The organism is Pseudomonas sp. SK2, assembly GCF_016772395.1.
Lineage (GTDB): Bacteria > Pseudomonadota > Gammaproteobacteria > Pseudomonadales > Pseudomonadaceae > Aquipseudomonas > Aquipseudomonas taiwanensis.
In genome coordinates this window covers 1,263,429-1,494,114 of sequence record NZ_CP061944.1, presented here as the reverse complement: position 1 = coordinate 1,494,114, position 230,686 = coordinate 1,263,429, and the positions used below count along the sequence as shown (strand labels likewise).

Annotated in this window: 201 protein-coding genes, 4 tRNA genes, 3 rRNA genes, 2 pseudogenes and 1 riboswitch (2 of these 211 only partly in view); of the genes and pseudogenes, 80 read left to right on the top strand and 130 right to left on the bottom strand. The window is 60.9% G+C overall.

The annotated features are described in order from the left end of the window. Window positions 1–175, bottom strand: the 5' end (the start) of a protein-coding gene (gene pyrF, locus IF103_RS06635; RefSeq protein WP_023379299.1) for an orotidine-5'-phosphate decarboxylase. 527 nt of this gene lie to the left of the window's left edge; only the first 175 of its 702 coding nucleotides appear in the window; the start codon lies at window positions 173–175; its stop codon lies off the left edge, out of view. A gap of 183 nt (window positions 176–358) precedes the next feature. Between pyrF and IF103_RS06630 the strand changes: the two genes are divergently transcribed. Next, window positions 359–526: a DUF2897 family protein gene (locus IF103_RS06630; protein ID WP_182942558.1), complete on the top strand. Its 168-nt coding sequence runs from the start codon at window positions 359–361 to the stop codon at window positions 524–526. Between the two features lie 255 nt (window positions 527–781). Here the strand turns inward: IF103_RS06630 and IF103_RS06625 are convergent, their stop codons facing one another. The 26 genes from IF103_RS06625 to ihfB all read right to left on the bottom strand — a co-directional run bounded on the left by IF103_RS06625 (window position 782) and on the right by ihfB (window position 30,069). Continuing rightward, a complete protein-coding gene (locus IF103_RS06625) occupies window positions 782–2,824 on the bottom strand; it encodes an acyltransferase family protein (RefSeq protein ID WP_202675964.1) in 2,043 nt (680 codons plus the stop codon). Between the two features lie 572 nt (window positions 2,825–3,396). Then, window positions 3,397–3,729 carry a ComEA family DNA-binding protein gene (locus IF103_RS06620; RefSeq protein ID WP_104882043.1) on the bottom strand — a complete coding sequence of 111 codons (333 nt, stop codon included), beginning with the start codon at window positions 3,727–3,729 and terminating at the stop codon, window positions 3,397–3,399. A gap of 366 nt (window positions 3,730–4,095) precedes the next feature. Next, on the bottom strand, window positions 4,096–4,644 hold the full coding sequence (gene rfbC, locus IF103_RS06615; protein WP_202675963.1) for a dTDP-4-dehydrorhamnose 3,5-epimerase: 549 nt from the start codon (window positions 4,642–4,644) through the stop codon (window positions 4,096–4,098). 10 nt (window positions 4,645–4,654) lie between these two features. Continuing rightward, a complete protein-coding gene (gene rfbA, locus IF103_RS06610; protein WP_104882045.1) occupies window positions 4,655–5,524 on the bottom strand; it encodes a glucose-1-phosphate thymidylyltransferase RfbA in 870 nt (289 codons plus the stop codon). Window positions 5,525–5,532: 8 nt separating this feature from the next. Next, window positions 5,533–6,438 carry a dTDP-4-dehydrorhamnose reductase gene (rfbD, locus tag IF103_RS06605; protein WP_202675962.1) on the bottom strand — a complete coding sequence of 302 codons (906 nt, stop codon included), beginning with the start codon at window positions 6,436–6,438 and terminating at the stop codon, window positions 5,533–5,535. Continuing rightward, a complete protein-coding gene (rfbB, locus tag IF103_RS06600) occupies window positions 6,435–7,535 on the bottom strand; it encodes a dTDP-glucose 4,6-dehydratase (protein WP_202675961.1) in 1,101 nt (366 codons plus the stop codon). The genes rfbD and rfbB overlap by 4 nt, the downstream gene beginning before the upstream one ends. A gap of 95 nt (window positions 7,536–7,630) precedes the next feature. Then, complete coding sequence (locus IF103_RS06595) at window positions 7,631–9,625, bottom strand: polysaccharide biosynthesis protein (protein WP_202675960.1); 1,995 nt, start codon at window positions 9,623–9,625, stop codon at window positions 7,631–7,633. Window positions 9,626–9,699: 74 nt separating this feature from the next. After that, entirely contained in the window at window positions 9,700–10,716 is a 1,017-nt protein-coding gene (locus tag IF103_RS06590) for an MraY family glycosyltransferase (RefSeq protein WP_202675959.1), read from the bottom strand. Next, window positions 10,713–11,678, bottom strand: coding sequence for a UDP-glucose 4-epimerase family protein (locus IF103_RS06585; RefSeq protein WP_202675958.1), 966 nt, complete (start codon window positions 11,676–11,678; stop codon window positions 10,713–10,715). The genes IF103_RS06590 and IF103_RS06585 overlap by 4 nt, the downstream gene beginning before the upstream one ends. Further along, window positions 11,678–12,880: a glycosyltransferase family 4 protein gene (locus tag IF103_RS06580; RefSeq protein ID WP_202675957.1), complete on the bottom strand. Its 1,203-nt coding sequence runs from the start codon at window positions 12,878–12,880 to the stop codon at window positions 11,678–11,680. The genes IF103_RS06585 and IF103_RS06580 overlap by 1 nt, the downstream gene beginning before the upstream one ends. Beyond that, window positions 12,855–13,988: a glycosyltransferase family 4 protein gene (locus IF103_RS06575; protein ID WP_202675956.1), complete on the bottom strand. Its 1,134-nt coding sequence runs from the start codon at window positions 13,986–13,988 to the stop codon at window positions 12,855–12,857. The genes IF103_RS06580 and IF103_RS06575 overlap by 26 nt, the downstream gene beginning before the upstream one ends. Further along, window positions 13,985–15,868, bottom strand: a complete 1,884-nt coding sequence (gene asnB, locus IF103_RS06570; RefSeq protein WP_202675955.1) for an asparagine synthase (glutamine-hydrolyzing) — start codon at window positions 15,866–15,868, stop codon at window positions 13,985–13,987. The genes IF103_RS06575 and asnB overlap by 4 nt, the downstream gene beginning before the upstream one ends. Beyond that, window positions 15,868–17,058, bottom strand: coding sequence for an oligosaccharide repeat unit polymerase (gene wzy / locus IF103_RS06565; protein ID WP_202675954.1), 1,191 nt, complete (start codon window positions 17,056–17,058; stop codon window positions 15,868–15,870). The genes asnB and wzy overlap by 1 nt, the downstream gene beginning before the upstream one ends. A 20-nt stretch (window positions 17,059–17,078) precedes the next feature. Beyond that, entirely contained in the window at window positions 17,079–17,618 is a 540-nt protein-coding gene (locus IF103_RS06560) for a serine O-acetyltransferase (RefSeq protein ID WP_202675953.1), read from the bottom strand. Further along, window positions 17,615–18,520 (bottom strand): glycosyltransferase family 2 protein, encoded by a 906-nt coding sequence (locus tag IF103_RS06555; RefSeq protein ID WP_202675952.1) that lies wholly within the window; start codon window positions 18,518–18,520, stop codon window positions 17,615–17,617. The genes IF103_RS06560 and IF103_RS06555 overlap by 4 nt, the downstream gene beginning before the upstream one ends. Continuing rightward, the gene (locus tag IF103_RS06550; RefSeq protein WP_202675951.1) at window positions 18,513–20,027 is read right to left on the bottom strand and encodes an oligosaccharide flippase family protein; all 1,515 of its coding nucleotides are present in this window, start codon (window positions 20,025–20,027) and stop codon (window positions 18,513–18,515) included. Before IF103_RS06550 ends, IF103_RS06555 begins: the two co-directional genes overlap by 8 nt. Before the next feature lie 38 nt (window positions 20,028–20,065). Beyond that, entirely contained in the window at window positions 20,066–20,473 is a 408-nt protein-coding gene (locus tag IF103_RS06545) for a GNAT family N-acetyltransferase (protein WP_202675950.1), read from the bottom strand. Window positions 20,474–20,492: 19 nt separating this feature from the next. Then, on the bottom strand, window positions 20,493–21,167 hold the full coding sequence (locus IF103_RS06540; protein WP_252189430.1) for a WbqC family protein: 675 nt from the start codon (window positions 21,165–21,167) through the stop codon (window positions 20,493–20,495). Between the two features lie 14 nt (window positions 21,168–21,181). Next, complete coding sequence (locus tag IF103_RS06535) at window positions 21,182–22,294, bottom strand: DegT/DnrJ/EryC1/StrS family aminotransferase (protein ID WP_202675948.1); 1,113 nt, start codon at window positions 22,292–22,294, stop codon at window positions 21,182–21,184. 210 nt (window positions 22,295–22,504) lie between these two features. Next, window positions 22,505–23,530 carry an NAD-dependent epimerase/dehydratase family protein gene (locus tag IF103_RS06530; protein WP_023379280.1) on the bottom strand — a complete coding sequence of 342 codons (1,026 nt, stop codon included), beginning with the start codon at window positions 23,528–23,530 and terminating at the stop codon, window positions 22,505–22,507. Window positions 23,531–23,592: 62 nt separating this feature from the next. Further along, complete coding sequence (gene tviB, locus IF103_RS06525; RefSeq protein ID WP_202675947.1) at window positions 23,593–24,870, bottom strand: Vi polysaccharide biosynthesis UDP-N-acetylglucosamine C-6 dehydrogenase TviB; 1,278 nt, start codon at window positions 24,868–24,870, stop codon at window positions 23,593–23,595. 300 nt (window positions 24,871–25,170) lie between these two features. Next, the gene (locus IF103_RS06520) at window positions 25,171–26,520 is read right to left on the bottom strand and encodes an LPS O-antigen chain length determinant protein WzzB (RefSeq protein ID WP_202675946.1); all 1,350 of its coding nucleotides are present in this window, start codon (window positions 26,518–26,520) and stop codon (window positions 25,171–25,173) included. A gap of 173 nt (window positions 26,521–26,693) precedes the next feature. After that, complete coding sequence (locus IF103_RS06515; RefSeq protein WP_023379276.1) at window positions 26,694–27,743, bottom strand: LPS O-antigen chain length determinant protein WzzB; 1,050 nt, start codon at window positions 27,741–27,743, stop codon at window positions 26,694–26,696. Window positions 27,744–27,959: 216 nt separating this feature from the next. Further along, the gene (locus IF103_RS06510) at window positions 27,960–29,387 is read right to left on the bottom strand and encodes an MBL fold metallo-hydrolase RNA specificity domain-containing protein (protein ID WP_202675945.1); all 1,428 of its coding nucleotides are present in this window, start codon (window positions 29,385–29,387) and stop codon (window positions 27,960–27,962) included. Window positions 29,388–29,489: 102 nt separating this feature from the next. Then, window positions 29,490–29,753 carry a lipopolysaccharide assembly protein LapA domain-containing protein gene (locus IF103_RS06505; protein ID WP_023379274.1) on the bottom strand — a complete coding sequence of 88 codons (264 nt, stop codon included), beginning with the start codon at window positions 29,751–29,753 and terminating at the stop codon, window positions 29,490–29,492. A 19-nt stretch (window positions 29,754–29,772) separates the two neighbouring features. After that, on the bottom strand, window positions 29,773–30,069 hold the full coding sequence (gene ihfB / locus IF103_RS06500; RefSeq protein ID WP_023379273.1) for an integration host factor subunit beta: 297 nt from the start codon (window positions 30,067–30,069) through the stop codon (window positions 29,773–29,775). 910 nt (window positions 30,070–30,979) lie between these two features. On the opposite strand from ihfB, the gene IF103_RS06495 reads away from it, so the two are divergent. Beyond that, complete coding sequence (locus IF103_RS06495) at window positions 30,980–31,435, top strand: REP-associated tyrosine transposase (protein WP_023379272.1); 456 nt, start codon at window positions 30,980–30,982, stop codon at window positions 31,433–31,435. Between the two features lie 330 nt (window positions 31,436–31,765). Here the strand turns inward: IF103_RS06495 and rpsA are convergent, their stop codons facing one another. From rpsA to mtnA, 7 genes are all read right to left on the bottom strand, one after another. Further along, window positions 31,766–33,445: a 30S ribosomal protein S1 gene (rpsA, locus tag IF103_RS06490; RefSeq protein WP_023379271.1), complete on the bottom strand. Its 1,680-nt coding sequence runs from the start codon at window positions 33,443–33,445 to the stop codon at window positions 31,766–31,768. Between the two features lie 124 nt (window positions 33,446–33,569). Next, entirely contained in the window at window positions 33,570–34,256 is a 687-nt protein-coding gene (gene cmk / locus IF103_RS06485; protein WP_023379270.1) for a (d)CMP kinase, read from the bottom strand. Further along, window positions 34,253–36,493, bottom strand: coding sequence for a bifunctional prephenate dehydrogenase/3-phosphoshikimate 1-carboxyvinyltransferase (locus IF103_RS06480; RefSeq protein ID WP_027906874.1), 2,241 nt, complete (start codon window positions 36,491–36,493; stop codon window positions 34,253–34,255). Before IF103_RS06480 ends, cmk begins: the two co-directional genes overlap by 4 nt. Before the next feature lie 76 nt (window positions 36,494–36,569). Beyond that, window positions 36,570–37,664 (bottom strand): prephenate dehydratase, encoded by a 1,095-nt coding sequence (gene pheA / locus IF103_RS06475; protein ID WP_023379266.1) that lies wholly within the window; start codon window positions 37,662–37,664, stop codon window positions 36,570–36,572. Beyond that, window positions 37,664–38,749, bottom strand: a complete 1,086-nt coding sequence (serC, locus tag IF103_RS06470; protein WP_023379264.1) for a 3-phosphoserine/phosphohydroxythreonine transaminase — start codon at window positions 38,747–38,749, stop codon at window positions 37,664–37,666. The genes pheA and serC overlap by 1 nt, the downstream gene beginning before the upstream one ends. Window positions 38,750–38,905: 156 nt before the next feature. Then, window positions 38,906–41,677: a DNA gyrase subunit A gene (gene gyrA / locus IF103_RS06465; protein ID WP_023379263.1), complete on the bottom strand. Its 2,772-nt coding sequence runs from the start codon at window positions 41,675–41,677 to the stop codon at window positions 38,906–38,908. Between the two features lie 404 nt (window positions 41,678–42,081). Further along, window positions 42,082–43,158 carry an S-methyl-5-thioribose-1-phosphate isomerase gene (mtnA, locus tag IF103_RS06460; RefSeq protein ID WP_027906875.1) on the bottom strand — a complete coding sequence of 359 codons (1,077 nt, stop codon included), beginning with the start codon at window positions 43,156–43,158 and terminating at the stop codon, window positions 42,082–42,084. Between the two features lie 111 nt (window positions 43,159–43,269). Here mtnA and ubiG point away from each other — a divergent pair, with 111 nt between their 5' ends. The 3 genes from ubiG to IF103_RS06445 all read left to right on the top strand — a co-directional run bounded on the left by ubiG (window position 43,270) and on the right by IF103_RS06445 (window position 45,539). Next, window positions 43,270–43,968, top strand: a complete 699-nt coding sequence (ubiG, locus tag IF103_RS06455) for a bifunctional 2-polyprenyl-6-hydroxyphenol methylase/3-demethylubiquinol 3-O-methyltransferase UbiG (protein ID WP_023379261.1) — start codon at window positions 43,270–43,272, stop codon at window positions 43,966–43,968. A 2-nt stretch (window positions 43,969–43,970) separates the two neighbouring features. Continuing rightward, window positions 43,971–44,642, top strand: a complete 672-nt coding sequence (gene mupP / locus IF103_RS06450; RefSeq protein ID WP_023379260.1) for an N-acetylmuramic acid 6-phosphate phosphatase MupP — start codon at window positions 43,971–43,973, stop codon at window positions 44,640–44,642. Between the two features lie 156 nt (window positions 44,643–44,798). Then, window positions 44,799–45,539 carry a YciK family oxidoreductase gene (locus IF103_RS06445; protein ID WP_023379259.1) on the top strand — a complete coding sequence of 247 codons (741 nt, stop codon included), beginning with the start codon at window positions 44,799–44,801 and terminating at the stop codon, window positions 45,537–45,539. 47 nt (window positions 45,540–45,586) lie between these two features. Here IF103_RS06445 and IF103_RS06440 read toward each other — a convergent pair whose 3' ends face one another. The 7 genes from IF103_RS06440 to IF103_RS06410 all read right to left on the bottom strand — a co-directional run bounded on the left by IF103_RS06440 (window position 45,587) and on the right by IF103_RS06410 (window position 53,430). Further along, window positions 45,587–46,372, bottom strand: a complete 786-nt coding sequence (locus tag IF103_RS06440) for an iron-containing redox enzyme family protein (protein WP_023379258.1) — start codon at window positions 46,370–46,372, stop codon at window positions 45,587–45,589. Window positions 46,373–46,408: 36 nt separating this feature from the next. Next, a complete protein-coding gene (locus tag IF103_RS06435) occupies window positions 46,409–48,865 on the bottom strand; it encodes an EAL domain-containing protein (RefSeq protein ID WP_027906877.1) in 2,457 nt (818 codons plus the stop codon). Window positions 48,866–49,014: 149 nt separating this feature from the next. Further along, complete coding sequence (locus IF103_RS06430) at window positions 49,015–50,847, bottom strand: ABC transporter ATP-binding protein (RefSeq protein WP_027906878.1); 1,833 nt, start codon at window positions 50,845–50,847, stop codon at window positions 49,015–49,017. After that, window positions 50,840–51,472 carry a DsbA family protein gene (locus IF103_RS06425; RefSeq protein WP_023379255.1) on the bottom strand — a complete coding sequence of 211 codons (633 nt, stop codon included), beginning with the start codon at window positions 51,470–51,472 and terminating at the stop codon, window positions 50,840–50,842. The genes IF103_RS06430 and IF103_RS06425 overlap by 8 nt, the downstream gene beginning before the upstream one ends. Window positions 51,473–51,475: 3 nt before the next feature. Next, window positions 51,476–52,408 (bottom strand): oxygen-dependent tRNA uridine(34) hydroxylase TrhO, encoded by a 933-nt coding sequence (gene trhO / locus IF103_RS06420; RefSeq protein WP_023379254.1) that lies wholly within the window; start codon window positions 52,406–52,408, stop codon window positions 51,476–51,478. 187 nt (window positions 52,409–52,595) lie between these two features. Further along, entirely contained in the window at window positions 52,596–52,895 is a 300-nt protein-coding gene (locus IF103_RS06415; protein WP_023379253.1) for a BolA family protein, read from the bottom strand. 10 nt (window positions 52,896–52,905) lie between these two features. After that, entirely contained in the window at window positions 52,906–53,430 is a 525-nt protein-coding gene (locus tag IF103_RS06410) for a DUF2059 domain-containing protein (RefSeq protein WP_023379252.1), read from the bottom strand. 153 nt (window positions 53,431–53,583) lie between these two features. On the opposite strand from IF103_RS06410, the gene IF103_RS06405 reads away from it, so the two are divergent. Further along, window positions 53,584–54,978, top strand: coding sequence for a class II fumarate hydratase (locus tag IF103_RS06405; protein WP_023379251.1), 1,395 nt, complete (start codon window positions 53,584–53,586; stop codon window positions 54,976–54,978). Between the two features lie 123 nt (window positions 54,979–55,101). Here IF103_RS06405 and IF103_RS06400 read toward each other — a convergent pair whose 3' ends face one another. Both IF103_RS06400 and pap read right to left on the bottom strand, forming a co-directional pair. Next, entirely contained in the window at window positions 55,102–56,064 is a 963-nt protein-coding gene (locus IF103_RS06400; RefSeq protein ID WP_023379250.1) for a DMT family transporter, read from the bottom strand. A gap of 199 nt (window positions 56,065–56,263) precedes the next feature. Beyond that, a complete protein-coding gene (gene pap, locus IF103_RS06395; RefSeq protein ID WP_023379249.1) occupies window positions 56,264–57,757 on the bottom strand; it encodes a polyphosphate:AMP phosphotransferase in 1,494 nt (497 codons plus the stop codon). Between the two features lie 145 nt (window positions 57,758–57,902). Between pap and mnmC the strand changes: the two genes are divergently transcribed. The 5 genes from mnmC (at window position 57,903) to IF103_RS06370 (ending at window position 65,378) form a co-directional block, all read left to right on the top strand. Next, window positions 57,903–59,870: a bifunctional tRNA (5-methylaminomethyl-2-thiouridine)(34)-methyltransferase MnmC2/FAD-dependent 5-carboxymethylaminomethyl-2-thiouridine(34) oxidoreductase MnmC1 gene (gene mnmC / locus IF103_RS06390; protein ID WP_023379247.1), complete on the top strand. Its 1,968-nt coding sequence runs from the start codon at window positions 57,903–57,905 to the stop codon at window positions 59,868–59,870. Window positions 59,871–60,083: 213 nt separating this feature from the next. Further along, window positions 60,084–61,871 carry an N-acetylglutaminylglutamine amidotransferase gene (locus IF103_RS06385; RefSeq protein ID WP_023379246.1) on the top strand — a complete coding sequence of 596 codons (1,788 nt, stop codon included), beginning with the start codon at window positions 60,084–60,086 and terminating at the stop codon, window positions 61,869–61,871. A 3-nt stretch (window positions 61,872–61,874) separates the two neighbouring features. After that, the gene (gene ngg, locus IF103_RS06380) at window positions 61,875–63,626 is read left to right on the top strand and encodes an N-acetylglutaminylglutamine synthetase (RefSeq protein ID WP_202675944.1); all 1,752 of its coding nucleotides are present in this window, start codon (window positions 61,875–61,877) and stop codon (window positions 63,624–63,626) included. 250 nt (window positions 63,627–63,876) lie between these two features. After that, window positions 63,877–65,049 (top strand): osmoprotectant NAGGN system M42 family peptidase, encoded by a 1,173-nt coding sequence (locus IF103_RS06375; protein ID WP_023379244.1) that lies wholly within the window; start codon window positions 63,877–63,879, stop codon window positions 65,047–65,049. Between the two features lie 101 nt (window positions 65,050–65,150). Beyond that, the gene (locus IF103_RS06370) at window positions 65,151–65,378 is read left to right on the top strand and encodes a YheU family protein (RefSeq protein WP_202675943.1); all 228 of its coding nucleotides are present in this window, start codon (window positions 65,151–65,153) and stop codon (window positions 65,376–65,378) included. A 3-nt stretch (window positions 65,379–65,381) separates the two neighbouring features. Here the strand turns inward: IF103_RS06370 and csrA are convergent, their stop codons facing one another. Continuing rightward, window positions 65,382–65,570 carry a carbon storage regulator CsrA gene (gene csrA, locus IF103_RS06365; protein WP_023379242.1) on the bottom strand — a complete coding sequence of 63 codons (189 nt, stop codon included), beginning with the start codon at window positions 65,568–65,570 and terminating at the stop codon, window positions 65,382–65,384. 128 nt (window positions 65,571–65,698) lie between these two features. Further along, window positions 65,699–66,508 carry an SDR family oxidoreductase gene (locus IF103_RS06360; protein ID WP_023379241.1) on the bottom strand — a complete coding sequence of 270 codons (810 nt, stop codon included), beginning with the start codon at window positions 66,506–66,508 and terminating at the stop codon, window positions 65,699–65,701. Between the two features lie 236 nt (window positions 66,509–66,744). On the opposite strand from IF103_RS06360, the gene IF103_RS06355 reads away from it, so the two are divergent. Beyond that, window positions 66,745–66,897, top strand: coding sequence for a DUF3309 family protein (locus tag IF103_RS06355; protein WP_003252624.1), 153 nt, complete (start codon window positions 66,745–66,747; stop codon window positions 66,895–66,897). A gap of 67 nt (window positions 66,898–66,964) precedes the next feature. Here IF103_RS06355 and IF103_RS06350 read toward each other — a convergent pair whose 3' ends face one another. The 3 genes from IF103_RS06350 to IF103_RS06340 form a co-directional block, all read right to left on the bottom strand. Then, window positions 66,965–68,629 carry a cation acetate symporter gene (locus tag IF103_RS06350; protein WP_023379240.1) on the bottom strand — a complete coding sequence of 555 codons (1,665 nt, stop codon included), beginning with the start codon at window positions 68,627–68,629 and terminating at the stop codon, window positions 66,965–66,967. Then, window positions 68,626–68,937 carry a DUF485 domain-containing protein gene (locus IF103_RS06345; protein WP_023379239.1) on the bottom strand — a complete coding sequence of 104 codons (312 nt, stop codon included), beginning with the start codon at window positions 68,935–68,937 and terminating at the stop codon, window positions 68,626–68,628. The genes IF103_RS06350 and IF103_RS06345 overlap by 4 nt, the downstream gene beginning before the upstream one ends. Before the next feature lie 368 nt (window positions 68,938–69,305). Then, complete coding sequence (locus IF103_RS06340) at window positions 69,306–70,166, bottom strand: glycine betaine ABC transporter substrate-binding protein (RefSeq protein ID WP_027906882.1); 861 nt, start codon at window positions 70,164–70,166, stop codon at window positions 69,306–69,308. A gap of 197 nt (window positions 70,167–70,363) precedes the next feature. On the opposite strand from IF103_RS06340, the gene IF103_RS06335 reads away from it, so the two are divergent. After that, the gene (locus IF103_RS06335) at window positions 70,364–71,929 is read left to right on the top strand and encodes a glycoside hydrolase family 17 protein (protein ID WP_023379237.1); all 1,566 of its coding nucleotides are present in this window, start codon (window positions 70,364–70,366) and stop codon (window positions 71,927–71,929) included. A 37-nt stretch (window positions 71,930–71,966) separates the two neighbouring features. On the opposite strand, the gene IF103_RS06330 is transcribed toward IF103_RS06335, so the two are convergent. After that, a complete protein-coding gene (locus tag IF103_RS06330; protein WP_202675942.1) occupies window positions 71,967–72,332 on the bottom strand; it encodes a hypothetical protein in 366 nt (121 codons plus the stop codon). A gap of 208 nt (window positions 72,333–72,540) precedes the next feature. Here IF103_RS06330 and mlaY point away from each other — a divergent pair, with 208 nt between their 5' ends. After that, window positions 72,541–73,839, top strand: a complete 1,299-nt coding sequence (mlaY, locus tag IF103_RS06325) for a lipid asymmetry maintenance lipase MlaY (protein WP_023379235.1) — start codon at window positions 72,541–72,543, stop codon at window positions 73,837–73,839. After that, complete coding sequence (locus tag IF103_RS06320; protein ID WP_023379234.1) at window positions 73,832–74,641, top strand: MlaA family lipoprotein; 810 nt, start codon at window positions 73,832–73,834, stop codon at window positions 74,639–74,641. Before mlaY ends, IF103_RS06320 begins: the two co-directional genes overlap by 8 nt. A gap of 51 nt (window positions 74,642–74,692) precedes the next feature. Here IF103_RS06320 and IF103_RS06315 read toward each other — a convergent pair whose 3' ends face one another. Further along, window positions 74,693–75,835: a patatin-like phospholipase family protein gene (locus IF103_RS06315; RefSeq protein WP_023379233.1), complete on the bottom strand. Its 1,143-nt coding sequence runs from the start codon at window positions 75,833–75,835 to the stop codon at window positions 74,693–74,695. 53 nt (window positions 75,836–75,888) lie between these two features. Continuing rightward, the gene (locus IF103_RS06310) at window positions 75,889–76,824 is read right to left on the bottom strand and encodes a lipid A biosynthesis lauroyl acyltransferase (protein ID WP_023379232.1); all 936 of its coding nucleotides are present in this window, start codon (window positions 76,822–76,824) and stop codon (window positions 75,889–75,891) included. Between the two features lie 111 nt (window positions 76,825–76,935). On the opposite strand from IF103_RS06310, the gene minC reads away from it, so the two are divergent. The 7 genes from minC (at window position 76,936) to IF103_RS06275 (ending at window position 83,598) form a co-directional block, all read left to right on the top strand. Beyond that, window positions 76,936–77,694, top strand: a complete 759-nt coding sequence (minC, locus tag IF103_RS06305; RefSeq protein WP_027906883.1) for a septum site-determining protein MinC — start codon at window positions 76,936–76,938, stop codon at window positions 77,692–77,694. A 97-nt stretch (window positions 77,695–77,791) separates the two neighbouring features. Beyond that, the gene (minD, locus tag IF103_RS06300) at window positions 77,792–78,604 is read left to right on the top strand and encodes a septum site-determining protein MinD (protein WP_023379230.1); all 813 of its coding nucleotides are present in this window, start codon (window positions 77,792–77,794) and stop codon (window positions 78,602–78,604) included. A gap of 3 nt (window positions 78,605–78,607) precedes the next feature. Then, a complete protein-coding gene (gene minE / locus IF103_RS06295) occupies window positions 78,608–78,862 on the top strand; it encodes a cell division topological specificity factor MinE (RefSeq protein WP_003252572.1) in 255 nt (84 codons plus the stop codon). A gap of 147 nt (window positions 78,863–79,009) precedes the next feature. After that, a complete protein-coding gene (locus IF103_RS06290) occupies window positions 79,010–79,645 on the top strand; it encodes an RluA family pseudouridine synthase (protein ID WP_019472567.1) in 636 nt (211 codons plus the stop codon). Window positions 79,646–79,804: 159 nt separating this feature from the next. Further along, window positions 79,805–81,094: a M18 family aminopeptidase gene (locus IF103_RS06285; protein WP_202675941.1), complete on the top strand. Its 1,290-nt coding sequence runs from the start codon at window positions 79,805–79,807 to the stop codon at window positions 81,092–81,094. 138 nt (window positions 81,095–81,232) lie between these two features. Next, window positions 81,233–81,400 (top strand): hypothetical protein, encoded by a 168-nt coding sequence (locus IF103_RS06280; RefSeq protein ID WP_023379228.1) that lies wholly within the window; start codon window positions 81,233–81,235, stop codon window positions 81,398–81,400. A gap of 44 nt (window positions 81,401–81,444) precedes the next feature. Further along, window positions 81,445–83,598: a mechanosensitive ion channel family protein gene (locus IF103_RS06275; protein WP_023379227.1), complete on the top strand. Its 2,154-nt coding sequence runs from the start codon at window positions 81,445–81,447 to the stop codon at window positions 83,596–83,598. Window positions 83,599–83,635: 37 nt separating this feature from the next. On the opposite strand, the gene IF103_RS06270 is transcribed toward IF103_RS06275, so the two are convergent. Beyond that, entirely contained in the window at window positions 83,636–84,349 is a 714-nt protein-coding gene (locus IF103_RS06270) for a UTRA domain-containing protein (RefSeq protein WP_202675940.1), read from the bottom strand. Between the two features lie 328 nt (window positions 84,350–84,677). Between IF103_RS06270 and IF103_RS06265 the strand changes: the two genes are divergently transcribed. From IF103_RS06265 to IF103_RS06240, 6 genes are all read left to right on the top strand, one after another. Continuing rightward, window positions 84,678–85,736, top strand: coding sequence for an ABC transporter substrate-binding protein (locus IF103_RS06265; RefSeq protein ID WP_023379225.1), 1,059 nt, complete (start codon window positions 84,678–84,680; stop codon window positions 85,734–85,736). Between the two features lie 149 nt (window positions 85,737–85,885). Beyond that, window positions 85,886–86,692, top strand: coding sequence for an alkaline phosphatase family protein (locus IF103_RS06260; protein WP_023379224.1), 807 nt, complete (start codon window positions 85,886–85,888; stop codon window positions 86,690–86,692). Next, the gene (locus IF103_RS06255) at window positions 86,689–87,528 is read left to right on the top strand and encodes an ABC transporter permease (protein ID WP_023379223.1); all 840 of its coding nucleotides are present in this window, start codon (window positions 86,689–86,691) and stop codon (window positions 87,526–87,528) included. Before IF103_RS06260 ends, IF103_RS06255 begins: the two co-directional genes overlap by 4 nt. Continuing rightward, window positions 87,518–88,312 carry an ABC transporter permease gene (locus IF103_RS06250; protein ID WP_023379222.1) on the top strand — a complete coding sequence of 265 codons (795 nt, stop codon included), beginning with the start codon at window positions 87,518–87,520 and terminating at the stop codon, window positions 88,310–88,312. The genes IF103_RS06255 and IF103_RS06250 overlap by 11 nt, the downstream gene beginning before the upstream one ends. 1 nt (window position 88,313) lies before the next feature. After that, a complete protein-coding gene (locus IF103_RS06245) occupies window positions 88,314–89,303 on the top strand; it encodes an ABC transporter ATP-binding protein (protein ID WP_023379220.1) in 990 nt (329 codons plus the stop codon). A gap of 12 nt (window positions 89,304–89,315) precedes the next feature. Further along, window positions 89,316–89,969 (top strand): HAD family hydrolase, encoded by a 654-nt coding sequence (locus IF103_RS06240; RefSeq protein ID WP_023379219.1) that lies wholly within the window; start codon window positions 89,316–89,318, stop codon window positions 89,967–89,969. 105 nt (window positions 89,970–90,074) lie between these two features. Here the strand turns inward: IF103_RS06240 and IF103_RS06235 are convergent, their stop codons facing one another. After that, on the bottom strand, window positions 90,075–91,037 hold the full coding sequence (locus IF103_RS06235; protein ID WP_023379218.1) for an NAD(P)H-quinone oxidoreductase: 963 nt from the start codon (window positions 91,035–91,037) through the stop codon (window positions 90,075–90,077). 143 nt (window positions 91,038–91,180) lie between these two features. Here IF103_RS06235 and IF103_RS06230 point away from each other — a divergent pair, with 143 nt between their 5' ends. Next, window positions 91,181–93,262, top strand: a complete 2,082-nt coding sequence (locus IF103_RS06230; RefSeq protein ID WP_023379217.1) for a carboxy terminal-processing peptidase — start codon at window positions 91,181–91,183, stop codon at window positions 93,260–93,262. A gap of 118 nt (window positions 93,263–93,380) precedes the next feature. Continuing rightward, on the top strand, window positions 93,381–94,337 hold the full coding sequence (locus IF103_RS06225; protein WP_027906888.1) for an EAL domain-containing protein: 957 nt from the start codon (window positions 93,381–93,383) through the stop codon (window positions 94,335–94,337). Here the strand turns inward: IF103_RS06225 and IF103_RS06220 are convergent. The 8 genes from IF103_RS06220 to IF103_RS06185 form a co-directional block, all read right to left on the bottom strand. Beyond that, window positions 94,319–94,687 (bottom strand): hypothetical protein, encoded by a 369-nt coding sequence (locus IF103_RS06220; RefSeq protein ID WP_023379212.1) that lies wholly within the window; start codon window positions 94,685–94,687, stop codon window positions 94,319–94,321. The genes IF103_RS06225 and IF103_RS06220 overlap by 19 nt on opposite strands. Beyond that, the gene (locus tag IF103_RS06215; RefSeq protein ID WP_023379211.1) at window positions 94,684–95,022 is read right to left on the bottom strand and encodes a helix-turn-helix domain-containing protein; all 339 of its coding nucleotides are present in this window, start codon (window positions 95,020–95,022) and stop codon (window positions 94,684–94,686) included. Before IF103_RS06215 ends, IF103_RS06220 begins: the two co-directional genes overlap by 4 nt. 100 nt (window positions 95,023–95,122) lie before the next feature. Next, the gene (locus tag IF103_RS06210; protein ID WP_202675939.1) at window positions 95,123–95,563 is read right to left on the bottom strand and encodes a YkvA family protein; all 441 of its coding nucleotides are present in this window, start codon (window positions 95,561–95,563) and stop codon (window positions 95,123–95,125) included. Window positions 95,564–95,836: 273 nt separating this feature from the next. Next, the gene (gene bamJ, locus IF103_RS06205) at window positions 95,837–96,583 is read right to left on the bottom strand and encodes a BamJ family beta-barrel-assembly machinery protein (RefSeq protein ID WP_023379209.1); all 747 of its coding nucleotides are present in this window, start codon (window positions 96,581–96,583) and stop codon (window positions 95,837–95,839) included. Between the two features lie 344 nt (window positions 96,584–96,927). Beyond that, on the bottom strand, window positions 96,928–97,860 hold the full coding sequence (pcaQ, locus tag IF103_RS06200) for a pca operon transcription factor PcaQ (protein WP_104882075.1): 933 nt from the start codon (window positions 97,858–97,860) through the stop codon (window positions 96,928–96,930). 69 nt (window positions 97,861–97,929) lie between these two features. Next, window positions 97,930–98,292 (bottom strand): nitrite reductase small subunit NirD, encoded by a 363-nt coding sequence (gene nirD, locus IF103_RS06195; RefSeq protein ID WP_023379206.1) that lies wholly within the window; start codon window positions 98,290–98,292, stop codon window positions 97,930–97,932. After that, complete coding sequence (gene nirB / locus IF103_RS06190) at window positions 98,292–100,844, bottom strand: nitrite reductase large subunit NirB (protein WP_202675938.1); 2,553 nt, start codon at window positions 100,842–100,844, stop codon at window positions 98,292–98,294. The genes nirD and nirB overlap by 1 nt, the downstream gene beginning before the upstream one ends. 299 nt (window positions 100,845–101,143) lie before the next feature. Then, window positions 101,144–105,166, bottom strand: a complete 4,023-nt coding sequence (locus IF103_RS06185; RefSeq protein WP_202675937.1) for a bifunctional nitrate reductase/sulfite reductase flavoprotein subunit alpha — start codon at window positions 105,164–105,166, stop codon at window positions 101,144–101,146. Between the two features lie 280 nt (window positions 105,167–105,446). Between IF103_RS06185 and map the strand changes: the two genes are divergently transcribed. Continuing rightward, entirely contained in the window at window positions 105,447–106,223 is a 777-nt protein-coding gene (map, locus tag IF103_RS06180) for a type I methionyl aminopeptidase (protein ID WP_104882077.1), read from the top strand. 153 nt (window positions 106,224–106,376) lie between these two features. On the opposite strand, the gene IF103_RS06175 is transcribed toward map, so the two are convergent. Next, window positions 106,377–106,453: transfer RNA gene (locus IF103_RS06175), tRNA-Asp, on the bottom strand. 13 nt (window positions 106,454–106,466) lie between these two features. After that, window positions 106,467–106,542 (bottom strand) — tRNA-Val (locus IF103_RS06170). 217 nt (window positions 106,543–106,759) lie between these two features. On the opposite strand from IF103_RS06170, the gene rdgC reads away from it, so the two are divergent. From rdgC to sugE, 3 genes are all read left to right on the top strand, one after another. Further along, on the top strand, window positions 106,760–107,680 hold the full coding sequence (gene rdgC / locus IF103_RS06165; RefSeq protein ID WP_027906891.1) for a recombination-associated protein RdgC: 921 nt from the start codon (window positions 106,760–106,762) through the stop codon (window positions 107,678–107,680). Between the two features lie 161 nt (window positions 107,681–107,841). After that, a complete protein-coding gene (locus tag IF103_RS06160) occupies window positions 107,842–108,807 on the top strand; it encodes a bile acid:sodium symporter family protein (RefSeq protein ID WP_023379201.1) in 966 nt (321 codons plus the stop codon). Between the two features lie 205 nt (window positions 108,808–109,012). After that, on the top strand, window positions 109,013–109,330 hold the full coding sequence (gene sugE, locus IF103_RS06155; RefSeq protein ID WP_023379200.1) for a quaternary ammonium compound efflux SMR transporter SugE: 318 nt from the start codon (window positions 109,013–109,015) through the stop codon (window positions 109,328–109,330). A 15-nt stretch (window positions 109,331–109,345) separates the two neighbouring features. Here sugE and IF103_RS06150 read toward each other — a convergent pair whose 3' ends face one another. Beyond that, on the bottom strand, window positions 109,346–111,223 hold the full coding sequence (locus tag IF103_RS06150; RefSeq protein WP_202675936.1) for a 1-acyl-sn-glycerol-3-phosphate acyltransferase: 1,878 nt from the start codon (window positions 111,221–111,223) through the stop codon (window positions 109,346–109,348). Window positions 111,224–111,489: 266 nt separating this feature from the next. On the opposite strand from IF103_RS06150, the pseudogene IF103_RS25320 reads away from it, so the two are divergent. Together IF103_RS25320 and IF103_RS25315 are read left to right on the top strand one after the other, a co-directional pair. Then, window positions 111,490–112,506, top strand: a pseudogene (locus IF103_RS25320) (methyl-accepting chemotaxis protein); the annotation flags it as partial. Between the two features lie 39 nt (window positions 112,507–112,545). Further along, window positions 112,546–113,409 (top strand): methyl-accepting chemotaxis protein, encoded by an 864-nt coding sequence (locus IF103_RS25315; RefSeq protein ID WP_502709917.1) that lies wholly within the window; start codon window positions 112,546–112,548, stop codon window positions 113,407–113,409. Window positions 113,410–113,472: 63 nt separating this feature from the next. Here the strand turns inward: IF103_RS25315 and IF103_RS06140 are convergent, their stop codons facing one another. From IF103_RS06140 to IF103_RS06130, 3 genes are all read right to left on the bottom strand, one after another. Continuing rightward, entirely contained in the window at window positions 113,473–114,306 is an 834-nt protein-coding gene (locus tag IF103_RS06140) for an amidohydrolase family protein (protein ID WP_023379197.1), read from the bottom strand. Between the two features lie 28 nt (window positions 114,307–114,334). After that, window positions 114,335–115,609, bottom strand: coding sequence for an MFS transporter (locus IF103_RS06135; RefSeq protein ID WP_023379196.1), 1,275 nt, complete (start codon window positions 115,607–115,609; stop codon window positions 114,335–114,337). A gap of 128 nt (window positions 115,610–115,737) precedes the next feature. Further along, window positions 115,738–116,469 (bottom strand): GntR family transcriptional regulator, encoded by a 732-nt coding sequence (locus IF103_RS06130; RefSeq protein ID WP_023379195.1) that lies wholly within the window; start codon window positions 116,467–116,469, stop codon window positions 115,738–115,740. 222 nt (window positions 116,470–116,691) lie between these two features. On the opposite strand from IF103_RS06130, the gene IF103_RS06125 reads away from it, so the two are divergent. Continuing rightward, on the top strand, window positions 116,692–117,870 hold the full coding sequence (locus IF103_RS06125) for an MFS transporter (protein ID WP_202675934.1): 1,179 nt from the start codon (window positions 116,692–116,694) through the stop codon (window positions 117,868–117,870). A 148-nt stretch (window positions 117,871–118,018) separates the two neighbouring features. Continuing rightward, window positions 118,019–121,495 (top strand): hybrid sensor histidine kinase/response regulator, encoded by a 3,477-nt coding sequence (locus tag IF103_RS06120; protein ID WP_023379193.1) that lies wholly within the window; start codon window positions 118,019–118,021, stop codon window positions 121,493–121,495. Here the strand turns inward: IF103_RS06120 and IF103_RS06115 are convergent. Both IF103_RS06115 and IF103_RS06110 read right to left on the bottom strand, forming a co-directional pair. After that, complete coding sequence (locus IF103_RS06115) at window positions 121,467–122,852, bottom strand: DNA recombination protein RmuC (RefSeq protein ID WP_162144437.1); 1,386 nt, start codon at window positions 122,850–122,852, stop codon at window positions 121,467–121,469. The genes IF103_RS06120 and IF103_RS06115 overlap by 29 nt on opposite strands. A 184-nt stretch (window positions 122,853–123,036) precedes the next feature. Further along, window positions 123,037–123,456 (bottom strand): tetratricopeptide repeat protein, encoded by a 420-nt coding sequence (locus IF103_RS06110; RefSeq protein WP_023379191.1) that lies wholly within the window; start codon window positions 123,454–123,456, stop codon window positions 123,037–123,039. A 950-nt stretch (window positions 123,457–124,406) separates the two neighbouring features. Between IF103_RS06110 and IF103_RS06105 the strand changes: the two genes are divergently transcribed. From IF103_RS06105 to IF103_RS06095, 3 genes are all read left to right on the top strand, one after another. Continuing rightward, window positions 124,407–124,631: a hypothetical protein gene (locus tag IF103_RS06105; RefSeq protein ID WP_023379190.1), complete on the top strand. Its 225-nt coding sequence runs from the start codon at window positions 124,407–124,409 to the stop codon at window positions 124,629–124,631. Between the two features lie 248 nt (window positions 124,632–124,879). Continuing rightward, entirely contained in the window at window positions 124,880–125,362 is a 483-nt protein-coding gene (locus IF103_RS06100) for a hypothetical protein (protein WP_023379189.1), read from the top strand. Window positions 125,363–125,508: 146 nt separating this feature from the next. Continuing rightward, window positions 125,509–126,789, top strand: coding sequence for an OmpP1/FadL family transporter (locus tag IF103_RS06095; RefSeq protein ID WP_023379188.1), 1,281 nt, complete (start codon window positions 125,509–125,511; stop codon window positions 126,787–126,789). A 45-nt stretch (window positions 126,790–126,834) separates the two neighbouring features. Here the strand turns inward: IF103_RS06095 and IF103_RS06090 are convergent, their stop codons facing one another. Continuing rightward, a complete protein-coding gene (locus tag IF103_RS06090) occupies window positions 126,835–127,764 on the bottom strand; it encodes a LysR family transcriptional regulator (RefSeq protein WP_023379187.1) in 930 nt (309 codons plus the stop codon). A gap of 117 nt (window positions 127,765–127,881) precedes the next feature. Here IF103_RS06090 and IF103_RS06085 point away from each other — a divergent pair, with 117 nt between their 5' ends. Continuing rightward, window positions 127,882–128,142, top strand: coding sequence for a DUF2798 domain-containing protein (locus IF103_RS06085; protein WP_027906895.1), 261 nt, complete (start codon window positions 127,882–127,884; stop codon window positions 128,140–128,142). 152 nt (window positions 128,143–128,294) lie between these two features. Here IF103_RS06085 and IF103_RS06080 read toward each other — a convergent pair whose 3' ends face one another. The 19 genes from IF103_RS06080 to IF103_RS05995 form a co-directional block, all read right to left on the bottom strand. Beyond that, complete coding sequence (locus tag IF103_RS06080) at window positions 128,295–128,846, bottom strand: glutathione peroxidase (RefSeq protein ID WP_027906896.1); 552 nt, start codon at window positions 128,844–128,846, stop codon at window positions 128,295–128,297. A 46-nt stretch (window positions 128,847–128,892) separates the two neighbouring features. Beyond that, the gene (locus tag IF103_RS25115) at window positions 128,893–129,015 is read right to left on the bottom strand and encodes a hypothetical protein (RefSeq protein ID WP_023379182.1); all 123 of its coding nucleotides are present in this window, start codon (window positions 129,013–129,015) and stop codon (window positions 128,893–128,895) included. After that, window positions 129,012–130,214 (bottom strand): MFS transporter, encoded by a 1,203-nt coding sequence (locus tag IF103_RS06075; protein ID WP_023379180.1) that lies wholly within the window; start codon window positions 130,212–130,214, stop codon window positions 129,012–129,014. The genes IF103_RS25115 and IF103_RS06075 overlap by 4 nt, the downstream gene beginning before the upstream one ends. A gap of 63 nt (window positions 130,215–130,277) precedes the next feature. After that, on the bottom strand, window positions 130,278–130,682 hold the full coding sequence (locus IF103_RS06070; RefSeq protein WP_023379178.1) for a MarR family winged helix-turn-helix transcriptional regulator: 405 nt from the start codon (window positions 130,680–130,682) through the stop codon (window positions 130,278–130,280). Window positions 130,683–130,770: 88 nt separating this feature from the next. Next, entirely contained in the window at window positions 130,771–131,505 is a 735-nt protein-coding gene (locus IF103_RS06065) for an adenosylcobinamide-GDP ribazoletransferase (protein ID WP_202675933.1), read from the bottom strand. 1 nt (window position 131,506) lies between these two features. Then, window positions 131,507–132,073 (bottom strand): histidine phosphatase family protein, encoded by a 567-nt coding sequence (locus IF103_RS06060; RefSeq protein ID WP_023379176.1) that lies wholly within the window; start codon window positions 132,071–132,073, stop codon window positions 131,507–131,509. Further along, on the bottom strand, window positions 132,070–133,125 hold the full coding sequence (gene cobT / locus IF103_RS06055) for a nicotinate-nucleotide--dimethylbenzimidazole phosphoribosyltransferase (RefSeq protein WP_023379175.1): 1,056 nt from the start codon (window positions 133,123–133,125) through the stop codon (window positions 132,070–132,072). The genes IF103_RS06060 and cobT overlap by 4 nt, the downstream gene beginning before the upstream one ends. Then, on the bottom strand, window positions 133,122–133,643 hold the full coding sequence (gene cobU, locus IF103_RS06050; protein ID WP_104882868.1) for a bifunctional adenosylcobinamide kinase/adenosylcobinamide-phosphate guanylyltransferase: 522 nt from the start codon (window positions 133,641–133,643) through the stop codon (window positions 133,122–133,124). Before cobU ends, cobT begins: the two co-directional genes overlap by 4 nt. A gap of 1 nt (window position 133,644) precedes the next feature. Beyond that, complete coding sequence (locus tag IF103_RS06045; protein WP_023379173.1) at window positions 133,645–135,099, bottom strand: cobyric acid synthase; 1,455 nt, start codon at window positions 135,097–135,099, stop codon at window positions 133,645–133,647. After that, window positions 135,096–136,088 carry a threonine-phosphate decarboxylase CobD gene (gene cobD / locus IF103_RS06040; RefSeq protein WP_023379172.1) on the bottom strand — a complete coding sequence of 331 codons (993 nt, stop codon included), beginning with the start codon at window positions 136,086–136,088 and terminating at the stop codon, window positions 135,096–135,098. The genes IF103_RS06045 and cobD overlap by 4 nt, the downstream gene beginning before the upstream one ends. Then, complete coding sequence (gene cbiB / locus IF103_RS06035; protein WP_023379171.1) at window positions 136,081–136,989, bottom strand: adenosylcobinamide-phosphate synthase CbiB; 909 nt, start codon at window positions 136,987–136,989, stop codon at window positions 136,081–136,083. The genes cobD and cbiB overlap by 8 nt, the downstream gene beginning before the upstream one ends. Continuing rightward, window positions 136,989–137,636 (bottom strand): 5,6-dimethylbenzimidazole synthase, encoded by a 648-nt coding sequence (gene bluB, locus IF103_RS06030; protein ID WP_023379170.1) that lies wholly within the window; start codon window positions 137,634–137,636, stop codon window positions 136,989–136,991. The genes cbiB and bluB overlap by 1 nt, the downstream gene beginning before the upstream one ends. Further along, entirely contained in the window at window positions 137,633–138,928 is a 1,296-nt protein-coding gene (locus IF103_RS06025) for a cobyrinic acid a,c-diamide synthase CobB (protein ID WP_202675932.1), read from the bottom strand. Before IF103_RS06025 ends, bluB begins: the two co-directional genes overlap by 4 nt. Continuing rightward, the gene (cobO, locus tag IF103_RS06020) at window positions 138,925–139,536 is read right to left on the bottom strand and encodes a cob(I)yrinic acid a,c-diamide adenosyltransferase (protein ID WP_023379168.1); all 612 of its coding nucleotides are present in this window, start codon (window positions 139,534–139,536) and stop codon (window positions 138,925–138,927) included. Before cobO ends, IF103_RS06025 begins: the two co-directional genes overlap by 4 nt. A gap of 123 nt (window positions 139,537–139,659) precedes the next feature. Further along, window positions 139,660–139,877: riboswitch (cobalamin riboswitch) on the bottom strand. A 143-nt stretch (window positions 139,878–140,020) separates the two neighbouring features. Next, window positions 140,021–140,554, bottom strand: a complete 534-nt coding sequence (locus tag IF103_RS06015; protein WP_023379167.1) for a C40 family peptidase — start codon at window positions 140,552–140,554, stop codon at window positions 140,021–140,023. Window positions 140,555–140,689: 135 nt separating this feature from the next. Then, on the bottom strand, window positions 140,690–141,325 hold the full coding sequence (locus tag IF103_RS06010; RefSeq protein ID WP_023379166.1) for a C40 family peptidase: 636 nt from the start codon (window positions 141,323–141,325) through the stop codon (window positions 140,690–140,692). 126 nt (window positions 141,326–141,451) lie between these two features. Continuing rightward, the gene (gene hda, locus IF103_RS06005) at window positions 141,452–142,156 is read right to left on the bottom strand and encodes a DnaA regulatory inactivator Hda (RefSeq protein WP_023379165.1); all 705 of its coding nucleotides are present in this window, start codon (window positions 142,154–142,156) and stop codon (window positions 141,452–141,454) included. A 196-nt stretch (window positions 142,157–142,352) separates the two neighbouring features. Next, window positions 142,353–143,426 (bottom strand): AI-2E family transporter, encoded by a 1,074-nt coding sequence (locus tag IF103_RS06000; RefSeq protein ID WP_023379164.1) that lies wholly within the window; start codon window positions 143,424–143,426, stop codon window positions 142,353–142,355. A gap of 12 nt (window positions 143,427–143,438) precedes the next feature. Further along, complete coding sequence (locus tag IF103_RS05995) at window positions 143,439–144,494, bottom strand: DUF2066 domain-containing protein (RefSeq protein WP_023379163.1); 1,056 nt, start codon at window positions 144,492–144,494, stop codon at window positions 143,439–143,441. Window positions 144,495–144,843: 349 nt separating this feature from the next. On the opposite strand from IF103_RS05995, the gene purM reads away from it, so the two are divergent. The 4 genes from purM to IF103_RS05975 all read left to right on the top strand — a co-directional run bounded on the left by purM (window position 144,844) and on the right by IF103_RS05975 (window position 147,639). After that, on the top strand, window positions 144,844–145,902 hold the full coding sequence (gene purM / locus IF103_RS05990) for a phosphoribosylformylglycinamidine cyclo-ligase (RefSeq protein WP_023379162.1): 1,059 nt from the start codon (window positions 144,844–144,846) through the stop codon (window positions 145,900–145,902). Next, window positions 145,902–146,555 (top strand): phosphoribosylglycinamide formyltransferase, encoded by a 654-nt coding sequence (purN, locus tag IF103_RS05985; protein ID WP_202675931.1) that lies wholly within the window; start codon window positions 145,902–145,904, stop codon window positions 146,553–146,555. Before purM ends, purN begins: the two co-directional genes overlap by 1 nt. A gap of 8 nt (window positions 146,556–146,563) precedes the next feature. Continuing rightward, the gene (locus IF103_RS05980) at window positions 146,564–147,274 is read left to right on the top strand and encodes a DUF3108 domain-containing protein (RefSeq protein WP_023379160.1); all 711 of its coding nucleotides are present in this window, start codon (window positions 146,564–146,566) and stop codon (window positions 147,272–147,274) included. Window positions 147,275–147,456: 182 nt separating this feature from the next. Next, window positions 147,457–147,639, top strand: coding sequence for a hypothetical protein (locus IF103_RS05975; protein WP_023379159.1), 183 nt, complete (start codon window positions 147,457–147,459; stop codon window positions 147,637–147,639). A 43-nt stretch (window positions 147,640–147,682) separates the two neighbouring features. Here the strand turns inward: IF103_RS05975 and IF103_RS05970 are convergent, their stop codons facing one another. The 7 genes from IF103_RS05970 to IF103_RS05940 all read right to left on the bottom strand — a co-directional run bounded on the left by IF103_RS05970 (window position 147,683) and on the right by IF103_RS05940 (window position 156,135). Next, entirely contained in the window at window positions 147,683–148,222 is a 540-nt protein-coding gene (locus IF103_RS05970; RefSeq protein WP_023379158.1) for a DUF2058 domain-containing protein, read from the bottom strand. A 26-nt stretch (window positions 148,223–148,248) separates the two neighbouring features. Next, window positions 148,249–149,082: a nucleoside triphosphate pyrophosphohydrolase gene (mazG, locus tag IF103_RS05965; RefSeq protein ID WP_023379157.1), complete on the bottom strand. Its 834-nt coding sequence runs from the start codon at window positions 149,080–149,082 to the stop codon at window positions 148,249–148,251. A 124-nt stretch (window positions 149,083–149,206) separates the two neighbouring features. Then, window positions 149,207–151,444 carry a GTP diphosphokinase gene (gene relA / locus IF103_RS05960; RefSeq protein ID WP_023379156.1) on the bottom strand — a complete coding sequence of 746 codons (2,238 nt, stop codon included), beginning with the start codon at window positions 151,442–151,444 and terminating at the stop codon, window positions 149,207–149,209. A 97-nt stretch (window positions 151,445–151,541) separates the two neighbouring features. Further along, on the bottom strand, window positions 151,542–152,900 hold the full coding sequence (rlmD, locus tag IF103_RS05955) for a 23S rRNA (uracil(1939)-C(5))-methyltransferase RlmD (RefSeq protein ID WP_104882871.1): 1,359 nt from the start codon (window positions 152,898–152,900) through the stop codon (window positions 151,542–151,544). Further along, window positions 152,900–153,799: a cysteine synthase CysM gene (cysM, locus tag IF103_RS05950; RefSeq protein WP_202675930.1), complete on the bottom strand. Its 900-nt coding sequence runs from the start codon at window positions 153,797–153,799 to the stop codon at window positions 152,900–152,902. Before cysM ends, rlmD begins: the two co-directional genes overlap by 1 nt. 239 nt (window positions 153,800–154,038) lie before the next feature. Next, a complete protein-coding gene (locus tag IF103_RS05945; RefSeq protein ID WP_023379153.1) occupies window positions 154,039–155,415 on the bottom strand; it encodes a HAMP domain-containing sensor histidine kinase in 1,377 nt (458 codons plus the stop codon). Between the two features lie 3 nt (window positions 155,416–155,418). After that, a complete protein-coding gene (locus IF103_RS05940; RefSeq protein WP_023379152.1) occupies window positions 155,419–156,135 on the bottom strand; it encodes a response regulator transcription factor in 717 nt (238 codons plus the stop codon). 196 nt (window positions 156,136–156,331) lie between these two features. Here IF103_RS05940 and IF103_RS05935 point away from each other — a divergent pair, with 196 nt between their 5' ends. From IF103_RS05935 to IF103_RS05920, 4 genes are all read left to right on the top strand, one after another. After that, the gene (locus IF103_RS05935) at window positions 156,332–159,088 is read left to right on the top strand and encodes a response regulator (RefSeq protein ID WP_041925442.1); all 2,757 of its coding nucleotides are present in this window, start codon (window positions 156,332–156,334) and stop codon (window positions 159,086–159,088) included. A 299-nt stretch (window positions 159,089–159,387) separates the two neighbouring features. Then, the gene (locus IF103_RS05930; RefSeq protein WP_027906905.1) at window positions 159,388–160,377 is read left to right on the top strand and encodes a 2-hydroxyacid dehydrogenase; all 990 of its coding nucleotides are present in this window, start codon (window positions 159,388–159,390) and stop codon (window positions 160,375–160,377) included. Between the two features lie 31 nt (window positions 160,378–160,408). Further along, window positions 160,409–160,846, top strand: coding sequence for a hypothetical protein (locus IF103_RS05925; RefSeq protein WP_023379147.1), 438 nt, complete (start codon window positions 160,409–160,411; stop codon window positions 160,844–160,846). Beyond that, window positions 160,843–161,247 (top strand): META domain-containing protein, encoded by a 405-nt coding sequence (locus IF103_RS05920; protein WP_023379145.1) that lies wholly within the window; start codon window positions 160,843–160,845, stop codon window positions 161,245–161,247. Before IF103_RS05925 ends, IF103_RS05920 begins: the two co-directional genes overlap by 4 nt. 56 nt (window positions 161,248–161,303) lie before the next feature. On the opposite strand, the gene IF103_RS05915 is transcribed toward IF103_RS05920, so the two are convergent. Next, window positions 161,304–161,768 carry a TlpA disulfide reductase family protein gene (locus tag IF103_RS05915; RefSeq protein WP_023379143.1) on the bottom strand — a complete coding sequence of 155 codons (465 nt, stop codon included), beginning with the start codon at window positions 161,766–161,768 and terminating at the stop codon, window positions 161,304–161,306. Between the two features lie 85 nt (window positions 161,769–161,853). Here IF103_RS05915 and arsC point away from each other — a divergent pair, with 85 nt between their 5' ends. From arsC to IF103_RS05900, 3 genes are read left to right on the top strand one after another with little or no spacing between them, the layout of a single operon-like run. Further along, on the top strand, window positions 161,854–162,207 hold the full coding sequence (gene arsC / locus IF103_RS05910) for an arsenate reductase (glutaredoxin) (protein WP_023379141.1): 354 nt from the start codon (window positions 161,854–161,856) through the stop codon (window positions 162,205–162,207). Continuing rightward, a complete protein-coding gene (wrbA, locus tag IF103_RS05905) occupies window positions 162,204–162,809 on the top strand; it encodes an NAD(P)H:quinone oxidoreductase (RefSeq protein WP_023379139.1) in 606 nt (201 codons plus the stop codon). The genes arsC and wrbA overlap by 4 nt, the downstream gene beginning before the upstream one ends. Beyond that, window positions 162,802–163,215, top strand: coding sequence for a DUF2069 domain-containing protein (locus IF103_RS05900; RefSeq protein WP_023379138.1), 414 nt, complete (start codon window positions 162,802–162,804; stop codon window positions 163,213–163,215). The genes wrbA and IF103_RS05900 overlap by 8 nt, the downstream gene beginning before the upstream one ends. A 32-nt stretch (window positions 163,216–163,247) precedes the next feature. Here the strand turns inward: IF103_RS05900 and IF103_RS05895 are convergent, their stop codons facing one another. Both IF103_RS05895 and ttcA read right to left on the bottom strand, forming a co-directional pair. Next, complete coding sequence (locus tag IF103_RS05895) at window positions 163,248–163,919, bottom strand: DNA-3-methyladenine glycosylase I (RefSeq protein WP_023379136.1); 672 nt, start codon at window positions 163,917–163,919, stop codon at window positions 163,248–163,250. Window positions 163,920–163,923: 4 nt separating this feature from the next. After that, window positions 163,924–164,748: a tRNA 2-thiocytidine(32) synthetase TtcA gene (gene ttcA, locus IF103_RS05890; RefSeq protein WP_023379134.1), complete on the bottom strand. Its 825-nt coding sequence runs from the start codon at window positions 164,746–164,748 to the stop codon at window positions 163,924–163,926. Between the two features lie 284 nt (window positions 164,749–165,032). On the opposite strand from ttcA, the gene IF103_RS05885 reads away from it, so the two are divergent. Both IF103_RS05885 and IF103_RS05880 read left to right on the top strand, forming a co-directional pair. Then, complete coding sequence (locus tag IF103_RS05885) at window positions 165,033–165,632, top strand: Yip1 family protein (protein WP_104882089.1); 600 nt, start codon at window positions 165,033–165,035, stop codon at window positions 165,630–165,632. A 127-nt stretch (window positions 165,633–165,759) separates the two neighbouring features. Then, window positions 165,760–166,254, top strand: coding sequence for a SprT family zinc-dependent metalloprotease (locus IF103_RS05880; protein WP_023379132.1), 495 nt, complete (start codon window positions 165,760–165,762; stop codon window positions 166,252–166,254). A 47-nt stretch (window positions 166,255–166,301) separates the two neighbouring features. Here the strand turns inward: IF103_RS05880 and IF103_RS05875 are convergent, their stop codons facing one another. The 5 genes from IF103_RS05875 to IF103_RS05855 all read right to left on the bottom strand — a co-directional run bounded on the left by IF103_RS05875 (window position 166,302) and on the right by IF103_RS05855 (window position 171,558). Further along, entirely contained in the window at window positions 166,302–166,919 is a 618-nt protein-coding gene (locus IF103_RS05875; protein WP_023379131.1) for a calcium-binding protein, read from the bottom strand. A gap of 229 nt (window positions 166,920–167,148) precedes the next feature. After that, on the bottom strand, window positions 167,149–168,471 hold the full coding sequence (locus IF103_RS05870; RefSeq protein WP_023379130.1) for a dicarboxylate/amino acid:cation symporter: 1,323 nt from the start codon (window positions 168,469–168,471) through the stop codon (window positions 167,149–167,151). A gap of 316 nt (window positions 168,472–168,787) precedes the next feature. Beyond that, window positions 168,788–170,134, bottom strand: a complete 1,347-nt coding sequence (locus IF103_RS05865; protein ID WP_202675929.1) for an ATP-binding protein — start codon at window positions 170,132–170,134, stop codon at window positions 168,788–168,790. Continuing rightward, window positions 170,131–170,808, bottom strand: a complete 678-nt coding sequence (locus tag IF103_RS05860; protein WP_023379127.1) for a response regulator — start codon at window positions 170,806–170,808, stop codon at window positions 170,131–170,133. The genes IF103_RS05865 and IF103_RS05860 overlap by 4 nt, the downstream gene beginning before the upstream one ends. 144 nt (window positions 170,809–170,952) lie before the next feature. Further along, window positions 170,953–171,558: an outer membrane protein gene (locus tag IF103_RS05855; protein WP_023379125.1), complete on the bottom strand. Its 606-nt coding sequence runs from the start codon at window positions 171,556–171,558 to the stop codon at window positions 170,953–170,955. A 129-nt stretch (window positions 171,559–171,687) separates the two neighbouring features. Between IF103_RS05855 and IF103_RS05850 the strand changes: the two genes are divergently transcribed. Continuing rightward, window positions 171,688–172,479: a dienelactone hydrolase family protein gene (locus tag IF103_RS05850; protein WP_023379123.1), complete on the top strand. Its 792-nt coding sequence runs from the start codon at window positions 171,688–171,690 to the stop codon at window positions 172,477–172,479. A 320-nt stretch (window positions 172,480–172,799) separates the two neighbouring features. On the opposite strand, the gene IF103_RS05845 is transcribed toward IF103_RS05850, so the two are convergent. Together IF103_RS05845 and IF103_RS05840 are read right to left on the bottom strand one after the other, a co-directional pair. Next, on the bottom strand, window positions 172,800–173,384 hold the full coding sequence (locus tag IF103_RS05845) for a DUF4225 domain-containing protein (protein WP_202675928.1): 585 nt from the start codon (window positions 173,382–173,384) through the stop codon (window positions 172,800–172,802). A gap of 125 nt (window positions 173,385–173,509) precedes the next feature. After that, window positions 173,510–173,995, bottom strand: a complete 486-nt coding sequence (locus tag IF103_RS05840) for an Hcp family type VI secretion system effector (protein WP_186598651.1) — start codon at window positions 173,993–173,995, stop codon at window positions 173,510–173,512. 232 nt (window positions 173,996–174,227) lie between these two features. On the opposite strand from IF103_RS05840, the gene IF103_RS05835 reads away from it, so the two are divergent. Further along, the gene (locus IF103_RS05835) at window positions 174,228–174,929 is read left to right on the top strand and encodes a 4'-phosphopantetheinyl transferase family protein (RefSeq protein WP_023379119.1); all 702 of its coding nucleotides are present in this window, start codon (window positions 174,228–174,230) and stop codon (window positions 174,927–174,929) included. 3 nt (window positions 174,930–174,932) lie between these two features. On the opposite strand, the gene IF103_RS05830 is transcribed toward IF103_RS05835, so the two are convergent. Both IF103_RS05830 and IF103_RS05825 read right to left on the bottom strand, forming a co-directional pair. Continuing rightward, window positions 174,933–176,540: an ATP-binding protein gene (locus IF103_RS05830; protein WP_023379118.1), complete on the bottom strand. Its 1,608-nt coding sequence runs from the start codon at window positions 176,538–176,540 to the stop codon at window positions 174,933–174,935. Further along, window positions 176,537–177,235 carry a response regulator gene (locus IF103_RS05825; RefSeq protein ID WP_023379117.1) on the bottom strand — a complete coding sequence of 233 codons (699 nt, stop codon included), beginning with the start codon at window positions 177,233–177,235 and terminating at the stop codon, window positions 176,537–176,539. The genes IF103_RS05830 and IF103_RS05825 overlap by 4 nt, the downstream gene beginning before the upstream one ends. A 754-nt stretch (window positions 177,236–177,989) precedes the next feature. On the opposite strand from IF103_RS05825, the gene IF103_RS05820 reads away from it, so the two are divergent. The 11 genes from IF103_RS05820 (at window position 177,990) to IF103_RS05775 (ending at window position 191,576) form a co-directional block, all read left to right on the top strand. After that, complete coding sequence (locus IF103_RS05820) at window positions 177,990–180,869, top strand: ribonucleoside-diphosphate reductase subunit alpha (protein WP_023379116.1); 2,880 nt, start codon at window positions 177,990–177,992, stop codon at window positions 180,867–180,869. A gap of 137 nt (window positions 180,870–181,006) precedes the next feature. After that, the gene (locus tag IF103_RS25110; protein ID WP_256583383.1) at window positions 181,007–181,138 is read left to right on the top strand and encodes a hypothetical protein; all 132 of its coding nucleotides are present in this window, start codon (window positions 181,007–181,009) and stop codon (window positions 181,136–181,138) included. Between the two features lie 522 nt (window positions 181,139–181,660). Next, window positions 181,661–182,908, top strand: coding sequence for a ribonucleotide-diphosphate reductase subunit beta (locus IF103_RS05815; RefSeq protein WP_023379115.1), 1,248 nt, complete (start codon window positions 181,661–181,663; stop codon window positions 182,906–182,908). Window positions 182,909–183,648: 740 nt separating this feature from the next. Then, entirely contained in the window at window positions 183,649–184,890 is a 1,242-nt protein-coding gene (locus tag IF103_RS05810) for an OprD family porin (protein WP_023379114.1), read from the top strand. A 108-nt stretch (window positions 184,891–184,998) separates the two neighbouring features. Then, window positions 184,999–185,805, top strand: coding sequence for an NAD-dependent epimerase/dehydratase family protein (locus IF103_RS05805; RefSeq protein WP_023379113.1), 807 nt, complete (start codon window positions 184,999–185,001; stop codon window positions 185,803–185,805). A 26-nt stretch (window positions 185,806–185,831) separates the two neighbouring features. Then, window positions 185,832–186,710 (top strand): glucurono-1,5-lactonase, encoded by an 879-nt coding sequence (locus IF103_RS05800; protein WP_023379112.1) that lies wholly within the window; start codon window positions 185,832–185,834, stop codon window positions 186,708–186,710. Window positions 186,711–186,776: 66 nt separating this feature from the next. Further along, a complete protein-coding gene (locus IF103_RS05795) occupies window positions 186,777–187,748 on the top strand; it encodes a TRAP transporter substrate-binding protein (protein WP_023379111.1) in 972 nt (323 codons plus the stop codon). 67 nt (window positions 187,749–187,815) lie between these two features. Next, complete coding sequence (locus tag IF103_RS05790; RefSeq protein WP_023379110.1) at window positions 187,816–188,343, top strand: TRAP transporter small permease; 528 nt, start codon at window positions 187,816–187,818, stop codon at window positions 188,341–188,343. Continuing rightward, on the top strand, window positions 188,344–189,624 hold the full coding sequence (locus tag IF103_RS05785) for a TRAP transporter large permease (protein ID WP_023379109.1): 1,281 nt from the start codon (window positions 188,344–188,346) through the stop codon (window positions 189,622–189,624). 134 nt (window positions 189,625–189,758) lie between these two features. Beyond that, window positions 189,759–190,682, top strand: a complete 924-nt coding sequence (locus IF103_RS05780) for an EamA family transporter (RefSeq protein ID WP_027906911.1) — start codon at window positions 189,759–189,761, stop codon at window positions 190,680–190,682. Between the two features lie 24 nt (window positions 190,683–190,706). Further along, on the top strand, window positions 190,707–191,576 hold the full coding sequence (locus tag IF103_RS05775) for an aldose 1-epimerase (RefSeq protein ID WP_027906912.1): 870 nt from the start codon (window positions 190,707–190,709) through the stop codon (window positions 191,574–191,576). Between the two features lie 25 nt (window positions 191,577–191,601). Here the strand turns inward: IF103_RS05775 and IF103_RS05770 are convergent, their stop codons facing one another. The 10 genes from IF103_RS05770 to IF103_RS05725 all read right to left on the bottom strand — a co-directional run bounded on the left by IF103_RS05770 (window position 191,602) and on the right by IF103_RS05725 (window position 203,206). Further along, complete coding sequence (locus IF103_RS05770; RefSeq protein WP_023379106.1) at window positions 191,602–192,498, bottom strand: LysR family transcriptional regulator; 897 nt, start codon at window positions 192,496–192,498, stop codon at window positions 191,602–191,604. 89 nt (window positions 192,499–192,587) lie between these two features. Then, on the bottom strand, window positions 192,588–194,603 hold the full coding sequence (locus tag IF103_RS05765; protein WP_023379105.1) for a pyridoxamine 5'-phosphate oxidase family protein: 2,016 nt from the start codon (window positions 194,601–194,603) through the stop codon (window positions 192,588–192,590). A gap of 19 nt (window positions 194,604–194,622) precedes the next feature. Further along, window positions 194,623–195,252 carry a glutathione S-transferase family protein gene (locus IF103_RS05760; protein ID WP_202675927.1) on the bottom strand — a complete coding sequence of 210 codons (630 nt, stop codon included), beginning with the start codon at window positions 195,250–195,252 and terminating at the stop codon, window positions 194,623–194,625. Between the two features lie 167 nt (window positions 195,253–195,419). After that, window positions 195,420–195,974 (bottom strand): UPF0149 family protein, encoded by a 555-nt coding sequence (locus IF103_RS05755; RefSeq protein WP_023379103.1) that lies wholly within the window; start codon window positions 195,972–195,974, stop codon window positions 195,420–195,422. 143 nt (window positions 195,975–196,117) lie between these two features. Then, window positions 196,118–197,761, bottom strand: a complete 1,644-nt coding sequence (locus IF103_RS05750) for an acetolactate synthase large subunit (RefSeq protein ID WP_023379102.1) — start codon at window positions 197,759–197,761, stop codon at window positions 196,118–196,120. A gap of 301 nt (window positions 197,762–198,062) precedes the next feature. Continuing rightward, window positions 198,063–198,178, bottom strand: a 5S ribosomal RNA gene (gene rrf, locus IF103_RS05745). Between the two features lie 130 nt (window positions 198,179–198,308). After that, window positions 198,309–201,200, bottom strand: a 23S ribosomal RNA gene (locus tag IF103_RS05740). Between the two features lie 233 nt (window positions 201,201–201,433). Next, a tRNA-Ala gene (locus IF103_RS05735) sits at window positions 201,434–201,509 on the bottom strand. Window positions 201,510–201,515: 6 nt separating this feature from the next. Beyond that, window positions 201,516–201,592, bottom strand: a tRNA-Ile gene (locus IF103_RS05730). Between the two features lie 77 nt (window positions 201,593–201,669). Beyond that, window positions 201,670–203,206 (bottom strand): 16S ribosomal RNA (locus tag IF103_RS05725). The 16S, 23S and 5S rRNA genes sit together here with 2 tRNA genes alongside, the layout of an rRNA operon. A gap of 458 nt (window positions 203,207–203,664) precedes the next feature. Here IF103_RS05725 and IF103_RS05720 point away from each other — a divergent pair. Further along, the gene (locus IF103_RS05720) at window positions 203,665–204,555 is read left to right on the top strand and encodes a formate/nitrite transporter family protein (RefSeq protein WP_023379100.1); all 891 of its coding nucleotides are present in this window, start codon (window positions 203,665–203,667) and stop codon (window positions 204,553–204,555) included. A gap of 3 nt (window positions 204,556–204,558) precedes the next feature. Here the strand turns inward: IF103_RS05720 and IF103_RS05715 are convergent. Next, window positions 204,559–205,652, bottom strand: a pseudogene (locus tag IF103_RS05715) (MBL fold metallo-hydrolase). 221 nt (window positions 205,653–205,873) lie between these two features. Here IF103_RS05715 and IF103_RS05710 point away from each other — a divergent pair. Continuing rightward, the gene (locus IF103_RS05710; protein WP_023379098.1) at window positions 205,874–208,459 is read left to right on the top strand and encodes a bifunctional diguanylate cyclase/phosphodiesterase; all 2,586 of its coding nucleotides are present in this window, start codon (window positions 205,874–205,876) and stop codon (window positions 208,457–208,459) included. 5 nt (window positions 208,460–208,464) lie between these two features. Here the strand turns inward: IF103_RS05710 and IF103_RS05705 are convergent, their stop codons facing one another. Both IF103_RS05705 and IF103_RS05700 read right to left on the bottom strand, forming a co-directional pair. Further along, window positions 208,465–208,785, bottom strand: a complete 321-nt coding sequence (locus IF103_RS05705) for a DUF2025 family protein (protein ID WP_023379097.1) — start codon at window positions 208,783–208,785, stop codon at window positions 208,465–208,467. A gap of 117 nt (window positions 208,786–208,902) precedes the next feature. After that, window positions 208,903–209,814, bottom strand: coding sequence for a LysR family transcriptional regulator (locus IF103_RS05700; protein ID WP_023379096.1), 912 nt, complete (start codon window positions 209,812–209,814; stop codon window positions 208,903–208,905). 113 nt (window positions 209,815–209,927) lie between these two features. Here IF103_RS05700 and IF103_RS05695 point away from each other — a divergent pair, with 113 nt between their 5' ends. After that, window positions 209,928–210,686, top strand: a complete 759-nt coding sequence (locus IF103_RS05695) for an SDR family NAD(P)-dependent oxidoreductase (protein WP_202675926.1) — start codon at window positions 209,928–209,930, stop codon at window positions 210,684–210,686. Between the two features lie 27 nt (window positions 210,687–210,713). On the opposite strand, the gene IF103_RS05690 is transcribed toward IF103_RS05695, so the two are convergent. The 7 genes from IF103_RS05690 to IF103_RS05665 all read right to left on the bottom strand — a co-directional run bounded on the left by IF103_RS05690 (window position 210,714) and on the right by IF103_RS05665 (window position 215,577). Continuing rightward, window positions 210,714–211,580 carry an efflux RND transporter periplasmic adaptor subunit gene (locus tag IF103_RS05690; protein ID WP_023379094.1) on the bottom strand — a complete coding sequence of 289 codons (867 nt, stop codon included), beginning with the start codon at window positions 211,578–211,580 and terminating at the stop codon, window positions 210,714–210,716. A 12-nt stretch (window positions 211,581–211,592) separates the two neighbouring features. Then, window positions 211,593–211,799, bottom strand: a complete 207-nt coding sequence (locus tag IF103_RS05685) for a DUF1656 domain-containing protein (RefSeq protein WP_023379093.1) — start codon at window positions 211,797–211,799, stop codon at window positions 211,593–211,595. Next, window positions 211,786–213,774, bottom strand: a complete 1,989-nt coding sequence (locus IF103_RS05680; protein ID WP_027907489.1) for an FUSC family protein — start codon at window positions 213,772–213,774, stop codon at window positions 211,786–211,788. The genes IF103_RS05685 and IF103_RS05680 overlap by 14 nt, the downstream gene beginning before the upstream one ends. A gap of 192 nt (window positions 213,775–213,966) precedes the next feature. Beyond that, window positions 213,967–214,083, bottom strand: coding sequence for a cytochrome c oxidase subunit CcoM (ccoM, locus tag IF103_RS25105; protein ID WP_023379091.1), 117 nt, complete (start codon window positions 214,081–214,083; stop codon window positions 213,967–213,969). A gap of 134 nt (window positions 214,084–214,217) precedes the next feature. After that, window positions 214,218–214,379: a hypothetical protein gene (locus tag IF103_RS05675; RefSeq protein ID WP_023379090.1), complete on the bottom strand. Its 162-nt coding sequence runs from the start codon at window positions 214,377–214,379 to the stop codon at window positions 214,218–214,220. Window positions 214,380–214,446: 67 nt separating this feature from the next. Then, the gene (locus IF103_RS05670; RefSeq protein ID WP_023379089.1) at window positions 214,447–214,773 is read right to left on the bottom strand and encodes a hypothetical protein; all 327 of its coding nucleotides are present in this window, start codon (window positions 214,771–214,773) and stop codon (window positions 214,447–214,449) included. Window positions 214,774–214,881: 108 nt separating this feature from the next. Beyond that, window positions 214,882–215,577 (bottom strand): M949_RS01915 family surface polysaccharide biosynthesis protein, encoded by a 696-nt coding sequence (locus IF103_RS05665; protein ID WP_023379088.1) that lies wholly within the window; start codon window positions 215,575–215,577, stop codon window positions 214,882–214,884. Window positions 215,578–215,706: 129 nt separating this feature from the next. Between IF103_RS05665 and rapA the strand changes: the two genes are divergently transcribed. Together rapA and IF103_RS05655 are read left to right on the top strand one after the other, a co-directional pair. Then, entirely contained in the window at window positions 215,707–218,553 is a 2,847-nt protein-coding gene (gene rapA, locus IF103_RS05660; protein ID WP_023379087.1) for an RNA polymerase-associated protein RapA, read from the top strand. A gap of 316 nt (window positions 218,554–218,869) precedes the next feature. Continuing rightward, window positions 218,870–221,134, top strand: a complete 2,265-nt coding sequence (locus IF103_RS05655; RefSeq protein WP_027907488.1) for a putative bifunctional diguanylate cyclase/phosphodiesterase — start codon at window positions 218,870–218,872, stop codon at window positions 221,132–221,134. On the opposite strand, the gene IF103_RS05650 is transcribed toward IF103_RS05655, so the two are convergent. Next, the gene (locus IF103_RS05650) at window positions 221,034–221,921 is read right to left on the bottom strand and encodes an NAD(P)-dependent oxidoreductase (protein ID WP_023379085.1); all 888 of its coding nucleotides are present in this window, start codon (window positions 221,919–221,921) and stop codon (window positions 221,034–221,036) included. The genes IF103_RS05655 and IF103_RS05650 overlap by 101 nt on opposite strands. Before the next feature lie 199 nt (window positions 221,922–222,120). On the opposite strand from IF103_RS05650, the gene IF103_RS05645 reads away from it, so the two are divergent. Further along, window positions 222,121–224,304: a hypothetical protein gene (locus tag IF103_RS05645; RefSeq protein ID WP_027907487.1), complete on the top strand. Its 2,184-nt coding sequence runs from the start codon at window positions 222,121–222,123 to the stop codon at window positions 224,302–224,304. A 190-nt stretch (window positions 224,305–224,494) separates the two neighbouring features. Here the strand turns inward: IF103_RS05645 and IF103_RS05640 are convergent, their stop codons facing one another. Further along, the gene (locus IF103_RS05640; protein WP_023379083.1) at window positions 224,495–224,800 is read right to left on the bottom strand and encodes a DUF2288 domain-containing protein; all 306 of its coding nucleotides are present in this window, start codon (window positions 224,798–224,800) and stop codon (window positions 224,495–224,497) included. Between the two features lie 360 nt (window positions 224,801–225,160). Here IF103_RS05640 and IF103_RS05635 point away from each other — a divergent pair, with 360 nt between their 5' ends. The 6 genes from IF103_RS05635 to IF103_RS05610 all read left to right on the top strand — a co-directional run. Then, the gene (locus IF103_RS05635) at window positions 225,161–226,276 is read left to right on the top strand and encodes a branched-chain amino acid ABC transporter substrate-binding protein (RefSeq protein ID WP_023379081.1); all 1,116 of its coding nucleotides are present in this window, start codon (window positions 225,161–225,163) and stop codon (window positions 226,274–226,276) included. 186 nt (window positions 226,277–226,462) lie between these two features. Then, on the top strand, window positions 226,463–227,386 hold the full coding sequence (gene livH / locus IF103_RS05630) for a high-affinity branched-chain amino acid ABC transporter permease LivH (RefSeq protein ID WP_023379080.1): 924 nt from the start codon (window positions 226,463–226,465) through the stop codon (window positions 227,384–227,386). Next, a complete protein-coding gene (locus tag IF103_RS05625) occupies window positions 227,383–228,639 on the top strand; it encodes a high-affinity branched-chain amino acid ABC transporter permease LivM (RefSeq protein ID WP_023379079.1) in 1,257 nt (418 codons plus the stop codon). The genes livH and IF103_RS05625 overlap by 4 nt, the downstream gene beginning before the upstream one ends. After that, window positions 228,636–229,403, top strand: coding sequence for a high-affinity branched-chain amino acid ABC transporter ATP-binding protein LivG (gene livG, locus IF103_RS05620; protein ID WP_013973920.1), 768 nt, complete (start codon window positions 228,636–228,638; stop codon window positions 229,401–229,403). The genes IF103_RS05625 and livG overlap by 4 nt, the downstream gene beginning before the upstream one ends. Continuing rightward, on the top strand, window positions 229,404–230,105 hold the full coding sequence (locus IF103_RS05615) for an ABC transporter ATP-binding protein (protein WP_023379078.1): 702 nt from the start codon (window positions 229,404–229,406) through the stop codon (window positions 230,103–230,105). It abuts the gene before it with no gap. 189 nt (window positions 230,106–230,294) lie between these two features. Then, window positions 230,295–230,686, top strand: the 5' portion of a protein-coding gene (locus IF103_RS05610; RefSeq protein WP_023379077.1) for a COG3650 family protein. Its footprint extends 283 nt past the window's final position; the window shows 392 of its 675 coding nt (coding positions 1–392); it begins with the start codon at window positions 230,295–230,297; its stop codon lies beyond the right edge, outside the window.

Below are 230,686 nucleotides of genomic sequence, written 5' to 3'. Positions count from 1 at the left end.
CTTCGAAACCCTTGGCGCAGAGGGTCTCGACGATGCCCGAGGCACTGCTGGTGAACAGTTCCTTGCCAACCTTTACCCGGCACAGGGCGGGGTCAAGCTGGTCAGCCAGCTTCAGGGCGGCCTCGCGGGTCGGGAAATCCAGGGCAACGATCAGGGGCGTCTGGCAGGCGGACATGGTCTGGGTCTCTTGGCAATTCGAAAACGGCGCGCATTGTAAACGATGTGGCACAGGCTTGGGTGGCCATGGGGCAGCAGAATTGGCCCAACGGGGGCCGGCTCCTATAATTGAACCAACGGAGACGGCAATCGCTCAAAATTTGTACAAGCGATTGCATTGATGATAACAGGAGAACAACAGATGCCCTGGTATGCCTGGCTGATACTCATCATAGCCCTCGGCTCGATTGTCGGTGGGCTGATGTTGCTGCGAGATACGGCGAAGAAGCTGCCTTTGACTGAGGAACAGCTCAAGAAGGTGCATGAGCGCAATGCCGAGGCGGATGCCAAGGATGCGCAGGACAGATGAAGGGTTGACGGGTACGCCGAATGCGATCCATGCCCCCACCTACCCAACACTTGACCAACGTCTTACCGTGGCATCTCTAGATGTTCAGTCCCGGGGATTCATGGATCGGATACCTTGGACAAGCACACCATTCTTAAGGATGGTCGAGGAAGAGGAGGCGTTGATCAAGCACGCGTGAGATGCTGGTGCGCTCTAAGTGCTACTTATTGCCCACCGCATTGCGTACGGATGAACAGGCCTCTGTTTAAAGTGACTTCATTGTGCCGCCGCATTCACATGGTGACTTGTGGCTGTCTGTTGCGAATCCTGTGAATGGAAGGCTTCAGAGAACATAGGGATCAAAGCATCACCCCCGTGCTCATTCAGGTGATCGTCATCGACATAGATCGGTGTACCATTGTGATCCCCGTAACACTTCCCATCGCTGCAGAGATAAGGCAGTGGGTTTAAAATTCTAACCCCGCACTTTTTGCTTGCAGCATCTTGCGCCTCCCATACGAACTCGTTCCTTTGCATGTACTCTTCCATGCTGATGAACACTCGTTTGTTGCTGCCGGGAATGAAGGCCCTTCTCGCCATGGTTTTAGGCACGCTTATTTTAAGCTCCGGGAACGGCCGGACCAAATACACGGGCCTTGTCTTTGCAAATTCGCATGCTGTAGAAATGATTCCTTCACGCATTTTGGCGAGTAACTCAGGTGCTTTGGGAGGGTATGGTTTATCTATATAAAATGTGGGGGTCGACACTTCGGCCTGGCGGTCTGGCTCATTTGGGCCGAACAGATAGGTTGACCAGCGATTAACAATGATAATTGGCACATCGGCTGGTAACGATTTTTGCTTTTCTACAGCCAGCTCCAAGAATTCGCTGCACGTATTTTTTGGATCGGTAATAAGCTTCAGGCCCAGGATTGTTGCGCAGCTATGTAGTTCCCAGTCCAAGACATTCAAGCTTTTGCTGGGGAGTGATCGTTCCACTGCGCGGACGATAGATGCAGCATGGCTATCCCCGATTACAATTGCGCCTAGCTCATTACCTCCATATGAACATTGGGATGTTATAACTTTATTTTTGCTAGCATTCACAAAGCACTCTCTAAGCCTCGGATTTCTTAGAGAACTATCGTGAAAGATTCGGCTACTATTGATGGCGACTGGTCGGCTTGGAACACCGTCATCAGTCTTGATTAGCTGACTGGGGACCAAGATGAGTGCCATGGCCGCTACGATCGTTAAGTAAGCAGTTCTTGTAGAGTTAGCCGTCAAAATGCTTTTTGACTTTAACTCTATTGCACTGTAGGAGATATGGCCAAGTATCAGAGTAATTAGCAAGCCTGCGGTGGTGGCCCCTATATCCTGACGAAGCTCAAGATAAACAAGGGCAGCGGCTATTGGCCAATGCCAAAGGTATAGGGAGTAGGAGCGATCCCCAAGCCATTGGAGGGCCCTGAGATTGGTTAGTGGTGAATCTTGAACTGAGGCTGCAATTACACAGGACGTGCCTAGCACTGGAATAAGTGCATGCCAACCGGGCCACACATCACTAGGAGAGATGAAAGCAATCGAATAAGCAATCAGGGTGAAGCCGAGAAGTGCAATGCATTTGGCCGCAGTGCCAGACGCGGGGAGTCGTAGTGAAATTAGAAATACCAGGCCGCCGAGCAACATCTCCCAAGCGCGCATGGGTAGTAAATAGAAGGAGGCGGAGGGGTAGGTGGAAGAAAGAGATATAGAAGCAAGCAACGAAACCATAGCCACTACCGACAGCACAACGAAGGCGCTTAGATGGCTAGGTTTAAACTTCCACGCGGCCATCAAAGCCATAGGAAGAACCAGATAAAACTGCCACTCAACAGAAAGTGACCAGGTGTGCAGCAGCCATTTGTCGTAAGAGGATACGTCGAAGTAACCTGATTCTTTCCAGAATGTTGAATTGGAGCTGAAGGTTAGCGCCGATATTACGTGGTGCGCCAGGGTTTTATACTCGCCCTGGGCTAAGACAAACCAACCCATGAGCAATAGCGTTACGCACAAGGCCATCAGTGCGGGTAGAATTCTTTTGGCACGGGCCAGGTAAAAATTCATTAAAGAAAATTTTCGATATTCAAGCCCGGCAACAATGATAGATGTCATCAGAAAACCGGATATAACGAAAAATACATCCACACCAACGAAGCCTCCTGTAAAACCTGGTACTCCGAAGTGGTAGAGAATTACAGCTACAACAGCCCACGCCCTTAGGCCGTTGATGTCAACTCTGAACGCGCGCACGTCGCGATTATTATCCGTCTGGCTCACTGATACCAATCCAAATAGGTGACGGGTGCTACGGTGCCCGCCAAGGTGGCGCAAAATTCTACAGGGAATATCGTCATTCGGGCAGTGCGTGGTTTTGCGATAGCGTCCCCCTATGCGTAGCCAGGACCCATTGAGTCGTTAAGTGAGGGGGAGGGTTCGCAGGTTCAGAGAACCGCCTACCGGCTGTGGTGGGGGGGGGGGAGATCGGTACCGCTCAGTCGTCGACCTTTTAGGGGTAGCTGTTGTAATTGCAACCACCACGGCCGGCAGAGCATCGAAAGAGGGGAAAATCGATTCCACAACTGAAGCGTCGACCCTGCAGTATAAGGCCTGCAGTTGTGCTGTTTCTTCTTCGTTTTTGGAACCGATTTTCCAGTCTATTCCGCATGAGATGAGCACTCATCCTAGCGTTCGAATTTGTACGTCTCCACCATAAAAGCTATTGGTTTACTGATGTTTGATACCGCAAGGCCCTCAAACGGTTGCCAGCGATGGGCTGCAAAGCAGCCCTGACACCGGCGATACAGGCGTTGAGAAAAACGCATTAACAAGAGCCAGCATTCCCTCCTGGCTTACTCAACCATGAGTTTGCTCCGATTTCGCTCCAGCAAGGCATTGCCAATCCCTTTGATTTCCAGCAACTCATCTACCGACGTGAATCGTCCGTTGGCCTCCCGATAGGCAACAATGGCCTCAGCTTTGGCTTTACCGATTCCATTGAGCTCTTTCTGCAGAGTGACCGCATCGGCCTTGTTCAAGTCCAACTGCCCAGACCGGGCCTCCATCTGGCTCACCAATGGAACAGGCTCTTTCACCGCACTGACATCAGTCGGCGCAGCGCTCAGAGAAAAGGACAGGCTGGCGAACAATGGCAACAACAGGTAGCTGAGGACGGTATTGCGCATGAGTGATCACTCCATTGAGTTAGGTGGGTATGCAGCGGATTCCATGGCTGCCCACTCAACCTAGCGGTTCACTCGCAATCCGACCAGCAAGTACGTCTCGGGAATTGTGACTGAATTAGACGTCACAACATGTTGCGGTACAATTTCGCACAACAGGTTCGTATCCCCCCTTCCAAGTCACAGGATTGGCCCTCGCCCTTCATCCAAGATGGAAACCTGCCAACGACCCAATGAACCTCCATGGGGGCTGGCATAATTGGGGCGCCAATCCACTGCGCGCGCGCCCATAAGCCCCACACCCACCGAAACCTAAACTAGCCGTCCGAGGTTAGCGCAGTATCAAGGTGTACTACCCAGAGGACCGACTCACTCAAACAAGTCAGCGTTTTCCAGTGCTTTACCTACTAGATCCTTTGCAGAGAGCGAGGGCACAAAGTCAATGGGCCAATCAATGGCGATATCCGGATCATCCCAAGCAATGCAGCGCTCACTCTGAACCGAGTAAAAGTCTGTTGTCTTGTAGAGAAACTCCGCCGCCTCACTCAGCGTCACAAAGCCGTGGGCGAACCCTGGCGGAATCCACAACTGTTGGTGATTTTGTGCAGACAACACGGTACCCACCCATTTCCCAAAGGTGGGTGAGCTACGGCGGATGTCCACGGCCACGTCAAACACCTCGCCTTGCACCACACGCACCAGCTTGCCTTGAGCGTGTGGTGGCAACTGGTAGTGCAAACCCCGCAGTACACCTTTTACTGATTTGGAGTGGTTGTCTTGTACAAAGTCCACTTGGAGGCCGGTTGCTTCCATGAAGACTCGTGCATTGAAGCTCTCGTAGAAAAAGCCACGCTCATCGCCGAATACTCTGGGCGTAAACAGAACAACTTCAGGGATGGCCAGTGGAATAGCGTGCATCAAAATACCTTCACTTCAGCAGGTTCTTCAAATACTGCCCGTAACCGTTTTTCAGCAGCGGCTGCGCCAGATTTTCAAGCTGTTCAGCGTTGATCCAGCCAGCGCGGAAGCAAATTTCTTCCGGGCATGCGACTTTAAGCCCCTGACGCCGTTCCATGGTCGCGATGTATTGGCTAGCATCAAGCAGGCTGTCATGAGTACCAGTATCCAGCCATGCGTAGCCGCGCCCCATGATCTGGACGTGCAATTGCTGCTGCTGGAGGTACAAGTTGTTAAGATCGGTGATCTCCAGCTCACCACGTGCTGAAGGCTTCAGCTGTCGGGCCAACTCGACCACTTGGTTGTCGTAAAAATAAAGGCCAGTGACCGCATAGCTAGACTTGGGTACCTTTGGCTTTTCCTCGATCGACAACACACGGCCGTGTTCGTCAAACTCTGCCACCCCGTAACGCTCCGGGTCGTGAACGTGATAGGCGAAAACGGATGCCCCCTCCTCTCGCTGGTGTGCATTCATAAGCAATGACTGGAAGTCATGGCCATGAAAAATATTATCCCCCAGCACCAACGCAGATGGCGAGTTTCCAATAAAGTCGGCACCGATCGTGAAAGCCTGCGCCAGCCCGTCCGGGCTTGGCTGTACCGCGTAGGAGAGGTTGATACCCCATCGACTTCCATCACCCAGCAGTTGCTCAAAACGAGGGGTGTCCTGGGGTGTCGAAATAATCAGGATGTCACGAATTCCAGCCAGCAAAAGCGTGCTTAGCGGATAGTAGATCATCGGTTTGTCGTACACCGGCAACAGCTGCTTCGATACAGACAAGGTCGCAGGGTGCAGGCGCGTGCCCGAACCACCTGCCAGAATGAGTCCTTTACGTGCCATAAGAATTCCTAGCGCTGAATTTCGTCCAGCATCCGTTGCACACCTTGTTGCCAAAGCGGCATCTTGAGGTTGAAGGTTTTTTCAAGTTTAGCCAATGCCAGACGAGAGTTTCGCGGTCGCGCCGCTGGAAGGGGATAAGCCTCGGTACTGATCGCGCCAACCTGTTCTGGGGAAACCTTAAGGAGAACGCCATTTCGGCTGGCATGTGCCAATACAAACTGGGCATAAGCGTGCCAAGTAGCTTCCCCGGCGGCCGCTAGGTGATACGTGCCAGCCAATCGGTTCGAATCCTGTCTACTGAAGACCTGCAGCAATAAATGCGCAGTGACGTCGGCGATCAGCTCCGCACTCGTCGGGGCGCCGAACTGGTCAGCCACCACATTTAACGTCTCGCGTTCGACCGCCAGGCGCAGGATTGTCTTGGCAAAATTCTGACCGCGCGCAGCATATACCCAACTAGTACGCAATACCATCGCAAGAGCACGGCTTGTTTGGATTGCCCGCTCACCGTCGAGCTTTGTACGGCCATAAACAGACAACGGGCCGGTTGGGGAATCCTCCAGCCACGCAGCCTCACCACTCCCATCGAACACATAATCGGTAGAGTAATGAATCAACCAAGCACCCAATTTAACCGCTTCTCGAGCAAGCACGCCGGGTGCTTCGGCATTAATCTTGGCCGCTAGCGCAGGCTCGCTTTCAGCCTTATCCACTGCTGTATATGCGGCAGCGTTGACGATTACAGTCGGAGCGACTGCCCGCACCGTCGCCGCTACCCCATCAAGATCACTGAGATCCCCACATAAGTCACCGTCGCCATTACGGTCAAGCGCGATCACCTCTCCCAACGGTGCCAGCGAGCGCTGTAACTCCCAGCCGACTTGCCCATTTTTGCCCAGCAGCAGAATTCTCAATCTTTTCTCACCCCATATTGCTGTGAAACCCAATCGCGGTAGCTACCGTCCATGACCCCCTTAACCCACTCTTGGTTAGCCAAGTACCAGTTGACCGTTTTCCGTATACCGGACTCGAAGGTTTCTGAGGGCTTCCAACCGAGTTCGCGTTCAATTTTACGGGCGTCGATCGCATAACGGCGATCGTGGCCTGGACGGTCTGCTACGTAGCTAATGAGCTCAGCATAGTGCGCAACTGGCTTGCCCGTGGATTGGTTGACCACATTGCGTGACGTCGCAGGGGCGAGTTCATCCAACAGCGCACAGAGCGTGCGTACGATATCGATGTTGGCTTTCTCGTTCCAGCCGCCGATATTGTATGTTTGGCCACAGGTTCCGGCCTCCAGCACCCGGCGAATACCGGAGCAATGGTCTTCGACGAATAGCCAATCGCGGATCTGCTGGCCGTCGCCATAGACCGGCAACGCCTTGCCGGCCAGGGCATTGACGATCATCAGTGGGATAAGCTTCTCGGGAAAGTGGAACGGGCCGTAGTTGTTCGAGCAATTGGTGGTGAGCACCGGTAGACCGTAAGTATGGAAATACGAGCGCACTAGGTGATCGCTCGCTGCCTTGCTTGCAGAGTAAGGACTGTTTGGTGCGTAAGGTGTGGTCTCGGTAAAAGCTGGGTCGGTAGGGCTCAGGGTGCCGTACACCTCGTCGGTTGACACATGCAGGAAACGAAATGCCTCCTTCTCTGCGCCTTCCAGGCTGTTCCAGTGGATGCGAGCGGCTTCCAGTAAACGGAATGTGCCCATTACGTTCGTTTCAACGAAGGCTTCTGGACTGGTGATAGAGCGGTCTACATGGGATTCCGCTGCGAAATGAAGTACCGCGCGAGGCCGATGCTCAGCGAATAGCTGGGCCAGCAGCGGCGCATCGCAAATGTTGCCTTTAACGAAATGGTGGCTGTCGTTTCCCTCAAGCGACTGAAGATTGGACAGGTTGCCAGCATAGGTCAAAGCGTCGAGGTTCAGGACGGGCTCATCGTTGCGAGCGCACCATTGAAGTACGAAGTTGGAACCGATAAAGCCAGCACCGCCTGTAACAAAAATCATGAAATTTCCTCAATTATTTGTACAAATCGTTGAATTCACCAACCTAAGTGTAGACCGGTAAAACCAATATGAATCTAAGCTGGTTTTGCCTCTGGTTAGACGTCTATCCGACGCTGCTGGTAAACCCAATCGACGATCTCACCCTCCGGTGAGTAGCCGCTCACCAGTACTCTCAGGAGCTGGCGCACGCGAACAAAGTCTTCGTCAGTAATTGCAGCCATTAAGGATGACAAATGCTCCTTGAGCGCATCCCAAGTCATGAAATCTTCACTAGCAGTCATGATCATCGGATGCTGTGTTGGTGCGACATTATCTCCTATCAACAATTCCTCATAAAGTTTCTCGCCGGGTCGCAACCCACTAAACTCAATTGAAATGTCTCCGTGTGGATTTTTTTCCGATCTAACACTAAGCCCAGAAAGATGAATCATCTTTTCGGCTAAAGCTGCGATCTTAACAGGTTCCCCCATGTCCAACACAAAAACGTCGCCCCCCAACCCCATGGAGCCTGCCTGGATCACCAATTGAGCAGCCTCGGGAATCGTCATGAAATATCGAGTGATTTTCGGATGCGTAACGGTGAGCGGACCGCCCGCCTTTATCTGTTTGTGGAACAATGGAATCACTGAACCCGAGGAACCAAGGACATTACCAAAACGCACCATGGTGAAACGTGTTTTGTTGACCCGCGCTACGTTCGCTGAGTCCCCGAACAATACAGGCGCAACTTCTTTGCTGAGCGCTTGCAGAACCATCTCCGCCAAACGCTTGGTACTGCCCATCACGTTAGTCGGCCGAACGGCTTTATCCGTTGAAATTAACACGAAATTTGCCACGTTAGCCTGCAGCGCTGCTTGGGCAGTGTTCAAAGTTCCCATAACATTATTAAGGACGCCCTCGGCAATGTTATGCTCAACCATAGGCACATGCTTGTAAGCAGCAGCGTGATATACTGTATCGACGCGCCACAATATCATGGTGTCGAGCAAATGTTTCGAATTCCGAACAGACCCGAGAAATGGCACCAACCTGACAGACAGAGACTCGCGATATATTCTCTGCTCGAGTTCACTATGAATACTATAAAGATTAAATTCGCTATGCTCGAACAGCAGTAAGGCCTTTGGCTTGAGCAATAAAATCTGCCGGCAAAGCTCTGATCCAATCGACCCCCCTGCTCCAGTCACCATAACGACTTGGCCGGTGATACAGTGCGCAAGCAGATCACTCTGCGCAGGGACCGCATCGCGGCCGAGCAAGTCAGCGATATCGACCTCTTGGATGTCGTCGACTTTTACCCGCCCACTAGCAAGGTCCATTACGCTCGGAACACTCCGGACGTGTAAGGGGAAATGTTCAAGCGCGCTTAAAACCTCCCTGCGTCGAGCACGTGTTGCAGAAGGAATCGCCAACAGAATCTCCTCAGCCCCGGTGAGATCTATCATTCGCTGGATATTCTTACCGCTAAATACCTGTAAGCCTGAGATGGCCCGATCGGCAATTGATTCATCATCATCGATAAATGCAACAGGTCGCAAAACCCTCCCCATACGCAGTGCTGCCAACAATTGGTTTCCAGCAGCACCTGCCCCGTAGATGGCCACTCTCGGTAGCCCATTGTCGCGGCTGGCAAAGGGAACATGCTGCTTCGCAGCGTACCAATCCCCCAGGAAATATTGGCGCATCAACAATCGCAAACCGCCAATCATCACCAAGCTTAACCACCAGTAATTAAAAATGATGGACCGCGGAACGACAGTTTTATGATTGCTATACCAGTAAACTATCAAGGCAAGGATGAGAGCCGATAGGGTTACCGCCTTGAAAATAGCGATCAACGCATCAGTACCGAAATAGCGCATGACTGCCCGATACATACCAAAACGGATAAAAATCGGGATCGCGACCACAGAAGCGGAGGCGAAAAGCCAAAGATGACCAATAAGCGGATTGCTCATCTCCTCGTAGCCTAAACGGACGACGAATGCTAGCCACAGCGCTATCCACACAAGCAGGACATCCACGACAACCTGCAGAGCACGCTTGTAGCGTCGCGGCAAAGCGACCATTCGTTTTCTCAAACTATCCATAAACCCTCAATTCCCATTCGCCATCCACTACCTCGATGATTGTACCTCTGCGCCACTTCAAGGGTGGAAGCAGGTCAGCGGACCTCAGCTTGCCCCGCCCGATATTTTAGAGCTAAAAGCAACAAAGGCACGTATGCGATGACCAAACCCAGCGCACCGTTCAGTATCCCCAAGGTTACGAGGCAGGCCAATGGCAACAACCACAGCCCATTTATGAATAGCACTGCCATTGTGACCGGCAGGTGGCGGCCATAATGCCGCGAAGCATACTGATAGGCATGACTACGGTGGGCCTCATAGACCTTTTCCCCGCGCAGCAAACGCCGGAGCAAGGTCACCGTGGCATCGACGATGAATACGCCCAACAGAATCAACCAACCGTAGAGAAGGCTTGGCGAGATCCATGCCGCCTGAAGCGAAAAAATACCTAGGGTAATACCCAGGAAGCCGCTACCCGCATCGCCCATAAAAATTTTGGCAGGTGGAAAGTTCCAGATCAGGAAGCCCAGGACAGCACATGCCAGAGAAATTGGCAGCACAGCATGTGATTGCTGGTTGAGCAAGCTGTAAAGCACTGCACCTCCAAAGCAAACAGTGACCGCCTCAATGCTCGCTAAGCCGTCGATACCATCCATAAAATTGTAGAGATTAAGAAGCCAAACCAGATATAAGACTGCGAGCACGTGCCCCCACCAGCTGAGATCGACCCGATGACCGAAGACCATCACTGCGGGCATACCACCCAGCCAGAACAGCACCCATGCTGCGCTGAGAAAATGACCTAGTAATCGCCACCGCGCAGCGACATGCCCATGGTCATCCAGAAAACCTAGCAACGCGATGCCCAGCCCCGCCCCCACCAGTGCAATGGCGGCATCCGACTGAAGTAGACCCAATCCGGAAAGGAATGGAATGGCGAGTAGAAAGACCACAACAATCGCGAGACCACCGCCTCGGGGGGTCGGCAACGTGTGTGAGCTTCTAGCATTCGGTACATCAATAATGCTTCGAGCCAAGGCATAGCGCCGCAACGCTCCCGTCATGAGCCAACTAAAGACAATGAGTGCCGGCAGAATAGTCCACGCGATCATGCTTTCAAAAGTTCCAGATAGTGATTAGCCGTTTGGAGCAAGGCTTGCTCGACTGTCACGGGCGGTTTCCAGTCAAGCAGCTCTTGGGTTTTTGTGATATCGACCTGTAATGATCCACAGAGGCGATCTGCTACTGCTGCTCTTCCAAGCAACTTCGCCCCTGCCCTTAAGATAAGCGTAGGGATAGGAACCAACATGGCATTGCAGCCAAGAGCAATAGCCATTTTACGCATGAGTTGTGGCGTGGAGAGGTCGTTCCCGTCACTAACCAAAAATACCTGATTCACCGCCCGCGGATGATCAGTGCAAACCCTTATCAGATCAACCAAGTTATCTAATGCAACCAAGCTACGCTTGTTATGGATCGCCCCTAGCGGAAGGGGCACACCTTTAAGCAACCAGCGCATCATGGAGAGAAAATTCGCTCTCACGCCAGGGCCGTAGACAAGTACAGGACGGATGATACTCACCTCCATCCCCGTTTCAAAAGCCAAGGTAAGCAAGGCTTGCTCCGCCTCAAGCTTAGACAACCCGTAGGCATCAACAGGCGTAGGTATTTCGTCCGCAGAGTAAGGCGCGCGGCCATCAGTTCCTTCGCCGTTTACCTTGATCGAGCTCAGAAAAACGAAACGCTTGACGCCCGCATCAACTGCTTTTTGGGCCAGCTGCAACGTACCTTGCACATTGGCTTTACGAAACTCTCGGAGAGGGTGCGCAGATGGGTCATTCATGATATGGACACGGGCAGCGCAATGAATAACGGTCTGAATCCCTTCGAGTGATGGCTGATCCTCAACCTCGGCCAAATCCCCCATGACTAAGGTCTTCACATAAGGAGGCAGTGCTACATTGGCTTTTCGTACACCCGCTATCACCTCAACGTCTGGTTCCTGCAGCAACCGCCGCATAACATGGCCCCCCACAAACCCTGTAGCTCCTGTGACTAAAACTCTTCGCTTCATCACACGCCGCTCTCCAAAGTGCGATAAATTTCAAGATGCTGAGCGACAATACCTTCAATAGCAAAGACATGCTCTGCAAAAGCCCGGCCTGCAACGCCCATTTCAATACGCCGCTGAGGGTCATCAACTAAACTCTTTATGGCATCCGCTAGAGAATAGACATCTCGAACTGGAACCAGAAGCCCGGTAATCCCAGGCACAACCGCATCTCGGCAACCAGGAACATCAGTTGTAACAACCGCTCTGCCGCATGCAGCCGCCTCAACCAAGACCTTGGGTAGTCCCTCTCGATATGATGGCAATACGACAATATGAGAATTGCAGAAGGCTGTAGCTATGTCAGACTGATACCCCAGATAAGTTACCACGCCCTCCTCCGTCCACTTCTGCAATTGATCAAGGCTGATACTGGTTGGATTGCCTGGGTCAGGCTCCCCAATCAATTGGAATTTTGCAGAGAGACCTTGCTGCTTTAAAAAGCGTGCAGCTTCAACAAACTCTACTACACCTTTATCACGCAACAACCTGGCCGCAAGCGTGATGACGGGTATGCCCATCGGTTCAGGATGGGCTTTATACTGACTAAGGCTAACACCTGAACCACGAATTATAATACTTTTCTCTTCAGTAATTGCCCCTAACGCCTTCAGTGCTTCTTTATCATCTGGATTCTGGAAAACTACTTTTAAATTATTCTTACCTAATGCAAACCTGTAAAAAACAGAGATAACCTGACGAAGTATAGTCGCTTTTCTACCACTAGCCATAAATACGAAGCCAAGACCGGATATTGCCGCAAGCACCCCCTTCACCGGGGATAAGCGCGCAACGACTCCTCCATATAAAACTGGTTTTATAGTCACCAGATGAAGAATACTGGGCCTTATCCTCCAACATAAACACCAAAGAGCGAAGACTGCTCTAACTTCACTAAGTGGATTCTTTCCGCTACGCGACAGCGGAAGCATATGATGCCTAAATCCAAGCGCTTCGATCTCGGCGACAGCAGCACCTGACTGTGTTGCTATATGAACTTGGTATCCTTGCATCCGAGCTTCCTCAGCAATGGGGAGGCGATGAGAGAGAAAGAAAGATGGCTCGTTAACAACTATAAGCAAAACAGGCGCTTTGCGACCTATCCTTTCGGCGTCGAAGTTGCGGTTATTCTCCACTTTCTTAAACCCTTTTAACCAATGTGTCATACAACTTACCAAAGCGCTCAGAGGCAAGCGAAAGGCTAAACTCACTGATCACGCGAGCTTTTGCGTCATCTGCTAACTGCTTACGTTCATCTTTACTCTTTTTAATCATCTGATCTAGGCCGTCGGATAGTTCAACTGCATTCTGAGGCGGGACCAGGATCCCTTTTCCACCGAGCAGAATAGATGCATCGCCGACATCTGTGGAGACACATGGAACACCAACGAGCATGGCCTCGCCGAGAACATTGGGGAAACCTTCGGTCTGTGAGTGCAGACAAAATATATCCATCGCTTTCAAGCACGGTGCGACATCTTGGCGTTCTCCCAGTAGAAGGTACCGTTCAGAGTAGCCCGTTGAAGAGATAAGCCGCATCAAAACCTCGTTCTCTTTATCCAACCCTCTACCAACCATTAGGAAGCGAAGCTTGGGATACTGCCTTGCCAAGATCGATGTGGCGTCGATGAAGTTGGCTTGGTCTTTCACGGGGTTGAACCGCCCTAGGCTACCGATAACCAAATTTTCATCAGTCAGGAGTAAATCTTCGCGAATACGTCGCCGCTGCTCATCACTAGCAGATAACCGAGTGATATCGAAACCATTGGGTATGACGAGCATTTTAGCGGCATCATAGCCGATCCTGATATGTATTTCTTTGGATGCTTCAGCCGCGCAGACTATTCGAGTGGGCACCATTTTCGAAAGCGAAGCGCATACCTTTCTGACTAATCGTGTACCAAGTTTCCCGCCTCGTTCAAGATCAGTTGTTCTGATGCCCCAAATTATGTTCTGATTCCCCGCAGCGCGAGCAGCCAAGCCACCCAGCAAGTCCGCATGGTACATCCAAGTTTGAACAATGTCTGGCGAATATTTACGGATGAGCCTAAAGAGGCGAAAAATAGCAAAAAACGTACTTTTAAAGCCCTGCATCTGCAGATCAAAGACCTTTACACCTAGCGCTTGTAACTGCGGGCCTATTACTCCTTGTCCGGTCAGAGAAATAACAATATGCTCGTACTGCGGCAGATGAAGGTGAGACTCAATGAGACGCCTGAGCATAAGCTCTGCACCGCCAACATTGAGTCCGGAGATGATATGCAGGACTCTCACAAATCTTGCTCCATTAACCACGCCTGGAACATCAAAATGCTCCACAACTTCCTAGACCGATCCACCTGCCCATCGATATGCTGCGCCCAAACTCTCCTAACAGCACCTGAATTAAAGTAACCTTGCTGTTCTAGCAGCGTAGAATCTAGTAAAGTTTCGGCCCAGTCACGCAAAGGTCCTCGGAGCCATCCCCCGAGTGGAATAGAGAACCCCTTTTTGGGTCGCTCAATTAACTCCTTTGGAACATGACGATAGAGAAGCTCCCGCAGTATCCACTTCCCTTTACCATGGCGTATCTTTTTATCAAGCGGAAGCGTCCAAGCAAACTCCACAACCCTGTGATCCAATAAGGGGACGCGGGTCTCTAAACTGTTATACATGGCAGCACGGTCAACTTTTACCAAAATGTCATCAACCATATAATTTTGAGCATCTTTATACATCATCCAATGCTCAAAGCTGTCAAACAGCTTACTGGTTTCAGCACTATTAAGCGAACTCGGAAATTCTCGCTCACGCAGAAGAATATCGGAAGGCCTCTTCCAGTGACTCATTAGCAAATCGTAAAATTGCTCCTTACTACCAGCGTTGCAAATTTCTAAAAGCTTTTGCAGTTTATCCGGACCAAACATGGAGGGAGTAAATTTTTGAACAAAATCCCGAAAGAATAACGGGACGCTTGACAGGTGACGCCAATAACGAGGGGCAAACTGATAGGTGTTATAACCACCAAACAGTTCATCACCGCCATCCCCGCTGAGAGCGACTGTCACAAGCTTCCGAGCCATTCGACTCACTAAGAGCGTTGGAATTTGCGAACCATCTGCAAAGGGTTCACAGTAGATTTTTGGAAGGACAGGAATAATAGATTGCGCGTCAGAAGCACCAACATACAGTTCCGTATGATCGGTCCCCAAATGCTGAGCAACAGCCCGCGCATAGACGGCCTCATCGAACCCAGAATCTTCGAATCCAATAGTAAACGTCCGTACTGGACGACTGCTTTGTTTCTGCATAAGTGAGACTATGGCGCTGCTGTCAATACCGCCACTCAAAAAAGCTCCCAGCGGCACGTCAGCTAATACTTGCCCTGCGACGCTATCGACGATACGTTCCTCAAGCAGATCAATTGCTTCGTCATCGCCACCTAAGAACTGGCTCTCAATTCCCGATAGCGCAACCTCCTGCAAGTTCCAGTATGTATACTCTGCGAGCAGGCTCCCATCTTGAGATATAGTGATGAATGTTCCCGGGCGAAGCTTATATACATTTTCATATATAGAATAAGGCGCAGGCACATAATTATATTTAAGGAACATTTCCAATGCTTGAGTAGAGACTACTCTACGCAACCCTGGGAAGGCCCGAAGTGATTTTAACTCAGAAGCGAATAACAGGGCATTATCACTTTTACCCCAATATAGCGGCTTCTCGCCCATACGATCTCTGGCCAGTGTTAAGTGCCCGCTTTGATAATCCCACAACGCCAGAGCAAACATACCCACGGCGGCTTTCAGCGTTCTTTCAATACCCCAAGCTTCAAAGCATGCTAGTAGAGTTTCAGTGTCTGAATGGCCACGCCAAGTAATAGACACCATCTCACGTTCAAGCTGAGCACGCAATTTTAGATGATTGTAAATCTCGCCATTGAAAGCAATTACATATCGCAAAGTATTAGAAAACATAGGCTGATGGCCTGCAGCACTAAGATCTACCACTGCAAGGCGACGATGTGAAAACCCGACATTACAATTAGAATCGAACCATAACCCACCGTCATCGGGGCCTCGATGCCTAATAGCATCACCCATTGCCTCCAGCACCACGTGCGGGTTATCAAGAGACTTCGAGGAAAGAAGAAATCCAGCAAATCCGCACATCAGAGCATAGCCTCTTTCAAAACTTTTTTATTCGACCTTGGCAAAAAGCGAAGTCGAACCCAGAACATTAACATAATTGCGTAGAAGCAAAGATTAAAGAACGCCCCAATCCACCCATGAAAAAGATAGACCAAAGAAAAACATGAGATCAGCATTACATACCGAGGACCCGCAAACCTCTGCATAAAACTGTAAACCACCACCAAAAGGCATACTACATAAGCTAACAAAAGCACCACGTATTCTTGAAGAATTGCCGCCCAACCTGCCAAACCAGGATTGGTATTCCAATAGGCATCGGTGTACCCCAGGGTATCGGCCACCAAAAACGAGTTTAAGCGGATATATTCTAGACCAAAAGCTTTGAAAACAACCATCTGAGGCAGCCCATCCGCCCAATACGAAACAAACTCCCCATTAAGATAGCTAGAATGCAATCGATTACAATTTTCAATTATTAGCGCAACATGCCCAACATGCTGGAAGCGATTCATCACATACTTAACCGCTTCACCATAGCTTTCAAAACTCATAGAAAGGATGCTGGTAAAAAAATCCGAAACACTCAAGCCAGAACGCATCGCCCATTTCGCTTCGATAAAAACAGGCAAAAGAGCAAATAGAATTAATAAACCGCAAACACCCTTAGACAACATCCGCAAAGATATATATATCGGATAGCCGCGACACATCAGCATAACCAGGACCAAAAAAACTCCGCCCATCCACCCCCGAAGCAGCATAGACAACAGAAAAACTATACAATTGAGCCAAAACAACCTATTCGACTTTAAACCCAGCCCAATCAATATAAATAAAATATCTGGCTGGAGAAAAATAAATAGATAACTGACTCCCCCCCCTCCCTGAGAATCAACCCCTGCCACATTCACGCCAGATATTTGATTAAATGTTAAAAAGGCTAACTGCAACCAAAATAAAAAAACACCATAAGCACGCCCTAGCTCGCGATGGAAGGACACTCCACGATCTAGGAAAAGTCGATAAACAAGCCACAACAATAGTAAAAAAAATACTTGTAGTGCAAATGAGCAAATCAATGTTTCACTAGACAACTGAAAAAACTTTCCCTCAAGAAACATCCCATCATCGTTAACAGCAAAAACCAAAGAAACAAAATTCGCAAAAAAATACAGCAACATCAGAACAACAAACGGGGAAACTATCATATAGATCTCCAAAAGCGTTGTCAGCGGGCACTGCCATCGATGGAAATCAATCGCCCAGGAACACCAACTACAGTTGCACCGGACGGCACATCCTTAATAATTACACTATTAGCGCCAATTTTTGCTCCATCACCGACAACTATCGATCCAAGTATCTTTGCTCCTGATCCGATTACGACATTATCCCCAACAATAGGTTGCTGATTTACAGATGACTCTGTATCCTTATTCCCGAGAGTTACACCATTTAAAATCTTGCAATTTTCACCTATAACAACTGCGCTCCCTATCACTATGTCATGCCCATGCATTATTACTAAGCCAGGCCCTATTTTTGATCTCAGGGAAATATCGCTAGCATATACAATACGAATGAGGTATTCAAAGAACACCCGAATCAACTCCCCCCCCAGCGGAAGCTTTGACGCAAACACGCCAATCCTATAAAGAGCAACTAGGTGAAACGAATGACTGACCAATACAATTTTCAAATTTCTCAGCGCGCCGCCGTTATTGCTGAAACGCAAAAGATCACTATGAATATTTGAGAAAAATTTCATTTCGAGAACCTCAATTGACGAATGACCTTCATACTACGGTAAAGCCTAACGACCGAAGAGGGGCGAAAAGTCAACACATAGACCTTAAAAAAATCCCACGCCGTTCCTCTACGATTCTTGAGATCACTGATAAAATATGTCAAAACTGCGGTATTTATTTGAGCTTTATACTGCGGATATTTTTTCGCAAAGAATAAAAAGGTTTTGCACAACAACAATCTTGTTTTATTACTACCTGAAGACATGCCAACTCCAGCCCGATAGACGCCAAGAGGAACATCGCAAGCGTAACATCCTACGCCATCGGCAACTTGTTCGACGTTGGCAAAATAATCTAGGACTTCAAAATTCGCCACACTGAATTCCCGGACAGTTCTTCGGTACATTTTTGAGCTATTCGGCCCCACTGCAATAAATTGCAAAATTGCAGCTCGATCGAATTCCATGTCATACAAATATCCCCCGTTCTCAAAAGCATCCGGGGATGTCTGAGTGGATGTCTCTAACCGCCCGCCTGGCAACTCAGCTCTCATCCTATGCCAGACGATATTGCAACGTGGATGCTTGTCCAAAAAGTCAGCCTGCGCCTGGAGCTTATTATTATAATAATAGTCATCACCATCAACGTGCGCTATATAATCCCCTACCGCCTGACCATGAACGAATAAATAGTTATTACCTGCCCCCATATTCTTTTCATGTAAAAAAACCTTGAATGTATCCGGGTAGCGCTCACGAAATTCTTTTACAATCTCCGGCGTACGATCACTTGACGCATCGTCACTAACCAGCACTTCATATTCAAAGTCAACCACCTGATCAGCCAGACTTTGCAAACATTGACCAATATATTTTTCTTGATTGTACGTCACGACACAAACAGATACTTTTTTGTTAGCCATCAATAATTACTCTTTTAAAACGAGCGACAACCATCTGCCTAATTTGGCTGGCGCTTAATATCGCTGACAACAAAGCCAGCGCACTAACAACAAAAAGAAAACCAATCAGTTGCAGTCGATTCTCGAAATCAAGCGGGAACCAGGCCAGCGGAGCAAGCAACAGTGCCGGAGCAGCAAAGATCTTTAGACAATCATTGAAAAGCCAGTTTAAATGCAGTCCTGGCTCAAGCCTGCCATGAACAAATGCCACCCAAATTAGAACATAAATAGCATTTACACTTAGCCATACATATCCAGCCCCGACAGTCCCAAAATTTTTCACGGCAATAATTATAGCAGGCAGCAAAACGAGCACCATTCCGACGCTACCAATGAGGTGATACTTAAGTTGCCCACGAGCATACTGCAAGTAATATGGAAATGCGCCAATCGCGAGAATGCCGTTCCCAAGAGCGTATAAACTAAGAATCGGAGCGGCATTGCTAGAAAGTTCAGCATCCGCTGTCCAAGCCATTAGCAGTGGTTTCGCACAGTAGAAAATGGTGACGGAGGCTGCCCCTGCCAGAACAGCCACACTTTGGGTGGCCATTCGATATAGTGAAAGGAGTTGTTGATGCTCCTCTTGCGCATACAAGCGTGCCATTCTAGGCAGGAGGGCTGTGCTTATCGGCCCGCTGATAATCATTATTCCACCGGCCACCAGCACTGCTAAAGAAAAATAGCCATAGTCCGCCAACGGGAGAATACCTGAAAGAATCAGCTTATCCGTCTGAGTCATAAGCACCCATACCGAAGATGTGAAGGCGATACTCAAGGAAAACTTAAGTAGTGGCAATACTGGCCTAAATGACCAGTTCAGGATTAGAACGCCCTCTGCGGGCCTTGGTAGCAGCTTAGTTGCCATGAGGAGCAAACCAACCATTTCAACTACAGCAACAAATAGCTGGTGAAAAAAGAACACTACAGGGCTGAATCCAAATACATAAAGACTAATAAACACGGCAAAGAATCGCAGGGAAGCGATTACCATATTGAAAATACTCAACCATACCAGTCTCTCTGAACCGCTGATGACACCTCGGTAGACCCCCCCCATCCATCGCAAGGATACGCAAACAACCATAATTTTTATAGACAAAACTACAGTATTGGGATCGAGTTGATTGATGTTCAGCCAACCCATGGCGATCTTTTCAGCTACAAGCCATAAAAGCCCTCCCCCCAGCACTGCAATAACCACAAAGACTGTAGTCAACGCTCTAAAAAGTCGACGAAAATCAAGGGCACTAATCGCCCCGCCGTTATATCGGGCTGCCTCTCGACTGATCGTAGGGGTCAAACCAAGATCCAGAAGTGCAAACCATGCTTGAAGCATGGCAAAAAATCCGATTAATCCATACGCCTCGGCCCCCATGTATTTCACATACAAGGGCAAAATTAGTATACCTATCGCAGCCACGTAAATCTGGCTGATATAGTTAGCAACAATATTCTGCTTCAATGCCACGATGCATAGGCCCTTATCACGATTATTCTAGACGTGATCTATAACACGCAAACCATTTTATTTCTGGAACCCTCTGACAACACCGACCTAAAGCCAAACTTTTCATAAAGCTTTATCGCAGCACAGTTATCAATATCTACCTCCAATTGGCAGGTATGAAATCCCCGCGAGCGGGATAGCGAAAACACCCCCCCCAACAAAGCACTAGCAACCTTCTGCCCTCTGAAGTCTGGCGCCACAAGCAAAAGCGTTATGAATGCCTGCTTCCCGCGCTGATCATTGCAGTAAAAAGCCACAAAACCCGCACACTGCCCGTTTATAGAATGGGTCAAAAACTCAGCGCTTTTCTTTATTTTATTCAAATATTCATCTACCGAGACCCCTTGAATGAAACGACCGCATTGTGCAACTTGCTCCGCCTTAACCAGCCAATCTATCTCATCCATATTAGATCCCATTTATTTTTTAGGTCAAAATAAGTGACCCACACTCCTCAAAGGAATTAAACATCATCATGTCGAGTACTGACAACCCAGGAGTGAAGTGCTCCGAAAACTGCTTATATGCCCTTAGCGGAGCATCATTAAACCTGAGAGCAATCCCCTTTGACGAGAACTCCAGGCTATCATATAGCGACCTCCCGCCCGGTTGATTAACATAAATATCCGCACCTTCCTTTAGACAGATATCCAATACCCTACTGCTTGCTGAGAGATGCTGATTTCCATAAATAGCAGACGACTCTACAAAGTCGACCGCCAGCCCCATTCTCTCAGCACTAATTATAATACTACGCTTAGCCAGTTGAGCTATATTCTCAAACTCGTTAAAACCCAACACTTCGCGAACGCAATCAAAAGCCTTTTTGAAATTAGGGGCTTTAGAATAAGACTGTTGAATACAGGCTAAAAGCTTCCTCTCCCAAACCGCACGCGCTTGTACTTTAACCTCGTTGATTTTCAGGTTTGGACTCGCACCCGACAGCGGCACCGTGAAGTACCGAGCTTCCCCACCGACCAGCAGTCGATTCCTATTAATCCAACCACCCTTAATAAAATTAACATCATCATAAAATACAAACTTATCCACCTGCCGTATGAGACTAAAATAGCCCGCATAAGGAAACAAGTAGGGCTGCATTATCGCCAACTTCACTATCGGGCCGCCTTAACAATGGAGATAATTTCCTGTACTGAAGAGTCCTCCAGCGCCGGATAAATTGGCAAACATAGGACTTTCTCCGCCACATTAGCAGCGACCGGAAGGTTCTCCCGATTTGCGGACTTCATACCGCGATACATCGGAAAATCGCTTATTAGCGGATAAAAGTAACGACGAGAAAAAATATTATTCGCCTTGAGCTTTTCGTAAAGCTCATCGCGCGCCAATGGGTAGTCAGCCCCTACTAGAATGGGGAAGTATGAGTAGTTCGCTACCTTCTGATCCGCATCCTCAACTAGCTTAATGCCAGTCACCCCTGCCAGCCCACGACGATACTGCTGGTCTATAGATTGCCGACGACGCATAGCAGCATCAATGTGCTGCAATTGTAGCAAGCCAAATGCCGCATTGATCTCACTCATTTTCCCGTTAATACCAGGCGCAACGACTGTAAGTTCGTCAACAAACCCGAAGTTTTTTAACTGATCAATCCGCTTCTTGGTCTTGGCATCGGGGCATATGATTGCGCCACCTTCAAACGTATTGAAGACCTTGGTAGCGTGGAAGCTCAGAACGCTCAAGTCACCATGACGCAACACGCTGCCGCCCGCGTCCTCAACTCCAAATGCGTGTGCAGCGTCGTAAATAACGCGCAGATTGTAGTTGTCGGCAATACGCTGGATCGCTTGCACATCACAAGGGTTGCCATAGCAGTGTACTGGCATGATGGCGGTCGTCTGCGGCGTGATCGCCGCTTCGATCTTTTCCGGGTCCAGATTCAGTGTGTGCGGATCAATATCGGCGAACACCGGCTTTATACCATTCCACAACAAGGAATGCGCAGTGGCGACAAACGAATAGGGTGTAGTAATGACTTCGCCTGTCACACGCAGGGCCTGGAGTGCAGTCAGTAGCGCAATTGTCCCGTTATTGAATAACGCGACATGCTCAACACCTAGATACTCACAGAGCGCTAGCTCTAACTGCTGATGCATTGGCCCGCCGTTGGTGAGTATCTTGTTATCCCAAATTTTCTCCAGGTAAGGTACAAAATCTTCCAACGCTGGTAGAAATGGCTGGGTGACGTAAACTGGTTTTTCGCTCATTGCAATTCCTCGGTCAGAGACAACACGTGTTGACCGTAAAGGTTGTCCATGCTCCGTGAGCGGTACGCTCAATGTTCCGGACCACTGTCGATCCAGTTAAGCTAACTCCGCCTGGGGCCATAATCTTGATGCCGTTGAGTCGACCTTTTGTGCCTTGAAAGCGCACAAATCAAAGGAGCGATGCAATCAGCACTTTGAGCTAAGCATCTACTACTTAAGGAATTTCACATACCACGGCATGGCCTGGCTGATGCCGCTTTCGATATCAAACTTGGGCTCGTAGCCGAGCAACCGACGGGCCTTGCTGATGTCGGCCTGGGAATGCCTCACGTCACCTGCACGGAAGTCGCGGTAGACCGGCTCCCTCTTGTAGTCAACGCCATTCTCCGCGAGCGTACCACGCAACGCCGCAAACAACTGATTCAGGTCCGTTCGCCCACTGACTGCCACGTTATAGACCTGGTTGAGCGCCTGCTCATCCGTGGCTGTAGCAGCGAGGAGATTGGCCTGCACGGTATTTTCGATGTAGCAGAAATCACGACTAGTCTGACCATCACCATTAATGAAGACGTCCTCACCGTTAATCATGGCGGCGGTCCACTTGGGGATCACTGCGGCATAGGCACCATTGGGGTCCTGACGCCTGCCGAATACGTTGAAGTAGCGCAGGCCGATCGTCTTGAATCCGTACGTCCGGGCAAACACTTCGGCATACAGTTCATTGACGTACTTGGTTACCGCATAGGGAGAAAGCGGTTTGCCAATTGTATCTTCAACTTTTGGCAAACCTGGGTGGTCACCATAGGTGGAGCTGCTCGCTGCGTATGTGAAGCTCTTCACACCAGCATCACGGGCCGCCACCAGCATGTTGAGAAATCCGTCGATATTAGTGCTGTTCGTAGTGATGGGATCATTGATAGAACGAGGTACAGAGCCAAGGGCGGCCTGGTGCAAGACGTAATCCACTCCAGTGCATGCGCGCTTGCAGTCTTCTAAGTTTCGAATATCACCCTCGATGAACCTGAAAGCCGCCCACTGCTCAGCCGAGACCAAGCTTTCGACTTCGTCCAGATTACGCTGGTGACCCGTAGCGAAATTGTCCAGTCCGATGACTTTCTGGCCGAGCTTTAGCAATGTTTCGAGCAAATTCGAGCCAATGAATCCGGCAACCCCAGTCACTAGCCATGTACGCGGATGGCTGGCGAGTTCTTGATTCAATGTTTGGTAGGTATTCATGAACAAACCTCAGGAAAATGTAGAGGGAAGGGTGGCTGACATAGCTCCCTCCCCTGGGCAATTCACAGACGAAGGTCACTGGCCTCAGCAGGCAGCAGGTACTTCAAGTCGTAAAGCACATGCTCAGGCTTCCCCACCGCACGAATGCTGGCTGCGCCCATTTCCTTGAACTGTTGGTGGGCAACGGCAAGGATCACTGCATCGTAGGTGCCAGCTACCAGTTCCTGAACCGGAGTAACCCCGTACTCATGCTGTGCCTCCTCAACACTGACCCATGGATCATGAACATCTACCTGGATGTTGTAATCCTGCAATTCTTTGATGATATCCACCACTTTAGTGTTGCGCAGGTCAGGGCAGTTTTCCTTGAAGGTGAGCCCCATGATCAGTACACGGGCTCCGTCTACGTGAATGCGCTTCTTGACCATGGTCTTGACCAGCTGAGACACCACATAAGCACCCATGCCATCGTTCAGGCGGCGACCCGCAAGGATAATCTCAGGGTGATAGCCGATGCTCTGCGCTTTATGTGTAAGGTAGTACGGGTCTACGCCAATGCAGTGGCCACCCACCAAGCCTGGACGGAAAGGCAGGAAGTTCCACTTGGTCCCGGCCGCTTGCAGCACTGCCTCGGTATCAATGCCCATCTTGTTGAAAATCACTGCCAATTCGTTGATCAAGGCAATGTTAAGGTCGCGTTGGGTGTTTTCAATCACCTTGGCCGCTTCCGCCACCTTGATACTGCTGGCCTTGTGGGTGCCCGCGATGATGATTTCACGGTAGAGCGAGTCAACCAGCTCCGCGACTTCTGGCGTCGACCCCGAAGTGACTTTCTTGATAGTGGTGACACGATGCTCCTTGTCACCCGGGTTAATTCGCTCTGGACTGTAGCCAGCATAGAACTCGTGGTTGAAAAGCAAGCCAGACACTTTCTCCAGCACCGGAACGCAATCGTCTTCTGTAGCGCCTGGGTAAACCGTAGATTCGTAGATCACGATATCGCCGCGCTTAAGCACCTTTCCGATGGTTTCGGAAGCCTTGACCAGGGGCGTAAGATCGGGTTGCTTGTAATCATCGATTGGAGTAGGGACTGTCACGATGAAGACATTGCATTCCCGCAAATCCTCAATGGAGGCACTGTACTGGAGATATTCAGCCTCCAACAGCTCTGTACCACTGACCTCCAGAGTCGAATCGTGGCCGTTGCGCAATGCATCAATTCGCGTCTGATTGATGTCAAAACCAACGACAGAACGTTTCTTCCCAAACTCTACTGCCAACGGTAAGCCGACGTAACCGAGGCCAATTACTGCGAGTTTGACGTCTTTCAATGAGAACATGTGTCATCCAACCTAGTGACTAATTGAGCAATGTAGTAGAAAACCCCCTCACCCGGACCCTATTTCCGCCGAATATGATGGAAAAACGGCGTTCTGCTATGTTCAAGGTGTTAGGGGCTTACAGGTATCTGATAGGGGCTGCCATGGAACCATAGAGAACCAGTTACTAAGACCTCTCCTCTCTATGACGAGCCTCCCCTCACGTGATGTGAGCCTAATGTGCAGCAGCATCTGTGATAACCATCAATTTGCCATCATATTAGGCTGCACAACTGAAGATCATGGACCGTCCATTAAAAGTCACTGAGCCGTGCTTGGCAACGGTGCAATCACCTCAGACCCAATCACATTCTTCACCAAAATGGTCTCACGGAGCTCGTCCCGCCGGCGACTCTTCAAAGCATGGCGTAACAGCACGTAAACCATTCCAATTACCCCACCGAAAATTACGCCAAGGGAAATAAACACCGATTTCCGTGGGAAGACGGGGCTAAGCGGCTCCGTCGCCTGCTGATCGACACTGACCAGACGCAAGCCGCTCAAATCCGTATTCACCGCGTTCAAACGCGAACGTTCCGCACGCAGGACCTCCACACCCTTGATGAACAGCTCATCATTTTTACGCTGTTCAAGGGATTGCATCGTACGGTTCTGCTCCAGCATCATCAGCTCCTTACGAATCTGAGCGACTCGCGGCTCGACAAAATCGTCAGTTTTTCTCTCCCGTAGAGCCTGCTTTTCTGCCTCCAAAGCATCAGTGCCGAGAAAATACATCGGTACCTGCTGGTTGTTTATCTCCGTACGGATCACACTCCCGCCTCCTTCAGCTTCGCTATGGGCCATCGAAGATGGCGTGGAAGGGCGTTTCAATCCAAGACTACGGGCAATGGCGATGGCCTCGTCAAGTTGGGCGATGCGGTCTGCTCGGCGCAGTTTGAGTTGCACGCGCAAGGCTCGAAGCTCGTCATTGAGCTGACCACGCTTTACCTCATCATCTTCTTGCAAGGCTGCGATTTGGCTCTTCTTAGCGATATCGTACTCCGCGCGAGCAGACGCCAATTCGTCGTCAATTTCCTTGATTCGGTTTTTCACAATCACGTTAAGATCTTCAGCCACCGACTCACGTTCTTTTTGAATCGCGTATTGAACAAGTCCATTGAGGACATGATGCCCATCAATACCTTTCGGATAACGAAGATCAAGCCCAATAAAGGTGGTCAACAAGTCGGCTTTTTTGGAGTCAGGTTGGATAACCCTCAATGCACTGCGATTGAAATGCTCAAACCCTTGCTCTTCTGAACGACCTGGCGTAACAAATGCCTCCCGCAGCTCAGGATTGGTACGGAAGTACCCCAAACGTGTGTCGTACGAGTCCAGAGACGCTCCAATCCGATTGAGTGCCTGGTTTGGCGTGAGGGTGTAAACCTTTGACCGATTCAATCCATCCAGATCATTCAACGCTGCTGGGCGCAACACTGTACTCACCTGATACTCGGGCGTGAGCATGAAGGCGTATCCGCCGGCCAGTAACCCGGCTAGGCACGCCGATGCTCCAATCTGGACTTTTTTATTCCAGAGTGTCTGGAATAAGCCTAAGAGATCAATCTCATCACGATGTTGAACGGGGGAAATCTTGGGAATGCTTGTCACGGTGAAGCCTGTTCGATTTAATGAAAACAGATTCCGAAGACAAGGCCAGCACTAGCGCCGTAGGCGTTCCGCCACCTTCTGCTCAAGTAGAACTTCCCTGTCCCCGAGGACGAAGGTGGCATTGTGACACCGATTTCATGCCACGACCACCCGCCCCAGGACCGTCATCCGCCCTAGACGTTCCGCATTCGCGACATCCAGAAATGGCGAACAAGGGCCATAAATACACCCAGTCCTAGGCCCAAAACAGCGCCCAACACTACGATGATGAATTTTTTTGGCTTCACAGGCCGGTCAGGCGACTCGATAGCGCCATCCTGACGGTAGACCTGAATGACCGCGGGATCCACCTGAAGCGAACGGTAGAATGCCATTGCTTCCTGCCGTTGCCGCAGCTTGGCTATAAAGGGGTCATCAGAGGTTCGGCTACGCAGATTCTCGATTTCAGCCTCGAGAGCCTTGGAGCCGCGCATGTAGGTGATCGAGCCATCCATGCCAGCAGACAGTTCACTCGACAGGTTATTAGAGATAATTGGCGGCTTCTCCAAACCAATCGAGTGAGCAACTCGAAGCGCCTCCGTCAATTGAGCGATCCGATCCTCACGCTGCTTTCTAGCACTTTCCCGCTCAGCTCTTATCTGCTGTTCAAGGTTGTCAGCCTTCACTAATGCGTCAGCTCGCGCATCCTGGATGATTTCTTTCTTGGCGCGGTCACCTGCCATCTCCACATAGTGCACTACCCATTGAGCAGCTTGTCCCGGGTTGGGCTGACTGGAGGTTACAAAAAATCGATCTGGCGTGTCTTTGCTAACGACACCCAGACTCAGAAGGTCCCTAAATTGGTTATAAAGAGCATCCTGCGACCCTTTGCGCTTTTCTTCTGAAAGACTTGGAAGATAAACCTTTCGAAAAAACTCTCGGCGCAACGATTCTGATTGAAGGTTTCTCAGATAGACGCCATAGACATCCTTGACGGAAATTACACTCAGACCACTATTTCCCCCGCGCCCATAATTGAGCTGAGCAATATCATTCTGAGTCGGAGGCTGTACTATCACTTTTGCCTCGAAGATAGGCGTAGCCAGAAGGGCATAAGCCACGGCGAGCGCAGTCACAATTGCGCCGGTTAAAACAACCAATACTTTCTGCTTCCACAGCCCCCCTATAAGCTCAAACAGATCGATCTCTTCGTCATCCACCAAGCGCTCACGTTCACTGCGCATTTATTCTATTTTTCCTTGGGTCCGTCTGATTGCATTCGTCTCTCGAAGCCGCCCCTCAGCCCGCAAACCGCCACGGCGACCTCTCAGAGCAAGCGTAGCGGCATTTTGCCAACATGCTCACCACGCTCTTCACCTTAAACATCAATCAGTAATAGAGGGACCTCACCCGCAGAAGTTCCTCAGCAGCCGACGGACACCACGCTACCCGCCCAATGGTCATCGCGCAATTGTGACGCACACCTCTTTTTCCAGCTTTGCGAACTGCTCCCGCAAAACCCCGGCAAGCACCTGCTTGGCCTGCTGCTCTCCATGCACCAATGCCACCCGCCGCGCTGAGCACCCCGATGCGAACGCCACCAGACCCGCCTGATCGGCATGCCCCGAATAGCCACTCAACGTAATGACTTTGGCGCGGATGTCGTACATATCTCCATCCAGATCAATCTGGACAAACCCCTCTGCCCCTTCACTGGCCTGAATCACCGCCCCCGGCGTACCTTTGGCCTGGTACCCGACGAACATCACTTCATGCCGCGGATCACCGAGCATGGCCTTGAGGTAGTTGACGATCCGCCCGCCAGAGCACATGCCGTTGCCGGCAATGACTATCGCAGGGCGGCCGGTGCTCTTGAGGTAGTTGACCACCTGCTGGTGCCGGGCATGGGTATCGACACTGATCAACTGGTTGAACCCCAATGGATCACGCCCCTCGCCCAAGCGCGCGCGGGCGTCGGCATTCCAGTACTCATGCAACTGCCGATAGGCTTTGGTGATGCGCTGCGCCAAGGGCGAGTCGAGGATGATCGGCAGCTGCGACCAGTCGAGCGGGTCGTGCCCCTGACGCTTGTGCGGGCCAGACAGCAATGCCTTGCGGTGCAGAATATCTTCGATTTCGTACAGCAGCTCTTGCGTACGACCAAGGCTGAATGCCGGGATCAGAATCGTGCCGTTGTCCGCCAGGGCGCGGTCGATGGCAGCCTCCAGCTGCTGCAGTCGATCACTGCGCCCGGGATGCAGGCGGTCGCCATAGGTGCTTTCCAGTATCAGCATGTCCGCACGCTCGGGCGGCTCGACTGGGCGTAGCAGCGGGTTACATGGCGCACCCAGGTCACCGGAGAAGACCACACGGGTGTTGATCCCTTGCCTTTCGATGTCGCATTCGACATAAGCAGACCCCAGCAGATGCCCAGCGCGCTGCAGGCGAATGCGGCAACTGAGGTCCGGTTGATCGACGATTACGTGCCACTGCCCGAAGGGCACCGGGACGATCAGGCGTTCAAGAAACTCCAGGTAACGCGCGACATGGGCAGGCTGGCTGCTGATGCTCAACTTGTAGGCGTCTTCCAGTACCAGTGGCAGCAACTTGGCCGAAGGCTCGCTGCACAGGATGGGGCCGCGAAAACCTGCGGCGAGCAAGGCAGGAATGCGACCTACGTGATCGAGATGAACGTGAGTGATGACCAGGGCCTGAATACCCTGGATGTCGAAGGCGAGTGCCGCCGCCTCAGCACCAGGTGATGCATCGGCGCCCTGCTCCAGGCCGCAATCGACCAAAAGGCTGGTCGTCGCGTCGAGATGCAGCTGATGACAGGAACCGGTTACGCCTCGGGTACCACCGTGGTGAGAAAGAACGGGGAATTCCATGCTGCTTCACACTCGCCTGAATCAAAAATGAAGTGGCGTATTACTTCATGTCGTGAGGCGCGTTGACAGAGGGTGGTGACGGATTTGGGGTCGGAAAAATCCTCAATTACCGTTCAAGGCGGCTTGCCGGGCCGATGCGCGAATCTTGCGCTTGCTGCGCATCACGCCGTAAGCGCCCAGCAACGGGCCGACCGCCAGGCCGACCACCAAGGCTGCCAGCACCAGCACCGCAACCGGCATCGCGGGTGCCGACCACCCGAACAGCACGAGGGAGACTGTCTGCTGGTTCTCCAGCACGAAGAACAGCACCACAGCCGCCAACAGCAGCACGAACAACGCCGCCACGGCGCGCTTGAGGTTACGCATCAGACTGCTCCTTGATCATTCAGGTGTGTGCGTGGTCTTCTTCATTGACCCGATCACGCAGCTCCTTGCCCGGTTTGAAATGCGGAACGAACTTGCCTTCGAGCTCCACCGACTGTCCGGTCTTGGGATTACGACCTACCCGGGGGGCGCGATAGTGCAAGGAAAAACTGCCAAAACCACGGATCTCGATGCGATCGCCAGTGGCCAGGCATTGGGACATCTGTTCAAGCATGGTCTTGATTGCCAGCTCGACGTCCTTGGACGAGAGCAGCCCTTGATGGGTGACAATACGTTCGATCAGCTCCGACTTCGTCATATTTTTCCCTTCGTTATCAAGCAGCTAGATCATTGCTTAATCAGTTTGTAGCACGCTGGGAGGGATTTGAACAGGGTGGTTCTTGACTTAATAAAAAAATTCAAGAATGGGTGTGCGAGGAAATGGACCGCAGATTGGCAGGGAGGCGCTTGGCTTGAGGGGTCGTGCGGGGCAGGAGATCGAGTGCCGCCGGGTGGCGCATCGCGAGCAAGGCTCGCTCCTACGGGTGTTGCGGGACTGTTGTGGCTGGGGGACGTTGGTGATCGGAGTCGTATCGACGAGAGATTGAGCACCTTGCCCGGGCGGCGCATCGCGAGCAAGGCTCGCTCCTACGGGTGTTGCGGGACTGTTGTGGCTGGGGGACGTTGGTGATCGGAGTCGTATCGACGAGAGATTGAGCACCTTGCCCGGGTGGCGCATCGCGAGCAAGGCTCGCTCCTACGGGTGTTAAGGGACTGTTGTGGCTGGGGGACGTTTGGGATCGGAGTCGTATCGACGAGAGATTGAGCACATTGCCCGGGTGGCGCATCGCGAGCAAGGCTCGCTCCTACGGGTGTTGCGGGACTGTTGTGGCTGGCGGACGTTTGGGATCGGAGTCGTATCGACGAGAGATTGAGCACCTTGCCCGGGTGGCGCATCGCGAGCAAGGCTCGCTCCTACGGGTGTTGCGGGACTGTTGTGGCTGGGGGACGTTTGGGATCGGAGTCGTATCGACGAGAGATTGAGCACCTTGCCCGGGCGGCGCTCGATTTACGCCCCACCACAAAATTCAAACATTGCGACCACGGCACTCACGCCCCCCCCCTGCACCCAGTACCAGTATTTAACATACTGAGAATCTTTAACCATTCCGGGGTTAAATGCGCTTGGCTACGCTCAACGGGCACAAAATCGTTCAAGGAAGAAACCAGTGCCCAAACCTCATGGCTGCATGCTTCGCCGAGCAAGACACTCTGAGCCAGGCAGGCTCTATATGCTGACCACCGTCACGCATCAACGTCACCCGCTGTTCTTCAACTTCCGTTTTGCGCGCCTGGTCATTCACAACCTTCGCCATGTCGAACATAAGCAATATTGTCGATCGCTAGCCTGGGTCGTGATGCCTGACCATGTGCATTGGTTGCTTGAGTTAAGGGATGTGACGCTTAGCGCACTGATGCAACGCTTCAAATCCCGAACCAGTCACGCATTGCGCAAGGCAGGGTTAAAGGCCACGCCGGTCTGGCAAGCGGGATATCACGACCGAGCCCTGCGTCGTGATGACGATGTCTTGAAGATAGCCAGGTATATCGTCGCCAATCCGATCAGGGCTGGATTGGTTGCCAGGGTCGGCGATTATCCACATTGGGATGCGGTGTGGTTATGAGTGCATGGCTGCCGGGATGCAGCGCCTGGTAGATCGAGCGCCGCCCGCGCGGCGCATCGCGAGCAAGGCTCACTCCTACGTTTGTTTTCGGCCAGTAACGCCTGTGAAAGGCGCGCGCGACCGCCTTGTTTGTCCGACTCGATATCGTGCCGTGCGCCAAAGCGGTCGCGCGCGTATGCCACAGGCATAATTGGCCGAAAACAAACGTGGGAGCGAGCCTTGCTCGCGATGCGCCGCGCGGGCGGCGCTGGATCTACGCCACACCACAAAACTCAAGCGAAAAAAAAGGGCGACCCGAAGGCCACCCCTTTTTTACCGATCAAACAGAACTTAGTTCTGCTTGGCCATAGCTTCGCGCAGCAGCGCAGCCATGGTGGTGTCGGCAGCAGCTTCCGGAGCGGTGTTTTTCAGGCTCTGGATAGCTTCGCGCTCTTCAGCGTCGTCCTTCGACTTGATGGACAGGCTGATGACGCGGGACTTGCGGTCAACGCTGATGATCTTGGCTTCGATCTCTTCGCCTTCCTTCAGAACGTTACGCGCGTCTTCAACGCGGTCACGGCTGATTTCGGAAGCCTTCAGAGTAGCTTCGATGTCGTCGGCCAGGGTGACGATGGCGCCTTTGGCGTCAACTTCTTTCACGATGCCCTTGACGATAGCGCCCTTGTCGTTGACAGCAACGAAGTTGGAGAACGGATCGTCTTCCAGCTGCTTGATGCCCAGGGAGATGCGCTCACGCTCTGGGTCAACCGACAGGATGACGGTTTCCAGCTCGTCGCCCTTCTTGAAACGACGCACGGCTTCTTCGCCAGTTTCGTTCCAGGAGATGTCGGACAGGTGAACCAGACCGTCGATGCCGCCTTCCAGACCGATGAAGATACCGAAGTCAGTGATCGACTTGATGGTACCGGTGATCTTGTCACCCTTGTTGAACTGGCCGGAGAAATCTTCCCATGGGTTCGATTTGCACTGCTTGATGCCCAGGGAGATACGACGACGCTCTTCGTCGATGTCCAGAACCATGACTTCCACTTCGTCGCCAACCTGAACGACTTTCGACGGGTGGATGTTCTTGTTGGTCCAGTCCATTTCGGAAACGTGTACCAGACCTTCAACGCCTTCTTCCAGCTCAGCGAAGCAGCCGTAGTCGGTCAGGTTGGTAACGCGAGCGGTTACGCGAGTACCTTCTGGGTAACGAGCGGTGATAGCTACCCACGGATCTTCGCCCATTTGCTTCAGACCCAGCGAAACGCGGTTGCGCTCACGGTCGAACTTCAGGACGCGAACGTCGACTTCGTCACCAACGTTGACGATTTCCGACGGGTGCTTGATACGCTTCCAAGCCATGTCGGTGATGTGCAGCAGGCCGTCGATACCGCCCAGGTCCACGAAGGCGCCGTAGTCGGTGAGGTTCTTGACGATACCCTTGACCTGTTGGCCTTCCTGCAGGGTTTCCAGCAGGGCTTCGCGCTCGGCGCTGTTCTCGGCTTCCAGGACGCTGCGACGCGAAACAACGACGTTGTTGCGCTTCTGGTCCAGCTTGATGACCTTGAATTCCAGCTCTTTGCCTTCCAGGTGGGTGGTGTCGCGCACAGGGCGGACATCAACCAGGGAGCCCGGCAGGAACGCACGGATGCCGTTAACGTCGACAGTGAAGCCGCCCTTAACCTTACCGTTGATAACGCCCTTGACCACTTCTTCGGCGGCGAAAGCTGCTTCCAGAACAATCCAGCACTCGGCGCGCTTGGCTTTTTCACGGGACAGTTTGGTTTCGCCAAAGCCGTCTTCGACCGCGTCCAGCGCAACGTGAACTTCGTCACCGACCTTGATGGTCAGCTCGCCAGCTTCGTTGTAGAACTGCTCGAGCGGGATGACGCCCTCGGACTTCAGACCAGCGTGTACGGTAACCCAGTCGCCGTCGATGTCGACAACGATACCGGAGATGATGGCACCCGGCTGAAGATTGAGGGTTTTCAGGCTTTCTTCAAAGAGTTCTGCAAAGCTTTCGCTCATTTTAATTCCTGTAGATTCGGGCGAAACATACGCCCAGAGCCACATTCCAGACAATGTGGGTTTCGTTTAAGTAAAGGAAAGCGGGCAGGACGTTGACTGGTGCCCCTGCCTGCCTTCCTGGCGATCAGAGAAGGTCGCGCTGGGCGATCTCGCTCCTGATACGTTGCAACACCTGCTCGATGGACAACTCGGTAGAGTCCAGCTGTATGGCATCGGCCGCTGGCTTCAGCGGGGCCACTGCGCGCTGGGTGTCACGCTCATCACGCGCACGTATCTCATCTAGCAGACTCGACAGACTAACATCTTCATTCTTGGCCTTCAACTGCAGGTAGCGGCGGCGTGCGCGCTCCTCCGCGCTGGCAGTGAGGAAGACCTTGAGCGGCGCGTCTGGAAACACCACCGTGCCCATGTCGCGACCGTCGGCGATCAACCCCGGTGCTTCACGGAACGCGCGCTGGCGCTGCAACAGCGCCTCGCGCACCGCTGGCAGCGAAGCGACCATGGAGGCGCCGGCGCCGACCGTCTCGGTGCGGATGACGTGACTGACGTCCTCACCTTCGAGAATGATCTGTTGTAGCTTACCGGGCTCGGCAGCGATGAACTGCACATCCAGATGGGCGGCCAAGGCCTTGAGCAGCTCTTCGTTGGTGAGGTCGACACCATGGTTGGTGGCATTGAATGCCAGCAAGCGGTACAGCGCGCCGGAGTCCAGCAGCCTCCAACCCAGCTCACGGGCCAGCAAGCCAGCCACCGTGCCCTTGCCCGAGCCGCTTGGCCCGTCGATGGTGATGACCGGTGCCAGCGAACTCACGACTTACCCTCTTCGGCAACGCGAATACCGACTTCGGCGCACAGCGCCAGGAAGTTGGGGAACGAGGTGGCAACGTTGGCACAGTCGTGGATGCGGATCGGCGCGCTGGCTCGCAGCGAGGCGACGCTGAATGCCATGGCGATGCGGTGGTCGCCGTGACCGTGGACTTCGCCGCCGCCGAGCTGGCCGCCATCGATGATGATGCCGTCCGGGGTCGGTTCGCACTGGATGCCCAGGGTGATCAGGCCATCGGCCATCACCTGGATGCGGTCGGACTCCTTCACCCGCAGCTCTTCGGCGCCACGCAGCACGGTACGGCCTTCGGCACAGGCCGCGGCGACGAACAGCACGGGGAACTCGTCGATGGCCAGCGGCACCAGTTCTTCGGGAATGTCGATGCCCTTGAGCTTGGCACCGCGCACGCGCAGGTCGGCCACCGGCTCACCGCCGACTTCACGCTGGTTTTCCAGGGTGATGTCGCCGCCCATCAGCCGCAGGATGTCGATGACGCCCGTGCGGGTCGGGTTGATGCCGACGTGTTCGAGCACCAGCTCGGAGCCTTCGGCGATCGAGGCGGCCACCAGGAAGAAGGCTGCGGAGGAAATGTCTGCCGGCACTTCGATGCGCGTCGCGGTGAGCTTGCCACCGGACTGCAAGGACGCGACCGGGCCATTGCTTTCCACTGAGTAGCCGAAGCCGCGCAGCATGCGTTCGGTATGGTCACGGGTCGGCGCAGGCTCGGTGACGGTGGTCTTGCCTTCGGCGTACAGGCCCGCCAGCAGCAGGCAGGATTTAACCTGGGCACTGGCCATCGGCAGGGTGTAGGTCAGGGCCTTGAGCTTGTGGCCACCACGGATGGTCAGCGGCGGACGCCCTTCAGGACCGGTCTCGACCACCGCACCCATTTCGCGCAGCGGATTGGCCACGCGGTTCATCGGGCGCTTGGACAGCGAGGCATCGCCGGTCATGGTGGTGTCGAATGGCTGCGCCGCCAGCAGGCCGGACAGCAGGCGCATCGACGTGCCGGAGTTGCCGACATACAGTGGGCCAGGTGGCGGCTTGAGGCCGTGCAGGCCGACACCATGAATGGTCACACGACCATGGTTCGGGCCTTCGATGACCACACCCATGTCACGGAAGGCCTGCAGGGTCGCCAGCGCGTCCTCGCCTTCGAGGAAGCCTTCGACCTCGGTCGTGCCCTCGGCCAGCGAACCGAGCATGATCGAACGGTGGGAAATCGACTTGTCGCCCGGAACGCGGATCCGTCCGGACAGGCGGCCACCAGGTTGGGCCAGGAAAATCAGATCGTTGGCGTTCATAGCGTCCACATAGGCCCGGCGGGCCAGGATTTTACTGAAATGCTCGCGGGCAACGCGTGCGCGGGTGAACACACCCAGCAGCTGGTGCCCGTCCCCAGCATCGACCGCGTCGCGCAAGGCGTCGAGGTCGCTGCGAAAAGTATCCAGGGTGCGCAGGACGGCTTCGCGGTTGGCGAGGAAGATGTCGTGCCACATGGTCGGGTCGCTTCCGGCGATTCTCGTGAAATCGCGGAAACCACCCGCAGCGTACCGGAAGATCTCAAGGTTTTCATTGCGCTTGGCCAGGGAATCGACCAGACCGAAGGCCAGCAGGTGCGGCAAATGACTGGTGGCGGCCAGGACTTCGTCGTGGCGCTCGACCTGCATGTGCTCGACATCGGCGTCCAGCGCACGCCACAGGCGATCGACCAGCGCCAGGGCGGCAGGGTCGGTTTCCGGCAATGGCGTGAGGATGACTTTGTGCCGGCGGAACAAGGCCGCGTTGGAGGCCTCTACCCCGCTTTGCTCGGAACCGGCGATCGGATGGCCCGGCACGAAGTTCGCCAGGCGCTCACCGAAGACGGCACGGGCAGCGCGTACGACATTGCCTTTGGCGCTGCCGACATCAGTGATGACCGCTTTGCCCAGGTCGAGCTGAGCCAGGCGGGCGAGGAGTTTTTCCATGGCCAGGATCGGCACGGCCAGTTGGATGACATCGGCGCCGACACAGGCGGCGGCGAGGTCTTCTTCGCAACGGTCGACCACGCCCAGGGCCACGGCCTGCTTGCGCGACGGGGCATCCAGGTCGACGCCGACCACTTCGCGGCACAGGCCGCTCTCACGCAGGCCCTTGGCGAAGGAGCCGCCGATCAGGCCGAGGCCGACCACGACCAGGCGGTTGATGATTGGCGCGGGTTTGGTTGTTACTGCTTTTACCACTGGTGCGAACCCTGTTCAGAAATCAGGACAGTCTGTGAGACCGCAGGGGCTGCTTTGCAGCCCCGGCAATCTTCGATCAAAGCACCGCCTTCGGATACGACCCCAGGACCTTGAGCGCAACGGCCTCCTGGCTGATTTTCTCCAGCACCGCCTTGATCAGCGGGTCGCGGTGGTGGCCAACGAAGTCGATGAAGAACACGTAGGTCCACTTGCCGCTGCGCGAGGGACGGGTCTCGATGCGGGTCAGGTCGATGCCGTTCTCGTGGAATGGCACCAGCAGCTCGTGCAGCGCACCCGGCTTGTTGCTCATCGAGACGATGATCGAGGTCTTGTCGTCGCCGGTCGGCGGCACTTCCTGGTTGCCGATCATCAAGAAGCGCGTGGAGTTGTCCGGACGGTCTTCGATCTTCTCGGCCAGGCGGGTCAAACCGTACAGGTTCGCCGCCATGTCGCCGGCGATGGCCGCGGAATTCCACTCACCCTTGACTCGCTTGGCGGCCTCGGCGTTGCTGGACACCGCCACGCGCTCGACATTCGGGTAATGCGCATCGAGCCACTTGCGGCACTGGGCCAGCGATTGGGCATGGGAGTAGATGCGGGTGATGCTGTCGGTCTTGGTGTTCTCGCCCACCAGCAAGTGGTGGTGGATACGCAGCTCGACTTCACCGCAGATCACCATGTCGTGCTCGAGGAAGCTGTCCAGGGTGTGGCTGACTGCACCTTCGGTGGAGTTCTCCACCGGCACCACGCCGAAGTTGACGGCACCGGCCGCCACCTCGCGGAAGACTTCGTCGATGGCCGCCATCGGGCGACTGACCACGGCATGACCGAAGTGCTTCATCGCCGCAGCCTGGGTGAAGGTACCCTCAGGGCCCAGGTAGGCGACCTTCAGAGGCTCTTCCAGGGCCAGGCAGGACGACATGATTTCGCGGAACAGGCGCGCCATCTCTTCGTTGTCCAGTGGGCCCTTGTTGCGCTCCATCACGCGCTTGAGCACGGCGGCCTCACGCTCGGGGCGATAGAACACTGGCTTTTCGCCTTCGGCAAGCGAGGCGGTCTTGACCTTGGCCACTTCCTGGGCGCACCGGGCACGCTCGCTGATCAGCTCGAGGATCTTCTCGTCGAGGCTGTCGATGCGTACCCGCAGCGCCTTGAGCTCTTGATCGGACATCAGCCGTGCTCCTTCTCGAATTCGGCCATGTAGGTCACCAGCGCTTCTACCGCCTCCAGGCCCAGGGCGTTGTAGATCGAGGCGCGCATGCCGCCCACCGAACGGTGGCCCTTGAGGTTGAGCAGGCCACGGGCGTCTGCACCGGCCAGGAAGGCTTTGTCCAGGCGCTCGTCGGCCAGGCGGAACGGCACGTTCATCCACGAACGGGCGTTGTGGCTGATCGGGTTGGTGTAGAACTCGCTCGCGTCGATGAAGCCGTACAGGCGGTCTTTCTTCGCGCGGTTGCGCTGCTCCATGGCCTCGACGCCGCCCTGCTCCTTGAGCCACTCGAAGACCAGGCCCGAGAGGTACCAGGAGTAGGTGGCCGGGGTGTTGTACATCGAGCCGTTGTCGGCCGCGATCTTGTAGTCGAGCATGGTCGGGCAAATGCTACGGGCATGGCCCAGCAGGTCTTCACGGACGATGACCACGACCAGGCCGCTCGGGCCGATGTTTTTCTGCGCGCCAGCGTAGATCAGGCCGTACTGCGAGACGTCGATCGGGCGGGAGAGGATGTCGGACGACATGTCGACCACCAGCGGGACGTCGCCCGTCTCGGGCACCCAGTCGAACTGCAGGCCGCCGATGGTCTCGTTGGACGCGTAGTGGACGTAGGCCGCGTTCTTGGTCAGCTTCCACTCGTTCTGACCAGGAATGGCCAGGTAATCGTAGGGCTTGGCGCTGGCAGCCACGTTGACGTTACCGAAGCGACGGGCTTCCTCGATGGCCTTTTTCGACCAGATGCCGGTTTCGATGTAGTCGGCGGTACCGCTTTCCGGCAGCAGGTTCAGCGGGATCTCGGCGAACTGCTGGCTCGCACCGCCCTGCAGGAACAGCACCTTGTAGTTGGAGGGGACGGACAGCAGGTCACGCAGGTCCTGCTCGGCCTTTTCGGCGATGGCCACGTAGTCGTCGCTGCGATGGCTCATCTCCATCACCGACAGGCCCTTGCCATTCCAGTCCAGCATTTCAGCCTGGGCGCGCTGCAGGACCGCGTCCGGAAGCGCGGCAGGGCCTGCGCAGAAGTTAAAGGCTCGTTTGCTCACATCCACTCTCGCTCTGCCAAATAGAACAAAATCGTAATTCGATGCCGACCAGTCGACATTGTGACGCCTGTATCAGGGCTGCTCTGCGCCCCAATTGCCCAGCTTAATCAGTCAAACGGGGCGACCTTGGTCGCCCCGCTCGGGTTTTGCGCTTGCTTATTCCTGCGGTGCCTCTTCGGCACCCGCAGTGTCATCGTCTGCCGCATCCGGCACAGCCGCTTCGACACCCTCCTCGTCCGACTCGATGATCTCATCGACTTCTTCCTCGGACGGTTCCTGGATCCGTTCCAGGCCCACCAGCGTCTCGTCGTTGGCCAGCTTGATCAACGTCACGCCCTGGGTGTTACGACCCAGGCTGGAGACTTCGCCAACCCGTGTGCGCACCAGCGTGCCCTGGTCGGAGATCAGCATGATCTCTTCGCCTTCCTGCACCTGGATGGCGCCGATCAGCAGGCCATTGCGGCCTTTGGTCCCCATGGCGATGACACCCTGGCCACCACGGCCGCGACGCGGGAACTTGGACAGCGGGGTGCGCTTGCCGAAGCCACGCTCGGAAGCGGTGAGAATCTGGGCGCCGGACTCAGGAATCAGCATGGAGATGATCCGCTGCCCCTTGCCCAGCTTCATGCCGCGTACACCACGGGCGTTACGGCCCATTTCACGCACCACGCTTTCGGCGAAGCGGATCACCTTGCCCGCGTCGGAGAACATCATGACTTCCTTGGCGCCGTCGGTGATGGCCGCAGCGATCAGGGTGTCACCTTCCTTGAGCTTCAAGGCGATCAGGCCGTTGGAGCGCGGACGGGCGAACTGCACCAGCGGGGTCTTTTTGACGGTACCGGAAGCGGTAGCCATGAAGATGTAGGCGCCGGTCGGTTCGGCGACCCATTCCGGGGTGTCGCCGTCTTCTTCGTCGACTTCCTCGGCCTCGATCACTTCGCCTTCGAGCACGGTGTCTTCCCCGTCCTCCAGCTCTTCCTCGGCGCCAGCGCTCTGCTGCAGTGCTTCCAGGTCGATCTGCAGCATGGCGGTGATGCGCTCACCCTCTTCCAGCGGCAGCAGGTTGACCAGCGGACGGCCGCGGGCGGCACGGGACGCCTCTGGGATGTCGTAGGTCTTGAGCCAGTAGACCTTGCCCTTGCTGGAGAACAGCAGCAGCGTGGCGTGGCTGTTGGCGACCAGCAGGTGCTCGATGTAGTCCTCGTCCTTCACGCCGGTGGCCGACTTGCCCTTGCCACCACGGCGCTGGGCCTGGTAGGCCGACAGCGGCTGAGTCTTGGCGTAGCCGCCGTGGGAAATGGTCACCACGCGCTCTTCTTCCGGGATCATGTCGCCGTAGTTGAGGTCATGGCGGGCATCGAGGATTTCGGTGCGACGGGCATCGCCGTATTCGGCGCGGATGGCTTCGAGCTCTTCGCGGATCACTTCCATCAGGCGCTGGGCGCTGTTGAGGATACGGATCAGCTCGCCGATCTGTTCCAGGATCTCCTGGTACTCAGCCAGCAGCTTCTCGTGTTCCAGGCCGGTCAGGCGGTGCAGACGCAGGTCCAGGATGGCCTGGGCCTGTTCCGGCGACAGGTAATACTTGCCGTCACGCAGGCCGTATTGCTCCGGCAGGTCTTCTGGGCGGCAGGAGTCGGCTCCGGCGCGCTCGACCATCAGTTGGACGGCGCTGGATTCCCAAGCCTTGGAAATCAGCGCTTCCTTGGCTTCCGACGGCGTCGGCGAAGCCTTGATCAGGGCGATGACCGGGTCGATGTTGGACAGCGCGACCGCCTGGCCTTCGAGGATGTGGCCGCGCTCACGGGCCTTGCGCAGCTCGAACACGGTACGACGGGTCACCACTTCACGGCGGTGACGGACGAAAGCTTCGAGCAGGTCCTTGAGGTTGAGCAGGCGCGGACGGCCATCGACCAACGCAACGACGTTGATGCCAAACACGGCCTGCAGCTGGGTCTGCTGATACAGATTGTTCAGCACCACCTCCGGCACCTCGCCGCGACGCAGCTCGATGACGATGCGCATGCCGTCCTTGTCGGACTCGTCGCGCAACTCGGTGATGCCCTCGATCTTCTTCTCTTTGACCAGCTCGGCGATCTTCTCGATCAGGCGCGCCTTGTTCAGCTGGTAAGGCAGCTCGGTGATCACGATCTGCTGGCGACCACCGACCTTGTCGATGTCTTCGATCTCGGAGCGGGCGCGCATGTAGATACGGCCACGGCCGGTGCGGTAGGCCTCGATGATGCCCTGACGACCGTTGATCAGGCCGGCAGTGGGGAAGTCGGGGCCCGGGATGTACTGCATCAGCTCGTCGACGGTGACGTCCGGGTTGTCGATCAGCGCCAGGCAGCCGTCGATGACCTCACCCAGGTTGTGCGGCGGGATGTTGGTCGCCATGCCCACGGCAATACCGCTGGAACCGTTGACCAGCAGGTTGGGAATACGGGTAGGCATGACCGCCGGGATCTGCTCGGTGCCGTCGTAGTTGGGCACCCAGTCGACGGTTTCCTTGTGCAGGTCGGCCAGCAGCTCGTGGGCCAGCTTGGCCATGCGCACTTCGGTGTATCGCATGGCCGCGGCGTTGTCGCCGTCCACCGAACCGAAGTTGCCCTGGCCGTCGACCAGCAGGTAGCGCAGCGAGAATGGCTGGGCCATACGCACGATTGTGTCGTAGACCGCGGTATCGCCGTGCGGGTGGTACTTACCGATCACGTCACCGACCACACGGGCGGATTTCTTGTACGGCTTGTTCCAGTCGTTGCCCAGCTCGCTCATCGCAAAGAGAACGCGGCGATGCACGGGCTTCAAGCCGTCACGCGCATCGGGCAGCGCTCGCCCGACAATCACGCTCATCGCGTAGTCGAGGTAAGACTGTCTCAGTTCGTCTTCGATATTGACCGGGAGGATTTCTTTGGCCAGTTCGCCCATGAGAAGCCTGATTCCTTTTTCTGGTGAAACTTCGCAGCCTCCTTCAAGGGCCGAACGAAGCTCGCCGCCGCAGCGCATAAGGGTGCGACGACTTACGACAAATCAATGAGTTGAGCCATGGACTTGCGCAATGAAGGCCGCCGTCATGGGCGGTCTTGGAAACTGCCGGATGTTACCACAAAGGCAGTGGCAGTGGGGAGATGTGGCAGGTGGCCTGACGTAAGCGGTGTATCGCCTGGGCGATCGAGCGCCGCCCGCGCGGGGCATCGCGAGCAAGGCTCGCTCCTACACCTGTTTCAGGCCAGTAACTCATTGCCTCGAAACAACCGTAGGAGCGAGCCTTGCTCGCGATGCCCCGCGCGGGCAGCGCTCGACCCCAAAGACGCCCCCGCCCTACACCCCGGTCAGTGCAAACGCTTGCGACACATCAATTGCGCCAGCTTGGCGGTGTCCGGTCGTTCGACGACACCTTTCTCGGTCACGATTACATCGATCAGATCCGCTGGAGTCACATCGAACACCGGATTGAACACTTCCACATCCGGCGCGACCCGGGTACCGGCGTAATCCAGCAACTCGTCGGCATCACGCTCTTCCAGCGGAATGTCCTCGCCGGTCGCCAGGTTCAGGTCGATGCTGGTGCTCGGTGCCACCACCATGAAGCGCACACCATGGTGCATGGCGCTGACTGCCAGCTGATAAGTGCCGATCTTGCTGGCCACGTCACCGTTGGCAGCGATGCAGTCGGCACCGACCACTACCCAGGTAATGCCCTTGCTTTTCATCAGGTGGGCCAAGGCCGAATCGGCGCACAGGGTGACGGGAATACTCTCGCGGGCCAGCTCCCAGGCGGTCAGCCGCGAGCCCTGCAACCACGGGCGGGTCTCGCCGGCGTAGACCCGCTCGACCATACCCTCCAGGAACCCTGCGCGGATCACCCCCAGCGCGGTACCGAAGCCGCCACTGGCCAGGGCGCCGGCATTACCGTAGGTGAGCAGTGTCTGCTCGTTGCCCTGATGACGACGGATCAGCTCGATGCCGTGCTGGGCCATGGTCAGGTTGGCCTCGCGATCACTCTCGTGAATGGCCACCGCCTCGGCCTCCAGCGCCGCCAGCACGTCTTCTTCGGGGCGCAAGCGCAGCAGGCGCTCGCGCATGCGGTTGAGCGACCAGAACAGGTTGGCGGCGGTCGGGCGCGCCTCGGCCAGGTTGAGGAAATCCTCTTCCAGGTCGGTTTCCCAGTCGCCGCCCGCCGCCAGGCGCTCGCGCAGCGCCAGAACCAGGCCGAAAGCCGCGGCAATGCCGATGGCGGCAGCGCCGCGCACGGTCATATCCCGAATCGCTTCCACCACCTGTGAGACATTGTCGCAGGCCAGCCAGCGCTCTTGCGATGGCAGCAAACGCTGGTCGAGCAGGTGCAGGGCGCCGTCCTGCCAGCGGATCCCGGTCACCTTCTCCGCCGCCAAAAGTCGCTCGCGCATCGCCTCTCCCCGTCGTTCGGATGTCAAAAGCGGGCGATTATAGCGACCCTCAGCCCTGGGCGCTCGGGTATACTCCCGCGCAATCTAGCGAAGTTTCAGAGGACTGTTCACATGAGCAACGTCGACCACGCCGAAATCGCCAAGTTTGAAGCCTTGGCGCACCGCTGGTGGGACCGCGAAAGCGAGTTCAAGCCGCTGCACGACATCAACCCGCTGCGGGTCAACTGGATCGACGAGCGCGTCAGCCTGGCCGGCAAGAAAGTGCTCGACGTGGGCTGTGGCGGCGGCATCCTCAGCGAGGCGATGGCCCTGCGCGGCGCCACCGTCACCGGCATCGACATGGGCGAAGCCCCGCTGGCGGTCGCCCAGCTGCACCAGCTCGAATCCGGCGTGCAGGTCGAATACCGGCAGATCACCGCCGAAGCCCTGGCCGAAGAGATGCCCGGGCAATTCGACGTGGTCACCTGCCTGGAGATGCTCGAACACGTGCCGGACCCCTCCTCGGTGATTCGCGCCTGCTACCGCATGGTCAAACCCGGCGGCCAGGTGTTCTTCTCCACCATCAACCGCAACCCGAAGGCATACCTGCTGGCCATCGTCGGCGCCGAGTACATCCTCAAGATGCTGCCGCGCGGCACCCACGACTTCAAGAAATTCATCCGCCCTTCGGAACTGGGCGCCTGGAGCCGCGCCGCCGGCCTTGAAGTCAAGGACATCATCGGCCTGACCTACAACCCGCTGACCAAGCATTACAAGCTCAGCAGCGATGTAGACGTCAACTACATGATCCAGACCCTGCGCGAGGAATGAGCATGCGTTTGCGAGCGGTACTCTTCGACATGGACGGCACCCTGCTCGACACGGCGCCGGACTTCATCGCCATCTGCCAGGCCATGCTGGCCGAGCGTAACCTGCCGGCCATCGACGACAAGCGCATCCGTGACGTGATTTCCGGTGGCGCCCGCGCCATGGTCGCCGCCACCTTTGCGATGGACCCCGACGCCGAGGGCTTCGAGGCCCTGCGCCTGGAATTCCTGGAGCGCTACCAGCGCGACTGCGCAGTGCACAGCAGGCTGTTCGACGGCATGGGCGAACTGCTGGCCGACATCGAGAAAGGCAACCTGCTGTGGGGCGTGGTCACCAACAAACCGGTGCGTTTCGCCGAGCCGATCATGCAGCGGCTGGGCCTGGCCGAGCGTTCGGCCTTGCTGATCTGCCCGGACCACGTGAAAAACAGCAAGCCCGACCCCGAGCCGCTGATCCTGGCCTGCACCACGCTGAACCTTGACCCGGCCAGCGTACTGTTCGTCGGCGACGACTTGCGGGACATCGAGTCCGGCCGCGATGCCGGCACCCGCACGGCGGCAGTTCGCTATGGCTATATTCATCCAGAAGACAACCCGAACAACTGGGGTGCCGACGTGGTGGTGGACCACCCGCTGGAACTGCGCAAAGTGATCGACAGCGCGCTGTGCGGTTGCTGAAACCCGACTGATGCGCCGGGCGCCGTCCCTGTAGGAGCGGGTTTACCCGCGAATGCGCCAGCCCGGACGACCACGGCGCCTGAACGTACGCATTCGCGGGTAAACCCGCCCCCACAAGGGGGCCGGGTCGCCCGCACGAACTCGAAGGACAGAACAATGTTCGACTACACCGCCCGCCCCGACCTGCTCAAGGGCCGCATCATTCTGGTCACGGGTGCCGGTCGCGGCATCGGCGCCGCTGCCGCCAAGGCCTATGCCGCCCTGGGCGCCACCGTGCTGCTGCTGGGCAAGACCGAGGCCAACCTCAACGAGGTCTATGACCAGATCGAAGCGGCCGGCCACCCGCAACCGGTGGTGATCCCGTTCAACCTGGAAACCGCCCTGCCCCACCAGTACGACGAGCTGGCGGCAATGATCGAGGAACAGTTCGGCCGCCTTGATGGTTTGCTGAACAACGCCTCGATCATCGGCCCGCGCACGCCGCTGGAGCAGCTGTCGGGTGACAATTTCATGCGCGTGATGCACATCAACGTCAACGCGACCTTCATGCTCACCAGCACCCTGCTGCCGCTGCTCAAGCTGTCCGAGGACGCGTCGGTGGTGTTCACCTCCAGCAGCGTCGGGCGCAAGGGCCGGGCATACTGGGGCGCCTATGGTGTTTCGAAGTTCGCCACCGAAGGGCTGATGCAAACCCTGGCCGACGAGCTCGACGGCGTTGCCCCGGTGCGCTCCAACAGCATCAACCCTGGGGCTACCCGCACCGCGATGCGGGCACAGGCGTACCCGAGCGAGAACCCACAGAACAACCCGCTGCCTGAAGAAATCATGCCGGTGTACCTGTACCTGATGGGGCCGGACAGCTCCGGGGTCAATGGGCAGGCGTTCGACGCCCAGTAAGCCCGTTCGTCACGGATGGGGCCGCTTTACGGCCCCATCCGCAAGACTCAACCGGCCACCAACGCCGGGCGCAGACGCCCCTGCTGGCGCCCTTCGAGCTGCATGCACCGCTCAAGGAACAGGTACATGCAGTCGTAGCTCTTGCAGATCGCCCTGCGCAGCTCGGTGCGCAGACCCAATGTCGGGTTTTCACCCGCCAGGGTACAGATGATCTCCAGCGCCTCCCAAGGGTGGGCATCGTCGTACTGAGCATGCATTTTCAGCCATTTCATGGCGCGCTTGCGCTGCTCTGGCGGGAAGCCCTCGGCATAGGTGTCGGTCGAGCAGACCACCGCCGACCATTCTCCGGTCGCCCCTTCGATGGCGTAGTTGGTCGCAGCCATGGCAATGGCCAGCGATTCGGTGGTACACACACGCCAGCACCAGTCATTCAGGCCATTCAGCTCTGGCGGCACTTCCTGTGCCTGCAACTCGTGCAGGTGAATGCCATGGGCCTGGCACCAATTCACCCAATAGTCGGCATGGTGCAGCTCGACCCGGATGTTGCGCATCAGCCAACGCCGCGCCATGTCTTCGCCGGGATGGCGGGCATAGCGGGTCTTGGTGAGGTTATGGGCCATGTACAGGGAAAACTGCTCGACCACCGGCCAGCCACCGATCAGGTACTGGCGAATCGTGGCAGGTCGTAGTTGGTTATCGCGCAGGCGCTCATAGAACTCATGCTCGACCACCCGGCGCTTGCTTTCACGACACTCTTCAATCAGTTGCTGAGCCCATTGCGGGTAACTGGCCGGGTCCATCAGTGGCCCGATACGTATGAATGAGTCAATCACGTTCAGCTCCTTGATCCATGTGATTATCGGGACATTTCAGCGAAACGTTCCCGGCGCCCTGTGCAAAAGGGGTCTCGCGGCAATCCGTTGGCGTTGCAGACTGTCGCAGGTGAATACCTGCGGACGTTCGATCAAATAGCCCTGGGCGTAATCCACGCCGATCTCCTGCAAGGCCTGTTCGATCAACGGGGTTTCGACGAACTCGGCAATGGTGCGTTTGCCCATCACATGGCCAATGTGGTTGATCACCTCGACCATGGCACGATTGACCGGATCGTCGAGCATATCTTTTACGAAACTTCCGTCGATCTTCAGGAAGTCTACAGGCAAATGCTTCAAATAGGCGAATGACGACATTCCGGCGCAGAAGTCGTCGAGGGAGAATTTGCAGCCCAATCCTTTCAATTCATTGATGAAGCGAATAGCGCTACCCAAATTGGCGATAGCGCTGGTCTCGGTTATTTCAAAACAGATTAACCGGGGAGGAATCGAATACTCGGCGAACAGCCTCTGCAAATACTCCAGGAACTTGTCGTCACCGATGCTGGAGCCTGAAAGGTTGATCGCGCACATCGACAACGGCCCTTCGCGACCTTCGTCCAGGCACTGGCGAATCACCTGGAACACGTTGCGCACCACCCAACGGTCCAGGGCGGTCATCAAGCCATAGCGTTCAGCCGCAGGGATGAAGCTGTCAGGCAAGATGGTACGGCCGCCTTCATCGTGCAGGCGCAACAGGATCTCGATGTGGCCCGGGCCTTCGAGGGTCTTGAGCGCGGCGATTTCCTGGGCATAGAGGCAAAAGCGGTTTTCCTCCAGGGCCACATGCAGGCGCTGGATCCAGGCCATCTCGCCAAACCGCATGGACAGTTCGCTGTCATCGACGTGGTACACCTGAACCCGGTTACGGCCTTTTTCCTTGGCCATGTAGCAGGCCATGTCGGCAGCCCGCAGCGATGCCTCGAGGGTGCCAGGGGCCTGGGCCATGTGCACCAGGCCAATGCTGACGGTGGTGACGAAAGGCCGCCCCTTCCAGACAAAATGCAGGCTCTGCACACTTTGGCGCAGGTGCTCGGCGATGCGCTCGGCCTGCTCGGCCGGACAGTTCTCCAAGAGCACGCCGAACTCGTCGCCCCCCAGGCGAGCCAGGGTATCGCTTTCGCGCAGGCAGGCCTGCAGCACTGCACAGATATGCCGCAGCAGCTCATCGCCGGCAGCGTGGCCGCAGGTGTCGTTGACCAGTTTGAACTGATCGAGGTCGAGGAACATCAGCGAGTGCCGGCCATTCTGCCGCGCCAGGTCGTTGAGCACCTGCTCCAGGCGATATTCGAATTCACGGCGGTTGGCCAGCCCCGTCAGGGCATCGTGGGTCGCCTGCCAGGACAGGTTGGCGATGTACTGGCGCTCCTGGGTCATGTCGTGCAGCACCAGCACGATGCCGGCCACCTGCCCTTCGTTGATGATGGGTGAGCCGACCAGGTTGATGGACACCGTGCTGCCATCCAGGCGTTGGATCAGCCTGGAATGGTCGGAGCCACCCTTGAGGTTGCCGCTGATCACCTGTTCGACCAGGGAGGCGCTTTCCTGGTCGTCCTGTTCGTCCACCAGGCTGAACAGCGCCGACAATGGCAAGCCATGGGCCTGGCCGGCCTGCCAGTGGGTCAGTTGCTCGGCGGCGGGGTTCATGTAGCCAATGCAACCCTCGACATCGGTGGTGATCACCGCATCGCCGATGGCCTGCAGGGTAGTCTGCGCCCGCTCTTTCTCTTCCTGCAGGGCGCTGGCGAAGGCCTGGCGCTGGGCCAACAGCTTGCTCGAACGGCGCCAGGCAAAGCTGATGAGGAACAGCGCGGTCAGCAGGTTGGTGATCAGTAGCACCCGCAACAGCATGCGCGAGCCTTCGCCCAGGGCATCGCTGAATGCCTTGGCCGCTGGGGTCACGCCTTCATTGATGGCAACGATGCGTGCCTTCCACTCGCCCAACTGCCGCGCATTGACCCTGGCCGACGCGAAGCCTTCGCGCATCTCCGTGGCCAGCACATCCAGCTGGTTCAGGTGGGCATCGCCGATATCCCAGTAGGCGATTGCCCGCTGCATGTAGCTGATCTGGCGAAAGTTGCGGTAGAACCAGATGATGCGGTCGACATCATCGGGATGGTTGCCGCCCTGCAAGATAGCCCGGCGCGCCGCGTCCAGGTCCGGGTTGGGCTGGTCGAGCACCACGCGCAGTTCGTGATCGCCCTGGGGCACCTTGATCGCCTCGCGGTAGCGCTCGAAGGTTTGCGCATCGCGGTTGTCGGCATAAAGGTTGAGGTAGTAGATGGCGTCTTTCTGGGCCTTGGACCACAGGCTTTCACCAGCCACGTAGGCGCGCACAGCCGACAGCGCATAAAGGCTGAGACTGCCCAGCAACACCTGGAAGACCACAACAGCAATGAAGGGCCAAATGATACCGAGTAGCTTTGGCGCTTCGAGAGTCCGTTTTCCCTTCATGTAATCCCTGTCGCAGAGCAGATGAGGCGTCGATCAACCCAGACAAGCACAGCGTAGGCCATTTGCCATCTGCACGACGGGGTTTTTAAGGGCGGTAATCGGGAAAATTTTGCGGTTCCGGGCGGACCGACGAGCCGGCGACCGGCTCGTCAAGTCTGCTGCAAATGCCCGTAAAGCTTGGCGTACAGGCCGCCTTCGGCGATCAACTGCTGGTGTCCGCCATCTTCGGCCACGTGCCCGCCATCGAACACCAGCACCCGATCCGCCTGCTTCACTGCCGAAAGGCGGTGGGCGATGATCAACGTGGTGCGGCCCCGCAGGAAGTGCGACAAGGCTTGGTGCAAGTTGTATTCAGTGGCAGCGTCCAGGGCCGAGGTGGCCTCGTCGAGAATCACCACCTTGGGCTCGGCCAGTACCATACGGGCGATGGCCAGGCGCTGACGCTGGCCACCGGAAAGGCGCACCCCGGAACGGCCGACCACGCTGTCCAGGCCTTGCGGCAAAGCAGCGATGGTCGCATCCAGCTGGGCCACGCGCAGGGCCTGCCAGCAGGCCTCGTCGGTACATTCGCGGCCCATGGTCAGGTTGGCGCGTACGGTGTCGTTGAACAGCGACGGATGCTGCAGCACCACCGCAACGTTCTCGCGCAGGGTTTCCAGGCCAATTTCCTGCAAGCTGGCGCCACCGAAGCGAATGGTGCCGGCCTGGGCGCTGTACAGCCCCAGCAGCAGTTGCACCAGCGTGCTCTTGCCTCCGCCACTGGCGCCCACGATGGCCACCTTCTCCCCCGGCGCAATGGCCAGGTCGAGGTGTTCCAGCACCGGCTCGTCGGCGTAGGCGAAGCGCAGGTCTCGCACTTCGATGCCCACCGTCTCGCGCCCGGCGAACGGGTCGCAGGCCGCCGGGTACTGCGGCTCGTCGTCACGTGCCAGCAGCTCGTTGACACGGCTCAGCGCACCACCGGCCGCATAATAGGCGTACTGCAGGTTCAGCAGTTGTTCCACCGGCCCGATCATGAACCACAAGTAGCTGAACACGGCCAGCATCTGGCCGATGGACAAGTCCGAGAACAGCACCGTGAGCATGGCCGCGGCACGGAAGATATCGATACCGAACTGGAACAGCAGGCCACTGGCACGGCCACTGGCATCGCTCTTCCATTGCGACTCCACGGCGTAGTCCCGCACCTCCCGGGCCCGCAGGCCAAGGCGCCCCAGGAAGTAGCCCTGGCGGTTGCCGGCGCGTATCTCCTGGATGGCGTCGAGGGTTTCGGCCAAGGCCTGGGTAAAGCGCGAGGTGCTGTCGTTTTCGAGCTTCTTCAGGTGCTTGACGCGCTTGCCCAACTGCACGGTGAAGTAGATCACCAGCGGGTTGAACAACAGAATCAGCAAGGCCAGCTTCCAGTGCATCCAGATGAGGATGGCGGCGGTGCCGGTCAGTGTGAGCATGGCGACCAGGAACCGGCTAAGGGTCTCGCCGACGAATTTGTCGAGGGTATCCAGGTCGGTGACCAGGTGAGTGGTCACCGTGCCGCTGCCGAGGCTTTCGTACTCTTTCAAGGAAATGCGCTTGAGGCGCTCGATCAGGCGGATGCGCAGGCGGTAGACGATGTCCTTCGCCAAACCGGCGAACAGCTTGGCCTGGATAACGTTGAACGCCAGAGCCGCCAGGCGCAGGCACAGCGTGGCCACCAGCATCAGGCCGATGTAGCCCGCGGCCACTTGCCAGCCGGTCGGCAGCAGGTGGTTCATCCACTTCAATGCAGCATCACCGTGGCCGAGCAGCACCTCGTCCACCAGCAATGGCAGCAGCAGCGGAATGGGCACGCTGCAGCACGCGGCCAACACGGCGACCAGGTTGGCGGACCACAGCTGTTTCTTGTGATGCAGGGCCAGGCGGCGAATTTCCGCCCAGCTCAGACGATCGGCCACGGAAGAGGGTTTCCCCGGCACAGGGTCGGGTGACCCTGGCAGATCAAGCACAGGCGGCCTGCCCTAGCCAGCGGCCAAGCAAGGGTTGCAGGCGATCCAGCGGCTGGTAGCCATTGGTCAGCAAGGCCAACTGCCCATTACGCTCGGCCAGCAGGGTCGGAAAACCGGCGATACCCAAATCCTGCACCCAGCTGAAGTCGGCTGCCGTGGCGGCGCGGACGTCGTGGCTGGCGAAGTGCTGGGCAAACCGCTCGCGGTCGAAGCCCACTTGTTCGGCCAGCTCGACCAGTTGCGGGGCACGGGTGACATCCACACCCTGCTCGTAGAAAGAACGCTGGATCAGCGCCAGCAGCGGCCAGACGCGCTCGGCGTCCAGCTCGCGGGCGGTTACCAGGGCGCGGCATGCCGGCTCGGTGTCATAGACGAAACCGTCGGGCATCGCCCCGTCGAAACGAAACGGTTGCCCGGTGGCATCCGCCACCGCCTGCCAATGCTCGAGGATGTACTTACGCGTGGATGCGTCCAAGGCACTGCCGCCGGTACGCAACCCGCCCGGCACCACACGCGTCGGTACACCGGCCTCACGCGCCTGGGCGATCAGGGCCTCAGCAACGGGTGCGAAGCCCCAGCACCAGGAGCACATCGGGTCCATCACATAGAGCAGGCGTGCGGACATGTATCAAGCCTCGGCTTTGTAGTTGTAACCGATCGGATGTGGCAGGTTGCGCGCCTTGGCGAGCTCGATCTGCTTCTGCCGGTCGATGGCGCTGCGCCGGGTCTTCTCACTCAGGGTGTCCCAGCAGTGTGGGCAGCTGACACCAGGCGAGTAATGCTCGGACGCACGGTCCTCCACATTGATTGGGTGGCGGCAGGCATGGCACTGGTCGTACTCGCCTTCACTCAGGTCATGGCGCACCGTGACCCGGTTGTCGAAGACGAAGCAGTCGCCGTCCCAGAGGCTTTCTTCCTGAGGCACTTCCTCGAAGTATTTCAGAATGCCGCCCTTAAGATGATAGACCTCCTCGAAGCCTTCACCGAGCATGTAGCTGGAGGCTTTTTCGCAACGGATGCCACCGGTGCAGAACATCGCCACCTTCTTGTGCTTGCTCGGGTCGAAGTTGGCCTTGATGTACTCGGGGAACTCGCGGAAGGTTTCGGTCTTCGGATCGATGGCGCCCTTGAAGGTGCCGATGGCCACTTCGTAGTCGTTGCGGGTGTCGATCAGCAGCACCTCCGGGTCGCTGATCAGGGCGTTCCAGTCCTTCGGATCGACGTAGGTGCCGACCTTCTGGTTGGGGTCCACGCCCGGCACGCCGAGGGTGACGATCTCTTTCTTGAGCTTGACCTTGGTGCGGTAGAACGGTTGCTCGTCGCAGTAGGACTCTTTGTGGTCGACATCGACCAGGCGCGGGTCGTTGCGCAGCCAGGCGAGCAGCGCGTCGATGCCTTCGCGGGTGGCGGAAACGGTACCGTTGATGCCCTCGTGGGCCAGCAGCAGGGTACCTTTCACGCCGTTGTCGAGCATGGTCTTTAGCAGCGGCTCGCGCAGTTCGACGTAGTCTTCCAGGGTGACGAACTTGTACAGCGCCGCCACGACGATAGCTTGGGACATGAATCTGAATCTCCAGGTGGTTGCCCTCGTAAGGGGCGGACCGGGTTCTACAAAAGCAAAGGGGCTGCCGTGCAGCCCATCGCTGGCAAGCCGACGCCTACAGGCTGTAGGCGCGGGCTTGCTGGCGATGGGCCGCGCAGCGGCCCCCTTGGGATGACGCGGATTCTACCAGAACAAAAAAAAGGAATCAGTGCTTGCCGCCACCGGCGCACACTGGCGAGGCCGGTGCGGCGCCAACCTGGGTCCATTCCTCGGCGGTGTAGGTGTGAATCGCCAGTGCATGGATCTGGCTCATCAGCTCGCCCATGGTGGCGTACACCTTCTGGTGGCGCTTGACGCTGTTCAGGCCGGCGAACTGCTCGCTGACGATGACTGCCTTGTAGTGGGTCTCCTGGCCACGGCTGTGCATGTGGCTTTCGTTGAGCACTTCAAGGTGTTGCGGCGCCAGCGCTGTCAGTTGCTGGTGGATACGTTCCTGCATGGTCATCGGGTGTTACTCACTTCTTCGCCGGCGCCGCGGCCTTGCCAGCGTTCGGGTCCAGTTCCTTGGTCATGTCGTCGAGCAGCTTGTTCACCACCGGCACGGCAGGCTCCAGGCTCTGCTGGGTCAACTGGGCCGACTGCTGGGTGACTTTGGGCATTTCGCGCAGCACTTTCTTGCCAAGCGGCGACTCGTAGAACTTGACCAGGTCCTTGAGCTCCTGCTCGGTGAAGGTCTGGGTGTACAGGTCGACCATCTTCGGCTTGAGCTTGTTCCAACCAATGGCGCTGTCCAGGGCGGCGTTGGCCTTGGCCTGGTAGCTTTCCAGCACCGACTGCTTGGAGGCAGGCGCCTTGGTCTGGGCGAAGCGCTGGGCGAACATCTGCTGGACCTGCATGTACACCGGAGTGCCCAGCTTGTCGGCGTTGGCCAGGGTCAGGAATTTCTCGGCGGCAGCGTTGTGGCTGGCGGTGGCAGCGAGCACCTGGCCGCTGGCGCAGGCCAGGGCAACGGCGGCACAGAGGACACGGAGACGGGTCATTGCATTTCCTTCAAGAAAGGGAGGCGGGTACCTCAGAGTAGAGCATTCTGCGCTGTGGTGGCGAAGTGCTCAAGTGGCACGACGAGCGATGGAACCGCTCTGCCGAATGAGGGCCTAAACTGCGATTTCAGACTACAAAGGAGTGAGCGCAGCATGAGCCGTATCGAGACAGACAGCCTGGGCCCGGTCGAAGTTCCGGACGACGCCTACTGGGGCGCGCAGACCCAGCGCTCGCTGATCAACTTTGCCATTGGCAAGGAACGCATGCCGCTCGCGGTGCTGCACGCCCTGGCGCTGATCAAGAAAGCCGCGGCACGGGTCAACGACCGCAACGGCGACTTGCCCGCCGACATCGCCCGCCTGATCGAGCAGGCCGCCGACGAAGTGCTCGCAGGCCAGCACGACGACCAGTTTCCACTCGTCGTCTGGCAGACCGGTAGCGGCACGCAAAGCAACATGAACGTCAACGAAGTGATCGCCGGGCGCGCCAACGAGCTGGCCGGCAAGGGCCGTGGCGGCAAGGCGCCGGTCCACCCCAACGATCACGTCAACCGTTCGCAGAGTTCCAACGACTGCTTCCCCACTGCCATGCACATCGCCGCCGCCCAAGCGGTGCAGGAGCGCCTGCTGCCAGCGATTGCCGAACTGTCGTCGGGCCTTGCCGAGCTCTCGGCGCGCCACCACAAGCTGGTCAAGACCGGCCGCACGCACATGATGGATGCCACCCCGATCACGTTCGGCCAGGAAGTGTCGGCGTTCGTCGCCCAGCTCGACTATGCCCAGCGCGCCATCCGCGCCACGCTGCCGGCAGTGTGCGAACTGGCCCAGGGCGGCACGGCCGTCGGTACAGGCCTGAACGCCCCACACGGGTTCGCCGAGGCCGTGGCTGCCGAGCTGGCCGCACTGTCCGGCCTGCCCTTCGTCACCGCGCCGAACAAGTTCGCCGCCCTCGCCGGCCACGAACCCCTGACCAGCCTGGCCGGCGCCCTCAAGACCCTGGCGGTGGCACTGATGAAAATCGCCAACGACCTGCGCCTGCTGGGCTCCGGGCCGCGCGCAGGGCTGGCCGAAGTGCGCCTGCCGGCCAACGAGCCTGGGAGTTCGATCATGCCTGGCAAGGTCAACCCGACCCAGTGCGAGGCGCTGTCGATGCTGGCCTGTCAGGTGCTGGGCAATGATGCCGCCATCGGCTTCGCCGCCAGCCAAGGTCACCTGCAGTTGAACGTGTTCAAGCCGGTGATCATCCACAACCTGCTGCAGTCCATCGAACTGCTGGCCGACGGATGTCGCAACTTCCAGGCGCATTGCGTGGCCGGGATCGAGCCGGATGCCGAGCAAATGGCCGCGCATCTGGAGCGAGGGTTGATGCTGGTGACCGCGCTGAACCCGCATATCGGCTATGACAAGGCCGCGGAAATTGCCAAGAAGGCCTACGCCGAGGGCAAGACCTTGCGTGAGGCGGCACTGGAGTTGAAGTACCTGACCAACGAACAGTTCGATGAATGGGTCAGGCCGCAGAACATGTTGGCGCCCGGAGGCAAGGGCTAACCCAGGGTGCGTCGCAGTCGAGCAAGCCGGGGCCGCGCTGCGGCCCTTTCACGACGCAAGGCCACTCCCCATGGGCCACATGGGCCGTGAAATGCACTGTAAAATCCGACTGGGCGGCGATGTTCAGCGAACTTGAGCCAGGCGTGCATTCCTTGCCCGCCACCCGGCCACCAGCGACGGCCCCAACGCCACCAGCGCCGAACCGATCACCACCGTCACCGCCCCCACATAGCCCAGGCCATTGATCTCCTCGGCGTGGACATGGTCCGGCCATACCCAGGCCGCCGCCGCAACCGCCACGAAGGTTACCAACGGAGTCAGCGCCAGCGTGGCACTGACCTTCGACGCTTCCCAATGGGCCAAGGCCTCGGCAAAGGCGCCATAGGCCACCAGGGTATTCAGGCAGCAGGCCAGCAGCAGCCAGCCTTGCACCGGCGAAAGCGCAAGCGCCTCCAGCGGGTGTACCCAGGGGGTGAGCAACGCCGCGCAACCCAGATAGATCACCATCATCACCTGCTGCGAATTCCACACCGTCAGCAGCTGCTTCTGGCTCAAGGCATAGAACACCCAGATGCTGGTGGCCAGGATGATGGTCAGTACGCCAGTGGTGTAGACACCCAGCGAGGTCAGCAGCTCTTCCAGCCGCTGGTTGAAGAACAGGCCAAAGCCTGCCAGCAGAATCAGCAAACCAATGCCCTGCCCCAGGCTGAACCGCTCCTTGAACACGAACACGCTGGCCACCAGCAACAGCACTGGCCCAAGCTGCACCACCAGTTGCGCAGTGCCGGGGCTGAGCAACTTGAGGCCGATCAGGTAGAGCACGTAGTTGCCCATCAAGCCACCGATGGCAACCACCACCAGGCCCTTGCCCTTGCGCCCCAGCTTGCCGAACGAGGGTAGCCGCCGCTGGGCCGACAGCCAGGCGAACAGTAGCCCGCCCGACACCAGCAGGCGGTACCAGGTGACGGTGACCGGATCGACCACTTGCAGCACCTGCTTCAACTTGATCGGCAATATGCCCCAGAGCAGCGCCGTCAACAGGGCCAGGAACAGTCCATAGCCCCAGCGGCCGGAAGTGGTGTGCATAGTGTCCTCGAACGAGCCCGTGGTGGGGGTAGGTAGGATTCTACGGGTTTACAGGCCTGAGTCTGCGGCGTGTGGCGAGAAAAGAATTCATCAGGTCATTCTTGCAAGGCATGGCTTGATGGATGGGCCAGCCATGCCCCACGACGCCTGAGGAAGCAGGTTGCACGAGGAGGCCCGCCCAGCCAACCTCCCCTTTCCGCTATTTCTTGTCTTTGGCGAACGCAGCTTCCAACGCGTCATTGAGAGTGCGCAACACCTTCACTCGTGCCCAGCGCTTGTCATTGGCTTCCACCAGTGTCCACGGCGCGATCTCGCTGCTGGTACGGTCGACCATGTCGCCCACTGCTTCGCTGTAGACGCCCCACTTCTCGCGGTTGCGCCAGTCCTCCTCGGTGATCTTGTAGCGCTTGAACGGAATCTGCTCGCGCTCCTCGAAGCGCTCCAGCTGGGTCTGCTGGTCGATGGCCAGCCAGAACTTGACCAACACCACGCCGGCATTGACCAGTTGCTCTTCGAAATCGTTGATCTCGCCATAGGCGCGCATCCAGTCGGCCGGTGTGCAGAACCCTTCGACCCTTTCCACCAGCACGCGTCCATACCACGACCGGTCGAAGATGGTGAACTTCCCCCGTGCCGGAATGTGCCGCCAGAAGCGCCACAGGTACGGCTGGGCGCGCTCTTCTTCGGTGGGCGCGGCGATCGGCACGATGCGGTACTGACGGGGGTCGAGCGCGGCAGCCACGCGGCGTATGGCCCCGCCCTTGCCGGCGGCATCGTTTCCTTCGAACACCGCGACCAGGGCATGCCGGCGCATGCGCTTGTCCCGCAGCAGGCCGGCCAGGCGTGCCTGCTCGGTGACCAGCTGTTCCTGGTAGTCGCTCTTGTCCAGCCGCCGGGTCAGGTCCAGGGCGCCGATCAGGCTGCGCTGGTCGATGCTACGCCCCAGCGGCGCCACGTTGCCCTGGTGCTTGCCCTTGGGGTTGATGGCCAGCGCCGCTTGCAGGCTGTCGAGCAGGATGCGCCCCACCGCCAGGCTGCGGTAGTAGGGGTCGACGCCTTCGATGACATGCCAGGGCGCATAGTCGCGGCTGGTGCGGCGCAGCACACGCTCGCCAAAGCGAACGAAGCGGTCATAGGTCTCCGACTGCTGCCAGTCCAGCGGGCTGATGCGCCAACTGTGCAGCGGGTCGTCCTTGAGCGCCTTGAGCCGGGCCTTCATCTGTTTCTTGGACAGGTGGAACCAGAACTTGATGATCAGCGCGCCTTCATCGCAGAGCATCTGCTCCAGGCGCTCGGCACCCGTGATCGCCTGGTCGAGCACGGCATCCTTGAACAAGCCATGGACCCGCCCCTGAAGCATCTGGCTGTACCAGTTGCCGAAGAAGACGCCCATGCGTCCCTTGGGCGGCAAGGCGCGCCAGTAGCGCCAGGCCGGTGGACGGGCCAGCTCTTCGTCGGTCTGCTGGTCGAAGGTCAGCACGTCGATCAGGCGCGGGTCCATCCACTCGTTCAGCAGCTTCACCGTCTCGCCCTTGCCGGCGCCTTCGATGCCGTTGATCAGCACGATCACCGGAAAGCGCGCCTGCTGCTTGAGCTCGTACTGGGCTTCGAGCAAGGCTTCACGCAGGGCCGGTACCTCGGCCTCGAAGGTTTCCTTGTCGATGCTGTGACCGATTTCCGCGGATTCGAACATGGCTGCGCTGGCTCCTTGCATTGGATAGACAAGACTAGCGGATTTGCGCCACCTGCACTGGCTCTATCGAGGTGCTTGCCGGCGAGGACTGCGCAACGCCGGCAGATGGCATAAAATCCCCCCTTCGCGACAACCCGAGCCCACCATGTCCACCCTCCTCCAGCACGCCCAGATCGACTGGGACGACCAGGGCCGCCCCCATTCGCGGCAGTACGACGATGTGTATTTCTCGAAGAACGAAGGCATCGAGGAAACCGTGCACGTGTTCATCGAACAGAACCGTCTGCGTCAGCGCTTCGCCAACCTGGAACCTCAAGCCTGCCTGGTGATCGGTGAGACGGGGTTCGGTACCGGCCTGAATTTCTTCTGCGCCTGGCAGTTGTTCAGGCAGCACGCCCCCGTCACGGCGCGCCTGCATTTCGTCAGTGTCGAAAAGTACCCGCTCGCCCCTGCCGACATGGCCCGCGCGGTACGCCTGTGGCCGGAGCTGGCGGCCTGCACCGAGCCGTTCCTGAAGCAGTACGTGGCGGTGCACCAGGGGTTTCAGCCGTTCACCTTCGACGATGGCCGTGTCACCCTCACCTTGTTGATCGGCGACGTGCTGGAGCAACTGCCGCAGCTCGATGCCAAGGTCGATGTGTGGTTCCTGGATGGCTTCGCCCCGGCGAAGAACCCCGACATGTGGACCCCTGAGCTGTTCGCGCAACTGGCCCGGCTGTCGTACCCAGGTACCACGCTGGGCACCTTCACCACCACCGGCTGGGTACGCCGTGGGCTGGTGGAAGCGGGCTTCGCCATGAAGAAGGTGCCCGGCATCGGCAAGAAATGGGAAGTGATGAGCGGCGAATTCGGCGGCCTCGCGGCAAGCACGCAAACCCCACCCTGGTATGCCCGACCACCGGCTATCGACGGCCCGCGCGAGGCGCTGGTGATCGGCGCGGGGCTGGCCGGCAGTGCCAGCGCCGCCAGCCTCGCCGCCCGCGGCTGGCAGGTCACGGTGCTGGAACGCCACGATGCCGCGGCCCGGGAAGCTTCCGGAAACCCCCAAGGGGTGCTGTACCTGAAACTGTCCGCCCACGGCACCGCCCTGTCGCAGATGATCCTCTCTGGCTTCGGTTACACCCGGCGACAATTGGAGCGCCTGCAACGCGGCGAGGCGTGGGACAGCTGTGGGGTTTTGCAATTGGCGTTCGACGCCAAGGAGGCCGAGCGCCAGCAGAAACTCGCCGACGCCTTCGACAGCAGCCTGCTGCACAGCCTTGAGCGCGCCGAAGCCGAGGCGGTTGCCGGCGTCGCGCTGCCAGCGGGCGGGTTGTTCTATCCGGAAGGCGGTTGGGTACACCCCCCCGCGCTGTGCCAGGCACAGTTGCAGCACCCCGGCATTCGCGTGTTGACGCATCATGAGGTGATCGAGCTGCGCAAGACCAATGGCCTGTGGCAGGCCTGGAATGGCGAACGCCTGCTGGCCAGCGCGCCAGTGGTGGTGTTGGCCGGTGCTGCTGACGTGCGTCGCTTCGAACCTTGCGCCGGGCTGCCGCTCAAGCGTATCAGGGGGCAGATCACCCGCCTGCCGGCGACCGACAGCAGCCGAGCGCTGCGCACGGTCGTGTGTGCCGAGGGCTACGTGGCACCGCCGCGTGGCGACGAACACACCTTGGGCGCCAGTTTCGATTTCCATAACCAGGACCTGGCGCCGACCCTGGCCGAGCACCAAGGCAACCTGGCGCTGTTGGATGAGATCTCCGTGGATCTGGCCCAACGTCTGGCTACCGCCGACCTCGACCCCGCGCAGCTGCAGGGGCGAGCCGCGTTCCGCTGTACCAGCCCGGATTACCTGCCGATCGTCGGGCCTGTGGCCGAGCCGCAGGCGTTCAACGAGGCCTACGCGGTGCTGGGCAAGGATGCGCGGCAGGTGCCGGACGTGCCGTGTCCGTGGGTCGAAGGGCTGTACGTGAACAGCGGGCATGGGTCGCGCGGGCTGATTACCGCGCCGCTTTGCGGGGAACTGGTGGCGGCTTGGGCAAGCGGTGAGCCATTGCCAGTGCCACAGGCAGTGGCACAGGCTTGTCATCCGAATCGGTTCGCGTTGCGCCGGTTGATTCGGGGAACGTGATGGGCGGGTTGCCGATCGATGGGGTGCGTCTGTGGGATCGGGCGCGACCCGCGCGGCGTATCGCGAGCACGGCTCGCTCCTGGCGCGGTGTGTAAGCGCAGCGGGCTGCATATAACAGATCGTTCTAAAACTCTCACAATCCCCTCCGGTCAGTTTCTGGTACACGCCCTTCACAGGGCACTGATTCCCCAACGGAAAAACCGGTAAGGACCTATGTGCGGATTAGCAGGAGAGTTACGTTTCACCCCCCTCGACCAAGCCCCTCGCCCGGCCGACCTGGCCGCGGTAGAGCGCATCACTCATCACCTGGCGCCCCGAGGCCCCGATGCCTGGGGTTTCCATAGCCAAGGCCCGATCGCCCTCGGCCACCGTCGGCTGAAGATCATGGACCTGTCCGATGGCTCGGCCCAGCCCATGGTCGACAACACCCTGGGGCTGTCGCTGGCGTTCAACGGCGCCATCTACAACTTCCCCGAGTTGCGCCAAGAGCTGCAGGACCTGGGCTACACCTTCTGGTCCGACGGCGACACCGAGGTGCTGCTCAAGGGCTATCACGCCTGGGGCGCCGCCTTGCTGCCCAAGCTCAACGGGATGTTCGCCCTGGCTATCTGGGAGCGCGATCAGCAGCGCCTGTTCCTGGCCCGCGACCGCCTGGGCGTCAAGCCGCTGTACCTGTCTCGCAACGGTGAGCGCCTGCGCTTCGCGTCGACGCTGCCTGCGCTGCTCAAGGGCGGCGACATCGATCCGATGATCGACCCGGTCGCCCTCAACCACTACCTGAACTTCCACGCCGTGGTGCCGGCGCCACGCACACTGCTGGCCAACGTGCAGAAACTGGAACCGGGCACCTGGATGCGTATCGACCGCCATGGCGAAGTCGAGCGCCAGACCTGGTGGCAGCTGCACTATGGGCCGAACCTGAATGAGCGGGAGCTCGACCTTGAAGGCTGGACCACCCGGGTGCTCGATGCCACCCGCGAGGCGGTGGCCATTCGCCAACGCGCCGCGGTGGATGTCGGAGTGCTGCTTTCCGGTGGGGTCGACTCCAGCCTGCTGGTCGGCCTGCTGCGTGAAGTCGGCGTGGACGACCTGTCGACCTTCTCCATCGGTTTCGAGGACGCAGGCGGCGAGCGCGGCGACGAGTTCCAGTACTCCGACCTGATTGCCAAGCACTACGGCACCCGACACCACAAGCTGCGCATCGCCGAACAGGAAATCATCGAGCAGTTGCCGGCCGCCTTCCGTGCCATGAGCGAACCGATGGTCAGCCACGACTGCATCGCTTTCTACCTGCTGTCGCGCGAAGTGGCCAAGCACTGCAAGGGCGTGCAGAGCGGCCAGGGCGCCGACGAGCTGTTCGCCGGCTACCATTGGTACCCGCAGCTGGAGGGCGCCCAGGATCCTTACAGCGCCTACCGCGACGCGTTCTTCGATCGCAGCCATGCCGAGTATCGCGACACGGTACAGGCCCCCTGGTTGCTGGAAACCGACGTTGCCGGCGACTACGTGCGTGAACACTTCGCCCGGCCAGGTGCCGCCGATGCCGTCGACAAGGCCCTGCGCCTTGACAGCACGGTGATGCTGGTGGACGACCCGGTCAAGCGCGTCGACAACATGACCATGGCCTGGGGCCTGGAAGCCCGAACGCCGTTCCTGGATTACCGTCTGGTCGAGCTTTCGGCGCGCATACCGGCCCGCTTCAAGCTGCCCGATGGCGGCAAGCACGTGCTCAAGCATGCCGCGCGGCGAGTTATCCCCCATGAGGTGATCGACCGCAAGAAAGGTTACTTTCCCGTACCGGGCCTCAAGCATTTGCAAGGCGCGACCTTGGACTGGGTGCGCGAACTGCTGACTGACCCCAGCCAGGACCGTGGACTGTTCAACCCTGCCATGCTCGACCGCCTGCTGAGTAACCCTCACGGCCAACTGACCCCGCTGCGTGGCTCCAAGCTGTGGCAACTGGCAGCCCTGAACCTGTGGCTCAGCGAACAAGGAATCTGACCGATGAAAGCTCACGAAATCGCTTACGGTCAGCGCCTGCTGCGTGGCCAGTCGCCGTCCTATGAGCGCCTGCAGGCGCGCCTGGCCGGTGACGGCAGCGAACCCCACGACCAGCCCCGGGCACTGCACTGCGGCTGGGGCCGCCTGCTGATCGGCCACACCTTCCCGGATGCCCCGAGCCTTGCCGAGGCGCTGCAGGAGGAGCGCCCCGGCGAGCGCGATATCGCCTTGTACGTGGCCGCGCCCCAGCAAGTGCTGGCCCAGGCGCCGCAGCATCTGTTCCTCGACCCTTCCGACACCCTGCGTCTGTGGTTTACCGACTACCGTCCGGCACAGCGGGTATTCCGCGGGTTTCGTATCCGCCGGGCGCAAAGCGAAACTGACTGGCAGGCCATCAACGGCCTGTACCAGGCGCGAGGCATGCTGCCGATCCAGGCCGAGCGACTGACGCCGCGCCACCTGGGCGGGCCGGTCTACTGGCTGGCCGAAGATGAAGACAGTGGTGCGGTGATTGGCAGCGTGATGGGCCTGAACCATGCCAAGGCCTTCGACGACCCGGAATTGGGCAGCAGCCTGTGGTGCCTGGCGGTTGACCCGCAGTGCAGCCGTCCAGGCGTCGGCGAAGTCCTGGTGCGTCACCTGATCGAGCACTTCATGAGCCGTGGCCTGGCCTACCTTGACCTGTCGGTGTTGCACGACAACCGTCAGGCCAAGCGCCTTTACCAGAAGCTTGGGTTCCGCAACCTGCCAACCTTCGCGGTCAAACGCAAGAACGGCATCAACCAGCAACTGTTCCTGGGCCCCGGCCCCGAGGCCGAGCTCAACCCCTATGCCCGGATCATCGTCGATGAAGCCTACCGACGCGGCATCGAGGTGCAGGTGGACGATGCCGCCCATGGGCTGTTCACCCTTAGCCTGGGCGGGCGGCGGGTGCGTTGTCGCGAGTCGCTGAGCGACCTCACCAGCGCGCTGAGCATGACCCTCTGCCAGGACAAGTGCCTCACCCGCCAGGCGCTGCACGCTGCCGGATTGCAGGTGCCGGTGCAGCAGCTGGCTGGCAACGCCGACGACAACCTGGCGTTTCTCGAAGAGCATGGGGCGGTGGTGGTCAAGCCGGTCGATGGCGAGCAAGGCCAAGGGGTGGCGGTCAACCTGACCACCTACGACGAGGTTTGCCAGGCTGTAGACCAAGCCCGCCGCTTCGACAGCCGCGTGCTGCTGGAAAGCTTCCACCCCGGCCACGACCTGCGCATCGTAGTGATTGGCCATGAAGTGGTCGCGGCGGCCATTCGTCATCCGGCCCAGGTGATCGGCGACGGCAAGCACAGCGTCAAGCAGCTGATCGACGCCCAGAGCCGCCGTCGCCAGGCCGCTACCGGTGGCGAAAGCCGTATTCCCATGGACGATGAAACCGAGCGCACCTTGCGCGACGCAGGCCTGGACTACGCCAGCGTGCTGCCTGCCGGCCAGCGCCTGGCTGTGCGTCGCACCGCCAACCTGCACACAGGCGGCACCCTGGAGGATGTGACCGAACGCCTGCACCCGGTGCTGGCCGATGCGGCCGTGCGGGCTGCCCGCGCGCTGGAGATTCCGGTGGTTGGCCTTGACCTTATGGTGCGCGATGCCGCGCAGCTGGACTACGTGATCATCGAGGCCAACGAGCGGGTTGGCCTGGCCAACCATGAACCGCAACCCACTGCCGAACGCTTCGTCGACTTGCTGTTTCCGCATAGCCGGCCATTAGGGTCTTCATGAAACGTCTCGAGACGAAGGTCAGGCAAGGCGAAAACAGCCGAGGAAGCGGCGTTTACGGGTTGTAAATGAGCATTGCGAGGCTGTTTTCAACGCAGCATCACCGAGTATCAAGGCTGTTCGTACAGAGCCTAGCCTGAGTGGATGAATTTCAGCGCCTGTGCCGGCCTCTCCGCTCCTGCCCTGAACCTGTGGGAGCGGGTTTACCGGTGAAGAAGCCGGCATGGCCCATACAACGATCAGAGGAGTGCACATGCCCGAACCCGATCTGGACTACCTCAAGCGCGTGCTGCTGGAGATGCTTGCCATCCCCAGCCCCACCGGATTCACCGACACCATCGTGCGCTACGTGGCCGAACGCCTGGATGAACTGGGCATCCCCTACGAGCTGACCCGACGCGGCACCATCCGTGCCACCCTCAAGGGCCGGCAGAACTCCCCCGACCGCGCCGTCTCGGCGCATCTGGACACCATCGGCGCCAGCGTGCGGCAACTGCAGGACAACGGCCGCCTGGCCTTGGCGCCCGTGGGTTGCTGGTCCAGCCGGTTCGCCGAAGGCAGCCGGGTCAGTGTGTTCACCGACACCGGTGTCTACCGCGGCAGCGTGCTGCCGCTGATGGCCAGCGGTCACGCCTTCAACACCGCCATCGACCAGATGCCCGTGAGCTGGGAACACGTCGAGGTGCGCCTGGATGCCTATTGCGCCACACGGGCCGACTGCGAGGCGCTGGGCCTGGCCATCGGTGATTTCGTTGCCTTCGACCCACTGCCGGAGTTTACCGAAAGTGGCCATATCAGCGCCCGCCACCTGGATGACAAGGCCGGCGTGGCGGCCTTGCTGACCGCCCTCAAGGCGGTGGTCGACAGTGGACGACAGCCGCTGATCGACTGCCATCCGCTGTTCACCATCACTGAGGAAACCGGCTCCGGCGCCGCCGCCGCCCTGCCCTGGGACGTGAGCGAATTCGTCGGCATCGACATCGCGCCAGTCGCGCCCGGCCAGGCATCGAGCGAGCATGCGGTAAGCGTCGCCATGCAGGACTCCTCCGGTCCCTACGACTACCATCTGTCGCGCCACCTGCTGAAACTGGCCGGAGACCAATGCCTGCCGGTGCGGCGCGATGTGTTCCGCTACTACTTCAGCGACGCCCATTCGGCAGTCACCGCCGGGCACGATATCCGCACCGCGCTGGTGGCCTTCGGCTGTGACGCCACCCACGGCTATGAGCGCACCCATATCGACAGCCTGGCCGCGCTCAGCCGCTTGTTGTCGGGCTACCTGCTCAGTCCGCCGGTGTTCGCCAGCGACTCGCAGCCGGCCAATACCTCGCTCGAGCGCTTCAGCCACCAACTGGAGCACGATGCGCAAATGGAGAGCGACACCCGGGTGCCCGCGGTGGACAGCCTGATCGGCAACAAAGGTTGAAGTGGGGCGGCCTTGCGTCGCGATGGGCCGCACAGCGGCCCCCCACTTCCTGAGGTTTCGCGTAGCATGCCCGTACCTACGCTCCTGGAAACGCACCTGACATGCTGATCCCCTACGACCAACTGCAAGCCGACACACTGACCCGCCTGATCGAAGACTTCGTGACCCGCGACGGCACCGACAACGGTGACGATACCCCGCTGGAAACCCGCGTGCTGCGGGTGCGCCAAGCGCTGGCCAAAGGGCAGGCGTTCATTCTCTTCGATCCCGAGAGCCAGCAGTGCCAGCTGCTGGCCCGCCACGATGTGCCACAGGAATTGCTCGACTGACCGTCAAAGCGTGTGCAGCTTGGGTTGCTCGCCGGCCTTGATGCGCTTATAGACCTCACTGCGGTGCACCGCCACTTCACGCGGTGCATCCACGCCCATGCGCACCACGTGGTCCCGTACCTCCACCACCTTGATCCGAATGTCGTCACCGATGGTGATGACCTCGCCGATTTCACGCGTAATGACCAACATGCTCCGATCCTCCAGCGACAGGGAAAACTGGAGACTGCATCGGGTACATTAGGCTACTCAACGCCTTGACCGAAATTCAGAACAACCCTACACGATGTGGTAAATCGCCCTACAGACAACCCTCACGGTCAGCGGCTTTGAGCCTTGGCTCGCATCTTCACCGCCATTTCCGCCATCTCGTCATACAGCCGCTCCGGGGCCTGGCGTTTGAGTTGCCAGGCCTGGCGGCCCGCTTCGTGAGGCAGGATCAGGAATTCCCCGGCTGCCACCTGCCGATGGATATGCTCGGCAATCTGGGCGGCGCTGATCGGCGAGCCTTCCAGCAGCTTGCCGACCTGGGCCTTCATGGCCGGGTCCGGCCCACGGAAAGAATCGAGCAGGTTGGTCTGGAAGAACGACGGACATACCACATGAACCGCCACCTCGACCTGGCGCAGTTCGACCAGCAGACTCTCCGAAAGCGCTAACACACCGGCCTTGGCCACGTTGTAGTTGCTCATGCCCGGCCCCTGCATCAACGCAGCCATGGAGGCAATGTTGATGATGCGCCCCCTGCTGCGTTCGAGCAGCGGCAGGAATGCCTTGCACCCCTTGACCACGCCCATCAGGTTGACCGCGATCTGCCAGTCCCAGTCCTCCAGCGACAGCTCGGCGAAGAAGCCACCCGAGGCGACACCGGCATTGTTGACGATGACATCGATACCGCCGAGTTTCTCGTCGCAAGCCTGGGCCAGGGCGGTGAGCTGGCTGTAGTCGCGCACGTCGCAACGTTGCACGAAGCCGTCGCCACCGACCGCGCGGCACAGTTCGAGGGTTTCGCGCAGGCCGGCTTCGTTGACGTCGGCCAGCGCCAGGCGCCAGCCCTCGCGCGCCCAGCGCAGGGCGATCTCGCGGCCGAGGCCGGAACCGGCGCCGGTGATCATGATGCGGTTTTGCATGGTGGCAGGCCTTGTTCTGACAGGTGATGAGACGAGTCTAATCAAGGCGTGGGTGGCAGGCAGGGTTAATCAGGGTAGTGAATGGGGGCCCATCGCCCGCAGCAGTCAGCCTGCCGACGATGGGTGCGTGGGGCCGAACACACAAAAATGGAATCTTTCCCCTCGCCCACCAGTCCGAATTAGCAAGAGGCCAGCAGTCCGAGGCCCTTGCCCTTCAACTACCCAAGGACTCCGTTATGACCACGATCCTCATCATCATCCTGATCCTGCTCTTGATTGGTGGCTTACCGGTCTTTCCACACTCGCGCAGTTGGGGCTATGGCCCTTCCGGCATCATCGGCGTGGTGCTGGTGATTCTGCTGGTGCTATTGCTACTGGGCATGATCTAGCCGGCCTGGTACGAAAAAACCGCGATACGGGTCGCCCCGTATCGCGGTTTTTTTACATCTTCAGTGTTTAGTGGGACACAGCGCCAGAAGCCCCCAGGCCCGTTTGCGAACGAACGAACTGCGGGAAGAACAGCGCACGCTCGTCTTCGGCGGCCTTGGACTTGTCGGTGACCGAGAAGAACCAGATACCGACGAAGGCGATCAGCATCGAGAACAGCGCCGGGTACTCGTACGGGTAGACCGGTTTTTCGTGGCCGAGGATCTGCACCCAGATGGTAGGGCCGAGGATCATCAGCGTCACCGCGCTGACCAGCCCCAGCCAGCCGCCGATCATGGCGCCACGGGTGGTCAGCTTCTTCCAGTACATCGAGAGCAGCAGCACTGGGAAGTTGCAGCTGGCGGCGATGGAGAAGGCCAGGCCGACCATGAAGGCGATGTTCTGCTTCTCGAACAGAATACCCAGACCGATCGCCAGCACGCCCAGGGCGATGGTGGTGATCTTCGACACGCGGATCTCGTCCTTGTCGTTGGCCTTGCCCTTGCGCCAGACGCTGGCGTAAAGGTCATGGGACACCGCCGAGGCACCGGCCAGGGTCAGGCCGGCGACCACCGCCAGGATGGTGGCGAAGGCCACCGCCGAGATGAAGCCGAGGAACACACTGCCACCCACGGCATCGGCCAGGTGCACCGCCGCCATGTTGTTGCCGCCGATCAGGGCGCCAGCGGCGTCCTTGAAGTCTGGGTTGGTGCTGACCAGCAGGATCGCGCCGAAGCCGATGATGAAGGTCAGGATGTAGAAGTAACCGATGAAGCCAGTGGCATACAGCACGCTCTTGCGAGCTTCCTTGGCGTCACTGACGGTAAAGAAGCGCATCAGGATATGCGGCAGGCCAGCGGTACCGAACATCAGCGCCAGGCCCAGGGAGAACGCCGAGATCGGGTCCTTGACCAGGCCGCCAGGGCTCATGATCGCCTCGCCTTTGCTGTGCACCTTGATCGCTTCGGAGAACAGGGTGTTGAAGTCGAAGCCCACGTGCTTCATCACCATCAGCGCCATGAAGCTGGCACCGGACAGCAGCAGCACGGCCTTGATGATCTGTACCCAAGTGGTGGCCAGCATGCCGCCGAACAGCACGTACAGGCACATCAGGATACCCACCAAGATGACCGCGACGTGGTAGTCCAGGCCGAACAGCAGCTCGATCAGCTTGCCCGCGCCGACCATCTGCGCAATCAGGTAGAACGCCACCACCACCAGCGAACCGGATGCCGACAGGGTGCGGATCTCCTTCTGCCCGAGGCGGTAAGAAGCCACGTCGGCAAAGGTGTACTTGCCCAAGTTACGCAGCCGCTCGGCGATCAGGAACAGGATGATCGGCCAGCCGACGAGGAAACCGATCGAGTAGATCAGGCCATCGTAGCCAGAGGTGAACACCAGCGCGGAAATACCCAGGAACGAGGCTGCCGACATGTAGTCGCCGGCGATCGCCAGGCCGTTCTGGAAGCCTGTGATCTTGCCGCCGGCAGCGTAGTAGTCCGCCGCCGACTTGTTGCGTTTGGAGGCCCAGTAGGTGATGCCCAGGGTGAAAGCGACGAAGGCCACGAACATGGCGATCGCCGACACGTTCAGCGGCTGTTTCTGCACCTCGCCGGTCAGGGCATCGGCAGCCCACACGGCGGGTGCGAAAGCACCGCAGGCCAGTACGGCCAAGGCTTTGGCGTGGCGAATCATTGTTGCGCCTCCTTCAGGATGGCCTTGTTCAGCTCATCGAACTCGCCGTTGGCGCGGCGAACGTAGATGGCGGTGAGGACGAATGCCGAGACGATCAGACCGACGCCCAGGGGAATGCCCCAGGTGATCGACGACTCAGGGCTGAGCTTGGCGCCCAGAATCTGAGGACCGTAGGCGATCAGAAGGATGAAAGCGCAGTACAGGCCGAGCATGATTGCCGAGAGAACCCAGGCAAACCGTTCGCGTTTGGTGACCAGCTCCTTGAACCGCGGGCTGTTTTGTATCGAGAGGTAAATGCTGTCGTTCATTGTTTTTGTCCTAGCAGCACAGATAGGGGATGGAACCCACACCCTTACTTTATGCTGCCTTTGGACACCAACCAGACGACCTTAGTCTTAGATGCAACGGTGTTTTACAGAATCCGTAAAAAAGCTGTGCTGGTCTTGGGTCTTGCACAGGCACGTAGATAGAGCGCCGCCCGCGCGGCGCATCGCCAGCAAGGCTCGCTCCTACGTGGGTTCACGGCCAGGGAGGTCTGTCATTGCGCGCAGACCCACACGAGCGATTGGCCCGAAACAAACGCAGGAGCGAGCTTTGCTCGCGATGCGCCGCGCGGGCGGCGCTCGATCTCACAGGCGCTCAAGGATCAACGGCAAGCACCTCCCCCTACCCGTGATTACTTGCCAGTCCACTCCTTGACCCGCTCTGGGTGCTTGGCGACCCAATCCTTGGCCGCTGCCTCAGGCTTGGCCCCTTCCTGGATCGCCAGCATCACCTCGCCGATCTCGTCCTTGGACTGCCAGCTGAACTTCTTCAGGAACTCCGCCACTTCCGGTGCCTTGGTGGCCAGTTCCTTGCTGCCAATGCTGTTGACGGTCTCGGCAGCGCCGTAGACGCCTTTCGGATCTTCAAGGAACTTCAGCTTCCACTTGGCGAACATCCAGTGCGGCACCCAACCAGTCACGGCGATGGACTGCTGCTTGGCATAGGCACGGCCCAGTTCCGCGGTCATCGCCGCGCCCGAACTGGCCTGCAACTTGTAACCGGTCAGGTCGTAGTCCTTGATGGCCTGGTCGGTCTTGAGCATCACACCGGAGCCGGCGTCGATGCCGACGATTTTCTGCTTGAAGGAAGTATCGGTCTTGAGGTCGCCAATGCTCACCGCCTTGACGTACTCGGGGACGATCAGGCCGATCTTGGCATCCTTGAAGTTCGGGCCATAGTCGACCACGTTGTCCTTGTTCTTGGCCCAGTATTCGCCATGGGTCACCGGCAACCAGGCCGACAGCATGGCATCGAGCTTACCGGTGGCCACGCCCTGCCACATGATGCCAGTGGCCACGGCCTGTAGCTTCACGTCATAGCCGAGTTTTTGCTTGATTACTTCGGCGGCCACGTTGGTTGTAGCCACGCTGTCGGCCCACCCATCCACGTAACCGATGCTGACTTCTTTGGCCATTGCCTGAGCCGCGCTCATGGCCAATACCATGGCGGTGCCCACGCCCAGGAAACGACGCATTTTTGTAAAAGTAGCCATCAAAGCATTCCCTCGTCAGGTCTTGGAGATTGCATCATCTGCCTGCCACACAGGCACCCCTGCTCCATCTGCGACCTTTACCCGAACCATATGCGACAGCACTTCGCCATTAGCGCCATATCTCTGCACCGCTCTGCGCGATCCTTGCATGCCAAAGCATTGGCGCCAGGCTACTATCTATCCTTTTGTGCCTGACGATGGACCGCCTGATGCCCACTGCTGCCCGCTGGACGCTGCCTGTATACCTGCTTGCCTGCCTGCTGGCCCTCATCGGGCTTGGGGCGCTCTGGTACGGGCTTGGCAAGCCGGTGCACCTGGCCGATGCGGCGAGCCCCACGCACAAGCTGCAGTGCGCCTCGTACACCCCTTTCGACAAGGACCAGTCCCCTTTCGACCAGCCATTTCGCCTGCGCCCGGCGCGGATGGACGCCGACCTGGCGCTGCTGGCTGAACGATTCAAGTGCATCCGCACCTATTCCATGACCGGTCTTGAAGCCATTCCTGCACTGGCCCGCAAACACGGCCTGAAGGTGATGCTTGGGGCCTGGGTCAACGCCAATCCGGTGGACACCGAAAAGGAGGTGGACTTGCTCATCGCGGCGGCCAACGCCAACCCCGATGTGGTCAGCGCGGTGATCGTCGGCAACGAGGCGCTGCTGCGCAAGGAGGTCACCGGTGAACGGCTTGCGGGGTTGATCGCCAAGGTCAAGGCCCAGGTCAAGGTGCCGGTGACCTACGCCGATGTCTGGGAGTTCTGGCTACAGCATCCACAGGTGGCACCTGCAGTGGACTTCCTGACCATTCACCTGCTGCCCTATTGGGAAGATGACCCACGCGGCATAGACGATGCCCTGGCCCATGTTGCCGAGGTACGCCGCGTGTTCGGCAACCGCTTCGCCCCCAAGAACATCCTGATAGGCGAAACCGGCTGGCCCAGCGAAGGCCGCCAACGGGAAACCGCCGTGCCCAGCCGGGTCAACGAAGCACGCTTCATCCGCGGTTTCGTCGCCATGGCTGAGGCAAACGGCTGGGATTACAACCTCATCGAGGCCTTCGACCAGCCCTGGAAGCGCGCCAGCGAGGGTGCGGTGGGAGGTTACTGGGGGCTTTACGACGCCGACCGGCAGGACAAAGGCGTGCTGGAAGGGCCCGTGAGCAACCTGCCCTATTGGCCGCAGTGGCTATTGGCTTGCGGGATGCTGATGGCGGCCCTGCTACTGCTGGCCGGGCGCCCTGCGACGCCTGAGGCGGCTTTTCTGCTGCCGCTACTGGCTGCGTTTGGTGCAGCCTGCCTGGGGCTGTGGGGCGAGCTGATGCGCACCCATGCTCGGTTTGCCGGTGAATGGGTGTGGGCTTTACTGCTGGCTGCGCTGAACCTGCTGGTGCTGGTGCACGGTGTGCTGGCGCTGACGCGCCACGAAGGCTGGCGAGCGCGGCTGTTCGCCTGGTTGCAGGCGCGCGCCGGATGGCTGTTGCTCGCTGGAGGTTTCGCAGCGGCGGTCAGCATGCTGGCGATGGTGTTCGACCCACGCTACCGCAGTTTCCCCACCGCCGCGCTGGCTTTGCCGGCGGTGGTGTACCTGCTGCGGCCAGTGGCAACGGCGCGGGCGGAAGCGGCCTTGCTGGCGTTGATCGTGGGTGCTGGCGTGGCGCCGCAGCTGTTCAGGGAAGGGCTTGAAAACCAGCAGGCCTGGAGCTGGGCGGTGGTGAGTGTGCTGATGGTGGGCGCGTTGTGGCGCAGCCTGCGGCTTAGGAAGGCGTGAAACTGCAGCCCACCTTGGCATTCAACCCTTGCGCATCTCAATCCCTACCCCGCCGTACCAACCGCAACCCGGCCAAAACCACGGAGAACACCGCCATGCTGGCGGTATACAACACCAAAGCCGGAATGCCGAACAGCAGTGCCAGCACCGCCAACCACCAGCCCGCCCTGCCCGGCACCACCTGGGCGAGCAACGCCAGGCCCAGCCCGGCCCAGGCCAGTAGCTGGTAATGGATCCCCAACCCCAGCAACGCGCGCGCCTGGCACTGCCAGTACTCGCCAGGCGCCGTGCACAGCCCGACCCATTGGCTGTCTTCCATCAACCCATAGCGCACGCCGTAGCTTGCAGCCAGCCACAAGGCCAGCGCCGTGAGCAGCACAATGGCCGGCAACGAACGAGACATCCAGTTCTCCAATAGCGGTAATCGAGGGTCTTCATGATCGCCCAGGCCTAGGACTAAGGCAAAATCACATCCCGACAGCTAAGGTGCACAGAACCTGCATCGCCATAACATCTGGGGCGACAAAGACCACCGCACCGGGCAACTTTGCCCCGGATAACGTGGTCCTAGCCTGCGTACCGAATTACCTTGCGCTTTTCTGGGGGAACACATGCTTCGACCTTTGCGCCTTGCCGCCCTGCTCTGCGGCCTGCTCATGGCTGTGGCCGCGTCGGCGCGTGATATTGACGCCGCGAGCTACGGCTACCCCTTGACCAACCCGTTCGAGGCCACCATCGCCACCACGCCGCCCGAGCAGCGCCCGGCCTTGCCCAGCGACGATGACATCAACCAGGCCGATTACAGCCTGAACCTGCGCCCCGAGCGCGAATTCACCTTGCCCGACAACTTCTGGTCGGTGAAGAAACTCAAGTACCGCCTGGCCCGCCAGGACCGCGAAGCGCCGCTGATCTTCATCATCGCCGGCACCGGCGCGCCCTACTCCAGCAGCATCAACGAGTACTTGAAGAAGTTGTTCTACCAAGCCGGCTTCCATGTGGTGCAACTGTCGTCGCCCACCAGCTGGGACTTCATGAGCGCCGCCTCGCGCTTCGCCACACCGGGCGTCAGCCAGGAGGACGCCGAGGACATGTACCGGGTCATGCAGGCGGTACGTGCGCAGCACCCGCGCCTGCCAGTGAAGGACTTCTACCTCACCGGCTACAGCCTCGGTGCACTGGACGCAGCGTTCGTCAGCCACCTCGACGAAACCCGCCGCAGCTTCAACTTCAAGCGCGTGCTGCTGCTCAACCCGCCGGTCAACCTGTATACCTCGATCAACAACCTGGACAAACTGGTGCAGACCCAGGTCAAAGGCATCAACCGCAGCACCACATTCTATGAACTGATGCTGAAAAAGCTCACCCGCTACTTCCAGGAAAAAGGCTACATCGACCTCAACGATGCCCTGCTGTACGACTTCCAGCAGTCACGCCAGCACTTGTCCAACGAACAGATGGCCATGCTGATCGGCACCTCGTTCCGTTTCTCGGCAGCCGACATCGCCTTCACCTCCGACCTGATCAACCGCCGTGGCCTGATCATTCCGCCGAAGTTCCCGATCACCGAGGGCAGCAGCCTGACGCCGTTCTTCAAGCGCGCCTTGCAATGCGACTTCGACTGCTACCTGACCGAGCAGGTCATTCCCATGTGGCGGGCACGCACCGACGGCGGCAGCATCCTGCAACTGATCGACCAGGCCAGCCTCTATGCCCTGGAAGACTACCTGCGCAACAACGATAAGATCGCGGTGATGCACAATGCCGACGATGTCATCCTCGGCCCAGGCGATATCGGTTTCCTGCGCAGGGTGTTCGGTGATCGCCTGACCCTTTACCCCCATGGCGGCCATTGCGGCAACCTCAACTACCGCGTCAACAGCGACGCCATGCTGGAGTTCTTCCGTGGTTAAGAAATTGCTGCTTGTCTGCGCCCTCCTCGCTGCTGGCAACACCCTGGCGGCAGAGCGCGCGCCGCGAGCCAGCGTGATCGAGGCCGACCCGGTCGTGACCCCCGAGTCCGATGGTTTCCTCGACCCGCTGCGCGAACTGAAATTCAACCCTGGGCTCGATCAGCGCGAATTCGAGCGCTCGACCCTGGAAGCCTTGAACATCTATGACCCGCTGGAGTCGATCAACCGGCGCATCTACCACTTCAACTACCGCTTCGACCAATGGGTGCTGTTGCCGCTGGTCGACGGGTACCGCTACGTCACCCCAAGCTTCGTGCGTACCGGCGTGAGCAACTTTTTCAACAACCTGGGTGATGTGCCGAACCTGGCCAACAGCGTGCTGCAGCTGAAGGTCAAGCGCTCGGCGCAGATCACCGCGCGGCTGATGTTCAACACCATCATCGGCGTCGGCGGGCTGTGGGACCCGGCAACCAAGATGGGCCTGCCGCGTCAGAGCGAAGACTTCGGCCAGACCCTGGGGTTCTATGGCGTGCCTGACGGGCCTTACATCATGCTGCCGATCCTCGGGCCTTCGAACCTGCGCGACACCACGGGGCAGGTGGTGGACTACGTTGGCGAGCAGGCGGCCAACTACCTGAACGTTGCCGAGGCCAGTACGGACCACCCGGAAATCCTGGCACTGCGTGTGGTGGACAAGCGCTACACCACCCAATTCCGCTATGGCCAGCTGAACTCGCCGTTCGAGTACGAAAAGGTGCGGTATGTGTATACCCAGGCGCGCAAGCTGCAGATAGCGGAGTGACAGAGCAGGGGCCGCGTGCGGCCCGATCGCCGGCAAGCCGGCCGCGATGGCTCAGAGGTTGAGGAACTGGCGCAGTTCCTTGCTCTTGGCCAGCGCATCCCGCCGCCCGAGTTCGATCAGTTCACTGCAGTAACTGGCCTCGAACAGCAGATAACTCAACACCCCCGCTCCGCTGGTCCGGGTCGCGCCCGGCCCGCGCAGGAACAGCCGCAAAGCCGCAGGCAGTTCACGCCGATGCCGCGCTGCGATCTCGTCCAGCGGCTGGCTGGGCGCCACCACCAGCACATCGATCGGCGCCAGGCCCAGGCGCCGCGCGTCCAGGTGGGCCGGCAACAGGCGGCTCAGGTAATTGAGGCGCTGGAGCAGCTCGATATCGTCTTCCAGGCTGTCGATGAACGTGCTGTTGAGCATGTGCCCGCCGATCTGCGCCAAGCTGGGCTGCTGGCCACTGAACACGCGCTGGGTCGGCAGGGGCGGTGCCGGCCGCTGGGGGTTGCCGCTGACCCCCACCACCAGCACCCGGCTGGCGCCCAGGTGCAGGGCCGGGCTGATAGGGGCGGACTGACGTACCGCTCCATCACCGAAGTATTCGTCCCCCAGCCTTACCGGCGCGAACAGCAACGGGATAGACGCGCTGGCGAGCAGATGCTCAATGGTCAGGGGCGTGGGCACACCGATGCGTCGATGACGCAACCACGACTCGATGGTGCTACGGGCCTGGTAGAAGGTCACCGCCTGCCCTGACTCGTAGCCGAAAGCGGTGACCGCCACGGCGCGCAGCTGTTCGCTGGCCAGGGCATGGCCGATGCCATCCAGGTCCAAGTGCGACTGCAACAGGCGATGCAGGGGTCGGTTGTCCAGGAGCGCGACCGGCACCGGCCCTCCCAGCCCCATCAGGTTGTGCGCGACAAAACGGCTGGCCTGACGGATGACGCCAGGCCAGTCGCTGCGCAGCACCAGGTGGCTGCGCAGGTTCTGCCAGAATGCGGTGAGCCGGTGCACCGCCTCGGTGAAGCGGGTGGCGCCACTGGCCAAGGTCACGGCGTTGATGGCGCCGGCCGAGGTGCCGACGATGACCGGGAACGGATTGGGCGCACCGGGTGGCAGCAGCTCGGCGATGCCGGCCAGCACACCGACCTGATAGGCAGCACGGGCACCGCCGCCGGAAAGGATCAGGCCTGTGGTTGAGGTCATCGATTCATCCTGTCTGTTCTGACCTTAATCGCCGGAACTGGCCACACGGGAGGTCAGCGCTTTTTCTTGTCGTACAGCCGTGGCGCACCTTCAGGGCGCGACTTGAAGCGTCGGTGCGCCCACAGGTACTGCTCGGGGCACTCGCGCAGCACGCTTTCGACCCACTGGTTGATACGCAGGCAATCCGCCTCTTCGCTTTCACCAGGGAAATCGGCCAGCGGTGGATGCACCACCAGACGATAGCCGCTGCCATCTTCCAGACGCTTCTGGGTGAAGGGAATGACCTGCGCCTTGCCCAGGCGGGCGAACTTGGTGGTGGCGGTCACGGTTGCCGCCGGAATGCCGAACAGCGGCACGAACAGGCTCTGCTTGGCGCCGTAGTCCTGATCCGGTGCGTACCAGATCGCCCGGCCCGAACGCAGCAACTTGAGCATCCCGCGCACATCCTCACGCTCCACGGCCAGCGAATCGAGGTTGTGACGCTCGCGACCGCGACGCTGGATATAGTCGAACAGCGGGTTGCCGTGCTCGCGGTACATGCCGTCAATGGTGTGCGCCTGGCCGAGCAATGCGGCGCCGATTTCCAGGGTGGTGAAGTGCACGGCCATCAGGATCGCGCCCTGGCCCGCCTGCTGGGCTGCCTGCAAGTGCTCGATCCCCTCGATGTGCGCCAGGCGAGCCAGCCTGGCCTTCGGCCACCACCAACTCATGGCCATTTCGAAGAATGCGATGCCGGTGGAGGCGAAGTTGGCCTTGAGCAGACGCCGCCGTTCGTCGTCCGACAACTCCGGGAAACACAGCTCCAGATTGCGTGCGGCAATGCGCCGGCGCTCACCGGCCACCCGGTACATCAGCGCGCCCAGGGCACTGCCAAGCCACAACAGGGCACGGTAGGGCAGCTGCACCACCAGCCACAGCAGGCCCAGGCCCAGCCACAGGCCCCAGAATCGCGGGTGAAGGAAATAGGGTCGAAAACGCGGGCGTTCCATTGAAGCTTCCGGCAAGACAAAGAGCGCGCATTCTACATCGGTTCGCCGCCGGTTGCGGCCAACCGGTCTTATCGTTATAAGTCAGGGCACTTTTTTCGCAACAAGCCGTCTATGCAGACCATGAGCCCAAACCACACACCCGACACCCCCACCGTGTTCCAGCTCAAGGGCAGCATGCTCGCCATCACTGTGCTGGAACTGGGGCGCAACGACCTCGAAGCCCTCGATCGCCAGCTGGCGGCGAAAGTGGCTCAGGCCCCGAATTTCTTCAGCAACACGCCGCTGGTGCTGGCGCTGGACAAGCTGCCGGCCGACGAAGGGGCGATCGACCTGCCTGGGTTGATGCGCATCTGTCGCCACCATGGCCTGCGTACCCTGGCGATTCGTGCCAGCCGTATCGAGGACATCGCCGCGGCGATCGCCATCGACCTGCCGGTGCTGCCGCCGTCCGGGGCCCGCGAGCGACCGCTCGAGCCCGAGCCCGAAGTGAAGAAGCCCGAGCCGGCCCCTGCCCCGCCGCCACCGCCCGAGCCAGAGGTGCGCCCGACCCGCATCGTCACCTCGCCGGTGCGTGGCGGCCAGCAGATCTACGCCCAGGGCGGCGACCTGGTGGTCACAGGTTCGGTCAGCCCAGGTGCGGAACTTCTCGCCGATGGCAACATCCATGTGTACGGCGCCATGCGCGGCCGTGCCCTGGCAGGTATCAAGGGCAACACCAAGGCGCGTATCTTCTGCCAGCAAATGACCGCCGAAATGGTCTCGATCGCTGGCCAATACAAGGTTTGCGAAGACCTGCGCCGCGACCCGCTGTGGGGCTCGGGTGTGCAGGTCAGCCTGTCTGGCGACGTGTTGAACATCACCCGTCTTTAACGGATACTTGCCGACATTTTTAGGCAACATTTTGTGCGTTGCCGTTTTTTGTATTTTGCAGGGACCCGCGTCCCGACTTATTTAGGGGTGAAACACCTTGGCCAAGATTCTCGTGGTTACTTCCGGCAAGGGGGGAGTGGGCAAGACCACTACCAGCGCCGCCATCGGTACCGGCCTCGCACTGCGTGGCCACAAGACTGTCATCGTCGACTTCGACGTGGGCCTGCGTAACCTCGACCTGATCATGGGCTGCGAACGCCGCGTGGTGTACGACTTCGTCAACGTGGTAAACGGCGAAGCCAACCTGCAGCAGGCCCTGATCAAGGACAAGCGCCTGGAGAACCTGTACGTGCTGGCTGCCAGCCAGACCCGTGACAAGGACGCGCTGACTCAGGAAGGCGTGGAAAAGGTGCTGATGGAGCTCAAGGAGCAGTTCGACTTCGTCATCTGCGACTCGCCTGCCGGTATCGAGAAAGGCGCGCACCTGGCCATGTACTTCGCCGACGAAGCCATCGTGGTGACCAACCCAGAGGTTTCCTCGGTACGTGACTCCGACCGCATGCTGGGCATCCTGTCGAGCAAGTCGCGCCGCTCCGAGAACGGTGAAGAGCCGATCAAGGAACACCTGCTGATCACCCGCTATCACCCCGAGCGCGTGGAAAAAGGCGAAATGCTGAGCATCGCCGACGTCGAAGAGATCCTGGCGATCAAACTCAAGGGTGTAATCCCCGAGTCCCAGGCGGTGCTCAAGGCTTCCAACCAGGGTATCCCGGTCATCCTCGATGACCAGAGCGATGCCGGCCAGGCTTATAGCGATACCGTCGACCGCCTGCTGGGCAAAGAAAAGCCCCTGCGGTTCATCGAAGTGCCGAAGCAAGGATTCTTCGCGCGCCTGTTTGGAGGCAAGTAAACCATGAACCTTTTTGACTTCTTTCGTGGCAGACAGAAACAGACCAGCGCGTCGGTAGCGAAAGAGCGTCTACAGATCATCGTGGCGCATGAGCGCGGCCAGCGCAGCGAGCCGGATTACCTGCCGGCCCTGCAGAAAGAACTGCTCGAAGTGATCCGCAAGTATGTGAACATCGGCAACGACGATGTGCACATCGAGCTGGAAAACCAGGGTAGCTGCTCGATTCTGGAACTGAACATCACCCTGCCGGATCGCTGATTCGGCATCGGGTTGTGATCATTGGGGCTGCTTTGCAGCCCATCGCCGGCAAGCCGGCTCCTACACCCAACCGGTAGGAGCCGGCTTGCTGGCGATGGGCCGCAAGGTGGCCCCAATGGTTTACCCCGCTTTCACAGAGACCCCGCAATGCCGCTGTCGAACATCCAGATCCTTCACGAAGACGCCGCCATCCTGGTCATCAACAAACCGACCCTGCTGCTGTCGGTGCCAGGCCGTGCCGAGGACAACAAGGACTGCCTGATCACCCGCCTGCAGGAAAACGGCTACCCGGATGCACTGATCGTTCATCGCCTCGACTGGGAAACTTCCGGCATCATCCTGCTCGCCCGCGACGCCGACAGCCATCGCGAGTTGTCTCGCCAGTTTCACGACCGCGAGACGGAGAAGGCCTACACCGCACTGTGCTGGGGCCAGCCGGCGCTGGACAGCGGCAGCATCGACCTGCCGCTGCGCTACGACCCGCCCACCAAGCCGCGCCACGTGGTCGACCATGAGCAGGGCAAGCATGCCCTGACCTTCTGGCGCATCGTCGAGCGCTGCGGTGATCATTGCCGGGTCGAGCTGACGCCGATCACCGGGCGCTCGCACCAGCTGCGTGTGCACATGCTGTCGATCGGCCATCCGCTGCTGGGGGATCGGCTGTACGCCAACCCCGAGGCGCTGGCAGCCCATGAGCGGCTGTGCCTGCATGCGTCGATGCTGAGCTTTACCCACCCGGTGTCCGGCGAGCGCCTGAAGTTCGAGTGTCCGGCGCCGTTCTGATCCATCGGTGCTGGGTTCTTCGCGGGTAAACCCGCTCCCACAGGAACACCACTGGCCTTGAGGGCATAGGTCAACTTGTGTGGGCTTGCCCGCGAAGAGGCCGGCACATTTTCCCGACCAACTGCGCTAAACTCGCGCCACTGCTGTCTGGAGTGAGTTATGCGCGATTCCCTGAATGCCGGCCTGATCGAATTCCTCAAGGCCTCCCCGACGCCCTTCCACGCCACCGCCAGCCTGGCCCAGCGCCTCGAGGCGGCCGGCTACCAGCGCTTGGACGAACGCGACAGCTGGGCCACCGTGCCTGGTGGGCGCTACTACGTAACCCGCAACGACTCATCGATCATCGCCGTCAAGCTGGGCAAGCAATCGCCCCTGCTGGGCGGTATCCGCATGGTCGGCGCCCATACCGACAGCCCTTGCCTGCGGGTCAAGCCGCAGCCCGAGCTGCAGCGCCAGGGCTTCCTGCAACTGGGCGTCGAAGTGTACGGCGGCGCCCTGCTGGCCCCGTGGTTCGACCGCGACCTGTCGCTGGCTGGGCGGGTCACCTTCCGCCGCGACGGCAAGGTCGAAAGCCAACTGATCGACTTCAAGTTGCCGATCGCGATCATCCCCAACCTGGCGATCCACCTGAACCGCACCGCCAACGAGGGCTGGGCGATCAACCCGCAGAACGAACTGCCGCCGATCCTGGCTCAGGTGGCGGGCGACGAGCGTATCGACTTCCGCGCCGTACTCACCGAGCAGCTGGCCCGCGAGCACGACCTCAATGCCGACGTGGTGCTGGATTACGAACTGAGCTTCTACGACACCCAGGACGCCGCACTGGTCGGCCTGAACGGCGACTTCATCGCCGGTGCCCGCCTGGACAACCTGCTGTCGTGCTACGCCGGCCTGCAGGCCCTGCTGGCCGCCGACAGCGACGAAACCTGCGTAATGGTGTGCAACGACCACGAGGAAGTTGGCTCGTGCTCGGCCTGCGGCGCTGACGGCCCGATGCTGGAGCAGACCCTGCAGCGCCTGCTGCCCGACGGTGACGACTATGTGCGCACCCTCCAGCGCTCGCTGATGGTCTCGGCCGACAATGCCCATGGCGTACACCCCAACTATGCCGACAAGCACGATGGCAACCATGGCCCGAAACTCAATGCCGGCCCTGTGATCAAGGTCAACAACAACCAGCGCTACGCCACCAACAGCGAAACCGCCGGCTTCTTCCGCCACCTGTGCATGGCCGAGGAAGTACCGGTACAAAGTTTCGTGGTACGCAGCGACATGGGTTGTGGTTCGACCATCGGCCCCATCACCGCCAGCCATCTGGGTGTACGCACGGTCGACATCGGCCTGCCGACCTTCGCCATGCACTCGATCCGCGAGCTGTGCGGCAGCCATGACCTGGCGCACCTGGTGAAGGTACTGACGGCGTTCTACCGCAGCCGCGAATTGCCCTGAGCCAGACACATCGCCGGCAAGCACGATCCCACAGGACGAGGCTTGTCGGCGATCAGCCCGGACCTGCTCAAGATCAAGCCCCAACCCGCTTGAACCGCTATGCTTAAGACATGCCCCAAAGCACAAGGATTGCTGTCCATGTCCCCCTTCCTGTCCCTGTTCGTCCCTGTCTTCCTGTTCCTGATGCTGCTGACCATCGGCTTCAGCCTGCGCGAGCGCAACATCGGTGTACTGATGATGTGGATCGGCACCCTTGGCATCTTCGGCCTCACCTGCTGGAAGATCCTGGAGCAACTGCCGTCATAAACCTCTACACTCGGTCAATCGTTTGACCTGAGGTAGATTTACCGGTGCCTGCCCTCCTGCGTTGCCTGACCTTCCTGCTGTTTCTGTTCATCACCCCGGTCCAGGCCGCTGGGCTTCCCGGCCTGCTGGGTTCGAGCGCGAGCGCGCAACCCGAAGCCAGCGAACCTTTGGCCAAGTCGCTGGACGAGGTCATCAAGAACCTGGAGAACGACCAGCAGCGGGCCAAACTGCTGGCCGACCTGAAAAAACTGCGCGATGCCACGAAACAGTCGCAACCCACCGTGGAACAAGGCGTGCTGGGGCTGATTGGCGGTGCGCTGCACGATCTGGAAAAGCAGTTCAGCGGCGATGCCAGCCCGTTCAATCGCTGGTCCCAGGAGATCGACCAGGCCCAGGCCGAGCTGACGGCACTGATGGTGCCGGTGCACCAGTGGCCCGCCATCCTGTTTGGCTTTGCCGCCGTCATCGCGGTGTGGAGCCTGCTGGCCTATGCCTTCAACTGGATTGGCCACCGCGTGCGCGTGCGCTTTGGCCTGACCGAGGAACTGCCCCACCACCCGCGCACCTGGGACCTGGTGCGTTTTGCCTTGCGCAAACTCGGACCTTGGCTGGTCGCGTTGATCTTCACCGTCTACCTGAGCTTTGCCCTGCCCCCCTCGCTGGGCAAGTCGATGGCCATGGTCCTGGCCTACGCACTGGTGGTAGGCACCTGTTTCTCGGCCATCTGCGTCATCGCCTTTTCGCTGCTCGACGGCCCGCACCGCCACCGCGCGCTGCACATCCTGCGTCACCAGGCCTTCCGCCCGCTGTGGCTAATCGGCAGTTTCGCCGCGTTCGGCGAGGCGATGAGCGACCCTCGCCTGACCGCCGCCCTGGGCAGCCACCTGGCCCACGCCCTGGCGACCTTGGCCAACGTGATCGCGGCATTGTGCACCGGGCTGTTCATCCTGCGCTTCCGACGCCCGATCGCCCACCTGATCCGTAACCAACCGCTGTCCCGGCGCCTGACCCGGCGCACCCTCAGCGATACCATCGAGATCCTCGGCAGCTTCTGGTTCATCCCGGCGCTGATCCTGGTGGCCATTTCGCTGTTCGCCACCTTCGTCTCGGCCGGCGACACCAGCACTGCCTTGCGCCAGTCGCTGATGTGCACCGTACTGGTGGTGGTATGCATGGTGCTCAACGGCCTGGTGCGCCGCCACGCGGCCAACCCGAAACGCGCCAACAAACGCCAGGCCGTCTACACCGAGCGACTGCGCAATTTCGGCTATGCCCTGGTGCATCTGTTCATCTGGCTGCTGTTCATCGAGCTGGGCCTTCGGGTGTGGGGCCTGTCGATGATCGGGTTCGCCGAGGGCGAGGGCCACGAGGTCAGCCTGCGCTTGCTGGGCCTGGCCGGTACGCTGATTGCCGCCTGGCTGGTCTGGATCCTGGCCGATACCGCCGTGCACCACGCGCTGGTACGCTCGCGCCGGGGCATGGCCAACGCCCGTGCACAAACCATGATGCCACTGATCCGCAACGTGATGTTCGTGGCCATTTTCATCATCGCGGTGATCGTGGCCCTGGCCAACATGGGCATGAACGTCACCCCGCTGCTGGCCGGTGCCGGTGTGATTGGCCTGGCCATCGGTTTTGGCGCCCAATCGCTGGTGGCCGACCTGATCACCGGGTTGTTCATCATCATCGAGGACTCGCTGGCCATCGATGACTACGTGGACGTCGGCGGGCACCTGGGCACCGTGGAAGGCCTGACCATCCGCACCGTGCGCCTACGGGACATCGACGGCATCGTGCACACCATTCCCTTCAGTGAGATCAAGAGCATCAAGAACTACTCGCGGGAGTTCGGCTATGCGATTTTCCGTGTGGCCATTCCCCACAGCATGAACATCGACCAGGCCATCAGCTTGATCCGCGAGGTAGGCCAGAAGCTGCGCAACGACCCGCTGATGCGCCGTAACATCTGGTCGCCGCTGGAGTTGCAGGGTGTCGAGAGCTTCGAGTCTGGCTCGGCGATTCTGCGGGCGCGGTTCAAGACCGCGCCGATCAAGCAGTGGGAAGTGTCGCGGGCATTCAACCTGGCGTTGAAACGGCAACTGGACGAGGCGGGGCTGGACCTGGCGACGCCGCGGCTGTCGGTACAGGTGGTGACGGCAGGCGGGGGTGGCGTCAGCGAGGCCAGCGCTTCCAGTTAGGGCCTGTTCGCGGGTAAACCCGCGAAAGGGCCACCGCCTACCCCGCCTGCGCCCGAATGCGAATCGCATCGTGGCGCCAATACTCCAGGTCACAGTCGATCAGGTGCCCATGCTGGTCACTGTTGACCCGGGTGATGTGCAGCCCCGGGCTGCCCGCGGACACTTTCAGCGCGCTGGCCGCATCCACTGGCAAGGCCGTTGGCAAGATCTCGAAGCAGACCTGCCCATAGCGGATCCCGTATACCCGCCCGTAGATTTCAGTGAGCGACTGGGCCAGGTCCTGCTCGAGGATATCGGGGAAGTACTTGGGGTTGAGGTAATGCTCGGCATACAGCACCGCACGCCCATCGATGCGCCGCAAACGGCAGATGCGCACCACACTGGACAACGCTGGCAAGCGCAAGCGGGCGCAGATGGCGGCCGATGCGGGCTGCAAGCGTGCCGACAACAACTGGGTTCGCGGCTCTCTGCCCTGCTCCCGCACCATGGCGTGGAAGTGGCTGCGTTCGATCAGGTCGTAGGTCAGTCGTTCCGGGGCGACGAACCAGCCGCGCCGCTCTTCCCGGTAGATCAGCCCCTGGGCTTCGAGCTGCACCAAGGCCTCGCGCAGGGTGATGCGGGTGGTGGCAAACACCTCGCTGAGCTTGCGTTCCGCCGGCAGCTTGCCACCCGGCGCCAGCAGGCCGTGCTCGATCTGCTCCTGCAGGGCGTGACAGATGGCTGTTACCGCACGCGGTGGCGTCGACTGCATCAAATGGTTACCTATCTGGACTAGTCCAGCCCCATAACAGGGCATCTGGAGAATAGTGCAAGCCTAGGCAGGGCTGATGAACATCCTGTGACAAAGGCTTTGACAGCGCGTTGCCAGATCCGGGCCAAGCCAGCAAATTCAGGGCCGCCATCTGGTCTACGCTGTAGTTCCAGGAAGCCACGCCAGCCCAAATCGGCCTTCCCCAACATCAAACTGTCACGCAAGCAGCCTACCTTGGCTCAAGGTTTGCTGACCTAGACCAACGGTCCTCAAGCACAGGTTTCACTCATAACAACGATCGCTTAAGCACTCACCCAAGGAGCTTCGGATGAAAAAGTTCTTCATGGCGTCACTGCTCGGTTCGGCCATCGCGTTTTGCACCTCGGCCATGGCCGCGGACCTCAAGGCCCTGGAAGAGGCCGCCCGCAAGGAAGGCACCGTCAACAGCGTGGGCATGCCCGATGCCTGGGCCAACTGGAAAGGCACCTGGGAAGACCTGGCCAGTAAGTACGGTCTCAAGCACAGCGACACCGACATGAGCTCGGCCCAGGAAATCGCCAAATTCGAAGCCGAAAAGGACAACGCCAGCGCCGACATTGGTGACGTCGGGGCCGCCTTCGGCCCCATCGCCACCACCAAGGGCGTAACCCAACCCTACAAACCAAGCACCTGGGACCAGGTACCGGAGTGGGCCAAGGACAAGGACGGCCACTGGGCCCTGGCCTATACCGGCACCATCGCGTTCATCATCAACAAGGACCTGGTGAAGGAAGGCGAACGCCCAACCTCCTGGCATGACCTGGAAAAAGGCAAGTACAAGGTCGCCATCGGCGACGTCGGTACCGCGGCCCAAGCGGCCAACGGCGTGCTGGCTGCGGCGATTGCCTACAAAGGCGACGAGAGCAATCTGGCCCCGGGCCTGCAACTGTTCACCAAGCTGGCCCAGCAGAAACGCCTGTCGCTGGCCAACCCGACCATCCAGACCCTGGAGAAGGGCGAGGTGGAAGTGGGCGTGGTATGGGACTTCAATGGTCTGAGCTACCGCGAGCAGATCGACCCCAAGCGTTTCGAAGTGCTGATACCGTCCGATGGCTCGGTGATTTCCGGCTACACCACGATCATCAACAAGTACGCCAAGCACCCCAACGCCGCCAAGCTGGCGCGTGAATACATCTTCAGCGATGCCGGGCAGATCAACCTGGCCAAGGGCCATGCACGGCCGATCCGTGCCGAGCACCTGAAGCTGCCGGAAGATGTGCAGGCCAAGTTGCTGCCGAACGAGCAGTACAAGGCGGCCCAGCCAATCAAGAACGCCGAGGCCTGGGAGGCGACTTCGAAGAAACTGCCGCAGATGTGGCAGGAACAAGTGATCATCGAGATGGAGTGAGGCACTCGCTGTCTGGGGCCGCTATGCGGCCCGTCGCGACGCACGGCCGCGCCCACAGGTCGTTGCGTCGCCCCAGCGGACGACGGGAAGCCTGTGGGAGCGGCGATCGGAGGGCATGGTCCTCCCCGGTCCCTTGCCTGGAGTGTTGAATGAACCACAACGTCATACTGGTCTTGCTCGACGGCCTCAACCATCAGGTGGCCTACCATGCCATGGGTCACCTGCATGCCTACGTCGAAGCCGACCGCGCCGCGCTGTACCGCGTGGAATGCGAGTTGCCCTCGCTGTCGCGGCCGTTGTACGAGTGCATCCTCACCGGTGTTCCGCCCATCGAGAGCGGCATCGTGCACAACAATGTCAACCGGCTGTCCAACCAGCGCAGTGTGTTCCACTATGCCCGCGAGGCGGGACTGGGCACGGCGGCGGCGGCCTACCACTGGATAAGCGAGCTGTACAACCGTTCGCCGTTCGACCCGCTGCGCGACCGCCACACCCATGCGCCGAAGCTGCCGATCCAGCACGGCCTGTTCTACTGGGCCGACCATTACCCTGACTCGCACCTGCTGGCCGACGCCGAGTACCTGCGCCGCCGCCATGCGCCCAACTTCCTGCTGGTGCACCCGATGAACATCGACGACGCCGGCCACCGCCATGGCCTGGACAGCAGCCAGTACCGTAACGCTGCCCGCTCGGCCGATATCCTGCTCGCCGACTACTTGCCACGCTGGCTCGAAGAGGGCTACCAGGTCGTGGTCACCGCCGACCACGGCATGAACAACGACCGCTCGCACAATGGCCTGCTGGCCGAGGAACGCGAAGTGCCGCTGTTCGTCTTCGGCGAAGCCTTCAGCCTCGACCCGGCGGCCAAGCCGCTGCAGACCGAGCTGTGCGGAACCCTCTGCGAACTGTTGGGTGCCCCCCACGACAAACCCGTGTGCCGGGAGCTTCTCAAGTGAATGCCAGCCATCGCGGTCGTTACCTGGCCCTGCTCTGCCTACTGCCGTTCGCCGTGTTCTTCATCGTGTTCCAGATCGCCCCGCTGGGCTGGGTCGCCCTCAACAGCGTGCAATCGGAAGCCGGCTGGGGGCTGGAGAATTTCAGCAAAGTGTTCGCGTCGAAGTTCTACCTGCAAGCATTGCAGCGCAGCCTGGAAATCAGCTTCTGGTCGAGCCTGTTCGGCATCGTTGTCGCTACACTCGGTGCCTACTCGCTGCGCCAGGTGGACTCGCGCCTGCGCGACTTCGTCAGCGCGTTCGCCAACATGACCAGCAACTTCGCCGGGGTACCCCTGGCCTTCGCCTTCATCATCCTGCTCGGCTTCAACGGTGCGCTGACACTGCTGCTCAAGCAGGTCGGGTTGCTCGAGGACTTCAGCATCTATTCCAAGAGCGGCCTGATCCTGGTGTACACCTACTTCCAGATCCCGCTGGGCGTATTGCTGCTCTACCCCGCCTTCGACGCCCTGCGCGAGGACTGGCGCGAATCGGCCGCGTTGCTCGGCGCCAGCCCCTGGCAGTACTGGCGACACATCGGCCTGCCAGTGCTGACCCCGGCACTGCTGGGCACCTTCGTCATTCTGCTGGCCAACGCCCTGGGCGCCTACGCCACGGTCTACGCCCTGACCACCGGCAACTTCAACGTGCTGCCGATCCGCATCGCGGCGCTGGTGGCCGGTGACATCACCCTCGACCCGAACCTGGCCAGTGCCCTGGCGATGGTGCTGGTGGGGCTGATGACCCTTGTGACCGTGGTCCATCAATGGCTGCTGAAAAGGAGCTACCATGCGCGCTGAATCTGCCCGCGGCAGCCTCTACCACCGCGTCGTGGTGTACCTGCTGTTTCTCATCCTGCTGCTGCCGCTGGCCGGCACCCTGCTCTACTCGCTGGCCACCAGCTGGTCGGCCAGCCTGCTGCCCAGTGGCCTGACCTTGAAGTGGTACGTGGCGCTGTGGAGCGAACCGCGTTTCCTGGCCGCCTTCGGCCAGTCGCTGCTGGTGTGCATCGGTGCGCTGGTGCTGTCGGTGGTGCTGATCCTGCCGCTGCTGTTCGTGGTGCATTACCACTTCCCCAAGCTCGACGCGCTGATGAACATCCTCATCCTGCTGCCGTTCGCGGTGCCGCCGGTGGTGTCTTCGGTGGGGCTGCTGCAGCTGTATGGCAGCGGGCCGATGGCGATGGTCGGCACGCCGTGGATCCTGATCGGTTGCTACTTCACCATCGCCCTGCCCTTCATGTACCGGGCCATCACCAACAACCTGCAGGCCATCAACCTGCGCGACCTGATGGACGCCGCGCAACTGCTGGGTGCCAGTACCTGGCAGGCGGCGTTCCTGGTAGTACTGCCGAACCTGCGCAAAGGCCTGATGGTGGCGCTGCTGCTGTCGTTTTCGTTCCTGTTCGGCGAATTCGTGTTCGCCAACCTGCTGGTGGGCACGCGCTACGAGACCTTGCAGGTATACCTGAACAACATGCGCAACAGCAGCGGCCATTTCAACAGCGCGCTGGTGATCTCGTACTTCGCCTTTGTGCTGGTACTGACTTGGGTCGCCAACCGACTGAACAAGGACAAAACCTGACATGAGCTTCGTCAGCGTACAGAAACTGCACAAAAGCTACGCCGGCAGCCCGGTGTTCCACGACATCGACTGCCAGATCGAACGTGGCGAGTTCGTCACCCTGCTCGGTCCGTCCGGATGCGGTAAGTCCACCCTGCTGCGCTGCATTGCCGGGCTGACCCCGGTGGACAGCGGCAAGATCCTGCTCGATGGCCAGGACCTGGTGCCCTTGAGCCCGCAGAAGCGCGGGATCGGCATGGTGTTCCAGAGCTATGCGTTGTTCCCCAACATGACCGTGGAGCAGAATGTCGCCTTCGGCCTGCGTATCCAGAAGGTCCGCGCCGAAGAAAGCCAGGCTCGGGTGCGCGAAGCCCTGGAGCTGGTGGAGCTGGGCAGTTTCGCCGGGCGCTACCCGCACCAGCTTTCCGGTGGTCAGTGCCAGCGTGTGGCCCTGGCCCGCTCGCTGGTGACCCGGCCGCGCCTGTTGCTGCTGGACGAACCGCTGTCGGCGCTCGATGCGCGCATCCGCAAGCACCTGCGCGAGCAGATCCGCGCCATCCAGCGTGAACTGGGGCTGACGACGATTTTCGTCACTCACGACCAGGAGGAAGCGTTGACGATGTCTGACCGCATCTTCCTGATGAACCAGGGGCGCATCGTCCAGAGCGGCGATGCCGAGACCCTTTACACCGCGCCGGTGGACCTGTTCGCCGCCGGCTTCATTGGCAATTACAACCTGCTGGACGCCGACAGCGCCAGCCGCCTACTGCAGCGCCCGGTGAACAGCCGCCTGGCGATCCGTCCGGAGTCCATCACCCTGGGCACAGATGGCGATCTGGACGGCGAGGTACGCAGCCACAGCCTGCTCGGCAATGTGATCCGCTACCGGGTCCAGGTACGCGATGTGGAGCTGGTGGTGGACGTGCTCAATCGTTCGTCGGCGGATCTGCATGCCGACGGCCAGCGTGTTTCGCTGTCGATCGACCCCACGGCGCTGCGCGAAGTGGCCTAGGAGATTACCGCTATGGCATTGGCAATTTTCGATCTGGACGAAACCCTCATCCACGGCGACTGTGCGTCGCTATGGAGCGAGCAGATGGCCCGCCTCGGCTGGGTCGACGGCACGTCGTTCCTCAAGCGCGACCATGAACTGATGGAGGCTTACGGCAAAGGCCACCTGGCGATGGAGGACTACATGGCCTTCAGCCTGGAGCCGATTGCCGGACGCACCCTGGAAGAGGTCGAGCACCTGGTCGAGCCTTGGGTCGAGGACGTGATTGAGCCGATCATCTTCGGCGATGCGTGCCGCTGCATTGCCGAGCACCGCAAGCGTGGCGACCGTATTCTCATCATCTCCGCCTCGGGCACCCATCTGGTCGGGCCGATTGCGGCGCGGCTGGGGGTAGACGAATACCTGGCGATCGAACTGGAGGCGGTGAACGGGGTGTATACCGGCAAGACCCATGGGGTGCTGACCTACCGCGAGGGCAAGATCACGCGGCTGCTGGAGTGGCTGGACCAGGAGCAGGAGAATCTTGAAGGAGCGACGTTCTATTCAGACTCGCGCAACGATTTGCCGCTGCTGCTGAAGGTGGACTACCCGCACGTGGTGAACCCGGACTCGGTATTGCGGGAGCATGCCCAGACCAATGGCTGGCCGGTACTGAGCTGGGCCTGAAGCGCCAGGTGAGCTGTACCAGCTTCCTCGCGGTGGAACCCGCTCCCACAGGGACCGCAGTTTATCCTGTGGGAGCGGGCTTACCCGCGAAAGGGCAGAGCCTGCTTAGGCCAGGCTTGGGTCGATCACCATGACCAGCTTGCCCGATACCTGGTTGCTCTCAAGCTCGGCATAGGCCGCCTGGGCAAACTCCACGGGGTAGGTGTCGACCAGTTGCGGCGACAACCGTTTTTCGGCAAACAGCGGCCACACCTGCTGTTGCAGCTCACGCAGCAGCTCGGCCTTGAAGCCATCGTCCCGGTTACGCAGCGTGGAACCGGTGATCTGCAGACGCTTGCCCAGCACCAATGCCAGGTCGAACTCGACCTTGCGCCCGCCCATCAGGCCAATGATCACCCATCGACCATCGCGGGCCAGCAGCTTCTGGTTCAACTCCCCATAGCTGGCGCCCACCGGGTCGAGGATCACATCGAACGGCCCGAAGCCTTCCAGGTCTTCCAGGTTCGCGTTGCGCACGACGCCACCTGCAGCGCCCAGCGCCTGGCAATAGGCCAGGCGGTCCTGGGAGCCAACGCTGACCCAGACAGGGTTGCCGAACGCCTTGCCCAACTGGATTGCCGCCGAACCCACACCACTGGCCCCGGCGTGCACCAGCACCTTCTCACCGGCCTTGGCCGCACCGAGCTGGAAGATGTTCAGCCAGGCCGTGGCGTACACCTCGGGTAGGGCCGCCGCCTCATGCAGGCTCAGGCCCTCGGGTACCGGCAGCACATGGCGGGCATCGACCACCACTTCCTCGGCCATCGCACCACTGGCCAACAGCGCGCAGACCCGGTCACCGATGCGCCAGTCGGCGCCGGCACCCACTTCCTCGATCACACCCGAGCACTCCAGGCCCATGTAGGGGCTGGCGCCTGGCGGTGGCGGGTAAAGACCTTTCATTTGCAGCAAATCGGCTCGATTCAGCCCCGCAGCGGCCACGCGAATACGTACCTGACCGGCGTCACAGGTCGGGCGCTGCGCCTCGACCCAGGCCACATGTCCGTCAACGCCTTGCAATGCCTTCACAGTGCCTCCATAGTTGAATCATATGACTGAGCCTGGGCAAGCATTTCCCAGGCTTTTTGCAGTATGCGTCCGGCTCTGATGGAACCGGCGAACGGAAAAGACGGCCTACTATGCGTGATCAATTGCCTCCACGTCGAATCAGCATGAAGCATTTCCTTCCAAGCACCGCCCTGGCCCTGATGATTGGCCTGGGTAGCCTTACGCTCGGCGGCAATGCGGCGGCCGCCAACAAGTGGGACAGCCTGCAGCCGGACCGCGACGAAATCGTCGCCAGCCTCAACGTGGTGGAGCTGCTCAAGCGGCACCATTACAGCAAACCGCCACTGGACGATGCCCGCTCGGTCATCATCTATGACAGCTACATCAAGCTGCTGGACCCTGCGCGCAGCTACTTCACCGCGGCCGATATTGCCGAATTCGACAAATGGAAAACGCAATTCGACGATTTCCTCAAGAGCGGCAACCTCGACCCAGGCTTCACCATCTACAAGCGTTACCTGGACCGCGTGAAACAGCGTCTGGACTTCGCCCTGGCCGAACTGGCCAAAGGTGTCGACAAGATGGACTTCACTGCCAACGAATCCTTGCTGGTCGATCGCAAGGATGCACCGTGGCTGAAGAACCAGGCCGAGCTCGATGACCTGTGGCGCAAGCGCGTGAAAGACGAAGTGCTGCGCCAGAAAATCGCCGGCAAGGATCCCAAGCAGATCCAGGAAACCTTGACCAAGCGTTACAAGAACCAGTTGGCGCGTCTGGATCAGACCCGTGCCGAAGATATCTTCCAGGCCTACATCAATACGTTCGCCCAGTCCTACGACCCGCATACCAACTACCTGTCGCCGGACAACGCGGAGAACTTCGACATCAACATGAGCCTGTCGCTCGAAGGCATCGGTGCGGTGCTGCAAAGCGACAACGACCAGGTCAAGATCGTGCGCTTGGTACCGGCTGGCCCCGCGGCCAAGACCAAGCAGGTGGCCCCGGCCGACAAGATCATCGGCGTAGCACAGGGCAACAAGGAAATGGTCGACGTGGTCGGCTGGCGCCTGGACGAAGTGGTCAAGCTGATCCGTGGCCCGAAAGGCTCGGTGGTGCGCCTGGAGATCATCCCGGCCAGCAACGCGCCTAACGACCAGACCAGCAAGATCGTTTCGATCACCCGCGAGGCGGTCAAGCTCGAGGAGCAGGCGGCGAAGAAGTCGGTGCTCAAGCTCAAGCAGGACGGTCGTGAGTACAAACTGGGCATCATCGAGATCCCAGCGTTCTACCTGGACTTCAAGGCCTACCGCGCAGGCGACCCCGAGTACAAGAGCACCACGCGCGACGTGAAGAAACTGCTCACCGAACTGCAGAAAGAGAAAGTCGACGGCGTGGTCATCGACCTGCGCAACAACGGCGGTGGCTCGTTGCAGGAAGCCACCGAGCTGACCAGCCTGTTCATCGAGAAAGGCCCGACCGTGCTGGTGCGTAACAGTGACGGCCGCGTCGATGTGCTCGAGGACGAGAACCCAGGTGCCTTCTACAAAGGCCCGCTGGCGCTGCTGGTCAACCGGCTGTCGGCCTCGGCCTCGGAGATTTTCGCCGGCGCCATGCAGGACTACCACCGTGCGCTGATCATCGGCGGCCAGACCTTCGGCAAAGGCACGGTACAGACCATCCAGCCGCTCAACCATGGCGAGCTCAAGCTGACCCTGGCCAAGTTCTACCGGGTTTCCGGGCAGAGCACCCAGCACCAGGGCGTGCTGCCGGACATCGACTACCCGTCGATCATCGACACCAAGGAAATCGGCGAGAGCGCCCTGCCCGAGGCTATGCCGTGGGACACCATCCGTCCGGTGGTCAGGCCTGCTGCCGACCCGTTCAAGCCGTTCCTGTCCCAGCTCAAGGCGCAGCATGAAGCACGCAGCGCCAAGGATGCGGAGTTCACCTATATCCGTGACCGCCTGGCGCTGACCCAGAAGCTGATGAACGAGAAAACCGTCAGCCTCAACGAGCAGACACGCCGTGCCCGCCACGACGAGATCGAGGGCAAGCAACTGGCGCTGGAGAACATCCGCCGCAAGGCCAAGGGTGAGGAACCGCTCAAGGAGCTGAAGAAAGAGGATGAAGACGCCCTGCCGGCCGAGGAGGAGAACACCAAGCCGGAAGATGACGCCTACCTGTCCGAAACCGGTCGCATCCTGCTCGACTACCTGAGCCTGAGCTCGGCGGTGGCCAAGCACTGAGGGAACGATGCGGTAATGGCAGAATAATGCGACCTGTCATTAAACAGTCATCGGGTTGTCGTGAAATAAGAGGGCCGGGCGTGAAAACGTCCGGCCCTTTCACTTTCAGGAAACCGTCATGACCGTCGCCGAACAGCTCAGTGCCTTGAGCGCCATCTTGGCTCATCGCAGTATTCACAGCCTGTTCCAGCCGATCATCAGCCCCAACGATGGACGCATTTTCGGTCACGAGGCCTTGAGCCGTGGCCCGTCCAACAGCCCGCTGCATTCGCCCCTTAACCTGTTCACCATCGCCCGCCAGGCAGGCCGCCTGACCGAGTTGGAAGCCACCTGCCGGGAAAGCGCCTGCCGCCGCTTCAGCGAGCAGAACCTTGAAGGCAAGTTGTTCCTGAACATCTCGCCGGAGTCACTGCTTGAACCGCACTACCCGTCCGGCCGTACCCTCAAGCTGCTGGAACAGCTGGGGCTGTCGCCCAGCCGGGTCGTGATCGAGTTGACCGAGCAAACGCCCACCGATGACTTCCAGCTGCTGTTCAATGCACTGCACCATTACCGCGACATGGGCTTTTCCATTGCCCTGGACGACCTCGGGGCCGGTTATTCGAGCCTGCGGTTGTGGTCGGAACTGCGCCCGGACTACGTCAAGATCGACCGCCATTTCATCGACGGTATCCACTGCGACCCGCTAAAGCGCGAATTCGTCGGTTCGATTCTGCAAATCGCCCGCGCCTCGAAGGCGCAGGTGATCGCCGAGGGTATAGAACTGGCCGAAGAGCTGGCGGTGTTGATGGAGATGGGGGTGGACCTGGTGCAGGGGTATCTGTTGGGGAGACCGCTGGAGTTTGGGATGAAGGACAACCTGCCGGTGCCCTTGCACACGCGCCCGAGCGAACGCCCCAGCGTGAGCCTGAATGCGACGGTTGGGCAGATGCTCGATGCGTTCCGCCGCCATGCCCACCTTGAAACACTGGCGGTGCTCGATGGGGATGGCAAACCCTGCGGCCAGATTCATCGCAGTGTGATGTCGGTACCGACGATAGCGCCAGTACCGATACCTCACGCCTCTTCGGGGTAAGCGTACTCGAACACCCGAACCACCTCCGAGGCATGCCAGGAGGCTGCCTCCATCCCATCTACCGGTCCGGAAAACCGCCCCAGGCGCTCGACGCATTCGAAGAACCCGGTACGCGGCAGTCGGCTGGCGCCCTGGCTGATCACCAGCGAGCTGCGCAGCGGCTGCTCGGCGCGAGCATCCAGCACGGCCAGGTACTCGAGCGCGGCGGTCAGTGTCTGCATGGCCGGGCTGGGCAATTGCAGGCGCTCGATCAGGGCGCGGTAGGTGAGCAAGTGGCGCTGTCGTCGGGCCAGGTCAAGCTCGCTCAGCAGGTGATCCCAATTCTGGCGGCTGATCCTGACCTGACTCATGATGGCTCGCTCCAGCCGGCCACCCCCAGATGCCAGGCCAGAGCGCGGCGAATCGCAGCGTCTGGCTGGCGCTCTCCCGACTCGATCATGGCCAGATACGCCGGACTGACGCCGACATTACGGGCCAACTGCTCAGGTGCCAGGCCCTTGGCCTGGCGCAACTGGGCAACCTCACTGAAATCCGGCAGCCTGGCGCTCGGTTTGTCGTCCTCGCTGGCTGCGACGCTGGCGACCGCTGGCGCCTGCCCGGCGGCCTTGAGCAGCGCCTGATACTGCTCCCATGGAACGACTGCGTACTCGGGCTGACCGTCCCGGCTGATAACCTGAATACCCATTACAACCCCCTCACGTAGGATTACGGCATGTAATCCGTAGGCATAATCCTTATGCCAATTATATTACCAAGCTTGGGAGTCTGTGCAGATCAGGTTGATTTCAGTGCTTATTCCGTTCTAGGCGCAGCGCTTGCGGGGTATCTGGCAAGCGTTCGAGCACCCTCAGGCGCTCGGGTGACTGGCTGTCACGCCAGGCCTTGAAGCGTGCCAGCTCATCGGCCACGGTCTTGAGCACCCAGCCCAGCACGGCGATGTCGTCGAGAAAACCCACGCCCAGCAGCCAGTCCGGAATGGCATCGATAGGGCTGACGAAGTACAGCAGCCCCGCCACCACCGTGACCAAAGCCCTGGGACTGATAGCGCGATACTCGCCGCGCCACCAGGCCAGGCACAGCGACTGCAAGAGTTTGACGTCCTCACGCAATTGCCCCAGGCGCGGCCCCTTCCGGGCCACGGCGAACAGCAGCGCAGGTAACCGGCCACGGCTGAGCAGGCGCTCGGCCAGGGGCAGGAAACGGGCGAAATTCCAAGGTTCGCTCATGGAGCCTCCAACAGCGAATGGGTTATCCACATTTATTGTGGATAACCTTGTGAACAGGGCGAAGTTTCCGACGTCAGGTGCCCATGAGGCAAGGGCGGCACTCAGATCGGGCGTTTTTTACACAGTCGTTTCAGATCCGCAAACGATTTGCGTCAGACGCATCCCACTTCGTTCCCTCGCCTTTGCTCGGACCGTTCACCCGGCACGAGGTTCGCCCCCACTCAAACGAAAACGCCCCGTCAGGACGGGGCGTTGTTCGTAGCGCGAAGGCTCTTACTTGGCAGGCTCTTCAGCCGGAGCTTCCGGAGCCTCGCCTTGCGGCTGGTTCTGGTCCTTGATGCCGAGCAGTTCGAGGTCGAACACCAGCACCGAGTTGGCCGGGATCAGCGGGCTCGGGCTCTGTGCGCCGTAAGCCAGCTCAGCCGGGATGAACAGCTTGTACTTCTCGCCGACGTGCATCAGCTGCAAGCCTTCGACCCAACCTGGGATCACGCCGCTGACCGGCAGATCGATGGGGCTGCCACGCTCGACGGAGCTGTCGAACACCTTGCCGTCGATCAGCTTGCCTTCGTAGTGGACAGTAACCACATCGGTCGGCTTGGGCTGCGGGCCATCGGCTTTCTTGACCACTTCGTACTGCAGGCCGGAAGCGGTGGTGATTACGCCTGGCTTCTTGCCGTTCTCTTCGAGGAATTTCTTGCCAGCGGAGGCAGCTTCTTCACTGGCCTTGGCCAGGCGCTCTTCGGCGCGCTTCTGCAGCGCGGTGAAGGCTTCTACCAGCTCTTCGTCCTTGATGCGCTGCTCTTTCTTGCCGACGGCGTCTTCGATGCCGAGGGCAACGGCTTTCGAATCAAGGTCTTCCATGCCTTCCTGAGCCAGGCTCTTGCCCATGTTCAGGCCGATACCGTAGGAGGCTTTTTGTGCCGGAGTCTTCAGCTCGGGCGTGCTGGCCTGCTGGTCGCAGCCAGCCAGTACCAGGCCTACCAGGGCAACCGCAGCCGCCAGACGATGCTGTTTCATGCTATTTCCTTGTTCATGCGCCATGAGGGCAATCAGGGTAAAGCCGCGAGCTTAGCAGGCGGCCATGACCAATGGCTACCGGCATAAGAGCGGGTTTGGCCTTGGAAGTTCAGTGATTAAAAACATCTTCATCATGGGGGTGCGGTAAATGGCCAGTATTGACCCGTTGCACCGGTTCTGCCGGATTTTTATGGCGATATGTTTCCAGGGTTTCCGAGAGTGCTCGTCATCGGATCTGTAAGAGGGTTTGGTGCATCCGGATAACCGTAGGAGCGAGCGTTGCTCGCGATGCGCCGCCCCGGCGGCGCTCGATCTCAATGACGCTCAATACCTCCCGGCAAGCCTCAGGGATACTCACCCTCCCGATACTGCCCCGCCACCTCTCGCAACACCTCGCATACCCACTGCCCCGGCAGGCTCTGCGGCAAGGCGGCATTACGGCAGATGCCCACCGAGCCGCCCGGCTCGCGCACGCCCAGGTCGAGTTCGACCAGTTCGCCACGGCGCAGGTCAAGCAATACCGCATCGCGCGGTGCCACCCAGACCGCATCGCTACCCAGCAGATAACGCCGACTCAGCGCCAGCGACAGGGCTTCCAGGCGCTGGGCCGGCATCTGGATGCCGCATTGCACGAACAGGCTGTCGGCGTGCTGGCGGATGGTCGTGCCTGCCGGCGGCAACACCAAGGGATAACGCCCGACCTGCGAGCGCTCCAGCGGGGCTGTAGCCAATAGCGGATGGCCGGGCCGCACCACCAGGCTCATCGACTCGCTGTACAGATGCTCGAACGACAAGCCCTGGATCTGCGGGCTGTCGGTCATGCGCCCGACCACCAGTTCCAGCTCGCCCAGGTGCAATTGCCCCAGCAATTGCGCGCTGACCCCGGTAACCACGCTGATCACCAGCGCCTCGTGCCGCTGATGCAACCGGCACAGCACTTCGGGCATCAACAGCCCTTCGACCGTGGACAAGACGCCGATGCGCACCTGCGAAGGTGCCCGCGCCTCACCGCGAAGGCTGCTAACCCCATCGCGCAACGCCTGCACGCTGGGGCCTGCGTAACGCATGAAGCGTGCGCCGGCCGGTGTCAGTTCGACGCCCTGGCGGCTACGTTCGAACAACCGCGTTTCAAGCAGGTCTTCGAGCTCCTTGAGGGTTTTGGAGATCGCCGGCTGACTGATGGCCAGAATGTCGGCAGCCCTGGCCAGGCTGCCTTGACGGGCAATCTCCAGGAAACACAGCAGGTGGCGGTACTTGATGCGGGTATCGAGGTTCATGCGGCAAGCTTACCGCATTGACGAACGTAGATAACCCGCGAACGCCCCAGCGCAGCCAGCAATCGACCGTCAGGCCACCGCCAACTCCACCGCCTCACCGTTCAAGCGTGCCGGCCATACCCGCAACCGCTGGTCGTCGTCTTCCAGGCATCTACCGCTTTTCAAGCTGAAATGCTGCTTGTACAACGGTGCCGCCACCACCAACTCCCCCTGCAGGCTACCCACCAGTCCGCGGCCGATGATGTTGGCCCCGGAACGTGGGTCGCGGTTGTCCACGGCGTACAACGTCTGTACCTGGCCTGGCAGATAGAACAGCGCCACCTGGGCTCCGTCGAACCACACCACAACGCCGGAATCGGCGACCAGGTCATTGGCCTGGCAGACCGTTTGCCAGTTCGGTTGCTTGGCGACAGCAGCATTGGACAGGTTCATCAGACAGCCTCCTCGGCGGTGGGGATCAAATGCAACGGTGCGGCAGGCCGGCGCTGATCGCGTTCACGAACGAAATGCACGTCCGGGTCGGGCCGCTGGTCGTTGACGAAGGTACGGAAGCGCTTGAGCTTTTCGGGGTCGTTCAGGGCGTTGGCCCATTCGCACTCATACTGGTCGACCACATGCTGCATCTGCGCCTCCAGCTCGGCGGCCAGCCCCAGGCTGTCGTCGAGAATCACCTGCTTGAGGTAGTCCAGGCCGCCTTCCAGACTTTCGCGCCACACCGAAGTGCGCTGCAACTTGTCGGCGGTGCGAATGTAGAACATCAGCACGCGGTCGATCAGGCGCACCAATGTCTCGTCGTCGAGGTCGGTGGCGAACAGCTCGGCATGACGTGGTCGCATGCCGCCGTTGCCGCAGATGTATAGGTTCCAGCCCTTGTCGGTGGCGATCACGCCGATGTCCTTGCTCTGCGCTTCGGCGCATTCGCGGGTGCAGCCGGACACTGCGAACTTGAGCTTGTGCGGCGATCGCAGGCCTTTGTAGCGGTCTTCCAGGCGCAGCGCCATGCCCACACTGTCCTGCACGCCATACCGGCACCAGGTGCTGCCGACGCACGACTTCACCGTACGGGTCGACTTGCCGTAGGCATGGCCGGTCTCGAAGCCGGCGTCGATCAGCTCGCCCCAGATCAGCGGCAGTTCGTGCAACTGGGCACCGAACAGGTCGATACGCTGGCCGCCGGTGATCTTGGTGTAGAGGTCGTATTTCTTCGCCACCTGGCCAATCACGATCAGCTTGTCGGGGGTGATCTCGCCGCCCGGGATGCGCGGTACCACCGAGTAGGTGCCGTTCTTCTGCATGTTGGCCATGAAGGTGTCGTTGGTGTCCTGCAGCGGCACCAGGGCCGGGTCCATGATCGGCTGGTTCCAGCAGGAAGCGAGAATCGAGCCCACCGTCGGCTTGCAGATGTCGCAGCCGACAGGGCCCTTGCCATGGCGTTCGAGCAACTCATTGAAGGTGCGGATACCTTCGACGCGGACCAGACCGTAAAGCTCCTGGCGGGTGTAGGCGAAGTGCTCGCACAGACGCTTGTCGACGGTGACGCCACGGGCAGTCAACTCATGCTCGAAGACCTGCTTGAGCAGGGCCGCGCAGCCGCCACAACCGGTCGCAGCCTTGGTGCAACCCTTGAGGGCAGCCAGGTCGCTACAGCCGCTGTCGATGGCTGCGCAGACCGCGCCCTTGCTGACATTGTGGCAGGAACAGATCGTCGCGCTGTCAGGCAAGGCGTCGGCCCCAAGCGCTGGGGCGCCGGCACTTTGCGGCAGGATCAAGCCCGCGGGGTCCGCTGGCAGGGCAATGCCGTTCTGGGCGTATTGCAACAGGGTGTCGTAGTAACTGTTGTCGCCAACCAGCACCGCGCCGAGCACGCGCTTACCACTGGCATCGACCACCAGACGGCGGTAGGCGGCGGTGGCCTCGTCGATGAAGCGGTAGCTGCGCGACCCTGGGGTGGCGCCGTGGGCATCGCCGATGGAGCCGACATCGACCCCCAGCAGCTTGAGCTTGGTCGACATATCGGCACCGCCGAACTCGGCGGCCGCCTCACCGGTGAGCAGCGCCGCCAGATTACGGGCCATGCTGTAACCGGGGGCAACCAGACCGAAGATGCTGCCATTCCACGAAGCGCACTCGCCGATGGCGAAGATGCGCGGGTCGCTGGTGCGGCAGTGGCTGTCGATCACTACCCCACCGCGTGGGGCGATCTCGAGGCCACAGGCCCGCCCCAGGGCATCTTGCGGGCGGATACCAGCAGAAAATACGATCAGGTCGGTTTCCAGGTGTTCCCCACCATCGAAGTTCATCCGGTAGCGATAAGCCTCGCCGGCGCTGATCGACTGGGTGGCACGGGACAGGTGCACGCCCACGCCCAACGCTTCGATCCGTGCCTTGAGCGCAGCACCGCCCTCGCCGTCCAGTTGCACCGGCATCAACCGTGGGGCGAACTCGACAACATGGGCTTCCAGGCCCAGTGACTTGAGTGCATTGGCCGCTTCCAGGCCAAGCAGGCCGCCCCCCACCACCACGCCACGACGGGCACCGCTGGCGGCGGCTCGAATGGCGTCCAGGTCGTCGAGGGTGCGATAGACCAGTCGAGCATTGCCGCTGGAACCTTCGATCGGTGGCACGAAGGGATACGAGCCCGTGGCCAGGACCAGGTGGTCGTAGCCGTAACGGCCTTCGGCGGTGACCACTTCGCAGCGTTCGCGGTCGATCTGCAGCACCGCCTCGCCCAGATGCAGGTGCACACCGTTGTCGCCGTAGAACCCGTGTTCGCACAGGGCCAGGGTTTCGGCACAGCTGCCGCCGAAGTACTCGGACAGGTGCACACGGTCGTATGCACGCTGGCGCTCTTCGCCGAACACCCGCACCTCGAAGCGCGCCAGGGCGCCACGTTCGATCAGTTGCTCGACGCAGTGATGGCCGACCATGCCGTTGCCGACAATCACCACTCGCTCTCGTTGCCCGCCGTTCGCTGTTGCGTTCATAGCCGATCCTCGATCAAAAAAAAAGCGCCTGGAGCCGAAGCTCCAGGCGCCTTTGCCTGTACTCATCACGGTGGGCCCCTGATTGATCGCCGTTGATCAGTGGGGCATGTTGTGAAACGGATGTAGCAGGGAGTGTGCCAAATGCTGCTGGACCACTGCCGATGGGGTGACTGCGCTGGATTCATCGCCGTCAAGCCGGCGCCCACAGGTTCGGTGCGGTCTTCGCAGGCGCCGGCTTGCCGGCGATAAGGCATTGAAAACCGCACCACCGAAGTGCATCCCTCACCATCCCGGTGCAATCAATACACATCTCGCCGGTAGCGCTTGGCCTTGCTCAACGCTTCAACGTAAGCCTCCGCCGCCTCGTTGCTCATCTGGCCATGCACCGCCACGACCTCGCGCAGGGCGCCGTCCACATCCTTGGCCATACGCTGGGCATCGCCACACACATAGAAGTACGCCCCTGATTCAAGCCAGCGCCACACCTGCGCGCCTTGCTCACGCAGACGCTGTTGCACGTAGATCTTTTCGGCCTGGTCGCGGGAGAACGCGGTGTCCAGACGCAGATGCCCGGCTGCCACCCAGGCCAGCAGTTGCTCCTTGTAATAGAAATCACTGGCGGCGTACTGCTCGCCGAAGAACAGCCAGTTTTCGCCACAGGCACCGCGAGCCTCACGCTCTTCCAGAAACGCCCGGAACGGTGCGATGCCGGTACCGGGGCCGACCATGATCACAGGCGCGTTGTCGTCCTCCGGCAGGCGAAAGTGCTTCGATACCTGCGGGAAAATCGCCACCTTCAAGGTGTCCGCGCGGTCGGCGAGAAAAGCCGAGCAAACGCCCTTGCGCTGACCATAGCGTACGGTCGAGACGGTCAGGTGCACCTGATCGGGGTGAGCGGACGGGCTCGAGCTGATCGAATACAGGCGCGGTTGCAGTGGTTTGAGCAACTCAAGCCAGCTGGCCAGCGGTAAGTCCTGAGGATACTCGCGCAGCACATCGGCCAACTGCCGGCCCCACAGCCACTCCTGCAATTCGGCCTTGTGCTCCGGTTGCAACAGACGCTGCAAGGCCGGCTGGTGGCGACCGAATACCTGCAACTGCTGCGGCGTGACCCGCGCGATCTCCAGGTGCTGCGCCAGGGCCTCAACCAAGGGCATGGCGGGCTTCCCGTTGAGTTCGACCAACGCCTGGCCATCGAGGTGCATCAACGCCAAGAGCTCTTCGACCAATGCCGGGCAGTTGCGTGGCCACACCCCAAGGGCATCACCGGCCTCATAGGTGAAGCCACTGCCAGCGAGGTCGAATACCAGCTGACGGGTTTCCTTGCTGGCTCCTGGGGCATTGAGCACGCGGTTTTCGAGTAGGGTCGCCGACCATGGTCGTTGCTTGCTGTAGAGCGGCGCCGGCAGGGCTTCCCTGGCTGGTTCGAGCGTGGTGGCAGGCCCGAGCTCGGGCAGCAAGGCTTGGAGCCAGTTGGCGAAGGTTTCGTCGAAATCCGGCTCGCAGTCGACACGCGGCAACAGGCGTCGGCCGCCCAGCTCGGCAAGGCGCTGATCGAGCTTGCGGCCAAACCCGCAGAACTGGTCGTAGCTCGAGTCTCCGAGGGCCAGCACGGCATAGGGCAGATCGGCGCAATGCCCCCCCTCTTCGCCTTGCAACGCATTCCAGAACGCAGTACCGGTATCGGGCGCATCACCGTCGCCGAACGTGCTGGCAATCAGCACAACGCTCGCAGCGCCCTGCAACTGCCGTGGGGTGACCGCCTCCATGCAGTTCAACTGCACCGCCAGGCCGGCGCTGCGCAAGTGCCCAGCGCAACGCTCGGCCAGGGCTTCACCATTGCCGGTCTGCGATGCCCACAGCACTTGGTGCCGGGGGACATCGACCTGCGCAGGCGCCGACTGGGCGTAAAGCCCCGCCAGCAGCCCATCGACGAACAAACGTTGGGCCGCCGCCAGCGGCGCGTTGGCTGGCAGGCACGGCACCCCTTCAATGCGCGCCTGGTCCAGGCCGAGCAGGAAACCTTGCAAGTAGTGGCGCTCATCGTCGGCCAGAACCGGGGCAGGCAGCGCATCCAGGCCAAGCAGACGGGACAGCGTGGCGGTCGGCATGGTGGCGGGCTCCGAAGTGCGGGTGGCGGCGCCCAGGTCGAGGGCGTCGATGCGTTCACCGGCGACCCGCTCCAGGGCCACCGCGCAATGCTTGAAGGCCGGCTGCAGCGACAGGGGGTCGACCGCATCACAGGTCACGGCATTGATTGCCAAGTGCTCGCCGAACACATCGTTCCAGTGGAATGGCGCGAAACAATTGCCAGGCATGACCCGGTCACTGACCCGTGCGGGCAACACGGCTTGGCCACGGCGCGAGCGGATCGCCACTGGGTCCTTGTCGCGAATGCCCAGGCGCTCGGCATCTTCCGGATGCAGCTCGACGAAGGGGCCGGGCTCCAGCTTGTTCAGCGCCGGCACCTTGCCGGTCTTGGTCAGCGTGTGCCACTGGTGCTGCACGCGCCCGGTGTTGAGCACCAGGGGATAATCGGCATCCGGCAGCTCTGGTGCCGGCAGCCACGGCCTGGCGAAGAAACGCGCCTTGCCGCTGGGGGTAGGAAAAGCCAGTGCGGGGCGCAGGCCTTCGGCGTCGCTCACCAGGTGCTGGCTTCGACCGTAATTGAGGTAGCGCACTGGGCTGCGATCGCCCTCGTCGCCTGGCGCGCAGGGCCACTGGCGGGGGCTATGGCGCAGTTCGGGGTAGCCGATACCCCGCAGGTCGTAGCCTGTGGTGGGGTTCCAGAACTGGCGGATCTCCTCGTATACCGACTCGGCGTCGCGGTAGTCGAAGGCATGGGCATACCCCATGGCGCAGGCCACCCGGGCGATGAGTTGCCAGTCGGGCAAGCTCTGCCCCGGCGGCTCGACAGCGCGAGGCATGAGGGTAAGGTTGCGCTCGCTGTTGATCATCACACCCTCGCCTTCGGCCCAGAGCGCGGCAGGCAGGAGAATGTCGGCGTAGCGGTTGGTCTCGGTGTCGAGAAAGGCATCCTGGCTGATGACCAGTTCAGCCTGGCGCAGGCCCTCGATGACTTGCTGGCGATTGGCGACACTGGCCACGGGGTTACTGCAGATGATCCAGCAGGCTTTCACCTCGCCAGCCTTCATCTGCTCGAACAATGCCACCGTGCCCTCTGCACCTTCGCTGCGCAGGCTGCCTGGGGCCAGGCCCCATTGGTGCTCGACAAAGGCCCGATCCGCATCCACCAGTGCCGAGCGCTGCCCCGGCAGGCCCGGCCCCATGTAGCCCATCTCGCGGCCCCCCATGGCATTGGGCTGCCCGGTCAAGGAGAACGGCCCGCTGCCTGGACGACAGATGGCGCCAGTGGCCAGGTGCAGATTGCACAGGGCATTGCTGTGCCAGGTGCCGTGGACACTCTGGTTCAGGCCCATGGTCCAGCAACTCATCCATTCCCCGGCCGAGCCGATCCACTCGGCGGCCTGACGAATATCGGCTTGCGCCAATCCGGTGATGGCGGCAACGCGCTCGGGGCTGTAGTCCTCGAGGAAATCGGGCATTTCGTCCCAACCCTCGGTATGGCGGGCGATGAAATCCGGGTCGGTATGACCATTGCGGTGCAGCAGATGCAGCAGGCCATTGAGCAGCGCCATGTCGCTGCCGGGACGCACTTGCAGGAACAGGTCGGCCTTGTCGGCAGTGGCCGTGCGGCGTGGGTCGACCACGATCAGCTTGGCCCCGGCCTTGACGCGGTCAAGCAGGCGCAGGAACAGAATCGGGTGGCAGTCGGCCATGTTCGCGCCGATCACCAGGAACACTTCGGCATGCTCGAAATCCTGGTAACTGCCGGGCGGGCCATCGGCGCCGAGCGAAAGCTTGTAGCCGCTGCCGGCGCTGGCCATGCACAGGCGCGAGTTTGATTCGATATGGCGGGTGCGGATAAAACCCTTGGCCAATTTATTGGCCAGGTACTGGGCTTCCAGCGACATTTGCCCAGAGACGTACAGTGCCACGGCATCGGCGCCGTGCTGGTCGATGATGCCACGCAAACGCCCGGCGGCTTGTTCGATGGCGAGGTCCAGAGGGGTGCGGGCTGGCTCCTGGTTGCGCTGCTGGCGCACGAAGGCCTCCTCCATACGCCCGGCAGCGTTCAGCGGCACATGGGCGGTGAGGCCCTTGGTGCACAGACGACCGAAATTGCTGGGGTGCAGCTTGTCGCCACTGACCTTGCCGACCTTGCCATTGGCCACGCTCAACACAATGCCGCAGCCGACGCCGCAATACGGGCAGACACTGCGTACTTCGCTGCGGGTCATGGGTAGTCTCCTGTAGGCAGAAACGAAAAAGGCGCCGGCTGCCCCGAGCTTGCTTGGCAAGCGGGGGGCAACACGGCGCCTTTGTCGTGGAATGTCGGGGGCATCGACGTTGATGGCCCTCTAGGCAGTGGCTGAGCAAGTTTTGGGCCAGCTGGACCGGCACCATCGCCGGCAAGCCGGCGCCTGCCGGTATCGGCCAGGCAGCGCACCACGCGGTGGCGTGATCAAGCCCCGCAGCGCTATGCTGGGGCACTTTTCATCAAGAGCCGCTTCCTGTCCCATGTCCAAGGTGATCCTCAAGACGCCCGCCCAACTCGACCTGATGCGCAACGCAGGCCAACTGTTGGCGCAGGTGTTCGCCGACCTCGACTGTTTTATTCGCCCCGGCATTACCACGATGCAGATCAACGACCGTGCCGAGGCCTTCATCACCCAGACCCTCAAGGCACGCCCGGCCAGCAAAGGCCAGTACGGCTTCCCCTACTCGCTCAACACCTCGGTGGACCATGTGGTGTGTCATGGCATGCCCAAGGCGGAGGAGGTGCTCCAGGAAGGCTCGATCATTAATGTCGATATCACCCTCGAACAGGGTGGCTACATCGCTGATTCATCGAAGATGTACAGCATCGGGGCCATAAGCGACGAGGCCCGCCGCCTGGTCGACACCACCTATGAGGCATTGTGGAAAGGCATCGGGCAGGTACGCCCCGGGGCCACCCTGGGCGATGTCGGTCACGCCATCCAGGCCCACGCCGAGGCGGCGGGCTACAGCGTGGTGCGCGAGTATTGCGGGCACGGTATCGGCAAGCAGATGCATGAGGCGCCCGAAGTGCTGCACTACGGCCAACGCGGCATGGGCATGAAGTTGCAACCGGGGATGGTGTTCACCATCGAGCCGATGATCAACCAGGGCGGGCGGGGAACACGAACGCTGCGCGATGGCTGGACAGTGATTACCCGCGACCACACGCTGTCGGCGCAGTGGGAGCATACCGTGGCGGTGACTGAAAACGGCGTCGAGGTACTGACGCTACGGGAGGAAGAGCGCAATCGTTGAGACTGGCGAGGTGGCGATGCCGTCCAATAGGGGCAAATCGGCGGCGACACCTTCCGCCACGCCGATTCAGCCGGCGCAGAAACAAAAAAAGCGACCCTAAGGTCGCTTTCTTTGTGGCTTCCGGGTGTTCAGTGGGCCCTGGAAGCTGGAATATGGCGCAGCGGACGGGACTCGAACCCGCGACCCCCGGCGTGACAGGCCGGTATTCTAACCGACTGAACTACCGCTGCACTATACATCGAGTGGTGGGTGATGACGGGATCGAACCGCCGACCCTCTGCTTGTAAGGCAGATGCTCTCCCGGCTGAGCTAATCACCCTTTCGTCTCGGTGTGGCGCGCATTCTACGGATGACCTCCCACCCTGGCAAGCACTTTTTTCGACTTTTTTAAAAAAAATTTTCAGGCCTTTCAAAGACCTAGCAGCAGCTGGCTTTTCCTTCTCTCTATATAGCTACTGGCCCTATGACAGGGTTGGCCTGGGACCACCCCTCGGAGAATAATGCCCGCCTTATGCACTAAGGAGAGATTCCCCCTCATGTGGTTCAAGAACCTGCTGACCTACCGCTTGACCCAGGATGTCCCGTTCGAGCCCGAAGCGCTGGAAGCTGCCCTGGCCAGCAAGCCGGCCCGCCCCTGCGCCAGCCAGGAGCTGACCACCTATGGTTTCGTCGCGCCGTTCGGCAAGGGCGAGGATGCCCCGCTGGTGCACGTCAGCGGCGAATTCCTGCTGATTGCCGCGCGCAAGGAAGAGCGCATCCTGCCTAGCAGCGTGGTCAACGATGCGGTGAAGGAAAAGGTCGAAGAGATCGAGACCGAGCAAATGCGCAAGGTCTATAAAAAGGAGCGCGACCAGATCAAGGACGACATCATCCAGGCGTTCCTGCCACGCGCGTTCATCCGTCGCTCGATGATCTTCGCCGCCATCGCCCCGCGCCTGGGCATGATTCTGGTCAACTCGGCCAGTGCCAAGCGCGCCGAAGACCTGTTGTCGACCCTGCGTGAAGTCATGGGCTCGCTGCCGGTTCGCCCGGCGACCGTGAAGATCGCGCCGACCGCGACGATGACCGACTGGGTCAAGTCGCAACAGGCGGCCGAAGGCTTCTATGTGCTGGACGAGTGCGAGCTGCGCGACACCGCCGAAGACGGTGGCATCGTGCGCTGCAAGCGTCAGGACCTGACCGGTGAGGAAATCCAGCTGCACCTGAGCACCGGCAAGGTGGTTACCCAGCTGGCCCTGGCCTGGCAGGACAAATTGTCGTTCGTGCTCGACGACAAGATGGTGATCAAGCGCCTGAAGTTCGAGGAGTTGCTGCAAGAGCAGGCCGAACAGGACGGTGGCGACGAAGCCCAGCAACAGTTCGATGCCAGCTTCACGTTGATGATGATGACCTTCACCGAGTTCTTGCCGGCGCTGTTCGAGGCACTGGGTGGCGAGGAGATCCCACAAGGGGTCTGAGTCGCATCGACTGGCGGTGCTGGCCGGGAATTCAGTCTGGGTCAGTAGCGGCCCTATCGCCGGCAAGCCGGCTCCTGCAGGGGTTCGCAACACCTGCAGGAGCCGGCTTGCCGGCGATAGGGCCTGCAAAAAACAGCGTTTAACAGAACAAGGACCTGCCCATGCGTGCACTCGCCGCCCTCAGCCGCTTCGTCGGCAACACCTTCGCCCTGTGGGTACTGGTGTTCGCCTGCCTGGCCTTCCTGCAACCACAATGGTTCATCGCGCTGAAAGTGGCCATCGTGCCGCTCCTGGGTGTGGTGATGTTCGGCATGGGCCTTACGCTCAAGCTCGACGACTTCGCCGCCCTCGCTCGCCAGCCGTGGCGCGTTGCCCTCGGGGTGGTGGCGCATTTCGTGATCATGCCAGGCATGGCCTGGTTGCTTTGCCAGCTATTCCACCTGCCCGCCGAAATCGCGGTGGGTGTGATCCTGGTTGGCTGCTGCCCCAGTGGCACGGCTTCGAACGTGATGGTGTGGCTGTCCAAGGGCGACCTTGCCTTGGCGGTGGCGATCGCAGCGGTAACCACCCTGCTCGCGCCACTGCTCACCCCGGCGCTGATCTGGTTCTTGGCTTCGGCCTGGTTGCCAGTGTCCTTCATGGACATGTTCTGGTCGATTCTGCAGCTGGTGATGCTGCCGATCGTGCTCGGCGTGCTGGCCCAGCGCCTGCTCGGTGCGCGGGTCCAAGTGGCGGTACAGGTACTGCCGCTGGTGTCGGTGATCAGCATCGTGATGATCGTCTGCGCCGTGGTGGCAGCCAGCCAGGCGAAGATTGCCGAGTCCGGCCTGCTGATCATGGCGGTGGTGGTACTGCACAACAGCTTCGGCTACCTGCTGGGTTACCTCACCGGCAAGCTGTGCAAACTGCCACTGGCCCAGCGCAAGTCGCTGGCGCTGGAGGTGGGCATGCAGAACTCGGGGCTTGGCGCGGCGTTGGCTGCGGCGCACTTCTCCCCGCTGGCGGCAGTGCCGAGTGCGTTGTTCAGCGTTTGGCACAATATTTCCGGGGCGTTGCTGTCCACCTGGTTCCGCCGCCTGGAAGCGCCGAAGCCTGCGGTTGGAGACATTGAACCGGCCGGGAATTGACAGCGTGCCTGTGCCGACCTCGTCGCGGGTAAACCCGTTCACACAGGTTGTCTGCTGCAGTCGGACAGGGGGCGATCACGTCGGCACAGGCTTGCCCGGAACCGCGCAAATGTGCACTATAGTGCCCACTGTGAGGACGGCCTCACGACGCACCGCGTGACCATTCCGGGGACGGCCCCATCTTTCAAACGATGGAGACACACTCATGTCCTGGATCATTCTGTTCTTCGCCGGCTTGTTCGAAGTCGGCTGGGCGGTCGGCCTCAAGTACACCGACGGCTTCAGCAAACCCTTGCCCACCGTGCTCACCGTCGCGGCCATGGCCATCAGCCTCGGTCTGCTGGGGCTTGCGATGAAGGAACTGCCCCTGGGCACCGCCTACGCCATCTGGACCGGTGTCGGCGCAGTCGGCACGGTGATCGCTGGCATCATCCTGTTCGGCGAATCCATGGCTCTGGTGCGACTGGCCAGCGTGGCACTGATCGTCACCGGCCTGGTCGGCCTGAAGGTCAGCGCCAGCTGACCTTCCCCCTGCACCTCAGCGAACCTCCCCTCGCAAGCGACTGACCTGCTCACGCAGGGCTTCAGGCTGCGCCGCCTCCACCGGGATGGCGGCGCCAGCCACGATGGTCACGCGTGACCACAGGCGCTTGAAGAAGCCCTTGGCCGGATCACGGCTGAAGAAGCTGCCCCACAACCCTTGCAGTGCCAGGGGAATCACCGGCACCGGGGTTTCATCGAGAATACGGCTGACGCCACCTTTGAATACGTCGATCTCCCCGTCACCGGTCAGCTTGCCCTCGGGGAAGATGCACACCACCTCGCCCGCCTTCAGGTACTCGGCAATGCGGGCAAAGGCACGCTCGTAGATCACCTCGTCCTCGCCGCGCCCGGCAATGGGAATGGCGCCTGCGGTGCGGAACACGAAGTTGAGCACCGGTAGGTTGAAGATCTTGTAGTACATGACGAACCGTATTGGCCGGCGAATGGCCCCACCCAGCAGCAAGGCGTCGACGAACGAGACATGGTTGCACACCAACAGCGCCGCGCCCTCGTCAGGAATACGCTCAAGGTCACGGTGCTCCACCCGGTACATGGAATGGCTGAGCAACCAGATCAGGAAGCGCATGGTGAATTCCGGCACGATGCGGAAGATGTAGGCGTTCACCAGGACATTGAGCAACGACACCACCAGGAACAGCTGCGGGATGGTCAGCTCCGCCAGCCCCAGCAGGAGGATGGTGAGAATCGCCGAAACCACCATGAACAAGGCGTTGAGGATGTTGTTGGCGGCGATGACCCGAGCGCGCTGGTCTTCGGCCGTGCGGGCCTGGATCAATGCGTACAGCGGCACGATGTAGAAACCACCGAACACACCAAGCCCGACGATCGACAGCATGATCCACCAGGCTTGGCTCATGCCCAGCAAGGTCAACCAGTCGTGGGGGGTGGCTGCGGCTGGTACATCCCCTGAATGCCACCACCAGAGCAGGCCGAACAGGGTCAGGCCGAACGAGCCGAACGGCACCAGGCCGATCTCCACCTTGCGCCCACTGAGGCGCTCGCACAGCAGTGAACCCAGGGCGATGCCCACCGAGAACAAGGTCAGCACCAGGGTCACGACCGTGCCGTCTCCGTGCAGCCAGTCTTTGGCGTAGGCCGGAATCTGGGTCAGGTAGATGGCGCCGACGAACCAGAACCAGGAGTTGCCGACAATCGAGCGCGATACCGCCGGCGTCTGCCCCAGGCCCAGGCGCAGGATCGCCCAGGACTGCTTGAAGATGTTCCAGTCCAGCGGCATCTGCGGGGAGGCGGCAGCGGCGCGCGGAATCCAGCGGCTGGCCAGGTAACCCAACACCGCGGTACCGACCACGCCGCCCGCCACCACCGCGGCATAGCTGTCGGTCGACATCATCACCCCAGCGCCGATGGTGCCGGCGAGGATCGCCAGAAATGTGCCCATCTCCACCAGCCCGTTACCGCCCACCAGCTCTTCTTCACGCAGGGCCTGGGGCAGGATCGAATACTTTGCCGGGCCGAACAGCGCCGAGTGGGTCCCCATGCCGAACAACGCCACCAACATCAGCACCAGGTGATCGGTGACGAAGCCGACCGCACCGATCGCCATGATGCCGATCTCGGCCAGCTTGATCGCGCGGATCAACGCGTCCTTGGCGAATTTCTCGCCAAACTGACCGCCCAGTGCCGAGAACAGGAAGAACGGCAGGATGAACAGCAACGCGCACAGGTTGACCCAGATCGAGCGGTCGTCGTCCCCGAGGCTGAGCTTGAACAGGATCGCCAGGATCAATGACTGCTTGAACAGGTTGTCGTTGAAAGCACCCAGCAACTGGGTGACGAAAAACGGCAGGAAGCGCCGTTTGCCGAGCAAGGTGAATTGCGAGGGGTGACTCATCGTCCATGTTCCTGAAGTGCTTTTGTCATTGGAGGCACGTTCAACGCGGCAGGCCACAAATCTGCACGGGAAAGCCTCGGGTTGGCAAGCCAGGCCGTGAATTTGGGCGCTTCATCACAGAATGATGGCCATGTGACAGCAAATTTAATGCATTCCTGGTTCAGATTTTGATACATATGACGATAATTCATATAGATGACTACATCTCGTAGCGGGAATGGACCTCCGGTCTCCTCCAACACATAAGAAAAGGAGCGCAGCAGTTTATGTTTATCGGGTTCGGCGACCTGAAGATCGCCAGTAAACTCTTCCTTGGTTTTGGCCTGGTGCTGTGCCTGACCCTTGCCCAGTCATTGATCAGCTGGAACGGACTCGGCAGCCTGGTGCGCCGCAGCGAGGTGGTCAACGATGTCTCACGCCTGAACGATGTGCTCGGCGACTTGCGCGAGGCCCGCCTGCGCCATGCCATGGCCAATGGCGAGGAAAGCCAGGCCAAGGCGTTGCAGGCCGCGCTGGAGGCTTTCCAGGCGCCGATGGCGAAATTGCGGGCCGTCCTGGTCAAGAGCGACAATCTCTCGCGGCTGCACGATGCCGAGCAAACCTTGCAGGCCTATGCGCACAACCAGTCGCTGAGCTTCCAGTCCTATCAGAAGATGCGCGAAGCGCAGAAGGAAATGGGCGCGCTGGCCACGCGCTCATTCGCCAGCATCGAAGAAATCCGCCAGCAGGTGCGTGCGCTGCCGGATGCCGAACAGCGTTTCGAGCGCAGCGAAGCGATCAACCAGATCCGCGAAAACCTGATCCTGCTGCGCTACCACGTGCGTGGCTATACCGGTAACACCAATGCCGACACCGAACAGTTGATGAACGCGCAGATCGCTACCACCGTGAATGATCTGCCAGGGCTGGTGGCGAAGTTCAACGGCAGCTTTGGCCCCCAGTTCGAACAGTTGAACGGCCAGGTACATGCCTACGCCGCGGCCGTGGAAGCCTTCCGGGGCGAGGTAAGCAAACTGGTGGACTACCGCAACGCCATGGGCCAGAACGTCGAAACCCTGAACAGCGTGATTGGCCAACTGCTCGATGCCCAGGCGGCGTCGGTGAGAGACGACAGCCAGTTCGCCAGGACCTTGCAGTTGGTCACCACCGCCCTCGCCCTGCTGTTGGGTGCTTTGGCGGCGGTCATCATCGCCCGTCAGATCAGCCAGCCGCTGCAGCGTGTGCTGCGCGCCATGGAGCAAGTGGCTGCGGGCGATCTCAGCGAGCAACCGGCCAGCCAGCGCCGCGATGAACTGGGCCAGTTGCAGAACAGCCTGAAGACCATGACCGGGAACCTGCGCCAACTCATTGCCCGTGTTCGTGACGGCATCTCGCAGATCGCCAGTTCCACCGAGCAATTGTCGGCCATTACCGAGCAAACCAGCGCTGGCGCCACTCACCAGAAAGTGGAAACGGACCAGGTGGCCACCGCCATGCAGGAAATGGCAGCCACTGTTCATGAAGTGGCGCGCAATGCCGGTGAAGCCTCGCAAGCCGCCAGCGCCACCGACCAGGAAGCCCGTGAGGGCGACCACGTGGTGAGCCGCGCGGTTGTGCAGATAGATCGCCTGGCCAGCCAAGTGGCGGCCACCGGTGAAGCCATGGATGCGCTGCGCAGCGAAAGCCAGCGCATCGGCAAGGTGATGGACGTGATCAAGGCGGTGGCCGAGCAGACCAACCTGCTGGCGCTCAACGCCGCCATCGAGGCCGCCCGCGCTGGTGAAGCTGGCCGTGGCTTCGCGGTTGTGGCGGATGAAGTGCGCAGCCTGGCCCAGCGCACCCAGGCGTCCACCGAAGAGATCGAATCGGCGATCGGCAGCCTGGAGCAAGGCACTCGCTCGGTCAGTGAGCTGATGCAAGAGAGCCAGAGCTTGACCGCGAGCAGCGTTGCACTGGTGCGCGAAGCAGGTCTGGCGCTGGAAGGGATCACCCAGCGGGTTTCCGGAATCCAGTCGATGAACCAGCAGATTGCTGCGGCATCGGAGCAGCATAGCGCAGTGGCTGAAGAAATCAGCCGTAGCGTGGTGACGGTAAGGGACATTTCAGAGCAAACGGCAGAAGCGAGTGAGCAGACATCGGCATCCAGTGTCGAGTTGGCGCGGTTGGGCGGGCAATTGCAGGAGATGATCAGCCGGTTCCGGCTGTGATGCGGGTGTAAGGCTTCTGGCCTCTTCGCGGGTGAACCCGCGAAGGCCAGTACAGCCCACCGGTCACGCAAACCCGAACAGCGATCGAGCGGTATCCACCAACAACGCCCGACGCAACTCGGTCGAACAACCCAGCGCCTCGAACTGCTCTATCACCGTGGTAAAGCTCACCGCCGACTCATGCTGGGTATGCGGCCAGTCACTGCCCCACATCAGACGCTCGGCGCCATAGTGCGCTTCAAGCGCAACCAGCGCCCGGCGGGCGAACGCCAGGTTCTGCTCGGGCGAACCTTCCAGCCGATAGACACCGGACACTTTCACCCAGACCTTGCCTTTGCCGCCCAGGGTCAGCATCTCGGCGAAACCTGGCTGGCCCAAACCGCCACGGGCATCGGGCCGACCAAAGTGATCGATGACGATATCCAGGCCATAGGGCTCCAGGGCGCGGACCAGCCTGGGCAGGTCCGCCACAGGCCGGTGTAGCTCCAGATGCCAGCCCTGCTCGCCAATGCGTTCCAGCATCGGGCGCCATTGCGCATCCGTCAGGTCTGGCAGAGCCTGGCCCATCAGGTTCAGGCGAACACCCCTCACGCCCTGGCGAGTCATGTCATCGAGCGTCTGGCGCTCGACGTCCCGGTCAAGCATCACCACGCCTCGCAATTGCCCCGGGACGGTCTGCAGGGCGCTCAGCAGGTAGCGGTTGTCGGTGCCCAGGAAGCTGGGCTGGACCAGCACACCATGGCTGAAACCATGGTGCTGAAGCTGGCTCAGGTAATCGCCCAGGGGGGCGTCATAACTGGGCGCATAACGCCGCTCGCTGGCCAGGTTCAGCCCACGGCTGAACACGTGGGCATGGCTGTCGATGGCGGTCAGGGTTGGAGCGGGAACGTCGGGCATGGCTCTCATCGAAACGGGTTGATCGAAATTACTTGGTCACAGCGCCAGACAGCGCCGGTGCCGGTTCGGCTTCGAGGGTGCGGCCACGGGTTTCCGGCAGGCACAGCGCGGCGATCACGGCAACGCCATAGGCGATGCCCGCATCGATACCGATGGCCGACCCCAAGGACATGGACTCGCTCATGTGGCCGACCAGGAACGGGAACACCGCCGACAGCACACGCCCGAAGTTGTAGCAGAAGCCCACCCCGGCACCGCGCACATCAGCTGGGTACAGCTCGTTGAAGAACGACCCCAGACTGGCCGGAATACCCGCTGCGAAGAAGCCCAGCGGGAAACCGAGGAACAGCATCTGGGTATTGGTCAGCGGGAAGAACACATAGGCCTGCACGGTCAGTACGCAGCACAGCGCGAACAGCAGGATGTTCTTGCGACGGCCAATACGGTCGATCAACTGGCCACTCACGACGCAGCCACACCAGAAGGCGAAGATGATCACGGCCAGGTAGCCGCCGGAGTTCAGCACCGAGAGGTTGCGCTCGGTCTTCAGGAAGGTCGGCAGCCATGTCATGACGGCATGGTAACCACCATGGGCACCCAGGCCCAGCAGGCCACCCAACAGCGTCACGCGCAGCAGTTCCGGGCGGAAGATACCGGCCATGGACGTGAAGAAGCTGCCGGGGATGGCCTTCTCTTTCTGCAAGCGCTGGAAACTGTCCGGCTCTTGCACGTTGCGGCGCACCCAAATGATCAGCAGCGACGGCAGCAACCCGACGAAGAACATCACCCGCCAGGCGAATTCCTGCGGCACCAGCGAATAGATCAGCGCGAACAGCGCCACCGCCAGCCCCCAGCCCACGGCCCAGGCGCTTTGCACGGTGCCCATGACCTTGCCGCGGTATTTCGGGTTGATGGTCTCGGCCATCAGCACCGCGCCGGCAGCCCACTCACCGCCAATGCCAAAGCCTTGCATGGCCTTGACGAACAGCAGCGGGTAGAAGCCGGTAACGAAGGCCGAGAGGAAGGTGAAGAAGGAGAACCAGAGGATCATCCACTGCAGGGTACGCACGCGGCCATAGCGGTCCGACAGGGTACCGCCCAGCCAACCACCGATTGCCGAAGTGACCAGGGTCAGGCCGCTGATCAGGCCGGCATCGCCCTTGGTCAGGGAAAACGCGGCGATCAGGGCGGGAATCGCCAGGCCGAACATCTGCACTTCCAGCGCATCGAGCGACCAGCCACCGAAACAGGCCCAGAACGTCTTGCGTTCCCGTGAAGTGATCTGGCGATACCAGCTGAACATGATTGTTATCCTTCTAGTCGTGTGTGTGACGGTCGGGCGCGCCGAAGCGCTTGGCACGCGTCGACCGGGCATGCGAAGCCACTGCGCCCTGACACCAGGGCACAGACGGGTAACGGGATGAAACCGGCTTAGCGAATGTCGATGCGGTAGCGGAAGTGCTGCGCATGGCCGCGTGAACGGCGCCACTCCAGAGGTTTGCCGGCGTAATCACGGGCCAGGCGCTCGATCACCACTACCGGGCTGTCGACCGGCAGTTGCAGCACGCGCGCATGCACCGCATCGACCGCTTCGGCGGTCAGGGTCTCTTCAGCGGAGGCGACGACCTGGCCGCATAGCGCCTCATAGATGGGGTAAAGCAGCGGGCCCTTCTGGTTGAGGTCGACCTCCAGCAAGGGCTGGAAGGTCTGGCGTGGCAACCAGATTTCTTCGGCCAGCACCGGCTGGGCCCCCAGCAGACGGGTACGGATGATACGGATGACTTCGGCCTCGGTCGGCAGTCCAAGCGCTTGGGCCACAGCGGAAGGCGCCAGGACCGGCTCGATGGACAGAATTCGGCTTTCCGGCATCACCCGTTCGCCACTGACGGTTTCGAAGCGGAAGAATCGGAACAGCGAGGACTGGAACTGTGGGCGGCGGATGAAGGTACCCCGGCCCTGCTGGCGTTCCAGCACGCCTTCGGCCACCAGCGCATCGACGGCTTTGCGCACGGTGCCGACAGACATGTCGAACTCGGCCGACAACGCCGCTTCGGTGGGAATAGCCTCGCCTGGACGCCAGCGGTTGTTGGCGATCTGCTCCACGAGGTGGTCGCGCAGCAGTTGATAGCGGGGAAGTCGAGCATCACCGGACAGTGGGTGCATGGGTCGCTCTCGTCTTGTTATATAAACATATATATGAATTTTTCCGAGAGTATTCCCGGTGGGTGCTGGCATGTCAATCCTCCACCGGTCAGCTCTGGCCCGAGTCCGAAGCGTTGCTCAGCGAAGGTGAACTGGCGACGAAACAGCAGACACAGGCGACACAAGCGCCTGGGCTCCCTTATGCTCAGGCACCGGCAACTTCACCCTGACAAGGACGTGGCAATGCTCGCCGCCCTCAAGCGCTACCCCACTGCCGTACGCCTGCTACTCAGCACCACCTTCACCCTGACCGTGGCCCGCGCCCTCACCCTGCCCTACCTGGTGGTCTACCTGGCGCACACCTTCCACCTGTCGATCAGCCATATCGGCCTGCTGATCGGTGGCGCGCTGATCGTCGCTTCGCTGCTGAGCCTCTACGGCGGGCACCTGGTCGATATCCTGCGCAACCATACGGTAGTCACCGCCAGCACCCTGGTATTCGCCCTCGCCTTCATCGGCGCCATCGCCAGCCGCTCGAGCGCACTGTTCTTCCTGTGCCTGGTGCTGATCAACCTAGCCTTGGCGGTGGTCGACATCGCCGCCAAGGCTGGCTTCTGTGCCCTGCTACCGGTGGACGAGCGGGCCGAGGTGTTCGCCATCAAGTACACCTTGAGCAATGTGGGCTACGCTGCAGGACCGCTGCTCGGCGTAGCCTTGCTGGAATTCGACGATCACCTGCCGTTCCTGGCCTCGGCGCTGATTGGCCTGGGCATGAGCCTGGCCTACTGGCAGCTGGGCGACCGTGGATTGCAGACCCGAGACCCAAGCCCGGAGCGCAGCGGGTTCGCCCAGGTAGCCATGGGCCTGGCACGCGACCGCCGCCTGGTGTACTTCACCTTGGGGGGCGTGCTCAGCGCCGTGGTGTTCGGCCAGTTCACCGCCTACCTGTCACAGTATCTGGTGGTGACCACGAGCGCTGAGCAGGCCGCACGCCTGGTTGGCTACCTGGTGACCACCAACGCCGTGACGGTGATCGCCCTGCAGTACCTGATCGGTCGGCGCATCAGCCGCCAGAGCCTGATGTCGTGGCTGCTGGCCGGCATGGCGCTGTTCGTCGCTGGGCTGCTGGGGTTCGCGCTGGCCGGCTCGGTGCTGGCCTGGTGCCTGGCGATGCTGGTGTTCACTTTAGGCGAGATCATCGTGATACCGGCCGAGTACATGTTCATCGACCTGATCGCTCCCGAACATCTGCGCGGGGTCTATTACGGCGCGCAGAACCTGTCGAACCTGGGGGCGGCGCTGGGGCCTGTAATGGTGGGGTTTGCCCTGACGCATCTGTGGCCGGGGGCGATCTTCTACCTGCTGGTGTTGTCGGTGATACTGGCGGGGGTGTTCTACGGGTTGGGTACCCGCCGTCATTGATGTTGGCTGGACTGGCCCACTCGCGGGCGACCCCGCTCCTGCAGGGATATCATGCTGGGCTGCGACCATCGTCTGCACTGACGAAGCTGCACCTGCGTGCCAAACTGGTTGATCGGGACTGCGTTACCTTTTTCGCTCTGGAGTTTTCATGTCGTTGTCCAGCGGGCTGATCGCTGTGGTCGCCCTGGCCTACATGGCCATCATGTTCGCTATCGCCTTCTATGGCGACCGCCGCAGCACACCGTTGCCGCCGCGGCTGCGTGCGTGGGTGTACAGCTTGTCGCTGGCCGTCTACTGCACCAGTTGGACCTTCTTCGGCGCAGTCGGCCAGGCCGCCGAGCAGCTCTGGGCGTTCCTGCCGATCTACCTGGGGCCGGTGCTGCTGCTGATCTTCGCGCCCTGGGTGCTGCAGAAGATGGTGCTGATCAGCAAGCAGCAGAACATCACCTCGATCGCCGACTTCATCGCCGCACGCTACGGCAAGTCCCAGAGCCTGGCGGTCGTGGTGGCGCTGATCTGCCTGGTTGGCGTGCTGCCCTATATCGCGCTGCAGCTCAAAGGCATCGTGCTGGGCGTCAACCTGCTGATCGGCGCCAACGCCGACGCCACCGGCACCCGCGTCCAGGACACCGCGCTGGTGGTATCGCTGGTGCTGGCGCTGTTCGCCATCGTCTTCGGTACCCGCAGCCTGGATGTGACCGAGCACCACCGTGGCATGGTGCTGGCGATTGCCTTCGAGTCGCTGGTCAAGTTGCTGGCATTTCTCGCCGTCGGCGTGTTCGTGGTGTTCAACCTGTACGACGGTTTCGACGACCTGTTCAGCCAGGCGCGCGAGTCGGTACACCTGAGCGACTACTGGCAGGAGACCATCAACTGGCCGTCCATGGTGGTGCAGACCGCCGTGGCGATGATGGCGATCATCTGCCTGCCGCGACAGTTCCATGTGACCGTGGTGGAGAACATCGAGCCCCAGGACATGCGCCTGGCGCGCTGGGTGTTCCCAATGTACCTGGCGTTGGCGGCGCTGTTCGTGGTGCCGATTGCGCTGGCCGGGCAGATGCTGCTGCCGGGCACGGTGATTTCCGACTCCTTCGTCATCAGCCTGCCACTGGCCGAAGCCCACCCGAGCCTGGCCCTGCTGGCGTTCATCGGTGGCGCATCGGCCGCTACCGGCATGGTCATCGTCGAAGCCGTGGCACTGTCGACCATGGTCTCCAACGACATGCTGCTGCCCTGGCTGCTGCGCCGCACCAACGCCGAGCGGCCGTTCGAGGCGTTCCGCCATTGGATGCTGTCGGTACGCCGGGTGACCATCGTGGTCATCCTGCTGCTGGCCTATGTCAGCTACCGCTTGCTGGGCTCAACGGCGAGCCTGGCGACCATCGGCCAGATTGCCTTCGCCGCCGTCACCCAGTTGACCCCCGCCATGCTCGGCGCGCTGTACTGGAAGCAGGCCAACCGCCGTGGCGTGTTCGCCGGCCTGGCCGCAGGCATCTTCCTGTGGTTCTACACCCTGGTACTGCCCATTGCCGCCCACAGCGTCGGCTGGTCGCTGGAGCTGTTCCCAGGCCTGGCCTGGCTGCATGGCAACCCGCTGAACCTGCCGATCACCCCGCTGACCCAAGGCGTAGTGCTGTCACTGGCGGGCAACTTCACATTGTTCGTCTGGGTCTCGATGCTGTCGCGCACCCGGGTCTCGGAACACTGGCAGGCCGGCCGCTTCATTGGCCAGCAGACCAGCGCCCGCCCCAGCAGCAAGCCGCTGCTGGCGGTGCAGATCGACGACCTGCTCAACCTTGCCTCGCGCTTCGTTGGCGAGGAGCGCGCACGGCAGAGTTTCATCCGCTTCGCGTACCGCCAGGGCAAGGGCTTCAACCCCAACCAAAACGCCGACGGTGACTGGATCGAGCACACCGAACGCCTGTTGGCGGGTGTGCTGGGCACCTCCTCGACCCGGGCGGTGGTCAAGGCCGCCATCGAAGGCCGTGACATGCAACTCGAGGACGTCGTGCGCATCGCCGACGAAGCCAGCGAGGTGTTGCAATTCAACCGCGCTCTGCTGCAAGGGGCTATCGAAAACATCAACCAGGGCATCAGCGTGGTCGACCAGAACCTGCATCTGGTGGCCTGGAACCGCCGATACCTGGAACTGTTCAACTACCCCGACGGGCTGATCAGCGTGGGTCGGCCGATCGCCGACATCATCCGCTACAACGCCGAACGTGGCCTGTGCGGCCCGGGTGAGGCACAGGTGCATGTAGCCCGGCGTCTGCACTGGATGCGCCAGGGCCGAGCGCACTCCTCGGAGCGATTGTTCCCCAACGGCCGGGTGATCGAACTGATTGGCAACCCGATGCCCGGCGGCGGGTTCGTCATGAGCTTCACCGACATCACCCCGTTCCGCGAGGCCGAACAGGCGTTGCGCGATTCCAACGAAGGGCTGGAGCAACGGGTCGCCGAGCGCACCCAGGAACTCTCCAAACTGAACCAGGCACTGAGCGAAGCCAAGAGCCAGGCCGAAGCGGTAAGCCAGTCGAAAACACGCTTCCTGGCCGCGGTCAGCCATGACCTGATGCAACCGCTCAACGCCGCGCGACTGTTCTCCGCCGCCCTGTCGCAGCAGGCCGAGGGCATGAACGAAGAAGCACAGCAACTGGTGCAGCACATGGACAGCTCGCTGCGCTCGGCCGAAGAGCTGATCAGCGACCTGCTGGACATCTCGCGCCTGGAAAACGGCAAGATCACCCCGGACCCCAAGCCGTTCTACCTGAGCGAGTTGTTCGACACACTGGGCGCCGAGTTCAAGGTGCTGGCCGCGGAAAAAGGGTTGGAATTCCGCCTGCGCGGCAGCCGCCTGCGGGTCGACAGCGACATGCGGCTGCTGCGCCGGGTGCTGCAGAACTTCCTGACCAACGCCCTGCGCTATGGCAAGAGCCCGATCCTGCTGGGTGTCAGGCGTCAGGGCGAGCGCCTGTGGCTGGAAGTCTGGGACCGCGGCCCGGGTATCGCCGACGACAAGTTGCAGGTGATCTTCCAAGAGTTCAAACGCCTGGACAGCCATCAGACCCGTGCCGAAAAGGGTCTGGGACTGGGGCTTGCGATCGCCGATGGCTTGTGTCGCGTCCTCGGGCACACGCTGCAAGTGCGCTCGTGGCCTGGCAAGGGCACGGTGTTTCGTGTCAGCGTACCGATCGCCCGTCAGGCCGTAGCGGCCCCCGTGGCCCCTGCGGAACAGGCCAGCCAGCCGCTGGCCGGGTTGCAGGTGCTGTGCGTCGACAACGAAGACAGCATCCTGATCGGCATGAACAGCCTGCTCAGCCGCTGGGGCTGCCAGGTGTGGACGGCACGCAACCGCGCCGAATGCGAAGCGCTGCTGGCAAAGGGCATGCGCCCGCACCTGGCGCTGGTGGACTACCACCTGGACGATGGCGAAACCGGTACCGAACTGATGGGCTGGCTACGCGCCCACTTGGGCGAGCCAGTGCCGGGGGTCGTGATCAGCGCCGACGGGCGCAACGAAACCATCGCCCAAGTGCATGCCGCCGGCCTCGACTACCTGGCCAAGCCGGTCAAGCCGGCAGCACTACGAGCCCTGCTCAACCGCCATCTGAGCCAGGTTCAGTAAGCACCTCGTCCGCCAGGGCTTCGTCGGACAGCGCTCGCTCAAGGAGATCGGCGGGCAGGCTCTTGCTGGCCCGGGCGCCGAGCAGCTTGAGCTGTTCGCTACGGCTGACCAGGTTGCCGCGTCCTTCGCAGAGTTTGTTGCGCGCCGACGCGTAGGCCTTGTCGACCTGCTGCAGGCGGTTGCCCAATTCGTCCAGATCCTGGATGAACAACACGAACTTGTCGTACAGCCAGCCGGCGCGCTCGGCGATTTCACGAGCGTTCTGGCCCTGACGTTCCTGCTTCCACAGGCTGTCGATCACCCGTAGCGTGGCGAGCAAGGTAGTCGGGCTGACGATCACGATCTGCCGGTCGAAGGCTTCCTGGAACAGGTTCGGCTCAGCCTGCAAGGCCGCCGAGAATGCTGCTTCGATCGGCACGAACAGCAGCACGAAGTCCAGGCTGTGCAAGCCTTCGAGGCGGTTGTAATCCTTGCTCGACAGGCCTTTTACATGGCTACGCAGCGACTGTACGTGCTGCTTGAGCGCGGCCTGGGCACGTTCGCTGTCGGTATCGCTGACGAATTGCTGGTAAGCCGTGAGGCTGACCTTTGCGTCGACCACTACCTGCTTATCGCCGGGCAGCATGATCAACACATCGGGCTGGAAACGCTCGCCATCGGCACTGCGCAGACTGACCTGGGTCTGGTACTCGCGTCCCTTCTCCAGGCCGGCGTGCTCCAGTACCCGCTCCAGGATCAGCTCGCCCCAGTTACCCTGGGTCTTCTGGCCTTTGAGTGCCTGGGTCAGGTTGGTGGCTTCGTCGGACAGGCGCAGGTTGAGCTGTTGCAAGCGCTCCAGTTCCTTGCCCAGGGAGAAACGCTCGCGGGCTTCCTGCTGGTAGCTTTCCTCGACACGTTTCTCGAAGGCCTGGATGCGTTCTTTCAGTGGGTCGAGCAACTGCCCCAGATGCTGCTGGCTGGTCTGGGCGAAGCGCTGCTCACGCTCGTCGAAGATCTTGGTGGCAAGGTCGGCGAACTGAGCCCGCAGGGTATCGCGAGCTTCCTGCAGGTCATCAAGACGCTGCTGATGGCTTTCCTGTTGCTCACGCAGCTCGGCCTCCAGCCGTGCCGTCTGCGATTCCAGACGGCGCAGCTCGGCTTCGCGATTGGCACGCTCAAGGCTCCAGGCATGGGCCGCATCGCGGGCATTGTCGCGCTCGATCTGCAGCAATTCGAGCTCACGGCCCTGGGCGGCCAACTGGGTTTGCTTGAGGGTGTTGGCTTCGCTGAGATCGCTGATTTCGTCACGGCTGGCATCGAGCTGGGCCTGCAAACCTTCCTGGGCTAGCCGCGCACTGGCAAGGCGTTCCTCCAGCAAGGCCTGCTCGCCCTGGCGGGCCCCCTGACGCCGCTGCAGTTGCATCACCCACCCCAGGCACGGCACCGCCCCCAACACCAACCCCAGCAGAATGCTGGTCAGATCCACTGCCATGGTTTCCCCGATCCGTCTTGTGCACTTACTGCGCAGCTTATCAGCCTGCTGAACATGGCGTCTGCCAGGCTCAATCCGGGAACCACTGCCGAAGCAGGCGACGGGCCTCTTGCGAGCCCTGCCCTGCTGCGAGCTCCAACCAGTACCGGGCCTGATCCGGCTCGTTCGCCTGGCACAAGCGGGCGTACTCCAGTTGGGCACGGCGGTCGCCCGCCCGGGCCGCCTGGCGCAGCAACTCATGGCCGATGCGCCGATCGCGGGCATTGCCGCAGTCGCGGCAGAGCATCTGCCCCAGACGGCTCTGCGCCACGACCACGCCCTGGCGCGCCGGTTGCTTGAGCAGGCGTCCGGCCAGGTGCTTGACCTGTGGCTTGTGCCCCAGGCGTGGGCTGTCCAGCAGCCAGAGGGCCACTTTCAGGGAAAAGCGTTTTGGGGAAGGCACTGACGTGGCGTCAGCGGTGCTGGCGAGGTGTTTACCGCGAAACTTCATGACCCATGGAGAAGGCAGCTCGAAAGGCGCGCCACTCTACTCTTTTTTTTGCCCCATGACCTGTCGATTCATGGAGTATTGAAAAAAAATTTCGGTGTTCTTTTCTTGACGTTTCGAAGAAGTGACCCGTGGGTCGTTCACTGCCCGACAATTGTCGGACAGTTCCACAAACTGCTGGCACGCCCGTCCTAGAGCAAGCGCTCGGGACAATCCACAATTCCTGTGGATAACTCGGTGGACAACCCTATTACAGACCCCGCAAACCCCTATGAAATGGGGCTTTCGAACAAACTGACGATTTTTTCACCAGCAAAAATTAGTGTTTTTTTTCATTGACTTAAGGGGTCAGTCAAGGCATTGGCGAAGCCTTCCCGGGGTGTTAGTACGCTGTTACAAGGCCTGCCTCAATTGTGAACAAGTGCACCGTAAACCAGCAGTGACCTGCACGAAATTAGGACATCCGGGGAGATTGCTGGCACTTTCCCCCCCCTTCACAGCCTGGAAAAGAAACGCCATACTGTGCGGCTCGCCTGATGAAAAGCAGCAACGCTTGCCAAGCGTGCTCGTTTACGTTAAGGTGCGCCTCGTTAGTACCAAGCTGAAAGTCAATTCTGGCCAAAATGTCCTTGCAGCCTTTCCTCTCCCGAGTGATCGCTGCTGAAACCAGGACCGGCCCCCTCGATGATTCACTCGCCAGCCAAGGCTGCCCAAGCACGAATCACGCGACAGATTGATCAGGATTCCACTCCGATGGCCTCGAACCTTGGCCCCGGTGTGCTGCCTGCCTTCTGAAGTACCTACCAGTCAGCCCAAGCGCAAACCTTTGATCGCGCCCCTCTGGCTGCCCTGTTCCAGTCAGGTTCATTCGTCCGTTAATAAAGGCGTCACTGGAACGTTTCTATCATGCACGGATCCTAACTTCCGTGTTTAAAGCAGGAACATCCAACAATATGCATACTCATCCTCAAATTCAGGCTGCCATTGGCACCCTTTCCCAGGCCTTCTCGCCGTTGAAGTGCCTTATCGTTGCCCCCCGCAAGGGCAGCTTCAGCTTCACCCTGGTGGACGAACATGGCGTCGCCTGCCACACCGAGCGCCTGTACCCCGAGCAGTACAGCGCGTCGGAACCGCTGCAAGCGGTAATCGCCCGGACCCGTCAGTCGCTCACCGCGTGAGCGGCGAATACTGCGGTATTCACCCCATCGATGATTGCGACATTTGCCTGCCTGATCGTTCTTGCTGTAATTGCCACAGGGCATATGGCAAAGGACCTCAGGCAGCAAACGATTTAAAAACAGCCTTTTACGCCACGATTATCACACTACACTTCAACTCGAGCGGTACTTGCCGCTTCCGGCGGGCCTGATCATCCACCAGCTGCCAAGCTCCAGCGCCCGTCGGCCCTTAATTGCTCGAGGGCATCATGGGTATCGCGGCGAATGAATTGTGTCAGTATGTGATCCGACCAACCTTGGTCTACCTCAACCGTCATTGCGCCAGTGCCGAGGCTTTGCTGCTGGGCATAGCCGCCAGCCAGTCGGCGCTCGGTTCGGCGCTGCATGACCGACGCGGTCATGGTCTGTACCGAATCGGCGAAAGCCGCCACCAAGCCCTTTGGGACCAGTTCCTGGCGCGTGATCCTGAACTGGCCAGCCTGGTACGGGGTCTGGCCAGCCAGCATGCCTTCCTGGGTGGTCCGCACCTGGAACTCACGGTCAACCTGCGTTACTCCACTGCCATCGCCTGGATGCTGATCGAAGAGCAGGCAACGCCGTTGCCAGCCGCTGACGATCTGCTCGGGTTGGCGCGCATCTGGCGGCAGATATTCCACCCCCAAGGTCGCCTGCGCGACTTCACTCACGCTTGGCACACCTGCATAGATCAGAGATTGCCTCAAGCCTCCTGAGAAAGGCCTTACAGATTTACCGGAAAAAACGGAATTTTGGTCGGATTGTCCTACAAAACCGCTCTATCTCCCGTGATTGAGGCTATAGCGCGGCGCGTGAATTGTTGGTAGCTTTCCGCCCCGGAGATACCAAGGAGTTTCTAATAATGAAAAAAGCAATGCTCAAAACCTCCCTCGGCGTAGCCGTTGCTCTCGCTTCCAGCCAACTGTTCGCCAGCGGCTTTGCCCTCAACGAACAAAGCGTCAGTGGCATGGGTACAGGTTTCGCTGGCCGCTCTTCTTCTGCCGAAGATGCCAGCACCGTGTTCGGCAACCCTGCCGGCATGTCACGCCTGAAACGCGAGCAGATCACCGTGGGCGGTGCCGCCGTCATCGCAAAAACCGACATCTCAGGGCCAGGTAGCAGCTACGGGGGGGAAACCGATGGCGACATGGTGCCTGTGGTTGGCGTACCGATGGGGTATTACGTAAAGCCAATCGATGACCACTGGAGCGTCGGCTTCGGTGTCTATGTACCGTTTGGCCTGGTCACCGACTACGGTAGCGACGATGCTGCGCGCTACTGGGGCAAGAAAAGCCACGTCGAGGTGATCACCTTCCAGCCAACCGTCAGCTATGCGTTCAATGACAAGGTGTCGGTTGGTTTCGGCCCGACCATCAACCGCATCAAGGGTGAACTGGGCTCGAACCTGAGCAGCAAAGCCTTCCTGGGCCCAGCCGGCACCGATGGCGAGGTCAAGATCAAGGGCGACGACACTGCCGTCGGCTACAACATCGGCGTGCTTGTGCAGGCTACCGACCGCACCCGCCTGGGTCTGACCTATCACTCGATGGTCGACTACAAGCTCGAAGGCGATACCCGTGTTTCCTATCCAATTCCAGCGCTCGGCCTCAGCGGCAAGTTCGACGCCAGCCTGAAAATCAAGACGCCAGAATCCGTGGACTTCTCGATCACCCATGAACTGGATGACCACTGGACGCTGTACGCGGGTAGCACTTGGACGCGCTGGAGCCGACTGGAAAACATCACGGTCAAGAACGACGCACCTGCTGGGTACCCGCTCCAGACCATCACCGAAGAGCAGAATTGGCATGACACCTGGGCTCATGCCATTGGCGCTGCTTACAAGGTGAACAAGGAATGGACCCTGCGCGCAGGCTTCTCCGTCGACCAGTCCCCTACCAACAATCATGACCGCTCCCCGCGCATCCCGACTGGCGACCGCAAAGTCTTCAGCCTTGGTGCCGGCTGGAGTCCGACCGACGACATGACCATCGACGTGGCCTACTCCTACCTGTGGGAAGAGGACACCAAGGTGAACAACCAACCAAGCTCGCTGACGGAAGGTGCCTTGAAGGGCAGCTACCAGGCTAAGTACGAGAACAGCGCTCACGGTATCGGTGCCTCCCTCACCTACCGCTTCTGAGTCGCATCGGCTGCATGAATCGGGGCTGCTATGCAGCCCCGATCTTCAAGCACTCACCTGCCAGTCAGCCCCCAGGCACTCCTGCAGGTAATCCATGAACGCACGCACCTTGGGCGTCATGGCAAAGCGGTCAGCCAGGCAGACATAGACATCCATCGGCTCTGTCTGGGCATACGCCCGGCCCGCTTCCCCCTGCTCGAACAGCGGAACCAACGCCCCAGCGTCCAAGTGTGGCCGCACGATGAACTCGGCGAGCCGGGTGATCCCACCATCGTTCAGGGCCATTTGGGTCAGGGCATCGATATCGTCGCTGATCAACACGGTGCCGAATTCGGCCTCGAAACGAAGCCCGTCACGGATGAACCCCCAACGCAAGAAGCGCCCATCGACCGGGTAGCGAAATACCAGGCACCGATGTTCCCGCAACGACTCTGGCGTTGAAGGTAACCCCGCGCGCTGCAGATACCCAGGCGAGGCACAACAGATGAACGGGACCCGGGCGATATGCCGTGCCAGCAAATGGTCTTCCAGTTGCGGGGCGATACGCACGCTCACGTCCACACCCTCTTGCGCATGGTTCACGCGCCGATCAGTCGTTACCAACTCTATCGAAAGCCGCGGATAGCGCGCACTGAAGGCAGGAATCAGGGGCGCCAGTACATGACGACCGAAGGCCGAAGTCGAGGCGATGCACAAGCGCCCCTGCGGCTCGCTGTCCGGCGTCGTCACCGCCAACTCAGCCAGCGCCAGATCGCGTGCGACATGCCTGACCCGCTCGAAATACAAACTGCCCGCGGGGGTCAGTGCCATGCTGCGCGTGGTACGACTCAACAATCGCACCTGCAGGTGCTGCTCCAACCGCGCCAGGTTCTGGCTGACCGCCGCCGGGCTGATGCCCAGGTTACGCGCGCCGGCGGCGATGCTGCCCGCCTCGACCACCTTGATGAAGCTACGGATGGCGTTGAGCAAATCCATGTGTGGGCTCTGCTGATTCGTAAGAATCTCTTTATAAAGAACTCAGCAAGGCCAGTCTACAGCCTGCCCTTGGGCAGTTGTTAACCTGTGCCTCCACTCTCATCGAAAGGAGTTCGCATGAACGACCTGATCCAACCGCGCAGCCGAAGGAAGCTGCACCCACGCGCAACCCCCTATGCCTTTGCGTTCTACATGTCGTCGATCATGGCGTTGCTGATGTGCTTCGTGATCACCGCCGCCACGACTGGCTTTAACCCGCAGTACCTGGACAATGTACTGAAGGCCTACCAGCTGGCCATGCCGGTGGCCTTCGTCTGCGTGTTGATGGTCCGGCCGGTGGTGATGCGACTGGTGGCTCTCACCGTGCACGCGCACTAGGCTCTATACGAAAAGCCTTGATACTCGGTGATGCTGCGTTGAAAACAGCCTCGGAATGCTCATTTACAACCCGTAAACACCGCTTTCTCGGCTGTTTTCGCCTTGCCTGACCTTCGTCTCAAGACGTTTCATACAGACCCTAGCGCCCGAGATCAGGGCTGCGATGCGATGGCCTTTTCGATCGCGGCCCTGAAGGCTGGGTCGTCAGGCTTGGTCAAGCTGGAGAAATTGCCGATCACCTTACCCTTGCGGTCGATCACGTACTTGTAGAAATTCCATTTCGGCGCGCTGCTTTGGCTGGCCAGTTCGGCGAACAGCGGGATCGCGTCCTCGCCACGCACCGGCTGGGCCTTGGTCATGGTGAACGTCACGCCGTAGTTGGCGTAGCACACCTTGGCAGTCTCTTCGCTGTCACCGGCTTCCTGTTTGAAGTCGTTGGACGGCACGCCGAGCATTTCCAGGCCCTGCTCGTGGTACTCCTTGTAGGCGGCTTCGAGCCCTTCGAATTGCGGGGCGAAACCACAGTAGCTGGCGGTGTTCACCACCACCAGGGGTTTGCCGGCGAAGCGCTGGCACAGGTCGACCTGCTCTTTACCGCGCAGCTCGGGCAAAGTGCCCTGCAACAGCGCCGGGCAGTCAGCGGCCCAAGTGGGAGTGGCGGCCAGCAGGGCCAACAATGGCAGAGTCAACCAAGGTACGCGCATGATGTCGTTCTCCGGCAAGACAGTCCTTGAACTTGCAGGGTAGCGCTTAACACAGGCTCATGCCCAACTGCATCAATGCCAGCCCCCCCTGCTGCCAACCCCACCAGACCAAGGCCAGCACCAGCAGCGCAGCCGCCGCCAGCAGCACGCGGCGCAGGGTGCCGTTCATATCGCTTGCGCCTGCAACCGGGCCACCGGTCGCTCACGCACTGGCCAGTTGAGTGCGGCAGCCAGCAGGCTGAGCAAGATGGAAATCTGCCAGACCAGATCGTAACTACCCGTACGGTCGTACACTACGCCGCCCAGCCAACCGCCCAGGAAGGCACCCAACTGGTGGAACAGGAACACGATGCCACCGAGCATGGACAGATTCCGTACCCCGAACACTGTGGCAACGGTGCCGTTGGTCAGCGGCACCGTCGACAGCCACAGCAAGCCCATGGCGATGCCGAACAGATAGGCGCTGAACTGGGTCACTGGGGCCCACAGGAACAGCACGATCACCACTGCACGCAGCAAGTACAGTCCGGTGAGCAAACGCGGCTTGGACATGCGTCCGCCCAGCCACCCAGCGGTATAGGTACCGACGATATTGAACAGCCCGACCAGGGCCAGCACCGTGGTACCGGTGGTAGCCGCCAAGTGCTGGTCGACCAGATACGCTGGCAGGTGGACACCGATGAACACCACCTGGAAGCCACACACGAAAAAGCCCAGCGCCAACAACCAGAAGCCGGAATGCGAGCAGGCTTCATGCAGGGCCTGGCCCAAGGTCTGCTCGGCACCATGGCTGGGCAACGGTTTGTCCTTCAGCAAGCCAACGAACGGCACGATCAGTGCGACCAGCAACCCTAGTACCAGCAGGGCCGCAGACCAGCCCAGCCACTCGATCAGGCCTAGGGTGCCAGGCAGCATGGCGAACTGACCGAACGAGCCGGCCGCGCTGGCGATACCCATGGCCATGCTGCGCTTTTCCGCCGGCACGGCACGCCCCACCACCCCCAGGATGACCGAGAACGACGTGCCGGAGAGGCCGATGCCGATCAGCAGGCCTGCACTCAGCGACAACGACCAGGGCGAGTCGGCCATGCCCATCAGGATCAGCCCTGCGGTATAGAGCAAGCCCCCGATCAACACCACCCGTGCCGCGCCCAAGCGATCGGCCAAAGCGCCGGCAAACGGCTGCGCCAAGCCCCAGATCAGGTTCTGCAGGGCAATGGCGAAAGCGAATACTTCACGCCCCCAGCCGAATTCGGCACTCATCGGCGCCAGGAACAGGCCAAAACCATGCCGCACGCCCAAGGACAGCGCGAGGATCAACGCCGCGCCCCCCAATACCCACCCGCTGGTTCGCCACAACGAAGTCATTTTGTTTTTCTCCAGCCCATCGCAAGGTTTTACGGGTATATACCCGCTTGAAATCGTAGTTGATCAGGCAAGCCGCTCCAGCAGACGTACCAACTCATCCCGCGCGCCCTCACCCAGTTGCTCCACCAACTGTCGCTGCGCCTGCTGCCAGGCCGGATAGGCCAGCTGCAACCGCGCCGTACCCTCGTCGGTCAACAGCACCACACGGTTACGCTGGTCGTCGCCGTCAGCCAAGGCCACCAACCCTTCGGCCTCGAGCACCCGCAGGTTGCGACCCAAGGTACTGCGTTCAAGGCCCATGGCCTCGGCCAACGTGGTGATACTCGGACGATCCAGCCGCTGAAGGTGGCGCAGTAGGGAAAACTGGGCGACATTGATGCCGAAGCCGGCAAGGGCCTCGTCATAGTGTCGGCTCACCCCGCGAGCGGCTCGGCGCAGGTGGGTGCAGATGCATTCACTGGTCAACATGGTTACGTGTATATACCCGCTTATAGCGTGTTGCAAGAAATTTCAGCACCCGACCGCTGCGGGTGACGGCATGCTGGCGATGACGCATTCACCTCGTCAGCGCGAGGGCCAGCAACACCACCAACTCAAGCAATTCCAGCATCGCCCCGGCAGTATCCCCGGTGGTCCCACCCAATCGACGACACATCAGCTGGCGCAACCACCAGAAGCCTGCCAACGCGCCCACCAAGGGCCAGATCGCCGACCTGCCGACCAGAGCCAGGCCCAGCACCAAGCTACCCGACAATACCCAGGCCCCGGCGCGACGCGGCAGATGCTCGGCCAATGCCTGGCCAAGCCCTCCCGGCCGAACGTAAGGGGTGGACAGAAACAACCCGAGCATGGCGCTACGGCCCACCAAAGGCGCCAACACCAGCACCGCGCCGGCGCCTCGCTCGACGAGCACCCAAAGCGCACAGAACTTCAACAACAGCACCAGCACCAGGGTGACGACGGCAATCGGTCCGCTGCGCGGATCCTTCATGATGTGCAGGGTGCGCTCACGGTCACCGAAGCCACCCAGCCAGGCATCGGCGCTGTCGGCCAGGCCATCCAGGTGCAAGGCACCGCTGAGCAGCACCCAAAGCGTCAGCAACAATGCGGCATGCAGGTGCGCAGGCGTGCCACTCAACAGATGGCTGGCCAACCACAACAGCAGGCCAAACAACACCCCTACCACCGGATACCACAGCAGCGAACGACCAACGTCTCGCGGTGCCGGCATACCCGGCAACCGTACAGGCAAGCTGCTCAGAAACTGCAAGGCGATCCAGAATGGCACCATCTCAATCAGCCTCGCTCAACACACCATCCTCATTCAACACCAACCGCACCATGGCGCCGTGCCCAACTTCGACCTGCAATAACTGCTCACGGGGCAATCCACGGGCTCGCGCCAGCAACAGGCGCATCACGCCGCCGTGGGTCACCAGCAGCACGCGTTTGCCAGCATGCTGCCGCGTCAGCCGCTCCATGGCCGTGACCACCCGCTCGGCGAATGCGCCGACCGGCTCCCCGCCAGGCGGTGTGTAGGCATAGGGATCAGACCAGAAACGCCCAAGCTCATCGGCTTGGGTCTGCATGATTTGCGCCGCGGTGCGTCCCTCCCAGTCGCCGAAGTGCAGCTCTCGCAAATCGGCTTCACGCTGTACCGACAAGCCCAGCCGCTCGCCCAATGCGTCGGCGAAGCGGGCGCAACGTTGCAAGGGCGAGCTGACCAGCACCTGCCACGGCCCACCTGCCTCTACGGCCGCGCTCATCTGCACCCAGCCTTTTTCGGTCAGGGCATCGTCCAGGCTGCCGCGCAGGCCACCCTGTTCGGTCTCACCATGACGCAGCAGGTCGAGGATCATGCCGGACGGTCCGCCACCGCAGCTTCGGCGAAGGTGGCCATCTGCCCATGCAGTGCGCAGGCCAGGCGCAGCAGCGGAACGGCCAAAGCAGCACCACTGCCCTCACCCAGACGCAGGCCCAGGGCGAGCAATGGCTCGGCCTCCAGCGCTTCGATCAGCGCTAGGTGACCAGGCTCGGCGCCCTGATGGGCGAACAACAGCCATGGCCGGCAGTGCGGGTTCAAGCGCACGGCGACCAGTGCAGCGACGCTGCAGATGAAGCCGTCGACCAGTACCGCGATACCGTGTTGAGCACAGGCCAGGTACGCCCCGGTCAGGGCGGCAATTTCGAATCCCCCCACACAACCCAACGCTTGCAACGGGTCGTCGGCACGCAGGCCATGCAGCGCCAGCGCGCGCTCGATCACCTCGGCCTTGCGCCTCACCCCGGCACTGTCCAGGCCAGTGCCCGGGCCGCTGAGCTCGCGGGCCGGACAGTCCAGCAGATGGCTGGCCAGGGCAGCCGCAGCCGTGGTGTTGCCAATGCCCATCTCGCCACCGATGAACAGCTGGGCGCCTTGGTCGGCTGCCCGCTTGGCGCTGTCTCGTCCGGCTTGCAGCGCAGCCAGCAACTGCTCTTCGCTCATCGAGGGCTGGCGGGCGAAGTTCGCGGTGCCCGCGCCCAGGCGCAGGTGGCGCACACCCGGTAGTTCCAGCCGGGTGTCGACAGTGCCGAGGTCGATTACCTCCAAGCTGGCCTGCAGTTGGCGCGCCAGCACGCTGATCGCCGCGCCGCCACCGACGAAATTGCGCAGCATCTGCCCGGTCACGGCCTGCGGATAGGCCGAGATGCCTTCCTCGACCACACCGTGGTCGCCGGCAAAGATCGTGATCGCAACCCGCTCCAGAGTCGGGCGCTCCTGGCCCTGCAGGCCGGCCAGTTGGATGGCCAAGCTTTCCAGCTGCCCGAGCGAGCCGGCAGGCTTGGTCAGCTGCTGCTGGCGTGCGCGGGCCTGGTCCATGGCAGCGTTATCAAGAGGTTGGCAGGCTTCACGCCACCATTGCTGGTTCATAGTGCGGGTCCTTTAAGCATGAGGGGCAGGCCTGCCACGGTCAGCACCACGCGCTGACAACGCTGGGCGACGGCCTGGTGCAGCCAGCCGGCCAGGTCGACGTAACGCCGGGTCAATTCACCCATGGGCACCACGCCCAGGCCGGTTTCGTTACTGACCAGGATGACCATGCCTGGTAACTGTTCAAGGCATTCGAGCAGGGCATCGCGCTCCTCGGCCAGGCGTTGGTCGTTTTCAAGCATCAGCAAGTTGGTGAGCCACAAGGTCAGGCAATCGACCAACAGGCAATGCCCTTCCCTGGCGTGGGCGCGTAGCACACTGGCCAGCGCCACAGGTTCTTCAATTAGCCCCCACTCGGCGGGCCGACGTTGGCGGTGCAGACGCACCCGTTCGCTCATCTCGCCATCCAGCGGCTGGCTGGTGGCAATGTAGGTCACTGGCAAGCCACTGTTGGTGGCCAGCTGTTCGGCCAGGCGACTCTTGCCGGAGCGGGCGCCACCGAGGATCAGGTTGAGCATGTCAGGCGACTCCACACAGCCCGCGCAGACGCGCGGTATCGAGGTGCTTTTCCACCAGATCGGCCAGGCGCTCGATGTCGCGTTCGCGCAAGGCTTCGTAGTCGATGGTCTGCACGTCCTGCAAACCGGCCCAGCGCAGTAAGGCAGCGCACGACTGACTACCTTCGAACAGACCGTGCAGGTAGGTGGCGAGGACCTGCCCGTCGGCGCTGATCGCGCCATCGCTGCGGCCATCGGCCAGTTGCACGGCAGGATGCTCCAACGCAGGGCCGTGGGTGACACCGGCATGGATTTCGTAGCCGGCCACCGCGGATTGTTCCAGATTCAGGGTACCGGCGACGTTGCGCAGTTGCTTGTCCGCTTCGAGCACCGTGGCGTAGTCCAGCAACCCCAGCCCTGGGCTGGAGCCTGCCGGCCCCTCCAGGCCGAGCGGGTCGTGCACCTCACGGCCAAGCATCTGCAGACCGCCACAGATACCGATCAGCTTGCCGCCATAACGCAGGTGACGAGCGATGGCGCTGTCCCAACCGCGTGCGCGCAACTGCGCCAGATCAGCGCGAACACTCTTTGAGCCAGGCAGGATGATCAGGTCGGCGGCAGGAATCGGCTGGCCTGGGCCAATGAACTGCAGGTCGACCTGGGGGTGCAGACGCAGCGGGTCGAAATCGGTGTGATTGCTGATACGGGGCAGCACCGGGACGATCACCTTGAGCACGCGCTCACCCTTCACGGCCTGGCGCATGTCGATCGCGTCCTCGGCCTCTAGGTGCAGGTCGGTGACATACGGCAGTACACCCAGCACCGGCTTGCCGGTGCGCGCTTGCAGCCAGTCCAGCCCTGGCTGTAACAAGGCGATGTCGCCGCGGAAACGGTTGATGACGAAGCCTTTGACCCGCGCCTGCTCGCTGGGAGAGAGCAGCTCCAGGGTGCCGACCAGGTGGGCGAACACGCCGCCCCGGTTGATATCGGCCACCAGAATCACCGGGCAGTCGACCGCTTCGGCGAAGCCCATGTTGGCGATGTCGCCAGCCCGCAGGTTGATCTCTGCCGGCGACCCAGCCCCCTCCACCATCACCACGGGGTACGTGGCGCTAAGGCGCTGGTGAGAGGCCAGCACCGCCTGCATGGCGATGGCCTTATAGTCGTGGTAGGCCACTGCATTCATGCTGGCGACCGCTCGACCGTGGATGATCACCTGGGCTCCGGTATCGCTGTTGGGCTTGAGCAGGACCGGGTTCATGTCGGTGTGCGGCGCCAGTCGGCACGCTTGGGCCTGGACCGCCTGGGCCCGGCCGATTTCCCCCCCGTCGGCGGTCACCGCACTGTTGAGGGCCATGTTCTGTGGCTTGAAGGGCACCACACCGATACCCTGGCGCAGCAGCCAGCGGCACAGGGCGGTCACCAGGGTACTTTTGCCAGCGTCGGAGGTGGTGCCTTGCACCATGAGGGTGGTCATGCCATTTCCTTGTGGTAGTCCGCCAGGGCCAAGGCGAGACGCTGCTCGTCCGCCGCAGTGGCGGGCAGGCCTAGGCGCACGGCTGGCGGCTGGTCGAACAGACGCACCAGAATGCCGCGCCGGGCGAGAAACTCATGCAACTGCGCCGCCTGCTCGCAGCGTACGTACTGGAACAGGTCACAGCCACCGCTGGGCGCCAGGCCCACGCCTTCTAGCACCGCCGCAAGGCGTTGGCTGGCAGCGGCGCAGCGGGCGATCTGGGCCTGATGCGCTGCGTGGTCGGCGTAACTGGTCTGTGCCAATACCCGAGTCGGCCCGCTGACGGTCCAGGGGCCAAGCCTGTCTGCCAGCAGCGCCAGCAATACCGGCTCAGCCGCCACGAAGCCCAAGCGCACGCCGGCCAGACCGAAGAACTTGCCGAACGAGCGTAGAACGATCAGGCCTTCGCGCTCGGCGCAATCGACCACGCTGAATGCGGGCGTGTTGTCCATGAAGGCTTCGTCGACCAGCAACCAGCCGCCTCGCCTGGCCAGCCGGGCGTGCCACGCCAGCAAACGCTCGCGACTGATCCGCTGACCCGTGGGGTTGTTGGGGTTGACCAGCACCAGCACGTCCAGGCTGTCGAGCGTGGACTCGACGCTGGACGCATCCAGCTCGACCAGCGTATGCCCGGCCCGTCGCCAGGCGTGCGGGTGCTCGGCGTAACATGGCGCCAACACCCCTACCCGCCCCGATGGCCGCAGCAGTGGCAAGGCCTGGATCGCCGCCTGGGAACCTGCCACGGCCAGCAACTGGCTGGCGCCGTAATAGGCTCGCGCTGCTGCTTCCAGGCCATCTTCGACCTCAGGCAGACGGGCCCAGGCGTCCACGGGAATCGGCGGGATCGGGTACGGCCACGGGGCGATGCCGCTGGACAAGTCGAGCCATTGCTCGCGGGCAATCCCGTATTGCCGCACCGCGCGCAGCAGACGGCCACCGTGTTCAAGCATTCAAGTAAGCTCCCAGGCAGATTACCAACAGCCACAGCCATACACCCCGCTGTACCAGGCTCCAGCCGCGCTCGATGGCCTCGGCATCGGCCATCGGCCCTTCGCCCAGCCGAGGTCGCTCGTGCAGTTCGCCGTGGTACACCGCCGGGCCACCAAGCTCGACGCCCAGCGCACCGGCGCCCGCCGCCATCACCGGCCCGGCATTGGGGCTGTCCCACAAGGGCCCCTGGTTGCGCCAGCAGGCCCACGCCAGGCGGGTCTTGCCAAGCAGCGCGTAGGTCAGCGCCACCAGCCTTGCGGGAATATAGTTCAGTGCATCGTCGATGCGCGCCGCCGCCCAGCCGAAGCGTTCGAAACGCTCGTTGCGATAGCCCCACATGGCGTCGAGCGTGTTGCTCAGGCGATACAGCACCACACCGGGAGCGCCCGCCACGACGAACCAGAACAGCGCGGCAAACACCGCATCGCTGCCGTTCTCCAGCACCGACTCGGTAGCCGCCCGCGCCACGGCGGGCTCATCCAGCTCACGGGTTTCGCGGCTGACCAGGTAGCCGACACGGCGCCGCGCTTCTTCAAGGTCGCCGTGGCGCAGGGCATTGGCCACCGGGAGCACGTGCTCGCCAAGGCTGCGCAGCCCCACGGCGCAATACAGCGCCAGCACGTCCACCAGCCAGCCGATGCAGGGCAGCCATGACAGCAGCAATGCCAGCAATGTCAGCGGCACCACAGCCAGGAACCAGGCACTCACGCCGTGACTGCGCCAGCCACGCCCACCGGCATTCATCCGCTGCTCGAGACGCGACGCCAGTTTGCCGAAGCCGACCAGTGGATGGCGCCGGCGCGGCTCGCCCAGCAACGCGTCCAGGGCCACTCCGGCCACGGTCAGCAAGGCCACGCTCATCAACGCTCTCCCCAGTGGTTTTCGTACAGCATCTCGCTCAAGGGCCGTTGTTCGGCCCAGTTTTCCAGCACCAGCATCGGCGCCGGGTAGAACTCGGTCACCGGCCCCAGGCACAGCACCGCCACCGGCTTGGCGCCCGCCGGCATCCCCAGCAGGTCTGCCAGGGCCTGCGGCTCGAACAACGATACCCAGCCCATACCCAGCCCTTCGGCACGTGCGGCCAGCCACAGGTTCTGAATGGCGCAGGCCAGGGACGCCAGGTCCATTTCCGGGAGGGTGCGTCGGCCGAAAATGTGCGGCTCGCGGTTGTCCATCAAGGCCGCCACCAACACCTCGGCACAGTCGCTGATCCCTTCGACCTTGAGCTTCATGAAGTCGTCGGAGCGTTCGCCAAGGGCCTCGGCGGTGCGCACTCGCTCCTGTTCAACCAGGGCCTGGATACGACCACGCAGCTCGCGCTGGCTGATGCGGATGAACCGCCAGGGCTGCATCAGGCCGACGCTGGGTGCCTGATGCGCGGCCGCCAACAACCGACCAAGCACCTCGGGGGCTATGTCGCCACCGGCGAAATGGCGCATGTCGCGACGCTCGCCGATGACCCGGTAGATGGCGGCGCGTTCTGCGTCGCTGTAGGCATGTTCGCTCATGGCTGCAGCAGCGCCGCCGCCGCTTCGGGGTTGGAGGGGAAGTAGAAGTGCACGTAGGACGCCGTCAGGCGCCCCAGGCGATAGACCGCTTCATTGCCCCGCCCGCCATTGGGGCTGAGTCCGCGGGCGATCGGCTCAAGCTCGGTCATGGTCAGGGAATGGTGGTATGTGTGCCCACGCAAGGTGCCCTCTGGCAGTTCCACAGCCTGCAAGGCCAAGGCGGCAAGGCGTTTCTGCATGATCGCTTCGCCAGGCAGCAGGCCAAGCAACTCGGCCCGCTCGCCCGCCACGTCGGTCAACGCGTCGAGCAGGTACAGCATGCCGCCACACTCCGCCAGCAGGGGCTTGCCTTGCGCGTGGTGGGCACGCAGGGCGTCGAGCATCGAGGTGTTGGCAGCCAATGCATGGTGGTGCAGTTCGGGGTAGCCTCCCGGCAGGTACAGGCTATCGACCAGGGGCATTTCACGGTCATGCAGGGGCGAGAAGAACTCAAGCTGCGCGCCCAGGCTTCGCAGCACGTCGAGGTTGGCACCATAGGTGAAGGCGAACGCTTCGTCCCGGGCCACCCCGATGCGCACGCCAGCCAACGACGACGACAGCTGACGCGGCTCCGGTGCGGCGAAAGTGACCGCCGGTGGCAGGCTTGCGTCGCAACTGGCGGCCAAGGCTTCGGCAGCTGCATCCAGGCGGGCGTCGAGGTCATTCAGTTCACTGGCTTGGACAAGCCCCAGGTGACGACTGGGCAGCTCGATGCCACGCTCGCGGGACAAACCGCCATACCAGCGCAGGCCTTCGGTCAGGCTGCCTTCGAGCAATTGGGCGTGACGCAGGCTGCCGACGCGGTTGGCCAGCACGCCGGCGAACGGCAGGTCGGCCTGGTAGCGCGCCAGGCCCAAGGCCAATGCTCCAAAGGTCTGGGCCATGGCCGTGCCGTCGATCACCGCCAACACCGGCACACCAAAATGACGCGCCAGATCGGCGCTCGAAGGGGTGCCATCGAACAGGCCCATGACGCCCTCGATCAGGATCAGGTCGGCTTCGGCAGCGGCTTCCCATAGCAAGCGACGGCTCTCCTGCGCACCGATCATCCACAGGTCCAATTGGTAGACCGGCGCACCACTGGCCCGCTCGAGGATCATCGGGTCGAGAAAGTCCGGCCCACACTTGAACACTCGTACCTTGCGCCCAAGGTTGCGATGCAGCCGTGCCAGCGCAGCGGTGACGGTGGTCTTGCCTTGTCCGGATGCAGGTGCGGCGATCAACACCGCAGGGCATTGGCGCGCTTGGTTCACAGTTCCACGCCCTTCTGCGCACGGATACCGGCCTGGAACGCATGCTTGAGCATGCCCATTTCGGTAACCGTGTCAGCCATCTCGATCATTTCGGGCTTGGCTGCGCGGCCGGTGACGATCACATGCTGCATTGGCGGGCGAGCCTGGATATCGGCCAGCACCTGGTCGAGATCGAGATAGCCATGCTTGAGGGCGATGTTCAGTTCGTCGAGCACCACGAACTGCACCGAAGGGTCCTGCAGCAACTGCCGCGACACCGCCCAGGCCGCTTCGGCAGCAGCGATATCGCGCTGACGGTCCTGGGTTTCCCAAGTGAAGCCCTCGCCCATGACGTGGTAGCGCACCTGCTCGGGGAAGCGGCGGAAGAACAGCTCTTCTCCCGTGCTGTTGCGGCCCTTGATGAACTGCACCACACCACACTGCATGCCATGGCCCAACGCACGGGCGAGCATGCCGAACGCCGAACTGCTCTTGCCCTTGCCGTTGCCGGTCAGCACCAGCAGCAGGCCGCATTCGTTGGGGGAATTGGCGATGCGCTCGTCGATGATCGCCTTCTTGCGCTGCATACGCGCCAGATGACGTTCGTCGCGTTCGGTGGTTTCGCTCATGAGGGTTCTCCGCAGGCTGACGCCACGCGAGAAGCGGCGGCAGGTCGATAGGCAGGCAGACGGAGGACGCGCAGGGGCCATGACCCGCTCTGGTCACGGTGCACCGCGCATCACCCTCCGTGATGCCGTTGGCAGTATCAGGCCGGTCTCCGGGCTCGTGAGCGGGCCTGTGGCCCTGGCCTGCGCGCCTTCCCGGGCGTTCACCCAGTGGCCCTGCGCGGCCGCGTCTCACCTACCGTTGCGGGGGCAGCGCCGGGCTCGCGCCTTCCGACGCCCACCGGCTTCCCAGTTTCACCCTGCCCAGTCGAGGCTGGCAGGACACCTGAAACACGCGCGAAGGTTAGAGGGTTGGGCCGGGAGCGTCAATCGAAGCGCTCGTTCGACGAGCGGGGTCATTCTCCAGGACGCGGCGCGGCGGTGGCCTGGCGACTTACCTCGGTGACCGCCGCAAGCGCCAGCGCTCGCCGGGGATGCGATCAGCTGATCAGCGGTTCTGCGCCAGGTGGCCTTGGGGAATGACTCGCTTGGCCTGCAGGTAGGCCTTGGCCCAGTAGCTGTTGGACAGGTAGTCCAGGCGCACCGTGCCGCCTGTGGAAGGCGCATGCACGAAGCGGCCTTCGCCCACGTAGATCCCGGCATGGCTCACTTGCGAGCCGCCACCGGTGGCGAAGAACACCAAGTCCCCGGACTGCAGCGCATTGAGGTCCACCGTTGGCGCACGCATGACGATCATTTCGCGGGTCGATCGCGGCAGGCTGATGCCCGCTGCATCGCGGTAGACATAGCCGATCAGGCCACTGCAATCGAAGCCGGAATCCGGCGTGTTACCGCCCCAGCGATAGGGGGTACCGACCAGGCCGATGGCGCGTATGAGCACATCGTCGGCAATCGGCGAAATGTCAGGCTGGGCGTACGGGATCTGTGGCTGAACCACAGGGGCCGGTGCCGGAGCATGGCTGGAACAGGCGGCAAGCAGAGCCACCAGGGAAAGGAATGCGAAGCGCGCCATCATCGCCATGGCCAGAACTTCCTGTCTGAGACCGTAGGGCCGCAGCCCAAAAGAGTTGAGAAATTAGATTAGACGCTTTCTATAAATGCGCACGGCGGCGAGCTTTTCAGCATCGCCGCCGCGGCAGGGTACATCATTTTGCCATCAGTTGCGCGCGATATTGGTCGGCGCCATCGCCAAGGCTCGCTTGGCTTCGATGAAGGTCTTGCTCCAGTAGCGATCACCGAGGCTGTCGATGCGCACACCACCGCTGCGGCGGCTGCTGGAGTGGATGAACTGGTTGTCACCCAGGTAGATGCCAGCATGGCTGACACGACCACGGCCATTGGTGCTGAAGAACAGCAAATCGCCCGGCTTGAGCTTGTTGCGCGCCACTTTCGGTGCGTCGACGTTGATCATCTCGCGGGTAGAGCGCGGCAAGGTCACACCCGCCTCTTCGCGGAACAGGTAGCCGATGAAACCGCTGCAGTCGAAGCCCGACTTCTCCGAGGTACCGCCGAAACGGTAGCGCGTGCCGATCAACGACATGCCACGTTCGAGAATACTGTCGGCCAGGGCCGGCAATTGGTAAGGCTTGCCGCTGGAGAAAGCCTCCAGGTCATCTTCGGTGGCCAGGTCCTCTTCGCTGAATACCGACGAAGTGGAAGTCTTGGCGTTGATCGCCGACGTCGAGGCGACCGGGGTGTGATCCTGAGGCTGGGAAACCGGGCCATGAGCCGCGCAGCCAAAAAGCAGGGTCACGAGTGCGAGTGGCACGAGGGGTGCGAAGCGCTTCAGCATGGGCACGACCGTGTCTGTAATCCTTTAGAAGGTGGAAACTATGCCTTCTATCGGGACCATTTGCAAATTTTATCGAAAAAGATGTGACTTTTCCGTGACGCTGCTGCAAGCCCCGTATTTCGGGGCTTACCAGCCGAGGGTTTCCTTGAGGAAAGGAATGGTCAGTTTGCGCTGCGCTTGCAGCGACGCTTGGTCGAGACGTTCGAGCAGGTCGAACAGCGCGCTCATGCTTCGGGTGCCACGGGTCAGGATGAAGTGGCCAACTTCGTCGGTCAGGTGCAGCCCCCGTCGCGAGGCCCGCAATTGCAGGGCTCGCAGCTTGTCTTCGTCGGACAACCCACGCATCTGGAAGATCAGCGCCAATGTCAGGCGCGACTTGAGGTCGGGCAACTTGATAGGCAGCTCACGCGGTGAGCTGGAGGCCGCCAGCAACAGGCGCCGACCGCTATCGCGCAGCCGATTGAACAGGTGGAACATGGACTCTTCCCAGTCCGCCTTGCCGGCGATAACGTGCAGGTCGTCGATGCAGACCAGCTCGTACTGCGCCAGGTAATCCAGCAGTTCCACGCCTCGGTCGAGCAGTTGCGCCAAGGGCAGGTAGACCGCGGGCTCACCGCGCTGCTGGAAGCGATGGGTGGCCGCCTGCAGCAGGTGGCTGCGACCCACACCTTGCTTGCCCCACAGGTAGATGAGGCTTTCGGTCCAGCCGGCGTCGGCTTCGCACAGACGCTCGACATAGCCCAACGCCGCGGCATTGGCGCCCGGATAGTAGTTGATGAAGGTGGCGTCATCGCGCAGACGCACACCCAGGGGCAACTGGATCGGTTTCATGCTGGCGGGCGGTCGAGAGGACCACAGGGGGCCTTTGGTGAACAGTGTGCAAAGTCTATACCCGCCTTGCGGGCGGCACAATGACCGAGCAGGATTGCCCAAGCAAAATCAACGAGTTGCGCTACAAAAGCAACGCTTCCCGTTTTATCGCCGGCAAGCCGGCTCCTGCCATGCCCGCGCTTGCCGCTCGAAAGGATCACAGCTTTGGGTCGACATCCCCGGCATACATGTCCGACTCTTTATACAGATCGTGCACATGGCGCAGCAGCACCATGATCACGGCGGCGACTGGCAAGGCCAGCAACACACCGGTGAAACCGAACAGCTCGCCGCCCGCCAGGATGGCGAAGATCACCGCCACCGGGTGCAGGCCGATCCGGTCCCCTACCAGCAACGGGGTCAATACCATGCCTTCGAGCGCCTGCCCGACCATGAACACCGCCACGATGCCCAGCATCGGATAAAGGTCGCCGCCGAACTGGAACAACCCGGCCACCAGCGCAGCGCCGATACCGATGATGAACCCCATGTATGGCACGATGGCCGCCAGCCCTGCCAGCATGCCGATCAGCAGGCCCAGTTCCAGCCCCACCAGCATCAGGCCGGCCGAGTAGATCACCCCCAGCGCCAGCATCACCATCAACTGGCCACGGACGAAAGCGCCCAGGACTTCGTGGCACTCACCCGCAAGTCCTACCACCTGCGATTCCCGGTGGCGCGGCAGCAGGCCGCGCAGCTTGGCCATCATCAGGTCCCAGTCGCGCAGCAAGTAGAAGCCCACCACGGGAATCAGCACCAGATTGGCCAGCCAGGCGACCAACGCCAGGCTGGAGGCCGTGGCCTGGGACAGCAGCATGCCGACGATATCGGTGGTCTGGCCCATGTGCGCGCTGACGGCGGCCTTGATCTTGTCGAACTTCCAGAACCCTTCGGCCAGGCCCAGACGGCTTTGCACCCACGGCAACGCCACGTGCTGCAACCAATCGAGCATCTGCGGCGCCAACTCGTAAAGGCGCACCAACTGCTTGGCCAACATCGGTATCAGCACCAGCAACAGCGCCAGCAGAATGAGGGTGAACAGGCTGAACACCACGACCACGCCCCAGGTTCGCGACAGCCCCAGGCGCTCCAGGCGGTCGACCAGTGGGTCGGCCAGGTAGGCCAGCAGTATGCCGACCAGAAACGGTGAAAGAATGTTGTGCAGGCTATACAGCAGCACGGCGATCAGCAGGGCGATGCCCAGCCAGATCCAACGGCGTACATCGGTCAAAATCGGGTCTCCTTACCAACGAAAACGCAAGCCATCGAACGGCTTGGGGGCTGCAGGTTGCTCAGCCGCCGGGGCAGCCCCTGGCGCGGGTGCTGTGGGGGTGGCCGGTACGGGGTCGGCCGGCACTTCCTGCAGCTTGGCCAAGCCCAGCTGGGCGCGCAGTTGATCCGGGTTGCCGGTGACCTGGTAGGTGAGCGTCTTGCCATCAGCCAGTTGCAGACGCGGGCCGAACGGCTCGAGCACGCGACTGAGTTCAGCGTAGCGCTGCAGGTTCATGCCCTGCACCTGGACCTGCAAGGCACCGCTGGCACCCGGCCGGGTCACGTAACGCGGCGCCAACCGGTTGCTCACTGCAAGCATGACCGCATCGGCCAAGGCCGCCTGATCGGCGCCTTCGGCGTTGCCTTGCTCGCGCTTGTCACCCAGCCATAGCTGCCATTTGCCCTGCCACTTGCCGTCGGCCTCCTGGGCGTGCACCGCCAGCAAGGCATCGGCGCCGTAACGCTCGGAGACCTCGCGCAGGGGCGCCGGGTCCTTGCCCTCCAACTGCTTGCCGTTGGCCACCAGTTGCTCCTGCAAGTCGGCCAACGGCAGGCGCAGCGGCAGCCCGCGGTGCTGGGCAGCTCGACGCAAAGGCTGCGCGCTGGACTGGCCATCGCCGACCAGACTACTGCCCTCGGCACTTTCGTTCAGCCACCAACCGAGGATCGACGGGCGATTGTTGCCCCACAAGGCCAGACCTGCCTGACGCAGGGCGCGCTCGGTACTGCCGGGGTCGAACTCGACCAGCACCGACTCGGGCGGGCCAGCCTCGGTAGCGACCTGGTTGATGATTTGCTGCGGGTCTTTGCGCAGTCCGGCCAGCGCCGGACTCTGCGCGGCCTTGGGGTCGCCGGTCAGGCGCAATACCAGGGTGTCCAAGGCTTTGCCGGTGGCCTGGGCGCGGGCTTCGGCGCCCTGCCCTTCGATGGGCTCACGCACCTGGTAAAGCCCGGAAACGGTCTCGGCCTGCACGATGGCGCTGGCCAACGCAAGGCAACCGGCTGCCAGAAAATTGAAAGAACGCATGGAGGATTCCTGTCCAGAAGACCAGATGACGGGGCACCGGGTCAGTTTGGGTGCTGGCTGTGACCGCGACAGGGCGACAAATGCTCCCTCTGTGCGGCCCGTTTCACCTCGACGGCGTTTCTATACCTTATACAGCGCCCCGCCTGGCAACCAGTCGCAGACCATGAAAGGATGTTTTTTCATGGATTAGGGCCCTGCCCGTCGGCCTGAGGATGGCCGCTGCCGGGCAACCCTGATAAAATCGCGCGCCTTCACAGACCACTGACGTTTCAGGTAGCCGCCGCACGCTCGCCGGCCTTGGCCGTCACGGTCGTTTTTAAGAATCCCTCCCTCCTAAAGGCCTGGATCAATGAGCAAGCAACCCTCCCTGAGCTACAAAGACGCCGGTGTAGACATCGACGCCGGCGAAGCACTGGTCGAACGCATCAAGGGCGTCGCCAAGCGCACCGCACGTCCTGAAGTCATGGGTGGCCTGGGCGGCTTCGGCGCCCTCTGCGAGATCCCGGCCGGTTACAAGCAACCGGTTCTGGTCTCCGGCACCGATGGCGTCGGCACCAAACTGCGCCTGGCGCTGAACCTGAACAAGCACGACAGCATCGGCCAGGACCTGGTCGCCATGTGCGTGAACGACCTGGTGGTCTGCGGCGCCGAACCGCTGTTCTTCCTCGACTACTATGCCACCGGCAAGCTCAACGTCGACGTGGCCGCCACCGTGGTCACCGGCATCGGTGCCGGCTGCGAACTGGCCGGCTGCTCGCTGGTCGGCGGCGAAACCGCTGAAATGCCCGGCATGTACGAAGGCGAAGACTACGACCTGGCCGGCTTCTGCGTGGGCGTGGTGGAAAAAGCCGAAATCATCGACGGCTCCAAGGTCGCCACTGGCGATGCGCTGATCGCCCTGCCGTCCTCCGGCCCGCACTCCAACGGCTACTCGCTGATCCGCAAGATCCTCGAAGTCTCCGGCACCGACATCGAAAACACCCAGCTCGACGGCAAGCCACTGGCCGACCTGCTGATGGCCCCGACCCGCATCTACGTCAAGCCGCTGCTGCAGCTGATCAAGGAAACCGGCGCGGTCAAGGCCATGGCCCACATCACCGGCGGCGGCCTGCTGGACAACATCCCACGCGTACTGCCGGCTAACGCCCAGGCCGTGATCGACGTGGCCAGCTGGCAGCGTCCGGCAGTGTTCGACTTCCTGCAGGAAAAAGGCAACGTCGATGAGCACGAAATGCACCGCGTGCTGAACTGCGGCGTCGGCATGGTCATCTGCGTGGCTCAGGACCAGGTCGAGAATGCCCTGAACGTCCTGCGCAAGGCCGGCGAGCAACCTTGGGTAATCGGCAAAATCGCCGAAGCCGCCGAAGGCGCTGCCCAGGTCGAGCTGCAGAACCTCAAGGCACACTGATGCCGAGCAAGACCTGCAATGTCGTGGTACTGCTGTCGGGCTCCGGCAGCAACCTGCAAGCCCTGATCGACAGCAGCCGCATCGACGGCAGCCCGGTACGCATCGGCGCGGTGATTTCCAACCGTGCCGATGCCTACGGCCTGCAACGCGCAGCGGCGGCTGGCATCGACACCGCGGTACTGGACCACAAGGGCTTCGACGGCCGTGAAGCCTTCGATGCGGCGCTGATGGCGCGCATCGACAGCTTTGCACCCGACCTGGTGGTTCTGGCCGGCTTCATGCGCATCCTCAGTGGTGATTTCGTGCGCCACTACCAGGGACGCCTGCTCAACATCCACCCGTCGTTGCTGCCCAAGTACAAGGGCCTGCACACTCACCAACGGGCGCTGGAGGCAGGCGACGCGGAGCATGGCTGCAGCGTACACTTCGTCACCGAGGAACTCGATGGCGGCCCTCTGGTCGTACAGGCTGTGGTCCCGGTTGCCTCCGACGACTCCGTCGAGACGTTGGCCCAACGGGTTCACCACCAGGAACACCAGATCTACCCGCTAGCGGTGCACTGGTTCGCCGAAGGTCGCTTGCGCCTGGGCGATCAGGGTGCGTTACTGGATGGCCAGCCGCTGTCGGCCAGCGGTCACTTGATTCGACCCTAGGAGATTTTATGCGTCGCGCCCTGCTCTTGGCTCTCGCCGTGCTCGCCCTGCCCCTCCAGGCAGCTGATCTGAAGCCGTTCTCGGCAAGCTACACCGCAGACTGGAAACAACTGCCCATGAGCGGCACCGCCGAGCGCAGTCTGGTCAAGAATGCCAACGGTACCTGGGACCTTAACTTCAAGGCCTCCATGATGATCGCCAGCCTGACCGAGCAAAGCACCCTGCGCCAGGAAAACGACACCCTGCTACCACAGAAGTACCACTTCGAACGCGGCGGCCTGGGCAAGGCCAAGAAAGTCGACCTGACGTTCGACTGGAACAGCAAGAAAGTCACCGGTAGCGACCGTGGCGATGCGATCAGCCTGCCGCTCAACCGCGGCGTGCTGGACAAATCGTCCTATCAGCTGGCCCTGCAGCATGATGTGGCTGCCGGCAAGAAAAGCATGACCTACCAGGTGGTCGATGGTGACGAGATCGACACCTACGACTTCCGCGTCCTGGGCACCGAGAAAGTCACCACCAAGACCGGCCAGGTCGAGGCGGTGAAAGTCGAGCGCGTGCGCGACCCGAGCCAGAGCAAGCGCATCACCGAGCTGTGGTTCGCCAAGGACTGGGACTACCTGTTGGTACAACTGCGTCAAGTCGAGACCGATGGCAAGGAGTACGTGATCGTGCTGCAAGATGGCACGGTCGATGGCAAGTCGGTGAAGGGTAACTGATTCACCATCGCGAGCAGCACCTCAAGCCCCGCCTGCGTGCGGGGCTTTTTCATGCGTGCGGGGATCCTTCGTGCTACATGAAACTTGTTTCACGCCCGTTTTATTTACTTAGCCTGCTAACAAACTCTATAAAGAAGGCCTGCGACACAGTGCCGCAGCTAACTGAAAAGTGGAGTTTACCGATGACAGTCCAAGTAACCGAACGCGACGAATCGAAAATGTCCCACGAAGGCCTGGCCGCCGGTGTGCGGATCTGGGACGTGTATCAGCAAGGCCAACTGGTTGGCATGTTCCACCATGAACACGAAGCCCATCAATATCGTGCAGAACTGGAAAACCTCGAGAACCAGCGTCCCACACAATGACAGGGTCTTCAAAAAGAAACCCCGCCAAGGCGGGGTTTCTCGTTTACCACATCAGATCGTCAGGGATCTTGTAGGCGGCGTACGGATCGTCTTCGTCCGCTTCCTCGACGTGGGTGTTCAGCAACAGGATGCGGCCAGGATCGCGCTCCTGAATCTTCACCGCCGCTTCCCGCGGGATCACCTCGTAACCACCGCCGAACGACACGATCGCCAGCGAGCCATTGCTCAGCTTGCTGCGCATCAAGGCGTTGACGGCAATGCGCTTGACCTTCTTATCGTCGACGAAGTTGTAGTAGTCCTCGCTGTTGAGCTTGGGCAGGCGCGTGGCTTCGATCAACTGCTTGATCTGCGCGGCCCGGGCTTTTTGCTCGGCCTTTTCCTGCTGTTGACGGTTCAGCTCCTGGTCACGCTTGGCTTTTTCGGCCATCGCTTCCTTGGCCATGCGCTGCTGGCTGTCATCGACTTCGACCTGGCCCTTGTGCTCCAGGCGTTTTTGTTTCTTTTCGGCCTTGTTGGCCTGCGAGACCTGTTTCTGGTTGACCAGACCGGCCTTGAGCAATTGATCGCGAAGGGAAAGACTCATGGATGTTCACTCACTTATGCAGCCGCTCAGCCGCAGCTGGGCAGGTTCTTTTCCTGACGTTTGGCCTCGCCCCACAGGGCGTCCAACTCATCAAGGTTACAATCTTCGATCGGCCGGCCACTGTCGCGCAATGCCTGCTCGATGAAGCGAAAACGCCGCTCGAACTTGCGGTTGGCACGACGCAGGGCATTCTCCGGGTCTTGCTTGAGGTGGCGCGCCAGGTTGACGGCAGCGAACAACAGGTCGCCGACTTCGTCCTCCAGGGCCTGGCCATCGCCGTCAGCCATCGCCTGCAAGACTTCATCCAGCTCCTCGCGGACCTTGTCCAGCACCGGCAAGGCGTCAGGCCAGTCGAAACCGACGGTGGCCGCACGCTTCTGCAGTTTGGCGGCCCGCGACAACGCTGGCAATGCAGCCGGCACATCGTCGAGCAACGACAACTGTTCCGGCTCGCTCTTTTCAGCGCGCTCCTCGGCCTTTATCTCCTCCCAGCGCGACTTGACCTGGGCCTCGCTCAGGCTGGGAGTGTCCAGTGGCGCATACAGCTCACCGGTGGGAAATACGTGGGGGTGGCGGCGGATCAGCTTACGGGTGATGGCATCGACCACGCCATCGAACTCGAAACGCCCCTCCTCCCGTGCCAGCTGGCTGTAATAGACCACCTGGAACAGCAGGTCGCCCAGCTCGCCCTGCAGGTGCTCGAAATCGCCTCGCTCGATGGTGTCGGCGACTTCATAGGCCTCTTCGAGGGTGTGCGGGACGATACTGGCGTAGTTCTGCTTCAGGTCCCACGGGCAGCCGTATTGCGGATCGCGCAGGCGGGCCATGAGGTGCAGCAGGTCGTCGAGGGTATAGGTCATTGGTGTTTTCCTGGCCGCAGGCGAAGCCCCGATCGCTGGCAAGCCAGCGCCTACAACTGCAGCGCCAAGGCTGCAGGCGCCGTGTCGCCGGCAAGGGACCGCATGGCGGCCCCTGCTTCGAGTCTCACGGGGTTCGATTACGCCGCGTTTCGATGATGTTCGGCAACTGCGAGATCCGCCCCAACAGGCGACCCAGGGCATCCAACCCAGGAATCTCGATGGTCAGCGACATCAATGCGGTGTTGTCTTCCTTGTTCGAGCGGGTGTTGACCGCCAGTACGTTGATCTTCTCGTTGAGCAGCACCTGCGACACATCCCGCAGCAGGCCCGGACGGTCGTAGGCACGGATGACGATATCGACCGGGTAGGTCTGCACCGGTATCGGTCCCCAGCTGACCTGGATCATCCGCTCCGGCTCACGGCCGGCCAGCTGCAGCACCGACGCGCAGTCCTGACGGTGGATGGTCACACCGCGCCCTTGGGTGATGTAGCCGACAATGGCATCGCCCGGCAGCGGTTGGCAGCACCCGGCCATCTGCGTGAGCAGGTTGCCGACACCCTGGATCTGGATGTCGCCACGCTTGCCACTGCGGGTAGCGGGCTTGCGCGAAACCAGGTCGATCTGTTCGATGCGCTCGGGTTCGAGCAACTGCTGGGCAGCGTTGACCAAATGGGCCAGACGCAGGTCGCCGGCCCCAAGGGCGGCAAACATGTCTTCGGCAGTCTTGACGTTGGTCTTCTCGGCCAGGCGCTCGAAATCCACCTGAGGCAGACCCAGACGACTGAGCTCGCGTTCGAGCAAGGTCTTGCCCGCCGCCACGTTCTGGTCCCGCGCCTGGAGCTTGAACCAGTGCACGATCTTGGCCCGCGCCCGCGAAGTGGTCACATAACCCAGGTTGGAGTTCAACCAGTCACGGCTTGGGTTGCCATGCTTGCTGGTGATGATCTCGACCTGCTCGCCGGTTTGCAGGCTGTAGTTGAGCGGCACGATGCGGCCGTTGATCTTGGCGCCACGGCAGTTATGACCGATCTCGGTGTGCACCCGGTAGGCGAAGTCCAGCGGCGTGGCGCCCTTGGGCAGGTCGATGGCGTGGCCGTCGGGGGTGAATACATAGACCCGGTCGGGTTCGATGTCGACACGCAGCTGTTCGGCCAGGCCGCCGATGTCGCCCAGCTCCTCATGCCACTCGAGCACCTGGCGCAGCCAGGAAATCTTCTCCTCGTAATGGTTGGAGCTGGACTTGACGTCGGTGCCCTTGTACCGCCAGTGGGCGCAGACCCCAAGCTCGGCTTCTTCGTGCATGCCGTGGGTACGGATCTGTACCTCCAGCACCTTGCCTTCTGGGCCGATCACCGCCGTGTGCAACGAGCGGTAGCCGTTCTCCTTGGGGTTGGCGATGTAATCGTCGAACTCTTTGGGAATATGCCGCCACAAGGTATGGACGATACCCAGCGCGGTGTAGCAGTCGCGAACTTCCGGTACCAGCACCCGCACGGCGCGCACGTCGTAGATCTGGCTGAACTCCAGCCCCTTGCGCTGCATCTTGCGCCAGATCGAATAGATGTGTTTTGCCCGGCCGCTGATGTCGGCCTTCACGCCGGTGGCGAGCAGCTCGTTCTGCAGTTGGTTCATCACGTCGCTGATGAAGCGCTCGCGGTCCAGCCGGCGCTCGTGCAGGAGCTTGGCAATCTGCTTGTACTGGTCGGGCTCGAGGTAACGGAAGGATAGGTCCTCCAGCTCCCACTTGATGTGACCGATACCCAGGCGATGTGCCAGCGGTGCGTAGATGTCGAACACCTCACGCGCCACGCGCAGGCGTTTTTCGTCGTCGGCGGACTTCACCGCACGAATGGCGCACGTACGCTCGGCCAGCTTGATCAGGGCCACGCGCACATCATCGACCATGGCCACTAGCATCTTGCGCAGGTTCTCGACCTGCGCCTGGGAGCCGAGCACCAGCGACTGGCGCGGGCTGAGGCTGGCGCTGATGGCCGCCATGCGCAACACACCGTCGATCAGCTTGGACACCACCGGGCCAAAACGCTGGCCGACTTCGGCCAAGGTAACCTTGCCTTCACGCACCGAGCGGTAGATGACCGCCGCCACCAGGGAGTCCTGGTCGAGTTTGAGGTCCGCAAGGATTTCGGCAATTTCCAGGCCGGCCTGGAAGCTGGACGTACCGTCGGCCCAGGAATGCTTGGCCGGGTTGCCCTTCTTCTCGATTTCCTGGGCGAACTCGCAGGCCTCCTTGAGCGCCACGCGATCCAACGCCGAATCGACGCTCACCACATGATCCAGCCATGCTTCGAGATTGATACTGCCGTCAGTGTTGACCGGCTGGTGCACTCTCACCTGTACCATCTTTTTTCTACCTTTCCATACAGCGCACCTCGCGGGTGCACTGGCTATCACCGTACGCCTTCCACTCCATGGAAGCCGCACCAAGGGGCCAGCTTGGCTAACCCACTTCGAATAACGCCATGGCCTCGACATGCGCCGTCTGAGGAAACATGTCGAGAATCCCGGCCCTTTTTAACCGGTACCCCTGGCCGACCAGCACCTGGGCGTCTCGCGCCAACGTGGCCGGATTGCACGAAACATAGACCAGCCGCCGTGCCTTGAGGCGTGCGATGTCTTGCACGACCTCGTAGGCACCGTCACGCGGTGGATCCAAGAGTACCGCAGAAAAGCCTTCGGCGGCCCATCCGGCGCCTGCCAAAGGCTGCGATAAATCGGCCTGAAAAAACCGTGCGTTATGCACATTGTTGTTCCGGGCATTGGCCTCGGCCCGATCGACCATGGCCTGTACACCTTCCACTGCCACCACTTCCCGCGCCTGCCGAGCCAGTGGCAAGGCGAAGTTGCCCAGGCCACAGAACAGGTCAAGCACCCGCTCGTCAGCTTGCGGCGCCAGCCAGGCCAGTGCCTGCTCGATCATCGCCGTATTGACCTGGGCATTGACCTGCACGAAGTCCCCCGGCCGCCAGGCAAGCTCGAGCTGCCATGGCTCAAGAACGAACCCCAGTGTCGTAGCGGCCTCCACCGGCGCCGGCTCGCCTTCGCCCTGCAGCCACAGCTGCGCCTTGGCCTCATCGCAGAACGCCTGCAAACGGCTCAGGTCGTCGGCTGGCAACGGTGCCACATGGCGTACCAGCAGCGCCTCGGCGGTGCCACTGAACAACTCCACATGGCCAATGGCCTGGGGTTTGCTCAACGACCGCAGTACGGTCGGCAGGTGGCGCACAATGGACTGCAAAGGCTGTACCAGCACCGCACAGTCGTCGATGGCGACGATGTCCTGGCTGGCTTCGGCGCGGAATCCGACTTCCAGCTGGCGCGTCTTGACGTCCCAGCGCACGGCCACCCGCGCACGACGGCGGTAGCCGAATTCCGGTCCGCTCAGCGGCGCGGCCCATTGCTCGGGCTGCACGCCGGCCACCCGTTGCAGTTGTTCGGCCAGGGTGCGCTGCTTGAGCGCCAACTGCGCCTCATGGGGCAGGTGTTGCAGGTTGCAGCCACCGCAGCGTGCGTAATGGCGGCACGGCGCCTGCCGGCGTTCCGGGCTGGCCTGCAGCACACGTTCAAGACGTGCTTCGACCACCTTGCCGCGGGCATTGAGTACCCGCGCTTCGACCGCTTCCCCGGCCAGGGCGCCACTGACGAACCAGGTCCGCCCGTCATGGAAAGCGATGCCACGGCCGTCACCGGCTAGGCGCTCGATGTCCAGACGCTGCTTCTTGCCCACGGGAACCTGTGGGGTACGGTTGCCGCCGGCCGGCTGGAAGCGCAGGCCGCTGTTGCTTTTTTTCTTGGACATCAGGTTGCGTCGAACAGGCCGGTGGACAGGTAACGGTCACCGCGGTCACAGATGATCGCCACCATCACCGCGTTTTCCAGCTCACGGGACAGGCGCAGCATGGCCGTGACCGCACCACCGGATGACACGCCGCAGAAAATGCCCTCTTCACGGGCAAGGCGGCGGGTGGTTTCCTCGGCTTCTTGCTGGGACATGTCCACCACACGGTCGACGCGGGTCGCATCGAAGATCTTCGGCAGGTACTCCTCAGGCCAGCGGCGAATGCCTGGAATGGCGGAACCTTCCATCGGTTGCAGACCGATGATCTGCACCGCCGGATTCTGTTCCTTGAGGTACTGCGAGCAGCCCATGATGGTACCGGTGGTGCCCATCGAACTGACGAAATGGGTGATGGTGCCTTGGGTCTGCTGCCAGATTTCCGGACCGGTGCTGGTGTAGTGGGCGATAGGGTTGTCGCCGTTGGCGAATTGGTCCAGGACCAGGCCGCGGCCTTCGGCCTGCAATTTCTCGGCGAGGTCGCGGGCACCTTCCATGCCCTCCTCCTTGCTCACCAGGATCAGCTCGGCGCCATAGGCGGTCATCGCGGCCTTGCGCTCGGCGGTGGAATTGTCCGGCATGATCAGGATCATCTTGTAACCCTTGATGGCTGCCGCCATGGCCAGGGCGATACCGGTGTTGCCCGAGGTCGCCTCGATCAGCGTGTCGCCTGGCTTGATCTGGCCGCGCAGTTCGGCGCGGGTGATCATCGACAGGGCCGGACGGTCCTTGACCGAGCCAGCGGGATTGTTGCCTTCGAGCTTGAGCAGGAGGGTATTGCTGGTTTCGCCAGCGATGCGCTGCAGGCGAACCAGAGGCGTATTGCCGACGCAATCGGCGATGGTTGGGTACTGCAAGGTCATGGCGTATTTCACAGTCCGGACGGCAGGGGCGCCTATCATACCGGCAAACCCGGCTTGGCCATATCACGCAATCTGTAGTCGGTATAGCTACAAGCTATAACCCCAGCATTGCTTCGCGGGTGAACCCGCTCACCCGTAGGGGCATTCTATACCTGTCAGCATGATCACCGTGGGAACAACGGTCATCTGACGGTTTCGACCTCATCGCCGGCAAGCCGGCCCCTGCACGAGGATTGAGGTCAATGCGACTCCGCCAGCCGTCGGGATGGGGTTGTCGCCTGCACCGGCAAACGCATGCACAGCCTGAGCCCGCGCTTGCCGTTCTCGGCCCACAAAGTGCCGCCCTGGCGCTGGATCGCACTGCGGGCGATGCTCAACCCCAGGCCGAACCCGCCATCGCCGGGCCGGGAACCCTCGAGCCGGGAAAACGGCGCGAAGATCCGTTCCAGATCCTGTTCGGCAACACCACCGCCGTCGTCTTCCAGCCACAGCCGCCAATGACCGCCTTCGCGCTGGCCACCCAGGCGCACCTGGCCGTTTTCCGGCGAGTGGCGGATGGCATTGCGCAGCATGTTTTCCAGGGCCTGAGCCAAATGATTGAGGTTGCCCTGAACCCAGCAACTGCGGGGCAGTTCGCAATGCATCCGGGCGGCGGCCCAACCGCTTTCATAGCAAGCGTTTTCCACCAGCAGGTCCCACAGTGCCTGAACCTCGATCGGCTCCAGGTTCATCGGGGCACGCTCGGCGTCCTGCCAGGCCAATTGCAGGGTGTCCTCGACCAGCTGCTGCATGCAGTCCACTTCGCGCCCCAATCGTTCCCGCAGGCGCTGCAGGTCGGTTTCACCGTCGCAAGCCACCCGCAAGCGGCTCAGTGGCGTGCGCATTTCATGGGACAGGTCGCGCAGCAACTGTTGCTGCAAGGCCACCGTGCCTTGCAGGCGCTCGGCCATCTGGTCGAACGCACGGGCCAGCTCGCCCAGTTCATCGTGACGGGCGATGGTGCGGGGGTCCAGGCGTGCCGCAAGCTGGTCCGCGCGCCAGGCATTGGCCTGCTCGCGCAGCTGGTTCAACGGCACGATCAGCATGCGATAAAGCCCCACGCACAACAGCAGGGTGAACAGACCAGGCATGATGCCGTTGGTCACGACCTGCCACAGCAAGCGGTACTTGCCAGGGTTCAGCCGCTCCGGCAGCTCGATCACCAGCATGCCCTGCTCGGGCGCGCCGGGGAATGGGATGCGCAACCAGGGCTGGTCGACACTGCGCCGGCTCATGGGCCAGTCGACGCCGCGCAAGCGGGTCAGGCGCTGCATGATATCGGGGGTCAGGGTGGCGCTGTCCAGCGGTTGCAGGCGCGTGTCGAGCACGCCAATCCAACCTTGCTCACGTTGCCGCATCTGCGCCACCCAAAGGTCCAGCCCGGCACGGCCTGCGCTTCGCCAGGCCTGCTCGGCTTCCGACGCATAGCCACGCAGCGTTTGGCGGGCGGGCTCTGAGAGAAACGCGTTCTGGGTTTCCATGTGACGGCCCCAGGTGTAGCTCAGGCCAATCATCAGCAAACAGAAACCCACCAACAGGATGACCAGCTTCCAGAACAGCGAATGGCGGTCGAGCATGGCTCAGTCCATCTCGCCGACGCTGAGCACGTATCCCTTGCCCCAGACCGTGCGAATTTGCCGTTCCAGGTAACCAATGCCCTTGAGCTTGCGGCGGATCTGGCTCACGTGCATGTCCAGGCTGCGGTCATGGCGCGAGTAACCGCGCTGCAGCACTTGCTGATAAAGGAAAGGCTTGCTGAGCACCTCGTCCTGGTTGCGATTGAGCAGGTCGAGCAGGCGGTATTCACTTGGGGTAAGCCCGGCCCACTGACCGCCCAGGCTGACATCGCTACGGCTATCGTCGAACTGCAGCCCGCTTCCGGCCATCTCCTGGCGCGGCGGGTGACGACGCTCCAGGGCCACGCGGCGCAGGATCGCCTCGATGCGCACCTGTAGCTCGGCCATGCTGAAGGGTTTGGGCAGGTAGTCGTCGGCACCGCGCTGAAAACCGCTGATGCGGTCGGCTTCGGCCCCCAGTGCCGACATCAGGATGACCGGCGTGGTGCTGCGCCGGCGCAACTGGGCCAAGGCTTCCAGACCGTTGAGCCCAGGTAGCAGGATGTCCATCAGCACCACGTCGAAGGCCTGGCGACCCGCAGTTTCCAGACCTTCCAACCCGTTACGGCACCAGGTCACCTGAAAGCCGCCGCGCTGCAGCTCTTCATGCAGGTAGGCGCCTAATACCGGGTCATCCTCGATGGCGAGGATGCTGGATGATTGAATAGCTTCGGGATTCATTGGCAACTGTCATGCATTCTCAATTAGACGATTATTGAGCATCGACTCCCCGCAAGGCAACCGAACAACGACCAACGCGCTGCGCCGGCGCACGAAAAGCCAAGCTAATGAGTGCATTCATCGGGCAGGCAGAGTAACTTTTCGCCTTGGTCCGTCCCTCTGGGGACGGCATGCAGGCACATGACAGGAGGCAAGTGTGCTCGATCGTTTGGGAATCAGAAGCCGGGTCTTGCTGCTGGCCTTGTTGCCCGCCAGCCTGATGGCCCTGGTGCTGGGCAGTTATTTCACCTGGCTGCAGCAAAGTGAGTTGCGCTCCCAGTTGCTCCAGCGCGGCAAGATGATCGCCGAACAACTGGCACCGCTGGCCGCGCCAGCGTTGGCCAGAGACACGCCTGCGCAACTGGAACGGATCGCTGCCCAGACACTGGAACAAGCCGATGTACGCGCCGTGGCGTTCCTGGCTCCGGACCGCACGCGCCTGGCTCATGCTGGGCCAAGCATGCTCAATCAGGCGCCCAGCGGTGGCACTGGCACCCAGTTGTTGCAACGCAGCGGCAATGACGCCACCCGCTACCTGATGCCAGTATTCGGCCATCACCGCGACCTGGCCACCGATGCCGTGCCCGCCGAAGCCGAGCGCCTGCTGGGCTGGGTCGAGATCGAGCTGTCCCATGACGGCACCCTGTTGCGCGGCTATCGTAACCTGTTCACCAGCCTGCTGTTGATCCTCGCCTGCCTGGCCCTGAGCGGCCTGCTGGCGATGCGCATGAGCCGCACCATCAACAACCCGATCGAGCGCATCAAGCATGCGGTCAACCAACTCAAGGACGGCCACCTGGACGAACGCCTGCCGGCGATGGGCAGCCACGAGCTGGACGAGCTGGCGCACGGCATCAACCGCATGGCCGAGACCCTGCACAGCGCCCACGAAGAACTGCAGCACAGCATCGACCAGGCCACCGAAGACGTGCGCCAGAACCTCGAGACCATCGAGATCCAGAACATCGAGCTGGACATGGCCCGCAAGGAAGCACTCGAAGCCAGCCGCATCAAGTCCGAGTTCCTGGCCAACATGAGCCACGAAATCCGCACGCCGCTCAACGGTATCCTCGGTTTCACCCACCTGTTGCAAAAGAGTGAACTGTCCCCGCGCCAGCTGGATTACCTGGGCACCATCGAAAAATCAGCCGACAACCTGCTGGGTATCATCAACGAGATCCTCGACTTCTCCAAGATCGAGGCTGGCAAGCTGGTGCTCGACAGCATTCCTTTCAACCTGCGCGACCTGGTCCAGGACACGTTGACCATCCTCGCTCCGGCGGCCCATGCCAAGCAGCTCGAACTGCTCAGCCTGATCTACCGCGATACGCCCACCTCACTGATCGGCGACCCGCTGCGGCTCAAGCAGATTCTGACCAATCTGGTAAGCAATGCGATCAAGTTCACCCGCGAAGGTACCATCGTCGTACGCGCCATGCTTGAGGACGAGCACGAGGACAGCGCGCAACTGCGCATCAGCGTGCAGGACACCGGCATCGGCCTGTCACCGCAAGATGTGCGCACGCTGTTCCAGGCCTTCAGCCAGGCCGACAACTCGTTGGCACGCCAACCCGGAGGCACCGGCCTTGGGCTGGTGATTTCCAAGCGCCTGATCGAGCAGATGGGCGGCGAGATCGGTGTCGACAGCACTCCGGGCGAGGGCTCGCAATTCTGGATCAGCCTGAGCCTGCCCAAGGCCCACGACGACATGGAAGAGCGGCCGCTGCAACCGCTGCTGGGACGCCGGGCCGCCATTGTCGACAGCCACGAACTGGCCCGCCAGGCGCTTGAGCACCAGCTGGAAGATTGCGGATTGAGCGTCAGCCTGTTCGCCACCTACGACCAGTTGTTGCAAGGTGTACAGGCCGCCCACCAGGCGGGCCAGCCATTCGAGTTCGCCGTGCTGGGTGCCAACCTGGGCAACCTCTCGCCAGAGCAGTTGGGCCATTACCATCAAGCGTTCGAGCGCTGTCAGTGCCAGTGCGTTGTGCTGTGCCCCACCACCGAGCAGGCGCTGTACCACCCGTACCTGCCCAATGGCCACGGCCAGTTGCTGTCCAAGCCAACCTGCACGCGCAAGCTGCGACGGCTGCTGCTGGAGCTGGTGCAGCCACGTCGCCCGCAGAGTGAAACAGCAGCGGGCAATGGCCATCGCCAGCCGAAAATCCTCTGCGTCGACGACAACGCAGCCAACCTGCTGTTGGTGAAAACCCTGCTCGAAGGCCTTGGCGCCGAGGTGCTGGCGGTGGACAACGGTTATACCGCGGTGCAGGCCGTGCAGACCGAACCGTTCGACCTGGTGCTGATGGACGTGCAGATGCCTGGCATGGACGGTCGCGCCTGTACCGAACAGATCCGCCTGTGGGAAAACACCCAGAGCGGCAACCCGCTGCCCATCGTCGCCCTCACCGCCCACGCCATGGCCAACGAAAAGCGCGCCCTGTTGCACAGCGGCATGGACGACTACCTGACCAAGCCGATCAGCGAACGCCAATTGGCCCAGGTGGTGATGAAGTGGACCGGCATGAGCCTGGGCACACCACCGCGGGAGCGGCCGGACGAGCCACAGGACGAGAACCGGGAGCTGCCGGTGCTGGACCCCGAGGAAGGTTTGCGCCTGGCAGCTGGCAAGCCCGACCTTGCCGCCGACATGCTGGCAATGTTGCTAGCCTCGCTGGAAGACGACCGCGAAGCGATCCGCGCGGCGCGAGAGGCCGAGGATCAGTTGGCGCTGATCGAACAGGTGCACCGGCTCAACGGCGCCTCGCGCTATTGCGGGGTGCCGCAGTTGCGGGCGGCGTGCCAGCGCAGCGAGACCCTGCTCAAGCAGGACCACCCACAGGCGGAGCAGGCATTGGACGAGCTGGATGGGGCGATCATCCGCCTGGCGGCCCAGGCGCGGCTCAGCGCCTGAGTGGTTCGGGGATGGGGTTTGGCGACGGGGTTGTGGCGTTTTTGAGAGCGAGCGCCGCCCACGCGGCGCATCGCGAGCAAGGCTCGCTCCTACGTTTGTTTCAGGCCAATGAATCCTGTGGGCTTTGCGCGCGACCGTTTTCGGATTGTACAAACCAGGCGGTCGCGCGCGTCCGGCACAGACATAATTGGCCCTAAACAAACGTAGGAGCGAGCCTTGCTCGCGATGCGCCGCGTGGGCGGCGCTCAATCTACCCAACACCCGAGAAACCAAGCAAACGCTCACAAAGGACGCCAACCATGCGCGCACTGTTGTTCAGCAGCCAGCACTACGACCAGGAAAGCTTCACCCAGGCCGCCGCTGAAACGGCCCTGGACCTGAACTTCCAATCTGCCCGACTGACCCTCGACACCGCCCCGCTCGCACAAGGTTTCGAAGTGGTCTGTGCCTTCATCAACGACGAACTCGACGCGCGGGTACTGGAGCGCCTGGCCGCTGGCGGCACCCGCCTGATCGCCCTGCGTTCGGCTGGCTACAACCATGTCGACCTGACCGCCGCCCAACGCCTGGGCCTGACCGTGGTGAGGGTACCGGCCTATTCACCACACGCCGTGGCCGAGCATGCCGTGGCCCTGGTATTGGCGCTCAACCGCCGCCTGCACCGGGCCTACAACCGCACCCGCGAAGGCGATTTCACCCTGCATGGCCTGACTGGCTTCGACCTGTACGGCAAGACCGTCGGCGTGGTGGGCACCGGACAGATCGGCACCGCCTTTGCCCGCATCATGGCCGGGTTCGGTTGCCAACTGCTGGCCTACGACCCTTTCCCCAATCCCGAACTGCAGGCTCTGGGCGCACGCTACATGGCGCTGCCCGATCTGTTGAAACAAGCGCGAATCATCAGCCTTCACTGCCCGCTGACGGAGCAAACCAAACACCTGATCAATGCCCAAAGCCTCGCCCAACTGCAACCCGGCGCGATGCTGATCAACACCGGTCGCGGCGCCCTGGTCGACACCCCTGCGCTGATCGACGCACTCAAGCGCGGCCAGCTTGGCTACCTGGGGCTTGATGTCTATGAAGAGGAAGCACAGCTGTTCTTCGAAGACCGTTCCGACCAGCCGCTGCAGGACGATGTGCTGGCACGCTTGCTGACCTTCCCTAACGTGATCGTCACCGCGCACCAGGCGTTTCTGACCCGCGAAGCGCTGGACGCCATCGCCGCGACCACCCTGGAAAATATCATCCGCTGGGCGGCAGGCAATCCGCAGAATCTGGTCTCGGGTTGATGCTAGGATACGCGGCATTTCTGGAGGACCCATGGTCGAACACGATTTCCGCTACACCCTTTTCAATCCGCAACACACCCTGATCGAATGCCGCGCCCTGGTGCCGGGCCGTTACCAGGTCACTGGCAACGGCGGTTCGATGCACAAGGATGACGTTCTGCTGGTCACCCTCAAAGGCAGCAAGGACCTGTCCATGCGCCTGACCGTGGAAAGCGTGCGCCACCTGATCAATCCGCGCGGCCAATGGGTCGCCGTGGCCAGCGGCCCGGTGTTCAATGAGCTGGAGATCCTCACTTGGCAGGTCGCCTGCGATCACTGCGACGCCGTGCTGGACTTCGAGTTCGCCGTGGACGCCAAGCTGGGCAAGAAAGCCCGTCAACCGGCGGCCAGCGCCCGCATCGCAGAGCTGGGTTGGGCCAGCCGTGGCGACAAGCACCTGTGCCCGCGTTGCCAGGAGAGCGCCGAGTGAAGAATCTGCTGACCGGCGCGCTGATTGCCACCGGCCTGCTCGGCTGTGCCACCGAACCTTCGCAGCTGCAGCAGGAGCGCAGTTATGTGCTGGAGTGGATCGGTGAACGCCCGCTGATCGACTACAGCCACCTGACCCTGACCTTGGCCAGCGACGGCCGTGCCTATGGCAACGCAGGCTGCAACCACTGGTTCGCACCCTATACCCTCGATGGCCAGCAACTGCGCTTTGGCAAGGTCGGCAAGACCCGCAAACTATGCGCGCCCGCATTGATGGAGCAGGAAAAACGTTTCCTGCAGGCTCTGGAGACGGTGCAACGCTGGGATGTATCGCCCATCGAACAGATGCGTTTCTGGCCGGCCGAGGGCAAGCCGCTGCGTTTCTGGCCTGAGGAAGGTTGATGGCAACACCCGCCCTATCGCCAGCCAACCGGCGATAGGGCGGGCACTGGCCTGCATCAAGCGCCCTTGAGCGCCTTGATCTTGGCCTGCAACCCTTCGAGGGTCTGCTCGCCCATCAATTGCTCACGCACCTTGCCCTTGTCGTCGATGATGTAGGTCACCGGCAACGCCTCGCTACGCGGCAGGTCATAACGTTCGGCTGGGTCCTGGGCCAGCACGGTGAAAGCGATGCCGAGCGTCTCGGCGGCCTGCTTCAGGTCCTGCCCCTGCAAGCCATCGAAGTTGACGCCCACCACCTTGATACCCTCGCTCGCCCATTGCTTGGCCGCGGCGTTGAGCTCTGGAATTTCGGTCCGGCACGGACCACACCACTCCGCCCAGTAATTGAGCACCACCCAGTGCCCGTCGATCTGCTCGGCCTTCACCATCTTGCCATTTTGGTCCACGCCGTAGTCGGCACCGCAACCACCGAGCAACAGGCTCGCGGTGATGGCCAGTACTGCTGCCAAACGCCTTGCCATGGGTCAATCCTTCTCGAAGTTTCAAGCAAATGGGTCAGTCGCTGCGGTTAGAATAGCTGCCACACCCCGCTGGATGCGAACCAACATGACTGACTTGACGCTCTATCATAACCCGCGCTGCTCAAAATCCCGCGGCGCCTTGGAACTGCTCGAAGCACGAGGCTTCGCGCCAACCATCGTTCGCTACCTGGAAACACCGCCGGATGCCGCTACCCTCAAGGCACTGCTGGGCAAGCTGGGCATCGCCCCGCGCCAATTGCTGCGTACTGGCGAGGAGGAGTACAAGGCCCTTGACCTGGCCAACCAGGCACTCACCGATGCCCAGTTGATCGACGCGATGGTCCAGCACCCGAAACTGATCGAGCGCCCGATTCTGGTCGCCGGTGACAAGGCCGTGGTCGGCCGGCCACCCGAGAAAGTCCTGGAGATTCTGCCGTGAGTGAACCCTACGTTCTGGTGCTGTATTACAGCCGTCATGGCTCGACCAGCGAGATGGCCCGACATGTCGCGCGCGGTGTCGAAATGGCCGGCATGGAGGCGCGCCTGCGCACCGTACCGGCGATCTCCACCGAATGCGAGGCTGTGGCCCCAGACATCCCGGCCAGCGGCGCACTGTACGCCACCCTGGACGATCTGCGCCATTGCGCCGGCCTGGTGCTGGGCAGCCCGACCCGTTTCGGCAACATGGCCGCACCGCTGAAGTACTTCCTCGACGGCACCAGCAGCCTGTGGCTGGGCGGAGAACTGGTCGGCAAACCGGCCGGCGTGTTCACCTCCACCGCCAGCCTGCATGGCGGCCAGGAAACCACACTGTTGTCGATGATGCTGCCGCTGATGCACCACGGCATGCTGGTGATGGGCCTGCCCTACAGTGAGTCGGCGCTGCTCGAGACCCGCGGAGGCGGCACGCCATATGGCGCCAGCCACCATGCCGGTGCCGATGGCAAGCGCGAACTGGACGAGCACGAGATCGCCCTGTGCCGAGCCCTTGGCCAACGCCTGGCGACCACTGCCAAGGCCCTGGAGGCCGCGCGTGGCTAAAAAACCCAAGGTTCTGCCGCCACTGGCCTGGCTGGAGCCTCGCCTGCGCTTGACGCGGGCGCTGAGCCTGGCGTTTTTCCTTGGCCTGATCACGCTGTTGGCGGTGAACAATTTGTTCTTCGCCAACCTGCACGGGGCGCGGGTCGGGGTGATTCTGGCCATCGAACTGGTTCCCCTGCTGTTGCTGCTGCCGGGCATGCTGAAGGGCAGTGCCCGGGCGCATGCCTGGACCTGCTTCGTGGTGAACCTCTATTTCATCAAAGGGGTGCTGGCAGCGTTCGACCCAGCCCGAGCGCTGTTTGGCTGGGTCGAGGTGCTGGTGAGCCTGGGGTTGTTCGTCAGCGGCCTGCTGTTTGTACGCTGGAAGTTCCAGCATGAGCGGCGCCTTGCTGGCGAAGGGAGCTGAATTTCAGGGGCCGCCGTGCGGCCCCGAAAGCCTCAATGATTCACGGTATGCGCCAGCATCACCGACAGCTGGCACAATGGCCGCCCGCTCTCTTCGTGCCACTGGTTGAACGCTTGCTGCACCAACGCCAGGTCTCGCTGACTGGTCGGCGCCTTGTCGATGATGCCCTGGGCAATCAATGCCGCTGACATATCCTCGGTGGGGATGAACGTATCCTTGCCCACCATCCGCAGAAAACGCGGCGCCGAAAGGCCGCCCAACTGATTGCCATGCTTGGCCAGGTACTTCCACAAACCAACGATGTCGGTTACCGGCCAGTCGGCGATGAACGCACCGAAGCTGCCCTTGTCCTTCTGCACGTCCAGGATCATCTGCGCATTGCGTGGCACGCTCTTGAGCTTGCCCAGGTGGCGGATGATGCGCTCGTCCTGCATCAACCGCTCCAAGTGCTCGGCCCCCATCAGCACGACCTTCTCTGGGTCGAAGCCAAAGAACACCTGCTCGAAAGCCGGCCACTTGGCATCCACCAGGCTGTGCTTCAGTCCAGCACGGAACACCCGCAGGGCCAGGGTCGACAGGTAGCGGTCATCGCTGATGTCACGCAACTGCTCCGGCGACTTGGGCTGTGGCAGGAACGTCTCCAGCGCCTGGGCCGAGCCGAAGCGGTTCAGGCAGTATGTGTGCAGCCACTGGTAGTCGCGCATGGGCTCAGATGTTCAGCACGTCGAGGAAGCGCGGGGTGGCGTTCTCGTCGATCTTCAGGCTGGTGAAGTCGAACAGGTTGCGGTCGGCCAGCTGCGAGGGCGCCACGTTCTGCAATGCACGGAAGATGCTCTCGGTACGACCAGGGTGCTTGCGCTCCCATTCCACCAGCATGTCCTTGACCACCTGGCGTTGCAGGTTTTCCTGCGAACCACACAGGTTGCACGGGATGATCGGGAACGCCTTCATGTCGGAGTAGGCCTGGATGTCCTTCTCGCTGCAATAGGCCAATGGGCGTATCACCACATTGCGGCCATCGTCGGCACGCAGCTTGGGCGGCATGCCCTTGAGGGCGCCGTTGAAGAACATGTTGAGGAAGAAGGTTTCGACGATATCGTCGCGATGATGGCCCAGAGCCATCTTGGTCGCGCCGATCTCGTCAGCGAAGGTGTACAGGGTGCCACGGCGCAGGCGCGAGCAAAGGGAGCAGGTGGTCTTGCCCTCTGGCACCAACTCCTTGACCACCGAGTAGGTGTCCTTCTCGACGATGTGGTACTCGACGCCCAGCGCCTTCAGGTAGGCCGGCAACACGTGCTCCGGGAAGCCTGGCTGCTTCTGGTCCATGTTCACCGCGACGATCTCGAACTTGATCGGCGCCACCTTCTGCAGGTGCAACAGAACGTCGAGCATGGTGTAGCTGTCCTTGCCGCCGGACAGGCAGACCATGACCTTGTCGCCATCCTCGATCATGTTGTAGTCGGTGATGGCTTCGCCAGCGAGGCGACGCAGGCGTTTTTGCAGTTTGTTCTGGTTGACCGAGAGGGTGCCCATAGCGCTTGGATCCGCGAGGTGTGACAAAAGCCGGCTATTTTACGCACAAACCGAGCCTGGGCGTAGGGCTTAGCCAGTGAAAGACATGCAATTCCGATAAAGGCCCCAAGGTAATCAACACCCGTCTTGACAGCGCAATTTGCTCTAAAAAGTCGGTTTTGTGCGTGGAACGGCTTCCTATACTGCGACTTAAGGCCACATTACCGCTTGCATCGGTGTTCAGGCCTCAGGCCGCTTGCGCTCCATTTGGGGGGCGGTTGGCAACATTGAGAGGAGTGACCGGCATGATTCATCACGTTGTTGGGCTGTTTACTCATCCCGACCAGGAATGGCGGGAAATTCGTGGCGAGGAAGAAAGCATCAGCCACATGTACCTGACACACACTTTGATCCTGGCAGCGATCCCTGCCGTATCGGCATTCATCGGCACTACCCAGGTCGGTTGGGTCATCGGCGACAGGCCGGCGGTGATGCTGACCATGGAAAGCGCGCTGTGGATGAGCATCATGTCCTACCTGGCGATGCTCGCCGGGGTGGCGGTGATGGGCGCCTTCATTCACTGGATGGCCCGCACCTACGACGCCAACCCTTCCATGGCGCAATGCATCGCCTTTGCCACCTACACCGCGACCCCCCTGTTCCTCGGCGGCCTGGCGGCACTCTACCCGCACCTGTGGCTGGGCATGCTGATCGGCACCGCGGCCATCTGCTACACCGTCTACTTGTTGTATGTCGGCTTGCCGACCTTCATGAACATACCGTCCGACGAGGGCTTCCTGTTCTCGAGTTCGGTATTGGCAGTGGGGCTGGTGGTCCTGGTGGCTATCATGGCCGCCACGGTCATCATCTGGGGCTTGGGCGTGGGGCCCGTTTACACCAACTAGATCCAACCAACACTGGGGCATCAAACCAAGGGCCGCCGCAAGGCGGCCTTTGGCTGTCTGCTGACCGGCGGCTCGGCAAGCCGCTTTTGCTTGCGGCATAATGCCCGGTCAGGAGAACCACCCCGCCATGCCAGAGCTGCTCAAACAACGCGTCGAAACCTGTTACCAGCAAGCCGAAGCCTTCTTCAAACGCCCCTTTGCACGCCCCGAAGTCAGTTTCAAGCTGCGCGGGCAGAAAGCTGGCGTCGCCCACCTGCACGAGAACCTGCTGCGCTTCAACCTTCAACTGTACCGTGAGAACCAGGAAGACTTCCTGCGCCAGACCGTGGCGCACGAAGTGGCGCACCTGGTCGCTCATCAATTGTTCGGGGACCGGATCCAGGCCCATGGCGAGGAATGGCAGTTGATCATGCGCGGGGTGTATGAACTGCCCCCTCATCGGTGCCATAACTATGAAGTGCAGCGGCGGGTGGCGACACGGTACATCTATCGGTGCCCGTGCCCGGGGAGTGATTTCCCGTTCACCGCCCAGCGGCACAAGCTGGTGCGCCAGGGTCGGCGTTATCTGTGCCGGCGGTGCCGGGAAATCCTGGTCTACAGCGGGGAAACCCGCGTCGAGTGACCCCGGCGGCAGCGAAACGTCTCGTCCAGTTGCCGTGGGGCTTACGATCAGAGCAGCAGATCGTCAGCGGTGAAGGTCTTCACACCGACCAATTGAATCTCGAAATCTACCTGGGGGCCATGGATGCTGCCCGACAGTATTTCGTTTTCGAAACGGATCTGACCTTTGTCGGTGAACGCTTCGCTGCCAATGTAGGTCAGGGACTCCAGCCCCGAGGATTGCGCCAAGCCTCGCAGATCGACGCGATCACCCTCGGCACCGTTGAAGTCGGTGATGATATCGCGCTTCTGGCCAACGCCCATGTCCACCAGCTTGGCGAACACGAACAGATCAGCCCCCCTGCCACCACTGAGAATATCGGTGCCAGGCCCACCTTCGATCGCATCATCGCCCTGGCCGCCGAAGATGACATCGTTGCCAGTGTCGCCGATCAGGACATCGTCATCCTTGCCGCCATGCAGGTAATCGTGGCCCTTGCCGCCGTCGATCACGTCGCTACCCTTGCCGCCACGCAGGACGTCAGGACCGTCGCCACCTTCCAGCTCATCGTCGCCACCTTTACCGAGGATGACGTCGGCGTCATCTCCGCCCACCAGGCGGTCATTGCCCTTGCCACCGACAAGTACACTGTCGGTGTGGTTATTCAGATCATTGGATTGAGTCATTACCTTGAATTCCTGTAAAGCCGAAAATTTAACCTGCTGTAATGCGAAACAACGTTCGCGTTGCCATTGCAGTGAGGTCGAATCTAGCAACAACGGCTGACAGACATCAGGTAACCAATCGGACGTACAGGCGCGAAAAACACACTTCTCGGGTAGGACATTTCCCCCCTAAAAACAGAACAAAAAAAGCCCATCCGAAGATGGGCTTTTCAACACTACAAGCGCTCGATCAACGGGCCGGGCCTTCAGCCACACCCAAGTCGTCGGTCGGACGAGTGTCGATCAGCGGCGCACCGCCGGATGCCAGTTCGGCGGCCAGGGTGTCGTTGTCCATTTCCTTGACCCATTTTGCCACGACCACGGTGGCGACGGCGTTGCCGATCAGGTTGGTCAGGGCGCGGGCTTCGGACATGAAGCGGTCGATACCGAGGATCAGCGCCAGGCCGGCAACTGGCAGGTGGCCAACAGCCGACAGGGTGGCCGCCAGGACGATGAAGCCCGATCCGGTTACGCCCGCGGCACCTTTGGAAGCCACCAGCAGCACCAGCAGCAAGGTGATCTGATGGGTGATATCCATGGTGGTGTCAGTAGCCTGGGCGATGAACACCGCAGCCATGGTCAAGTAGATGGAGGTGCCATCGAGGTTGAACGAATAACCGGTCGGGATGACCAAGCCGACTACCGACTTCTTGGCGCCCAGACGCTCCATCTTGGCCAGCATGCGTGGCAGGGCCGACTCCGAAGAGGAAGTACCCAGTACGATCAGCAGCTCTTCACGGATGTAGCGAATCAGCTTGAGGATGCTGAAGCCGTGGGCACGGCAGATGCCGCCCAGCACGATGAGGATGAACAGCAGGCAGGTGATGTAGAAGCAGGCCATCAGGTAGCCCAGCTGTACCAGCGAACCCACACCGTATTGACCGATGGTGAAGGCCATGGCGCCGAATGCACCGACCGGCGCCAGCTTCATGATCATGTTGATGATGTTGAACATGACATGGGCGAAGCGGTCGATCAGGTCCAGCACCGGCTTGCCGTAGCTGCCCAGGCGGTGCAGGGCGAAGCCGAACAGCACCGAGAACATCAGCACTTGCAGAATATCGCCGTTGGCGAAGGCGCCGACGATGGTGTTCGGAATGATGTTCAGCAAGAAGCCGACCGTCGTCTGCTGCGCGCCGGCGGCGGCATAGGCGGCCACGCTGCTGGCATTCAAGGTGCTGACGTCGACGTGCATGCCTGCGCCCGGCTTGACTACGTTGACGACTACCAGGCCGATGATCAGGGCGATGGTGGAAACGATTTCAAAGTACAGCAGCGCGTAGCCGCCGGTCTTGCCGACCGACTTCATGCTCTGCATGCCGGCGATACCGCTGACCACGGTGCAGAAGATGATGGGCGCGATGACCATCTTGATCAGTTTGACGAAACCATCACCCAAAGGCTTAAGGGCGACGCCGGTTTCGGGGTAGAAATGGCCGAGCAGGATGCCGATGGTGATGGCAACGATCACCTGGACATACAGGGACTTGTACAGCGGCTGACGTGTCGTCATGGCTAATTTTCCTCAAGTGTGCCGGCTTCACCCTTCCCAGGGTGTCGGGGCACCTGAATCGCTAACCCTCCTGCACCCGGAGGGATTTGTCGTTGTGTTCGAGCTGCCTGGGCAGGCCTCTGACAAGTCCAATAGCAAGGGCGATGCCAAAATGCCCATGATGGGTGCAAACCCTGTATTCACGAGGTGAAAACGCCCAAGAGCAGGGCAGAAAAATCCGGAAGGCCTGGCGGATTTCCGCCCGATGGCGGAATTTGAACAGGGTGGTTGGCGGGAATCCGCCCGCACCGGCGGTGGGGCCGGCACTGCCAGCGGCTCAATCAAGCCGGAAGATGATCAGGAACGCTGCGCCCCCCAGCGCCGACGCCTCCAGGCTCAGCTGCGCGTCATAGCTGTCGATGATGTCCTTGGCCACCGCCAACCCGATACCTTGCCCCGGATGCTGGCGGTCCAACCGCTCTCCGCGCTGCAGAATGCGCTGGTGCTGATCTGCCGGTACGCCGGGCCCATCGTCCTCGACGCACAGCACCAATTGCCCTGGGGTTTCCCGAAGGCTTACGCGGACGTTGCCCAGGCATAGCCGGTAGGCGTTCTCCAAGAGGTTACCGAGCAACTCCAGCAAGGCACCCTGTTCCATCGGCACGAACGCCTGCTCGGCAAGGTCCAGGTCAACGTGCACACGCTTGTCCCGATAGACCTTGTCCAACGTGCTGCACAGGCTGTCGAGCACCGGCCGCAGCAGGACCTTGTGGCGCACCAGGCCACTCTTGCGCAGGCTGGCGCGTTGCAGCTGGTAGTCGATCTGCTGGCTCATGCGCTCGATCTGGCTTTGCAAGACCCGCCCCTGCTCGCGCTCGCCACTGCCCTGCCCGAGGCTTTCGCCCACCCCTTGCAAGACTGCCAGCGGAGTCTTGAGGCTGTGCGCCAGGTCGCCCAGTGAGTCGCGGTAGCGCTGGCGCTGCTCACGCTCGCTGCGCAGCAAGCGGTTGAGCGACCCGGTCAGGCGCAACAGCTCGCGGGGATGCTCAGCGCTGAGCCCGTCACGCGTGCCCGCCTCCACCTCATCCAGCTCGTGACTGAGCCTGCGCAACGAGCGCAGGCCCCAGGTCAAACCCGCCCAGAGCAACCCGAGCAAGGCCAGCAAGGCCGCACCGAAGCCCAGGTAGAGCTTTTCGCGTAGGCCATCGAGGGTGTGCTGGTACTCGCGCACTGGCTGCAAGGCGACAATGCTGTAGGCCGCGCTCTGGCCGCCGAGCAACTTGATTTCCACGTCGTAGACGAAAAACTCCTCGCCATCGCGCTGGCGAATACGCGCGAATTCGTTGCCACGCCCGTCATAGCGCGGTTGGTAATTGATGTTCTGGTCGGCCGTGGCGCGCGAGCGCCAGACCAACTGGCCGCTCCGGTCGAAGATGTAGCCCAGCAATCCGGTGTACGGCAGGTTGTAGCGCTCGTCCGGCAACAGCGTCGGCATCTGCAATTGGCCGTGCTCGATGCGAGCCGCGGAAATCAGCGTGGTCACATCCGACGCCAGACGCTGCTCGATGGATTCCTGCAGCGCCAGGCTGAACGCCTTCTGCAGCGCCGGTAGCAACGCCAGCATGAACAGCAGTGCCAGCAATGCCGCTGCCAGCATCAGGCGCACCCGCAGTGAACGAATCATCGGCAGCGCTCGGTGAACAGGTAGCCCAGCCCGCGTACCGTATCGATCGGTTTGAACCCACGGTCCCCCTCGAGCTTGCGACGCAGGCGACCGACCAGCACTTCTATAACGTTCGGGTCGCGCTCTTCGTCATCCGGGTAGAGCTGCTCCATCAGCCGATCCTTGGCCACCACCTGCTGATGATGGCGCATGAGGTACTCGAGAATACGGTACTCGTAGGCCGTCAGGCTCAAGGGGTTGTCGTCCAGGGTGGCCTGCTTGCGGTTGAGATCCAGCACCAGCGGCCCGGCGGCAATGGTGGATTGGGTGAAACCACTGGAGCGACGCAACAAGGCGTTCAGGCGTGCCTCCAGCTCTTCGAACTGAAACGGCTTGACCAGATAGTCGTCGGCACCGGCGGCCAGGCCTTCGACCTTGTCCTGCCAGTTGCCGCGCGCGGTGAGGATGAGAATGGGGAAGGTCTTGTCCTGGCCGCGCAACCGGCCGATCAACTCAAGCCCGCTCATGCCCGGCAAGCCCAGGTCGACGATGGCCAGGTCGAAGTGGTATTGCCCGGCTTGGTACAGCGCCTCTTCGGCATCGGCCACGGCCTGGACCACATGGCCGCTCTCGCCCAGGCGGGTGTGCAGGTGATGGCGCAGCAGCGCTTCGTCCTCGACCACCAGCAGTTTCATGGGGGTTCTCCTTGTCATTTGCTGCTTGTAGCGCCCCTATCGCCGGCAAGCCGGCTCCTACCAGGGCGGTGCTGTCCCTGCAGGAGCCGGCTTGCCGGCGATCAGGCTGCTACAGATTACCAGTGATGCGACATGCAACGGTCTTCAGAACTTGTAGTTGGCCGACAGGTACGTCTGGGCGCTACTGGTCAGGCGCAGGGTGCCATCCTTAGGCCCACCATGGTCGCCGACTTCGGTGCTGGCATTGCTGCGCAGATAACGGTAGCCCAGTTCAACCGAAGCCCTATCGGTCAGCTCCTGGATCACACCGGCCTGCAAGCCGACCGCGTAGCCGTAGTCCGTGTCACGACGGGCACCCGGGGAGTCCTGCGTGAGCTTGGTCATGCCCGCGCTGGCGCCACCGAACAACTTGGTGGTATCTCCCACCGGGAGGAACAGGTCGTAGCTGCCGAGCAGGTTTTCCTGGCGAAGCTTGTAACCGCTGTGGTCACCCGAGACGTTGTCGTAGGTCATGTAGTAGCGGCCCTGGTCGTTGATCCGCCCCAGGCGCACGCCCCAGGTGTCGTCCTTGCCGATGATGCCGTCGGCATTGAGGTGGTCGGTGTTGCTTTGCAGCAGGCCGGACTTGCGGACCTTGTCGCTGGTCTGGCCATAGGTCAGGCTGGCGAAGTTGTCGTCGGCCTGGGCGGTCACGGTGAAACCTGCGGCGCAAACGGCCATGGCGGCAATCAGGGAATTGAGCGTTTTCATGGATTCGTACTCCAGTTGGGTGCGCTGTTTCTGTCTGGAAGCTAGAGTAAGCAGAGCGCCCTGAACCGCGGCTGAACCCTGGCTGAACCAGGGCTGAACGAACCGTTTGCTGAACAAGGAGTACTGAGCATGCGTGCCCTGCTGGCTTTGACCCTGTTGTGCAGCGCCGCCGTGGCCCAGGCGGCGGTACAGACCCGTGAGATCCCCTACCAGGATACCGACGGCAATCGCCTGATTGGCTACTACGCCTATGACGATGCCGTCGAAGGCAAGCGCCCGGGTATTCTGGTGGTGCACGAGTGGTGGGGGCTGAACGATTACGCCAAGCGCCGGGCTCGTGACCTGGCTGCCTTGGGCTACAACGCGCTGGCCATCGACATGTATGGCGATGGCAAGCACACCGAGCATCCGGATGAGGCCAAGGCCTTCCTCGAGGCCGCGATGAAGGACCCCGAGGGTGCCATCAAGCGCTTCGACGCGGGTCTGGAACTGCTGAAGATTCAGCCGAACACCAACAAGCACCAATTGGCCGCCATCGGCTACTGCTTCGGCGGCAAGGTGGTGCTCGACGCCGCACGGCGTGGGGAGAAACTCGATGGGGTGGTGAGTTTCCATGGTCCGCTGGCCACCCAGACACCAGCCAAGCCCGGCGTGGTCAGGGCCAAGATCCTGGTCGAGCACGGCGCGGCCGACAGCATCGTCACCGAGCAACAGGTCACGGCGTTCAAGGAGGAAATGGACAGGGCCGGGGTCAGTTACGAATTCGTCACCATCCAAGGCGCCAAGCACGGCTTCACCAACCCCGACGCAGACCGCATGAGCCATGGTGAGCATGGCGGGCCGGACATCGGCTACAACAAGGCGGCGGACGAAAGCTCGTGGGCGGACATGCAGGCGTTTTTCAAGAAGGCGTTTGATTGAGGATTGTTGGGGCCGAACCAGCGCATCAGGGGGCGGCCCCTAATCGTCCAATTTCGAAGTGAACGCCCATATATGGAAAAATACCATGACACCGCAGAGGATAATGACAACCCAAGCTTCGACGGGGTGAGGGGATTCTTGGGAAAACCCAAACACCCCTTCCCCCCCCATCACTTCCCTATAAACACACCCCATGATTGAGCAATAAGCAAGTGCAAAAAACACCTTCCATCCACTGACCAGCTCTCTGAAAAATGACCTATTCAGTATCAACCTCAGAATCACATCGCATACGACAAAGACCAGAAAACCAACCAACTTCATTTACTGTACTCCTCCATGAGTTGCTTAAACGTCAATACAGACGCGCCAATTTCAAGTGAAAGCCCCTTGATTCCTAGCTGCCTGTACTTTCGCTCCTTGTCGGTATCCAAATATTTATAAAGACGCCAAGCGCCTTTCCTAGGAACCTTGTGCCACAAAGCCCGCCCAGAAAAAATGAGATCAGCACTGTAATAAGCAATGTTCCCCTCGCGCTCGCCATACCCCATTGACTTGGCGGCATCCTGATATATTTCTCGGACAGGCCCCACTACATCAGTGCGCCCTTCATACAACCCCAAGGCATTCTCATAGACATTGTTTCCGCCATGTGCGATCAAGGGCCCTCCATGGAACACGCACGCTGCACCGAGGCTGCCTATACAACTCGTCAGACCTGTGGCTACCTGCGAAACACCACCGGCTATGCCACCAACCTGCGTGAAAACACGATGGGCCTCCGAGAACAAACTCTTTTGTTCCGCCTGAATGCGCTCAAGCCCCTCCTCCGGGCTGATGCGCCGCTGGATGACATCGTCCAGGACCCGCCGCGCGTAATACGCCAACTCCCGATTGAATTGCATACGCAATCCGCGATCTTGCAGGTAACGCGCACTGACGCTGCAGCCGTAGCCAACCAGCCCGGAGGCAGCTGTGTTGAGCTCTCAAAACGCTTGATCCAGACGCTCGCCAAAATCGTCCTGGCGACTCATGGCGTTTCTTCCCAGGCAGCATGCCCCGTCGTCCCAGCCGTATGATGAATCCAACTGATCGAGCGATAACTGATGAGCAGCCGCTCTTCGGCCTCCTGATCGGACATCAATATCGCGTGTGGGACATCAAAACTCTGGGCGACGATCACGGCGCCCTCCAGCTTTACCGAAAAGTACCTTTCCTGATGACCCGCTGGATGAAAGCGATAAAGGTGTATGTCACAGCGGACCACTTCGCGGCTGTCCACGGCTTGGGCCAACAAGGGACTGGCCTTGTCAACCAGCTTGGTGATCATCACTGGACGATGGATGGCACGTTGTGTACTGCCTGGATTGGCAAGCTCGTGACTGTAAGCCAGCACCAAGATTTCATCCTGATGCAAAGACTGGCATTTGTTACCAATGGACGGCTGCGAATTGCAACCTGCCGAAATCAGGCCTTGTCGTTCACCGACGACGCTCATGTATCCGTTGACAGCCATGGACGAATCTCCCGAAAGGTGAATGACCAAAGCCTACGTAACCGAGAGCCGACCGTATGTCGGCTGCGTCTGAATTTCGTTCCAGTTGTTTTAAACGCAAAGTTCACCCGTGCATTCGAGCGCACAGTCTCTACTTCCCTACGGCAGGTTCGCCGGCGTCTCAGAGGTTATGGCCAGCCACAGGGCGATTGGGCGACTCCCGAAGAGCCTTCGGCACTGGCACAATACCGCCATGAACACACTTCCAAACTGCTGCGCCCCGCTCCAGTACCACTGGCCCCTCCCCAGCCCGCTCCCCGGCGCGGTGCTGGTCAGTTGCGCCTTCGACCCCGCGCGCCTGGCCGCCGACGACTTCCAGCGTGCCGGCATCGCGCAAAGCGCCAGCCTTCAGCGCTCGGTCGCCAAGCGCCAGGCCGAATACCTGGCGGGACGCGTATGCGCCCGGGCCGCGCTGCAACGCCTGGATGGTCGTGACTATGTGCCCGGCACCCACGAGGATCGCTCGCCGATCTGGCCCCCGGGTATCCACGGCTCGATCACCCACGGCAAGGGCTGGGCTGCCGCCGTGGTCGCTGCCGATGGCAGTTGCCAGGGACTGGGGCTGGATCAGGAGAGCCTGCTCGACGACGAGCGCGCCGAACGCCTGATGGGCGAAATCCTGACCCCAGCAGAGCTCGAGCGCCTGGACCGGCGCCAGCTAAGCCTGACCGTCACCCTGACGTTCTCGCTCAAGGAAAGTCTGTTCAAGGCCCTGTACCCCCTGACCGGACAGCGCTTCTACTTCGAACACGCCGAACTGCTGGAGTGGTCCTCGGAGGGCTCGGCCCGCCTGCGCCTGCTCACCGACCTCTCCGCCCAGTGGCGCCACGGTATCGAGCTGGAGGGCCAGTTCTGCCAGCACGAAGGCCACTTGCTCAGCCTGATCAGCGTCTGAGGCCTACAGCGGCGCTTGCTCGCGGGGCCAGTTCAAGCTGAAGCATGCGCCGCCCAGTGCTTCACTGCGCCCTACCGTTGCTCGTCCGCCATGCCAGTAGATGATCCGCCGCACGATCGACAGCCCCAGGCCATGCCCGCCCGAGGCACGGGTGCGGCTGTCGTCCAGGCGGGTGAACGGGGTGAAGATGCGGTCCCAGTAACCTTCGGGAATGCCAGGCCCATCGTCTTCCACATCGATACGGCAGCGCTGCTGACCCAGTTGGTAGCTCACGTGCACCTGCGAGCCGGCATGACGCAGGGCATTGCCCACCAGGTTCTGCAAGGCACGGTGCAGGTAGCGGGGCTCGGCCTCGACCCACGCCTGTTGCTCGGCATCGCACTGGCACTCCCCGCGCACTACGCTCACGTCCGCGCGCAACGGCGCCAACTCTTCGATGACCCGATCGAGCAAGGCATCCAGGTCGACCCGCTGGAACTTCAGCGCTGGCGCGCCCTGCTCCAGTCGGGCGTAGGTCAGCATCTCATCGACCAGTTTATCCAGGTCCTGGATATCACTGTCCATGCCAGCCAGGTGCTTGGCGCGGGCCTGTTCGGTGCTGGCGCTTTCGATCATCTCAAGGCCGAAACGCAAGCGCGCCACCGGGGTGCGAAGCTCATGGGAGACTGCCCGCACCAGCTCTCGCTGCATGCTCAACGAGCGTTGCAGGTGCTCGGCCATGCCGTTGAACGCAGCGGCCAGACGTCCCACCGAGTCGGCGTCACCTGCCGGCACGCGGGTATCCAGGCTGCCTTGGGCGATGCGCGTGGCGGCGATCTCCAGCCCTGAAACGCGCCGCTCCAGCTGTCGTACCAGCAGATAAACCACCAGGCCAATCAGGCACAAGCCCAGGAAAGTGATCAGGATCAGCAGCTGGGGCGGGTAGGGGTTGAGCTGGTACAGCGGGCCAATCTCCAGTACCCAGGGCGAACCCGCCAAGCCGGCGAACACCCGGATCGAGTCGCCGTCCTTGCCCAGCGCCATGACCGTATCGCCCTCCTCCACCCGCCGCCGCTGGTCGTCGTCCAGTCCGACCCGCTCCAGGCGCTGCAGGGCGATGTCGAAGCCGAACCCCTTGCTCTGTTTGATTTCGGCCAGGCGCCGTTGCTGCTCGGTCACCGGGTAACGCACCAGCTCGTCGGCCAGCAGGTACAGGGTGGCCCGCGCCAATTGCTCGCTGACCTGGCTGACCTGCGCCACCAGCAGCAGCTCTTCGCCACCCACCTTGCGCAACACCTGGGCGGCATGCGGCCCTGTCTTCTCCACCACCACCAGACCACGGTACAGGCGCGCCCGCTGGCCGCCATCCAAGGTGCGCGCCGACATCGGTTGCAGCGACAATGGCACCCCCAGCAAACGCTCCCACATCACTAGCGAACGCTTGCGCTCGACCTCGGACTGCTGGGCCAGGTTATCGGCCATCAGGCTGAAGGTACCTTGGGCAAGGTTCTCACGGTGCTGACTGGCGCGCACCTGGTTGACCAGGTGCAGGCTAAGCACACCAAGCACCGCCACCAGCACGAGCACGGCAAGCATGCCGCCATAGATACGCAGGAAGATCGAGTTGTTCATGGGCCCTCGCCGACGAACAGATAGCCCTTGCTGCGAAGGGTCTTGATCAATCGCGGGTGGATGGGGTCGTCACCGATCTTGGGGCGTATCTTGGAAATGCGCACATCGATGGAGCGGTCCTGACCGTCATAGCCGACACCACGCAAGGACGTGGAGATCTGTTCGCGGGACAGTACCCGGCCGGCATTGCTGGCGAGCAACCAGAGCAAATCGAATTCAGCGCCGGTCAGGTCGATCAGTTGATCGTTGAGCCAGGCTTCGCGCAGTCGGTTGTCGATTCGTAACCCGCCGAAGGCCAGGTCCGGACGCTTGCTGTCTGGCGCTTCGCTGCGCCGCAACAGGGCCTGGATCCGCGCCAGCAACAGGCGTGGGCGTACCGGCTTGCACACATAATCGTCAGCGCCCAGGTCCAGGCCCTGGACCTGGTCGAGCTCGTCGCTGCGGGCGGTGAGCATGAGGATCGGACCGGCATACTGACCGCGCACCCGGCGGCAGATGCTCAGGCCATCCTCACCTGGCAGCATCAGGTCAAGAATCACCAGGTCTGGCTGGCTGTCGACGATACGCCGCACGGCGCGCCCGCCGTCGCCCTCCACCGCCACCTCGAAGCCGTTGGCCTGCAGGTATTCGGCGGTAAGCTCGGCAAGACGCTGGTCATCCTCGACGATGAGGATGCGGTTCGGTGGCTGGTCCATGGCCGGGTCTCTTGGTTGTTGTTCTTTATTGACTGCCTGCGCTTGACCTGTGGGTGCGGGTTGACCCGCGAAAAGGCCTGCACAACTGACACATTTGCTGCGGATACTACGGCCCGCTCCACGACACTGCCAGCCTCACCCGAAATGGCCCTCGACTGAACCGATTTTTGTGATAGGGTTCGCGCCCGCAAAATTCTGCCCGGGGGCAGCGAGACGCAGAAAAATAGTGCAAACCTCTTGGTACAAGGCCTACAGCGCATACCCACTATTCACTCACAAAGTACGCACAAGTTATCCACAGTCGCCATCCTTGCAAAGGCCCCGATACCGCATTATCTTGTATCCCCATCGCAGCGAACCACTAGATATTGGGGTTCGCGCAAAATCACAAACACAAGTCGGCGCAGGATTTCAAGCGAAATTTCTGGCTGAACTTCAGGTGATTTCAGCAGCCAAACCGCTCCTGCGGAGGCGTCCGAGGCAAGCCCATGCAGGGCATTGTTCGGGCATGGGTGTTGCAGGCCAAGCCTGACATCCATCAGCAACAGATTTTGGGCAACGCCCAGAACCTTTGACTTCGGCCAGGGAGCGGCAGGTTATTGCCCCTTATTCCTGAGTCTGTCCCGAAGTCGGTACGCCCGAGCGGGCGGATGCGCGTGCACGTCGCATCCCCCTGGGCCATCGAGCAAGCGGACGGAACGGTGGGCGCCCAAAAGGCGCCTGAACAATATAGAAACTGTGGAGACACCCACCCATGCAAACCGAGACAACTCGCGAGAACCCGCAGGCCCAGGCGCCGCAGGCCGCCGATTCCAACCAGGATCTGGCTGCCACCGCCCCTGGCCAACTGCGCGTGATCAAGCGCAACGGCACTGTCGTCCCCTATACCGACGACAAGATCACCGTGGCCATCACCAAGGCGTTCCTCGCAGTTGAAGGCGGCACCGCCGCTGCCTCGTCGCGCATCCACGACACCGTCGCGCGCCTGACCGAGCAGGTCACCGCCACGTTCAAGCGTCGCATGCCATCGGGTGGCACCATCCACATCGAAGAAATCCAGGACCAGGTCGAACTGGCCCTGATGCGTGCTGGCGAGCAGAAAGTTGCCCGTGACTACGTGATCTATCGCGAGCAACGCGCCAAGGAGCGTGCCACACGCGCCCACACCGACGCCGTGGTCGAGCCGCACCCGTCCATCCGCATCACCCTGGCCGATGGCAGCCTGGCACCGCTGGACATGGCCCGTCTGAACACCATCATCAGCGAAGCCTGCGAAGGCCTGGCCGAAGTCGATGGTGAGCTGATCCAGCGCGACACCCTGAAGAACCTGTACGACGGCGTGGCCATCAAGGACGTCAACACCGCCCTGGTGATGACCGCCCGTACCCTGGTCGAGCGCGAGCCGAACTACTCGTTCGTCACCGCCCGCCTGTTGATGGACACCCTGCGTGCCGAAGGCCTGGGCTTCCTGGGCGTGGCCGACAGCGCCACCCACCACGAAATGGCCGAGCTGTATGCCAAAGCCCTGCCGGCCTATGTCGAGAAAGGCGTCGAGTTCGAGCTGCTGGACCCGGCCCTGAAAGGCTATGACCTGGAGCGTCTGGGCAAGGCCATCGACCACGAGCGTGACCAGCAATTCACCTACCTGGGCCTGCAGACCCTGTACGACCGCTACTTCATCCACAAGGACGGCGTGCGCTTCGAGCTGCCGCAGGTGTTCTTCATGCGTGTGGCCATGGGCCTGGCGCTGGAAGAGAAAGACAAGGAAGCCCGTGCGATCGAGTTCTACAACCTGCTCTCGTCGTTCGACTACATGGCTTCGACCCCGACCCTGTTCAACGCCGGCACCCTGCGTCCGCAGCTGTCCAGCTGCTACCTGACCACCGTCCCGGACGACCTGTCGGGCATCTACCACGCGATCCACGACAACGCCATGCTGTCGAAATTCGCCGGTGGCCTGGGCAACGACTGGACTCCGGTACGGGCACTGGGCTCCTACATTAAAGGCACCAACGGCAAATCCCAGGGCGTCGTGCCGTTCCTGAAAGTGGTCAACGACACCGCCGTTGCCGTCAACCAGGGCGGCAAGCGCAAGGGTGCCGTGTGTGCCTACCTGGAAACCTGGCACCTGGACATCGAGGAATTCCTCGAACTGCGCAAGAACACCGGTGACGATCGTCGTCGTACCCACGACATGAACACCGCGAACTGGATCCCTGACCTGTTCATGAAGCGCGTCTTCGACGACGGCAAGTGGACCCTGTTCTCGCCATCGGAAGTGCCTGATCTGCACGACCTGACCGGCAAGGCCTTCGAAGAGCGTTACGAGTACTACGAAGCCCTGACCGAGTACAACAAGATCAAGGTATTCAAGACCATCCAGGCCAAAGACCTGTGGCGCAAGATGCTGTCGATGCTGTTCGAGACCGGCCATCCGTGGCTGACCTTCAAAGACCCGTGCAACCTGCGTTCGCCGCAGCAGCACGTGGGCGTGGTCCACAGCTCGAACCTGTGCACCGAGATCACCCTGAACACCAACGCCGATGAAATCGCCGTGTGCAACCTGGGTTCGATCAACCTGCCGAACCACATCGTCGATGGCAAGCTGGACACCGCGAAACTGGCGCGTACCGTCAAGACCGCCGTGCGCATGCTCGACAACGTGATCGACATCAACTACTACTCGGTGCCGCAAGCGCGCAATTCGAACTTCAAGCACCGTCCGGTCGGCCTGGGCATCATGGGCTTCCAGGATGCGCTGTACCTGCAGCACATTCCTTACGGCTCGGACGCTGCCGTCGAGTTCGCCGACAAGTCGATGGAAGCGGTCAGCTACTACGCCATCCAAGCATCCTGTGACCTGGCCGACGAGCGCGGTGCCTACGAGACCTTCCAGGGCTCGCTGTGGTCCAAAGGCATCCTGCCACTGGACTCGCAACAGATCCTGATCGAGGCCCGTGGTGCCAAGTACATCGACGTCAACCTGGAAGAGTCGCTGGATTGGGCGCCGGTGCGTGAGCGCGTCAAGAAAGGTATTCGCAACTCGAACATCATGGCCATCGCGCCGACCGCGACCATCGCCAACATCACCGGCGTTTCGCAGTCGATCGAGCCGACTTACCAGAACCTGTACGTGAAATCGAACCTGTCGGGCGAATTCACCGTGATCAACCCGTACCTGGTGCGCGACCTGAAGGCCCGCGGCCTGTGGGACTCGGTCATGATCAACGACCTGAAGTACTACGACGGTTCGGTGCAGCAGATCGAGCGTATCCCGCAGGAGCTCAAGGACCTCTATGCCACCGCGTTCGAAGTCGAGACCAAGTGGATCGTCGACGCCGCCTCGCGTCGCCAGAAGTGGATCGACCAGGCTCAGTCGCTGAACCTGTACATCGCCGGCGCCTCGGGCAAGAAGCTGGACGTGACCTACCGCATGGCCTGGTACCGTGGTCTGAAAACCACCTACTACCTCCGTGCCCTGGCCGCGACCAGCACCGAGAAGTCGACCATCAACACCGGCAAACTCAACGCCGTTTCCAGCGGTGGCGACAGCACCCCGGTCCAGGCTGCCGGCCCTGCGCCAGTGCCGAAGGCCTGCGCGATCGACGAGCCTGACTGCGAAGCCTGCCAGTAAGGCTCAGTGCCGCAGGGGTGCCTTTGGGTGCCCCTTGCGGCATTTTTGTATCCGCGTCACGGAGAAACCTCACCCTTTGCCCTGCGCTCTGGCGCTTCGGTAAAAGGGACAGACCCCTCTCCAAGAAGGACATCCTCATGGCGCGGAAACAAGTGGCAATACGCAAGATCGGTCGCAACGCTGAAACCGGCCGCTTCACGTCGGTCGAAGAAGCACGCAGGCATCCCAAGACGCATATCGTCGAAACGCTGCATAAGCAGCGCAGTTGACTCGGTGTTCTTGGTAGCGGCCTTGTATCGCGAAAGGGTCGCGAGGCGCGCCCCTGATCTCGGCGTCATCAATGCGATTGGGGGCCCGCTTAGCAAGCCCTTCCGCGACATGAAGCCGCTTCTACAAGCGATGGCGCCAACCCAATATCCTGTGCAGAAAAAATAATAAGGCACAATATGTAGTGCTTGTTTGTTTTTGCCGCTACACTCTTTCACCGTAGAAAACGACACGAGCTTCGTGAACGGATGCGCGTAAAACCGGTCGAAAAAGTTACCCTCGCCCGCGCGACACGCACCCCGATCGAAGGCGAAATCCGGTATACTGCGCCCCCTCTGAAAAGGGCCCATTCTATTGTCCTGGCCCCTCTGCGAGGACTGGCCAGGTACAAGCCAGAACACACTCAGATGTAACGAGAGTCAGCCTCTCGAGCTGTCCATTCGCCGTAACGGCCTTGCGTCAGGCATCACATTCTTACTATCCAACCGGTTGCCCGAGGGCGACCCTCAAGCAGGAGCCAAACCATGCTGAGCTGGGACGAATTCGACAAGGAAGACGGCGAAGTCGCCGCAAAAGGCAACACCCCTGCGCAGGCCGCTGCCGCCACCCTGGACAAGCTCGACAGCGCCGGCGATGCCGCCGCCCAGGAAGCCCGAGTAGCCACCGCCGACGACTCCGACGCAGTCAAGCGCGCCAAGGCCGCCCTGAACGACCTCGACATCGCCGAAGGCCTGGCCGAGCTGGAAGGCTCCAGCGCCCGCGTTCGCGTTGACGAAAAGCGCATGATCAACTGCCGCGCCGACCTCAACCAGCTGGTTCCGTTCAAGTACGACTGGGCCTGGCAGAAGTACCTCGATGGCTGCGCCAACCACTGGATGCCGCAAGAGGTCAACATGACCGCCGACATCGCCCTGTGGAAGAGCATGGACGGCCTGACTGAAGACGAGCGCCGCATCGTGATGCGCAACCTCGGCTTCTTCTCCACCGCTGACTCGCTGGTGGCCAACAACCTGGCCCTGGCCGTGTACCGCCTGATCACCAACCCCGAGTGCCGCCAGTACATCCTGCGCCAGGCGTTCGAAGAGGCGATCCACACCCACGCCTACCAGTACTGCATCGAGTCACTGGGCATGGATGAAGGCGAGATCTTCAACATGTACCACGAGATCCCGTCGGTCGCTAAAAAAGCCGCCTGGGGCCTGAAGTACACCCGCGCCATCTCCGATCCGGAATTCAACACCGGTACCGTCGAAACCGACAAAGAGCTGCTGCGCAACCTGATCGCCTACTACTGCGTGCTGGAAGGCATCTTCTTCTACTGCGGCTTCACCCAGATCCTGTCGATGGGCCGCCGCAACAAGATGACCGGCGTTGCCGAGCAGTTCCAGTACATCCTGCGTGACGAGTCGATGCACCTGAACTTCGGTATCGACGTGATCAACCAGATCAAGATCGAGAACCCGCACCTGTGGGATGCGGCGATGAAGGAAGAAGCCACCCAGATGATCCTGCAAGGGACCCAGCTGGAGATCGAATACGCCCGTGACACCATGCCACGCGGCGTACTGGGCATGAACGCCGCGATGATGGAGGACTACCTCAAGTTCATCGCAAACCGTCGCCTGACCCAGATTGGCCTGAAGGAAGAGTATCCTGGGACTACCAACCCGTTCCCTTGGATGAGCGAGATCATGGACTTGAAGAAAGAGAAGAACTTCTTCGAAACCCGTGTGATCGAGTACCAGACGGGTGGTGCGTTGAGCTGGGATTGATGCCCCCAAAGGCTGCCTTCGGGCAGCCTTTTTATCGAATTGGAGAAACGCTCTTCCGCACTTGTTTTCTGGCGAGCTTCTGATTGTTTAAACCCAACTCCCCATAGCTCCCGACACCCAGCCCTAACGAAACCAGCGTTCGCAGGCCTTTGGCACATGCGCCCCGTCTGCTCCAAACCATGGAGAGCCCGGAGGCCAGCCAAGACTGATCTCCACCAGCCCTCCTCTTCACCCGTCACAACCGTCCCCTCCAGGCACTCGGGTTCGAATCCTAAGTGTGCTTTTGCGCCCACGAACTCGGTCGGATGACCGGGCGCTTCTTCGACGGGCATTACACCCGCTAGCTCGACCCGGACCCGAAAGTGGGTGGGTGATGGATAAACCACACTTTAGTCGTAGGATGTCATCGGATTAGCGTGCTAGAGCCATTGCTCGCACAGGCACTCGAAATCAGAGCGAAATCCCCAGCAATACGGCCATCGCGAAGCGTTGACACACCCGTCCGTGCTTGCTAATAATCGCCATAGTTGTACGACAACACATAACAAAAACAACAATCTGTGGACGATCCCATGTCGACACCCATTGCACCCCACCCTCGCATTTCATACCTCCCCTGTACTCAGGCCACGGGCACCTAGCGCCCCGGCATCGTCGCACCTGCATATCTTCCCCCCCGTAGGCCGCTCGCGCGCGTGCGGTGGACGGGCTGCCGCACCCTTTTGTGGAGCACAACAACAATGAAAATCTGCCAAAGAACCCTCCCCTTCGCCCTGTTTGGCGCCGGCCTGCTGGCCAGCCTGCCCGGTATCAGCCTGGCCGAAGGCTTCGTTGAGGACGCCAAGGCCACCCTGGGCCTGCGCAACTTCTACATCAATCGCAACTTCACCAACCCCAGCAACCCGCAAAGCAAGGCCGAGGAATGGACCCAGAGCTTCATCCTCGACGCACGCTCCGGGTTCACCGAAGGGCCAATAGGGTTCGGTGTGGATGTGCTGGGGCTGTGGTCGGTGAAGCTCGATGGCGGTGGCGGCACCTACGGCACCGCACTGCTGCCGCGCCATGACGACGGACGGCCGGCAGATGATTTCGGGCGTCTGGCAGTGGCGGGCAAGGCGCGTATCTCGAAGACCGAACTGAAGATCGGTGAATGGATGCCAGTACTGCCTATTCTGCGTTCGGACGATGGCCGCTCGCTGCCGCAAACCTTCCGTGGTGGCCAGGTAACCTCCAATGAAATCGCCGGGCTGACACTCTATGGTGGCCAGTTCCGCGGCAACAGCCCGCGCAACGATGCGAGCATGGAGGACATGAGCTACGGCGGCGGGGTGTCGGACCGCTTCAACTTCGTCGGTGGCGAATACAAGTTCAACCAAGACCGTACGCTGGTAGGGCTGTGGAACGCGGTGCTGAAGGACGTTTACGAGCAGCAGTACCTGCAGCTGAGCCACAGCCAGCCGGTGGGCAACTGGACCCTAGGTGCCAACCTGGGTTACTTCCACGGCGGCGAGGACGGCTCAGAACGCGCCGGGAAACTGGACAACGATACCTACTCGGCGATGCTGTCGGCCAAATATGGCGGCAACACCTTCTGGGTCGGTCTGCAGAAGGTCGATGGCGACACCTGGATGCGGGTCAATGGCACCAGCGGCGGAACCTTGGCCAACGACAGCTACAACTCCAGCTTCGATAACGCCAACGAGCGGTCGTGGCAGCTGCGTCATGACTTCAACTTCGTCACCGTCGGGGTGCCTGGCTTGACCCTGATGAACCGGTACATCAGCGGGCGCGACGTGCACAGCGGGGCCGTGACCGATGGCAAGGAATGGGTACGGGAGACGGAACTGGCGTATGTGATTCAGAGCGGGGTTCTGAAGGACTTGAGCGTGAAATGGCGTAACTCAAGCATTCGTCGTGACTACAGCAACAACGAGTTCGATGAGAACCGGTTGATCTTCAACTACCCATTGTCGCTCCTTTGACGCTATTGCAGTGGGAGCCGCACAGCAGCATTGACAACCGCGGAAACCACTACCGATAATCAACAAAGTCATACGACAACTTACAACAACTAACAACAAGAGCCGGCCATGACCCCTACTCCCCTCAATCGCCTGCTGCTCACCGGAGCGGCAGGCGGCCTGGGCAAGGTCCTTCGCGAACGCCTGCAAGGCTACGCCGAGGTCCTGCGCCTTTCCGACATCGAGCCAATGGCTCCCCCCGCGGGCCCCCATGAAGAAGTGGTGACCTGCGATCTGGCCGACAAGGCCGCCGTTCATGCGCTGGTCGAAGGCGTGGATGCGATCATCCACTTCGGCGGCGTGTCCACCGAACATTCTTTCGAGGACATCCTCGGCCCCAACATCTGCGGGGTATTCCATATCTACGAAGCGGCGCGCAAGCACGGGGTCAAGCGCATCGTCTTCGCCAGCTCAAACCACACCATAGGGTTCTACCGTCAGGACGAGCGCATCGACGCTCTCTCCCCGCGCCGCCCCGACAGCTACTATGGGCTATCCAAATGCTATGGCGAGGACGTCGCCAGCTTCTACTTCGACCGTTATGGCATCGAAACGGTGAGCATTCGTATCGGCTCGTCCTTCCCGCAGCCGCAGAACCGCCGGATGCTCTGCACCTGGCTCAGTTACGACGATCTGGTCCAGTTGATAGCGCGCGGCCTGTCCACTCCCGACGTCGGCCATACCGTCGTCTATGGCGCTTCGAACAACCGCACGGTGTGGTGGGACAACCGTCATGCCGCGCATCTGGGCTATGCGCCCAAGGATACCTCCGAGGTCTTTCGCGAAGCCGTTGAAGCCGAGCCGGCGCCCGCCGCCGATGATCCAAGCATGGTCTACCAGGGCGGTGCGTTCACCGTGGCCGGACCGTTCAACTGATCCACGGCGCGCCAGGAGGTACGGCCATGAACTGCGAACTGATCGTCGACGCCCGCAACGGCACCGGCGAAAGCCCCGTGTGGCACCCCCTCGAACAAGCCCTGTACTGGGTCGACATTCCCGCCCGCCAGCTGCATCGCTGGCAGGGAGACGGCAGCCACGACGTCTGGCAAGGCGAGGAAATGCTCGCCTGCATCGCCCGTGGCGAGCAGGGTTGGATCGCTGGCATGCAGACCGGCATCTTCCAGCTTCGAAGCAGGTCGGACGGTACCCTCGACAGCCGCCTGCTGAGCGCCGTCGAACATGCCCAGGCAGGCATGCGCTTCAACGATGGCCGTTGCGACCGCCAAGGCCGCTTCTGGGCCGGCACCATGCTCATGGACATGCAGCAAGGCGCCCATGTCGGCGCCCTGTACCGCCATGATGGCGAAGGCCAGATGCACGTGCATCTCAAGGACATGATCGTGCCCAACGGCCTGGCATTCAGCCCCGATGGCACACGCATGTACTTATCCGACTCGCACCCCAACGTGCAGAAGATCTGGGCCTTCGACTACGACATCGACAGCGGCACCCCACACAACCAGCGTCTGTTCGTCGACATGCGCGCCTACCCCGGTCGGCCCGACGGCGCCGCTGTCGACGCAGACGGCTGCTATTGGATCTGCGGTAACGACGCCGGCCAGATCCACCGTTTCAGCCCTGACGGCCGTCTCGACCGCTCATTGAGCGTGCCGGTGAAAAAACCGGCGATGTGCGCCTTCGGGGGGGCCCACCTCGACACCCTGTTCGTCACGTCGATTCGCCCCCCGGGCATCGACCTCTCCGACCAGCCATTGGCTGGGGGAGTGTTTGCCTTGAACCCTGGCGTCCAAGGCCTGGAGGAACCTGCCTACCGGGGCTGAACCGCCACCTGCCGCACCTACACCGACACGTACGAAACCAGATAATAAAAAACACGGAGTTTCATCATGACGTTCAAACGCAAGCTGCTTCTTGCCGTACTCCCGTTCACTTTCACCCTGTCCTCCACCGCTTCGGCGCTGGACATCAAGTTCGCCGAGATTCACCCCGCCGGCTACCCGACCGTGGTCGCCGAACAGAACATGGGCAAGAAACTCGAGGCGGCCAGCAATGGCGATATCACCTTCAAGATGTTCGCCGGCGGCGTGCTGGGCTCCGAGAAGGAAGTCATCGAGCAAGCACAGATCGGTGCCGTGCAAATGACCCGCGTGAGCTTGGGGATCGTCGGCCCGGTAGTGCCTGACGTGAACGTGTTCAACATGCCATTCGTATTCCGCGACCACGACCACATGCGCAAAGTCATCGACGGCGAAATCGGCCAGGAGATTCTCGACAAGATCACCAACTCCGAATTCAACCTGGTGGCCCTGGCCTGGATGGACGGCGGGACCCGTAACCTCTACACCAAGCACCCGGTGCGCAGCATCGACGATCTCAAGGGCATGAAGATTCGCGTGCAAGGCAACCCGGTGTTCATCGATATGATGAACGCCATGGGCGGCAATGGCATCGCGATGGACACCGGCGAAATCTTCAGCGCCTTGCAGACGGGCGTCATCGACGGGGCCGAGAACAACCCGCCGACCCTGCTTGAGCACAACCATTTCCAGAACGCCAAGTACTACACCCTGACCGGGCATCTGATCCTTCCGGAACCGGTGGTGATGTCCAAGACCACCTGGAACAAGCTGACCCCCGAGCAGCAGGCGCTGGTCAAGAAGGTCGCCCGTGAAGCGCAAATGGAAGAGCGTGCGCTATGGGACGCCAAGTCCATTGCCAGCGAAGAGAAGCTCAAGGCCGCCGGTGTCGAGTTCATCGCCGTCGACAAGAAGCCGTTCTACGATGCCACCGCTGCGGTGCGCGAGAAGTACGGCGCGCAATACGCCGACCTGATGAAGCGTATCGCCGACGTCCAGTGACGCCGGCTCCGTTCCCAGATGACCCCTGCAGTGCGGTTTTCGCCGCCCTGCAGCTTCGGTGATGCCAATGAAAAACCTTTTCCTGCGTGTGAATGACAGGTTGTACAGCAGTTGCATCTGGATCGCGGGCCTGGCGGTACTGGCCATGTCGCTGATCATCCCTTGGGGCATCTTCGCCCGTTACGTCCTGGGCACTGGTTCCAGTTGGCCGGAGCCTGTGGCCATTCTGCTGATGGTGTTGTTCACCTTCGTCGGTGCCGCCGCCAGTTACCGGGCCGGCGCACACATGGCCGTAGCAATGGTCACCGACCGTCTGCCCGCACCAACCCGTCGCTCGGTGGCCGTACTGGTGCAGCTGCTGATGGTCGTGGTGTGCATCTTCATGACCTGGTACGGCACCCAGCTGTGCATCACCACCTGGAACCAGTACATGGCTTCTCTGCCTGCGGTGCGGGTAGGCATGAGCTATGCACCGATCCCGGTTGGAGGTGTGCTGACCCTGATCTTCGTGCTGGAAAAACTCATGCTGGGCGATCAGAGCAACCGCAAGGTCGTGCGCTTCGACCTGGTGGAAGAAAGCGAAGGAGCGGTGTAAATGGATGCGTTCATTCTGTTGGGCAGCTTCATCCTGCTGATTCTGCTGGGCATGCCGGTGGCCTACGCGCTAGGCATGGCGGCACTGATCGGTGCGTGGTGGATCGACATCCCGTTGCAAGCGATGATGATCCAGGTCGCCAGCGGGGTTAACAAGTTCTCGCTACTGGCCATTCCCTTCTTCGTGCTGGCCGGCGCGATCATGGCCGAGGGTGGCATGTCACGCCGGCTGGTGGCTTTCGCCGGGGTGCTGGTGGGCTTCGTACGCGGTGGCCTGTCACTGGTCAACATCACGGCCTCGACCTTCTTCGGCGCCATCTCCGGCTCATCGGTGGCCGACACCGCGTCGGTCGGTTCGGTGCTGATCCCGGAGATGGAACGCAAGGGCTACCCACGCGAGTTCTCCACCGCCGTCACGGTCAGTGGCTCGGTGCAGGCATTGCTGACCCCGCCAAGCCACAACTCGGTGCTGTACTCGCTGGCGGCCGGCGGCACGGTATCGATCGCCTCGCTGTTCATGGCCGGCGTCATGCCTGGGTTGCTGCTGAGCGCAGTGATGATGGGCCTGTGCCTGATCTTCGCCAAGAAGCGCAACTACCCAAAGGGCGAGGTGATTCCGCTGCGCCAGGCGCTGAAGATCGCCGGTGAGGCGCTCTGGGGCCTGATGGCCATGGTGATCATCCTCGGCGGCATCCTGTCGGGGGTGTTCACCGCAACCGAATCGGCCGCCGTGGCGGTGGTGTGGTCGTTCTTCGTGACTATGTTCATCTACCGCGACTACAAGTGGCGCGACCTGCCCAAGCTGATGCATCGCACGGTACGCACCATCTCCATCGTGATGATCCTGATCGGCTTCGCGGCCAGCTTCGGCTACGTGATGACCCTGATGCAGATCCCGTCGAAGATCACCACCGCGTTCCTGACCCTGTCGGACAACCGCTATGTGATCCTGATGTGCATCAACTTCATGCTGCTGCTGTTGGGCACCGTGATGGACATGGCACCGCTGATCCTGATCCTCACCCCGATCCTGCTGCCGGTGATCACGGGTATCGGTGTGGACCCGGTGCACTTCGGCATGATCATGCTGGTGAACCTAGGCATAGGCCTGATCACGCCGCCAGTGGGGGCCGTGCTGTTCGTAGGGTCGGCCATCGGCAAGGTCAGTATCGAGGCCACGGTGAAGGCGTTGCTGCCGTTCTACCTGGCGCTGTTCCTGGTGCTGATAGCAGTGACTTACATCCCGGCTATCTCGTTGTGGCTGCCTAGCGTCGTGCTTTAGGTGGCCTTGTTTGGGGCCACGATGTGGCCCATCGCCGGTAAGTCGGCGTCTGCAGGGTGAGTGTGGAACCTGCAGGAGCCAGCTTGCCGGCGATAAACCGCAAGACAGCCCGTCTTTGCAAATGGATCCTGCACATGGCTTTCCCCTCCTGCGCTGCTACCCTGTTTCCCCGCAAGCTGGCGATCGCTCTGCTGGCGTTGCTGGCCTGCTCGTTCGCCGCCAACCACGTCGCCGCGCGCATCGCTTTCGATGACGGCACCGGTGTGTTGCTGGCAATCCTTTGCCGCTCCGGCATTACCTTCCTGGTACTGGCCTGCCTGCTGGTGTGGCAACGCCAAGGGCTGAGCCTGCCGGCTGGCACGCGGGGCTGGCAGTTGCTGCTCGGTTTGCTGATCGCCACCCAGAGCCTGTGCCTGTATTCGGCGGTGGCACGTATTCCGGTGGCCCTGGCGTTACTGGTGGGCAACACCTTCCCGATGTTACTGGCACTGCTCACCTGGGCACTGGGCGGCCCACGCCCGACCGGCCGAACGGTGTTGTTCATGGGGCTGATTCTATGCGGCCTGGTATTGGCACTGGACGTACCCGCGCGAATGGACGACAGCAGCGATGCCAATCCGCACTGGGCCCTGGGCGTTGGCCTTGCCTTCTGCGCCGCATGCGCCTTCGCCTGCGGTTTGTGGATCACCGATCACAAACTGGCCGGCGTACGCGGGCCAGTACGCAGCCTGCTGACCTTGCTGGTGGTGTTCTCCAGCATGCTGGTCGCTGGTGTGAGCGGTGTGATGCCATCGGGGTTGTCGCTCCCGGGCAGTATCGGCGGCTGGGTGGCCCTGGCCAGCCTGGTGGTGCTTTACGGCTTGGCCTTCAGCCTGCTGTTCGTCTGTGTGCCACGGCTGAACATGGCCCAGAACGCACCCGTGATGAACGTAGAGCCGATCGCTACCTTGCTGCTGGGCTGGGCCTTGCTCGACCAGCGCCTAAGCGCGCTGCAACTGGTCGGCGGTGCCGTGGTGGTGTGCGGGATCGTGTTGCTGACCTACCGCAAGGCAAGCTGATCTCCACGCTTGAAGGAGTCGTTGATGGCTGTAACCGAGCTGCACCTGCAGGACCGCCTGACCCGGCTGAGCCTCACGCCCGACCTGGGCGCCAGCCTGATCAACTGGGAGGCCAAGTCCACCGGACAGGCGCTGCTGCGTCACTCCGACCCGGCCGCGCTGGCCAGCGGAACACCACGGCAACTGGCGTGCTATCCGCTGGCGCCCTGGTCCAACCGGATTGCCGAAGGCGGTTTCGCACGGCCCGACGGGTGGCAGGCGCTGGCCCCCAACACCGCCCATGACCCCTACCCAATTCATGGCAGCGCCTGGCAACAGGCCTGGCATGTGGACCTTCACCGCGAGCACCACGCAAGGCTGACGCTCGTCAGTGAACAGCCATTCGCGTACCGGGCGACACTGGATGTACATCTGCTCGAAGGGTGCCTGAAACTCGACTTGCGCGTGACGCACCTGGACCAGGTCGCTACCTGGTATGGGTTGGGGCTGCACCCCTACTTCCCGCGCTATCCCGACACCCAGATACAGGCTGCCGCGCGCCATGTGTGGCTGGCCGAGCCAGATCGGCTGCCGTCGTATCAGGCTGAAATACCTCCGGACTGGAACTTTGAAGCCCCCGGACTGCTGCCGGAGACGCTGGTCGATCATGCGTTCAGTGGATGGACGGGAGACTGCATCATCGAGCAGCCGGGTGCGGGGTATCGTTTGGAATGCAGGGCCCGTGGCACCGAGCATTTTCTGTTGTACTGCCCGCCGGGACAGGCGTTCTTCTGCTTCGAGCCGGTCAGCCATCCGATCAATGCCCATCACTTGCCGGGGCGGCCGGGGTTGCGGTTGTTGCAGCAAGGGCAAGCGATGAGTCTGGGTTTCAGCTTGCGCTACCGAGGGTCTTAGACGACGCCTCCCTTGCCATGTGGTCTCAGTCCAGGTGTTGCGCCCGTAATGTTTGCGCCAGCATGTCGATGAAGGTCCTGACCTTCGAGGAGCCGTACTTGCTCTCGCGGTGCAGCACATGGATGGGCCAGGGCGCCTCTTCGTACTCGGCCAGAATCACCTGCAACTTTCCGCTGGCGACTTCTTCGACCACCTGGTACGACAACAGCCGCGCGATACCCAAACCGCCGACAGCCGCGGCAATCGCGCCATCGTTGCTGGTCACCGTCAGTCGGGGCTTCATCCGCACCATGGTCGGCTCGTCGGTCAGGCCGAAACGCCAGCCGGCCTTCGGCGACAGGGTGGTGGTGGCGATCACGGAATGCTCCAGCAGATCCGACGGGTGCAGGGGCACACCATGCCGGGCCAGGTAGTCGGGCGATGCACACAGCATCCGGCGCACCCTGCCGACGCGCAGGGCCTTGAGTCCGGAGTCGGGCAGTGGCCCGATGCGCACCGCCACATCCATGCCCTCCTCCACCATGTTCACGATTCGGTCCAGGAAGTACGCAGATACATCCACCTCGGGATACTGCTGCAAGTAGCGGACGATGCACGGCATGACGAACTTCTTGCCGAACAGGATCGGCGCCGTCACCGCCAGTTCGCCCCTGGGCGTGGCGTTGATGCCGGCTGCCGCTTCGTTGGCTTCGTGAATGCTGGCCAGGATGTGCCGGGTGTCCTCCAGGTAACGGCTACCGGCCTCGGTAAGGCGTACGCTGCGGGTAGTGCGCAGCAACAGCTTGACCCCAAGCTGTTCTTCCAGGGCACTGACAGCCCGGGTGACTGCCGCTGGCGAGATGTCCAGATGACGGGCCGCGGCGGCAAAGCTTTCCAGCTCGCCAACGGCTACGAACACCTTCATCAGGTGAATCTGATCCATGCCGGCTCCTGAGTATCGTGGGTTGTGTATTGTCCGCACCGGCCCGGTCGCCGACAAGCCAACGCCTGCAACGTTCGCCCATCTTCGTATCAAAGGTCCAGAACCAATCCGCGCTCCTGCGCCTGGGCCGGTACTGCACAGCAGATCAGCACCGTACCGCTTTCCGGCATTTCGGCTGGCGGGTTCGGGTAATGCACCTGGCCACTCACCAGCCGGGTCTTGCAGGTCCCGCATGAGCCTCCTCGGCAACTGAAATCAGGCGACAAGCCTCGTGCTTCGGCAAGTTCCAGCAAGCTGCCAGCGCCCGGCGTCCATCGTGCCTCCTTGGCCGACGCAGCGAAATACACCGGCACCGGCTCACTGGCTGCCGGCGGTTGTTGCAGCACCGGTCGATCGCCATCGGTGTGACGACGCAACGTCGAGGGACCGAAGGCCTCTGCGTGGATGCGGCCATCGGGCACATTCACCGTGCGCAGTCCGTCGTAGATGTCCTGGGTGAAACTGGCTGGGCCACACAGGTAGAAGTCATAGTCGTCCAGCGCCAGCGTTGCCTTGATCTGCTCGATGCCAAGGCGGCCGGTATGTTCGTAGTCGCGCCCTGCTACGGCGTCTGCCTCCGGCTGGCTCAGGGATCGATGCACGCTCAGCAGCTCTCCTGCCTGCTGGCGCAAGCCGGCCAGTTCCTGCTGGAAAGGCAGGTCAGCAAGGCTGCGCGCGCCGTGGAACAGATGAATGCGCCGGGGCATGGGACTGGCCAGCTGCGCACGCAACATGGCGATCAACGGGGTGATCCCCACACCTGCCGCAACCAGCACGATCGGCCGCTGACTTTCGCTGTTCAAGATAAAGTTGCCCATCGGCAGACGCACCTCAAGCAGGTCGCCGACGGCGATTCGCTCATGCAGGTGGCGGGAAGCCGGGCCCTGGGCTTTGACACTGATACGCACGAAACCGTCAGAGGGCGCGCAGGACAAGCTGTAGGTACGAACCAATGGCGCAGCGTCCCCCTGCGGGATACGCACGGGCAGGTGTTGCCCTGGCGCGAATGGCACCGGCTCACCTGGAGCAAGGTAGAACGAGCGAATGTCGCGGCTTTCCTGCTCCATCCGGACCACTCGCCAGCTCAACCATTGCCGTTGGCGCTGTACCTGTTGCATGCGCTGCTCGGCCTCGGTCCAGGTGCCAGTCGCAAGGCTCGTGGGCGCATATTCCTGAAATGCCCAACGTAGCGACAACGCCGCTGGCCGCAGCACCACATGCGTCACCTCCAGGGTCCAGATGCGCTCGGCGCCTTCGAATGCCGTGATCAAAGGGCTTTGCAGGATCACTTCGGCGCGCCCGGACACCTGCAACACATTGCCCGTGGTGAAATCGACGAACAACAGGCCCGCCACCGGGTTCTCGACCAGATTGCCAAGGGTGTTGAAATGCAGGTTGCCGGCGTAGTCGGGAACGGTCAGGCGATTGCCTTCGACCCGAACGAAGCCGGGACGACCACCGCGATGGGACACATCCACTGAGCGACGCCCATCCTCATGATCGATGAAGCTGGCGACAAAGAAGGTGTCGGCGTTCTCGATCATGGCACGGGTCGTCTCATCCAGCCCGGCCGAGTCTCGGCGTTGCTGGGCGGGCTCATCGACGCGTACGTAATTGCGCAGCTGGATGTACTGCGGGCAGTTGCCGAACGACTGCTCGACGCTCACCTCCAGTTGCTCGGCCGAAGCCTGGCGGATCAGCCCGTTCATGCGGTTGCGTCGACGGGTATGCAGTTCGATGCCAAGCAGGCCGACGGCGTCGCCTGTGGCCAGGCCTGGCGCTGCTGGATCGTCGCTGGCCGGTGGCGTGCTGATCAGCAATGTCCGAGGGTCGGGCGAACTGACGAAGCCTTCCGCGCCTTCGAGCAGTGTCGCCCAGGGGTTGCCCTGTGGGTCCACCGCTCCAATTACCATGAACGGCAGTTGCTGGTAAAAGGCGCGGTGTTGATCGGGCATGTAGTCTCGAATGACCTTCTGTCCGAATACCTCCATGCGTTCTGCAACGCCAACGTGCTCCTGCAGTCGCTTTTCACCTGCGTGCCAGGGCGATCCGGTGCGTTCTTGCATGGCGGCATTCCTCAAAGGTTCAGACGGTGGTTTGAAGGCCTATGGCCGTACGTGGCATCGGCACGAAGCCCGGCAGTGCCTCGACGCGAGCAAGCCAGGCGCGTACGTTCGGGTAGGGTTCAAGCGAGACGTTGCCCTCGGGGGCATGAGCGATGTAAGAGTAGTTGGCGATGTCTGCGATGGTCGGGTGATCACCCACCAGGAATGGCGACTTGGCCAGTTCGGCGTCGACCACCTTGAGCAGGGTGTGGGCACGGCCTATGACTTCGTCGGTGTTGAACGAAGCGCCGAATACCGTCACCAGGCGCGCCGCGGCTGGACCAAAGGCCACTGGCCCGGCAGCGACCGACAGCCAGCGCTGCACACGGGCTGCGCCGATCGAATCGTCCGGCAGCCAGCGCTCGCCGCCATAGGCCTTGGCCAAGTACACCAGGATGGCATTGGAATCGGCAATGACCGTGCCGTTGTCGTCGATCACAGGCACCTGGCCGAAGGGGTTGAGGGCCAGGAAGTCCGGTTGCTTATGCGCCCCCTTGGCCAGATCGACGAACACCAGCTCCGTGGGGAGCTGGAGCAGGGACAGCATCAGTTCGATACGGTGGGCATGGCCGGACTTGGGAAAGTTGTAGAGCTTGATCGGGGTAGACATTGGCATGGCTCCAGGTCAGCACCGGGATGGGCTGGTGGAGCACATGCTGCGCTGATTCGGCTGACAGCAGAATCAGCGTGGTGGGGAAACCATAATTTCGCGCTGCGAAACAATCGCGCGGCATCCACGATTCTGTCGCCAGCAAGCTGACGACAGGATGGGTGACCTCAATGCCGTTGCTGCTTCTGATACCGATACAGTCCGCGCACGGCCTGGACGACACCTGGAACGCAGGCCTGCCGCTCATCGAAGCTCATCGAGTCGAGCAATTCGAAGTCGTCTTCCAAACCATGCAGAGAGATGGCCTTGAGCAACTGGTCCTGTTCGGGGGGCAGTGCGCTCCATTCGGCGACCTGGGTACCTCGCATATAGCCAAAGCACCACTCTTCCATGTCGACCCCGGGCCCCTGCTCGCCTTCGCGCTCTTCGAACAATGGCTCGAAGTGATCGAGGTCGTCAGCCAAGGCTTGTGCTATCTGATGGGCATAACGCAGCATCAGCGCGGTGTACGCCTCTTCAAGGGCTGAGCTCTTGAATTTCGGCACCTTGCCGCCGGCGACGGCAGGCAACCATTGTTCGGGGGTGACCGTGACTGGAGAACTGGCCAATGCAGTGAGGACGCCGTTGAGTTCGGCGAGGTTCAGCACCGAGTAATCGTTGCCGTAGGTGTACAAAAAGTCTTCGAGGCGGGCGAGTTCTTTGTCGCTGAGCGGGGCAAGCATGTGCGGACGTCCTGGGGAGTCGAATTGCGTGCACCCTAGCACATGGGGTATCCCTTCAAAAGCAATCGCCGGCAAGTCGACCCCCGTCGGTACCACAGGGTACCGGCAGGAGCCGGCTTGCCGGCGATGGAGGGCGTTACAGCTTAGACCGCCAGCGCGCGCTCACGCAGCTCGCTGTTGAGGATGCGGTCGTTCTCGCTGTAATCGACCGGGCAGTCGATCACGTGTACACCCGGGGTCTTGATGCAGTGCTCGAGCAGCGGCAGCAAGCCTTCGGCGCTTTCCACGCGGTGGCCGGTGGCGCCGTAGGCTTCGGCGTACTTGACGAAGTCCGGGTTGCCATAATCCAGGCCGAAATCGGTGAAGCCCATGTTGGCCTGCTTCCAGCGGATCATGCCGTAGCCGTCGTCACGCAGGATCACCACGGTGATGTGCATGCCCAGACGTACTGCGGTTTCCAGCTCCTGGCTGTTCATCATGAAGCCGCCGTCGCCGCACACGGAAATCACCGGACGGTCTGGGTACACAAGGTGCGAAGCCATGGCCGATGGCAGGCCAGCGCCCATGGTCGCCAGGGCGTTATCCAGCAGCACGGTGTTGGGCTTGTGCGCCTTGTAGTTGCGGGCGAACCAGATCTTGTAGATGCCGTTGTCCAGAGCAACGATGCCTTCGGACGGCAGCACGCGACGGATGTCGGCGACCAGGCGCTGCGGGTAAACCGGGAAGCGGTTATCGTCGGCGCCTTCTGCGATCTGCGATTCGTTCGCTTCGCGGATGGTCATCAGGCGGGTGAAGTCCCAGTGCGACGTGTCATTCAGTGCTTCGCTGATCTGCCATACAGCGTTGGCGATGTCGCCGATCACTTCTACTTGCGGGAAGTACACGGCATCGACTTCGGCGGAGCGGAAGCTGATGTGGATGACTTCGGTACCCCCACGAACCATGAAGAATGGTGGCTTCTCGATGACGTCATGACCGATGTTGATGATCAGGTCAGCGGCTTCGATGGCGCGGTGAACGAAGTCACCAGACGACAGCGCGGCGTTGCCGAGGAAGCGTGGGTGGCGCTCGTCGACCACACCTTTACCCATCTGGGTGGTGATGAATGGGATGCCGGTCTTGTCGATCAATTGCTTGAGGACCTTGGCGGTCATCTTGCGGTTGGCGCCGGCGCCGATCACCAGGATCGGGCTACGGGCCTTCTGCAGTTTCTCCACGGCAGCTTCAATGGCCACGTGCTCGGCCAGCGGGCGACGGTGCAGGCTGCGCGGGATCGGCAGGGCATCGGTCTGCTCGGCGGCGATGTCTTCCGGCAGTTCCAGGTGCACCGCGCCCGGCTTCTCTTCCTCGGCCAGACGGAAAGCTTCTCGCATGCGCGCCGGGATGTTGTCGGCCGAGGCGAACTGGTGGGTGTACTTAGTGATGGGGTCCATCATCCCGCACACGTCGATGATCTGGAAGCGGCCCTGCTTGGACTTCTTGATCGGCTTCTGGCCGGTAATCATCATCATCGGCATGCCGCCCAGGTAGGCGTACGCACTGGCGGTTACCAGGTTGGTCGCACCAGGGCCCAGGGTCGACAGGCTGACGCCGGTCTTGCCGGTCAGGCGGCCATAGGTGGCGGCCATGAAGCCCGCGGACTGCTCGTGGCGGGTCAGTACCAGCTTGATCTTCGACTTGCGCAGGGATTCCAGCAGGTCGAGGTTTTCCTCACCGGGAATGCCGAACACATACTCGACACCTTCGTTTTCCAGGCATTGCACAACGACATCGGCGGCCTTGGCCATCTTGCTTGTAACCTCAAGTGATAGGACGGTGAAAGTCCAGAAATGCGCAGCACGGTACGCTGGCATCGCTCTATCCGGGGGCCAGGAGTGCCCCGAACCTAAGCCTTGACGTAGGCAAGGCGCGGGAAAGTCACGTCACTGGATGGTTAATAATGTCGCACCTTGAGATTTATGAACAGCAATAATGGACTAACAGCAATTAGACGGAGGTCTATGCGCCGAACGGGCCCGGGGGGGTGATGATGCGCCAGAAAGACAAAACCCCTACCTGCTCACGCAGATAGGGGTTTTGCGAAATGAATCTTGACGATGACCTACTCTCACATGGGGAAACCCCACACTACCATCGGCGATGCATCGTTTCACTACTGAGTTCGGGATGGGATCAGGTGGTTCCAATGCTCTATGGTCGTCAAGAAATTCTGTTGCCAGAATGTCGTGTAAACACTCTTGGCCAATTCGGATATGTGAATTTGTGGTCTTGCGAACTTTCGGTCGTTTCGTCTTCACCACCGCAATCTGCGTCAGCAAATTGCTTGGGTGTTATATGGTCAAGCCTCACGGGCAATTAGTATTGGTTAGCTCAACGCCTCACAGCGCTTACACACCCAACCTATCAACGTCGTAGTCTTCGACGGCCCTTTAGGGAACTCAAGGTTCCAGTGAGATCTCATCTTGAGGCAAGTTTCCCGCTTAGATGCTTTCAGCGGTTATCTCTTCCGAACATAGCTACCCGGCAATGCCACTGGCGTGACAACCGGAACACCAGAGGTTCGTCCACTCCGGTCCTCTCGTACTAGGAGCAGCCCCTCTCAAATCTCAAACGTCCACGGCAGATAGGGACCGAACTGTCTCACGACGTTCTAAACCCAGCTCGCGTACCACTTTAAATGGCGAACAGCCATACCCTTGGGACCGGCTTCAGCCCCAGGATGTGATGAGCCGACATCGAGGTGCCAAACACCGCCGTCGATATGAACTCTTGGGCGGTATCAGCCTGTTATCCCCGGAGTACCTTTTATCCGTTGAGCGATGGCCCTTCCATACAGAACCACCGGATCACTAAGACCTACTTTCGTACCTGCTCGACGTGTTTGTCTCGCAGTCAAGCGCGCTTTTGCCTTTATACTCTGCGACCGATTTCCGACCGGTCTGAGCGCACCTTCGTACTCCTCCGTTACTCTTTGGGAGGAGACCGCCCCAGTCAAACTACCCACCATACACTGTCCTCGATCCGGATAACGGACCTGAGTTAGAACCTCAAAGTTGCCAGGGTGGTATTTCAAGAATGGCTCCATGAGAACTGGCGTCCCCACTTCAAAGCCTCCCACCTATCCTACACAAGCAAATTCAAAGTCCAGTGCAAAGCTATAGTAAAGGTTCACGGGGTCTTTCCGTCTAGCCGCGGATACACTGCATCTTCACAGCGATTTCAATTTCACTGAGTCTCGGGTGGAGACAGCGCCGCCATCGTTACGCCATTCGTGCAGGTCGGAACTTACCCGACAAGGAATTTCGCTACCTTAGGACCGTTATAGTTACGGCCGCCGTTTACCGGGGCTTCGATCAAGAGCTTCGCTTGCGCTAACCCCATCAATTAACCTTCCGGCACCGGGCAGGCGTCACACCCTATACGTCCACTTTCGTGTTTGCAGAGTGCTGTGTTTTTAATAAACAGTCGCAGCGGCCTGGTATCTTCGACCGACATGGGCTTACGGAGCAAGTCCTTCACCCTCGTCGGCGCACCTTCTCCCGAAGTTACGGTGCCATTTTGCCTAGTTCCTTCACCCGAGTTCTCTCAAGCGCCTTGGTATTCTCTACCCGACCACCTGTGTCGGTTTGGGGTACGGTTCCCAGTTATCTGAAGCTTAGGAGCTTTTCTTGGAAGCATGGCATCAACCACTTCGTCGCCTAGAGGCAACTCGTCATCAGCTCTCGGCCTTGAGATCCCGGATTTGCCTAAGATCTCAGCCTACCACCTTAAACTTGGACAACCAACGCCAAGCTGGCCTAGCCTTCTCCGTCCCTCCATCGCAATAACTGGAAGTACAGGAATATTAACCTGTTTTCCATCGACTACGCTTTTCAGCCTCGCCTTAGGGACCGACTAACCCTGCGTCGATTAACGTTGCGCAGGAAACCTTGGTCTTTCGGCGTGGGAGTTTTTCACTCCCATTGTCGTTACTCATGTCAGCATTCGCACTTCTGATACCTCCAGCAAGCTTCTCAACTCACCTTCACAGGCTTACAGAACGCTCCTCTACCGCGTCATCAAAGATGACACCCGTAGCTTCGGTGCATGGTTTGAGCCCCGTTACATCTTCCGCGCAGGCCGACTCGACTAGTGAGCTATTACGCTTTCTTTAAAGGATGGCTGCTTCTAAGCCAACCTCCTAGCTGTCTAAGCCTTCCCACATCGTTTCCCACTTAACCATGACTTTGGGACCTTAGCTGACGGTCTGGGTTGTTTCCCTTTTCACGACGGACGTTAGCACCCGCCGTGTGTCTCCCATGCTCGGCACTTCCAGGTATTCGGAGTTTGCATCGGTTTGGTAAGTCGGGATGACCCCCTAGCCGAAACAGTGCTCTACCCCCTGGAGTGATACATGAGGCGCTACCTAAATAGCTTTCGAGGAGAACCAGCTATCTCCGAGCTTGATTAGCCTTTCACTCCGATCCACAGGTCATCCGCTAACTTTTCAACGGTAGTCGGTTCGGTCCTCCAGTCAGTGTTACCTAACCTTCAACCTGCCCATGGATAGATCGCCCGGTTTCGGGTCTATACCCAGCGACTAAACGCCCTATTAAGACTCGCTTTCGCTACGCCTCCCCTATTCGGTTAAGCTCGCCACTGAATATAAGTCGCTGACCCATTATACAAAAGGTACGCAGTCACCTAACAAAGTAGGCTCCCACTGCTTGTACGCATACGGTTTCAGGTTCTATTTCACTCCCCTCTCCGGGGTTCTTTTCGCCTTTCCCTCACGGTACTGGTTCACTATCGGTCAGTCAGTAGTATTTAGCCTTGGAGGATGGTCCCCCCATGTTCAGACAAAGTTTCTCGTGCTCCGTCCTACTCGATTTCATTGACAAGAGATTTTCGTGTACGGGGCTATCACCCACTATGGCCGCACTTTCCAGAGCGTTCCACTAATCTCAAATCAACTTAAGGGCTGGTCCCCGTTCGCTCGCCACTACTAAGGGAATCTCGGTTGATTTCTTTTCCTCAGGGTACTTAGATGTTTCAGTTCCCCTGGTTCGCCTCTTGCACCTATGTATTCAGTACAAGATAACCAGCTTGTGCTGGCTGGGTTCCCCCATTCAGAGATCTCTGGATCACAGTCTGTTTGCCGACTCCCCAAAGCTTATCGCAGGCTACCACGTCTTTCATCGCCTCTGACTGCCAAGGCATCCACCGTATGCGCTTCTTCACTTGACCATATAACCCCAAGCAATCTGGTTATACTGTGAAGACGACATTCGCCGAAAATTCGCATGTTGCTCAATTAAGAGCAGAACTCACAAATTTTACCTTAGCCTGACATCACACCAGTGAAAGTGCGTGCCAGTCTATCTATCACATATCCGAATTTTTAAAGAACGATCTGACAAAAGTCAGAAATCAACATTCGATCTGAATGCTCATTTCTAAGTTCTGATCAAGTAAGCGAGTGGTGGAGCCAAGCGGGATCGAACCGCTGACCTCCTGCGTGCAAGGCAGGCGCTCTCCCAGCTGAGCTATGGCCCCGCATATTGGTAGGTCTGGGCAGATTTGAACTGCCGACCTCACCCTTATCAGGGGTGCGCTCTAACCAACTGAGCTACAGACCTATATAGGGTCTTGATCGTCTTCGACAATGAATCAAGCAATTCGTGTGGGAGCTCATCAGCAGGCTGATGTCGTCGATTAAGGAGGTGATCCAGCCGCAGGTTCCCCTACGGCTACCTTGTTACGACTTCACCCCAGTCATGAATCACACCGTGGTAACCGTCCTCCCGAAGGTTAGACTAGCTACTTCTGGTGCAACCCACTCCCATGGTGTGACGGGCGGTGTGTACAAGGCCCGGGAACGTATTCACCGCGACATTCTGATTCGCGATTACTAGCGATTCCGACTTCACGCAGTCGAGTTGCAGACTGCGATCCGGACTACGATCGGTTTTGTGAGATTAGCTCCACCTCGCGGCTTGGCAACCCTCTGTACCGACCATTGTAGCACGTGTGTAGCCCAGGCCGTAAGGGCCATGATGACTTGACGTCATCCCCACCTTCCTCCGGTTTGTCACCGGCAGTCTCCTTAGAGTGCCCACCATAACGTGCTGGTAACTAAGGACAAGGGTTGCGCTCGTTACGGGACTTAACCCAACATCTCACGACACGAGCTGACGACAGCCATGCAGCACCTGTGTCAGAGTTCCCGAAGGCACCAATCCATCTCTGGAAAGTTCTCTGCATGTCAAGGCCTGGTAAGGTTCTTCGCGTTGCTTCGAATTAAACCACATGCTCCACCGCTTGTGCGGGCCCCCGTCAATTCATTTGAGTTTTAACCTTGCGGCCGTACTCCCCAGGCGGTCAACTTAATGCGTTAGCTGCGCCACTAAAATCTCAAGGATTCCAACGGCTAGTTGACATCGTTTACGGCGTGGACTACCAGGGTATCTAATCCTGTTTGCTCCCCACGCTTTCGCACCTCAGTGTCAGTATCAGTCCAGGTGGTCGCCTTCGCCACTGGTGTTCCTTCCTATATCTACGCATTTCACCGCTACACAGGAAATTCCACCACCCTCTACCGTACTCTAGCTCGCCAGTTTTGGATGCAGTTCCCAGGTTGAGCCCGGGGCTTTCACATCCAACTTAACGAACCACCTACGCGCGCTTTACGCCCAGTAATTCCGATTAACGCTTGCACCCTCTGTATTACCGCGGCTGCTGGCACAGAGTTAGCCGGTGCTTATTCTGTCGGTAACGTCAAAACAGCAAGGTATTAGCTTACTGCCCTTCCTCCCAACTTAAAGTGCTTTACAATCCGAAGACCTTCTTCACACACGCGGCATGGCTGGATCAGGCTTTCGCCCATTGTCCAATATTCCCCACTGCTGCCTCCCGTAGGAGTCTGGACCGTGTCTCAGTTCCAGTGTGACTGATCATCCTCTCAGACCAGTTACGGATCGTCGCCTTGGTGAGCCATTACCTCACCAACTAGCTAATCCGACCTAGGCTCATCTGATAGCGCAAGGCCCGAAGGTCCCCTGCTTTCTCCCGTAGGACGTATGCGGTATTAGCGTTCCTTTCGAAACGTTGTCCCCCACTACCAGGCAGATTCCTAGGCATTACTCACCCGTCCGCCGCTGAATCAAGGAGCAAGCTCCCGTCATCCGCTCGACTTGCATGTGTTAGGCCTGCCGCCAGCGTTCAATCTGAGCCATGATCAAACTCTTCAGTTCAATACTGCTTGGGTTTTTAAGAAACCCTAAACTTGGCTCAGCAATCTCAAATGACTATGTGATTTCTCGCACGGCCACTTGTGATGCTGATAATCTTTGTGACTATCAGTCCGTACTCACAAGCACCCACACGAATTGCTTGATTCGATTTGTTAAAGAGCGTTTGGCCAAGAGCGTTTCATCTCAACCGAGGCGCGCATTCTACGCTTTCCTCATTTGCTGTCAAGCGTTTATTTTTAAGTTTTTGCGAAGCTGCTTTCTTGCAAAAGCGTTCAACTTCAACAACTTACCGCTTGCCTCGCTGCGTTTGTCGCTGCGAGGTGGCGAATAATACGCGGTTTGAAATCAGAGTCAACACCTTGATCTGAAAAAACTTTCCCCTGCCGTTCCTCGCCTCCTGCGCAACTAATGAAGGCGTGCTGGATCTGTAGAGGAACACCCTATGGAGCGAAACGGCCATGCGCGAGGAACAGAACGACAAGACCCCCGGCCTGTCAGCGGACGAAGAGCAGGAGGTCAGCCAGAATCAACCGCCCAGGGCGGCGGTCTTGCACGAGATCATCCGCTTTCAGGGTGACCAGGAGCTGGAACGTACATTGGCCGCCTTGTGGTGGTCCGCGCTGGCTGCCGGGCTGAGCATGGGCCTGTCACTCATGGCCATGGGTCTGTTCTATGCCCGGCTGCCCGAGGGCGAGAGCGCCCAGGTGGTCGCCAGCATCGGCTACAGCGCAGGCTTTCTGGCGGTCATCCTGGCGCGCCAGCAGTTGTTCACCGAAAACACCCTCACCGCCGTATTGCCCGTGATGACCACTCCGACCCTGGCCAATTTCGGGCGACTGCTGCGCCTGTGGGGCGTCGTGCTGCTGGGCAACCTGGCCGGTACGCTGTTGGTCGCCTGGGTCATGCTCGAACTGCCGATTTTCGACACCAAGACCGACGTCGCCTTCCTGGAAGTGGGGCGCAAGGTCATGAAGAACGACATCGGCCAGATGTTCGCCAAAGGCATCGTCTCTGGCTGGATGATCGCCACCATGGTGTGGATGATCCCGTCGATGGAACATGCCAAGATCTGGATCATCCTGATGATCACGTATCTGATGGCGCTGGGCGACTTTACCCATATCGTCGTGGGGTCTGTGGAGGTCTCCTACCTGGTCTGGGCCGGGGAGCAGACCTGGCAGAATTTCTGGCTGGCATTCGCGCTGCCGACACTGGCCGGCAACATCATCGGGGGCAGTTTCATATTTGCCTTGATCAGCCATGCCCAGGTACGCAGCGACAGCGGCAAGCCCCCGTCGCAGCTATTGAAGGACGAGAAACGATCTTTCCGTGGACCGGATGGCCAATAGCCCTCAGCGGCTGGCCACGGCACGTTCAGGCACGCTGCCCTGCTCTGGCACGGGCCGTGGCTGCCACCAGTTCTGCCCCTCGTGAGGCGAGTCGATACTGACACGCTCGCCCATCTGCGGGGTGCACAGGCGAACCTGCGCGGCAGAGGTCAATTCGAGTATTCGTTCGAAGGGCTCCTGCCACCCATGAATGGACAGGTCGAACGTGCCATTGTGAATCGGCAGCAGCCAGCGCCCACGCAGGTCGAGGTGGGCCTGCAGACTTTGCTCGGGCTGCATGTGCACGTTCGGCCAGGCTACGTTATAGGCACCGGTCTCTATCAGGGTCAGATCGAAGGGACCAAAGCGCTCGCCGATCTGGCGAAAACCGTCGAAATAGCCGGTGTCGCCACTGAAGAACAGCTTCATCTGTTCGTCGATCACCACCCAGGACGCCCATAAGGTGCGATTGCTGTCGAACAACCCGCGCCCGGAGAAATGCTGGGCGGGTGTAGCCACGAAACGTACGCCATCGACTTCGGTCTCCTGCCACCAGTCCAATTGGGCGACCTTGTGCGCCGGCACACCCCATCCAATCAGCAGGTCTCCCACCCCCAGCGGCGCTAGAAAACGTTCGGTTTTGGGGCGAGGCGGCGAATGGCCTGCTCGTCGAGGTGGTCGTAATGGTCATGGGACAGCACCACCGCTGCCAGCCGCGGCAAGTCGTCCAGCCCCATCGGTGGCGCATGGAAGCGCAGCGGGCCGGCCCATTGCACCGGCGAGGCACGCTCGGCGAATACGGGGTCGGTCATGAAAAACCGTCCACGCAACTTGATCAACACCGTGGAGTGGCCCAACCGCCAGAGGCTGTGATCTGGCGCATCGAGCACCTGCTGCCGGGTCATCGCCTGGAGACTGATGGCCGCTGCGGGTCGGGTTTCAGGCGGTTTGCGGATGAACAGGTACTTCAGGCCAATACGCAGTTTCTTCAACATGCCGTCCTGTGGCAGAAGCACCTGGTTGTGAAAGCGCCCGTCGCGCCGTGGCGCCAGCTCGCTGGCAGGGGTAGCCATCTGGACCATGAGCTGCAGGACTCCAAGCATGAGGAAAGCCTTCATGTTACCCCACAGCGCTCGCATCAACCGTGAAATGGCTTTTAAGGGCATTTTTCCGCGATCAAGCGCTGTTCACTCATGTCGGTGCGATCGATGCGATGAACGCTGTCATCGGTCAATTTCGCTCTCCACAAGGCCACGACACTCAAGCTGGCCTATCCTGAGTGAACCTTCCGAGGGGTTGACCTGCGGGAGCTCGGAGTTCACGAAGGAGTCGTTCGCCCATGGCCAGGACCGCCACCCTTCCTCTCGACACCCCCTCCCCGTCCCTACCGATGGGCCGTCTGGTCGCCGGCTTCTGCGCAGTATTCGGCCTCGCGTGCCTGGTGACCCTTGGGGCACTGTTCAACATCGCCGCCACCCTCGATCGACAGGAGCAGCAAAGCAGTACTTTCCATGCCACACAGGCCTTGGAGCAGCGCTTGCAGGCATCGCGACAATTTCTCTCCAGCTACGCGGTTTGGGACGCCGCCTACGAGCACCTGGCCAAGGTAGTGGACTGGCAGTGGGCGTATGAAGAGAAAAACGTCGGCGAGTCGCTTTACAGCGCCAGTGGTTACGAAGGGGTGTTCGTGGTCGATGACCAGCGCACCGGCTACGCCCTGTTCAAGGGCAAGCCCACCGAAGCTGCGGCCAGTAGTTACATCGACGCGCCGCTGGCCGACATCGTCGCCCAAGCCCGCCGTGCTGCCAGTGCACGGGAGCAAGTCACCCGCTTCGTGCTGTTCAACGGCTGGCCCGCCGTGTTGAGCGCCGCTGCGGTGCGTCCGGACAGGGACGTGCAGGACAGCGAAGTGCGGGAAGCGCCGGTCATGCTGTTCGTCGACCAGTTGACCGAAGACAAGCTGGCCCGGCTCGGCGCTGGCGCAGGCCTTGCGAACATGCACATCGAAAGAGACACACCCGGCTCACGGACGACCCAGCGTATTGCCCTGGGTGAAACCGGTTACCACCTGGCCTGGGACAGCCCATCGCCAGGGCGCCAATTGCTCTGGGCGGTACTGCCCCCGCTGCTGTGCGCGCTACTGGTATTGAGCCTGGTAATGCTGTATCTGTTCCGCCATGCCCTGCGCAGCGCCCGCGCCATCGACCTGAGTCTTGAGCGCCTGCAACAGAGCAATCGCGCCCTCGAGGCCAGCGAACAGCGTTTCAGGGCCGTGGCCGAAGCCGCTTCCGACTGGATCTGGGAAACCGACCGCCAGCAGCGCCTGACGTATCTGTCCCAGCGCTTCGTCAGCGTCACAGGCTACCCGGTCGACAGCTGGCTGGGGCAACCTATCAACCTGCTGCTGGCCTGCGATACCACGCCCCTGTCGACCTGGCTCGATGCCCAGGCCGAGGCCGACCCACAGCAACTGGCCAACCTGCGCTGTGCCTACCGCGACAGTACCGGACAGAACCGCTACTGCCGGATCTCGGCAAGGGCGATCATCTACGATGGCAAACCCTTCGGATTTCGCGGTACCGCCAGCGACATCACCGACGAGGTCGCGGCCCATGCGCGCATCCAGCATTTGTCCTTGCACGACCCGCTGACCGGGCTGGCCAATCGCAACAAGCTGTCCCGGCACCTTGAACAGGCGTTGCTGCAAGGAGGCGATGCCTGTTCGCTGACCTTGCTGTTGCTGGACCTGGACAATTTCAAACCGATCAATGATTCCCTCGGCCACGCGGCGGGTGACGCGGTGCTGCAAGAGGTGGCCACCCGCCTGCGTGATACCACTCGTGATGTGGACCTGGTGGCCCGACTGGGCGGCGACGAGTTCGTCGTGGTGCTGGATGGCATCGACAACCGCAATGAAGTCGACCGGCTATGCGCGCGCCTGGTCGAACTGCTCAAGCAGCCGATCCTGTTCGAAGAACAGCCCGTGCATATCGGCGTCAGCATGGGCATCGCCCAGACCCGCACGCAAGGCTGTGATGCCGGTGAACTGATCCGCTGTGCGGATATTGCGCTGTATCAGGCCAAGGCAGAAGGCAAGAGCACCTGGCGCTATTTCGCCCCGGAAATGAACCAGCAGATCCAGTACCGTCGCCAGCTCGAAAACGATCTGCGTCGAGCCCTGCGCAACGACGAGCTGCTGCTGTACTACCAACCACGCTACAACCTCGACGACCTGCGCATCGTCTCGGTCGAAGCGCTGGTGCGCTGGCAGCATCCTCAGGAGGGGCTGCTGGGTCCCGATACCTTCATCCCGTTGGCCGAACAAAGCGACCTGATAAACGCCCTTGGCCGGTGGGTACTGCGCGAGGCCTGCAATACCGCCTACAGCTGGCCGGACAACCTGCTGATCTCCGTCAACCTGTCGCCCGCACAGTTCTTGCGCAGCAATGTGGTGGCCGATGTGCGCCAGATCCTGCTGGAGACTGGCTTCCCGGCTCAGCGCCTGGAGCTGGAGATCACCGAAAACGTGATGCTCAATGATATCGAGGGCGCCCTGGCCACCCTGCAGGCGCTCAAGGAACTGGGCGTGCGCCTGAACATGGACGACTTTGGAACCGGTTACTCCTCGTTGGGTTACCTGCGCACCTATCCATTCGACAGCATCAAGATCGACAAGCGCTTCATCGCAGGCCTGAACAACCCCAGCGCCAGCGATCGTGCGGTGGTCCAGGCAATCATCAACCTGGGGCAAGCCATGGGGCTGACAGTCACTGCCGAGGGCGTTGAAACCGCCCAACAGCTCAAGGCCCTGGAGAACGACCGCTGCCACGAGGTGCAAGGCTTTTTCCTCAGCCGGCCGCTGGACAAGGCAGGGTTCGAGGCGTTGCTGCAGCAAGCGCCCGGCCGCTCGCTCGATGCCTCCTGAGCGTGTTAGCGCAAACGGCGCTCGGCCAGGATTTCCGGCAGGTCGCTACGCCGCAGGTAAATGCGCAATGGCTCGCCGATATTCAAGCGGTCATCCACGTGTTGCGCGAGCAACAGGGCAAGCCGCGTCCGGCACAACGCCATGCGCTGTCCCGGCTCGGGCCGCCAGACGAATTCGCTGCATGGCGTGATGCTGTCGTCGGCCACATCCATGCCGAACGAGTCTTCGGAAAAACGCACGATATGAACCCCGCGCTTGCCGTGGAAACCCACGAACCCTTTGAGCTGGTCGGCGGCGTTGCAGATGTCCTGGGAGGAAATGGCCATGTCGTAACCTCGCAAAATAATGGGAAGTAACGCACGCCTGGCGGGGAACGGTTGCCTCTGACGGGCAACGCGCAGCGGCCAGCCTAGCGTAACTGGCCAGGCATTTGCCAAGAAATTTCAGTTTCGCGAAGGGTCGACCTGCGACGCCAACAGCACCGTCAGCCAGTTCATGAACGCCTGGACCCGACGCGGTACATGTTGTTGCCGGGCGTACAACAGTGACACCGGCATGGCGCGTGCCTGCCAAGGGTGAAGCACTGTCACCAGATTGCCCTGCGCCAGATGCTCGGAAACCCCAACCGCGGGGACCTGGATCAACCCCAGGCCGGCCAGGCAGGCGGCCGAATAGGCTTCAGCATTGTTGACCGTGACCACGCCGGCCATGGCTTGGTAATGCAGTTCGCCGTCCCGCTCGTACTCAAACCCTGGACTGCGCGCACCGAGGTTTCGGACATAATGCACCAACTGATGTCCGGCCAAGTCTTCGAGGCGGCTCGGCACGCCGTGGCGGGCCAAGTAGTCAGGGCTCGCGCAATTGCACATGCTCAGTTGGCCGATCGCCCGCGCCACCACATCCAGGTCGCTCAAGGCGCCGATACGCATCACGCAATCGAACCCCTCTCGCAGCAAATCGACTTGCCGGTCGGTGCAGCTGATTTCCACCTCCAGCCGCGGAAAACGCGCCAGAAACGCCGGCAATGCCGGAATGATCACCCGTCTGGCCATCATGGTCGGCAAATCGACGCGCAGGCGCCCAGCCAACTCGGCGTCATCGGCACGGAACAGGCTCTCGATCTCATCCATGCCCGACAGCAAGTCCTTGCTGCGCGCATAAAGCAGCGCACCATCCTGCGTGGCCTGCATCCGTCGGGTTGTGCGGTTGAACAGCCGGGTGCCGAGCAACCGCTCAAGGGCCCTGATCTGCTCGGAAACCGTCGAGCGCGGCAGACCCAGACTTTCGGCGGCCAGCGTAAAACTGTTGACCTCGGTCACCCGGACGAAAGTGCGCAGTAACGCCAGCTTGTTCATACGGACCCTCTGATTATTCGGACATGCCGAACAGTATTTCCGGTTTCGCGGGATTTAACAGCACAAGGACGACCAATAACCTTTCCTCATCGCCATCCCATGAGGAAATCGACATGACCCGCAAGATTGCCCTGATCACAGGTGCCAGCCGCGGCTTGGGCAGGAACACAGCCGAACATCTGGCCGCACGTGGCATCGATATCATCGGCACCTACCACAGCAAGGTGGACGACGCCCAAGCAGTGGCCATCGCCCTGGAGCAGACAGGAGTCAAGGCCGCCATGCTGCAACTCGACGTCAGCGACAGCAGCAGTTTCAAGGCCTTCGCCGAACGCCTGAGCACCACACTGCGGGAGCGATTCGCGCGCGAGAAGTTGGATTTTCTGGTGAACAACGCCGGAATCGGCCTGAACGTGCCGTTCGCGCAAACCACCGAAGCACAGTTCGACCAGTTGCTGAACATCCAGCTCAAGGGACCGTTCTTCCTCACCCAGCAGCTGCTGCCTGTGCTGGCCGACGGTGGCCGCATCGTCAACATTTCATCCGGCTTGGCGCGCTTCGTACTGCCAGGCTACGCCGCCTATGCCGCGATGAAAGGTGCGATGGAGGTGTTGACGCGGTATCAGGCCAAGGAACTAGGCGCGCGGGGTATCCGGGTCAACATCCTTGCCCCCGGCGCGATCGAGACCGATTTTGGCGGCGGTGTGGTGCGCGACAACCGCCAGGTCAATGACTTCATTGCCAGCAATACAGCGCTGGGACGAGTCGGCTTGCCCGACGACATCGGCGCGGCGATTGCCCTGCTGCTCGCGGAGGGCAATGGCTGGATCACCGGGCAACGGCTGGAGGTCTCGGGCGGTATGTTCCTCTGACGGTCTGCCGGGGCCGCTTTGCGGCCCTCACGGTTGCGGGTCGTCGTGCACTTGCACGCTGGCAGTCATCCCTGCACTCAGGTGCACGCCCTCGGGAATCTCGTCGAGTCGGATACGCACGGGAATCCGCTGGGCCAGCCGCACCCAGTTGAACGTCGGCTCTACCTCCGGCAACAGCTGGCTGTCCGGGTTGCTGTTGCTGTCGGTAATCCCCCGGCCGATGCTTTGTACATGCCCTTGCATCGCCTCGCCCGCGCCCATCAGCCAGACCTTCACGGTATCGCCCTCGCGGATGCTTGGCAGCTTGGTCTCCTCGAAATAGGCCTGGATGTAGAACGTCGAATCGTCGACCAGGGCCATCACCGCTTGCCCAGTATTCACATAGTTGCCTTCGGCCAGGCGCAGGTTGGTGATATGCCCACTTCGAGGCGCCCGCACCTCGCTGCGGGCCAGGTTGATCTTGGCGACCTGCAACTGGGCTTCTGCCTCGCGCAACTCGCCACGCGCGATGGCGGCGTTGATCTGGGCATTCTCGCGTAGCTCCGCGCTGATCGCGTCCGGCCCCAGCGCCGTGCGCCGCGCCGCTTCGCGCTCACGCAGGCGAACCTGTTGACGACGGGTCTCGGCCACGGCGCTGGCTTGCTCCACCGCAGCCTCGAAGCGCTCGCGGTCGATGCTCATGAGCAAATCACCGGCCTTGACCTGCTGGTTGTCATGAACGTTCAGCCCGCGGACCCAACCGGAGACGTCGGGGGCGATCACCACCACATCCGCACGCACACGTGCGTCACGGGTCCAGGGGGTGAGCATGTAGTACTGCCAAAGCTTGAAACCTGCGAGCACGGCAAGTGCCACCACGCAGAGGGTCACCAAGGTACGTACGACTGTACGCATCGACTCAACTCCTTACAAAGGTCCCAACGAACGCACCACCAGGTACAGCACGCAGACGAACAACGCCGCGTCGAACAACGCTTCGTGCCAGATCCAGCGCCCCAGGGGCGTGGCCTGGACCACCAGACGCAATACGCCAGTCACCACCAATGCCATCAAGACGTAGATCAGAAAAGGGCTGAGCAGCACGCCGCCCACCGCCCACTCACGCAAACCCATGGGCTTCCTCCTGCCAGCGACACCATTTACGCCAGCTTTTCTGCAATTGCAGCACCGCACCTTCGGCCAATCGCAGCGGATCGCTGGGTGGCTGACGACGCAAGACCTCGATGAAGCGCTCGCTGGCAGCATCCAGCTGCTCCCCACGCCCGGCTGCCGGCCCATTGGCCAACACGTGCTCCACTTGCTGCAGGTATTCGCGCTCGAAGCTGCCAATCGGCACGTTCGCCACCGCCAGGCACATGCGCAGGTGAACGAGTTCATCACCGATATCCAGGCCATGCAGGCCATCGTCCCATCGTTTGCGCTCAGCCTCGGGGAGTTCGCTGGCGTGATGGGCAAGCTTCATCAGGCGGTCGGCCATCCGTCCGCCGAACCAGCTGTCGGCACCCCGCAAATCACGTCGGGTCAGGCGCACCAGGTCGCTCTGGGTCGCGGCCCGCAGGCGTCGGCCAAGCCAGGCTGGGTGGCGCAACACCACCAGACGGAACGCCAGCACGGCCGCTCCGACCCCGATCAACATGGCCTGCGCGCTGTTGAGCATGTTCGCCACATCGAATTTCATGGTATTGAGCGGCGACACCAAGACGATGAAGTGCAGGCAATAGGACGTGGCCGTACCCGCCGTGCGAGGGTTGGCCATGCACAGAGCGCCGAAGAACAACGGCACGCCCATGCCCAGGCAAAGCATGGCGAAGCTGCTCCATTGGGGCAGGAGAATTTCTCCGACCAGAAATGCCACCGGAAACGCCAGCAAGATCCCACGCAGGAAGCTCAGGCCTATCTGTGCGCCATTCTCACGGCTGGCAAACAGGCTGCAGACAACGCAAGTCAACACCAGGCCGCCTGGCGCCGACGGCCAGGCGGTAGCCAGCCAGAAACTGCTCATGACCAGAAACGCCAACGCACTGCGGGCGCCGAACAGCAGGGCCAGCGGCAGGTCACGGTGCACGGCAAGGCCCGGCGCGGCATCCTTCGGCGCCCTGCCGGCCTCGACATCCTCCACCGCCTGGGTCGCGGCCATGGCAACGTCGATCAACAGCGTCATGCGCGCCAGACAATAGTGTTCTGCCGAGCTGATATGTTCATCGTGGGCCGCATCCCAGATACGCTGGCGCAAAACCAGCAAGCTTGGCTTGTCAGGCTGGATCAGCAGCGCCCGCACCTCCTCCAGCCAGGGCGCGATATGACCGGCTTCCTGCTCATCGAGCTGGCGCCATTGCCGACGCACCGAGCGCGAGATGCGCAACAGCACCATCAGTTTCTGGCTAAGCCCGCGGATGGCGCTGGCGCGCTGCCGCCCACGATTACCTTCGAACCAGGCGTGTTCACGCTGGGAATCGATGGCCACGATGCGTCCAAGAATCTCCAGCAATCCTTTACGCGCTTCGTCCTCCCCGCCGAGCATGGCGGCGGCCGCTTGCAGCCCGGTCTGCCAGGCCTGACGCGCCTGGCCGCTCAGTTGCTGCTCGACCCGCATTGGCCAGAGCAACGCGCTGGTGGCGGTAGCGCAGCAGATCCCCAGGCAGATTTCGGTGCAGCGGGCCACGGCCTGGTCGAACACCTGCAGCGGGTGATTGACTGCCGGCAGGGCAATGATCGCCACCGTGTAGCCAGCCAGAACGAAGGCATAGGCCCAGGCGCTGCGCAGCTGGGTCGAGGCCGCTGTGCACAACGCCAGCCACAGCGCCAAGGTGATCAGGAACAACCAGGGTGTCTGGGCGAACAACGCCATGAACACCACCGACATGATGGTACCGACCAAGGTCCCGGCCAATCGAGCCAGGCCTTTCTGCACCACCATCCCCGATAGCGGTTGAGCCACGATGAACGCGGTCATCAACGCCCAAGACGGCTGCTCCAACCCCCAGCGCATGGCCAGCCAGAGCGCCAGACCACCGCCGAGCACGGTCTTGATGGCGAACTTGATGGCGAGGCTGCTGGGAGCGAACAGGGCCTGGAAAGTGATGGGCACGAATCGGACCTTGCGGGGCTGGTTACAGAAAAGATAGACAACACGGAGAAGGATAATGCGGAACCGATTAATTAGCTAGCTATCAATCTATTCAAGTCAGGCGATACCTGGCCTGGATTTAGCAAATCGCGGGCAAAAAAATGGGCGACCGAAGTCGCCCTAAATGCCTTGCGTGCACGTGAATCTGGAAGGTCAGCGCGGCTTGCGCTTGTTCGAATCCTTCCAGATGAAAAGTCCTAGACCGGCAAAGAATGCAAACATCAACCCGACTGTTACCACGCCAGCGATGACCACATTGTCGAAGAACATGTCGGCCTCCCATTCGTTTGCCGTTGTCCGATGGGTGCAAGGTATCTAATCGAGGGGAGTGAATAATTGATCGGTGTCAATGGTGCCCTGGAGCGGGCACGCGAGGCGGGTACAGGGTTGACCTGCGTCAAGTTTCAGCGCTTCTTGGGCTTGCCCTTGGGCTTCTTTTTCTTCGCGCCAGCCAGCGGCATGGCTTGCTCGAAGGCCTGACGCACTTCGTTCAGGCGCTTTTCCTTGAGGTCGTGAATGCGCTTGGCGCGTTCAGCATCGAAGTCGATGAGGTTGTCTTGGCTCATGGGTGGGCTCGACGGTCAGCAGAGTCTTGCATGATGAAGCCAGGAGCCGGTCATGACCAGTCCCTGGTCAGACTTCGATGTCCACCAGCAGCCCTTGGCGCGGCTGTTCGCCCATCAGTGGCGCGACCGGCACGGTGTTGTCTGCATTCACCTCGTCACCAGGCAGCGCAGTGTAGCGCTCATCATCGCCCTTCTTGCGACGCTGCTGACGCCGCTGCTCGTCGCGCAACAGCACGGCCTGCTCCTCGGGATCACGGTGCTGCTTGAGGTCGATGGCGCTTTCGCTGGAGGATGGCTGCGCGGGCACCACCGGCTTGATGTCGGGCGTCGGTTTGACCGGGTCCAGTTGCGAGGTGACCGGGACAGCACTGAGCGGGATGAGCGGCGGCAGCATGGGAGTTCTCCTGTAGCCACTGTATCGGCCGGCCAGAATCCGCCTTGAATCCTGGTGGGTATAAACCTGTGGTGTGTCACGGTCAGTGGCCGCCGATGAGGACGACGCTTACTCGGTGTCGTCCTCGGGGTCGTCATCGACCGGCGGGCTGGTTTCGCTCCAGGGGCGCTTGTAAACCTGCTGCCAGACCGCATCCATGTGCTCACGCAGGACCTGGGGCGCGTTCTTCAGCGATGCACTGTCGTCGCGCTCGCCACCGATCGGCTCCTCGCCCGCGGGCGTGATCAGCGACTGCCCGGTAATCGTGTAGCTTGCCTGCCCCTCACGTAGCTCGATGGAGATATCGTGCGGATCGATGCCACCGCCGCAGAAGGCATGGCTTGCCACTGTGACCTCGGCGACACCGTCCTTGTTCAAGTCGCTGACGTCACTGACATCGGTGTAGAAGTCCACATCCAGGTCCAGCCCCGGGCAACTGGTCTCCTGTTCGATCTGCCAGCGCGGCTTGAATGCGTCGCGCTCTGCGGCACGCCCATACAGGGTGGCCTTGAGCTGCACCTTGTCCACTTCCTGCTCGGTGTCAGGGTCGGTGGCCTGGCCATCGACGCGGCTCAGTACCAACAGGCCCTCGCCATCGCGGTCACGGAAGTGGACGCTCTTGATCGGCGTCTGCACCCCCAGCACCTCGAGCTGATCGACCGGGATCGCAGGCAGGGTCTCGAAATTCTTCTGTTCACAGGCGGCCAGCAGCAAAACGCTACTGATGGCCATTGAGGCGCTCAACCAGGGGTGCTTCACAGGCATATCGGTTCGGACCCTCGTCGGCAGGACGGTGTTCGTCGATGAAACAGCTAGACTCTTGGTCTTCACTCTTTGGTCTGACCGGCCTATCCGTTAACATAGCCGGCTTTTCAACGCGGGAGTTCAGGCAGTATGGCGCAGCAGTATCAACCGGGGCAACGCTGGATCAGTGACAGCGAAGCCGAGCTCGGCCTGGGTACCATCCTGGCGCAGGATGGCCGCCTGTTGACCGTGCTCTACCCGGCCACTGGCGACACACGTCAGTATTCCCTGCGCAATGCGCCGCTGACCCGTGTGCGCTTCTCGCCCGGTGACCAAATCACACACTTCGAAGGTTGGAAGCTGACCGTACGCGAAGTCGAGGATGCCGATGGCCTGATGGTCTACCACGGCCTGGATGGCAACAATCAGCCGCGCACCCTGCCGGAAACCCAGCTGTCGAACTTCATTCAGTTCCGTCTGGCCAGTGACCGCCTGTTCGCCGGCCAGATCGACCCACTGTCGTGGTTCTCCCTGCGCTACAACACCCTGCAGCACACCAGCAAGCAGATGCTGTCCTCGCTATGGGGCCTGGGCGGTTGCCGTGCGCAACCCATCGCCCACCAGCTGCATATTGCCCGCGAAGTGGCAGACCGTAGCGCGCCTCGTGTTCTGCTGGCCGACGAAGTCGGCCTGGGCAAGACCATCGAGGCTGGCCTGGTGATCCATCGCCAGTTGCTGTCCGGGCGTGCCAGCCGAGTGCTGATCCTGGTCCCGGAAAACCTTCAGCACCAGTGGCTGGTGGAAATGCGTCGGCGCTTCAACCTGCAAGTCGCCCTGTTCGATGCCGAACGCTTCATCGAAAGCGATGCCAGCAACCCATTCGAAGATGCCCAGCTGGCGCTGGTCGCGCTGGAATGGCTGGTGGACGACGAAAAGGCCCAGGATGCCCTGTTCGCTGCCGGCTGGGACCTGATGGTGGTCGACGAAGCGCACCACCTGGTGTGGCACGAAGACCAGGTCAGCGCCGAATACGGCCTGGTGGAACAGCTCGCCCAGGTGATCCCGGGCGTGCTGTTGCTCACCGCGACGCCTGAACAGCTCGGTCAGGACAGCCACTTCGCCCGCCTGCGCCTGCTGGACCCGAACCGCTTCCACGACCTGGCCGCCTTCCGCGCCGAAAGCGAGCACTATCGCCCGGTTGCCGAGGCTGTCCAGGAGCTGCTTGACGAAGGTCGCCTGTCACCCAAGGCCCACGCCACCATCCTCAACTTCCTCGGTGCCGAGGGCGAAGCCCTGCTGGCAGCCGTGAGCGATGGCGACACCGAGGCCAGCGCGCGCCTGATCCGTGAGCTGCTGGACCGTCACGGTACCGGCCGCGTGCTGTTCCGTAACACCCGGGCGGCGATCCAGGGCTTTCCCGAGCGCCAATTGCACCCTTACCCGCTGGCCAATCCGGAGCAGTACCGCGATTTGCCCGCTGGCGAGCACGCGGAGCTTTACCCGGAAGTGGCCTTCCAGGCCCAGGGCGAGGTCAGCGATGACGAACGCTGGTGGCGTTTCGACCCACGGGTCGACTGGCTGATCGACACCCTGAAGATGCTCAAACGCACCAAGGTGCTGGTGATTTGCGCCCACGCCGAGACTGCCATGGACCTGGAAGACGCCCTGCGCGTGCGCTCCGGCATTCCAGCCACGGTGTTCCATGAAGGCCTGAGTATCCTCGAGCGCGACCGCGCCGCGGCCTACTTCGCCGACGAGGAGTTCGGCGCCCAGGTGCTGATCTGCTCCGAAATCGGCAGTGAGGGCCGCAACTTCCAGTTCGCCCATCACCTGGTGATGTTCGACCTGCCGGCCCACCCGGACCTGCTCGAACAGCGGATCGGCCGCCTCGACCGAATCGGTCAGAAACACACCATCGAGCTGCACATTCCCTACCTGCAGGACAGCCCGCAGGAGCGTCTGTTCCAGTGGTACCACCAGGGCCTCAACGCCTTCCTCAACACCTGCCCAACCGGCAACGCCCTGCAACACCAGTTTGGCCCACGCCTGCTGCCGATGCTCGAAGGTGGCGACGCCAAGGCATGGGATGGGCTGGTGGCCGAAGCCCGCGCCGAGCGCGAGCGTCTGGAAGCCGAACTGCACAGCGGCCGTGACCGCTTGCTGGAACTCAACTCCGGCGGTGCTGGCGAAGGCCAGGCGCTGGTCGAGGCGATTCTCGAGCAGGACGACCAGTTCGCCCTGCCTATCTATATGGAAACCCTGTTCGACGCCTTCGGTATCGACAGCGAAGACCACTCCGAGAACGCGCTGATCCTCAAGCCAAGCGAGAAGATGCTCGATGCCAGCTTCCCGCTCGGAGACGACGAAGGCGTGACCATCACCTACGACCGCACCCAGGCGCTGTCGCGCGAAGACATGCAGTTCCTGACCTGGGAACATCCGATGGTGCAAGGCGGCATGGACCTGGTGCTGTCCGGCTCGATGGGCAACACCGCCGTAGCCCTGATCAAGAACAAGGCGCTCAAGCCCGGCACGGTGCTGCTGGAATTGCTGTTCGTGAGCGAAGTGGTGGCACCGCGCAGCCTGCAGTTGGGCCGCTACCTGCCACCTGCTGCACTGCGCTGCCTGCTGGACGCCAACGGTAATGACCTGGCGGCGCGCGTCGCCTTCGAAACCCTCAACGACCAACTCGAAAGCGTACCTCGCGCCAGCGCCAACAAGTTCGTCCAGGCCCAGCGCGACGTGCTGGCCAAACGGATCAGCGGTGGCGAAGCCAAGGTCATGCCGACCCACATCGAGCGCGTGGCCGAGGCCCAGCGCCGACTGGCCGCCGAGGCGGATGAAGAGCTGGCGCGTCTGACCGCGCTCAAGGCCGTCAATCCAAGCGTGCGTGACAGCGAAATCGACGCCCTGCGCAAGCAGCGTGAAGAAGGCTTGGCAATGCTGGATAAGGCAGCCTTGCGACTGGAGGCGATTCGAGTGCTGGTCGCAGGCTGATTATCCGCCGGCTCTGTGGGAGCCTCTTGCTGTCGAGACGGGCCGCGCTCCGCTGCGCGGGAAGCCTGGGGGGCCGCGATGCGACCCTATCGCGACGCAAGACCGCTCCCACAGCGATCCGCTACCACATGGGTAAGTCCCGCAAGTTTTCGTTCGCGAGGTCGTTATATCCCTCCGCTATCAGCCCGATGCCGAAATCATTGCTTTCAAAGTGCCATTAGTCATGAAGGCCTGAATAGCTGTTCCTATACTTTCGTCTGGTCAGTCTCCACCCCGCATTTTGGAGACGAGTGAAAACTCGACGAAGAGGCATGCTATGGAATGGCTGGGACTGCAATTGTTCTCCGAGCTTCCTATCAACGGGCAGATTGTCATTGACTGCCGGCATGAGCCGCTACTGATCCTGCTCGCTTATGCCGTGGCCTGTGCCGGGTGTTTCGCCACCCTGGACATGGCAGAACGCCAATGTCACTGCGAAAATGCCAAAGCCCAACGACAATGGCGGGCACTTGGCGCCTTCTGCCTGGCTGGCGGTATCTGGGCCATGCACTTCATCAGCATGCTCGCCTTCCAGGCACCGCTGGAAGTCCACTATGACGTCTCTCTTACCGGCCTTTCGCTCTTGATTGCATTGGTGGTTGCCTGGCTGGCGATGTACAGCCTCAACCGTGTACAAATGCTTGCGCACAACTATTTGCAAAGCGCCCTGCTCATTGGCGCGGGCATCATCCTCATGCACTTCGTCGGCATGGCTGCGCTGCAGACCGGCGCCCAGCAGTATTACCGTACCGACCTGTTGCTGGCCTGTACCGCCATCGCCTTTCTCACCAGCCTCACCGCCCTGCTGCTGGCGCGGTACTTCCGCAACGGTAGCGGCACTTGGCATTTGGCCATGAAATACGGCGCCAGCCTGGTCATGGCGGGCGGTATCGTCGCCACGCATTTCACCGCCATGGCCGCGATGACCTTGGTCATACCAGCCGACACGGCCTTGAGCTTGCCTTCGGGTGATAACAGCCTGCAACTGGGCCTGACCATCGCCGTGATCACCTTGCTGATCAGTGGCAGCAGCATCAGCGCCGCGCTGGCCGACAAGAAGCTGCAACGTCAGGAACACGACCTGCGCCGCTACAGCGTCCTGCTCAACCAGCTCGATCAGGCCCGCGCCTCCCTGCAGCAAGCCGCTCACTACGATGCCTTGACCAATCTGGTCAACCGCCGAGGTTTCAACGAAGTGTTCGCCGAACGCCTGGCCGAGCATCAGGACCGCCAGAGTCGCCTGGCGGTGATGTTCCTCGACATCGACCATTTCAAGCGCATCAATGACAGCCTTGGTCACGATGCGGGCGATGAGCTACTGAAGGTCATCGCCGACCATATCAAGGCCGCCACCCGCAGTCAGGACCTGGTGGCACGGCTGGGGGGCGACGAGTTCTGCGTGGTCACCAGCCTGAACAACCCCGATGAGGCTCGCCACCTGGCCCAACGCATCATGCAACGCATGAAAGACCCCATCGACCTGGGCGGCCGGCGCATGGTGATGACCACCAGTATTGGCATCAGCATATTCCCGGAAGATGGCCAAACCGCTGAAGAACTGCTCAAGCATGCCGACCTGGCCCTTTATCAATCCAAGGGCTGCGGACGCAATAGCCTGCACTTCTTCAACAGCGGACTGAAGAACCGGGCGACCCTTGAACTGCAACTGGAAGAGGAACTGCGCATCGCCCTGCTCGAGGAGTGCGGACTGTGCGTGCATTACCAGCCCATCTTCGACCTGCGCACGGGCCAGGTGGCCAAACTCGAAGCGCTGGTACGCTGGCAACACCCGCAACACGGCCTGCTAAGCCCCGATCGTTTCATCGGCATCGCCGAAGCCAACGGGCTGATCGTCGACCTTGACCTGTGGGTGCTGCACCACGCCTGCAAGGACCTGGCCCAGCTCAACCGCCACGGCTACACCAGCCTGAAGGTTACGGTGAACTGTTCGGCCGTGACCCTAGGCCGCGAAGAGCTGGCCAATGAGGTAGAAATGGCCTTGCTGGAAGCTGGGCTTGCGCCGCGCCAACTGGAACTCGAGGTGACCGAAAATGCCCTGATGGGTGATGTCCAGCGCACTGCAGGGCTTTTCAAGCGTATCCGCGCCCAGGGCGTTGCCCTGTCGATCGATGACTTCGGCACCGGCTATTCGTCGCTGGCTTACCTCAAGCGCTTGCCGCTGGATGTGCTGAAGATCGACCGCAGTTTTCTCCAGGACGTGCCCGGCAACCAGAAGGACCGGGAAATCGTCCAGGCGATCATCGTCATGGCCCACACCCTCCACCTGCAGGTGGTCTGCGAGGGTGTCGAGACCATCGAACAACACGAATTCCTCGCCACCCACGGCTGCGACTACCTGCAAGGGTACCTGCTGAGCCGACCAGTGCCGCTGGCGGACCTGCGGCCGATCCTGGAGCGGCTCGACCGCCAGGAAAGCCGCCTCACTCCTTGTTACGATACAGTTCTACCAGGGTCGCCGGATCTTTTTGCAGATTCCCTTGGCTACCGTGCAAGCGCATCAGTTGCGCGGCGAGGGCGGTAACGGGTGTTGCCGAGCCCTGCTCGCGGGAAAACTTGACGGCGCCATCGAGGTCCTTGAGCAGCGTGCGCACATGCCACTTGATCGGTTCGAAGCGGCTTTCGGCCATTTGCGGCGCCAGGATCTGCAGGGGCTTGGAGTCGGCGAAGCCCCCTGCCAGCGCTTCGGCGATCAAGGTCGCGTCAACCCCTGACCGCTCCGCCAGGGCCACCACTTCGGCAATCACCAAGGCATTGCACGCCACGATCATCTGATTGCAGGCCTTGGTCACCTGCCCCGCTCCCACTGCCCCCATGTGCGTGACTCGCTGGCCCAGGGTCAGCAGAATGGGTCGAGCGCGCTCAAGATCACTCGGCTCCCCGCCGACCATGATCGCCAGGGTCCCCGCTTCCGCGCCAGGCGTCCCCCCCGATACCGGCGCATCCAGCCAGGCCATGCCACACAGGGCGGCCACTTCAGCAGCCATTTCGCGAGTGGCCGTCGGTTCAAGACTGGAGAAGTCGATCAGCAATTGCCCGCTGCGCCCTCCGTGAACGACGCCTTGCTCGCCGAACACCACTTCACGCACCACTGCCGTATCGGCCAGGCAAAGCAGCACCATGTCGCTGCCACGGCTCAGTTCTGCTGGGCTATGTGCCAGCTTCGCCCCGGCGGCAACCAGCTCGGCACACTTCTCCGGGCTGCGATTCCACACGGTCAGGGGGTAACCCGCAGCCAGCAGGCGCCGGCACATTGGCAGTCCCATCAGGCCAATTCCGGCGAATCCCAGCGAAGGCAGTGCAGTACTCATGAACGACTCCTGGCAGAAGATTAAAGAAGCATGACAATCGGACGATGCAGTGCCGGAGCGATAGAAAAAATCCTTAGAAGCTGTAAGGCAAACCCCTATCGCATCCGAAAAAGGCGCACTGCTACAGTCGCCGAAACCCTGGTGATGGCTAGATGACATGCCCACCCAGGGGCCCACCACCTCAGGTAAATGGCGCACTATGACTTCTACGAACACTTCTGCCAATGCGGTCCCCGAGTCGACGACACACTCCACTTCGCTGACCGCCAGCGGTGCTCGAGAAGCTCTGCCAGTGCGCAGCGCGCCAGCACAGCAGTACCTGTACTTCACCGAGCAGGATATTCAGCGCATCCTCGACAACCTCGACGGCCTGCGCGACCTGGTGTTCCCGCAGAACCTGCACATCGAAGACGAAAGCCAGCTGCGCCTGGAACAGCAGTTTCCCTCGGTCTGCCTGATCGGCCTGGGCCGCTGCGGCTCGAACATTGCTCTTGATGTTGCCGAACTGGTGTACAACGCCCGCACCTTCTTCCTCAACGAATTCAACAACGAGGACCGTAACAAGGGCGAATCGGGCTACAGCCCGGCGCGCTGGATTCGTCAGAACCTGCGCCTGGTGCAAAACAAAGGCGCGAAACCCGTGTTTCTGGTCGAACCGCTGGTGATGCTGGGCGACCTGGACAAAGACATCGCCGGGCGCATTCGTTTCTCGCGCAAGGGCGAGCGTGGCGAGTTCCTGCGCGACTACAGCAAGATGAAGATCATGGACCTGTCCGAGGTCCACGCAGGGGGGGCCGGTAATGCCCCAATCCTCGGCCAGTACCTGGCCAAGATCATCCTCAACAAGGACACCCAGCGCTTTTCCAGCGCCGACTGGAAACTGATCCACTCGTACCTGATCGACTCCTGCGGCATCAAGGCCAACCAGTCGCGCCTGTACTTCTACATCTTCAGCGCTGGCGGCGGTACCGGCTCAGGCATGGCCTCGGAGTTCGGCCTGGCCCAGCAGTATTCGTACATGAACAAGACCTTCGACACCAAGCAGGCGGACGAGAACGACGGCAAGAGCGGACACTCGTTCGTCTTCGAGCCGATCTTCACCAGCGGCATCTGCGTGCTGCCAAACATTTCGGACCACCGCAGCGAAATGTCCGAAGCGCTGCACATCAACGCCGGCCGGCTGCTGTGCAAATACCTGTCCGAAGAATGGGACTTCTCGTACAACTTCGACAACGAGGACAGCAGCGAAGCCAGCGTCATGGGCCGCATTCGCCCCTGGAACGCAATGATGCTGATCTCGAACGACATCATGCGCTACGCCGAAGAAAGCGACGACGGCACGATCCACAACATCGACGTCAACGCCATGGAGAAGCACGCCAACCAGTACATCTCCCAGCAAATCTTCAACATCCTCACGGCCCAGGCGGTCACTACCGACTACGACCAGAACTACTTCCGTCGCGCCGGCATCGACATCGGCGAAACCATCCGCCTGGACGCCAACGACCTGTTCATGAGCCTGGCCGGCCCAGTGGCCATTGCCTACGCAGAATCGGTGGTGCCGGAAATTCCGGTCCAGGGTTCGGACAAGTTCAAGGTCTTCGAGCGCGAAACGCCGCGCCTGGACATCGACGACCTGTTCTTCCGCTCGATCGACCTGCCGCACTTCAACAAGCAGACCCAGGCAATCGAAGGCATCAGCCTGTTGCCGATCGAGTCGCGTCGCTACCGGGCAGCCTTGGAGCAATACCAGGCTTCGGGCTACGACGCCGCGGCCCTGCACGACCTGCACTTCTTCAAGAACTGCTCGTCGGTGGTGTCGATCGTGTCGCTGCCCAAGGACTACAAGCTGTCGTACATGGACCTGAATCGGCTCAAGACCCACCTCAACAGCCTGTTCCCCAACACCACGCTCAAGCGTTATGCGCTGGTCATCGGCGCCTCGGCCAACCTGTCGCTGACCACACTGATCGCCAAGAGCCCGTGCCTGTCGGATGACTTCCTGACCCTGATCGTGGCGTTCATCAAACGCTGCTTCGCCCGCACGCCGTACCGTTTCGACGACACCCTGGACAACGCCATCCTGGAGTTCATCACCAGCGAGCACTTCGATGAAGACCGCATCGACGACCTACTGAACGAGTTCGAGAACCCGGCGAAGATCCTCGATACCAACTGGTATGCGATCAAGCCGATGTACGAGAAGAAATACCGGGAATTGATCAACGACAAGAGCCGGTTCGTGTCGATCAATGACATTAGGCTGTCGCGCGAATGCGTGAAGAAGGCGGTGAAGTACCTGCGCGAGATCTTCCGCCACCGCATCGGCAAGACCCGGGTGATCTCGCTCAACAGCCACACCGGCCGGGTCGATTACTGACATCGTCGTGCTGGCTCCTACAGCACCCGGTAGGAGCCGGCTGGTCGGCGGTGGGACATTACGCATCCCGTAAACTGTTACCGCCCCGCCGAATCAACACGACACTGTTACCAACTTCCACCTTACGTGAGCGTCAATGCGCACCGTTGTGACACGGCTGCGCATTTTCACGCACCAAAAAAGCGCATAGCTACTCAGCCTGCTTGACCTGGATGACGATGAACGGCGAAACCACTACCGCCCAGATCTCTGGATCGCGGCTTTGCAGGTCCATCGCCTGCTCTGCGGTGACTGGCCCCACAGTGCCATCACTACGCCACTTGGCGAAGATCTCGCTGCGATTCTCGGCCATCGCTTCGGCAACGGCGATCAGGTCCAGGGAGGGGTCGACCCAAATCAGGTCACCCTTGGCCCAAAAACGCTCCAAGGCTTTCCACTCGATGGTCGCGGTCTCGCCGAGCAATTTGGCATAGAGGGTGCTTGTTTGATCAGTCATGGGTTTGTACACGCATCAATCGGCCAATAAAAAAGGCCGCTATTTTTGCAGAAAAACCCGGTTTCAAATACGTAATTTGGTCGATTGGCCCCGAAGTTGTGGGGTGGGGCCAGGGATAAAGGCAAAGTGATGGCGCTTTTCTATATCTTTCTGTCGATCAAGCGACAACCCCTGAGACAGGCGCAATTCGCCCGCTTTTCAAGCGCTCGAACGGCGCTCTACACTGTACCGGTACAGTTCCGGGACATGTTCCGGGGGAAGGTGGGCATGCAGTATGGCGTGGCCATACCGCAAATCCCGCCCGGTCTGTAGCCCTGGCCGCCAGGACTATAAGAATTACAACAGAATGAGTGGAGCACTATGATCAAGATTTCCAAGCTGTTCGCCGCAATGGTTCTGGCCGGGGTTGCCAGCCATTCGTTTGCCGCCGATACCATCAAGATCGGTATCGCTGGCCCCAAGACCGGTCCGGTCACTCAGTACGGCGATATGCAGTTCATCGGCGCCAAACAAGCCATCAAAGACATCAACGCCAAGGGTGGCGTGGATGGCAAGATGCTCGAAGCCAAGGAATACGACGACGCGTGCGACCCTAAACAGGCCGTTGCGGTCGCCAACAAAGTGGTCAACGACGGCGTCAAGTTCGTCATCGGCCACCTGTGCTCCAGCTCCACCCAGCCTGCGTCCGACATCTACGAAGACGAAGGCGTGATCATGATCACCCCGGCAGCCACTTCGCCGGAAATCACCGCCCGTGGCTACAAGCTGATCTTCCGCACCATCGGTCTGGACAGTGCCCAGGGCCCGGCGGCCGGCAACTACATCGCCGACCACGTCAAGCCGAAGGTCGTCGCGGTACTGCACGACAAGCAGCAGTACGGTGAAGGCATCGCCACCGCGGTCAAGCAGACCCTTGAGAAGAAAGGCACCAAGGTTGCCGTCTTCGAAGGCCTGAACGCCGGTGACAAGGACTTCTCCTCGATCATCCAGAAGCTCAAGCAGAACAACGTCGACTTCGTCTACTACGGCGGCTACCACCCAGAGCTCGGCCTGATCCTGCGTCAAGCCCAGGAAAAAGGCCTGAAAGCCAAGTTCATGGGTCCAGAGGGCGTGGGTAATGACTCGATCTCGCAGATCGCCCAGAACGCCTCCGAAGGCCTGCTGGTCACCCTGCCGAAATCGTTCGATGCCGACCCGGCGAACAAGGCCATCGTCGACGCTATCAAGGCCGACGGCAAAGACCCAAGCGGCCCGTTCGTGTTCCCGGCCTACTCGGCCGTCGAGCTGATCGCCGAAGGCATCAAGGCGGCCAAGTCCGAAGACACCGACAAGGTGGCTGCTGCCATCCACAACGGCACCTTCAAGACCCCGACCGGCGACCTGTCGTTCGACGAGAAAGGCGACCTGAAAGACTTCAAATTCGTGGTCTACGAATGGCATTTCGGCAAGCCGAAGACCGAAGTCTCCCCTCAGTAACTGCGTGACTAATAGCTGACCGTAGAAGCCCACTGTGCGAGCAGTGGGCTTTGTTTTACGAGGTTCATGGGCCTGATTGCCGCGATCCGGCAGCGGGTTCACCTGAAAATCTTAAAACCGTCACCCGCGGTTTCCTGGCTGTCACCCGGCCGGCGAAATGCAAATCAGGTTTTTAGGAGCGCTGTAATGCCTGAGATCTACCATTTCTTCCAACAACTGGTTAATGGATTGACCATCGGCAGCACCTATGCCTTGATCGCCATCGGTTACACGATGGTGTACGGCATCATTGGCATGATCAACTTCGCCCACGGCGAGGTGTACATGATCGGTTCCTACGTGGCCTTCATCGCGCTTGCGGGTCTGGCCATGATGGGTATCCACTCCCTGCCGATCCTGATGACCGTCGCCTTCGTCGCGACGATCTTCGTCACCAGTGCCTATGGCTACAGCATCGAACGGGTCGCCTACCGCCCGCTGCGGAACAGCAACCGTCTGATCCCGCTGATTTCTGCCATCGGCATGTCGATTTTCCTGCAGAACACTGTCTTGCTCTCGCAGGACTCCAAGGACAAATCCATCCCTAACCTGATCCCAGGAAGCTTCTCCTTCGGGCCAGGCGGTGCGGAAGAAGTCCTGGTGTCCTACATGCAGATCCTGGTGTTCGTGGTCACCCTGGTGGCCATGACCTGCCTGACCCTGTTCATCTCCCGCTCCCGCCTGGGCCGCGCCTGCCGCGCCTGCGCCGAGGACATCAAGATGGCCAACCTGCTGGGCATCAACACCAACAACATCATTGCCCTGACCTTCGTCATCGGCGCCGCACTGGCGGCGGTGGCGGCCGTGCTGCTGAGCATGCAGTACGGGGTTATCAACCCCAACGCCGGCTTCCTGGTGGGCTTGAAGGCCTTCACCGCGGCGGTACTGGGTGGCATCGGCAGCATTCCGGGCGCCATGCTCGGCGGGCTGGTGCTGGGCGTGGCCGAAGCGTTCGGCGCCGACATCTTCGGCGACCAGTACAAGGACGTGGTTGCATTCGGCCTTTTGGTTCTTGTCCTGCTGTTCCGGCCGACCGGCATCCTGGGCCGTCCGGAGGTTGAAAAAGTATGAACAGAAATCTCAAACAGGCGTTCTTCAGCGCCTTGCTGGTATGGGCCGTGGCCTTCCCGGTGCTTGGCCTGAAACTGAGCATCGACGGCATCAGCCTGGTGGTGCACAGCCAAGGCTCGTTCACCATCGGCATCATCGCTGTGTGTTCGGTGCTGATGTTCCTGCGCGTGCTGTTCGACAAGCAGTGGAATGCTGTGATGGGCCGTCGCTCGGATCGCGCCTTGATCCCGCCAGCGGTCAGCAACTACCTGACCCTGCCCAAGACCCAGCGCTACGTGATCATGGGCCTGATCGTCGCCGCCTTGGTGTGGCCGTTCTTCGGCTCGCGCGGCGCGGTCGACATTGCCACGCTGATCCTGATCTACGTGTTGCTGGGCCTGGGCCTGAACATCGTGGTCGGTCTGGCAGGCCTGCTCGACCTGGGCTACGTGGGCTTCTATGCGGTTGGCGCATACAGCTATGCCATGCTCTCGCACTACCTGGGCTGGAGCTTCTGGGTGTGCCTGCCGATCGCCGGCCTGATGGCCGCCACCTTCGGCTTCCTGCTCGGCTTCCCGGTGCTGCGCCTGCGCGGCGACTACCTGGCGATCGTGACCCTGGGCTTCGGCGAGATCATCCGTCTGTTCCTGCGTAACCTCACCGACTGGACCGGCGGCCCGAATGGCATCAGCAACATCCCCAAGCCGGAGTTCTTCGGCCTGACCTTCGAACGTCGTGCCGCCGAAGGAATGCAGACCTTCCACGAGTTCTTCGGGCTGGAATACAACTCGATCAACAAGGTCATCTTCCTGTACCTGGTGGCCCTGCTGCTGGCCCTGCTGGCGCTGTTCGTCATCAACCGCTTGCTGCGCATGCCGATCGGTCGTGCCTGGGAAGCGCTGCGTGAAGACGAGATCGCCTGCCGTGCCCTGGGTCTGAACCCGACCGTGATCAAGCTCTCGGCCTTTACCTTGGGCGCCTGCTTCGCAGGTTTCGCCGGCAGTTTCTTCGCCGCGCGCCAAGGCCTGGTGACGCCTGAGTCGTTCACCTTCATCGAATCGGCGATCATCCTCGCCATCGTCGTGCTCGGCGGCATGGGCTCGCAACTGGGCGTGATCCTCGCGGCCATCGTGATGATCCTGCTGCCCGAGCTGATGCGAGAGTTCAGCGAATACCGGATGCTGATGTTCGGTGCGCTGATGGTGTTGATGATGATCTGGCGTCCGCAAGGCTTGCTGCCTATGCAACGTCCACATATGGAGCTGCGTCGATGAGCCGCGAAATTCTGCAAGTCAGCGGCCTGAGCATGCGCTTCGGCGGCTTGTTGGCGGTCAACGGCGTGGGCCTGACCGTCAAGGAAAAACAGGTGGTGGCGCTGATCGGCCCGAACGGCGCCGGCAAGACCACCGTGTTCAACTGCCTGACCGGTTTCTATAAGCCAAGTGGCGGCACCATCCTGCTCGATGGACAGCCGATCCAAGGCCTGGCCGGCCACCAGATCGCCCGCAAGGGCGTGGTGCGAACCTTCCAGAACGTGCGTCTGTTCAAGGAAATGACCGCCCTGGAAAACCTGCTGATCGCCCAGCACCGCCACCTCAACACCAACTTCTTCGCCGGCCTGTTCAAGACCCCGAGCTTCCGCCGCAGCGAAAAAGAGGCCATGGAGCGCGCCCAGTACTGGCTGGAAAAGGTCAACCTGACCGAATTCGCCAACCGTACCGCCGGAACCCTCGCCTACGGCCAGCAGCGTCGCCTGGAAATCGCCCGCTGCATGATGACCCAACCCCGGATCATCATGCTCGACGAACCCGCGGCCGGTCTGAACCCAAAGGAAACCGAGGACCTGAAGGCGTTGATCGCCTACCTGCGGGAATCGCACAACGTCACCGTGTTGCTGATCGAGCATGACATGAAGCTGGTGATGAGCATCTCCGACCATATCGTGGTGATCAACCAGGGCACGCCCCTGGCGCACGGTACGCCGGAGGAGATCCGCGATAACCCTGACGTGATCAAAGCCTACCTGGGGGAAGCGTAAATGCTGAAGTTCGAAAACGTTTCCACCTTCTACGGCAAGATCCAGGCGCTGCACAGCGTCAACGTGGAAATCAACCAAGGCGAGATCGTCACCCTGATCGGTGCCAACGGCGCCGGCAAGTCGACGTTGCTGATGACCCTGTGCGGTTCGCCCCAGGCCCACAGCGGCAGCATCAAGTACCTGGGTGAAGAGCTGGTCGGGCAGCCCTCCTCGCACATCATGCGCAAGAGCATCGCCGTGGTCCCTGAAGGCCGCCGCGTGTTCGCCCGCCTGACCGTCGAGGAAAACCTGGCCATGGGCGGTTTCTTCACCAACAAGGGCGATTATCAGGAGCAATTGGACAAGGTCTTGCAATTGTTCCCTCGCCTTAAGGAGCGCTACATCCAGCGTGGCGGCACCATGTCCGGCGGTGAGCAGCAGATGCTGGCCATCGGCCGCGCACTGATGAGCAAGCCCAAGTTGCTGCTGCTCGACGAACCGTCGCTGGGCCTGGCACCGATCATCATCCAACAGATCTTCGACATCATCGAGCAGTTGCGCCGTGACGGTGTGACGGTGTTCCTGGTGGAGCAGAACGCCAACCAGGCGCTGAAGATTGCTGACCGAGCCTACGTCCTGGAAAACGGTCGGGTCGTGATGCAAGGGACCGGCGAAGCGCTGTTGACCGACCCTAAGGTACGTGACGCGTACCTTGGAGGCTGATCGACGTCCGCTTCGGGAAAGGGCCTTCGGGCCCTTTTTTCTGTCTAATAGGATGAGTCCGCCATGGCGTGCCTTGCGCCGGCAAGCCGGCTGCTAAAGCGCTAGCGCGATCGCACAGCCCCCTTGTGCACATCCCTTGGCCTGAGTACCGTGGCCAGCTCTTGATGCAAGATTCCCGGAGCCAGCCCCATGCGCATAACCCCCACCCTGCTGCTTGCCAGCCTGCTGCCTTTGTTCGCCGGCTGCCAGCTCATGGCCCATCAACCAAGCGACCCGAACATCGGTACCACGCGCATGCAGGGCGAGCTGAGCGCCGGTGGCGGCCAGTTGTTCTTCAAGCCTTGCGGTGAGAGCCGTCGCTTCGTGATCAGCGACGTCGGCGGTACCGGTATCCTGCAGGAAGCCGCCAACCTGGCCGACGATGCCAACGACAAACTCTTCGCCGATGTGCGTGGCCGCCTGACCGGCAGCAAGCAGGCGAACAACGACGGCCAACTCGAAGTACGCCGACTGTACCGCCTGGAAGGTTCCACCCGCGCCTGCGAAGACCCCAACTTCAAGCAACTGACCCTGCGTGCCAG

Coding starts and splice junctions, on each gene's coding strand:
- IF103_RS06630 (WP_182942558.1), top strand. CDS start 359: ATGCCCTGGTATGCCTGGCTGATACTCATCATAGCCCTCGGCTCGATT.
- IF103_RS06620 (WP_104882043.1), bottom strand. CDS start 3,729: ATGCGCAATACCGTCCTCAGCTACCTGTTGTTGCCATTGTTCGCCAGC.
- rfbC (WP_202675963.1), bottom strand. CDS start 4,644: ATGCACGCTATTCCACTGGCCATCCCTGAAGTTGTTCTGTTTACGCCC.
- rfbA (WP_104882045.1), bottom strand. CDS start 5,524: ATGGCACGTAAAGGACTCATTCTGGCAGGTGGTTCGGGCACGCGCCTG.
- rfbB (WP_202675961.1), bottom strand. CDS start 7,535: ATGATTTTTGTTACAGGCGGTGCTGGCTTTATCGGTTCCAACTTCGTA.
- IF103_RS06595 (WP_202675960.1), bottom strand. CDS start 9,625: ATGGATAGTTTGAGAAAACGAATGGTCGCTTTGCCGCGACGCTACAAG.
- IF103_RS06590 (WP_202675959.1), bottom strand. CDS start 10,716: ATGATCGCGTGGACTATTCTGCCGGCACTCATTGTCTTTAGTTGGCTC.
- IF103_RS06585 (WP_202675958.1), bottom strand. CDS start 11,678: ATGAAGCGAAGAGTTTTAGTCACAGGAGCTACAGGGTTTGTGGGGGGC.
- IF103_RS06580 (WP_202675957.1), bottom strand. CDS start 12,880: ATGACACATTGGTTAAAAGGGTTTAAGAAAGTGGAGAATAACCGCAAC.
- asnB (WP_202675955.1), bottom strand. CDS start 15,868: ATGTGCGGATTTGCTGGATTTCTTCTTTCCTCGAAGTCTCTTGATAAC.
- wzy (WP_202675954.1), bottom strand. CDS start 17,058: ATGATAGTTTCCCCGTTTGTTGTTCTGATGTTGCTGTATTTTTTTGCG.
- IF103_RS06560 (WP_202675953.1), bottom strand. CDS start 17,618: ATGAAATTTTTCTCAAATATTCATAGTGATCTTTTGCGTTTCAGCAAT.
- IF103_RS06555 (WP_202675952.1), bottom strand. CDS start 18,520: ATGGCTAACAAAAAAGTATCTGTTTGTGTCGTGACGTACAATCAAGAA.
- IF103_RS06545 (WP_202675950.1), bottom strand. CDS start 20,473: ATGGATGAGATAGATTGGCTGGTTAAGGCGGAGCAAGTTGCACAATGC.
- IF103_RS06540 (WP_252189430.1), bottom strand. CDS start 21,167: ATGCAGCCCTACTTGTTTCCTTATGCGGGCTATTTTAGTCTCATACGG.
- IF103_RS06535 (WP_202675948.1), bottom strand. CDS start 22,294: ATGAGCGAAAAACCAGTTTACGTCACCCAGCCATTTCTACCAGCGTTG.
- IF103_RS06530 (WP_023379280.1), bottom strand. CDS start 23,530: ATGAATACCTACCAAACATTGAATCAAGAACTCGCCAGCCATCCGCGT.
- tviB (WP_202675947.1), bottom strand. CDS start 24,870: ATGTTCTCATTGAAAGACGTCAAACTCGCAGTAATTGGCCTCGGTTAC.
- IF103_RS06515 (WP_023379276.1), bottom strand. CDS start 27,743: ATGCGCAGTGAACGTGAGCGCTTGGTGGATGACGAAGAGATCGATCTG.
- IF103_RS06510 (WP_202675945.1), bottom strand. CDS start 29,387: ATGGAATTCCCCGTTCTTTCTCACCACGGTGGTACCCGAGGCGTAACC.
- IF103_RS06505 (WP_023379274.1), bottom strand. CDS start 29,753: ATGCGTAACCTCAAGCGCGCCGTGGCGGCGTTGTTCGTGCTGCTGTTG.
- ihfB (WP_023379273.1), bottom strand. CDS start 30,069: ATGACGAAGTCGGAGCTGATCGAACGTATTGTCACCCATCAAGGGCTG.
- rpsA (WP_023379271.1), bottom strand. CDS start 33,445: ATGAGCGAAAGCTTTGCAGAACTCTTTGAAGAAAGCCTGAAAACCCTC.
- pheA (WP_023379266.1), bottom strand. CDS start 37,664: ATGTCCGATCAAGAGCTCAAGGCGCTGCGGGTACGCATCGACAGCCTC.
- gyrA (WP_023379263.1), bottom strand. CDS start 41,677: ATGGGCGAACTGGCCAAAGAAATCCTCCCGGTCAATATCGAAGACGAA.
- mtnA (WP_027906875.1), bottom strand. CDS start 43,158: ATGCGCGAGCGACTTTTGGCGGCGGAGAAGGTGACCGGGATCCGCTGG.
- ubiG (WP_023379261.1), top strand. CDS start 43,270: ATGAGCAACGTCGACCACGCCGAAATCGCCAAGTTTGAAGCCTTGGCG.
- mupP (WP_023379260.1), top strand. CDS start 43,971: ATGCGTTTGCGAGCGGTACTCTTCGACATGGACGGCACCCTGCTCGAC.
- IF103_RS06445 (WP_023379259.1), top strand. CDS start 44,799: ATGTTCGACTACACCGCCCGCCCCGACCTGCTCAAGGGCCGCATCATT.
- IF103_RS06435 (WP_027906877.1), bottom strand. CDS start 48,865: ATGAAGGGAAAACGGACTCTCGAAGCGCCAAAGCTACTCGGTATCATT.
- IF103_RS06425 (WP_023379255.1), bottom strand. CDS start 51,472: ATGTCCGCACGCCTGCTCTATGTGATGGACCCGATGTGCTCCTGGTGC.
- trhO (WP_023379254.1), bottom strand. CDS start 52,408: ATGTCCCAAGCTATCGTCGTGGCGGCGCTGTACAAGTTCGTCACCCTG.
- IF103_RS06415 (WP_023379253.1), bottom strand. CDS start 52,895: ATGACCATGCAGGAACGTATCCACCAGCAACTGACAGCGCTGGCGCCG.
- IF103_RS06410 (WP_023379252.1), bottom strand. CDS start 53,430: ATGACCCGTCTCCGTGTCCTCTGTGCCGCCGTTGCCCTGGCCTGCGCC.
- IF103_RS06405 (WP_023379251.1), top strand. CDS start 53,584: ATGAGCCGTATCGAGACAGACAGCCTGGGCCCGGTCGAAGTTCCGGAC.
- IF103_RS06400 (WP_023379250.1), bottom strand. CDS start 56,064: ATGCACACCACTTCCGGCCGCTGGGGCTATGGACTGTTCCTGGCCCTG.
- pap (WP_023379249.1), bottom strand. CDS start 57,757: ATGTTCGAATCCGCGGAAATCGGTCACAGCATCGACAAGGAAACCTTC.
- mnmC (WP_023379247.1), top strand. CDS start 57,903: ATGTCCACCCTCCTCCAGCACGCCCAGATCGACTGGGACGACCAGGGC.
- IF103_RS06385 (WP_023379246.1), top strand. CDS start 60,084: ATGTGCGGATTAGCAGGAGAGTTACGTTTCACCCCCCTCGACCAAGCC.
- ngg (WP_202675944.1), top strand. CDS start 61,875: ATGAAAGCTCACGAAATCGCTTACGGTCAGCGCCTGCTGCGTGGCCAG.
- IF103_RS06375 (WP_023379244.1), top strand. CDS start 63,877: ATGCCCGAACCCGATCTGGACTACCTCAAGCGCGTGCTGCTGGAGATG.
- IF103_RS06370 (WP_202675943.1), top strand. CDS start 65,151: ATGCTGATCCCCTACGACCAACTGCAAGCCGACACACTGACCCGCCTG.
- csrA (WP_023379242.1), bottom strand. CDS start 65,570: ATGTTGGTCATTACGCGTGAAATCGGCGAGGTCATCACCATCGGTGAC.
- IF103_RS06360 (WP_023379241.1), bottom strand. CDS start 66,508: ATGCAAAACCGCATCATGATCACCGGCGCCGGTTCCGGCCTCGGCCGC.
- IF103_RS06355 (WP_003252624.1), top strand. CDS start 66,745: ATGACCACGATCCTCATCATCATCCTGATCCTGCTCTTGATTGGTGGC.
- IF103_RS06350 (WP_023379240.1), bottom strand. CDS start 68,629: ATGATTCGCCACGCCAAAGCCTTGGCCGTACTGGCCTGCGGTGCTTTC.
- IF103_RS06345 (WP_023379239.1), bottom strand. CDS start 68,937: ATGAACGACAGCATTTACCTCTCGATACAAAACAGCCCGCGGTTCAAG.
- IF103_RS06340 (WP_027906882.1), bottom strand. CDS start 70,166: ATGGCTACTTTTACAAAAATGCGTCGTTTCCTGGGCGTGGGCACCGCC.
- IF103_RS06335 (WP_023379237.1), top strand. CDS start 70,364: ATGGACCGCCTGATGCCCACTGCTGCCCGCTGGACGCTGCCTGTATAC.
- IF103_RS06330 (WP_202675942.1), bottom strand. CDS start 72,332: ATGTCTCGTTCGTTGCCGGCCATTGTGCTGCTCACGGCGCTGGCCTTG.
- mlaY (WP_023379235.1), top strand. CDS start 72,541: ATGCTTCGACCTTTGCGCCTTGCCGCCCTGCTCTGCGGCCTGCTCATG.
- IF103_RS06315 (WP_023379233.1), bottom strand. CDS start 75,835: ATGACCTCAACCACAGGCCTGATCCTTTCCGGCGGCGGTGCCCGTGCT.
- IF103_RS06310 (WP_023379232.1), bottom strand. CDS start 76,824: ATGGAACGCCCGCGTTTTCGACCCTATTTCCTTCACCCGCGATTCTGG.
- minC (WP_027906883.1), top strand. CDS start 76,936: ATGCAGACCATGAGCCCAAACCACACACCCGACACCCCCACCGTGTTC.
- minE (WP_003252572.1), top strand. CDS start 78,608: ATGAACCTTTTTGACTTCTTTCGTGGCAGACAGAAACAGACCAGCGCG.
- IF103_RS06290 (WP_019472567.1), top strand. CDS start 79,010: ATGCCGCTGTCGAACATCCAGATCCTTCACGAAGACGCCGCCATCCTG.
- IF103_RS06285 (WP_202675941.1), top strand. CDS start 79,805: ATGCGCGATTCCCTGAATGCCGGCCTGATCGAATTCCTCAAGGCCTCC.
- IF103_RS06280 (WP_023379228.1), top strand. CDS start 81,233: ATGTCCCCCTTCCTGTCCCTGTTCGTCCCTGTCTTCCTGTTCCTGATG.
- IF103_RS06270 (WP_202675940.1), bottom strand. CDS start 84,349: ATGCAGTCGACGCCACCGCGTGCGGTAACAGCCATCTGTCACGCCCTG.
- IF103_RS06265 (WP_023379225.1), top strand. CDS start 84,678: ATGAAAAAGTTCTTCATGGCGTCACTGCTCGGTTCGGCCATCGCGTTT.
- IF103_RS06260 (WP_023379224.1), top strand. CDS start 85,886: ATGAACCACAACGTCATACTGGTCTTGCTCGACGGCCTCAACCATCAG.
- IF103_RS06250 (WP_023379222.1), top strand. CDS start 87,518: ATGCGCGCTGAATCTGCCCGCGGCAGCCTCTACCACCGCGTCGTGGTG.
- IF103_RS06245 (WP_023379220.1), top strand. CDS start 88,314: ATGAGCTTCGTCAGCGTACAGAAACTGCACAAAAGCTACGCCGGCAGC.
- IF103_RS06240 (WP_023379219.1), top strand. CDS start 89,316: ATGGCATTGGCAATTTTCGATCTGGACGAAACCCTCATCCACGGCGAC.
- IF103_RS06230 (WP_023379217.1), top strand. CDS start 91,181: ATGAAGCATTTCCTTCCAAGCACCGCCCTGGCCCTGATGATTGGCCTG.
- IF103_RS06225 (WP_027906888.1), top strand. CDS start 93,381: ATGACCGTCGCCGAACAGCTCAGTGCCTTGAGCGCCATCTTGGCTCAT.
- IF103_RS06220 (WP_023379212.1), bottom strand. CDS start 94,687: ATGAGTCAGGTCAGGATCAGCCGCCAGAATTGGGATCACCTGCTGAGC.
- IF103_RS06215 (WP_023379211.1), bottom strand. CDS start 95,022: ATGGGTATTCAGGTTATCAGCCGGGACGGTCAGCCCGAGTACGCAGTC.
- IF103_RS06210 (WP_202675939.1), bottom strand. CDS start 95,563: ATGAGCGAACCTTGGAATTTCGCCCGTTTCCTGCCCCTGGCCGAGCGC.
- bamJ (WP_023379209.1), bottom strand. CDS start 96,583: ATGAAACAGCATCGTCTGGCGGCTGCGGTTGCCCTGGTAGGCCTGGTA.
- pcaQ (WP_104882075.1), bottom strand. CDS start 97,860: ATGAACCTCGATACCCGCATCAAGTACCGCCACCTGCTGTGTTTCCTG.
- nirD (WP_023379206.1), bottom strand. CDS start 98,292: ATGAACCTGTCCAATGCTGCTGTCGCCAAGCAACCGAACTGGCAAACG.
- nirB (WP_202675938.1), bottom strand. CDS start 100,844: ATGAACGCAACAGCGAACGGCGGGCAACGAGAGCGAGTGGTGATTGTC.
- IF103_RS06185 (WP_202675937.1), bottom strand. CDS start 105,166: ATGACCCGCAGCGAAGTACGCAGTGTCTGCCCGTATTGCGGCGTCGGC.
- map (WP_104882077.1), top strand. CDS start 105,447: ATGTCCAAGGTGATCCTCAAGACGCCCGCCCAACTCGACCTGATGCGC.
- rdgC (WP_027906891.1), top strand. CDS start 106,760: ATGTGGTTCAAGAACCTGCTGACCTACCGCTTGACCCAGGATGTCCCG.
- IF103_RS06160 (WP_023379201.1), top strand. CDS start 107,842: ATGCGTGCACTCGCCGCCCTCAGCCGCTTCGTCGGCAACACCTTCGCC.
- sugE (WP_023379200.1), top strand. CDS start 109,013: ATGTCCTGGATCATTCTGTTCTTCGCCGGCTTGTTCGAAGTCGGCTGG.
- IF103_RS06150 (WP_202675936.1), bottom strand. CDS start 111,223: ATGAGTCACCCCTCGCAATTCACCTTGCTCGGCAAACGGCGCTTCCTG.
- IF103_RS25315 (WP_502709917.1), top strand. CDS start 112,546: ATGACCGGGAACCTGCGCCAACTCATTGCCCGTGTTCGTGACGGCATC.
- IF103_RS06140 (WP_023379197.1), bottom strand. CDS start 114,306: ATGCCCGACGTTCCCGCTCCAACCCTGACCGCCATCGACAGCCATGCC.
- IF103_RS06135 (WP_023379196.1), bottom strand. CDS start 115,609: ATGTTCAGCTGGTATCGCCAGATCACTTCACGGGAACGCAAGACGTTC.
- IF103_RS06130 (WP_023379195.1), bottom strand. CDS start 116,469: ATGCACCCACTGTCCGGTGATGCTCGACTTCCCCGCTATCAACTGCTG.
- IF103_RS06125 (WP_202675934.1), top strand. CDS start 116,692: ATGCTCGCCGCCCTCAAGCGCTACCCCACTGCCGTACGCCTGCTACTC.
- IF103_RS06120 (WP_023379193.1), top strand. CDS start 118,019: ATGTCGTTGTCCAGCGGGCTGATCGCTGTGGTCGCCCTGGCCTACATG.
- IF103_RS06110 (WP_023379191.1), bottom strand. CDS start 123,456: ATGAAGTTTCGCGGTAAACACCTCGCCAGCACCGCTGACGCCACGTCA.
- IF103_RS06105 (WP_023379190.1), top strand. CDS start 124,407: ATGCATACTCATCCTCAAATTCAGGCTGCCATTGGCACCCTTTCCCAG.
- IF103_RS06100 (WP_023379189.1), top strand. CDS start 124,880: ATGGGTATCGCGGCGAATGAATTGTGTCAGTATGTGATCCGACCAACC.
- IF103_RS06095 (WP_023379188.1), top strand. CDS start 125,509: ATGAAAAAAGCAATGCTCAAAACCTCCCTCGGCGTAGCCGTTGCTCTC.
- IF103_RS06090 (WP_023379187.1), bottom strand. CDS start 127,764: ATGGATTTGCTCAACGCCATCCGTAGCTTCATCAAGGTGGTCGAGGCG.
- IF103_RS06085 (WP_027906895.1), top strand. CDS start 127,882: ATGAACGACCTGATCCAACCGCGCAGCCGAAGGAAGCTGCACCCACGC.
- IF103_RS06080 (WP_027906896.1), bottom strand. CDS start 128,846: ATGCGCGTACCTTGGTTGACTCTGCCATTGTTGGCCCTGCTGGCCGCC.
- IF103_RS25115 (WP_023379182.1), bottom strand. CDS start 129,015: ATGAACGGCACCCTGCGCCGCGTGCTGCTGGCGGCGGCTGCGCTGCTG.
- IF103_RS06075 (WP_023379180.1), bottom strand. CDS start 130,214: ATGACTTCGTTGTGGCGAACCAGCGGGTGGGTATTGGGGGGCGCGGCG.
- IF103_RS06070 (WP_023379178.1), bottom strand. CDS start 130,682: ATGTTGACCAGTGAATGCATCTGCACCCACCTGCGCCGAGCCGCTCGC.
- IF103_RS06065 (WP_202675933.1), bottom strand. CDS start 131,505: ATGGTGCCATTCTGGATCGCCTTGCAGTTTCTGAGCAGCTTGCCTGTA.
- IF103_RS06060 (WP_023379176.1), bottom strand. CDS start 132,073: ATGATCCTCGACCTGCTGCGTCATGGTGAGACCGAACAGGGTGGCCTG.
- cobT (WP_023379175.1), bottom strand. CDS start 133,125: ATGAACCAGCAATGGTGGCGTGAAGCCTGCCAACCTCTTGATAACGCT.
- cobU (WP_104882868.1), bottom strand. CDS start 133,643: ATGCTCAACCTGATCCTCGGTGGCGCCCGCTCCGGCAAGAGTCGCCTG.
- IF103_RS06045 (WP_023379173.1), bottom strand. CDS start 135,099: ATGACCACCCTCATGGTGCAAGGCACCACCTCCGACGCTGGCAAAAGT.
- cobD (WP_023379172.1), bottom strand. CDS start 136,088: ATGCTTGAACACGGTGGCCGTCTGCTGCGCGCGGTGCGGCAATACGGG.
- cbiB (WP_023379171.1), bottom strand. CDS start 136,989: ATGAGCGTGGCCTTGCTGACCGTGGCCGGAGTGGCCCTGGACGCGTTG.
- bluB (WP_023379170.1), bottom strand. CDS start 137,636: ATGAGCGAACATGCCTACAGCGACGCAGAACGCGCCGCCATCTACCGG.
- cobO (WP_023379168.1), bottom strand. CDS start 139,536: ATGAGCGAAACCACCGAACGCGACGAACGTCATCTGGCGCGTATGCAG.
- IF103_RS06015 (WP_023379167.1), bottom strand. CDS start 140,554: ATGGCGATGATGGCGCGCTTCGCATTCCTTTCCCTGGTGGCTCTGCTT.
- IF103_RS06010 (WP_023379166.1), bottom strand. CDS start 141,325: ATGCTGAAGCGCTTCGCACCCCTCGTGCCACTCGCACTCGTGACCCTG.
- hda (WP_023379165.1), bottom strand. CDS start 142,156: ATGAAACCGATCCAGTTGCCCCTGGGTGTGCGTCTGCGCGATGACGCC.
- IF103_RS05995 (WP_023379163.1), bottom strand. CDS start 144,494: ATGCGTTCTTTCAATTTTCTGGCAGCCGGTTGCCTTGCGTTGGCCAGC.
- purM (WP_023379162.1), top strand. CDS start 144,844: ATGAGCAAGCAACCCTCCCTGAGCTACAAAGACGCCGGTGTAGACATC.
- purN (WP_202675931.1), top strand. CDS start 145,902: ATGCCGAGCAAGACCTGCAATGTCGTGGTACTGCTGTCGGGCTCCGGC.
- IF103_RS05980 (WP_023379160.1), top strand. CDS start 146,564: ATGCGTCGCGCCCTGCTCTTGGCTCTCGCCGTGCTCGCCCTGCCCCTC.
- IF103_RS05975 (WP_023379159.1), top strand. CDS start 147,457: ATGACAGTCCAAGTAACCGAACGCGACGAATCGAAAATGTCCCACGAA.
- IF103_RS05970 (WP_023379158.1), bottom strand. CDS start 148,222: ATGAGTCTTTCCCTTCGCGATCAATTGCTCAAGGCCGGTCTGGTCAAC.
- mazG (WP_023379157.1), bottom strand. CDS start 149,082: ATGACCTATACCCTCGACGACCTGCTGCACCTCATGGCCCGCCTGCGC.
- relA (WP_023379156.1), bottom strand. CDS start 151,444: ATGGTACAGGTGAGAGTGCACCAGCCGGTCAACACTGACGGCAGTATC.
- rlmD (WP_104882871.1), bottom strand. CDS start 152,900: ATGTCCAAGAAAAAAAGCAACAGCGGCCTGCGCTTCCAGCCGGCCGGC.
- cysM (WP_202675930.1), bottom strand. CDS start 153,799: ATGACCTTGCAGTACCCAACCATCGCCGATTGCGTCGGCAATACGCCT.
- IF103_RS05945 (WP_023379153.1), bottom strand. CDS start 155,415: ATGCTCGACCGCCATTCGCTGTTCTGGAAGCTGGTCATCCTGTTGGTG.
- IF103_RS05940 (WP_023379152.1), bottom strand. CDS start 156,135: ATGAATCCCGAAGCTATTCAATCATCCAGCATCCTCGCCATCGAGGAT.
- IF103_RS05930 (WP_027906905.1), top strand. CDS start 159,388: ATGCGCGCACTGTTGTTCAGCAGCCAGCACTACGACCAGGAAAGCTTC.
- IF103_RS05925 (WP_023379147.1), top strand. CDS start 160,409: ATGGTCGAACACGATTTCCGCTACACCCTTTTCAATCCGCAACACACC.
- IF103_RS05915 (WP_023379143.1), bottom strand. CDS start 161,768: ATGGCAAGGCGTTTGGCAGCAGTACTGGCCATCACCGCGAGCCTGTTG.
- arsC (WP_023379141.1), top strand. CDS start 161,854: ATGACTGACTTGACGCTCTATCATAACCCGCGCTGCTCAAAATCCCGC.
- IF103_RS05895 (WP_023379136.1), bottom strand. CDS start 163,919: ATGCGCGACTACCAGTGGCTGCACACATACTGCCTGAACCGCTTCGGC.
- ttcA (WP_023379134.1), bottom strand. CDS start 164,748: ATGGGCACCCTCTCGGTCAACCAGAACAAACTGCAAAAACGCCTGCGT.
- IF103_RS05885 (WP_104882089.1), top strand. CDS start 165,033: ATGATTCATCACGTTGTTGGGCTGTTTACTCATCCCGACCAGGAATGG.
- IF103_RS05880 (WP_023379132.1), top strand. CDS start 165,760: ATGCCAGAGCTGCTCAAACAACGCGTCGAAACCTGTTACCAGCAAGCC.
- IF103_RS05875 (WP_023379131.1), bottom strand. CDS start 166,919: ATGACTCAATCCAATGATCTGAATAACCACACCGACAGTGTACTTGTC.
- IF103_RS05870 (WP_023379130.1), bottom strand. CDS start 168,471: ATGACGACACGTCAGCCGCTGTACAAGTCCCTGTATGTCCAGGTGATC.
- IF103_RS05865 (WP_202675929.1), bottom strand. CDS start 170,134: ATGATTCGTTCACTGCGGGTGCGCCTGATGCTGGCAGCGGCATTGCTG.
- IF103_RS05860 (WP_023379127.1), bottom strand. CDS start 170,808: ATGAAACTGCTGGTGGTCGAGGACGAAGCGCTGCTGCGCCATCACCTG.
- IF103_RS05855 (WP_023379125.1), bottom strand. CDS start 171,558: ATGAAAACGCTCAATTCCCTGATTGCCGCCATGGCCGTTTGCGCCGCA.
- IF103_RS05850 (WP_023379123.1), top strand. CDS start 171,688: ATGCGTGCCCTGCTGGCTTTGACCCTGTTGTGCAGCGCCGCCGTGGCC.
- IF103_RS05845 (WP_202675928.1), bottom strand. CDS start 173,384: ATGCAATTCAATCGGGAGTTGGCGTATTACGCGCGGCGGGTCCTGGAC.
- IF103_RS05840 (WP_186598651.1), bottom strand. CDS start 173,995: ATGGCTGTCAACGGATACATGAGCGTCGTCGGTGAACGACAAGGCCTG.
- IF103_RS05835 (WP_023379119.1), top strand. CDS start 174,228: ATGAACACACTTCCAAACTGCTGCGCCCCGCTCCAGTACCACTGGCCC.
- IF103_RS05830 (WP_023379118.1), bottom strand. CDS start 176,540: ATGAACAACTCGATCTTCCTGCGTATCTATGGCGGCATGCTTGCCGTG.
- IF103_RS05825 (WP_023379117.1), bottom strand. CDS start 177,235: ATGGACCAGCCACCGAACCGCATCCTCATCGTCGAGGATGACCAGCGT.
- IF103_RS05820 (WP_023379116.1), top strand. CDS start 177,990: ATGCAAACCGAGACAACTCGCGAGAACCCGCAGGCCCAGGCGCCGCAG.
- IF103_RS25110 (WP_256583383.1), top strand. CDS start 181,007: ATGGCGCGGAAACAAGTGGCAATACGCAAGATCGGTCGCAACGCTGAA.
- IF103_RS05815 (WP_023379115.1), top strand. CDS start 181,661: ATGCTGAGCTGGGACGAATTCGACAAGGAAGACGGCGAAGTCGCCGCA.
- IF103_RS05810 (WP_023379114.1), top strand. CDS start 183,649: ATGAAAATCTGCCAAAGAACCCTCCCCTTCGCCCTGTTTGGCGCCGGC.
- IF103_RS05805 (WP_023379113.1), top strand. CDS start 184,999: ATGACCCCTACTCCCCTCAATCGCCTGCTGCTCACCGGAGCGGCAGGC.
- IF103_RS05800 (WP_023379112.1), top strand. CDS start 185,832: ATGAACTGCGAACTGATCGTCGACGCCCGCAACGGCACCGGCGAAAGC.
- IF103_RS05795 (WP_023379111.1), top strand. CDS start 186,777: ATGACGTTCAAACGCAAGCTGCTTCTTGCCGTACTCCCGTTCACTTTC.
- IF103_RS05790 (WP_023379110.1), top strand. CDS start 187,816: ATGAAAAACCTTTTCCTGCGTGTGAATGACAGGTTGTACAGCAGTTGC.
- IF103_RS05785 (WP_023379109.1), top strand. CDS start 188,344: ATGGATGCGTTCATTCTGTTGGGCAGCTTCATCCTGCTGATTCTGCTG.
- IF103_RS05780 (WP_027906911.1), top strand. CDS start 189,759: ATGGCTTTCCCCTCCTGCGCTGCTACCCTGTTTCCCCGCAAGCTGGCG.
- IF103_RS05775 (WP_027906912.1), top strand. CDS start 190,707: ATGGCTGTAACCGAGCTGCACCTGCAGGACCGCCTGACCCGGCTGAGC.
- IF103_RS05770 (WP_023379106.1), bottom strand. CDS start 192,498: ATGGATCAGATTCACCTGATGAAGGTGTTCGTAGCCGTTGGCGAGCTG.
- IF103_RS05765 (WP_023379105.1), bottom strand. CDS start 194,603: ATGCAAGAACGCACCGGATCGCCCTGGCACGCAGGTGAAAAGCGACTG.
- IF103_RS05760 (WP_202675927.1), bottom strand. CDS start 195,252: ATGTCTACCCCGATCAAGCTCTACAACTTTCCCAAGTCCGGCCATGCC.
- IF103_RS05755 (WP_023379103.1), bottom strand. CDS start 195,974: ATGCTTGCCCCGCTCAGCGACAAAGAACTCGCCCGCCTCGAAGACTTT.
- IF103_RS05750 (WP_023379102.1), bottom strand. CDS start 197,761: ATGGCCAAGGCCGCCGATGTCGTTGTGCAATGCCTGGAAAACGAAGGT.
- IF103_RS05720 (WP_023379100.1), top strand. CDS start 203,665: ATGCGCGAGGAACAGAACGACAAGACCCCCGGCCTGTCAGCGGACGAA.
- IF103_RS05710 (WP_023379098.1), top strand. CDS start 205,874: ATGGCCAGGACCGCCACCCTTCCTCTCGACACCCCCTCCCCGTCCCTA.
- IF103_RS05705 (WP_023379097.1), bottom strand. CDS start 208,785: ATGGCCATTTCCTCCCAGGACATCTGCAACGCCGCCGACCAGCTCAAA.
- IF103_RS05700 (WP_023379096.1), bottom strand. CDS start 209,814: ATGAACAAGCTGGCGTTACTGCGCACTTTCGTCCGGGTGACCGAGGTC.
- IF103_RS05695 (WP_202675926.1), top strand. CDS start 209,928: ATGACCCGCAAGATTGCCCTGATCACAGGTGCCAGCCGCGGCTTGGGC.
- IF103_RS05690 (WP_023379094.1), bottom strand. CDS start 211,580: ATGCGTACAGTCGTACGTACCTTGGTGACCCTCTGCGTGGTGGCACTT.
- IF103_RS05685 (WP_023379093.1), bottom strand. CDS start 211,799: ATGGGTTTGCGTGAGTGGGCGGTGGGCGGCGTGCTGCTCAGCCCTTTT.
- ccoM (WP_023379091.1), bottom strand. CDS start 214,083: ATGTTCTTCGACAATGTGGTCATCGCTGGCGTGGTAACAGTCGGGTTG.
- IF103_RS05675 (WP_023379090.1), bottom strand. CDS start 214,379: ATGAGCCAAGACAACCTCATCGACTTCGATGCTGAACGCGCCAAGCGC.
- IF103_RS05670 (WP_023379089.1), bottom strand. CDS start 214,773: ATGCTGCCGCCGCTCATCCCGCTCAGTGCTGTCCCGGTCACCTCGCAA.
- IF103_RS05665 (WP_023379088.1), bottom strand. CDS start 215,577: ATGCCTGTGAAGCACCCCTGGTTGAGCGCCTCAATGGCCATCAGTAGC.
- rapA (WP_023379087.1), top strand. CDS start 215,707: ATGGCGCAGCAGTATCAACCGGGGCAACGCTGGATCAGTGACAGCGAA.
- IF103_RS05655 (WP_027907488.1), top strand. CDS start 218,870: ATGGAATGGCTGGGACTGCAATTGTTCTCCGAGCTTCCTATCAACGGG.
- IF103_RS05650 (WP_023379085.1), bottom strand. CDS start 221,921: ATGAGTACTGCACTGCCTTCGCTGGGATTCGCCGGAATTGGCCTGATG.
- IF103_RS05645 (WP_027907487.1), top strand. CDS start 222,121: ATGACTTCTACGAACACTTCTGCCAATGCGGTCCCCGAGTCGACGACA.
- IF103_RS05640 (WP_023379083.1), bottom strand. CDS start 224,800: ATGACTGATCAAACAAGCACCCTCTATGCCAAATTGCTCGGCGAGACC.
- IF103_RS05635 (WP_023379081.1), top strand. CDS start 225,161: ATGATCAAGATTTCCAAGCTGTTCGCCGCAATGGTTCTGGCCGGGGTT.
- livH (WP_023379080.1), top strand. CDS start 226,463: ATGCCTGAGATCTACCATTTCTTCCAACAACTGGTTAATGGATTGACC.
- IF103_RS05625 (WP_023379079.1), top strand. CDS start 227,383: ATGAACAGAAATCTCAAACAGGCGTTCTTCAGCGCCTTGCTGGTATGG.
- livG (WP_013973920.1), top strand. CDS start 228,636: ATGAGCCGCGAAATTCTGCAAGTCAGCGGCCTGAGCATGCGCTTCGGC.
- IF103_RS05615 (WP_023379078.1), top strand. CDS start 229,404: ATGCTGAAGTTCGAAAACGTTTCCACCTTCTACGGCAAGATCCAGGCG.